We start from the raw sequence: 161,783 nt of genomic DNA on the forward strand, positions 1-161,783 counted from the left end.
GTTCGGCCTGCCGTCGCCGTCGGGAAACACTCGCGGCCAGGCGACCGAGAAGCGATAGGCCTTGCAGCCGAGCTCGCGGATCAGACCGATGTCGTCCTTGTAGCGGTGGTAGTGCTCGTTGGCCCGGTCGCCATTGCTGCCGTCCTCGATCTTGCCGGGGACGCGAGTGAAGGTGTCCCAGATCGAGACCCCTCGCCCGTCCTCATTGACCGCGCCCTCGACCTGATAGGACGACGTAGCCGTGCCCCAGAGGAAACCGGGAGGAAAGCCGCCCGATGCGCGCGGCGGCGCTGCCGGCTTGGCCTCCGCCATCTCCAGCGGATTTGTCATTCCCGCTGCGGACAGCCCCGCGAGTTTCGCGAACTGGCGACGCGAGACGTTGTCCGACATTGATGCTTATCCACTTACCGCTGTTGCGACGGCACAATGGCGGGTCGTGGGACATTTGAGAAGAGAGGCTGCGCGGAATTGAGGATGCAGAATTGCGGCCCGCGGCACACTGCCCTCCCTTCTCCCCTTGTGGGAGAAGGTGGCGCGAAGCGCCGGATGAGGGGTCTTGCTCCGCGAACTCAGTGATGAGAGTTGAACGCGCGAGGGAGGCCCCTCACCCGTCTCGCCGCTGCGCGGCGAGACGGCCTCTCCCACATCAAGGGGAGAGGGGGAAACGGTCGCGCTGGCGATCAAAGACTCTCAGGGCGCCTCCTAGGCTCTCGCTCTTCAGCCCTACGCCCCAAGGAGGCCGACGCGAATTCGATGGCCGCTAGTTAGCAGGCAGCCGCATCACCGCTGACGTGATCTCACCAGAGTGTCGGAAGGCGTTTCACCGAAGTGAAGACGATAACTCCTGGCGAAGTCGCCCAGGTGCCAAAATCCAAACGCGAGCGCACACGCCTTTACGCTCTCTCCTCCGGCCAGCAGCTTTTGCCTGACGAGCCACAGACGTCTCAGCCGCAAATATCGATGCAGACTCATATCCTGGTATCGCTGGACGGCATCGTGCATGGCCCGTACGGAAATACCAAGTTCTCGCGCGAGTTCTTCGCTATAGACCGGACGCCCAATATTGCCGGAAAGCACGGCCTGGATGTTCCGAAACACTTTGAACTGCTTGATGGAGTTCCCCCGGGAGGCCCATCTTGCGTCAACCACTTCAGCGAACGCGGCATCAACGCCGGCAAGCAGGGACTCCCGGATCGCAACGGAGGCGTCAGCCACCTCGCAGGCGGTGAACTTTGGGGAAGTCGACAAGACGAGCCTCACCAGCTCGCGCAGCCGATGCTGCGCCACGATGCTCGTTTCAAACATTTTCCAGTTCGGACCTTTTCTGGGCCAGCCGCGATTCTCTATCTCCTGCGTGAAAATAATCGATGTGAATTTCCGCTCGGCTCGTTCGACCGTGGAGTATGCAGCGCCGCCGCTGCCCATCACGAAAGCCGCCCGATCTCTTTCGACTCCGTTGAAGCGAATGGGAAACCCGTCGTCCATCGAGAACCCGATAGCCGTGCAATTTTCAGCAAGCTCGCCATCGGCGATGCGCGGGAACGATTTCGCGAAATTGATGTCGCATCCCGGGAGATTCAGGATGACTTGCTCAGCAGAGATTTTCCGCGCGAGGGGCGTAAATTCGACCTTTAGATTTCGCACGGCCGTTCGATACTGATCGAGATCAGTAAAGCGAAATATCTTTGGCGTCAGCACTGGTAGAGCCAACTTTCTCCGTCTCGGGTCAAGGCACTCCAACAATCCTAATAAAGTCGAATGCGATTCTGGAGACTCCGGAATACTACGTATAGAGCTCTAGTGGCGACGCGCCACGGCTGCCGAATTTCGATATCGGTTTTTGTTAGCTGCCAAAAACTTATAAATCCTCTTAACCGCTTTCGTGTGAGATTCTACCTTAGAGCGCGGGTATTTCATTGCAGATCAGCGCAGCCGTCGTTGGTATTGCACAGCTTCCTTTGATTTTCCGACTTTGTTTTTTTAGTAGCCGCTGAGGCGAAGCGATCACAGCAATGATTGCGACACGCGAGAGAGCATCGCGACAATGTCTACGGTTTTAAAATTTCATCGGCCTGACCAACAAAAAACCGACCCCAACTCCTCACGCCCGAGACTGTCCGACGTTCTGGGCAACGTCACTGCTCTGTTGTCGCAGGTTGAAGGTCTGGATATTCAAACGACGGAGGACCTGCGTCAGGCCATATTCATTCTTGATCTCGCAAACACATGCATTCGAATGATCCTTAGGCGGGTCGTCGTGAATGGCACGACAAGGACGACGTTGCTGGCTCAGTCGGCGAGAATCAATCAGCTTATTGAGGTTACGCGCAGGGAGGCAGCGCATCTGTTCTGAGGATGATTTCATGAATTGGGGACCGCAGATGATGGGAAAACGATCGAAAGGCAAACCGTGTTCGGTTCGAACACAATCACACCGTCAGCATCATGGGCGTCAATGGAACATGGCGCCGAAGCTTTATTATTCTTCTCGACGCCTCTGCAAGTGCTGCCAAACTTGAGGTCGACGGCTCAACCGCCCCCTTGAAAGCAAACTCGCAATTCGATCACTGTTCAGGAAAATAACGTCTTCCTCAAGAAATTGGTCCGGCCACTTCGTTGCTACGCCTCTCGGCGCCGATCAAGCTTTCGGCGTCCGGATCACGCACAGCAATGTCAGGGCGATCGAGCAGTTCCAAGGCTCTCGAACAGCGTTTGTTGCCACCAATCGCTTTCAACTTGATCGAGGACAGCGAGATCGAGCCTCGGCCGCAGCGCACTGTTTCTCGGCAGCACGATCGCATAGCTCTCGCTGCTGAAGCTGGTCTCGACAACACGCACCGACGCCGAATAGTCGTTCCGAACCATCCAGGTCAGCAGTGGCTTGTCATGGACGAAGGCATCTATCTTGCCGGCTCCGAGCGCGGAGAGGCCAGTTTGAATGTCCGGAAATGTTCGAAAGGAAAGCCGTTGACGGCCGAGGTAATCAGTCGTCGGAGAATTCGCGACGGCGCCGACACGCACCGAGCGCAGGTCGTTGAAGCCGTGAACGGCACCCTCGAGCCCTCGGCGCGTGAGGGTGGACGTGATGCCAGCGGTGAATACGGCGATCGCGATGACGGAAGCGATCATCCACCCCATTGCGACGATCCGCCCCGGCAGGGTTGCCGGAGCATTCTGGGCGGCGCCGGCCTGGGTCATGGCGATCGTCGACCACCAGAAGCTGGAGCCTAGCCCTTTGGCGCCGCCGCCGAAGTGTTCAGTCTTCCGCCGCTCGAATACCCAAATGAGGAAGCCGACTGCCATTGCGAAACCGAGCAGCACCCCGACAGCCTGGAAGAAGCCGAAGGAAAGCAGCGCCCGCCCGATCGAGACCCACGGGTTCTCATTGATCGGCACCGCTATTCCAAGCCCGGTGTTGTAAAAAGGTTGAGTAAAATCGACGTTGCGTGCACGCGCGGCAGTCACTGTCACGGCGGCAACACCGGCGTCGAAAGTGCCGTTCGCGACGCCGTCCAAGAGGTCCGGGACGCTCTGGGTCTCGACCAGGCGAAAACGCAGATGCTCCCGATCAGCGATCCTTTTCCAGAGCGCAATGCTGATACCGCCCCACGTCCCATCCGATTGCTTGATCGCAAACGGTGGCGCCGCCTTGGTCGCCACTACCAATTCCCTGTCGGCGGCCGCTCCATCCTGGGCGTGGAGCACATGGCCAAAGGCAAGCATGGTCAGCGACACGAGGCACAACAAGGCGGGTCGAAGCGACGATACCGCCGGTTTGGATCGAGAGGTCGGATCCTGCCGATTGGCGCACACCGCGGCGGTCTGGCACGAAACGTCTTTGTTCAGACGCAGGTCATGCGGGGCTAACGGAACTTCATCCAACGAACTCACTGCGGACCTCAAGGCATACCTCGCCTCCAACCGCAGCATGACTATTTGGCAATTCCGCGGAGACTTCTACGAAATGGTCCTAATGTCCGTCTCGCCGCTTCGCAGATCGACGGCGAGCCTAGAACGTCACGCGCATCCCCGCATAGAACGCGCGCGGCCGGGCCGGGCTCAGCGAGCGCGGGTCGGTGAATTCCGCGCCGCCATTGGCGAAATTAGGCAGGGCTTCCCTGTCGAAGAAGGTGCCGAGGGTCGAGTAGCGGTTGTCGAAAACGTTGTTGATGCGACCGTAGATCTGCAGGTTCTTGGTGATCTGATAGGAGGTGTGGAGATTGAACACGGTGTAGGACGGCAGCTTCGGAAACTGATTGGACTCGTCGCCGACGAAATATTGGCTCGAGACAAAGAGCGCGTCACCCCCGATTTTCCAATCGTCGGTCACGGCATATTCGACACTGGCCTTGACGAGGTGGCGCGGCAGGCGCGGAATCTGATTGCCCGGCAAGACCTGGATGTTGCCGTCGGCGTCGGCGAACGGGCTCTCCGAGCCAAGCTGCAACGCATCGAGGAAGCGCGCATCCAGGAACGCGTAGCTCGCCTGGAACTGAAGCGCATTGGACTTCAGGCTCACCTCGGCTTCGACACCCTGCCTGCGTGTCCGGCCGACGTTCTGGAAGAAGCCGAATCCCGTCAACCCCGGAATTGGGGTCGCGTGGATGTCGTTGTAGTTCGTGGCGCGGTAGGCGCCGATCTTCCAGCCGAGCGAGCCGATCTTCAATTCCTTGGTACCGCGTAAGCCCGCTTCCACGGTCTTGGAGACGACCTGCTGCAGTGGCGGATCGGCGATCAGGAATTGCCCGATGATGCAGGGCCTCGTCGGATCGGCGCAGCCGAGTTCGAGCGGCGTCGGAACACGATTGGCTTCGGAATAGCCCGCATAAGCGGTCACTTCAGACGTGATCTTGTAGGTGCCGCCGATGACCGGATTGAATCGATCATAGGTATGATCGCCGTTGAGCGCGGTGCCGAGCTGGTCCATCAACGTGACACGGGCTGCATTGAACCGCCCGCCTGCCGTCACCGCAAAGCGATCGTCCACGTTGAACGTGTCGAGCGCATAGAGCCCCTGATATTGGTTGACGGTGCGAAGCGACACGGGGCCAATCGATGTCGGTTCGCCGGACTGGCCCAGGAATATGCCGCTGCCCGTGACGACATAGTTCGTGCCGATGGTTGCCAATTCGGCGGTACCGTCGAAGCGAGTGCTGCTGACATCATAGCTCGCGCCGATCACGAAGCGGTTCTCGTGACCGAACAACTGATCGCTGTTGGTCGCCTGCCCGGATACGCCGAACGTGGTCGATCTCGTGCTGGTGCGATCGAGCTCGCCGAGTACGGCATCCGGCGCAAAGGGATTGACGAGCTGAGCGCCATTCAGGCCAAAAGCGGGGACCGTATCATTGCCAAAGCACAGGAGCGTCGGATCGGCACAAGGCTGGGCGTCGGTCGGATTTCCGTCCATGGTATTCTGTCTGAAGCCCCGCAGATGTGCCGTGCCCTCAAAGGTCCAGGTCGGCGTCGCCTCCACCTTGCCGGTCAGGTTGAGATAGCCGACCTTATTGGACGTGGTTTGCGGCGTCGTATAGGTCGCACCCCAATATTGCTGGAGCAATTCGGCCGGAACGGTGCTGGGTCCCGCGAGGGAATTGTTGGCGAGGCCCATGTTGAGGTGGAATTCGTTGCCTTCAAAGCGATACCCGACGTCGCCATAGAAGCGCCGGACGTCCGACGACGAGAAATTGCGGAAGCCATTGTCGTGAATGCCTTCGAGCGCTCCGTAGGCCGCCCAGTTATTGTCGACCTGCTTACCCCATTGTGCAGAGCCCTGGATGCGGCCGAATGAGCCGCCCATGACGTCGATCTCGGCACCTTGATAGTTGAAGCCGTTCTTCATCTGCAGATCGATGGCGCCACCGAGCGCATTGAGGCCGAACGCGGGATTGTTGGTCACGACCAGCGCCGATCGGATCGCAGCAGTTGGGATCAGATCCCAATTGACAGTGTCGGAAAAGGCCTCGTTGATGCGCACGCCGTTCTGGTAGACGGCAAGGCCCTGCGGCGTGCCGGCCAGAGGTGAAGCGACGAAGCCGCGAAACTGCACATCGGGCTGGAATGGATTGCCGGTCACCTCATTGATGCTGAGACCAGGCACGTACTGCTGCAAGGCGACGGCGATATCCGGCGAACGGGTGCGCCTGATCTGGTTCGCATCGACCGCATTGACGCTGGCGGGAATCTTGTCGACCTCGATGCTGCCGGAGGAGCCCGGCGAGGTCGGATAGACGTAAAGCTTGGTCTTGGGCTTCGCAGTGCCCGCGACGCGCGCTGGGGCACGCCTCACACGGCGCCTCGGGGCCGGCTCCGGCGCCACCACCTCGACTGCCGGCAGATTCTGGACGTTGGTTTCTTCGTCCTGCGCGGCCCCCGCGTCGGTCCCGAAGAAGATCCCAGCGACCAGCCCCGTCGACACCGAGGCAATCAACAAACCACGCTTGCCCATTCCCTACGCTTGCCCATCCCTGCCGCTCCACCCGCACCTTTTGGTCGAAACGAGTGTAGTCGGCGGTCGCGATCGCGCCAGCCACAAAAGGTCGGGCGATTTCCGCGCCCATCTTCCCGACGATATCGGGAATTTTTCCCGATTGCGCCCGGCGCGATCAGGCTGCCGCCGTCGGAACCAGTGCCTCCACAGTGACGCCCCCCTCCCCGGACGCGATGTTGAGAGTGCCGCCCAGCGCCAGAATCCGCTCGCGCATTCCGACGAGACCGAAACCGAGCTTCTGCCCTGGCTCCATGCCGCGGCCGTTGTCGCTGACCCGCACCCGGGCGCAGCCGCGGCCGTCGCGCACACCATCGGACTGTTCCACCGGCTCGATGACGACGTTGACCGAGGTCGCGCCGGCATGGCGAAAGACATTGGTAAGCGCCTCCTGCACGATACGGTAGATGGTGAGGTCGGCGGTCTCGCCGGTGACCCCAAGCGCCGGCGAGATCGTGGTCTTGATCGCGACGTCGGGATGCGACTCCCGCCACAACCGCGACAGCGATTCGAGCGCCTGGCGCAGGCCGAGCTCGGCGAGGCCGACGGGCCTCAAGCGCTCCAGCACGCGGCGATTGAACTGCTGCAGCGCGTTGATCTGCTCCAGCATGGCGCTGCCATGCCTGCGCACGGCCTCCGCGTTCGGCGCGCGTCCGTCCGACAATTTCGCCAGCGCGCTGGCATGCGCACGCAGCGAGAACAGATAAGGCCCGAACTCGTCATGCAGCTCGCGCGCGATCTCCTTGCGTTCCAGGTCCTGAAGCGAGACCGCGCGTTCGGCGAGCTGCCGCTTGTCCTCGACGGCCTCTCCCAGAGTAGCCGCGAGATGATTGAGCTTGGCGCAGATCGCGGCGAGCTCGGGCGCGCCTCCCGGCTTGACGCGCGCGCCGTAGCGCCCACCCTCGAGCTCGGCCATCGCTTGGGCCAGCGACTGGAGCGGCTCGAGCGCCCGGCCGACCACGGTCATGGTCACCAGAAACAGCGCGAGCGCGATCACCGAACCGACTTCGAGCTGCGTGACGATGGCATCCCAGATCTCGGCGATCTCGTCATTGGGATGCGCAGTGATCACGAGCGAGCCCTCCTTGCCATGGATCGAGACGGGCACGCTGACCGCGGTCTGCTCGGGATGGACCAGGCTGATGAACCAGGCCGGCGGCCCTTGCGCGTCGTCGTCGGCATCAAGCCGCGGCGGGGTGAGCTGTTTTCCGTCGGCGTCGCGAAGCGCGATGCTGACATGCCGCAGGCGGTTGAGGTCGCGGGCGATCTGGTTCAGCTTGGCGCCGGGATCGGGAGCTTCGTTGAGATCGGCAACGATCATCTCGATGAACTCGCGCGCGAGCCGGATCACGCTCTGGTCCTCGGCCTGGACGCGCGGTCCCGCCTCCGCAACCTGGCGGGCGATGTTGACGGCGAGCCCCAGCGCTAGCAGGAGCGCCAGCAGGAGGTTGATGCGCCCGCGCAAGGAAAGATTTTGCCACATTGGTTGTGTCCGCTGCCCCGCGAAGGTTTGCCCGTGCCTGTCCGACGACGTTGACAGACCCGAAGCGCCCGATATCTAATCGCAAGCGTACAGCAATCCCCGCCGGGTTGCATGGCCCGAACGAGCGCAGCGAAAGCAAACGCCGGCTCATTTCGAACCATGCGATGCAAAGCAGGTCGCGGTGCTGTCGCGAGGAACGCCTATGCGCATTCTGATCGTCGACGATCATCCCATCGTCGCCTCCGGCTGCCGTGCCGTGCTGGCCGACGAAGGCGAGATCGACATCCTGGAGGCCGCCGACGCCGAAAGCGGCGAGTGCGTTTTCATCGTCGAGCGCCCCGATATCTGCGTGATCGATATCAACCTGCCCACGGTCTCCGGCTTCGAGCTCGCGCGCCGCATCCTCGAACGCGCGCCCGAGGCGCGCATCATCATGTTCAGCATGAACGACGACCCCGCCTTCGCCGCGCGCGCGATCGAGTGCGGAGCCAAAGGCTACGTCTCCAAGACTGGCGATCCCGACGACCTCGTCGAGGCGATCCGGGCCGTCGGCAACGGCGGCACCTATTTGCCGAGCGCGATCGCGCGCAGCATCGCTTTTGCCGGACCCGCGCTGGCGCAAAATCCGCTGGCGAAACTGAACGCACGCGAGATGGAGATCCTGCGGCTGCTCAGCGCAGGAAAGAGCCTGTCCGAGATCGCCTGGCTGGTGCAGTCGTCCTACAAGACGGTGGCCAACACCTCCTCGATCATGCGCCAGAAGCTCGGCGTCAAGACCTCGGTCGAGCTGGTGCGGCTGGCGATCGACAGCGGCGTCGCCTGACGAAGCGCGCGCAGGCACATATCGGTCACACAAGCGTTGCAATGTTGATGTGGTTAGATGCCACGGAGTTTTAGGGCATGACGATCCAGACTGTCTCGACCAACAAATCCTACGGCGGCGTGCAGGGCGTCTATCGCCATGCGAGCCAAGCGACCGGAACCGACATGGTGTTCTCGGTCTATGTCCCGCCGCACCCGGAGGGCGTGAAGCTCCCGGTGGTCTGGTATCTCTCCGGCCTCACCTGCACGCATGCCAACGTCACCGAAAAGGGCGAATTCCGCCGCGCCTGCGCCGAGCTCGGCCTGATCTTCGTTGCGCCGGACACCAGCCCGCGCGGGGCGGACGTGCCGGGCGATCCCAACAACGCCTATGATTTCGGCTTAGGGGCCGGCTTCTATGTCGACGCCACGCAAGAGCCGTTCGCGCGCAACTATCGCATGTGGAGCTACGTCACCGACGAGCTGCCGAAACTCGTGGCGGAGAATTTTCCAGTCGACGCCAAGCGGCAGTCGGTGATGGGCCATTCCATGGGCGGACACGGCGCGCTGACGGTCGCACTGCGCAATCCGCACCGCTATCGCGCGGCGAGCGCCTTCGCCCCGATCGTCGCGCCGTCGCAGGTGCCGTGGGGCATCAAGGCGCTCACCGGCTATCTCGGCCCCGACAAGGATGCCTGGCGCAGCCACGACACGGTGGCGCTGATCGAGGACGGTGCAAAGTTTTCCGGCTTCCTGGTCGACTATGGCGATGCCGACAATTTCCTCAAAGAGCAGCTTCGTCCCGAGCTGCTGCAGGCCGCCTGCACCAAGGCCAACATCCCGCTGACGCTGCGCCGCCAGGCAGGCTACGATCACAGCTACTATTTCATCTCCACCTTCATGAGCGACCATCTGCACTGGCATGCAGGAAGGTTGACGGCGTAGAGGTCATTTTCTGCGGTCTCATGACACGCTGCCCTCCCTTCTCCCCTTGTGGGAGAAGGTGGCGCGAAGCGCCAGATGAGGGGTCTCCATCCGCAAGCTCGATGCGAGAGACTCATGCGCGGATAGAGACCCCTCACCCGGCTTCGCTTTCGCGAAGCCACCCTCTCCCGCAAGGGGAGAGGGTACACCGTCATCGCGGCGAGATTTCCGCCACCTACTCCGGTTTCCCGTAATTCGGCGCGAGCAGGCGGTTGCGGACGAGATAGCTCATCGTGCGGGTCCAGGATTCGTCGGTATTGCCGCGCATGTCGGCGCTGGCGACCGTGATCATGTTTCCGCTCTTCACATCGCGCAGATAGACGTTCAGGTTGATGATCAGGTTCGAGACCTTCTGCACCACGCCGGTGATCTCGACATCGGCGCCCAACTGTCCGGCGAGCTTGAGATCGCAGCCACCGCAGGCCTGCAGATTGCTGTGATGGGCGGCGTCGCGGACGGGTGCGATGTCGAGCACCTGGAACTTGCCTGACTGCGCCAGTTCCTTGCGGAGCTGCTCACTGATGCGCCCGGCCCGCTCGAGCTCCGGCTTCGATCCGTAGAACTCGCCGGGCAGGCTGGTGTCGATCAGCTCGAAATCGAACACCGCAAGTTTCGGCGGATCGGCGAAGGCGAATGATGCCGTCAACGGCAAGACGGCGATCGACAGCAGCGCTCGCATGATCGTGATTCCAGCCCTCGCGCGCACGAGGACGAAATGCGGGGTTGCAAGCCTTGCCAAATCGGTCATGCTTCCAAGAGAAACAATTCTCCACCGGCGGTCAAGCCGGGGAGGACGAGACGGAGGATACATGATCCGATGGTTGGTCGGCCTGCTGGCTTTGAGTCTTGCGGCGACGCAGACGCTCGCGGCCACCCCTATCGAGATCGGCGTCGGCTATCTCGGCGTCGCCGGCACCAAATCGACCCTCTCGCTGGTCGAGCAGCCCGCGGAGAATGACGGGGCCGCCGGCGCCCGGCTCGCGATCGAGGACAACAACACCACCGGAAAATTCCTCAACCAGCGTTTCACGCTGGAGGAGCGCCGCCTGAAGGAAGGCGAGGACCCGGTCCAGGCCGCGACCGCGCTCGCCGAGAAGAACGCCTTCATCATCGCCGATCTCCCGGCCGATGCCCTGCTGAAGGTCGCGGATGCCTTGCGCGAGCGCGGCACGCTGATCTTCAACGCCGGCGCGATCGACGAGCGGCTGCGGGAGACCGATTGCCGCGCCAACGTCATCCACACCGCGCCGACGCGATCGATGCTTGCGGACGCGCTCGGCCAGTATCTGGTGTGGAAGCAGTGGAAGCGCTGGCTACTCGTGGTCGGCTCGCATGACGAGGACAAGCTCTATGCCGATGCGCTACGCCGCGCCGCCACACGATTCGGCGCCAAGATCGTGCAGGAGCGCACTTTTGAAGACACCGGCGGCGCACGGCGCACCGATAGCGGCGTGACGCTGATCCAGCGCCAGATGCCTGTGTTCACGCAGCAGGCGCCGGCCTACGACGTGCTGGTCGCCGCCGACGAGAGCGAGGTATTCGGCGCTTACCTGCCCTATCGCACCTGGGATCCGCGCCCCGTCGCCGGTTCGGCCGGCCTCATGCCGCGAAGCTGGGACGCGGCGCAGGACCAGTGGGGCGCCATCCAGATGCAGAACCGCTTCATGAAGCTGAACTCGCGGCGGATGACGGCGCTCGACATGCAGGCCTGGACCGCAGCGCGCATGATTGGCGAAGCCACCTCGCGCACCAATTCCGGTGACGTCAAGAAGGTGACCGACTTCATCAAGGGGCCGGATTTCTCGGTCGCCGCCTTCAAGGGCACGCGGCTGACCCTGCGCGACTGGAACCTGCAGCTTCGCCAGCCGATCCTGCTGGTCGACGGCCGCATGGTGGTGTCGGTCTCGCCGCAGGAAGGATTTCTGCATCAGGTCTCCGAGCTCGACACGCTCGGCTACGATCGCCCGGAGAGCAAATGCAAGCTGAAATGAGGACGATGATGTCGCGCATGTGGCGTGTGGGGCTGCTTTCCGGACTGGCGCTCGCGGCGGCGCCGGCGCATGCGTTCATTGCCTATGTCTCGAACGAGAAGAGCAACACCGTCTCGGTAATCGACACCGAGAGCTGGACGGTGGCCAAGACCATCAAGGTCGGCCAGCGTCCGCGCGGCATCGAGTTCACGCGCGACGGCAAGTTCGTGATGGTCGCGGTCGGCGACGACGACACCATCCAGGTGATCGACGCCAAGACGCAGGCGGTCGTAGACAGCCTGCCCTCGGGCCCCGATCCGGAGTTGTTCGCCCAGGACGCCGCCGGCAAGACCCTCTATGTCGCGAACGAGAACGACAATACCGTGACCGTGATCGACCTGGAGAAGCGCGCGCGGCTCGGCGACATCCAGGTCGGTGTAGAGCCCGAGGGCATGACCATCAGCCCCGACGGCAAGACGCTGATCAACACGTCGGAAACGACCAACATGGCGCATTTCATTGACACGTCGTCACGCCAGATCGTCGCCAACGTGCTGGTCGACGCGCGGCCGCGCTTTGCCGAATTCAAGCATGACAGCTCGGAACTGTGGGTGTCCTCGGAGATCGGTGGCACAGTGTCGGTGATCGATCCCAGGAAGCATGAGGTGATCGGCAAGGTCACGTTCGAGATTCCGGGCCTGCGCCGCGAGGCGATCCAGCCGGTCGGCATCGGCATGACCAAGGACGACAAGACGGCCTTCATCGCGCTCGGGCCCGCCAACCGCATAGCCGTGGTCGACACCGCGACGCGCAAGGTGACGAAATATCTCTTGGTCGGCCAGCGCGTCTGGCACATGGCGTTCACGCCGGACGAAAAATACCTGCTCACCACCAACGGCGTGTCGAACGACGTCTCGGTGATCGACGTCGCCGCGCAAAAGGTAATCAAGACGATTCAGGTAGGCGAACTGCCCTGGGGTATCACGATCGCGCCATGACCAGCCCTGCTCCCATCGCCGAACCACGCGAGGCTGCGCCGAAGCCTGGTCCGGCCGCCGTGCCTGCATTGTCGATCGACGGCGTCAGCCATGCCTATGGGACGCGCCGCGCGCTGATCGACGTCTCCTTCAGCGTCGCGCCGGCAAGCTTTACCGCGCTGCTCGGCCTCAACGGTGCGGGCAAGAGCACGCTGTTCTCGCTGATCACGCGCCTGTTCGGCATCCAGAGCGGCCGCGTCGGCATTTTCGGCCATGACATCAGCAGCTCGCCCGGCGAAGCACTGCGGCTGCTCGGCGTCGTGTTCCAACCGCGCACGCTCGATCTCGACCTGTCGCTGACGCAGAACCTGCTCTATCACGCCGCGCTCCACGGCATCAGCCGGCGCGAGGCGGCCGCGCGCAGCGCGGAGCTGCTCGGCCGCATCGGGCTCGCCGAGCGCGCCGGCAGCAAGGTGCGCGATCTCTCCGGCGGTCAGATGCGGCGGCTGGAGATCGCGCGGGCGCTGCTGCACCTGCCGCGCCTGTTGCTGCTGGACGAGCCGACCGTCGGCCTCGACGTCAAGGCGCGGGCGGACATCATCAGCCATGTCCGCCAGCTCGTGACGGAGCAAGGCATCGGCGTGCTCTGGGCGACCCACCTGTTCGACGAGATCACGGCGACCGATGACCTCGTGGTGCTGCACCAGGGCAAGGTGCTGGCGAAAGGGCCGGTCGGCCGCGTCGTGGCCGAGGCAGGCGCACAGGACGTCAACACCGCCTTCATGCGCCTGACCGGCGCCCAGGTCATGCCGGGAGGCGGCGCATGAGCAGCGTCACCGCACGCCACGACGACACGACGCGCGGCTTCTCGTTCGGCGAATACATGACCTGCCTCACCGGCATCGTCTGGCGCGAGGGTCTGCGCTTCCTGCATCAGCGCGAGCGCTTCGTCTCCGCGCTGGTGCGCCCACTGGTATGGCTGTTCATCTTCGCGGCCGGCTTCCGCCAGGTGCTCGGCATCTCGATCATCCCGCCTTACGAGACCTACATTCTCTACGAGGTCTACATCGCGCCCGGGCTGATCGCGATGATCCAGCTCTTCAACGGCATGCAGTCCTCGCTCTCGATGGTCTATGACCGCGAGATGGGAAATATGCGCACGCTGCTGGTGAGCCCGCTGCCGCGCTGGTTCCTGCTGTTCTGCAAGCTGCTCGCAGGCACCTCGGTGTCGCTGCTCCAGGTCTATGCGTTCCTCCTGATCGCCTGGTTCTGGGACATCACCCCGCCCCCGGTCGGCTATCTCACCGTGCTGCCGGCGCTGATCCTGTCCGGGCTGATGCTGGGCTCGCTCGGCATGCTGATCTCCTCCGGCATCAAGCAGCTCGAGAATTTTGCGGGCGTGATGAACTTCGTGATCTTCCCGATGTTCTTCGCCTCCTCCGCGCTCTACCCGCTCTGGCGGGTGCAGGAAGGTAGCCCCTATCTCTATTACCTCTGCCAAGCCAATCCGTTCACCCACGCGGTCGAGCTGATCCGCTTCGCGCTGTATGGACAGATCAACTGGATCTCGCTGGCGGTGGTCGCGACCTGCACAATCGTCTTCATGATCGGTGCGATTTTCGCCTATGATCCGTCGCGCGGGCTGGCACGGCGCGGGCCCGCAGGAGGCGAAGGATGAAATTTGGGATCGTGACCATGGCGGCTCTGGCGCTGGCGGTTGCCAGCACGGCGGCGCACGCGGCCGATCCGCGTTATCCCGACTGGCCCTGCGCACAGGCCAAGGTTCCGGACATCTCGCTCGCCGCCGTCTGGGCCGGGCCGCCGCTCGACGATGTCCAGAACAAATGGAAGGATGACGCGAAGGTCAGCGCACTGGTCTCGAAGCTCGCAGCGCGGAAGACGCCGCTGGACGAGGCCGAGAAGTCGGTAAAGGAATTTCTGGCCGCCTCTGCCTCCGACAAGACCGCGAATGCCAAGCTGCTGTTTGCGGGCCTGTTCGACACGCTCAACGCCCAGCGTTCCTCGGTCATGAGCGGTCTCGAACGCGTCAGCCGCAAGCAGCGCGATGCCGCCGACAAGATCCGTGACGAGACCCTCCGACTTCAAGCCCTCCAGGGTGCGACGCCGCGCGACGAGACCAAGGTCGAAGAGCTCAGCAATCAGTTGATCTGGGAGACCCGCATTTTCGAGGACCGCCGCAAGGTGGTGCGGTTCGTCTGCGAAGTTCCGACCACGATCGACCAGCGCCTGTTTGCGCTCGGGCGCGTGATCCAGCAGGAAATGGAATAGCGTCAGCCAGGCTGACCGCTCACAAAAAGTTCCTGGATCGGCCCCGCTTTTGCCGCGCTATCTGCCGGAACCAAATCGATTTATGATGTCTTGTCGAAGTGAATCCTTGACGTCGGGAGGCCTCGATGGGAACAGCAAAATTCATCTTCGCGGGGGCTGCGGCCATCGGCATGTTAGCGTTGCCGGCGTTCGCTGACGACATGAACGGAATGATCACGAGGATCGACCGGCTCAACAACACGATCTCGATTCAGCAGATGCAGAAGGGAACGGTCGGCGGCAGCGCCGGCGGTGCTGGCTCCCTTCAGGAGTACAAGGCGAAGGACGCCGGCATGCTCGAAAGCGTCCACGCCGGCGACAGGGTGACGTACACTGCGACCGCTACCGACGGCACCGGGACGCTCACCAAGCTTCAGAAGCAGTAGTCGGGTCTTCACCTCGCCCGCTTGCGCGGAGAGGTCGGAATTCGCGCGAAGCGCGGATTCCGGGTGATGGAGAGTCTCTGCGAGTCCAACTCTCACCGCCCTCGAGGAGAGTCCAACCCTCTCCCCGCAAGCGGGGAGAGGAAGTGCATCTGCGCGCGGTGGTGCAGTTCGGTCCAATTTGAGCTCCTCACTGCTCGGAGCGTGGTTCTGGCTGCGCCTCTTCGATGGGAAGGCCTGCGCGCTCCCAGCCGTCGGTGCCGTCGGGATACCAGGCGACGTTGGAATAGCCGTAAGCGAGCGCGCGTTTGGCGGCATTCCAGGACATCCAGCAATCGGCCTGGCAATAGATCACAAGCGGCGCGGTCTTGTTGCCGCGCGTCGCATGTGCGAGGCCGCGCTGGAAATACGCGTCCATCGCCGGCGGCAGCGCGCCATAGCCCGTATCGGGCAGCCAGATGCTGCCGGGAATGTTTTTGCGCGGCGTATCGCGCCAGACGGTGCCTGCGGGAAGGTTCTTCGGCTTCGGCGGACGCGGCAGCACATCGACGAAGGCGGCGCTCTTCGCACGCCAGATCGCCTCGGCTTCCGCGGTCGTGAGCACGTGCGCGCCTTCCAACGTCGCCGGCACCGGCGCGCGATAATTGTCGGTGCGATAGCCCTCTGGCTCGAAAGGCTCCCGCTGCTGCCCGGACGCCGGCGCCGCCAGCGCGGCGGCGACGAGCGCAACCGCGAGAATTCGCCTCATGGCGTCTTCTTGGCCGTCTCCGCACCGAGCGGCCGGTCGCTCTCGTCGAGCAGCGGGACGCCGAAGTCGAGCAGGATCTTGTTGATCTCGCCCTGGTTCTCCTGGATCAGTTTGTTGAGCTGCCGCTTCCAGTTCTGGTCGGCGGGACGTACACCCATGCCGATGCGATAGACGAGCTTCGGCCCTGTGGTTTCCTTCACCAGCGGCGTGACATGAAGCGAGGCCCCGGCCTGCTTCGCATAGAACCCCGCCATCGGCCCCCACAGCACGCCGGCGTCGATCGTGCCGGCCGCGAGATCGTCGATCATCGCCTTGGCAGAGTTGTCGAAACGCGTGTCGATCATCAGCGGATAGGGCTTTGCATCGCCCATCAGGCCGGCGAGGGCCATGTTGGTCGCCGGCGGCGTGCCGGCGATGATGCCGATGTGCTTGCCCTTGAGCCGAGCGTCCTCGAGCGTATCGACGTCCTCGAGCCCGCTGCCCGCCTTCGCGACCAGCGCGTAGGTCGTGCGGTAATAGGGATTGGTGCCCTGCACGAGGTCATCGCCTTGCGGAAAACCCATGATGACATCGCAGCGATGCGCGCCCAGCGTCATGCGCACGAAGCCGGTGGCCTGCGGGAAGTACACGTAATCGAGCGTCTTCTGGAGTTTTTGGGCGAGCAGCTCGGCGAGCCTGTTCTCAAAGCCCTCGCCCTTTTCATTGGAGAAAGGCAGATTGCGCGGATCGGCGCAGACGCGCAGCACCTTCGGGTCGATCAGCTCGAACGAGAGATCGCCGCTGTCGTTGGTCTGCGCCACGGCTACGCCGCTCAGCACGCAAGACACGACCATCACCCACAGCGAAAGCAACCAGCGACGATGTCGTCCGGCCTCCGTCATCGCGCTTCCTCCTCGTTTTGTTTGAATGCTATCCATGCAACGCATGATGCGTCATGTCTTGCCCAACTTTGTGTCGGCTTGTCTTGTTGCAGTGCAATGCCGCGGATGAGGAACTGAGGCGTAAAAGTGGCTCATATCGCTTCAATGATCGCGGTCCTCGCCCTGCTGGGGGTATCCACGCTAGCACGCACCGAGGCCGCTGAATTGCCTGTGAGCGAAGTGGCTCCCGGAATCTTTGTCCATATCGGCATGGTCGCGCTGATGAATTCCAAGAACCAGGGCGCGATCGCCAATGTCGGCTTCGTCATCGGCGATGACGCGGTCGCCGTGGTCGACACCGGCGGCAGTGTCCGCGAGGGCGAGGCACTGCTGGCGGCGGTGCGGGCCCGCACCGCCAAGCCGATCCGGTACGTCATCAACACGCACGGTCATCCCGACCACGTCTTCGGCAACGCCGCCTTCGTCGCGCAAGGAACAAGCTTCGTCGGCCACAGCAAGCTGCCGCAGGCGCTTGCCACGCGCGGCCCGTACTACCTCGACAATTTTCGTCGGATCATGGGCGACGAGCTGATCGCGACGGTCAAGATCGTTCCGCCCACCCTGCTCGTTTCCGACACCATGACGCTCGACCTCGGATCGCGCCGCCTCGTCTTGCGGGCCTGGCCAACCGCCCACAGCGACAACGACCTGACCGTTTATGATGAAACGACGAAAACCCTGTTCACGGGCGACCTCGTCTTTCTCCGCCATATTCCGGTGATGGACGGCAGCATCCGAGGCTGGCTTGCCCTCCTCAAGGAGCTTGAGGCCGCTCCCGCGCAGCGCGTCGTTCCTGGTCACGGACCCGTGAGCGACTGGCCCGCGGCGCTGGCAGATGAGCGGCGTTACCTCTCGACACTGCTCGGTGATGTCCGCGCGCTCAACAAAAAGGGCGAGCCGATCAGGGCGGCGGCGGACAAGGCGGCAGCGTCGGAACGGTCGCATTGGGAGCTGTTCGACGACTACAATGCCCGCAACGCAACCGCAGCATTCTCGGAAATTGAATGGGAGTAGCGGGCGCGCTACGCTGACCCAGGGATCAGCTATGCCGACCCAGGGATCAGCTATGCTGACCTAGGGATCACTGCTCCGTTCGCGCGGGACCACGACCATGATGGAATACGCCCTCCGCCTGCCCCTGATCGCCGCGCTGCTCGGCATCGCCTTCGCCGCGCCGGCGCCCGCTGAGGAGGCCTATGATCCCTGGCCGGGTCTGGTGCAGGACATCTTCAACAACCGTGCGATGAACGACGGCAGCGACGTCATCGGCATCGAGATGCCTTATCGGGCCGAAGACGCAGCGATTGTTCCAGTAACCTTGCGCAGCAAGCTGTCGCCCGGCGATGCCCGCCGCATCCGCGCGATCACGCTCGTGATCGACCGCAACCCCGCCCCGATGGCGGCGAAGTTCGAGCTCGGGGCGGACGCGAATGTCACCGAGATTTCCACGCGCGTGCGCGTCAACAACTACACCGACGTCCACGCGGTGGCTGAGCTCAGCGACGGCCAGCTCTATGTCTCGAAGACCTATGTGAAGGCCTCCGGCGGCTGCTCGGCGCCAGCGGTGAAGAATGCCGAGGAAGCCAGGAATCGGCTCGGCCAGATGCGCTACCGACAGTTCGCGCGCGAGGACGCGCCGGCAAGCCGGATCCGCGAGGCGCAGATCATGATCGGCCATCCCAACAATTCCGGCCTGCAGATGGACCAGGTGACGCAGCTCTATATCCCGGCCTTCTTCATCAACGCGCTGAAGCTCACCCAAGACGACAGCCTCGTGCTGGCGATGGAAGGTGGCATCTCGATCTCGGAAGATCCCAATCTGCGCTTCACCTACGTCTCCAACGGCGCGAAGCGTTTCCGCGCGGAAGCGAAAGACACGGATGGACACGTGTTCCGCAACGAGTGGGACGTGGAGAAGCCGGGGACGTGATAAGGCGCTATCTTACCCTCACCCTTTGTTGTGGGAGAGGGTGCCTCGCGAAGCGAGGCCGGTGAGGGGCGTCTCTCCGCGCACACCACTCTCGCCGGAATCCACTGATAGAACCCCTCATCCGGCGCCGTAGCAGAAGCTTCGCTTCGGCGTTCTTAAGAACGGCGGCCGAAGGCCGCCTATGCCACCTTCTCCCACAAGCGGAGAAGGGAAGAAAGCACAACGAGTGGCTAAAAACACCTCACCTCGGCTTCCGCCTGAGCGCGGCGGAGATCGTTCACGGCGGTGTTGGCCTGTTCGGAGGTGCGAAACTGGACACCGAGATTGCCGCGCACCTGGGACATGCTGAGCGCGGTCTCTGCGGTGACGTAGCGCTCATAGGGCACGATCGAGGCAACCACATCGATCGAGCAGGAACATTGCTCGATCGCCTGCCGCGTCTCGCCATTGGCCTTCATGCAACCATAGACGTATTCGGCCCGCGCGGAGGTCGGATAGTCATTGGCCTCCTCGGCCCGCGCCACGCATGCGGTCGCCGCCACCACCGCCAATGCGGCGACAATCGGTCGTACCCGTCCGGCGAAACTCATGATCATCCTCCCGCTGGTTGCGACAGAAACTATGCTATGCCTATTGTCCTGAAAAGAACTCGTTGGTGGAAGCGGCTCACAAGGTGATGAGAGGTCTTGCTCGAATAGCAACGCTGTCGGCCGTGCTGGCGCTGGCGCATCTTGCTCCCGCCGGCGCCGTGGATACGATCCGCCTTGCGGTGCAGAAAACCGGAACATTCTCCTGGGAACTGGCCACGATCCGCGCCAATGGCCTCGACAAGGAGGCCAACCTGTCGCTCGAGGTGACGGAGCTCGCGAGCACCGAGGCCGGCAAGATCGCGATGCGCGCGGGGAATGCCGACATCATGCTGTCGGACTGGCTCTGGGTCTCACGCGAGCGCGCGCTCGGCGCCAAGCCGACCTTCTATCCCTACTCCAGCGCACTCGGCGCGGTGATGGTGCCGGCGGCCTCGCCGATCAAGTCGCTCGCCGACCTCAAGGGGCGCAAGCTCGCCGTCGCCGGCGGGCCGATCGACAAGAGCTGGCTCCTGCTTCAGGCGCGGATGAAGCAGGACGGCATCGACCTGAAATCGGAGGCGACCATCGTTTATGGCGCACCGCCTTTGCTGGCGGCCAAGGCGCTCGACGGTGAGATGGATGCGAGCCTCAATTTCTGGAATTTCTGCGCCCAGCTCGAGGCCAAGGGCTTTCGCCGCGTCGCCGGCATCGAGGATGTCTTGCCGAAACTCGGCGCGAAGGGCCCGGTGTCCGCCGTCGGCTATGTCTTCGATGAAACCTGGGCGGCAAGCCACCGCGACGCCGTGGCCCGCTTCATCGCGATGACCCGCAAGGCCAAGGAGCTGCTGGTGACGTCGGATGCGGCCTGGGAGAAGGTTGCCCCGCTCACCGGCACCACCGATCCGGCCATGCTCAAGACCTATCGTGACCGCTATCGCGACGGCATTCCGCGCCGGAGCATCGACGACGAGGAGGCGGACGCGCGCGTGCTCTACCGCGTGCTCGCCGGGATCGGCGGCCGCGACCTTGTCGGGCCGGCGTTGCAGCTCGATCCCGGCACGTTCTATCACGCGGTTCCCGGAGACTGAGGTGCTGCGTCTTTTGTCGTTTGCCCTATTTCTTGCGATCTGGTGGATTGCAGCGCTGTTCGTCGGCGGCGTGAAGCTCCCCTCCCCGCCTGCCGTGCTCGAGGTCATGATCGCGGAAGCCGCAAGCGGCGCGCTGTTCCTGCATCTCGGCGTCACGCTCGCGCGCGTCGTGCTCTCTTTCGTGCTGGCGATGTCGCTCGGTAGTGCCATCGGCTATCTGATGGGGCGGGTGAAGCTCGCCGACCGGCTCGGCGATCCCTGGCTGATCCTGCTCCTCAACCTGCCGGCACTGGTCGTGATCGTGCTGGCCTATATCTGGGCCGGTCTTACCGAAGCCGCCGCGATCGCGGCCATCGCCATCAACAAGCTGCCGACCGCTGTCGTCACCTTGCGCGAGGGCACGCGTGCGCTCGACCGTTCGCTCGACGAGATGGCCACCGTGTTCGCGATGTCGCGCTGGCGCGCCTTCCGCCACGTCGTGCTGCCGCAGCTTGCGCCCTATATCGCGGCCGCCGCGCGCTCCGGATTGTCGCTGGTCTGGAAGATCGTGCTGGTCGCCGAGCTCCTGGGACGACCGAACGGGGTCGGCTTCGAAATCGGCGTCGCGTTCCAGCTCTTCGATACGCCGCGGCTGCTAGCCTATTCGCTGACGTTCGCCGCCGTCGTGCTCATCATCGAAACCCTGCTGGTGCAGCCGTTCGAAGCCCACGCAACACGGTGGCGGCCCCGTGCGGCTTGAGGTCGACATCACAGGCAAGACCTTCCGAAGCGCGGCGGGCGAGACGCATGAGGTGCTCGCGCCGGTGCGCTTCTCGCTCGGCGCCGGCGAGGTCGGCGTTCTCGTCGGCCCGTCCGGCTGCGGCAAGAGCACGATGCTGCGGATCATCCTGGGCCTCGATCGCGACTTCCAGGGCGACGTCACGCGTCCGCCAAACGCACGCATCGGCATGGTGTTCCAGGAGCCGCGGCTGCTGCCGTGGCGCTCGGTCGAGCAGAACGTGCGGCTGGCGGCGCCGGAGATCGACGAGGCGAAGCTCGCCGAATTGCTGGGGATCCTCGAGCTGGGAGCGCACCGCAGCCACTTCCCCGGTGAGTTGTCGCTTGGGCTTGCCCGCCGCGTCGCGCTCGCCCGCGCCTTCGCCGTCGAGCCGGACCTGCTGGTGCTCGACGAGCCGCTCGCCTCGCTCGACGATGCCTTGGCCGGCCGCTTGCGCGAAGAGATTGCAACGCTGGTCGCAAGCCGGCCGGTGATGACGCTGCTGGTGACGCACAGCCTCGACGACGCGGTGCGTCTTGGCGACCGCTTGTTCTTCCTGTCGCCGCGGCCGGCGCGGATTCTGGCCGACGTGCCGATCGCCATCCCGCGCGGCGCGCGGGGTGAGGCCGAGATCGCCGCGATCAAGGCCGGCCTGGTGAGGCGGACGCAGGGCGAGCGCGCCGGGCGGGATATCTCATAGGCACCCGCGCCGCCTGTGTGCTAAACAGACGTGAAGCGGAGCCTGATGATGAAGGCAACGGCTGTTCTGGCAGCGCTCGGCGTCGTGCTTGCCGCACCCGCGGCAAACGCGCAGGACATGATGCGTGGCGTCGACCTCACCTCGCCTGCGATGGTGTCGGCCGAGATGACCCGGGCGGAGGTCGAAACCGTGCTCGCAAGAGCGAGCGCGGCCGCACCGGCCGACTTCACCGGCAAGCGGCTTTCGAGCCTCGACCTGTCGGGTCTGGACATGTCCGGTGCCATTCTTCGCGCGGCGCGGCTGAACAGGACCAAGCTCGCAGGCGCTCATCTCGATCGCGCGATCCTGGATCAGGCCTGGCTGCTGGAGGCGGATCTCACCGGCGCGAGCCTCAAGGGCGCCAATCTGTTCGCCGCGCAGATGGCGCGCGCCCGTCTCGACGGCGCCGATCTGACGGGGGCACGCATCGCCGCCGATCTCACCGGTGCAAGCCTCAAGGGTGCCTCGATCGCGGAGGCGCATCTTGGCGCCGACATGCGCAACCAGTCGATGGGGCTGATGCGCGCCGTGCTGCGCTCGGCCAATCTGACCGGCCTGAACGCGCACAACGCCGACCTCTCGCGCGTCGATCTCGAATTCGCTGTCCTCAAAGACGCCGATCTCACCGGCGCCTTACTAAAAGGCGCCCAGCTCGGCGGCGCCGACCTGAGCGGAGCAACCGTCATCGGCACCGATTTCGACGGCGCCGATCTCGTCTCGGCCAAGCTGATCGCGCCGATCGGTCTTGACCGCGCCAAGAATTTCGACAAGGCAAGAAACAGCGAGCGCGTCATCAGGAAATGACGGCGTGATTTGGGAGGAGCTGCTGATGACGCGTTGGTGTCTGGCTTTGATCGTCATGGTGGCCTGTGCCGGCGGCGCCGCCGCACAGAGCAAGAGCAAGGGCATCCGGCTCTGGAACCTGACGACCGAAACCATTTCCGGCTTTCAGCTCTCGCCCGCGGGCAAGACCGACTGGGGACCGAACCAAACCTTGAACGACAAGGACAAGGAGGTCGACCATGACGAGCGGCTGCGGATCATCGGCGTCGAGCCCGGCCGCTACGATGCCAAGGTCAGCTATCCCAGTTCACGGCAATGCATCGTCCGCGACCTCGAGATCAGGGCGGATGCGGTGTTCTCGATCGCCGACAAGGATCTGAAGGACTGCACCAAGTAAGCCTGGTGCTCACGCCTTGTCGTGCGCGTGCGGATATTCGCAGCGCCATCGCACGGCCTGCCACTTCGGATGCTCGCCGATCCATTGCGCAATGTAGGGCGGCGCGGCCATCGAGCATTGCGCTGGCGAGCCGGCATAGGAAAACACCAAATGCTGCTCCTCGCAGGTCGCAGGCGAGAGCACCGCACACACGGTCACCACCAGGTCAATCGGGTTCATGCTGTGATCCTCTCGCCTCGGCGATCAAGAAAGTAGCATAAGGGGCTACGTTCCAAGGGGCGGGAAGTTTCAATTCCATGCGAGATGAGCAGGAACCTGGCGGCCACCGCCCCTCTCCGACCGCGCCGGCTTTCGCCGCAAACAAGTTGATGGTGAAGTCGGCGCCTTGCCGCCGGTTCATTTCGTCAATAAGCTGGTTCCCCACAACTGCTAACAGGCTGATGGCTCTTACGGAAACCTCCTGGCGCGTCGCGGTCGCTGTGTGCTTGCTGGCGCTCGCCGCCAGCCCTTGGGCGATCACGGGTCAAGTTCGGCAAGCAGTGGCGGAGCCGCAGCCGGACAAGTCGAATTCGGGCCGCACCGAGCCTTCCCGCACCGCAAACGGCGACCAGCCGGCGGTCAAGCTTACGTCCAGCCAGCAGGGACAGGTCGGACTCGAAACCGCGGTTGTGGAAGCCGCCCCGCATCCCGAGCAATTCCGCGCATACGGCGCGGTGCTGGACATCTCCCGCATTACGGAGCTCACCAACAGCTACGCCAACGCGCAAGCTCAACTCCAGACGGCGCAGGCCAAGCTCGAAGTCGCGAAGAGTGCGTTCGACCGGATCAGGAATCTCGTCGAATCCGCCGCGCTCCCAAAGAAGGAAGCCGAAACCGCAGAGGGAACGTTACGGACCGACAAGGCCGCGCTCGCCGCTGCGGAATCGCAGCTCAGGACTCTCGCGGCAACTGCACAGCAGGAGTGGGGGCTAGTCATCGGCCGGGGAATCGTCGAGCGCTCGCCCGCCGTTGTCAGGCTGATCGAACGCGATCAGTTTCTGGTTCAGGTGACGCTGCCGCCCGGCGTGACTGTCACTGGGACTCCGGGGACGGCTCTGGCGCAGGCGCCAACGCGAAATGCGAATATCGATCTCCATTACATCTCCCCCGCAACACGCACCGACCCTCGTATTCAGGGATTGAGCTATTTCTTCTCAGCGCGCGGCGATAGCGGCCTGCTGCCCGGCATGAACACCACTGTTTACGTGCCGTCAGGCAACACTTACGAGGGCGTGTTCATCGAAGATACCGCGATCGTGCGATGGCAGGGTCGATCGTGGGTTTACCTGCGCGTGAGCTCCGATAGCTTCCGACGGCATCCGATCAGCACGGATCAGCCGGTCTCGGACGATGACTATGTCGTCCGGGACATCCCATCGGGGTCCGAAATCGTAATCCGGGGCGCGCAGGTCTTGTTGTCCGAGGAGGCCAAGAGCGAGCTTCGGGGCAGCGATGACAATGACTGACGGCATCGGCTCCAACAGGTCAGGGCCGCAAGCCGCTCTCGTCGCGTTCGCCATCCGCTTCCGCGGCATCGTGCTCGCGCTTTCGTGTGCACTGCTGGGCTATGGCCTGTTCGCCCTTGGCGAAGCCAAGTACGGAGTCTTCCCCGAATTCGCGCCGCCGCAGGTCACGATCCAGACTGAAGCTCCTGGCCTCAGTCCCGAGCAGGTCGAGATTCTGGTCACGCAACCGATCGAAACGTCGATCAACGGCTTGGCCGGCGTCGAAAGTCTGCGCTCGTCGTCGATCCAGGGCCTCTCGGTGGTGACGGTCGTCTTCCAGCCGGGCAACGATATCTACCGGGCGCGCCAGTTGGTGACAGAGCGTCTCGCGGTCGTGGCCTCGCGGCTGCCGCAAGGCGTGCAACCACCGTCGATGACACCATTGACCCCACTGGCCGGTACGGTGCTGGTCATTGGCCTGACGTCCGACAAACTCTCACTGATGGATTTGCGCACCATAGCTGACTGGACCGTGGCGAGGCGGCTTCTGGCGGTACCGGGCGTGGCGCAAGTATCCACTTACGGCAAAGATGTCAGATCTTTGCAGGTGCAGGTCCGTCCTGACGACCTGATCCGATTCCGGGTCGGCGTGAACGACGTACTCGCAGCCGCGCGCAAGGCCACCGGCGTACGGGGCGCCGGCTTCATCGATACCGCCAATCAGCGCATCACGCTGCAAACCCAGGGGCAGTCTTTGACACCCGACCAGCTTGCCCGCACCGTTCTTCTGCACGAAGGCGGCGCCAGCGTGGTTCTCGGCGACGTCGCCACAGTCGTGACCGCTCCCGAGCCGCCGATCGGGGCCGCCCTCATCGACGGCATGCCTGGCATCATGCTCATGGTCAGCCAGCAATACGGCGCGAATACGCGAGAAGTCACCACGCGGGTGGAAGCCGCGCTGCAAGAACTACGACCAGGTCTCGAAGCCGATGGGGTTCAGCTCCATGCGGACATATTTCGCCCTGCCAACTTCATCGACAAGGCGACCGAGAACGTGCTCAACGCCTTGTTGATCGGTGGGGCGCTCGTGGTCGTCGTTCTGTTTCTATTTCTGTTCGACTGGCGCACCTCGATCATCAGTTGCACCGCGATCCCGCTATCGTTGATAGCGGCCGTGCTCGCCCTGCAATGGATGGGCGAAACCCTCAACACGATGACGCTGGGCGGCCTTGCGATTGCCATCGGCGAGGTCGTCGATGATGCCGTGATCGGCGTCGAGAACGTGGTACGCAGATTGCGTGAAAATCGCCGGGCATTGGCGCCGAGACCCGAGGCTCGCGTCGTGCTTGGAGCCTTCCTTGAGGTGCGTACCGCCGTTGCCTATGCGACGTTCGCGGTGCTGCTGGTCTTCTTTCCGATCCTGGCGCTCTCCGGCATTGCCGGCCGTCTCTTCGGTCCCCTGGGCATCGCCTACATCTTCGCCGTGCTGGCCTCGCTCGCGGTCGCCCTTACGGTGACGCCCGCGCTCTCCATGCTGCTACTTGTCGGGAGGACCGGCGCACAGCGCCTGCAAGAACCGCCTGCGGTACGGTGGTCGCGTCGACACTACCAGGCCTTGCTGCGTCGTATCGGCCGTTTCCCGAAGCTGGTGATGACGGCAGCCGCGGTTCTGACGATCGCCGGCGCGGCGATGCTGCCTTTTTTCGGCGGGACCTTCCTGCCGGATCTGCGCGAAGGCCATCTGATTCTGCACGTCTCTGCGATCCCCGGCACCTCGCTCGACGAATCGCTTCGTATCGGCAAACTGATGACGGATACTCTCCGAAATATCCCGGGCGTGTATAGAGTAGCGCAGCATGCAGGTCGAGCCGAGGCCGGCATCGACACGGTTGGTCCGCATTCCAGCGAGTTCGAAGTCGACTTAGAGCCGGGACTCTCGGGCGAGGCACAATCCGCCGCAGAAGCGCGCATCAGGGCCGCTCTGGCCGACTTCCCCGGGGTCTCCTTCTCGAGCAAGACCTACCTGACGGAGCGCGTGGAGGAAACCGTCTCCGGATTCACTGCGGCGGTAGTCATCAACATCTACGGGCCCGATCTCGATTCACTCGAGCGCGCTGCGCGCGACGTCGCTCGAGAACTTGACGAAGTCGCAGGTGCCATCGACGTGCAGCAACGATCCCCGCCGGGGATGCCGCAGGTCAATGTGACGCTTCGCCCAACCGATCTGCAGCGCTGGGGGCTCGATGCGGTCGAAGTGCTCGAGCTGATCCGCACCGCCTACCAGGGCGATGTCGTCGGCCAGGGATATGAAGGCAATGCCGTCTTCAACGTCATCGTGATCCTCGACGCGCATGCCCGCGCCCGGCTCACTCAGATCGGTGACCTGCCGGTGCGCACGCCGAGCGGGGCTTACATTCTGCTGAAACAAATCGCCGACGTCTACGAAACCTCAGGCCGTTATCAGATCCAGCACCAGAATGCGCAGCGCGTTCAGACCGTAACAGCGAACGTCAGCGGACGCGATCTCGAATCCTTCGTGGCCGCCGCCAAACGCAAGCTGGCCCGCGAGGTCGCGCTGCCGCCCGGTGCTCATCTCGAATTTGCCGGAGCGGCCGAGGCCCAAGCCCGGTCGCGGCGCGATCTCATCGTCAACTCTTTGCTGGCCGGGACGGGTATCGTCATTCTGCTTTCGATGGTCACCGGCCATTGGCGAAATCTGCTGCTGGTAATGATCAACCTGCCGTTTGCCTTTGTCGGTGGCGTGTTCGCATTGGCGTTGACGGGTGGTCTGCTTTCGCTCGGATCAATGGTCGGCTTCGTCACGCTGTTCGGGATCACGCTGCGCAATTCCATCCTCATGATCTCGCACTACGAGCACCTCGTCCTCGCCGACGGTCGCGTGTGGGGACTAGATACCGCGATCGAGGGCGCGGCCGACCGTCTCGTCCCGATCCTGATGACGTCTCTCGTGACCGGCCTGGGATTGCTGCCGCTCGCGCTCGGCGCAGGAGAACCGGGGCGTGAAATCGAGGGCCCGATGGCGATCGTCATCCTCGGGGGTCTCATGACTTCGATGGCGCTTAGTCTGCTGGTTCTGCCCACCCTTGCGCTTCGATACGCGCGTTTCAAGACCCGTTCTGAGCGGCCGCAAGGCGCCTGACGGTCCAGGTCATCTTCACTGGTGAAAGCGGCAGCAGCGCTGACCAGACCGCGGCGCACAACCTACAAGCTGGCGGTCGGGATTTGGATCGCGGGCCCCGATCGTCGTTGTGGCCCGACGTCAACCGCGGCTTTGATGAAGATCGGATGAGCGCAATGCGAGGGATAAGCAAAGAGCCGCGAAAATAGCAGCCTAACACTGCCACGGCTTCGACGGCATTTGCCATCGAAGCCGCGGCAGGTCGTCAGGTGGTCTTACTTGCGCGAAGCGCAGGCGTACATGTTGATTTCCATGCCCACCGACACTTCCACGATCTTCGGAGCTTTCCAAGCCATTCGGGGTCTCCCAAGGTATTGAGCGCGACATCGCGCGGATCGAAACCTAGGGCTGCGTCGCGCGCAGTTCAAGCCTGGATTCGAGCGTCGAACACAGTGACGCAAATCTTTGCGCGAGATAGTTCCCTCTCGGTCAAACGACCTTCGCTCTCGGTCAAGCCGCAACGCGAGAAGCGCGCGCTCAGCGCAACAGCCGCAGCAACGCGCGCCCGGCGCGCGATCTCAATTCCTTGGCGTCCAGCGTGCCGTCATTATCCGGATCGGCAGCCTTGAAGCGCTGTTCGACCACGGCGAGGTATTCATCCAGCGTGAGCGTCCCGTCGTGATCGGGATCGGCGGCCGCGAGCTCCTTCGCCGTCAACCGTCCGCGCAGTTCGCGCGCATCGAGCGTGCCGTCATGATCGGGATCGAGCCTTGCGAACAGCGCAGCGGCAGCTTTCTTCACCTCGGCTAGGTCGAGCGTTCCGTCATTGTCGGTGTCGAACATCTTGACGGCGGATGCCGACCAGGCCGGGCCGGCGAGCAAAGCGGCAGTCAACGCAAGTGCAATGGAGCGGCGCGATATCATCAAAAACCTCCCTGGCGGAAAAGCCCCGCGCTAGGCGGGATCGCGACAGCATAAGTCCGATAGCGGGGGCTGGTCCACGCGCATGCGCAAACTTGACGGATTTCGGGTGGATCGCCGGCCCGCGCCAGCGCCTTATTGCGGATATTGCATGTTGCACCAGCGAGGCCGCCCATGAAGCTCTTGATCCAAATGCCATTGTGCTGCGCCGTTGCGATTTGCCTCATCTCGCCCGCCGCGGCGCAGGGCGGGACTCTTTCCAAACCCATGCCTTCCAAATCCATGCCGCCGGCCACGGCCAAGGTCCTGACTGGCAAGGAACGGCTCGGGCCCAAATGGACGGACGAGCAGCGTATCGACAATTGCAATGTGCCGCCGGACAAGCGCGGAACCAAGCCGCGTCCGATTCCATGCCGGGACCATCTGACCAACTAGATTCGCGAACAGTGCGCAACGCGACACGCAACGCGCGTTGCGTCATGCCGCGGAATGCGCCAGCGCCTCAACGCAAGTGGGAGTCGCAAGTGGAGTCGATCGTCGAAAGGTTTACTCAAGGTAACTGGCATCTGGCGTGCAACAATTCGGCACGGCACTTTCGACTTTCGTATTGACGCGTTTTGCTTTCCGACGGAGTGTTGCTCCCGCAGCGTCAAAGGACGCGCATATTGGGAGGGACGGATGAAACGCTTTGCGATGGCCGCGAGCCTCGTCATGCTTGCATCGACGTGTGCGGACGCACAGACCACCGAACAACTGGTCAAGGGTGCGACCGACACATCGAATGTTCTCAACTACGGGATGGGCTACAACCTCCAACGTTTCTCGACGCTGAATCAGATCAACAAAGACACCGTCAAGAACCTCGTCCCGGTCTGGAACTACAGCTTCAACGACGATCGCAGCGAGGAGTCGCAGCCGCTGGTTTACCAGGGGGTGATCTACGTGACGGCACATAACGCGACCATGGCGGTCGACGCCAAGACCGGCAAGCAGATCTGGAAGAGCAAGATCGAATATCCCGCCGAGACACCGCGCATCGTCTGCTGCGGCATCATCAACCGCGGCGCAGCGCTCTACGACGGCAAGGTGTTCCGCACCACGCTCGATGCCAATGTGATCGCGCTCGACGCCAAGGACGGCAAGGAGCTGTGGCGGCAGAAGGCCGCCGACATCAAGGAAGGCTATTCGATGACGGTCGCGCCGCTGGTTGCCGACGGCGTCGTCATCACCGGCATCTCCGGAGCCGAGTTCGGCACCCGCGGCTTCATCGACGGCTGGGATCCCGCAACCGGCAAGCATCTCTGGCGCACCCATTCGATCCCCTCGCCGGACGAGCCCGGCGGCGATACCTGGAAGGGCGACACCTGGAAGCTCGGCGGCGGCTCGACCTGGATCACCGGCTCTTACGATCCCGAGCTGAACACCGTCTATTGGGGCATCGGCAATCCCGGACCATTCAATTCGGCGGTGCGCCCCGGCGACAATCTCTACACTTGCTCCGTACTGGCGATGGATCCCAAGACCGGCAAGATCAAGTGGCACTACCAGTTCTCGCCGAACAATCCGTTCGACTATGACTCCGTGGCCGAGATGGTCCTCGCCGACATGAATGTCGAGGGCAAACCGACCAAGGTGCTGATGGATGCCAACCGCAACGGCTTCTTCTACGTGCTCGATCGCACCAACGGAAAGCTGCTCGCGGCCAATCCTTACGTGAAGGTCAACTGGGCGACCGGCATCGACATGAAGACCGGACGGCCGATCGAGACCGACGTCAGCAAGGACGCGCGCGATGGCAAGAAGGTGACGGTCTATCCGTCGATTCTCGGCGGCAAGAACTGGGAGCCTATGTCGTTCAATCCGCAGACCGGGCTCGCCTACGCCAACACGCTCGCCTTCGGCGGCAGGTACAAGACTGAGCCCGTCACCTTCAAGCAGGGTGAATGGTATCTCGGCATGGACTTGACCGACCTCTGGGAGTTCGGTGACGGCGCGCGCGGCCATCTCAAGGCGATCGATCCCTTGAGCGGCAAGGCGAAGTGGGAGGCGCCAGTCGACATCCCGCGCTTCTCCGGCGTGCTGTCGACCGCGGGCGGTGTCGTCTTCACGGGCGCGCTGACCGGCGAGTTCGAGGCCTTCGATGCCGACACCGGCAAGAAGCTCTGGCAGTTCCAGACCGGCTCGGGCATCGAGGGACAGCCGGTGACCTGGCAGCAGGACGGCGTGCAATATGTCGCCGTCACCAGCGGCTATGGCGGCGTCTACTCGCTGTTCTCCGGCGACGAGCGGCTCGCGAAAGTGCCGCCCGGCGGCTCGCTGTGGGTCTTTGCGGTCAAGCAGTAACGGCAAGACGTGCTGAGAAAGGTATCTCACAAGACGGCGGCGACCCTCGCCGCCGTCGCGGCGCTCACGGTCGCGCTTGCGGCGACCGCCCGTGCCGCGGATGAATCAAGCGGCAAGCCCGTGCAGGCGCAGCTCGACCACGGCAAGTCGACCTATGCCGAGAAATGCTCGCACTGCCACGGTCCCAATTTGATGAACTCCGGCACCATAACGCCGGACCTGCGCACCTTCCCCGACGACAAGACGCGCTTCGTCACAACGGTGAAGAACGGCAAGAACAACAAGATGCCGCCGTGGGGCGACATTCTCAGCGAGGACGAGATCATGGACCTCTGGGTCTTCATCTCGAGCCGGAGACGACAATGAAGGGGCGGCTTGCGGCTTGCGCACTGGCTTTGGCGCTGTCGGGTCTCGCCCTCCCTCCCGCAAAGGTCGCAGCGGCCGACGCGCCGCCGCTCAAGATCTGCCTCGACGAGGATCGGCCGCCGCTGTCGGTGCATCGGCGCGGCAAGCCGGATGCCGGCTTCGACGTGATGCTGGCGCAGGCGATCGCCGACCGGCTGGGACGGCCACTGAAGATCCAGTGGTTCGAGAGCAAGTTGGATGAGGATTCGAGCCCGCAGCTCGAGGCCAATGCGCTGTTGTCCGACGGACGCTGTTCGCTGGTCGGCGGCTACGCGCTGACGACTGATTCGCTGGTCGTCCCTGGCATGAAGACGGCGCGTCTTCCGGACTTCGATGGCGCCACACGCGAGGACCGGCGGCGCCGCGTCCCGCTAGGCGTGCTCCTGCCGAGCCAACCTTACGTCTATTCGCCCATGACGGTGGTGCTGGGGCCGAAAGCGCGCGACCGCAGGATCAGCGATATCGGCGATCTCGCCGGCCTTCGTCTCGCGATCGAAAGCGGATCACTTGGCGACGCCATCCTGATGACCTTCGACAAGGGACGCCTGATCGACAGCATCACTCATCTCGTTCCCGGCCGTGACGACCTGCTCGGCGCGCTCAACCGCGGCGACTATGATGCGACGCTGATCGACCTCGGCCGCTTCGACGCCCACCGCGCCGCGCATCCCGATACGGCGATCACGGCCTCCGGCTACTACTATCCGATCGGCGCCAATCGCGGCTATGTCGGGCTCGCCAGTGACCCTGACTTGATCACCGTTGTCGACAAGGCGCTCGGCGAGCTCGCCGCCGGGAGTAGGATCGCCGAACTCGGCAAGCAGGCAGGCCTCACCTACCTGCCGCCGCGCGAGCCCGCGGTCCTCGGCGACGTCTGGACCAAGATTATCCAGCGGTGAAGCTCGCTCCCGTCACTCCCATTGCGCAATAGCGCAATGGGGGCGCCCGAAGAGCGAGCCCGGAATGACGATGGATGCGGCCGGAAAACGAGCGCAACCGCATCGACCGGCTCGGCGTCTCCTCGTTCTCCGCTGTCATGCCCCGCGACCCGGCTACGCCAAGGCTTCGCCCGCCTTGCGGTCTTGGGCCGCCGAAGCTTTGGCGAAGGCGGCAGGCAGGGCATGCAGCACGCCGCGGCTTTTCCCTACATTCACCGACCCTGGAATACTGGATCGCTCGCCCGGTCGAGCCGGGCGATGACAGTGAGAATGTGGCGCGGCCGTTGCACTCGTCCCGAGGTAGTGAGGCACGCGCAGTCTCTTGACCTCGAGTCGGCCTGCGCCCAAAGCGAAACGCCCGCCTGCGAAGGCGGGCGCACTGAGCGGTCGAACGGCGCCGCGCGGGCCTAATGCTCTTCCGAGGAAACGGCGTTCTGCTGCGCCTTGTGGATCGACGACGGCACCACGCCGAAATACTTCCGGAACACCCGGCTGAAATGCGATGAGCTGGAGAAGCCCCAGGAGAAGGCGACGTCGGTGATGGTCTTGCCGCCGTGGGCCTCGAGCTCCTGCCGGCAGTTCTGAAGCCGCGCCTGCCAGATATAGTCGCTCACCGTCGTGCCGCGCTCAGAGAACAGCATGTGCAGATAGCGTTTGGAGCAGCCGAGCTCCGCCGAGATCTGGTCGATGCACAGATCCGGATCGCGCAGATGCTCGCGAATGAAGAACTGCGCGCGCACATACATCGCCTCGGGCCCGACCCGATCGAACAGCGTGTCGGCCTCGCGGAGCGGCAGCAGCAGAAGATCGATCAGCGAATCGGCGACGCCGACCGCGCTGTTCGCCGACAGCTTCGCCGCCTCGTCGAAGGTCGCGTGAACAAAATCATGGGCGATCCGACCCGTACCCGTGCGCGCCGACAGCTTGCAGGCCGGCATCCGCTGTGACGGGAAGCCGCGATCGCGGAGCAGCGCCTTCGGCACGATCACCACGTCGTGCCGCGTAAAGGCGGGGCTGATGATCGAGTGCGGGCAAGAAACGTCATAGGCGATGATGTCGCCCGGGTTGAGCTCGATGTGACGGCCCTCCTGCTCGAAATAGGACACGCCATATGTCTGAAAATGAATCTTGATGTAGGGATGTTCGTTGGCTTTGGCGCGCGCGAAGGTGTGCGCGATGCGATGCTGGCTCACCTCGATCTGGCAGAGCTTCAGGCGCGAGACCGTGGTGTAGTCGATGCGGCCCTCAAGCGAGGACGCCTCCAGCGGATCGACGTCGAAGTAGCCGCACAGGCTGGTCAGCCCATCGATCCAACTCTGGATCTGCTTCTTCGGCGTCAGTCCGGTCGTCGAGAGCGTGTGGATTGTGTCGGACATGATCCAGCCACTGGTTTCACCGGGAGATACGGCGCGAATCGCGACCGGCATCCGCCGGAGCCCTCAGCCGTGATTGCGCGACGTTTACCTCAAATTTGGGTCGTCTTTTGGGGCAAGCGCCCTGCCCCACTGCCACCCTTGAGAATAATCCTCCGCCTTAGTTGCAGCGCCGTCAAGGGGAACCTGAGCGCAGAAAACCTGCGGTCGGACATAGCAGAAGCCGCTGAATTCGCTACTGCAAAATCAAAAACTTCGCGTCCGTGCGCTGTCGAGCAAAGCGGCTTCTCTCTTGGGCAAGTTTCCCGATGACGAAGTGGTTAGGAATTGCGGCAGGAACAACAAGAAACGGGCCGCAAGCGAAACGCAGACCCGTGGCTCATACCAGGAGGAGGAAACACTACAGCATCGTTTCTGGTCCCAACCGTGACCGCCCTGCACGAGCAGACGCTGGACGTCAAAGCCCAGTGGTTAGGCAATGCTACGAAAACGATAAACGAGACCTAGGAGGAAATGACTATGCGCAAGGTGCTACTGGCGACCTATCTTGGCTCCGCGGCGGCTCTCGCTGTCGGCAGCGCTTCAGCCAATGACGAGCTGATCAAGATGTCGCAGAACCCGAAAGACTGGGTAATGCCGGCAGGCGATTACGCCAATACCCGGTACTCCAAACTGAATCAGATCAACGCACAAAATGTCGGCAAGCTCCAGGTCGCCTGGACTTTCTCGACTGGCGTGCTGCGTGGCCACGAAGGTGGCCCACTGATCATCGGCAACGTGATGTACGTTCACACCCCGTTCCCGAACAAGGTCTATGCTCTTGACCTTTCCAACGAGAACAAGATCATCTGGAAGTACGAGCCGAAGCAGGACCCGAACGTCATCCCGGTGATGTGCTGCGATACGGTCAACCGCGGCCTGTCCTATGGTGACGGCAAGATCATCCTGCATCAGGCCGACACCAACCTCGTCGCGCTCGACGCCAAGACCGGCCAAGTCGCCTGGACGGCCACGAACGGCGATCCGAGCAAGGGCCAGACCGGCACGTCGGCGGCGCTGGTGGTGAAGGACAAGGTGCTGGTCGGCATCTCCGGCGGCGAGTTCGGCGTGCAGTGTCACGTCACCGCCTATGACCTAAAGTCGGGCAAGCAAGTCTGGCGCGCCTTCTCCGAAGGCCCGGACGATCAGATCAAGGTCGATCCCGCCAAGACGACCGCGCTCGGCAAGCCGATCGGAGCTGATTCCTCGCTGAAGACCTGGCAGGGCGATCAGTGGAAGATCGGCGGCGGCTGCACCTGGGGCTGGATGTCCTACGATCCCGCTCTGAACCTCGTCTATTACGGGTCGGGCAATCCCTCGACCTGGAATCCGAAGCAGCGTCCCGGCGACAACAAGTGGTCGATGACCATCTTCGCGCGCGACGCCGATACTGGCATGGCCAAGTGGGTCTATCAGATGACGCCCCACGACGAATGGGACTATGACGGCGTCAACGAGATGATCCTCACCGATCAGAGCATCAACGGGCAGCCGCGCAAGCTGCTGACGCACTTCGATCGCAACGGCATCGGCTACACCCTTGATCGCGAGAGCGGCGAGCTGCTGGTCGCCGAAAAGTACGATCCGAAGGTGAACTGGACCTCCGGCGTCGACATGGACAAGAACTCGCCGACCTATGGCCGTCCGAAGGTGCTTGATGCAGCTTCGACCGACAAGGCGGGCGAAGACCACAACGTGAAGGGCATCTGCCCGGCCGCGCTCGGCACCAAGGACGAGCAGCCGGCGGCCTACTCGCCGGAAACGCAGTTGTTCTACGTGCCGACCAACCACGTCTGCATGGACTACGAACCGTTCAAGGTGAGCTACACCGCGGGCCAGCCCTATGTGGGTGCGACGCTGTCGATGTATCCGCCGCAGGGCGAGACCAACATGGGTAACTTCATCGCCTGGGACGGCAAGACCGGCAAGATCGTGTGGTCGAACAAGGAGCAGTTCTCGGTCTGGTCGGGTGCGCTCGCAACCGCCGGCGGCGTGGTGTTCTACGGCACACTGGAAGGCTACCTGAAGGCGGTCGACGCCAAGACCGGCAAGGAGCTCTACAAGTTCAAGACTCCTTCCGGCATCATCGGCAACGTCCAGACCTATGAGCATGGCGGCAAGCAGTACGTTGCCGTTCTCTCCGGCGTGGGCGGCTGGGCCGGTATCGGTCTGGCGGCAGGTCTGACCGATCCGACGGCCGGTCTCGGCGCAGTCGGCGGCTATGCGGCACTCTCGAACTACACGGCTCTCGGCGGCACGCTGACCGTGTTCTCGCTGCCGAACTAGCCTCAACCCTGTATCGTCCCGGCGCGTGGATCAACTCCACGCGCCGGCTCGTCTCCACCGAACGCGCTCGAGGAAAAATCACTTGCGAAAAATCTGCTGTGCCATTGCTGCGATGATCTTCGTCGCGTCTGGAGGAATTGCCGTCGCGGACGGCTCGGGCGATCCGGCCGCCGTCAAACAAAACGAAAATGGTGAGTGGCTCGATAAGGAGGGAAACCCGACCTACAAGGTCACCGAGGGGTCCGTCGACTGGTACACCTATTCCGGATACCGCCGCTATCACTCGGACTGCCATGTCTGTCATGGCCCGGACGGAATGGGCTCGACCTACGCCCCGGCGCTGAAAGATTCGCTGAAGACGATGAGCTATGCCGACTTCCTCGGCGTCGTCGCCTCCGGCCGCAAGAACATCTCGACCGCGCAGGAGAACGTGATGCCGGCCTTCGGCGATAATCCGAACGTCGCCTGTTACATGGACGATCTCTACGTCTATCTGCGCGCGCGTTCCAACGAAGCCTGGGGCCGTGCGCGGCCCGGCAAGCATGAGGACAAGACTGACGCCTATACCAAGGCCGAAGACTCGTGCATGGGCAAGAAATAAACGTTTGGAGTCTGCCCGAGACGTGAAGTCTTGGCGTCTCCATGAGGATTTGAGGAGTTTACGATGAAGACACGTGCCGCCATCGCTTTCGAAGCGAAGAAACCACTCGAGATCGTCGAGGTCGATCTGGAAGGTCCGAAGGCTGGCGAAGTCCTGGTCGAGATCAAGGCAACTGGTATCTGCCACACCGACGCCTACACGCTCGACGGCTTCGACAGCGAGGGAATCTTCCCCTCGATCCTGGGCCATGAAGGTGCCGGCATCATCCGCGAGATCGGCGCTGGCGTGACCTCGGTTAAACCGGGCGATCACGTCATCCCGCTCTACACGCCGGAATGCCGGCAATGCAAAAGCTGCCTCAGCCAGAAGACCAATCTTTGCACCGCGATCCGCGCCACCCAGGGCAAGGGCGTGATGCCTGATGGCACCAGCCGCTTCTCCTACAAGGGCAAGCCGATTTACCACTACATGGGCTGCTCGACGTTCTCGAACTTCACGGTGCTGCCGGAGATCGCGGTGGCGAAGATCCGCGAGGACGCCCCCTTCGACAAGAGCTGCTACATCGGTTGCGGCGTCACCACCGGCGTCGGCGCCGTCGTCAACACGGCCAAGGTCGAGCCGGGCTCCAACGTCGTCGTGTTCGGCCTCGGCGGCATCGGGCTCAACGTCATCCAGGGCGCCAAGATGGCCGGCGCAGACAAGATCATCGGCGTCGACATCAACGACTCCAAGGAGGAGTGGGGCAAGAGGTTCGGCATGACCCACTTCGTCAACCCGAAGAAGGTCACCGGCGACATCGTCCAGCATCTCGTCGGCCTGACCGACGGCGGCGCCGACTACACCTTCGACTGCACCGGCAACACCACGGTGATGCGCCAGGCGCTGGAAGCCTGCCATCGCGGTTGGGGCACCTCGATCATCATCGGCGTCGCCGAGGCCGGCAAGGAGATCGCCACGCGTCCGTTCCAACTCGTCACCGGGCGCAACTGGCGCGGCACCGCCTTCGGCGGCGCCCGCGGCCGAACCGACGTACCGAAGATCGTCGACTGGTACATGAACGGAAAGATCCAGATCGACCCGATGATCACCCACGTGCTGAAGCTCGAAGACATCAACAAGGGCTTCGACCTGATGCACGAGGGCAAATCGATCCGTTCCGTCGTCGTCTACTGAACCAGAAGCATCATCCACAAGGAGGATCGTCCCATGACAGTTGCACTCCACCCCTCGATCGACAACGGCATCAAACAGGGCAGCGGCAGCTTCGCCGGCGGCACGCTGGTCTGCAAATGCACGGACCATCCGGTCAAGGTCGGCATCAAGGGCGACGTCGCCCACAACCACGCCTGCGGCTGCACCAAGTGCTGGAAGCCGCAAGGTGCGACGTTCTCGGTCGTCGCCGTGGTGCCGCGCCAGAACGTCACCGTGCTCGAGAACGGCGACAAGCTCCAGATTGTCGACCCTTCCGCGGTAATCCAGCGCTACGCCTGCAAGGCCTGCGGCACGCACATGTACGGCCGCATCGAGAACAAGAACCATCCGTTCTACGGCCTCGACTTCATCCATCCCGAACTGTTCCAGGAGCAGGGCTCGCAGGCGCCGCAATTCGCCGCCTTCGTCTCCTCGGTGATCGAATCGGGCGTGAAGCCGGAGCAGATGGCGGGCATTCGTTCGCGCCTGAAGGAAATCGGGCTCGAGCCCTATGACTGTCTGTCGCCGCCTTTGATGGACGCGATCGCAACTCACGTGGCGAAAGCCAAGGCCGCCTGAGGCCATCAGACGTTGGCCACGCCGTCCGGCCGCTGGTCCCGACCACCACCAGCGCGCCGGACGGCGAGGCTCCAAGATTGCGGCGGCGTGGCTCCGCCCATTTGCACTGGCGAGGGCCATTGGCTCCCCTCAGTCCTGGTCTCTGAATGACTGCGCAGCGCCGCCAACTTCCCGCTTGAAGTCCGTGCGTGCGTTGCGTTTCTCCCTCCCTCGACTGAGGCATCCTGCTTCGTCCGCACAGTCCCTCTGGCGGACGAAGCTTTTTTTTGCTGCAACCTGCCGCTGCAAAGGCCGCGCGGCACGCAGCGCGCAGCGCTCCCGCCCTGCTTTTGCCAAATCGCGGATACAATCTGTTCACGTCAAGCACACCCGGCTGTGAATGCCGGTCCGGCCCGATCTCTGATATGAGTCGCGGCGTCACGATGCCGCGCGAAATTCAATCAAATAAGAACGAAAACGGGAGATTTCGAGCACATCCAGACATCGCCAGTCGCATAGCGACCTCCTCCCGGGACCTGCCCGCGCGAGGACAACAGGTCGGATGCTGGCGAGACAACGCACGGAGCCGGCGTCGACCGACGTCGGCGCAATCCAAAATCGACATGCTTATGAAGAGCGAGGGACGATCATGATCAAGGTGAAGATCAACGGCCAGGAACAGAGCTGGGACGGCGACCCGGATCTCCCGCTACTCTGGTTCCTGCGCGACGAGGCCGGGCTGACCGGCACCAAGTTCGGCTGCGGCCAGGCTTTGTGCGGCGCCTGCACTGTCATTGTCGACAAGGAGGCCGTGCGCTCCTGCATCACCTCGATCAACGACATCGCCGGGCGCGAGGTCACGACGATCGAGGGGCTGCATCCGACCGGCGATCATCCCGTCCAGAAGGCCTGGCGCCAGGTCAACGTTCCCCAATGCGGCTTCTGCCAGGCCGGCCAGATCATGCAGGCCGCTGCGCTCTTGATGGACAATCCAAAACCGTCGCATGAGCAGATCCGCGAAGCGATGTCCGGCAACATCTGCCGCTGCGGCTGCTACCAGCGTATCGAAAACGCCGTGCATCTCGCATCGACGGGGGTGTGATCATGAATTTCATCGACAATCCCCGGAAGCTTCGTGGCTTCGAAAAGCACATCAAGGTCGAGAAGATCTCACGCCGCAGCATCCTGAAGGGACTCGGAGTCACCGGCAGCTTCGTGCTTGCCGCACCCGTGATGTCACGTCAGGCCTTCGCCTATGAGACCGGCGCGGGAAAGATGCCGCACGGCGTCGTGGTCGATCCGCGCGTCTTCGTCGCGGTCGCGCCCGACGGCATCGTTACCATTCTTGCCCACCGAGCGGAGATGGGCACCGGCGTGCGCACCAGCCTGCCGCTGATCGTGGCCGAGGAGATGGAGGCCGACTGGTCGAAGGTCAAGGTCGAGCAGGCCCACGGCGATGAGGTCAAGTTCGGCAACCAGGACACCGACGGCTCGCGCAGCACGCGGCACTATCTGATGCCGATGCGCCAGATCGGCGCCTCCGCCCGCGCCATGCTGGAGCGGGCTGCGGCCAAGCGCTGGGGCGTACCCGCCACGGAGGTCAAGGCGGTCAATCACGAGGTGATCCACAGCGCCAGCGGGCGCAAGCTCGGCTTCGGCGAACTCGCGGCCGACGCCGCCAAAGAATCGGTGCCGAGCACCGAAGACCTCAAGCTGAAGGACCCCAAGGACTTCCGCTATCTGACCAAGGGCCAGATCGGCATCGTCGATCTTCGCGACATCACCACGGGGAAGGCGCGCTACGGTGCCGACGTGCGACTACCCGGCATGAAGTATGCCGTGATAGCGCGCCCGCCGGTGACCGGCGGCAAGCTGGTCTCGTTCGATCCCGATGCGGCCTTGAAGGTCCCCGGCGTCGAGAAGGTGATGCAGGTCCGCGGCTGGCCGTGGCCGACGAAATTCCAGCCGCTTGGCGGCGTCGCGGTGATCGCCCGCAACACCGGCGCGGCGATCAAGGGCCGCGACGCGTTGAAGCTGACCTGGGACGACGGCGCGAATGCCAAGTACGACTCGGCCGCCTACCGCAAGGAGCTCGAGGACGCCTCGCGCAAGCCGGGCCTCGTCGTGCGCAAGGAAGGCGACGCGGATGCCGCGCTGAAGAGCGCGGACAAGGTCGTCGTCGGCGAATACTACCTGCCCCATCTCGCCCATGTCAGCATGGAGCCGCCGGTCGCGGTCGCCGACGTCAAGGGCGACAAGGCCGAGATCTGGGCGCCGGTGCAGAGCCCCGGCGGCACCCGCGAGGACGTCGCCAAGACGCTCGGCATCCCCGAGCAGAACGTCACCGTCAACGTCACGCTGCTCGGCGGCGGCTTCGGTCGCAAGTCGAAATGCGATTTCGCGCTCGAGGCCGCGCTGCTGTCGAAGGAGCTCGGCACGCCGGTGAAGGTGCAATGGACGCGTGAGGACGACGTCCGTCACGACTTCCTGCACACCGTCTCGGTCGAGCGGATCGAGGCTGGACTGGACAAGAGCGGCAAGGTGATCGCGTGGCGCCACCGCAGCGTGGCCCCTAGCATCGCCTCGACCTTCGCCGCCGGAACCGTCCACCAGGCACCGTTCGAGCTCGGCATGGGCCTCGTTGACATGCCCTTCGAGATCGCCAACGTCTCGTGCGAGAATCCGGAAGCGGCCGCGCATACCCGCATCGGCTGGTTCCGCTCGGTCTCGAACATCCCGCGCGCCTTCGCGGTGCAGTCGATGGTCGGCGAGATCGCGCATGCGACCGGCCGCGACCAGAAGGAGACGCTGCTCGCGCTAATCGGCAGCCCGCGGATCGTCATGCCGGAGGTGAAGGACCTCTGGAACTACGGCGAGCCCTATGACAGCTACCCGATCGACACCGCACGCCTGCGCAAGGTGGTCGAGCTGGTCGCCGAGAAGGGCGAATGGGGACGCCAGGTGCCGAAGGGCCACGGCCTCGGCATCGCCGTGCACCGCAGCTTCGTCAGTTACATCGCGACCATCGTCGAGGTGGCCGTCGACGATAAGAGCAAGCTGACGGTGCCGCGGGTCGACACCGCCATCGATTGCGGCACCTACGTCAATCCCGAGCGTATCCAATCGCAGATCGAGGGCGCGGCGATCATGGGTCTCAGCCTCGCCAAATATGGCGAGATCACCTTCAAGGACGGCAAGGTCGAGCAGAAAAACTTCGACGACTTCCAGGTCCTCAGGATGGATGAGTCTCCGCTGGTGACCAACGTCTACATCGTGCCGCCCGGACCCGACACGCCACCGAGCGGCGTTGGCGAGCCCGGCGTGCCGCCCTTCGCCCCTGCGCTGATGAACGCCATCTTCGCCGCGACGGGCAAGCGCATCCGCAACCTGCCGCTCGGCAAGCAATTGGAGGCGTAGCCCTCGCACTTTTGCGCGTGGGCGTTCGCACGTCGTCACGAGGCTTGCCGTCTTCGCTGAAGCTTCGCCGGCCTAGCACTGAAAGCCCGGCGAAGCCTTGGCGGAGCCGGGTCCCGGATAGCAGAATGCGGCGGACGTTGCCGTCCGCCGCATTCGCTCGCCCCCTGCGCGCTCCGCTTCCTTCGATCCGCCGCGGAGCTACTTCTTCAGTGCAAAGACCCAGATCACACCGCCCTGCGGCACGTTGGATTCGATGCCGATATTGTTGGTCGCCAGGGCATCCTGGATGCGCTGCGCATCGACGCCCCAGCCGGACTGGATCGCGATGTACTGCGTGCCATCGACCTCATAGGACACCGGCATACCCATGATGCCGGAGTTGGTCTTCTGCTCCCAGAGCAGCTCGCCGGTCTTGGCGTTGAAGGCGCGGAAGTAGCGGTCGTTGGTGCCGCCGGCGAAAACGAGATCTCCGGCGGTCGCCGTTACCGAACCGAACAACTGCGACTTCGGGAACTTATGCTGCCACACCTTCTTGCCTGTGGCGGGATCCCAAGCCTGAAGCTCGCCGAAGTGATCCGCACCGGGCTTGGCCTTCAGGCCGATGTCTTCCGGCTTGGTGCCGAGCCAGAGCTCGCCGGGTTTCAGCGCAATCTTCTCGCCGGTGAAGCCGCCGCAGAAATTCTCGTTGGCGGGCACGTAGACGAGTCCGGTCTTCTGGCTGTAGGCCGCCGACGGCCAGTCCTTGCCGCCCCAGAGCGACGGACAGAACTCGACCCGCTTGCCGATGACCGGCTTGTGCGCGGGATCGACGATCGGCTTTCCGCTCTCGGGCTCGATACCCTTCCAGACGTCGGTGGAGACGAACGGCCAGCCGGCGACGTAGTTGATCTTGGTCGGCGTGCGCTCGAGCACCCAGAAGATCGCATCGCGGCCCGGATGGATCAGACTCTTGATGTTGCGCCCATCGCGCTGCAGGTCGACCAGCATCGGCGCATCGACCTCGTCCCAGTCCCAGGAGTCGTTCTGGTGATACTGGTGATAGGTCTTGATCTTACCGGTGTTGGGATCGAGCGCGAGCACCGACGAGGTGTAGAGATTGTCGCCGGGATGCATCTCGCCGGGCCACGGCGCGGCGTTGCCGACGCCCCAGTAGATCGTCTTGGTGTCCTTGTCGTAATTGCCGGTCATCCAGGCCGAGCCGCCGCCGTTCTTCCAGTCATCGCCTTGCCAGGTGTCGTGACCGGGCTCGCCTTGGCCGGGGATGGTGAAGGTGCGCCACAGCTCCTTGCCGTCCTTGGCGTCATAGGCCGCGACGTAGCCACGCACGCCGAACTCGCCGCCGGAGCCGCCGACGATGACCTTGCCGTCGACGATGAGCGGCATCAGGGTCATGTACTGACCCTTCTTGTAGTCCTGCACCTTGGTGTCCCACACCACTTTGCCGGTCTTGGCGTCGAGCGCGACGACGTGATCGTCGGTGGTGGCGAGATAGAGCTTGTCCTCCCACAGCCCAACGCCGCGGCTGGTCGGATGTAGCTGGAACAGATCGTCCGGAAGCTGCCGCTTGTAGCGCCAGTATTCGTCGCCGGTCTTGGCGTTCAGCGCGATCACCTGCCCCATCGGGGTTGCCACGAACATCACGCCATTGTTGACGATTGGCGGCGCCTCGTGCCCCTCGATGACGCCGGTGGCGAAGGTCCAGACCGGCGTGAGATTCTTGACGTTCGAGGTGTTGATCTGGTCGAGCGGGCTATAGCCCTGTCCGTCATAGGTCCGCCGGTAGAGCATCCAGTTGGCGGCTTCCGGATTCTCCAGGCGCTGCGCAGTGACCGGACTGTAATTCTCGATCGGGCCGGCGCCGGCGGCGATCGGGACGAGGCAGGTGAAGGCGACGAAGCCGGACAGTAACCATTGCTTCCTGGTCATAGGACGTTTCCCCTTGATTTCATCCGTTGAATTCTTGTTGTGAATTCTTGTCGTTCTTCTCGTCACCCGCACGAAATGCGGATGCGGCCTGTCGTGACGCGGGCGCGACCCGCGATCCATCATCCTGCCTGCTGGCCACCTACCTTTCCGATGAAATTGCCCGCGACGCTGAGCGAGCCGTCAGCGAGCGCCAGCGGCAGCGCAGCGAGCCGCCGCGGCGCCGGCCCGAACACGACCTGCGCACCCGCGCGGGGATCGTATTCGGAGTTGTGGCACATGCACTTGAACACCTCCTTGTCGCCGACATCGCTCTTGACCCAGGCGGTGACGGGACAGCCGGCATGCGTGCAGATCGCCGAATAGGCGATGATGCCGTCCACGGCGCGCGCCTTGATCTGGTCGTCAAGCTCGGCGGGGTCGAGCCGGATGATCAGGATCTCGTTGAGCCGCGAGCCGCTGCGCACCACCGATGTCTTGGGATCCTTCGGCCAGGCGTGCACCGGCGGCCCTCCGCGCGGCAGATCGGCTGAGGTGATGACCTTTCCTTCCTGATCGCCTTCGGAAAACACGAGGAGGTCGCCCTTCTGCGGCCGTTCGTCTGCGCCCGGCTCGTCCTCTCCCGCATGCGACTGCGCGGAACAACCAAGGCATGCGGTGGCGGCGAGCGCACCGATGAGGAGCGTTCGCCGCGTTTGCTCCGTGCCCGCGTCGGCGTCAGGTTTCGTCGCGATGTTGGAGCACGATGATGTTGGGATGAGATAGAATGATGAGCTCGACATGCACGCTAGCAGGCGCTGGAACTCTGCCAAAAACAAGGCGGAGAATTGGCGCCGCAGTGCATCAATATGGCTTTGCTCGCGTTGATTGAACACGAGTGAACGCGTTTACGCGCATTTTCTCGAGTGCAACGTCATATCGCGCGACCGGTCATGATGATTTCGCGGGTCAGACCGATGATGTTGGAATTGGTGCAATGCGCCATGTGTGACGCGATGCAAAGCGACGACAACCAATTGCACGTTCGGCAGGCAGGTGTGTCGTGCTCAGGATCTCAGCACGTGGCGCGGCGCGGCGATGCGGCCCGCCACGGTTGCCGATGCCATCTCAAAACTGTCGGCGATGCGTCGTGCCTTCTCGATGAACAGCGCAGCGGCCGCGGGCGGACAGACCTCGCGGGCGGTCTGTTCGAACAGGTCGAGCCAACGATCGAAATGATCGCCGATCAGGCTCAGCGGCAGATGCGCCCGCATCGGCTGGCCGGAATAGCGGCCGGTCATCAGCACCACCGACGACCAGAAATTCTTCAGCTTGGCGAGGTGCTCGTCCCAATCCTTCACGATCGCGAACACGGGGCCCAGCAAGGCGTCCGCGCGCACGCGCCCGTAGAAGCGAGTGACGAGCTCCCCGATCATCTCTTCGGTGATCCCGGTGCGCTCGATGGCATCTTGAACCAAGAGGCTCCGCCGCTCCGCCGCAGCTTCCCGCTCGGCCTTCAGTCGATCCGACATTCCGTTGCTATCCGTTCGTTGGTTCCGCAAGCGCCTTGTGACATTGTCGGGCTGATCGTGTCGCTCCGTCTTTGTCGCAGCGCAAATTGCGGGAGAGGCAGCGGAGCTGAACGCCCGCCGCCCGCGCCAATGTCAGGCGCTGTAGGTGTAGAAGCCCTGCCCGGTCTTACGGCCGAGATGGCCGGCATCGACCATCTCCTTGAGCAGCGGCGCCGGACGGTATTTAGGGTCGTTGAAGCCCTTGTAAAAGACCTCCATCACCGAGAGCATGGTGTCGAGCCCCACGAGATCGGCGAGCGCCAGCGGCCCGATCGGATGGTTGCAGCCGAGCTTCATGCCGGCGTCGATCTCTTCGGCCGTCGCGATCCCCTCCTGAAGCGCGAAGATCGCCTCGTTGATCATCGGGCACAGGATGCGGTTGACCGCGAAGCCCGGGCTATTCTTGGCCGTGATCGCCACCTTGCCGACGCGTTTGGCGAAATCGACGGCCTTCGCATGGGTGTCGTCCGAGGTCTGCAGGCCGCGGATGAGCTCCAGGAGCGCCATCACCGGAACCGGGTTGAAGAAGTGCATGCCGATGAAGCGGTCGGGGCGATCGGTCGCAGCGGCGAGCTTGGTGATCGAGATCGATGAGGTGTTGGTCGCGATCAGCGTGCGCGGCGACAGCGTCGCGCAGAGGTCCTTCAGGATCTTGACCTTGAGCTCCTCGTTCTCGGTCGCGGCCTCGATCACCAGATCGCAATTGGCGAGCTTCGCCCGGTCGGTCGTTCCCGTGATGCGCTTGAGCGTCGCCTCGCGGTCGGCCTGCGACAGCTTCTCCTTCTTGACCAGACGGTCGAGGCTGCCGCCCACGGTGGCGATACCGCGGCTGACGGCGGCGTCGGAAATGTCGACCATCACCACGTCGAGCCCGGCCGCCGCGCAGACCTGGGCGATGCCGTTCCCCATGGTCCCTGCCCCGATGATGCCAACGGTTTGGATCATTGCTTCAAATCCTTCTCATCCTGCGGGCGTGCCAACCGGCGTGGCCCCATCTTTCCTGCATCAGGGTCTAGCACCGCCACCGGGCGGGCGCGACCTGATCCTGACCCTTCCTTAAAGCATCCATGGCCGGAATAAAGCCGGCTTTTCCGTTGGGTAGGCCTGATCTGGCGTTCTCCGGCCCGAGTCCATGCTGCCCCGAGGAATGCCGAGGATGCGGGGAGACCGGGCAGATGAGCTGTGCAAGCCGACCGGTCGATAGACCTGCCTGACGACCGGTGATCTTCGAGAGCATTCTCGCCCGTCGTAAGCGTTGCAAAACTCTCGCCTTCCGCTCAAGATCGCTTGCATTTCGTTTCACCAATCGATTTTGAGCTCGATCAATGTTGCGGCGCAATTTCATATGGATGATCGGCAACAGCGCGCTTGCATGGCCCTGGCTCGCCAGAGCGCAACAAACAAGCCGGAAGGTATGGCGCGTCGCCTATCTCTATCCCGGCTCTCTCGCAGATCCTGCCGACCACGCGGTGTTCGACGTCTTTCGCGGAGAGATGAAGACGTTGGGTTACACCGAGGGCAAGAACCTGGTCATCGACGACCGCAGCGCCGAGGGGAGGCTTGAACGGTTGCCGTCGTTCCTGACCGAACTGATCGCTCTCCGTCCGGACGCTATCGTTGCCGTTACGACGCCAGCCATCGCTGCCGCTCAGCGCGCAACATCGACAATCCCCATCATCATGGCCCCGGCGACCGATCCGATTGGCTCGGGCTTCGTCAAAAGCTTTGCTCGGCCCGGCGGAAACATCACGGGCATGGCCAACATGATCGGTGACGCGGTCGGCAAGGGCGTCGAGCTTCTCCATACGATCCTCCCCTCGGCGAAACGCATTGCCGTGCTGACGTCCGGCAATCCAACTCATCCGCAACAGTACGAGCTGGCCGAAACCGCCATGAAGGCCTTGGGACTTGTGGCAGTTCGCGTGCCAGCTCTTACGCCAAGCGATCTCGAGCCGGCATTCGAGACGATGAAGCGGGAGAACTGCGACGCCATATTCGTGCTTGGCGATGCGACGAGACCGGCCATCGCGACGTTGGCCGCGAAATCGAGAATACCGGCGGTCTACCAATCGGGCCCGTTCATGTCGCTGGGCGGACTGGCGAGCTATCATCCCAAAATCGAGGCCATCTACATCAAGGTGGCGCAGTACGTCGACCGGATTTTCAAGGGCGCCAATCCCGCTGAGTATCCCGTCGAGCAGCCGGTGATTTTCGAGCTTGCGGTGAACCTCAAGACGGCTGCGGCGCTTGGTATGACCATTCCCGACAGCGTGCTCGCTCGCGCCGACAAGGTGATCGAATGAGGGCTACGCCCTCACCTCAGGTCAGCGCATTGCTCCGCCTCGTCAATGCTGCTGACGGTAATTCCCCGGAGTTGCTGTTGCGCCATACGCGGCCTGAGATCCGGCATTCAACGCATACACTTCGAGCCAGACGAACTGCCGCCACTGTATTCACATCGCACAGCGGGTTAGGAGATGATCATGCGCAGCATAGCGTTGATAATTTCATTCATAGTCTCGTTGAGCGCGCCGGCTTTGGCTCAGAAGACTGAGATTGCAGCGATCAACGCGAAATGGATTGAATTGTTTAATAAGGGTGACTTCTCTGGGATCGCGTCACTCTACAGCACTGATGCGACCGCATTCCCGCCCGGTTCTCCGATCGTGCACGGCCGAGCTGCCATCGAGGCAATGTGGAAGAGCATGGCTGAACAGATTGGCGATCCGAAGCTCACAACGGTCGATGTCAGGCCACTTGGCCCTGCCGCAGCACGCGAGATCGGCACGTTCGTCCTGAAGACCAAGGGACCGACACCGCAGGAAGTGACCGGAAAGTATGTCGTTGTTTGGGAGAAGATCGGAGATGAGTGGAAGCTCGCTACCGACATATGGAACGACGGCAAGTAGGCCTCTCTCGTTCGTAGAACCCGCTTGGCGCCAGAAGCTGCCTTCCACGCGAGGCCGCGTTTGACCAGCAGGTGCGTCGACGCGCGAAAGATTCCTGCGGCTAGTGGTGCAGTAGCACGGCCCCCCGAAAGGCTCGGCTCGAGGCTAAGACCGATGCGAGCCCTAGAGCCATCAGCAGCACGCCAAGCCACCTCCAGCCCCACTCATCATCGCTAGCTTCGACGGCGGGAAAGGCGAGCGGCGTCGCCGAGGGCGCGGAAGCGTCAACCTCATCACTGGCGTCCGGCGCGGCCGCCAGAAGCGCCTCCACGTCGACCTGACGTGGCGTGATCCGGTCAGGCGTCAGCCGGTCGTTCGCGCGGTTGAGAATGAGGGCCGGCGTGGTTGCCGTGGCAAGGGTATCGGCATCGGCCACCTGCACGGGCGCGGAGGGGTTCGGCCGAGACGTATCCATAGGTCCTGAGCGAAGCAACTCCGCGCGCGCATCCACCGCCACCTTACGCTTACGCGCTGTGGTTTCGTTCTCGCCGGCAGTGGCAACACCATGTTTGGCGGCGCGGCGCTGAAGCAGCTTCTTCACCGTCGCGGTCCCTTCTGCAGCCTGAAACCAGCATTTGCGGCGGCCCTCCAATCGATAGACCCAGTGCTGGCCGTCGGCGGTCGACTTACCGGGTCGTGGCGCGCAGGTCTCTTCCCCGGATGTGGGCGCAGGAGCTGTCGCGGGAGCGGCATTAAAGAGGGTGGCGAAAGGGTTCGAAGACGCAGGCGACGTCGAAAGACCTGCGAGAAGGACAAAACCGGCGAAATAAAATCGCAAATAACCGGACATGGAACACCCCGGTGTCGCGCCCCCCGGTCGTGACCTTTGGCCGTGACCTGGGTCGCAATGCGACTTAAATCCGGCAGCGCGGTGGATTCATTCTGACACCCGGCGTCGAAAGTGCGGACTACCAGACGGCCTCTTCTGAGGTTAATCAGAAATGGTGGATTCGCACGCCAAGAGCACTCGGCAGCTCGAAGCGGAGCAAGTGAGCCCCGGATCGGGCGTCGTTATTTGATTTTGGCGAGGCACTCCTTTAGCCGCTCAAGCTCAGAGCGAATTTGGGATTCCATGGCGCCTTGTAATGCCACCGTACCTTTGCTGAACAATTCACCCGAGGCCTTTCTATCTAGGCTTTCTTTCCATTCCCGGATTGCCTGCTTGATTTCCCTTTGCGCCTGCGTGGTGGCCTTCAGGTACGTCTGTATGCAAGCGTCGGCCGACGAGCAGGTTTGGCACTCCTGTGCGGCGGCCGGAGTCGATACGAGCAGGGCGAGTATCGCGGCAAGGACCTTCATCGCTCATCCTCCCGCTGCAACATAGCAGCGTGCCGGCACCTCGTCGCGTGCCAAGAATCCGCCACAAATCGCAACGCGGTGGTTCCATCTACTGCTAACTCCATCATCGAGTTGCAAAGGGTTTCCGCAGAGGAACAGCACGCGTGCATTCACCGAGCAACAAACGTTGCAGTTAGTTTAAGCGACGAGGAGGAGCCGCTATTGCACTCCCAACGTCACGCCTCAATCGTCTTCGGCCATTGATTTCCGGCCCGATGCGCAACGGCGGATGTCCGCATCACATCTTCAACTTGGGTAGGGGATTTAATGAAAATACTGTCTGCGCTGCTCACGGCAGCGCTCTTGCTCGCGGGCATAGAGTCAAGCCACGCGGCGGTTCGGATTGCAGACGACCCGGGCGGGCAGATTGGGGAGTACCTCTCGAGGTACAGCGAACTCCGCGCTTCAGGCCAGACAGTGATGATTGATGGCCTTTGCGCTTCGGCCTGCACCATTCTCCTCTCGACAATCCCTCACGACAAGATTTGCGTCACCCCGAACGCGACACTTGGCTTCCACGCCGCTTATGATTTCGTCGGCAATGGCCGAACTGTCACCAATCCTGAAGCAACTCAGTTGCTCTATTCGGGGTATCCATCCCAAGTGCGGCGATGGATTACAAGGCGCGGCGGTCTTACCCCCAGAATGATCTTCCTTCGCGGCAAACAGCTCCAAGCCATGTATCGCCCGTGCTACGTCGATGCCCGTGCTCCCGCGGCGATGCCAAGCCACTCTGATTTGGTCGACCAGGACCAGCGTGGCTTCTTTGCCGGCTATGGCGCTCCATTGGCACGAGTCCACAAATAGATGGCTCGAGTCCGCTAACGCTTCCTCCCTCGCTCAATCTCCCGCCTCAGCAAGTCAGCTACTGCATCCAAAATCAGTCTAAGGAGTCCTGATCGTGTTTCGCTTGAGCGCCGCAATCTGCGGCGCTGCAATGACGCTTGCCATTTCACCTGTTGCCATGGCTCGAAGTGATACTGTTGCCCTGGCTCGAAGTGATAGCGGTGCGGTTCGTCCAGATACCCTCGATGGCGCCGCTTCTGGGCCCGCGATCGTCGGCGCAGCATCCATGTACAACCCGTTCCGGCCCGGATATCGGGAGGGCGGCCCGAATACAGCATCCGGGGAGCGCTATGATCCATCCGCATGGGCGGCTGCCATCAAAACCGATTTGCGCAAGAAGTTTGGCGGGGTTCAATATGGCGCGAGGCCGAAATATGCCCTCGTTGAGGGTGCAGGCAAGAAGGTCATCGTCAAAATAAATGATGTAGGGCCTCTCACGCCTGGTCGCATCATTGATCTGAATGAGCGGACGATGCGCCATTTCGATCCAAGCCTGCAACTGGGAGTCATTGCTAACGTCAAGGTTACGCCACTTTCAGGCGACGGCTGGACACCCGGACCAATCGGCTCGACCTGACTGCGGGCGAGCATGGTTGCTGCGGCAACAGCAGAGGCTCGCGAAACACTGGAATGCCGGGTCGAGTCACGACACCCGCGTCTCGCTCACGACAGGCGCAGCACCTTGCCCGGATTCATGATGTTCTTGGGATCGAGCGCCCGCTTGATCGTGCGCATGACGTCGAGCTCGGTCCTGGAGCGATAGTGCGCCAGCTCGTCGAGCTTCTCGATGCCGATGCCGTGCTCCGCCGAAATTGAGCCTCCCATGGAGGTGATGAGGTCGTTGACGGCGCGCGTGATCGCCGCGGCGTACTGGGTGAGCGTCTCACGATCCATGCCCTTCGGCCCCATGAAGGAGAAGTGCACGTTGCCGTCTCCGATATGACCGAGCGGATATGGGCGGATCGTCGGCAGGATCTCCAGCGCGGCCTTGAGACCGTTGTCGATGAACTCGGGGATTTTGGAGACCGCGACCGACACGTCATAGCTCAAGCCGGGGCCTTCGGCGCGCGAGGCCTCGGCGACGCTTTCGCGAATGCGCCACATGTTGCGCGACTGCGCTTCTGTTTGCGCGATCACCGCATCCAGCACGCGTCCCGCCTCGAGCTGATCGGCCAAGAACTGCTCCATCTTGTCCGACATGCCCGGGGCGCCTTCCTGCCGCGGCCGGGCCGACGACCATTCGAGCAGGAGATACCATTCGGTCGCCGCCTTAAGAGGATCCTGGGTGCCGGGGATATGGTGCAGCACCATGTCGGTGCAGGCGCGGCTCATAAGCTCGCAGGAGCCGACGTTATCGTCGGACGCGGCATAGGCTTCCGACAGGATGTCGACAGCGGCCCTCGGATCGCGGATCGCGAGCCACGCCGTGCACACGTCCTTCGGCGCGGGCCAGAGCTTCAGCACCGCCTTGGTGATGATACCGAGCGTGCCTTCTGCGCCCATGAACAGATGCTTGAGGTCGTAGCCGGTGTTGTCTTTCTTGAGTGCGCGTAAGCCATCCCAGACATCGCCGTTGGCGAGCACGACCTCGAGGCCCAACACCAGATTTCGCGCATTGCCATAGCGCAGCACCTGCACGCCTCCGGCATTGGTCGACAGGTTGCCTCCGATCATGCACGAGCCCTGGGCACCCAGGCTGAGCGGAAAAAAGCGGTCGTGGCGCGCGGCCGCGTCCTGAAGCGTCTCGAGAATGCAGCCCGCCTCCACGGTCATGGCATAGCCGACGGGGTCGACATTGAGCACGTGGTTCATGCGGCCGAGCGACAGCAGGATGCCGCGGTGCGTAGGCCACGGCGTGGCACCGCCCATCAGGCCGGTGTTGCCGCCCTGCGGCACGATGGCAATGCCGCTCTCGTAGCAGAGTCTTACGACAGCGGAGACTTCCGCGGTATTGGCGGGACGCACGACCGCCGCGGCCTGCCCGGCCAGCGTGCCGCGCCAATCGGTCACGAACGGCTGCTTGTCCTGCTCGTCCAGGATCAGGCCCTTATCGCCAACGATTGCCTGCAAGCGGTCGAGAATGGCTGATGTCACGGACGCGGTCGGAATGGAGGGCGTGGTGGGAAGGGCTGCACCCGGCATATGGTCCTCTCCTTGCGGCTCTTCTGCGCTTGGGAGCGCCGGCCTTCGTTGTTTGTTTTCAATTCTGAGACGAACCTAGCACGAAGGTCACACTTGCGGGAATGTCCTGACGACGGCGCTTGTGCAAATCTACCTTAAATGCGGGATCGCAAGCGCACTTCCGCCGACGCCCAGCATATCCTACTGTGCCTGGAACGGGTGAAGGACAGCTTCAACTCCTATCCCCTCGATTGCCTTGCCATCGCCGGCGCCATCGCGGCAATCGAGGACGACGGGTCGTTTCAGGAGGCCCGCACCAATATCATCGCGAGCCGCGAAGCGCTGGCCCGCGAGCTCGGACAACTCGGCTTCGAGGTTCTGCCGTCGCTCGCAAACTTCGTCTTCGCAACCCGGGCACTGGCGGTGCCCGGAGGGGCTTCAGGTCCCGCTAGTGGATGATCTGGTTCAGAAAGCCCCTGGCGCGCTCCGTGCGCGGCGCCCGGAAGAACGTCCCGGGATCGCTCTCCTCGACAATGGTGCCCTGGTCCATGAACACGACACGATCGGCGACCTCGCGCGCAAAACCCATTTCGTGCGTCACACAGACCATGGTCATGCCGTCCGCCGCGAGCTGCACCATCGTGTCCAGCACCTCCTTGACCATCTCCGGATCGAGTGCCGAGGTCGGCTCGTCGAACAGCATGATCTTCGGCTGCATGCACAATGCACGGGCGATCGCGACGCGCTGCTGCTGACCACCCGAGAGCTGAGCGGGATATTTGTCCGCCTGACTATGGATGCGCACCTTCCGGAGCAGGTCCATCGCACGCTCGCGCGCCTCGGGACGCGAGAGCCCGAGCGCCTTCATCGGCGCCAGCATGCAATTCTCGACGACCGAGAGGTGCGGAAACAGGTTAAAGCTCTGGAACACCATGCCATGAGCGTCGCGGCGCCGAATGCCGCCGCTCTCCTGTCGGAAACCATCCTCCAGGCAGACGATGATCACGAAGGTGGTCGCGTGGCGTAGAGCCGAGGAAGACGTTCATTCTGCCGCCACGACGCGCTCGCTCGCGCGGATCGCGGCGGTTTCCCGCACCTTGATCCGGGCGCGGCGCTTGCGCCACCAGATCACGACGCCGGTCACCGAGAGTGCCGCCACCACGAGTCCCATGATCGAGATCAGGATGCGGCCGAACAGTCCGGCGATGCGGCCCGAGTGCAGCGGAAACTGCGCCTGCACGAAGATATCGGCGGCAGTACCGACCCAGGGCAGCCGCTCGCCGAGCGGATGTCCGTCCTCGCTGTCGTAGTAGAGCTGCGCCGGGCCGACGCCGCCGGCACCATGATCATCGCCGGGACGAAAGAAGGCCGCGGCATAGACGCCATGGGCCGGGCCGTAATTGATCGAGCCGACCGGCGTGGTCCAGCCGCGACTGCGGCCGTCGGCGGCAGCGCGTGCGGCGATGTCGGCAAAGGAGACCTTGGGCTCGATCGGATCGTCGAGATCGCGGTACGGCCTCTGCTCATAGGGCGTCGGCGTGTAGTTCGACACCATCTTCATCAGCGGAGAGAAGACCTCGAAGTAGAGATTGAGCGAGAACGCAGTGAAGGCGATCACGAACAGCAGGCTCCAGGTCCAGAGGCTGAAGGCGCGGTGAATGTCGAAGTTGATGCGGTAGGCGCTGCCGCTGGTCTTGATGGTCCAGGCCGGCCTCCAGCGTGCGAAGAAACCGCGCGCGAGCTGACGCCTAACCGCGGGTGCCTGCGTGGCATTGGCGCTGCGCCGCATCGGTAGCGTGAGATAGAATCCGACGAAGCAATCGATAGTCCAGACGATGGCGATAACGCCCAGAAGGCGCATGCCCCAGCGGTCGCTGCCCCAGAATTCCGGGATGTGCATCGTGTAATGCAGCTTGTAGAGGAACGAGACGAAATTCTCCCGCATCACCGGCCACACCGCGCCCCAATAGCGGCGCCCGAGCTCTGTGCCGGTGTTGGGGTCGAGGAAGACCTGGTTGTAATCGAGCGTGTAGCGCTTGCCGGTCGCGGGATCGATCCGCGGCAGCACGAAGAACCACAGCGACCGGCCCTCCTCCGGTGTCATGAACAAATAGACCACGCGCGCACGGGGATCGCGTTGCTCGATCAGCTTGGCGAGCTCGATCGAGGGCATCGCGGGTCCCTGACTGGTTCCATCATAGAGACGCCGGTTCAGGACCTCGTCGATCTCGTGATCCCACGAGATGATCGCGCCGGTTATCCCCGAGAAGAACAGAAAGCCTGCGGTCAGCAAGCCGGCCCAGCGATGGAGTCGCCCGAACATCGATCTCATGCCATTCACAACTCGTTACCGCCCGTCATTGACGAGGTTGCCACCGCCGGTCAACACCACCGGCGGCGACGGATCGTCGCGAAGGTCACCAGCGATAGGTGACCTTGCCGATTGCCTTGCGCCCCTCCGCGTAGAAGCAGCCCGACAGGCTGTAGCAGGCGGCGACATAGCGCGTGTCGGCAAGATTGGTGACGTTCAGCGACAGGCGCCAATTGTCTTTGGTGTAGGCAAGCAGTGCATCCAGCACGGTGGATGATCCGACCTTGAACGTATTGGCATCATCGCCCCAGGTCGCACCGACGTAACGGATGCCGCCGCCGAACTGCAGGCCGGCAAGCGGCCCGCTCTGCAGCGTGTAGTCGCTCCACAGCGAGGCACGATTGAGCGGCACGGTGGGCGGCGCCTTGCCGAGATTCACCGGATCCTGCGACAGCACGGCATCGACATAGGCATAGGCGGCGCGCAGATTCCAGCCATCGGCGAGCGACATTGTGCCTTCGAGCTCGATGCCGCGCGACTTCACCTGGCCTATCTGATCCGCGAGATAGGTCGGGGGCGGATACGTCACGACGTTGTCGCGCGTCAGGTCGAAGGCAGCGAAGGTGAACAGGGCGTTCCAGCCGATCGGCTGGTACTTGACGCCGACCTCGTACTGGACGCCGGTCTCGGGATTGAGGAGCTGGCCCGCAGGGCCGGTCGCGAGTATCGGCAGGAACGACTCGGAATAGCTGAAATACGGCGCGATGCCGTTGTCGAAATTGTACATCACCGCGGCCCGGCCGGTGAACGCCGAGGCATCAGCCATGGCTGACGTGTTGAAGAGATCGGCGTTGACCTTCGTCGTGACGAAATCCTGGCGGCCACCGAGCAGGAACGACAGCCGGCCGAGCTTGATCTGGTCCTGCGCGTAGAAACCGACCTGGGATTGCTTGACGCCGGTGTTGTCGGTCATGGCGCCGATGGTCCAGTCGTAGCTATAGACCGGCGCAAAGACATTGATCTCCGGAGCCGAGGTCGTGACACCAAAGGCTGTGTCGCGGAACGTGGTGTTGCGATAGTCGATCCCGACCAGCGTGGTGTGGCTGAGGAAGCCGGTGGCGAACTTGCCCTGGAGCTGATTATCCACCGCGAACGAGTTGATGTACGAGTTGCTGGTGCTGCCGACATGCGCGAGCAGACCCGCAGCCTCATTGGTGTAGCCGGCGCCGTAGAACACCTTCTCCTCGTTGTGCTGATAGGCGTAGCGCAGGTTTTGCCGGAAGGTGATGGCCTCGTTGAAGTCGTGGGAGAGCTGGTAGCCCGCAGTGGCGATCTCGGTGTTGAACGCATCGAAGCTGGGCACGCCGGCGAAGAAGGAGACCGGGATGGTGCGGCCGTTGTTCGGCCACACCGTGCCCGAGGCCGGCAGGAACTGCAGGCCCCACCCTGCCCGGTCTCTCTGATAGTTGGCCAGGAACGTGATGGTGGTGTCGTCGTTCGGCCTGAAGGTGACGGCGGGCGCGATGAAAATGCGGTTGTCCTTGGTGAAGTCGACCTGGGTCTCGCCGTCGCGCACGACGCCGGTCAGACGCCACAGCACGGTGCCTTCCTTGTTAGCGGGACCGCCCATGTCGAACTGGCCCTGATAGCGGTTGAAGCTGCCGCCCGAGACCGAGACTTCGCCGAATTGTTGCGCGGTCGGCAGCTTGGTCACGTAATTGAGGATGCCGCCGGTGCCGCTGCCACCATACATCGCCGAGGACGGTCCCTTGAGAACCTCGAGGCGCTCGGCGCCGTAAGGATCGAGACCGTTGAAATGCACGTAGTTGCTCGACGGAATCCGCAGACCGTCGATGTAGAGCCCCGGCATGGTCATGTCGAAGCCGCGGATCTGAAGGCCGCCGAAGCGGGTGTCCGAACCGCCATTGACGTCGCCGCTGACGCCGGCGGTGTAGCGCAGCGCCTCACCGATCGAGACTGCGTCCTGGTTCCTGATCTGATCGGTGGTGATGACAGACACCGATTGGGGGGTCTCGATGAGCGGTGTGTCCGTCTTCGTCGCTGTGCCGCTGCTCGTCGCCACGAAACCGCGCACCGGACCGTTGGCACGCTCTCCACTCCGGGCAGTCGATGCGGCCTGCGTTGGCGCTGCCTGCTGAGCCGGAGAACGACGCGCGGCACGTGTGGTGCGCGTGGCCGCCGTGCGTCGCGACGACGCAACCGCTGCGGGACGTGCGCTTTGCGCCGGCGCGTCGACGGTGACTGAAGGAAGCTGCGTTTGCGCTTGCACCGCATTGCTTGTCAGCGAGAGAGCAAATGCGCTGGCAGAGATCAGGCAAGCCGATAAGACCGTTTGTTTTCGTGTGGTGAAAGACAAGTCATCAAAGCGTAGAAATTTCACGTTCGCGACGCCCCGCAAGTAGGCCGGCTTTTTGCCGGGTATGATTGTTGGTGCCCCGCTCTATCGCAGCCATCTTCGAACTTCGATGCGTGCGCCGTTAGAATTTCTCCAGAGCGGTCATGTTGCGACGATCTGTCCGCTGCTTGTTTAGAAGTGTTCAAACACAGCGCGATTGATGCCGCGCAGGACGCCGTCGAAAGGCGCGCTGCGGATCACGATCCGGCATCGCCGTACGAGACTGAGAGAGATCCGCCAACGACCTCACGGCGTAGTCACGCGCATTGAACCCCGCGTGAGCCTTTGCGAGTTCATGCGACAGATCGGAATATCTCGCGGCTTGAACGATCCCTTTCAATGGATCGCCTTGGAGCCTTCTCATGACAAAGATATACGTTGCCGCCGCCTTCCGGCTCGTTCTGTCACTCGCGACACCCAATGCGGCACAGGCCTGGTCCGGGCCGGCATCCGTCGGTATCGCGCCGCCCACAGCCATTGCGTGCCCCGAGAACGATGAGCGAACGGAATGCAGCTCCGCCGTAGTTGCGCGCGGCATGGCTGTGGCGCTCGCGCGCAAGGCGATGCAACCGCACCCCTACGTTCGCCGGAGCGCGCAACACCCGACCTATTCACCGCCTCCACCGTCGCGATCCCCGGCTCATGAAGAAGATCCGTTGGCGTCGATGCATTTCGAATGAACGGCACGATCGCGTCACAGCCGCGATTGTCGAAGCAAGCGACTCAACCGTTTGCGGAGCGCTCGTGGATGCGCCGGCTCAATCGGGCTGCATCCATTGACATCGACGTGACGACCGGGGCAATTTTCGCTTTGCTGGCGAATCAGCATGTCTCATGCCGGGTACCTCTTGGACAATTTCCAGTGCTTTCGAGACTGATAGCGTTGCTGCGCCGCCTTCCTGCGGTGCAATGGGCGTTCGGCAGGCTTCGGCCTTCGCCGCAGGTCGATGCCGCGAGCATCGCGCCGGTCGCTCTGGAACCCCCTCCGGCCGCTGTTGTCGATAGCACGGAAGCTTCTCCGACGGCTTGCACCGAGGCCGGCATCGGCAGCGAGCCATCTCACGACATCATAACAGAGGTCGCCCCGATTGCCGTGGAGAGCGAGACGATCGCGGATCTCGCGGAAGAGCCTTCGGAAGGCCGCCCCGATGTCGCCACTGTCTCATCCTGCACCACGCTTGCGGACGTCGAGCCGGTCATCGCAAATGACGCTCCGGTCCTCGTTGTCGATAGCTCAGACCACTCCGATGCGCCGGTCATCAGCATCGCCGGCGATCCAGGCCCCAGCGGCGCGGAGGAGGTCGAGCCGGTCGCCGCGGACGGACCAGCTATTCTTGAGGTCACCGAGAGCTCGCCGGGAACCCCGGCAGATATTGTCGGCGATGGGTCACTCGGCAGCAGGGCCGCTGACGTCGAGCCGGTCACGCTAGACGCCTCTGCGGTCACCCCAACTGTGCTCCCGAAAGATCTTCAGGCCGATCCTCCGGATGTCAGCATCGACTACGACACCGCAGAGATCGAGGCTGTCACGGTCGAAAGCACAACGGCCGCCATCGTTGAAGCAGCGGAGGCTTCTCCGGCGGCTTGCACCGAAGCCGGCATCGGCAGCGAGCCGTCTCACGATATCTCCCCCGACGTCGCGCGGGTTGCCGTGGAGAGTGCGACGATCGCGGATCTTGCGGAAGAGCCTTCTCAAGGCGGCCCCGATGCCGGCACTGACTCATCCTGCATCATGCTTGCGGACGTCGGGCCGGTCATCGCAGATGACGCTCCGGTCGTCGTTGTCGATAGCTCGGGCCAATCCGATGCACCGGAGGTCAGCACCGCCGGCGATCCAAGCCACGGCGACACTGTGGATGTTGGGCCGGTCGCCACGGACGGACCAGCCATTGTCGAGGTCGCCGAGGTTGAATCTATTGCGGCAGACGTGTCTCCAGCCGCGCCGGTCGGGCACGCGGAAGATCGTCCTGACGAGAGCGCAGAGGGCGCGCCGGAGGCGTTGACGGATATTTCCGGTGACGCGCCATCCAGCAGCACGGTCGCCGATGGCGAGCCTGTCATGGTAGACGCCTCTGCGGCCGCCCCGATCGATCTTGCCGAAACTGCTCCGGTCGATTGTCCTGAGGGCAGCATCAGCAGCGACACCGCTGCCAGCGAGGCCCTAACCGTCGAAAGTGCTCCAACCACATTGGCCGACGCGACTGAGACCTCCGACGAGCCGGTCGCGGCTGTCACCCTTCGTTCGGCGGAAAGCCGCGATGTTCCGAAGGCCCCGGTCAAAGCCGCAGAGCCCGTTGATCGCGCCACGCTGATCCGGCGGCGTTGGGCGGAAACTGGGATAAGGATGTGGAACCCGCGGCTGCATGGCACCGGCGAGGCCGCGCTGAACATTCAGGGGCGCATCGAGCTGTTGCCGCCTGCGCCCGGCGAGACGATGCCGCGCTACGACAAGCTCGAATTCAGGATGCTCGGCGGACAGATCGTCTGCGAGGGCGTCATTGTCGAGGCGCCCGTGGGCCAGCGCAGCTTCACCGTGCTCGCCGAACGGCGCCATCCCGAGCGTGCGCGCGAAGCAAGCGCGGGACGTCAGGCCGTGCTGGCCTGATCCTTTGACGTGCAACCGCCCCCTGCGATGTGGTAGGCTGACATGCCGACATGGAGGTCGCTGGGAGGTCGCATGCCCGCCAAGCTTCTGCGAACGATCGTGATCGCGGCCGTGTGCGTCTCACATGCGGCCTTCGCCGCTTCGGCCGAACGGCCGCGCCATGTGACGGCCTCGAAACCGGCGTCTTCCGTTGATCCGGCAGCACCTTACAAGGCAAATCAACTGTCGTCGTCGCGCAGCGAGACGATCCTGAACACGCCCGGGCAGACCACTGTGCTCACGCGACAGGTCCTCGACGACATGAATGCGACGAGCCTGAGGGATGCCATGCGCTCGACCGCGGGCGTGACGGTCGGGCGATAGCGCGTATTCCTCCTGCGTCATGCGCAAAACCAGCACGTGCTGAAGCGCAGAGCCGCGACTACCTCGCCAGGCTCGGCAGGTCGAGCCCGTTGGCGTGGGCGCAGTCGATCGCGGTGTCGTAGCCCGCATCGGCATGGCGCATGACGCCGGTGGCGGGGTCGTTCCACAGCACGCGTTCGATCCGCTTTGCCGCCTCCGGCGTGCCGTCGGCGACGATCACCATGCCGGCGTGCTGAGAATAGCCGATGCCGACGCCGCCGCCGTGATGCAGCGAGACCCAGGTCGCGCCGCTCGCGCAATTCAAGAGCGCGTTGAGCAAAGGCCAGTCGGACACCGCGTCCGATCCGTCGCGCATCGCCTCGGTCTCCCGGTTGGGGCTGGCCACCGAACCACTGTCGAGATGATCGCGGCCGATCACGACCGGCGCCTTGAGCTCGCCGCGCGCCACCATCTCGTTGAAGGCAAGGCCGAGCCGGTGGCGGTCGCCGAGCCCGACCCAACAGATCCGCGCCGGCAAGCCCTGGAACTTGATGCGGGATTTCGCCATGTCGAGCCAGTTGTGCAGATGCTTGTCGTGCGGCATCAGCTCTTTCACCTTGGCGTCAGTCTTGAAGATGTCCTCGGGATCGCCCGACAGCGCCGCCCAGCGGAATGGACCCACGCCGCGGCAGAACAGCGGGCGGATATAGGCGGGAACGAAGCCGGGGAAATCGAACGCGTTCTTCAGGCCCATGTCCTGCGCCATCTGGCGAATGTTGTTGCCATAGTCGAGCGTCGGGATGCCCTGCGCGTGGAAATCCAGCATGGCCTGGACGTGATCGACCATCGAGGTCTTTGAGGCGCGCTCGACCGCCTTGGGATCGGAGGTGCGCTTGGCCTCCCATTCGGCGAGCGTCCAGCCCTTCGGCAAGTAGCCGTTGATCGGATCATGTGCACTGGTCTGATCGGTCACGATGTCGGGCTTGACGCCGCGGCGCACCAACTCCGGAAAGATCTCCGCGGCATTGCCGAGCAGACCGACCGAGACGGGAGTCTTGGTTGTCGTCGCTTCCGCCATGATCGCCAGCGCCTCGTCGAGCGTCGCGGCCTGACGATCGAGATAGCCGGTGCGCAGCCGCATCTCGATGCGGCTCGGCTGGCATTCGACCGCGAGCAGCGAGGCGCCGGCCATGGTGGCAGCCAGCGGCTGCGCGCCGCCCATGCCGCCGAGGCCAGCGGTGAGGATCCACTTTCCCGCGAGGCTGCCACCATAGTGGCGACGGCCGACCTCGACGAAGGTTTCGTAGGTGCCCTGCACGATGCCCTGGCTGCCGATATAGATCCACGAACCCGCCGTCATCTGGCCGAACATCATCAGACCCTGACGATCAAGCTCGTTAAAATGATCGAGCGTCGCCCAGTGCGGAACGATATTCGAGTTCGCGATCAGAACGCGCGGCGCATCCGCATGGGTACGGAAGATGCCGACCGGCTTGCCGGATTGGACCAGCAAGGTCTGGTCGCCTTCGAGCTTGCGCAGCGAAGCCGTGATCCGATCAAAGCTCTCCCAGTCGCGCGCCGCGCGGCCAATGCCGCCATAGACGACGAGCTCGCTTGGCCGCTCCGCCACGTCCGGATCGAGATTGTTCATGAGCATGCGCAGCGGCGCTTCCGTCAGCCAGCTCTTGGCGCTGATGTCGCCGCCGCGGGGGGCGCGAATGATGCGGTCATTGTCCAGTCGGCGGTTCATGAAGACCTCTTTAGCCAAGTCTCGAGTCAAGTCTCGGAAACGGATCGGTTGAAAGCATTGAGAGCGCGACGGCGGGCAGCGCATCGGCTTCGATCAGCGCGGCTGCGTTTGCGAGATCACCGGCCATGTAGCGGTCGGCACCGAGTGCGGGCACCTGTTCGCGAAGCGCAGCGATGACGGCGACGAGCGGCGCGCTCGTGGCATGCGGAGCGCGCAGCGTGATGCCCTGCGCGGCGACCAGGAGCTCGATGCCGAGGATGGAGGCAAGATTGTCCGCCATGTCGGAAAGGCGCCGCGCGGCATGCGCCGCCATCGAGACGTGATCTTCCTGGTTGGCGCTGGTCGGCGTCGAATCGATCGAGCAGGCGAGCGCGCGCTGCTTGTTCTCGGCATAGAGCGCGGCTGCCGTGACCTCGGCAATCATGAAACCGGAATTGAGACCGGGATCTGGCGTCAGGAACGGCGGCAGGCCGAAGTTGAGCGCGGGGTCGACCAGAGTCGCGATGCGTCGCTCGCTAATCGCGCCGGTCTCCGACAGCGCCAGCGCGATTGCGTCGGCAGCAAAGGCCACCGGCTCGGCGTGGAAATTGCCGCCGGAGACGATCTCGCCGGTCTCGACCAGCACAAGCGGATTGTCGGTGACGGCATTGGCCTCGACGATCAGGGTTCGCGCGGCCTGCGCGATCAGGTCGAGCGCAGCACCCGCGACCTGCGGCTGGCAGCGCAGGCAATAGGGATCCTGCACGCGCTCGTCGCCCTCGAGATGCGACAGCCTGATATCGCTGCCCTCAAGCAGTGCGGTCAGCGTTGCCGCCGCGGCGATCTGCCCGGCATGGCCGCGCAATCGCTGGATTTCGGGGCGGAACGGCGCCGTCGACGCCATCGCCGCATCGACCGACAGCGCGCCGGTGACGAGCGCGGCGCGGGCGAGGCGATGCGCGCGCAGCACGCCCGAGATGGCGTAGGCGGTCGAGAACTGCGTGCCGTTGATCAGCGCGAGGCCCTCCTTGGGGCCGAGTGTCAACGGTGCGAGGCCCGCGGCGGCGAGTGCCTCGCCGCCGGGCACGGTCTTGCCGTCGACGATGGCCTCTCCCTCGCCGATCATGACGGCCGTCATGTGGGCGAGCGGCGCGAGGTCGCCGGAGGCGCCGACCGAACCCTGCTGCGGCACCAGCGGGTAGACGCGGCGCGCCAGCATTGCCTGCAACTGCTCGATCACCTCGCGGCGCACGCCGGAAGCACCGCGCCCGAGCGAAACGATCTTCAGCGCCATCATCAACCGCACGATCGGTTCAGGCGTTGTCGGCCCGACGCCGCAGCAGTGCGAGACGATGAGATTGCGCTGGAGCAGCACGGTCTGGTCCGGCGGAATCCGCTTCGACGCGAGCTTCCCGAAGCCGGTGTTGATGCCGTAGGTCGGCGTGGCGGCCTGCGCGGCCTTTGCGACGATCTCCGCCGCCGCCTCGACTCGCGGCCAGAACGACGGATCAAGAATGACGGAAGCGCCCGCGAGCACGCGTGCGAGATCGTCGAGGCCAACCGTTCCCGGCGCGACGATGATCGGTGCGCCCGCCTCCGTCACTGTCTCCTCCACACCCGCCGATGCAGCGGGTTGAAGCCGATGCGGTAGACCAGCTCGGCGGGACGCTCGATGTCCCAGATCGCGAGGTCGCACCATTTGCCGGCTTCGAGAGTGCCGGTTTCAGCGAGCATGCCCAGCGCGCGCGCGCCTTCACGCGTGACGCCGGCGAGGCACTCGGCCATCGTCATTCGGAATAGCGTCGCGCCCATGTTCATCGCGAGCAGCAGCGAGGTCAACGGCGAGCTGCCGGGATTGCAGTCGGTCGCAAGCGCCATGCTGACGCCGTGCTTGCGGAACATGTCGACCGGCGGCTTCTGCGTCTCGCGGATGAAATAGAAGGCGCCAGGCAGCAACACTGCCACCGTGCCGGCCTTCGCCATTGCAGCCACGCCGGCCTCATCAGTGTGTTCGAGATGATCGGCCGAGAGCGCGGAAAATTTTGCCGCAAGTGCCGCGCCGCCGAGGTTCGACAATTGATCGGCGTGCAGCTTGACCGGCAGCCCGAGCGCCCTCGCCGTCTCGAACACCCGCGCAGTCTGCTGAGCCGAAAACGCAATGCCTTCCATGAAAGCATCGACAGCGTCGGCAAGACCGGCCTTCGCCACCGCCGGCAACATCTCCTCGCAGACGAGATCGATGTAGCTGTCCTTGTCGCCATTGGCTTCAGGCGGCAGCGCGTGCGCGCCGAGAAAGGACGTGCGGATCGCGACCGGCCGCATCCGGCCAAGGCTGCGCGCGGCCGCGAGCTGCCGCGTCTCGGTTTCGATATCGAGGCCGTAGCCGGACTTGATCTCGACGGTGGTTGCGCCCTCGCCGATCAACGCATCGAGCCGCGGCAGCGCGCTCGCGACGAGATCGGCCTCGCTCGCCTTGCGCGTCGCGGCCACGGTGGAGACGATGCCGCCACCGGCGCGCGCGATCTCCTCGTAGCTCGCGCCCTTCAGGCGCAGCTCGAACTCGTGCGCGCGGTTGCCGCCATAGACGAGATGGGTGTGACAGTCGACGAGGCCCGGCGTGATCCAGCGACCCTCGCAATCGATGCGTTCGACCGCATCGGCATCCGCCGGGAAGTCCGCCTGCGCGCCGGCATAGACGATGCGGCCGCCGCGCGCGGCGATCAGGCTATGCTCGATCTCGCCGAGATCGGGACGGTCGGCCCGCATCGTGGCGAGCCGGGCGTTGTACCAGATCCGATCGAAGCGCTCTGCCATGCGGTGGTCCCTCGCCCTGGATGCTTGACATATATGTCTAGACATATAATCGTGGCGCGGTTCTGTCCAGCCGGCATGCAAACATGACACGACTGCATTTCGCCTCCGCGCTGCTGCCTTCGGGCTGGGCCAATGACGTGCAGGTGGTCGTCACCGCCGGCGCGATTGCCGCGGTGACTGCCGGCGTGGCGCCGGAGGCCGGCGACGAACGCCACCAAATCGCGCTTCCCGGGCTGGCGAGCCTGCACAGCCATGCGTTTCAGCGCGGCATGGCGGGATTGGCTGAGCTGCGCGGCGACTCGACCGATACGTTCTGGACCTGGCGCGAGACGATGTATCGCTTCGCGCTGGGGATGACGCCGGACGACGTCGCGGCTGTCGCGACGCTGCTTTATGTCGAGATGCTGGAACAGGGTTTTACCCGCGTCGGCGAATTCCATTACCTGCATCACGACCGCGACGGCGCGCCCTATGCCGACATCGCCGAGATGGCCACGCGCATTGCACAGGCTGCCGACACCTCCGGCATCGGGCTCACGCTGCTGCCGAGCTTCTATGCGCACGGCTCATTTGGCGGCAGGGCGCCGCATGACGGGCAGCGCCGCTTCATCTGCTCGGTCGATCAGTTCGCCGCACTGATGGCTGCTTCGCGCAGGGCAATCAGCACATTGCCGGATGCCAATATCGGCATCGCGCCGCACAGTCTGCGCGCCGTGACGCCGGACGAGCTCGCGGCGATCATTCCGCTCGCGGACGGCGGTCCCGTGCATATTCATGCCGCCGAGCAGGTCAAGGAGGTCGAGGATTGCCTGGCCTGGTCGGACCGGCGGCCGGTGCAATGGCTGCTGGAGAACGCGCCCCTCGATCAACGCTGGTGCCTCATTCACGCGACCCACACCACGCCTGAGGAAGTCGCTGCGTTCGCCGCCACCGGCGCGGTTGCCGGCCTTTGCCCGGTGACCGAGGCAAGCCTCGGCGACGGCATCTTTCAGGCTCGCGAGTTCCTCGATGCCGGAGGCGTATTCGGTGTCGGCACCGATTCCAACGTGCTAGTGGGCGTCGCCGACGAGCTGCGCCAGCTCGAATATGGGCAGCGGCTGAGGCATCGCGAGCGGAACGTCCTCTCGGGCGGTGCAGGTCAATCGACGGGACGCGCCCTGTATGGCCACGCACTTGCAGGCGGCGCGCGGGCGCTGGCGCAGAAAACCGTCGGCCTCGCGCCGGGCGCGCGCGCCGACATCATCACGCTCGACGCCGAACATCCGTCGCTGGCGGGACGCCGCGGCGATGCCGTCATCGATGGCTGGATCTTTGCGGCCGGCACCGGTGCGATCGATTGCGTCTGGGCCGGCGGCAACAAGCTCGTCGAAAGCGGACGGCATAGGCTACGCGTCAAGGCACGGGAGCAATTCAGCGCAGCGGTGCGGAGGCTCCTCGCATGAGTCTCGCCACCAATGCTGCCGACAAGCCGACGCTCTACAAGCGGATCCGGGCCGACATCGAGAAGCGCATCCTGACCGGCGAATGGCCGCCCGGGCATCGTATCCCCTTCGAGCACCAGTTAATGGCGCGCTATGGCTGCTCGCGCATGACAGTGAACAAGGCACTGTCCGAGCTTGCGCAGGCCGACCTGATCGAGCGGCGGCGCCGCGCCGGCTCCTTCGTGCGCCGCCCGCAACACATGTCGGCCGTGCTCAAGATCGCCGACATCCGCGCGGAGATCACCGCACTCGGGCGCGCTTACGGCTACGAGCTGATCCATCGTAGCCAGCGCGCAGCAACCGCCGCCGATCGCGTCCGTCTGGGGGTCAAGAAGGCCGGCAAAGTGGTCGCGATCGCCTGCCGGCACAGCGCCGACAACGTGCCGTTTGCGGTCGAGGACAGGCTGATCGATCTTGCCTCCGTACCGGAGGCCGCGAGCGCGGACTTTGCACGCGAACCGCCCGGTTCGTGGCTGCTTCATCATGTCCCATGGACAGAAGCCGAGCACACGATCAGCGCCATTGTTGCGGATGATCGCACGGCGGAGGCGCTCGACATCGCCGTTGGCGCGCCCTGCCTGGTGATCGACCGCTATACGTGGCGCAGCGCACGTACCATCACCGCCGTGCGGCTGCTCTATCCCGGTGACTCTCACCGCCTTGTCGCCCGATTCCAGGGAGGCTGAGAGCAGGATGTCGGCACATTTCGTGCAACGCTTCGGGCAACGGTCCATGCGGACAGGACCGATATGAAGAGATCAACAGGACGTCAATCCATCGATTGCAAGAGGACCACAATCATGCGTAGTTCAAAACTATTCGCGACAATCATTGCTCTCGCGGTGTCCGGATCCGCGCTTGCGGTGTCCAGCCCGGCGCTCGCCGACGACGTCAAGGTCGGCGTCGGCATCTCCGGATGGACCGGCTTTGCGCCGCTGACGCTCGCCAAGGAGGCCGGCATCTTCAAGAAGAACGGCCTCGACGTGACGATCAAGAAGATCCCGCAGAAGGATCGCCACCTCGCTATCGCCTCCGGCGATGTCCAGTGCGCTGCAACCACCGTCGAGACCTGGATTTCGTGGAACGCCAACGGAGTCGCAACCAAGCAGATCTTCCAGCTCGACAAGAGCTTTGGCGCCGACGGCATGGCCGTGCGCAATGACGTCGCCGCGATCAAGGATCTGAAGGGCAAGACAGTTGCGGCTTCCGCGCCGGGCACCTCGCCCTATTTCGCGCTGGCCTGGATGCTCAAGAAGAACGGCCTTTCGGTGAAGGATGTCACCGTCGTCAACCTGGAGCCGGCCGCGGCTGCGCAAGCCTTTGTCTCCGGCCAGAACGATGCGGCGATGACCTATGAGCCGTATCTGTCGACCGTCCGCGCCGCGCCCGACAAGGGCAAGATCATCGCGACCACGCTCGACTATCCGATGGTCATGGACACCTTCGGCTGCACGCCGAAATTCCTGACCGACAATCCGAAGGCAGCCAAGGCGCTCGCCGACAGCTATTTCGAGGCGTTGGACATGATCGCCAAGGATCAGGCCAAGGCCTACGAGATCATGGGCGCCGACGTGAAGCAGAGCGGCGAGCAGTTCGGCAACTCGGCGAAGTATCTGCGCTGGCAGGACAAGGCCGCGAACCAGAAGTTCTTCGCCGGCGATTTCCTGACCTTCAACAAGGACGCCGCGGAGCTCCTGCTCGAGATCGGTATCATCAAGGCTGCGCCGAAGGTCGAGGACCTCTTCGACGCGAGCTACATCAAGTAAACTGCCTTGAGAGCTGCCGGTCCCGCTTCGCGCGGGGCCGGCGCATGACTTAAGCTACCGGTTCGGATAGATCGTTTGATGCGCCCCCTGGATCCCGTGACATCGAAGCAGCGCGCGGCCTACGGCCTTGCGTTCTTCGTGCTGTTCGTCGCCCTCTGGTCGTGGGCGACGTTCGGCGGCCATGTATCGAAGACCTTCCTCGCCAACCCGTTGACCATGGTGCAGGAAGGTGTTGACCTGCTGACCCAGCATGGCTTCATGTTCGACATCGGCATGACCATCTGGCGCGTCGTCGGCGGGTTTGTGCTGGCCGCGATTCTCGCGGTGCCGCTTGGCGTACTGATGGGCGCCTACAAGCCGATCGAGGCGTTCCTCGAACCCTTCGTCTCGTTCGCGCGGTATCTTCCCGCCTCAGCCTTCATTCCGCTGCTGATCCTGTGGGCCGGCATCGGCGAACTGCAAAAGCTGCTCGTCATCTTCATCGGCTCGGTGTTCCAGGTCATCCTGATGGTGGCGGTGACCGTGGGCGCCACGCGGCGCGACCTGGTCGAGGCCGCCTACACGTTAGGGGCCAGCGACCGCGGCATCATCCGCCGCGTGCTGCTGCCCTCCTCCGCACCGGAGATCGCCGAGATCCTGCGGCTGGTGCTCGGCTGGGCCTGGACCTACGTCATCGTCGCCGAGCTGATCGGCTCGTCCTCGGGCATCGGCCACATGATCACCGACAGCCAGGCGCTGCTCAACACCGGCCAGATCATCTTCGGCATCATCGTCATCGGCCTGATCGGCCTCATCTCCGATTTCCTGTTCAAGGCGTTCAACGCCTGGCTGTTCCCGTGGAAGCTCGCATGACGACGCTGAAGATCGAGCAGGTCTCGCGAACCTTCGCCGCGCGCCACGGCAATGCCCCGACCAAGGCGCTGGAGCCGACCGATCTCGTGATCGGCAACAACGATTTCGTCACCATCCTCGGTCCCTCCGGCTGCGGGAAGTCCACGCTCCTTCGTATCGTTGCCGGGCTCGACCGCCCGACCAGCGGGCGCGTCACGCTCGACGGCCGCGAGGTAACCAGCCCCGGCGCCGATCGCGGCATGGTGTTCCAGTCCTACACGCTGTTCCCCTGGCTGACCGTGCGCGAAAACATCGCCTTCGGCCTGCGTGAGCGCGGCGTTCCGCTGAGCGAGCGCCACAGGATCGCCGACGCATTCATCCGCCGGGTCGGCCTCACCGGCTTCGAGAACCACTGGCCGAAGCAACTCTCGGGCGGCATGCAACAGCGCACGGCGATCGCGCGTGCGCTCGCCAATGATCCGAAGATCCTCTTGCTCGACGAGCCCTTCGGCGCGCTGGACAACCAGACCCGCGCGCTGATGCAGGAGATGCTGCTCGGGATTTGGGAGCGCGACCAGAAGACCGTGCTGTTCGTGACGCACGACATCGAGGAGGCGATCTTCCTCGGCAGCCGCGTCATCGTCATGAGCGCGCGTCCCGGCCGCATCAAGGCTGAGATTACCGTGGACCTGCCGCATCCGCGCTCCTACAAGATCAAGACCACGCCGGAATTCGTCCGGCTGAAGGAACGGCTGGTCGAAGAGATCCGCACCGAGGCGTTGAAGGTTGCCGAACATGCCTGAGACACAGTCGCGCGCCAATGGCGAACGCGTTCTCGCCGATCTCAACGCGCTGCGCGCCATCGGCGCCTACAAGACCGGCGTGCACAAGCCGACCTTCTCCGAGCCGCACAAGCAGTCGCTGGAATGGTTGATGCAGAAGCTGCCCGAGGCAGGCCTCACCGGCTCAATCGACGGCATCGGCAATGTCTTCGGCACCAGCGCAAGACTGGGACCGAAGCTGCTGGCGGGATCGCATCTGGAAAGCCAGAACTACGCCGGCTGGCTCGACGGGCCGCTCGGCGTCGTCTATGCGCTCGAAGCCGCGCGCGTGCTCAATTCTGATCCCTCGCTCAAGGGAGCGGTCGAGGTTGCCGCCTGGTGCGACGAGGAAGGACATTTCGGGCACTTCCTCGGCTCGCGCTCCTATGTCGGACAGGTGACCGAGGCCGACATCGACGTAGCGCGCGACCGCACCAGCGGCCGGACCATGCGCGAGGCGCTCGCCGACATGGGGCTTGCCGGACGCGCGCGTGTCGCCGCCGAGCCGGGGCGCCATGTCGGATATCTGGAGGCGCATATCGAGCAAGGCGACACGCTCGAAAGCGGACGGCTCGCGATCGGCGTCGTGACCTCCATCGTCGGTATCTGGCAGTACCGCATCGATTTCACCGGCGAGCAGAACCATGCCGGCACCACCCGCATGGCCGCGCGCAAGGACGCAGGGCTCGCGCTGGCAAAGTTCTGCGTGGCGATCGACGAACGCTTCCCGGCCGCATGCGGACCGCGCACCGTCTGGACCACCGGCCGCATCACGCTCGATCCGGGCGCGCCGAGCATCATTCCCGGCAGCGCCGAGATGCTGTTCCAGATCCGCGACGACAACCCGGCCGTGATTGCGCGGCTGGAAGAGCTGCTGCGCACGATGGCGGATGAGACCAACGCGAAAGGTCGCTGCACCGTGACGGTGGAGCGGATCCGCACCGGCGCCCCGGCCATGATGGATTCCCGCTTCCAGGAGGCGATCGAGGCGGCAAGCAGCGCGCTTGCGGACGGACGATCGCTCCGCATGCCCAGTGGCGCCGGCCATGATGCGCAGATGCTCGCGACCGTCATGCCCGCGGGCATGCTGTTCGTGCCGTCGATCGCCGGCATCAGCCACCATTGGACCGAAAATACCGCCGACGCCGATATCGTCACGGGCGCACAGGTCTTCGTCGAGGCCTGCCGGCGTATCCTCGGCGGCTAGATGACCTCCGTATTTCGGGAGCTTGCTCTCCCTCACGGGGCCAGCCTGACCTAGACCAAGAGACTAGGAGCCGAGCCTGTCGATCAGCCATCGCCGCGCATCCTTACCCAACGAAAGGATGGGAGGCTGCTGTGTTGCAGGAACAGGCCGACGGATTGGTCGCAGATCCGCCCGAACGCGCCTTGAATGACAAGGCGCGCTCCGGACGGCGCGACGAGGCCCGAACGCGAAAACCATGCTCACGTCTGAGTATCAACCTGGTTGGTACGGCCGGATGACGTCGCCTGCTGCGCGGCATAGGCAGCCGCCGCGCTCGAGGCCGGCGAATATCTTGCGAAGGCTTCGGCGAGTTCCTCGGCGGTCTCGGTCAGCTCCTTCATGACGGCCAGATTATCCGTCGGTTGACCTCCGGAGGAGTGACGGACCTCGAAGGAGATCCCGTTCGGGAGGTCCACGTGGATCTTGTCCAATCCGACGACACCCGGCCCGTCGTCGTTGTCGGCGCCGGAGGCCCCGTTCGTCCCGTCGGTGCTCGTGGCCTGATGGCCGGAAGTATCCCGGCGCGCCAGCCTCTCCACGAAATCTTCAATGGTCTTGAGCGTGGCGCTGTCGAGACCGCCATTGCCGAAGCTGACGACTCCAATCGACATGCCATTGGGCAGATCTACCTTGATCGCGTCGTAAGGCGCATCGGCGTTCATGCCGGGCGCCAGCGTCGAGCCACTCTCTTGCGATCCTGCTGTCGACGTCGATTTCGTCTGACGGACGGAAGAAGGCCAGCTCACTGCGTTTCCGCCGGCGATGCTGCTGATGCTCATGCACGAACTCCACTGTGATTGCGAACGCTTAGGTAGCGAGCAACAGACGTGCCAATTCGGAGAGCCAGCACCGTCAATGGCTTATCGCGAATTGTGCGAGGCGCGCGCTTCACACCGGCAAACCCGTCTCGGCAAAAGCTGCCACACAGCTCGCACGCACTACGAAATTCCGGCGGCGCACGTCGAGCATGGTTAGGCAAAATGTGGTTGTTTCGGGAAAGACGACAGGCGCGCATGATGCCTACAACACACGTTGAAAAGCACAATCCCGAGGAGCCGCGATGTCTCAGCCCGCAAGCGGCGCAGCGACGCCTGCGTTGATTGTTGATACCCTGAAGGCGGTCGCCGGCAATCCGCCCAAGGTCCGCGCGAGCTTTGCCAAGGGCTGCTGCGTGCGCGGCACCTATACCCCGTCGGACCGCGCGGCTGAGGTCACGAGATCCCTGAGCTTCACGCGGCCATCGCGCGTGCTGGCCCGCTTCTCGGTCGGCGGCGGTAATCCCAAGGTGCCGGATACCAACAATCTCGTCCTGCGCGGCTTCAGCTTCAAGCTCGGCGACGACGCACATCGCTCGGACATTCTCGTGGAAAGCGCCCCGGTCCATTTTGCGAGGACGCTCGACCAGATGCTTGCCTTCCTCGAGGCCCGCATTCCGGGAGCCGACGGCAAGCCCGATATGGAGAAGGTCAAAGCCTTCTCCGCTGCCAATCCCGAAACGCTGAATCAGGCAAATTACATCGCAGCGCGCGGTCTGCCCGCAAGCTTTGCCGGAACGACCTATTGGGGCGTGCACGCATTTCCCGCAACGAATGCGAGGGGAGAGACGCGCTTTATCAAGTTCAAGGTCATTCCCGTCGGCGGTGACGTGACCTTGACCGAGGACGAGGCCAGGACGAAATCGGCCGACTTCCTGCGCTACGACCTCGAACGCCGGATCGCTGCCGGCGATGTCCGCTTCAACGTGATGGCTTTGCTCGGCCGTCCCGGCGATCCCACCATGGACGTGACCATGCGGTGGCCGGATGAGGACAATCGCGAAGAGATGCGGCTGGGTACGATCGTCATCACCGCCTTTGAGGCGGACGAGGCCTGCGACGCATCCATCTTCAACCCGGCGAATCTTGCCGACGGCATCGGCCAGCCACTGGACGAAATCTTCGCGGCGCGGCGCGCCGCCTACACCATTTCACTGGCGAAGCGTCGCTGATCAAAACATTCCTCGGCAAGATCACGTCTCGCGGCCCGGCGCGCCCTGCGTTTCGCGCCGCCACGCGCCCGGACTGACACCGACCAGCGCGGAGAACACCCGCGTAAAATGACTTTGATTGGCAAAGCCCGCCGATATAGCGATCTCCGACAGTGGCAGGTCGCGTACGCTCATCAACTGCTTGGCAGCCTTCACGCGCTGCTGCAGCAGCCACTGGTGCGGCGGCAGTCCGGTGGAGATGCGAAATGCCCGCGAGAAATGGCTGACCGAGAGGCCAAGCTCGGCTGCGATCGCCTGCAACGTCAGCTTGCCGCCGAGATCGGACTCGAGCCTGTCGCAGGCGCGCCGCACCTGCCACGGCGCAAGACCGCTGCGGCTGGGTTCCGCCGCGCGCTGAAGTCCGCCATAGGTCTGCGCCACGTGTGCCGTCAGCGCGAACATCATATGGTCGATGAAAAGCTGGTTGGTCTCGTCCGGCCGGCGCAGCCCCTGCTGTAGTGAAGCACCGATGTGGCGGACGATGGCGTCGTCATGCCCGATGCCAATCCGACAATCGAGCTCGTCCACGCGTGGCGCGCCGGACTGTTCGGCGATGCCGTCGAACGCCGAGCGCGGAATGTAGAAGAACAGGGAGTGGAACGGCTTGTCGATCACGTAGCGCGGGTCGCGCTTGAGGTCGTACAGATAAGTCGTGCCCGCGTGGACGTTCGCCGTCATGATGCATTTGCCACGCTCCCAGAGCTCGCAGTCAGGGTAATCGTGGAGCTTCAGGCTGACGAGAAATGCGTCCTCGGCGGCGAGCGAGCCGGACAGACCCGGCACCGGATTGTTATTCCGCGTCTCGGTAACCGCAAGCTCGGTACTGCGCAGCGAACGCGTGACCAGCGAAGGCGGCGCCTCCTTGAGATGCAGGAACTGCCCGAGCTTCTGTCCGTAGGCGCCAGCCCGTGTCATCGATATATCCCTTCCGTGGAAGTCCAAGCGCAGGCCACAGCATCCTGCAACTCCAAGGAACCCATTATCGGGTATTCGCCCACCGCTGTCCACGGTCGCTCCGGACAAGCGTGACGGCAGGCTCTGGTGCGCCTCTCGGATGAGGGAAGAGAATTCCGTAACGATTTCAGAGCGCCTTCGCCTCACCCGCCAGTTCGGACAACACGCGATCAAGCCCGCAAGGACACATCACGACTTTTCACAAACGCACGGCAAAATGCGTCGCGGCGGAGAACGAACATGCGGAATGCAAGGGTCATCATCGTCACGGGCGGTAGCGCCGGCATTCGGCGAGCGGCGTCCCGCTAGAACGACGTGCCGCCGCCGAACCTGAACTCCTGGACGGTGTCGTATTTGCCCTTCGTGATCGGCACGGCGTAGTCGAAGCGCAGCGGTCCGAATGGCGATGCCCAGATCAGGCCGACGCCGACCGACGAACGCACCACGTTGCCGTCGTCATATTGAAGTCCGCAGGTGGGGCAAGCCGCCGTGTTGACCTCGCCCGTGGCCGACCAGGATGTCGGTCCCTTGTAATCCCAAAGCGATCCGGCGTCGGCGTAGACCGCGCCCTTCAGGCCGACTTCCTTTGGCAGAAACCAGAACGGCATCTGCAACTCCACCGACGCACCCCAATACTTGGTGCCGCCGAGCGCATCGCCGGTCGCGCCGAAGCTGGCATAGGTGATGTCGCGTGGGCCGATGCCGTTGGAGGCGAAGCCGCGCACGAGGTTCGGGCCCATCTGGAAATGGTCCAGCATGCGCAGATCCTGGTCGCCGATCTTGTTGAGGATGCCGCCCTGAAGATGGATCACGCCGACGATCTCGGACACCAGCGACTGGTAGTATTTCGCATCAACGGCGGACTTCAGGTAGGTGACGTCGCCACCGACCCCGGCGAAATCCTGCCGGAAGTCGATCAGCAATCCATCCGTCGGGTTCTTGGTATTGTCGAGCGTGTTGTAGCTCAGCGTATAGCCGAGCGCCGAAGTCCAGGTCGCTCCATTCGCCAGCTCCTTTCGGACGGGCAGGCTCGATTCGCCGTCACCATAGCAGCCGTATCCATAGACACTCGAATCCGTCGAATTGGTCGGATCCACGCCGCCCAGGATACTCTTGATGTAAGCCGGCGTCGGATTGTAGGCCAGTGAGGTATTGGACGCATTGTTGTTGCAATTGTTATACGCGCTGGCGAGCGTGATGCTCTGCTGATAGAGCGAGTAGCGGAGCTGGAGCGAGAGATCCTCCCGCAGCGCGAGGCCGATGCGCGGGGAGAAACCCAGCGTCGTCACGCCGTAGCTCGTGTAGCTGTTCGCCAATTGCTGGCGCCATGAGACGTCCATTCCGAGCGCCATCCGGTAATCGAGCAGGTAAGGCTCGACGAATGACAACGATATGCCGCGCGAATACTGGCCGTAGCTGACGGACGCCTTGCCGTAGAGCCCGCGCCCCAGCAGGTTGCGCTCGGAGATCGAGACTTCGGCCAGCGCGCCGTCGGTCGTGGAGTAACCGCCCGATATCGAGAAGTCACCGGTCGACTTCTCCTCGAGATCGACGATCAGGACCACGCGGTCGCTGGAGGAGCCCGGCTCCGTGGTGATCTTGACGCTCTTGAAGAAGTCGAGGTTCTTCAGGCGGCGCTCAGCACGATCGACCAGCGCGCGGTTGTAGGCATCACCCTCGGAGATGTCGAACTCGCGTCGGATCACGTAGTCGCGCGTACGCGTGTTGCCGCGGATGTTGATCCGCTCGATGTAAGTGCGCGGTCCCTCGTCGATATTGAATACGACGGACACGGTGTGCGCCTCGAAATTGCGGTCGCCGCCGGGACGCACCACCGCGAAGGCATAGCCGCGCCGGGAGGCCTCGATCTGCATCTCCTCGATCGATTTCTCGACCGATTCGACGTTGTAGAGCGAGCCGACACTGACGCGCGAATAGGACCGCATCGAAGCCGCGTCGAAGCTTGGAATGCTGGAGCGGAAATCGACCGATCCGACGCGGTACTGCTGGCCTTCCTCGATCTTGAAGGTGACGAGAAAGCCCTTCTTGTCCGGATCGTACTCCGTAAGTGCGGCGACCACCTGCGCATCGGCGAAGCCGTGCTTGAGGTAGAAGCGGCGAATCAGGTCGCGATCAGCCTCCACGCGGTCAGGATCATAGATGTCGTTGTTACCGAGGAAGCTGAGCAAATTGCTCTCATGCGTCTTGATCACGTCGCGCAGACGCGAGGCCGAGAAGGCACTGTTGCCGATGAACTCGATCGACTTTACTGACGTCTTGGCGCCCTCCTCGACCGTGAAGATGAGATCGACTCGGTTGTTCGGTTGCTCGATGATCTCGGGCGTGACGCGCACGTCGTAGCGGCCGGAGCGGCGATAGATCTCGGCGATCCGCAGCGTATCCGACTGCACCATGGCGCGGGAGAACGTACCACGCGGCTTGGACTGGACCTCGGCGGAGAGCTGTTCGTCCTTGATCTTCTTGTTGCCCTCGAAGGCGACGCGGCCGATCACCGCGTTTTCGATCACCGAGACCACGACGCGACCGCCGACCCGGTCGATCTTCACATCCTGAAACAGACCGGTCTCGATCAACGCCTTGAGCGCATCGTCAATGGCGGGCTGATCGAGGCGGCCACCGGGACCCGGCTTGAAATAGGAGCGGACCGTGTCGGCCTCCACCCGGCGGTTGCCCTCGACAACGATAGTATCGGCGGTCTGCGCGACCGCCTGCGGCGGAGCTAGCAGGCAAAGTGAAACAGCAATCGATACGCCGTACACCGCGGCTACGATCAACCAGGCTCGCCAGACAGACATTCCGCACCTCAAGTCCACATGACTTGCTCTGAAACGGGAAAGCTGTGGCCGCGGTGTGGCTCCAAAGTTGCCGCATTGTTTCCGGTGGTTGAATTTGATCCGGCGTCCGATCGCACCCGATGCGCGTAACGGAGCATTCGCCGTGACCGCGTATTCTTCTTGCGCCCGGAATAATCCGGCATCATGCCGGTCGCCGCATACGCGCGCCGCGCCAGCGCTCAGCAACATCGCGCAAAAAGTGAATTCTTTACCCGCAGTGAAGCCGATGCGAGAGGCATCGGCATCTGATGACCTGCATGGGACGCCCGCCGATGAATCCGTTTGTCACAACCAGAATGGTTCTAATTGCAATCCTCGCTTCGACACTGACTTGCAGGGCGGATACGGCCACCAAGCGCGATCGAGAACAGACGTCAAAAAGCGGCGTGTATGAGTATGGTTCGCCCGATCCCAATCGCTCCTACCAATCGGGGCCCCACACGCGCATCTATGTCAGCAAGCGTTCATCGCTCGATGGGGGGACCGAGGTGCTCCCAGGCGAGCGCAAGTTCAGCGGCTATGCCTTTCCGCCGGGCATCTCGTTCGCCCGCGAGAACAACAACCGGCCGCTCGATCGCCAACCGCTAAGCCCCGCCTCGGATCTCGGCGGATTTGCGCAGCGAATCCCGCTCTCCTGGTAGCTCGGCCATGATCACCGCAAAGCCTTCGGCGACCGAGACGTCGCGCAACATCTGTTTACATTCAGCAACATTCTGCCTGCCGAAACGCCACGATCAACGGGCTATTGACGGCGACCTGGCTCGCAGCGCGGCCGGCTCCCCTGTGAGCACAGCCAGCGCTTTGCTCCTCCTGGAGGGCCAGGCCAACGGATTTCAGTCGAATTGATGTCGCCAAAATTATTCGCTGCCGTGCCTCTGGCAGTCGCAAAGGAGAGCCATCATCGGACGTCCTGCTCGTTCTGCCTCATCCTGTCGCGTGTCGGATCATTCTGCCTTATGCTGACGGTCGGTAGTTTATTGACCGGTTGTGCGGTGGGTCCGGACTATGCCGGCCCGCGCACGCCGAACCTGCCTTCGCAGTGGAGCGGCAAGGCCGCCTCGCGGCACGACACCGGACGGCTGGATCGCTGGTGGCTGCGCCTGCGCGATCCCCTGCTCGGCCGGCTCATCGAACAAGCCGTCGACGCGAACCCGAGCGTCGCGAAGGCGAAAGCGGTCGTGCGCGAAGCGCGCGCCACGCTGCAACAAACCGCGGCCGGCTTGTTCCCCTCCCTCAGCGGCACAGCCTCGATGACAAACGACAAGACGAGCGCGGGCTCCGCTTCGGTCCTCGTCGACAGCGCCCCCTACGCGCTGCACCAGGCGAGCTTCGATTCGAGCTGGGAGCTCGACCTGTTCGGCGGCACGCAGCGCAGCATCGAGGCGGCGTCGCGCGCCGAGCAATCCGCCGAAGAGGACCTGCGCGACAGCCTCGTCACGCTCATCGGCGACGTCGCCGCTTACTATGTCGAAGCGCGAGGCTATCAGGCGCGGATCGCGCTGGCGATGCGGACCGCAGCCTCGCAGCGCGACACCGAGTGGCTCACCCGTTCGAAGTACGAAGCCGGCAGCGCCACCGCCGTGGATCTGGCCAAGGCAACCGCTCAGGCCGCCAGCACGGAGGCGAACGTTCCCGCCTATCAGGCCGCGCTCGCGGCCGACGTCCACCGGCTCGGAATCTTGCTCGGACGTCCACCCGACGGCGTCGCGTCGCTGCTCGCGCAGTCCACGCCGGTGCCTGCGCCGCGCATGCCGTTGCCGGCGGGCATCCCCGCCGATCTCCTCACCAACCGTCCCGATGTGGCGAGCGCCGAACGCAAGCTTGCACAGGCCACGGCCAAGATCGGCCAGGCCGAAGCGGACCGATATCCCGCCGTCTCCTTGACCGGCTCGGTGGGAACCTCCGCCTTGCGCACCGGCGATCTCGCCAAATACTCCAGCGTTAGCTGGTCGGTCGGGCCTTCGGTCACGGTGCCGGTCTTCGACGCCGGCAAGCGCCATGCGGCCGTCAGGGTTGCCGAGGCACAACGGGATCAGGCGTTCGCCACGTTCCACGCCACGCTGCTGACTGCACTCGAGGACGTCGAGAACGCGCTGATCTCGCTCTCGCGCGAACGCATTCGCTCTGCCAAGCTCACCGAGGCGGCGACGAACTACCGCGAGGCGGCGCGGCTGTCGCGGTCGCTGTTCGAGAGCGGCAGCGCGAGCTTCATCGACGTGCTGGACGCCGAGCGCTCGCTCTATTCGGCCGAGGATTCGCTCATTCAAAGCAAGGTCTCGGCGGCCAAGGACTACATCGCGCTCGCAAAAGCGCTCGGCGGCGGCTGGGTCGATCCGATCGACGTGTCCACCCCGATCATCGTCGACGTGAACACCGGACCTCACCTGCGGGAGGCATTCAAGTGACGCGCCTGATCACGGCAAAGCGCCTGAAGATCACCGCTGCCCTGCTTGCCGCCGCGGTGACCGGGGTCGTTCCGGCCGCGCATTTCCCGGGCACATCCGGCAAGACGCAATCCTACATCACCGCGCCTGTCACGGTCAGCGATCTGCGCGAGGAGGTGCTTGCGAGCGGCACACTTAAGCCGGCACGGCTCACGGCCGTGGGCGCGCAGGTCTCGGGGCGGATCACCGCGCTCAACGTCAAGGTGGGTGACACCGTCAAGGCCGGTGATGTCATCGCCCAGATCGATCCCGTCACCAAGCAGAACGACCTGCGCAATTCCGAAGCTTCGCTGAAGAACTACCGCGCGCAGAAGCTCGAGAAGGAGGCGACGCTCACGCTTGCCGAGGCGAACCTGGCGCGCCAGCAGGCGACGTTTGCGCAGCGTGCGACCTCGCGCGGCGATTTCGACAGCGCGGAGGCGACCGTTCGGCAAACCCGCGCCCAGATCGTCGCGCTGGAGGCCCTGATCGTGGGGGCCGAAGCGAGCGTGGAGACGGCCAGGGTGAACCTCGAATATACGCGCATCACCGCTCCGATCGACGGCACGGTTCTCGCCACCGTGGTGCAGGAAGGCCAGACCGTGAACGCAGTGCAGTCCGCACCGACCATCGTCGTGCTCGGCCAGCTCGACACCATGACGGTCAGGGCGGAAATCTCCGAATCCGACATCGTCAAGGTCAGGGCAGGACAACCGCTCTACTTCACTATTCTCGGCGATCAGGACCATCGCTATGAGGCACACCTGGAGCAGATCGAGCCGGCGCCCGAGTCCATCAAGAACGACGCGAGCTTCTCCTCGACCACGACTTCGACCTCGAGCACGACCTCGTCGAGCTCCAGCAGCACGGCAATCTACTATATCGGCGTGTTCAAGGTGCCGAACCCCGATCTTTCGCTGCGGACCTACATGACGGCCGAGGTACACATCGTCACCGGTGAGGCCAGTCGCGTAAGAACCATTCCCGCGCTGGCCGTAACACGACGATCCGACGGCCGCCGCACGGTTCGCGTCGCGAGCGCGTCCGGAGAGATTCACGAGCGCGAGGTCAAGATCGGTCTCAGCGACCGCACCACCGTCGAGATCAAATCCGGCCTCGATGAAGGCGAACGGGTCGTCACCGGAGAAGCGAGCGAGATGCAGACGGCATCGCGGGGCATGCCGGGCCCACCGGCAGGACCCTAGCATGACCGATCCGATCATTGCACTCGACACCGTCCGCCGGGAGTTTTCGGCCGGCGACACCACGGTAGTCGCACTCGACGATCTCTCCTTCAGCATCCAACCGGGCGAGATGGTCGCGATCATCGGCTCGTCCGGTTCAGGCAAATCGACACTTCTCAACATCCTCGGCTGCCTGGACCGTCCGACGTCCGGCATTTATCGCGTCGCCGGCAAGAACGTCTCCGAGTTCGACCCGGACGCGCTGGCGGCGCTGCGCCGCGAGCATTTCGGCTTCATTTTCCAGCGCTACCATCTCTTGGGCGACCTGACGGCCGCCGAGAACGTCGAGATTCCCGCGATTTATGCCGGGATGAAGGCCCGCGAGCGTCGCACGCGCGCGGATAGGCTGCTCTCCCGGTTAGGGGTGAACGAACGGCGCGGTCACCGCCCGAACCAGCTCTCCGGCGGCCAGCAGCAGCGCGTCTCGATCGCGCGGGCGCTGATCAACGGCGCCGAGGTCATCCTGGCCGACGAGCCGACCGGCGCGCTCGATCGGCGCAGCGGCGACGAGGTTTTGAGAATATTGGGCGAGCTGCACCACGAGGGCCGGACGATCATCATCGTCACCCACGATTCCGACGTCGCTGCGCGGGCCGAGCGCATCATCGAGCTGCGCGACGGCAAGATCGTCTCCGACTGCCGCACTGGACCGACGGACACACCGGATTCGCCCCGGCGGGACGCGCGGGCCTCGTGGGACAGCGGCCTCAGCTGGTCGAGCGCATTGCGGCGCTTGAGCGAGGCGGCGCAGATGGCGGTGGTATCGATGGCCGCGCATCGCCTCCGTGCATTCCTGACCATGCTCGGCATCATTATCGGCATCGCCGCAGTGTCGTCCGTCGTCGCGCTCGGCAACGCGTCCCAGCGCAAGGTCCTGTCCGACATCTCCAGTCTCGGGACCAACACGATCGAGGTCTTTCCCGGCAAGGATTTTGGCGATGCGCGCGCCGGCAAGATCAAGACGCTGGTCCTCGACGACGCCCGTGCCCTCGACCGGCAAAGCTTCATCGCCGGCGTGACGCCGACGGTCTCGACCAGCACCACGGTCCGATACCGCGGCAACGAATCCAACGTGCTGGTCAACGGCGTCGGCGAGAGCTACTTCCAGGTTAAGGGCGCCAAGCTCGCGAAAGGCCGCCTGTTCGATGCTGACGCGGTCCGCAACATCGAACGGCAGGTCGTCATCGACGACAATACCCGCAAGACGTTCTTCGCCGATGACCAGACCTCAGGGCTCGGCCGCGTCATCTGGCTCGGCAAGGTGCCCTGCCGCATCGTCGGCGTCATCGCCCAGCAGCAAGGCGGCTTCGGCTCGAACCAGAACCTGTCGGTCTATCTCCCCTACACCACCGTGCAGGCCCAGTTCACCGGCGACCGCTCGCTCCGCAGCATCCTGCTTCGGATCAGCGACGAGATCTCAACCACGCTGGCGCAGGATGCCGTCACGACGCTCCTGACGCAGCGGCACAACACCAAGGATTTCGTCATTCTCAACACCGACGACATCCGCCGCACGATCGCCAGCGCGACGCAGACCCTCGCCTTCCTCGTCGCGGCGATCGCGGTCATCTCCCTGATCGTCGGCGGGATCGGCGTGATGAACATCATGCTGGTGTCCGTGTCCGAGCGGATCGGCGAGATCGGCGTCCGCATGGCGGTCGGCGCCCGGCGCGGCGATATCCTCCAGCAGTTCCTGGTTGAGGCAACGCTGATTTCCTCCATCGCCGGCATTGCGGGCATCCTCGTCGCGATCCTGCTCGGCGCCGCGATCAACCTCGCGATGCCGGGCTTTCAGGTCAGCTATTCGCCGTTCTCGATCGGGGCGGCCTTCCTGACCTCCACCGGGATCGGCGTTGCCTTCGGCTATTTCCCTGCCCGGCGGGCCGCGTTCCTCGATCCCGTGGTGGCATTGACCCGTGACTGACCCTAGGATTGCACCATGACCGTAGTTTCCCGGGCGCGACATTCGCCCGCAATTCGAGCACCGATCGACGATCCGGATTTGATCCATTTCATGGCCAGCGGCACGCAGAGCATCTTGATCGTCGAAGACGATCAACAGACCAAGGATCTCATTGCACGCTATCTGCGCGAGCACGCGTTTGCGGTTGGCGCAGTCACGAACGGCCGCGAGATGGACCGCTATCTCTCGCAGAACCGGGTCGATCTGATCGTGCTCGATCTGATGCTGCCTGGAGAGGACGGCCTGAGCCTCTGCCGCCGCCTGCGCGTTGAGTCGACGACGCCGATCATCATCCTCACCGCGAAGGGCGAGGATCTCGATCGCATCCTCGGTCTCGAGATGGGCGCCGACGACTATCTGCCGAAGCCGTTCAACCCACGCGAGCTGCTTGCCAGGATCAATGCGGTGTTGCGCCGACAGTCGGGCGGGTCGGCGGCGGGGCCGACCGCGACGCGGCTCAAGTTCCGGAATTGGACGATCGATCTCCGGCTGCGCGAATTGCGCGATCCCGAGGGCGCACAGGTGCCCGTGACCAGCGCCGAATTCGATCTCCTTCAGGCCTTCTGCGAACGGCCCGGCCGGATCCTCACCCGCGACAACCTCTTGAGCATGACGCGCAGCCGGCCCGGCGGCGCCTTCGGCCGCAGCATCGACGTGCTGGTGAGCCGGTTGCGCCGCAAGCTCGACAGGAGCGAAGGCACCTCCATGATCAGGACCGTGCGGACCGGCGGCTACATCTTCACGCCGGAGGTGGAGCAGCCGTGAGCCGCGCAGCCGACATCGCGGCGCTCTTCAGCCTCAGGCGGATCAGCGGCCAGATCGCGGCCTTGATCCTGGTCTCGCTCGTCCTCATCCATGTCCTGATAGCCGGATACTTCCTGCTCAACCGGCCGAAGCTGCTGACGAACAGGCCGATGGAGCAGTTCGAGCTGGCCGCGCGGATCATTTCCAGCACGCCGCGATCCGAGCGCGGCATCGTTCTGCAAAACATCGACCGCACCTTCCCCGCGCTGAAGCTGCAATTGAGAGAGGGCGGCCCCGGTTCTGTCGCGCCACCGCCCGGCCGAAGCCTCACGACAATCCCCTCACCGCTCGACGGTCAGGTCGATATCGTTAGAGGCGCCTCGTCGGAGGACGATCGGGTGTGGTTCTATCTACCGAACAACGAAGTGCTCGAAGGCACCATCGGATCCCCCAAGCTGCCGCCGTTCGTCAGCGGCCTCTGGACGAGCACGCTGCTGTTCCTGGTCGCAAGCGTCACGCTTCTTGGCGTATGGGCTGGCCGCGCGCTCAGCTCGCCGCTATCCGCCTTCGCCCGCGCGGCGGAAGATTTCAGCCTGAGCCGGTCGTCCGCCCCCCTGCCCGAGACCGGCCCCGAGGAGATCCGCTCGACGGCCAAGGCGCTCAATCGGATGCGCGAGCGGATCACCGCGCTGATGAACGACAGAACGCGAATGCTCGCGGCCATCAGCCACGACCTGCGGACCCCCATCACGCGCCTGCGGTTGCGCTCGGAATACATCGACGACCCCACGCAGCGCGCACAGACGCTGCGCGACCTCGATCAGATGCAGTCGATGCTCGAGTCCGTCCTGTCACTGCTGCGCAGCGAGAGCGCCGTCAAGCCGACGCTGGTGGACCTCGCCGCGCTGCTGCAGATGGTTTGCGAGCAGTTTTCCGATTGCGGACATGCGGTCGCCTATCAGGGGCCCGACAGGGCCGCGGTCACCGTACGGTCGGATGAGATCATCCGTGCGGTCGGGAATCTCGTCGAGAATGCAACGCGGTTCGGGACCGAGGTAATCGTCGCGCTCTCGCTCGCCGGCGACCACATCGTCATCGAGGTCTGCGACGACGGCCCTGGAATCCCGGACGAGAAAAAGGCGGCGATGCTGGAGCCCTTCGTGCGGGGTGAAGAAGCCCGCACCATGGACGAGACCGCGGGGTTCGGGCTGGGCCTAGCGATCGCGCAGGCCATCGCGGCTGCCCATGGCGGATCGCTCCTGCTGCGCGACAACGAGCCCAAGGGTCTTTGCGCCCGCTTGCTGCTTTCGAACGCCAGCCAACGCGCATGCTGACTTGCGCGGAGGACATTGGACGAGCCTCGCACGCGGACGCCGCCTATGCGGGATTTTCCTTGCAGCTTGATGATTGCATTTCCTGCCAGATGGCCTTCAAACGCGGAAGGTTCTGGTTGCTCTCCTTCCCGCCTCCGGAATTGGAATTCGGATCGCCTTCGGTCTGGCGATGGATCCGACGCTGGACGAGCGGCGATTCCCACCAGCTCATGGACAGGGGTTTGTCGCCATCGGGCGAGATGCGGAGCTGGATCACGAGCTTGTCGCACTCCGGAATGGCAGCGTGCAACCAGGTGCGCAATGCATCGACAGCCTGCACGCCATGCGCCGTCCGGGCGTTGAAGACCGTGGTGATCGGAGCGGTGACCTCGCTGAGCACTTCACCCGCCGTTGCCGTCGGGCGTGACGGAACCTGCGGATCATTGGCAACGTCGTCAGCGGGACCGAGCTGATCGGCAGGATCATTCGAGATCACGATCACGAGCGGCTTGAGTTGCGGAGCGATCGCATGCAGGGCCAAGGCCAATTCCCTGGCGGTCAGCGTGCCGTAATTCTCGAAATAGCCTCCGTCCACGATGCGATCGACGAGCCGATACTCCTGATTGCGGACCGAACCCGGCGGCGAGATCAGCGGGAAGCGCGCCGAGTTGAGCGCAGCCGTGCTCAGACGAATATCGTTGTTCTGCGGCTTGCTGTACAGAAATTGCCCGGACATGCCCAATCGATCACGCTGGTGCCGGGAAGCGTTCTGCGTCCGCAGCAATTGATGAAAACTGTCAGCCTCCACGAACAACGGACAGGGGCTCGCTGCGACGGCCGTCGGGCATTGGCCCGGCGGCACATAGCTCATCGCCAGCGGCGTGGTCAGGATCCGGCGGCCGATCGCCTCGGAGGTGCCATTGAGGACCAGCAGCGGGATCCAGTGTCCCGGCTGCGGCCGTAACGAAAGAAATGGACAATCCAGGCCCCGGCAGTCCGACTCTGTCGTTTGCTTTGCCATGGGCACGACGTCGCGGAAGCGATTGCGCCAACTGTCTTCCAGCACCGCCGCGCGGTCGCGGAAGGCGAAGGGCAGCGCATCGTTGAAAGCAAAGCCGAGAAAACCGGCCGTGAGGAAGTCCCCGCTGGTCAATGCCTCGAAACAATCACGCCAATTGTTGACCTTGAATCCCCACCACTGATCGACCGCCGCGTTCACGCAAGGCGGCTTGTCAGCGACCGGTGATGCCGCGCCCAGCGCTGCGGTGACCATCACCGCTCCCATTGCGCCGCCCGATACGGCTGAAATCGCGAACAAACGGTTGCGGACATCGCGGGAGCTCAGGGTCTTGATTCCATACGACTCCCCTTGGTCGGTATCGATGAAGTAGCCCACCATGCTTGCCATCATGAAACCGGCCCGGCTTGCTCCACCGGCCGCCGCGACGATGATCGGGCGCGGACAATTCCGGACGGGCGTATTGTTGGAGGCCTTCGGATTGCAACCGTTCTCTGTCATCCAAAGGTCGATCGCCTCCTCGATCTTCATGGGTGCGGCGTCCTTGGACGCCACTCGGCGCACCGTGTGGTTATCGCCGAATATGACGGCGACGATCGCAACCAGCATGGCCAGTCCCGTGATCAACGGCGCGCGACGTTGCCGTCCAAGGCCGGACAGATAGGTCAGAAACGGCAACCATCCGCCGAGGATGAACGGAATCGCCATCGACCGCGGAAACCAGGCGGCCACGCGATCGGCGCCCAGCAGAAATATCAACGCAAAGATGACGAACACAGCGGCGAGGATGAGCCTGCCGAAGTCGCGGCTCTCTTCGTCTGCCGCCCCGCTTTTGCGTCCCGGAGAGACCGCTTGCCAGAACCATCCGAGCTTGGCATTGAGGCGCCCGAGCAGGCCTCTCGGCCTGAAATGGCGGGGCCGCAGGTAGATCCAGGCCAGATATGCACCGGCACCGAGCGCGACCAGAACTGCCAATGCGAGCAGCGCATGCTCGACACGCTGCACGACGTCCTGCTCGTCCAGCGTCGGAATGTTCATGTAGGAGCGCAGGATCGAGACCTCGACGGCCACGAATGTCAGCAATCCCAGCAGACGGGGCAGATAGACTGCCGCGCCCTCAAGGCACGGGGTTGCATTCACGGGCAGCCTGGAATCGCTGTTGACCAGCATGCGGGCGGCATAATGGGTCGGCAGGGCCCAGAGCAGCGTCAGCACAAACACGAACAGAACCATCCGCAGCCACGTGTCGGCCAGATCCGTAAACTCCGTGAACAGGTCCTGCGCCTGCGGCGCGACACCGAGCAGAAGCCATCCGAGCACGGTCGTTGTCGCCGGCACGCGGAGGACCCACAGGACGAGCGCAGCGCTGAGCACGCATTGCCACCATCGCGGTATCGGCGGCGGACCGCACGGCTTCACCGTTTTTTCTCGACCTGCTTCAGTCGAAAAACGCTCGCTCATCGTCACGACGCGTCTCCCCTCGCATTGACCGGTTCATAAGCCCCGAAATTCGCCGGCGCGTGTGAGGCAATTCACTTTCGACGAAGAAATCGATCGAGTCTCCCGCAGGAAAGGGACGAGCGTTCACTCTTTCAGCACGATGCAAGGCCCCTGCCGCATCACTGGACCGGCAAAAGGCGTCGGATCATCTCAGCGCGATTGCAATCTGGCTGATGTTTGCCGCAAGCTCCAGGCCCGCTTTCGGGCCTTGCAGCACGATCGTGACGCCCTTCTCGTTGCGCAAGTGGACACCGCTGACGCCGCCGACCAGGGCGAAGCCGCCGCCGACTGAGCTGTAGGTGCCGGCGAAGTCGCTGACCTCGCGGATACCCGATGCCCAGCCGTCGAGCCGGCCGACCGTGGCGCCGACCGTGATGCCGAAGCTCATGCCAGTGATTTTGAAGGGATAGGCCTTGCCGCGGTAGGTCAGCACACCGCTGCCGGCGCCGCCGCCGACCAGGAGACCGGCCTTGACGATCTTGACCCGGACATGGCCGACGGCCTGCGCGAGGCATGGCGTGACCGGCACGGCGAGCGCCAGTGCCAGCAGGACAATCGCGATCAAGCGGCCTGCGCGCAGCCGCAACGCCATTCGCAGGTCATGGCTTTGCGGCATCGACTTTCTTCCAGGTCTGATCCGGATCGAACAGCGTCGTACGCTCTGCGATGAACTCGGTCCGCTTGCCCAAGTCCTTCTGGTAGACCGTACCGGCATGATTGACCAGGAAGGTCATGACGCCGGAGTTGCCGTATTCCGCAGGCCACGCAATCATTCCATAGCCGCCGATCATCTTGCCCTTGACGACATAGTTGAGCGCGCCGCCGGGAGCGTCGGGCCCCTGGCCCTTCAGGATACGGAAGTAGTAGCCGTGATACGGCGCCGGCCCCGCATCGCCCGCCCTGTAACCCTCCTTCGATGCTTCGGCCGCCAGCGCGCCGAGCGGGCTCGGATCGTTGTCGTCGCGCCAGAACAGGCCATCCTTCTTGCCGGGCGTGGAGACGATGCGCTGGGCGTAGACGCCCACGCCCTCGCCGCGATCCTTCTCGGCATATTCGTTCTGCGCATCGGCATAGGCGAGCGCGGTCTGGATCGCATCCAGCTCGTTGCGACCGATCCGGCGATACAGCACTTCCTTCCGCCCCTCGTCGGTATCGAACTCCCAGCCGCCTTTGGTGTTGACCAGCGGAATCGGGAACGGGAAGTCGTCCGGCCCGAGCATCAGCGTCGCCGTCTTGTTGCCCTCCGCCTTGATCGCGTGCTTGGCGTCGTACATCGACGTGAAGCGCTGGCGTGTGTCGGCGTCTGCGACCTCGTCACCGGAGGAGACGATGTCTTCGGCGGCCTTGCCGAGCACTTTCAGGATGTCGCGGGGGCCGCTCTTGACCGCGGACGCCAGCGCGGCGGCTGCGTCCTCTGGCGTCTTGTAGGCCTCCTGTGCTTGTGACGCGCCGGGCAGCGCCAACGCCACGAGGCTCAGCACGGCCGCACCTCGAAGCGATTTCAGACCGATCATGGCGATACCTCCGCAGGAATCCTCGCACCGCCAGCCAGCCAGTCGCCGTAGGTGCGGAATTTCAATCCGAGCTTTTCGTAATAGACCCGCAGATATCCATCGCCGCCGCGGGTCACGGCGTCCGGCATCACCCGCTCGACCTCCTGCGCGATGACGCCGACATAGGCCTTGTCGCTCCCGATATAGCTAAAGCGGTAATAGCCGAGGCCATTGGCGAGATGACCGAGGAGAACGACGTCGTGCTTCAGCGCGAGATCGGAGCGACGGCCACCGCCGCCGCCTCCGCGGAAGCCGCCTCCACCGCCTCCGCCACGGAAGCCACCACCGCCACCGCGCCCGGCAAAGCTCGCGCCGCCGCCACCGCGCGGCATGCTCGCCATGCTCGCGCGGCCGCGAGCCGATGCCGCGGCCGCCGCGCGGCCGGATGAAACATTCATGGCGCCACCGCGATTGCCGCCGCCGGCGCCGGCCCGGTTGCCCGCACCGCCACCTCCGCGGTTGGCGGCCTTTGCACGATCGCCGCCGCCCTTGGCGCGATCACCGGCACCCTTGGCGCGATCGCCGGCACCGGCACGATCGCCGCCGCCGGGCCGGTCGCGCGAACCTGCACGGTCACCGCCACGATCACCTGCGCCTGCCCGATCGCCACCGCGATTGCCGGCGCGATCACCCGCGCGATCTCCGGCACGGTCACCGCCGCGATCGCCCGCCCGATCCCCGGCACCCTGATTGGGCCGCAGCACCTGCTGGCCATCACGGCCGCGGAAATCCATCCGGTCGGACGCGCCAGCCTTCAGATTGTTGTTGCCGAAACGCTGCTGGACGTTGGTGTTGTTGTAGCGCACGCCCTGGCGATGCGCCGGATTGTGCTGCCAGCCGTTTGCGATGTTGGTCGTGCGATGATTGACGTAAACGTTGCGGTTACCCCAGTTGCAGCCGCCGCCCCAGTAATTGCCCCAGCGCCCGATCGCCCAGGCCGTGCCGAAGGCGATGCCGGCTGCGACCATGCCGGCGCCGATATAGGAGGGATAGCCGAAGTAGTACGGCGGATAGTCCGCATAAGGCCAACTACCATAGACCGTGGCCGGATCGTAGTACGGCACGTAGACCGTCTGGGGATCGGCCTGCTGGATCACGACGACCTGCCTGCCTTCCTGGCTCTGGACGCTGACCTTCTGCTGCTTGGTCGTAACCAGCTTCTTGTTGTCATAGGCCTTGTTGCGCAGGCGCTGGATCGCATCCATCACGTCGGGCTGCTGCGCGAGAAAGGCATCGCCGAGATTCTTGGTCCATTCGAGCTTGTCGCTCATCATCGAGAGAACATCGGCGGTGCTGGCGAGCGCCTTGACGCTGTCGTCCCAGGCCTGCTTGTCGACTTCGGCCTTGAGCGCATCGCCCTTCAGGGTCTTGCGCTCCTTCAGCCAGCGGTCGGCCTGCACCACCTCGAGCGGATAGGTCGATGCGGCCAGCACGTTGGCGAGGAGTTCGTCGGGATAGAGCGCGATCGGCGCGACCAGCGCTTCGAGCTGTTCGGGCTTCAGAAGCTCCGCGGTCGGCGCCGGCGGACTTGAAGGCTGCGCCTGCGTGCTCGGGGTCGCCGGCTTGTCGGCGGTCTGCGCCGTTGCAGCGACCGGGATCGCCATCAGCAGCGCAAGCGCCATCAGGGTCTTGCCGCAGAGAAACATCACCACCTCCCATGGACCTCCAGTCCAGGAAGATCGGGGTCGGAGCATGGGTGTATGTTGATCAAGATCAACGAAAGGGCACCCTCACGCTGTTGCAACGCGGGAGAGACGGCTCGAGGCGTGGCCGTCAACGGATGATCGGCAACCTGATCGTGAACAGCGCCCCGCCCGATGGCTGGGTCATCGCTGCGATCGTGCCGTGATGAGCTTCGACGATGGTCTTGGCGATCGCAAGGCCCATACCCATGCCCTGCGGCTTGGTGGTGAAGAACGGATTGAAGACATTTGTAAGATCTGAAGCCGCGATCCCCGGACCGGTATCGACGACCCTGATCTCGGCCTGGTTGCCGGTACGCTCGGTCGAGACGCTGACCTCACGCTTCTTCATGTCCGCGTCCGAGACCGCGTCCATCGCATTGATGATCAGGTTGAGAATGACCTGCTGGAGCTGGACCGGATCGCCCTTGACGTGAAGATCGGCGACGGCGGGCATATAGGTCAATACGATCCGGCGCCCTTCGGCGACGGCGGCTACGAAACCGATCACGTCGCGCACCGTGTCATTGAGCTCGATATCCCGGATCTCGAACGGCGCCTTCTTCAGCACGCTGCGCAGCCTGCGGATCACCTCGCTCGCGCGTTGATCGTCGCGCCTGATATCGGCAAGGATCTGCCGGATCTCATCGAGGTCCGGCGAGGTACCCTGGAGCATCAGCTCCGCGGTTTCCGTGTTGGTCAGGATGGATCCGAGCGGCTGATTGAGTTCATGCGCGATCGAGGTCGTCAACTCGCCGACGGCCGAGTAGCGATTGACGTGGGCGAGCTCGGCGAGGCGCTGACGCGATTCGACCTCGGCGACTTGGCGGCGGTGGCGTTCATGGAGCAATCCGCTGATTAGGCCCGCCTGCACCAGGATCACGGCCATGATCAACAATATCTGCCATCGGTAGCTTTCCCAGGGGTGCGGCTCGCGAAACAGGATTTCGCTACCTGGCGGCAAATCGCTTTCGCTGATGCCCCAGCGGTTCAATTCGCGCCAATCATATTTCGGCGGCCCAAATCCGATCGGCTCATACTTGATATTGGCGGGCTTCTCGCCGCCGAGAATGCGGATGGCGGCACCGACGGTCTTTGAACTGGTTTCCGCGACCGAATGCATGGGCCCTCCGACCGTGCTGCCGCCGAAGAATGGCTCCTGGTAGGAAAAGATTGGCCTGTTCGCAACCGCATGCAGATTGCGCAGGGCGATATCGCCCTCGTGGACGATGCCGGCGGCATCAACCGACATCAGCCCCCAGAACAGCACCGTGTGGGGCGGAAGACTCGATGCGCGTTTCAATATCTCATCGAATGACAAGTCGGAGTACCAGACGAGGTCAAGCCGGCCATCCATGGGCTTCAGCTCCCGCTTCACCTCGTCGATCCAGAACCTTTCGAGCGGTGAGGCGCCAACCACAACGGCGACCGTCCTGGTAGCGGGCAGGACCTGGAGGATGTTCTTGAAGGCAGCCGTGAAATCGTTACGGACTGCTACGACGACGTCGTTGTCGGTGAGATCGAGCTGATTCACAAGCCGCTGCTCGACCGCGGTCAGCACCATCGGCGTATCCGGAAAGAGCTTTCCCCGGTATTTCTGCACGAACTGTGCTGCGGGTGCGCCGATGCTCAGCACGATATCGGGCGGCGCTCCATGGTAAAGTGAGCCCAGATATTCGACGAAGGGCGCTTCCGGCCCCGGATTGTTGAAGCGTGCGGTAAGGAGCGCATGCTCCTGAATGTCGAGAGGCCAGGGCGACTGCCGCTCGAGCTCGGCCTTAATGCTGCGCGCATATTCGCTCCATGGCCGAAACTCGCGACCGAAGGAATGCAGCACCAATATGTGCTTGGGCTCGCTTCGCGTGAGGGCGTTCGACTCGTCGGCGTCCGCGGGCTCAGGCAGGATACACACAGCGAACAGGAGGGCGAGACACAGCAGCGCCGCCGCGGCTCGCCACGGCTTGATCGACGCAATGGTCGTGCGCCCGCTCATCCTTCTCCTCGGCAGCTTCCGATCCCGCTCCCCAGGATAATTCTAGCGGGGATCGTCGAGCGCCGACAACCCGTTCACCTGTCGCTATTTCGGACAGCGATGATAGCGGATCTCCATATCCTCCATACCCGGGAACAGGCGGACGAGACTGTCGGAATTTAGCTCCTTGAGACTGAACTGAACGCTGGAGAGCATCATGTCCGTCGCGCAGGCGGCAATCAGGCTGACGTTCGGCCCGTTGTCCTTCCTGGCCTTGATCCGGCAACGTGCGAACTTGCCGATCATCTGGTCGCCGTCGATGATGAAGCCGCCACCATAGACATCCGACATATCCGTGAAGCCGAGCTGCGCCCCCTGGCGCGCGAAGACCTTTGCGCAGTTATCGGCATCGCTGGCCCAGGCACCGTTGAGATCGAGCGCGCCGGCGCGGCTGCCCGTCATGAGCAGCGATGCAAGCAGCAGCGCGCCCGGCGCGAATACCTTTCGCAAATCCATTCTCATTGTCCTTTCCTCGCCGTTCAATGACCACTCAGCACCAGCGTCTGGATCGGCAGCAGCAGCGCCTGGATGCGCAGCAAGAGCGCATGCACGAGGCCGACGCCATCGACGACGTGCAGCGCAATCCTCCGGCTGGTGGAGGTATCCTTGGCCGAGATTTCCTCGTGATTGCTGGTGTAGGCATTGACGATGCAACTACTGCCCGGCGTCACGCCGTCGAGGCCGCCCTTGTAAAGCGGCTCCAGGAACACCAGGATCGTGCCGGGGCGCGCTGCGTTCTGCGGGTCGATCAACTGTTCGCCGGAACGGAACTGTCCGGCGGCGATGTAGTCCTGCACCGCCGTAACCACCATCGGGATGATGACCCATGGCTTCGAGATGCACGTCGCCTCGGCCACCATGCCCGTCTGCATCACCTGCGCCTCGATCTGGCCGAAGCCCGCCTGGAGCGCCTTGCGGCCCGCGCCCTCGGGGATGAGAACGCCTGCGGGACGCATGAGCTGGTTGACGACGTCACCAGGGCGGATCAGGAATTGCTCAACCCGTCCGTCGACACCAGCGCGGACGATGGTCTTGTCGAGATCGACCTGGGCCTGATCAAGCGCCGCCTCGGCGCTGGCTTTTTGCGCCGGCAGCAACGTCGATATCTGCAGGTTCGCAGATTGTTTGGCTGCGGTCGCGGCATCGACGCCGGCCTGGCGCTGATCGACCAGCACCTGGAGCTTCTCGATGTCGCGCTGCGGAACGATGCCGGGATTGCGGCGCTGGAGCTCGGTCTTGACCTCGAGCTCATCCTTGGCCTGCTGATAATTGGCTTTTGCTTCGCCGATCTGCGCCTCCGCCTTGACCACGTCAGCCTCTGCCGCCTGCATGGCGGCGTCGACCTCGGCAACCTTCCGCTTTGCTGTTTCAAAAGCGGCCCGCTGCTTCGAGCTGTCGAGCGTGAACAGCACCTCGCCCTTCTTCACCGGCGCGCTAAGGCCGATCTTGACGTCGGCGACGCGGCCCGAACCTTCAGGCAGGATCGGCACGGTACGAAAATACAATGTCGCCGACGACGTCGACGGATGGAAGTAGAAAATTACCGTGATCAACGAGATCGTCAGCATGAGGCAGCCGGTGATACCCCAGCGCAGCTCGTACCAGATCGAGAAGAAGGTGATCTCCTTACCCAAGCGCTTGCCCTGCACGTAACGCCGGTAGAGGTAATCGGGCAGAATCGTCACAAGGGAGCAAATCATGAGCTCAAGCATGGCTGTGCTCCTTGGCCTTGCTCGTGTCCGGCTTGTCCGTAGCAACAGGAGCTGAACCGGGTTGCGCCCCCTCGCCCTCCTCCCCAGGCGTCGCGTCGGCGATCTTCTCGACCGAATCGGCGATGCTGCGCAGCGGCGTGCCGAAATCGGGGATGTCGATCAGCGCGAGCAACAGGCCCGCGATCCAGAAGATGTGCATGTGCGTGAACAGCGAGATCAGGCCGAGCACGGCGACGAACTCGAATTGCAGCTTCTGCGACTTGTGCGCCATCCGCTCAGGAAGGCTGTGCAGCTTCCAATAGAGTGTCCCGACCCAGAGCACGGTGCCGATCAGGAACACCCCCATCACCACCATCAGCGTATCGGTCCCGCTTCCCGGCGCGAGATAGAAGGGCAGATGGTGCGGCGCCATCGGATGAAGCTGATCGTTCAAATGTCTCTCCCCGTCGGGATCCGAAATCGCGGAGCACGTGCGGCACTCTGCGCAGGTGGGATCGGAGTTTGCTTGATTTGAATCAAGGGATTGCCTCCCACCCGACATAGCCTCCCCCCAAAGTCGAACCGCTCACAGCCATTGAGGAGCCGCAACCATGCCCGGCCTCGACGAACTCATTCCCAACGCCGCCCAGATCCGGAAGGAAGCCGCCCTCAAGGAGGCCGAGAAGGCCGAGGAATATGCCCGTCTCGCGGCCGCCGCCGACGCCGAAAAGCGCGCCCTGATCGAGCGCCTCGGCAAGCCGTCAGGCAAGACCGAAGAGGAGAAAATCCAGCTCGCCTCGACCATCATCCAGCGTGCGGTGCGCAACGGCCAGACCCAGGTTCAGGTCTATCGCTTCCCCAACACGCTGTGCACGGACAGGGGGCGCGCCATCAACCAGCAGGAGAAGGGCTGGGAGAACACGCTGACCGGCATCCCGAAAGAAATCTTCGAGCTCTGGACCGACTACCTGAAGCCGCGCGGCTATCGCATCGCCTATCAGATCGTCGATTTTCCGGGCGGGGTGCCGGGTGATGTCGGAGTGACCATTTCCTGGGGCGATGATTGACGGCCACCAGAGGGGTTGAAGCAGCGAAAGGACAGGCATGGCCAAGGACGAAGCCGCGGCGCGGATGAAGCGGAAGGACTATGAGAAGGAGCTGGAGAAGCTCCAGGTCGAGCTGTGTCACCTCCAGGACTATGTGAGGGAAAACAAGCTCCGCGTCATCGTTCTGTTCGAAGGCCGGGACGCGGCCGGCAAGGGCGGCACGATCAAGGCGATCACAGAAAAGGTCAGCCCGCGCGTGTTTCGCGTTGTCGCACTGCCGGCACCCTCGGACCGCGAAAAGACCCAGCTCTTCTTCCAGCGCTACATGGAGAAATTTCCTGCCGGCGGCGAGATCGTGATCTTCGACCGGAGCTGGTACAACCGCGCGGGCGTCGAATATGTGATGGGCTTTTGCACACCCGCCGAGCACGAGCGGTTTCTGAACCTGTGCCCCCAGATGGAAAAATACGTCATCGAGGGCGGCATCGTCCTGATCAAATTCTGGCTCGAGGTCGGTATGGACGAGCAGGAGCGGCGTTTCAACGCCCGCATCGACGATCCCGTGCGGCAATGGAAATTGAGCCCGATGGATCTGGAATCCTACCGGCGCTGGTACGACTATTCGCGGGCGCGCGATCTGATGCTGAAGAGCACGAGCACGAAGGATGCGCCCTGGTACATCATCCGCTCAGACGACAAGCGCCGGGCACGGCTGAACTGCATCGCGCATCTCCTGAGCGCGATCCCCTACAAGCGTATCAAGAAGGACAAGATCAGGCTGCCGAAGCGCACCAACAACGGACGCTACAACGATCAGGCCAGCCTGAAGGGAATGAACTTCGTCGCCGAGCGATATTGAGAGGGGACCAGGCCGCGATGACGCGGCCTGGTCCTCTACCTACGTCCTGCCCTACTTCAGCCGGATCGTGACGCCGCCGACCGCGGCCGACACTTCCGCGCCGACCCTCGGACCGCTGAGCTGCAGGATCACGCCATTGCTGTTCTGGAGCTGAACGGCACCTGCGCCCGCCGCGACCGCGCCGCCTGCCCCGCCCGCCGCATAGGAGCCTTCGATGGATTGCGGTCCCCGCAGATTGAGGGCCCGGCCGACAAATTTGGTGGTCGAGGCCCCGATCGTGAAGCCGACGCTCATGCCCGAGACTGTGAAGGGGTACTTCTTGCCCCTATACAGCAGCACGCCCTCTCCGCCACCGACACCGACGACGAACCCGCCCTTGGTGAAGACGACCGCAACCTGGCCGGTATCGGCACGCGAGGGCGTGCTGAGGCCGGCGACGGCCGCGAAGGCAACCAGAGCAGTCCCGAACACAACTCTTCTCATGACTTTCGTTCCTCTCAGTGTGTGATGCCGGCTACTGCGCCAGCAGCATCGCGAAGTGACCGAAGATGGTGGGCAGGATGGCCGACCGGCAACATCAAGAGGGCGCAAGAGAAGGCTGCCCGCGCGGATCGACGTGCCTCGGCGCGGGCTTGGCTCCTTGGACATGCGTCTCTCTCGATCCCCCTCAACAATGCTCGTGCGGGATCGTGCGTACGGTACCGGCCGCTGCATTGATCCAAGTCAACGGTCGAGCGCATTCAAAGCCGACGGTCTCCGCTAGGCCCTCGTATCGCAAAACGGCACCGTCAATCAGGCCGTGCGTTGAGGCATATCGGCGTGATCGTCGCCGAGAACACTGTCGAGTGACCGTAGCCACTGGCCACTGTCGGTCCTCTCCGCCAGCCCTTCCGCCCGCAGCAGGTCGCGCAACTGCGCGTGCGCGCCGACGATACAGAACGTGACCTGACGAGAGACAAGCTCGTCGTAGAGGTCGTGCAACATGCGCGCCCCGGCCAGATCGATATAGGGCGACGCCGAGAGGTCGCAAACCACCAGCCGGATGCCCGGCGAGTTCCGGATCGCGACCAGGACCGTCTCCAGGATCATCTCGGCATTGATGTAGAGCAGCGAGGCTTCGGGCCGGAACGCGATGACCCCCACCAGTGGTTCGACGCCGTCGTGCCTGGCGCGGTCGGAGTAGCGGCCGCTGCCTGGCAAACGGCCGAGAAAGGCGACGTTCGGCTGCGAGGCCCGCGCCAACAGCAGGAAGATCGACGCAATCGATGCCAGCAGGACGCCCTGGAGGATGCCGAGCAGCAGCACAGAGACCAACGCAATGGCGGCGGCGTAGAAATCGATCCGGCTGACCTGCCACATGCGTAGCAGCGCGCGGACATCCACCAGCCTGTAGACGGCGGCAAAGACGATGGCCGCCAGCACCGCCTTGGGCAGGTTGGTCAGGAGCCCCGTGAAGAACAGCAGGCATAGCCCGAGCGTCAGCGAACAGATCACCAGGGCCAGCGGCGTCCGCGCGCCGGCGCTGTCATTGACGGCCGATTGCGACAGGCCGCCGGCGACGGGATAGCCATGGCCGAAGGCGGCCGCGAAATTCGCGGCTCCCAGCCCCAAAAATTCCTGCCGGACGTCGAGCGGATAGCCGTGCTTCGCGGCAAAGCTGCGGGCCGCCGAGACACCTTCGATATAGGCCAGCAACACGCATCCGGCGGCGAGCGGAAAGAGATCGTCGAATTCCAGCAGACCGAATGTCGGCAGCCCCAAGGCCGGCAAACCTTCCGGAATCTTCCCAGTGACGGGCACACCGAGAGACGGAAAGCCAAGGAGTGTTGCCACCGCAATCGACAACGCTACGATGGTGATACCGACCGGCTTTCCCGGCAGAAGCCGCTCCCCGAGTAGGAGCAATAGCAGCGCAACGGCGCCGATCGCGAGCACGAGCGGGTCGATGTTGCCGAGCTGCCCTGTCAGCTTGATGACACGGTCGAAGAAATTGTGGCCGCCGCCGGCGACACCCAGCAGGCTCGGCAACTGGCTCATGATGATAGTCAGCCCAGCACCGGCTTTGAAGCCAACCAGGATGCTGTCGCTGACAAGGCGGACGAGCACGCTGAGCTTAAACAGCCAGGCGATGAGACACAGTGTCGCCACCGCGAAAGCCGCAAGGCTTGCGATCTGCGCGTAGCGCACCGCATCACCGCCGGCGAGCACGCCGACGGTACCGGCAATCATCAGGGAGATCGCCGAGGTCGGACCGATTGCGAGCTGCCGCGACGCTCCGAACAAGGCGTAGCCTATGCCGCCGAGCATGTAGCCGTAAACGCCGACTTGCGGCGCCAGCCCGGCCAGCGCCGCATAAGCAAGCGAAACTGGAATGGCGTAAGCGGCCAGGGTGACGCCGGCAACCGCGTCAGCAGACAGCCAATTGCGCTGATAGATGGCGAGCCAACCGGCGGGCGGAAAGTACCGCATCCACTCAGACCGCGCACTCATCGCGGCTCCAGAAGTTGGACCTCGCAGCGCGGCAACACGACGAACAAGGACACGGCGGGAATGCTCATGTTGGCGATGCGGATTTGTCGCAGGTTCTGTATGTTCTCACAGGCGGCAAGCGAGGCTTGATCTGGATCAAGCAATTCCGCTCTGCCGCAACGCAAATCGGCACAAAGTGCCGCCCGAATTGCGAGCACGGACAGCGTCAGGTGGATCATCGGCACCCCATCGGAGATATCCTGTTGCTGTTGACGGAGCCGAGGAGGTCGCGATGCATCGCCATCCGCCTGCAAGTCTGTGGCCCTTGACGGCCGCCCTGCTCCTCATTGCTACTCTCGCTGCGCCCGCGCGTGCCGAGAACGATGTACGTATCCAGGAGGAGATCTGGGCTCTGCCGCTCCCGCTGCCGATGTTCGCCTATCTGGTGCGCCCGGTTGGCGATGGTCCTTTCCCGCTGGTCATCATGAACCACGGTGTCTCGCTCAACCCGACCGACCGCAGCTTCTTTCCCCTGGTCGAATTCCGCGATGCTGCGAAATGGTTCGCCAAGCGGGGCTATCTCGTGGTGGCGCCGGTCGGCAGCGGCTATGGCGCTGCCGCGATCGACATTCCCGATCGCGCGCTCTACGGCCCGTTCTTCTCCAAGGTCGGCGGGTGCACCAACCCCAACTTCCACGACGCGGGCCTTGCGGTCGCGCAGGTCGATCTCTGGATCATCGACTACATGGCCGCGGAGAAACGGATCATCCCAAAGGACGTGATCGTGGTCGGGCAATCCGCCGGCGGCTGGGCGTCGATCGCGCTGTCGAGCGTGAACCCGCCGCAAGTGAAGGCCATCATCACCTTCGCCGCCGGCCGCGGCGGCCGCGTCGGCGGCAAGCCGAATAGCAATTGCGCACCCGACAAGCTGGTCGAAGCCACCGCCGATTTCGGCCGCACCTCGCGCGTGCCGATGCTGTGGATCTACATCGAGAACGATACCTTTTTCGGGCCGGATCTGTCGAAGCGCATGCATCGGGCCTTCACCGCCGCCGGTGGCCGTGCCGAGTACCACCTGATGCCGCCGTTCGGCAACGAGGGGCATTTCTTCATCGGCTCGCCGGACGCGATTCCACTCTGGTCGCCGCTCGTCACGAAGTTTCTCGACGAGCGGAGATAATGCCAACGCTTGGAGCCAGGATCATGATCAGTGCTCGTGATTGCCTCGCAGGTCTTGTGCTCGCCATTGCCGCGGTCGCGACATCTGCCGGCGTCGTTGCGCAAAAGACCGCACAGCCGGACAATCCGGCCGAGGTCGCAACGCGCGGCCAGCGCGAGGCCAGGGATATCAGTTATGGAGATTGGCAAAAGCTCTGCTTTAAGGCGGGCGGCGCGCCAATACTGTGCCGTACGTCCATTACCGGAAAGTTTCCGACCGGCCAGATGGCCGTGCGCGTGGACCTGATCGAGCGCGAGGATGCGCCGGCGGCACGGCTGCAATTGTTCGTGCCCGTCGGCATGTACCTGCAACAGCCGGCGAAGCTGACCATCGATCAAGGCTCCCCGCACCGGGTGCCCTATAGCTGGTGCGTTACCAATGCTTGCATCGCGGCCGATGTCGCAGAGCCCGGAATCATCAAGGAGATGGAATCCGGAACGACGCTGGCCCTCGAGGTCGTCGATTCCAATCTTCTCGCACTGACGACATCGATCCCGTTGGCGCAGTTTGCGCCCGTCCACAAGGGAGCGCCGTCGAAGATGCTGGAGCAATATGTCGACGAATGATCAGACGTGCGGGCTATGGGATAGACGCCCGCGTGACCGACTCGATCAGCGATTGCGCCGTGAATGGCTTGGTCAGATAGGCGATGCACCCCGATGCGATCGCGGCAGCGCGGTTCGCCGCGCAGTCATTGCCGGTGATGTAGATGACCGGAGCGGTGGCGCCCGCGGCCGCCAGCTTTTGCCGCAGATCGATGCCGGACTTGCCATCGAGATTGATGTCGAGGACGAAGCAGATTGCCTTGTCGAAATTGCCGTGATCGAGCAAGGCGGTTCCGGAATCGAACAGCTTGGCCACGAAGCCATGCTCGCGCAACAGCCGGTTCATGCTGGTCCGCATGGATAGGTCATCATCGACGACAAAGACGGAATCGCGCGTCGGCAAGGCTGTCGACCTCCGCGGAATTGAGCGAATTGCGGGACGGTGATGCAGCGGGATGCACTCCCGTGCTCTGCCCACCAGCCGAACGCTCTCGCACCATTGCGCACGCCGGGTCGCGCACTGTCAATAAACTACGATATTGTCCCTTGGGGAAGTTTCACCGCCGAAACCGCATCGCGATGACGATGCAGCTAATGGTCGTTCGAATCGAGCATTCCCAGTCGTTCCGCGATCGACACGAGCTCAGCAAGCGAATGTACCTGCATCTTCTCCATCACCTGATGGCGGTGCGCTTTCACCGTGCGCTCGGTCGTTCCGAGCTCATACGCGATCTGCTTGTTGATCCTGCCGCGCACGATGAGATCGAACACCTGCCGCTCGCGCTGTGTCAGCGTAGTGAGGTGGGCGCGAAACGTATCGAGCCTGCCGCGCTGCGCGCGCGCCGCTTGCTGGCGCGCCAGCGCGCGCTCGATCGCGTCGATCAACTGCTCCGACGATATCGGTTTTGTCAAAAAATCCTCCGCGCCGGCCTTGATGGCCCGCACAGTGGTCGGCGTGTCGGCGTGTCCGGTGAGGAAGATGATCGGCAGCGTCGAGCCTTGTTCGATCAGGCGGGTCTGCAAGTCGGGGCCACTCAGTCCCGGTATCCGCACGTCGAGCAGGATGCATCCCGGCCGTTGGTCGTCCGGCGCGGCATCCAGCAGCTCCTGCGCAGACGCATAGGTTGCGACGTCATAGCCGGCGAGCTTGAGCCGGCGCTCGATCGCCGTCCGAAAGGAGTCGTCGTCGTCGACCACGTGAACGAGGCCAGGCAAACTTCACCTCTCGCCAGGTGCGCGGAGAACCATCGAAATGCCCTCGCTCTGCAAATTGCTACAAATGGTTCGATCGTCGAAATTTCTGCTTCGCAATACGATACACCTCAAACGCGGCACCAACTTCTCACTCCGCGCAGCAAATAACCGACCAAAACCCGTGCTGCCCCTTGGTACATTGAACCTTGGGACAATGGTTGAGAATACAGCCTTGGTCGTAAATCAACTTCAGCGGGAGTAAGATAGCGCGGCGTATTCCTTGCTGTAATATTTTTTTGTCTGACGGACCAATCCAGCGATGAGTTGAGGAGTTGGCCTATGTTTGTTCGCATCACAACGGATCCCGCCCTGCGTCCCAATTCCCTCCGTGACCTCGGAATGACCGGTAATTCTAATGCGCTCGTCAGTTTAAGCGAATTTTCTTACAAGAAAGGCACCGAGATCTACGGCGAGAAGGAGCCGGCCGAATACGTCTATCAGGTCCGGTCCGGTGCAGTGCGGAGCTACAAGCTGCTGTCGGACGGTCGCCGGCAGATCGGCGCCTTTCATCTCGCGGGCGACATCTTCGGGCTCGAGAACGGCAGCGAGCACCGGTTCACGACCGAAGCCATCGTCGACACCACGGTGCGCCTGATCCGACGGCAAAGCCTCGAAACGGTCGCCGAGAGCGATGCCCTGGTTGCCAGAAACCTGCTCAGCATGACCACCAGCAATCTCCAGCATGCCGAGGACCACATGCTGCTGCTGGGCCGCAAGACCTCGCTGGAGCGGGTCGCAGCCTTCCTGCTCGAGATGGACAAGCGGTTGACGGCGTCCGGCGTCATGGCGTTGCCGATGTCGCGGCGCGATATCGCCGATTATCTCGGGCTGACGTTGGAAACCGTGTCCCGCGCCCTGTCGCGCCTGCACGAGTACGGTGTACTCGGATTTGTCGGGAATACCCAGCGTCAGATCGTGCTGCTGGACCGGCACCAGCTCGCGAGCCTCGATCTACAGCCTTGAACGGGCGAAAACAGCGAGTTCGCGCCGCGCATCGTCCAGGATGAGCACGTACGGCGGAACCCCCATGGCCCCCTCCTCGGCGAGTGGCACAAACTGCACATCACGCAGGCTCCATCCGCTGCTACCATCAAGCCATGTGGAGCGAGATCGCATTTCGGGTCGCGGTGATTGTGTTCGGGACGTTACCGGTCGCGTTCACGGCCATTATCCTTTTCCTGGGGTAAGATCGCCCCTGCCGATGCCGTTGGTTCGCATCCGGCCAGCGGCGGTCTGGAGCTCCGCGCATCGGTCAGTCCGAGGTGCTCGAGCGTCTTGCGCAAGACTTCGAACAAGATGGCGGCCGACCAGCCGAACAGCAGAACGCCGTTCATGGCAGTCATCGGGCCGATGAGCCGCCATTCGCGCACCGGCGTGATATCGCCGTAGCCGAGCGTGGTGTAGTTGACGAAGGCAAAATAGAGCAAACCGCTCCCCGGCGCTGCGGCTCGGACGATGCCATAGGTTCCGGCCCAGACCAGGATTTCCAGCGTGTGGGCGAGCTGCAACACCGCCGCCGTAGCGACCATCACGCCCATCAAGTGCAACCTCGGCCGTGCCGTTTTCCGCAGGCCGGCGCTGCGCGCAATCCAGACGGCGACGACCGTCACCAGCGCGTGGATTCCGATATTGATCGCGCTCACGAGCGCGCCGACGAGAAACTGAAGCAGCATAGCGGCCGACCAGACCTCAACTTGCCTCGCTCTGGCGCGAAGCGCTGAACCGTGTCGACATCGCACATCGCGACGGCGGCGAACCTTGACGCAGATCAACGGTGCGAGACAGCGCTCCGTCAACATCCCTCTGCCGCTAGCTCGTGCGCCTGCCGACCGGAGGTCCGATCATGAAGGCCGTTTCCGTCGAAGAAGCCGTTGCGATGATCCCGACCGGCGCGAGCATCATGGTGGGCGGCTTCATGGGCGTCGGGACGCCCGAGCGTCTGCTTGATGAAGTCGTGCGGCAGCACAAGTCGGGACTGTCGCTGATCTGCAATGACGCATCCACGCCCGGCAAGGGCGTCGGCAAGCTGTTCGACGCGGCACTCGTGTCCCGGCTGACGGCAACCCATATCGGACTCAACCCGAAGGCGCAGCAGCAGATGCTGGCGAGCCAGGTCGCTGTCGACCTCGTCCCCCAGGGCACCCTGGTCGAACGCATTCGCGCAGGCGGCTGTGGACTTGGCGGTGTACTCACGCCGACCGGCGTCGGCACGCTGGTTGCCGAAGGCAAACGCCAAATCGAGGTCGACGGCAAGCCGTTCCTGGTGGAGACCGCGCTGCGGGCGCAGTTCGCGCTGGTGCACGCCTTTCTTGCCGATTATCTCGGAAACCTTGCCTACGCCCTGACCGCGCGCAACTTCAATCCGATCATGGCGATGGCCGCCGACACCGTCATCGTCACGGCGGAGAACATCGTACCGGTCGGCGTCATCGCGCCCGATCACGTCATGACGCCGGCACCACTCGTCGACTTCCTCATTACGAACGGGTGAGATCATGGATGCGCAGGTCATCATCGCCCGACGCGTCGCCAGGGAGTTGAAGAACGGCGACCTCGTCAATCTCGGCATCGGTATCCCGACACTGGTCGCGAACTACGTTCCGTCCGATCTCAAGGTCTTCTTCCAGTCCGAGAACGGCCTGATCGGCACCGGCCCGATTCCTGAGCAAGGGATGGCCCATCCCCTGCTCACCGATGCTGGCGGCCGCCCGATCAGCGCGCTGCCCGGAGCCGCCACATTCGACAGCGCGATGTCGTTCGGCCTGATCCGCGGCGGCCATGTCGATGTCACCGTGCTCGGCGGGCTCCAGGTCGATGCGCACGGCCTTCTCGCCAACTGGATGATCCCGGGGAAGATGGTCCCGGGCATGGGCGGTGCCATGGACCTCGTCAGCGGCGCCAGGCGCGTCATTGTCGCGATGCAGCACGCGGCCAAGGGCAAGTCGAAGATCGTCGCCAAATGCACCCTGCCCCTGACCTCGGCGCGGCCGGTGAGCCTGGTCGTCACCGACATGGCCGTGATCGGCTTTCCCGACGGCAAGGCGACGCTGCTGGAAACTGCGCCTGGCGTCAGCATCGGCGAGGTCTTGGCGGTGACGGACGCCGAACTCGCCGTTCCCGATACCGTGCCGGAGATGAAGATTTGACGAGGGCGCCATGCGGCTATCCAGCGCTGATCGCCCTCGACTAGCGTTGAACACAAAAAATGGAAAACAACCCCATGCAAAGTAGCCTTGGGGTTGAGTGCATGGAGCTTTCCCTCAGCGAAACCCTTTGACACGTCGGGCAAAACACCGGCACGATGACATGATCAGCCCAACTGTCCTGACCGGGTGTCGTAGTCCGTGTACCCATAGATGGGTTGGTCCAGGGGCATGTCCGCTTGTCCGCTGACAGCGGCCCAATAGCCGACATCGCCGGAGGTCGCCGAAGGGCCCAAAAGGAGACCTTCGTCTCTATCCTTGTCACCAAGCGATGAAGTCCAGCTATCTGGTTGTCGCCTCATTGCTCCCGAACGCCTGCCTTCCTCAGCCCGTCGACGATGTCGTCGTACTCAAGGCGAAACTGCGGATGGCTCGAACGTGCGTAGCCGATTTGATGGAACCACTGGACGGTAAAGTCCGGTCGGATTGCATTCAATTCGGCCAACATTTGCTTGGCCATTTCCAATTGGCCCGTGGCTCCATATGCTGAAATCAGATCCACATACGGCAACCAGTTTAATTTGTTCAGATTGATCGAGCGCCTGCATGCCTCAATGGCTTCGTTATATTGGTGCACATGCACGTGAGCATGACAGAGAAAGAAGTGCCAAAGGCCGACGGCCGGATCTTTGGGGCTTAGGCGCAAAGCGATCTGAACTGGGGAGAACGCTTCGCGCGCACGTCCCGCGGTGATAAGTGCGATTCCTTTTGATGCGTACGCTACCGGCGAATTAGGGTCGATTTCCAAAGCTGCGTCGAATTCAGACAGCGCTCCCTCGGGATTTCCGTAGTTCAAAATGCTTCCCATGGCTAAGTGCGCGTTTGCAGTCGCCGGGTGTTTTGCAAGAACTTCATCAATTAGTTTTGTCGCCGTCTTTTTGTCCTCGACCACGGACGTTGACCATCCGCTGTTCACGCCATTGGCTATGCACCACGCCTTCCCGAGCATTGCATCAGTGTTGTCAGAATCGAGGCGCAGCGCGCTGTCAAACAAGTCCTTTGCCTGCGCGTTCGTTATCTCGGTCCCAAGCTCATAGACCTTCGCCCAGCCGCGCATGCTGAAATCCACAGCATCTGGATTCCTTGACTGGTCCATTTGGCTGCGCCGGCTTTCTGCCTGGACGAGTTGGACGTTGAGAGAGCGGGCGAGCCGCGCCGTGACCTGCTCCTGCAAGGCCGCAAGATTCGTCCGATCACCGTCAAAACGGTCCGACCAGACATCGCGGCCAGTTGACAGGTCGGCAAGCGACACATTCATACGGACCTGATTTCCGGCCCGCTGCACCGCGCCCTGTACGGCCCAGCGAATGCCAAGGTCCTTGCCGAGCATCCTGAAGTCGATCTGCTTGTTCTTGTATGTAAAGGCCGTTCCGCGTCCGATGACGAACGCGCCGGGCATTTGCGCGAGGTCGGTTGTCAGATCGGTCGTAATGCCATCGGCGAAATAGTCCTGCTCCGGATCGTTGTTGAGATTTGCGAACGGCAGGACGACGAGTGACAAGCGGGGAGCAATGTCGGGCCGCGCCGTAGCCGCCCTCTGCGTCGTTTGCTTGTCCGGAAAGACGTCTGTTCGGACCGTCTTCCACACAGTCCAGTAGCCGACGAGGCCACCCGCGATCGCGCCAACGGCGGCAACCGACGCGATCGCACCGCCGAGCAACTGCAATCGTGCGCGGAGGCGACCCTTAAAGTTGAGTCTCGGCGCCGGTTTGTCCGGGGGCTCCTTATCGGCTGCCGTTTTGTTCGGTGGGTCATTATCGGATGCCGGTTTGTCCGGTTGGTCGTTGGAGACTTCCGAGTTCGTCACCATTGCCTCCCGCAGGGCCAAACGCCCGGATTGTCTACCCTAGCAGACTTTTGCAACTTCGCGTTGGTCAAGGTTGCTGACTAAGTTCACGACGGCTTGCAGGTTGTTATGGGACGGTCATCGGGTTTACGGCGTCGAATAGATGTCCAGTTGGGGTCACAAGCTGCGGACCTAAGGCGGCCCCGCGGCGCCCTATGTCCGCAGGCCTCTGAAAGCAGACACGATCTGCGCGTCATTACGCATGCTCGGTACCCTCACAAACCGAGGAGCACGGTCATGCCTGACGAAGACAGCCTCTCCACCAAAGCTCGCCGGACACCCTGGAACAAGGGAAAGCTGATCGGAGCCAAACCTCCGCTGCGGCCAAACCAAGTCTGGTCGATCCGAACCCGGCTCCTGATCGAAAGACGGACCGCGACCTTGCCCTTTTCAACCTAGCGATTGACAGCAAGTTGCGTGGTTGCGACGTCGTCGCCTTGAGGGGTCGAAGATGTCGCTCCGAATGGCTATGCGGTCGATCGTGCGACCGTCCGGCAGAAGAAGACCGGGAGGCCGGTCAAGTTCGAGTTGACGGATCAAACCCGGCAAGCCGTTGACGACTTCTTGAAGGAGGCCGGCAAGAGGCCAGGTGAATATCTGTTCGCTGGGCGCAGTGGGCGCGATCGGGCAATGACAACGCGCCAATATGCTCGCCTTCTCGCCGACTGGGTGGCAAGCATCGGGCTTGACCCGAGGGTGTTTGGAACCCACTCCCTGCGCCGGACTAAGGCAACGCTGATCTACCGGCGCACGGGGAATCTGCGAGCCGTACAGCTCTTGCTCGGCCACACCAAAATCGAAAGCACGGTGCGCTATCTCGGCATCGAGGTGGACGACGCGCTCGCGATTGCCGAACAAGTTGATGTCTGAATCACCTGGGCAGAGCAGACCTGCTCTGCCCATCGGCCATCAGCCGCTTCGGGCCACATCCGGACTCATGCATTGCTCCAAACGATGTGCGCGATTGCGGGTGACTAGGTTACTCGATCACTTCGTCGGCGCGGACGAGTAATGAGGGCGGCACTATTAGGCCGAGTGCTTTAGCGGTCTTCATGTTGATTATTAGCTCGAACTTGGTTGGTCGCTCTACCGGGAGGTCGGAAGGTTTAGTGCCTTTGAGTATCTTGTCCACGTAGTCAGCCGCACGGCGGAACAGATCGCCTACATCGGCCCCGTATACCGACAATCCGCCATTGGCGTAATGTCGGAACAGGTAGTTTGCTGGCAGATGATACTTTGCCGCGAGCGCAATAATTCGCGGAGCCTCACAAAGGTGAGAGCATCGCCCCAATCAATTATCGCATCGGCGTGTTGGGCGGCGGCCGAGGCGAAGGCGAGGTCGAGTTCCTCGGCCTTGGTCGCCTCAACTGTCAGCAGAGCCACACCGAGTCTCTGGGCTGCGCGAGGTATCTGTCCTTCCGCCAAGTAAAGCCTTTGCATTGGGTTGTCCGGATTAACCAAGAGCGCGATTTTCGAAGCACCCGGAACGAGTTCCCGGAGAATTTCGAGACGTTTCTCGAGGAAGTCATCGGGTACCATGGTCGAAATGCCCGTCATGTTGCCACCCGGTCGCGACAGGCTTTGCACGAGGCCGAGCCGCACGGGATCGGCAACGGACACGAATACAATCGGAATAGTGACAGTTGCCGATTTCAATGCTTTTGCTGCTTGCGGTCCCGGAGCGACGAGCACATCGGGACTGAGAGCAATCAGGTCGGTGACAGAGGCAGCCAGTCGATCTGCGGGTTGGGAAAACCGATACTCGATGATCAGATTTTTTCCCTCTATCCAGCCGTAGCTTCGCAGCCCATCAAGGAATGCAAGCTCGGCCTTATTAAGGGTCTTGCCGCTGCCATCACCTACGGCAAGAAAACCAAGCCGATGCCGTTTTCCTTGTGCGCGCAAATGCTGTGACGAAACGACCAGCGCCGCAGTGCTCGCTATGAACTCTCGCCGCTTCATTCGATCCTCATCGCAGTTTGAGGACGACAGGGCGCACAATATCACGTCTCGGTTGCGGCCGCACTCACTGCGCGTGCAAATGCTGCGCATGGCGAAAGACGGCTATGGGTCATCAACGCCAAAACTCCGAGTGACCATAATGCGTCTGCTTTCAGGCAGAAAGCGACCAAACCTCTCCTCGGCGAGCCAAGCTGAGCCTGCCCCGCCCAAGCTGCGATTCAAACGTGATCCTGTTGCCTCCTGGGGTGCGGTACCGCCGCCTCGCGTTCAATCGATGATGTGATAGCCGCCATCGATGTAGAGAACGCTGCCGGTCATCAGCCTGGCGCCGTCGAGTGCCAGGAACGCGGTGGCATTGCCAACGTCGTCGATGCTGACGAGGCTACGCGCCGGCGCCTTCGACTGCGCCTTGTTCATGAGCTCGTCGAACTCGGGGATGCCTGACGCCGCGCGGGTCGCCAGCGGGCCCGGCGAGATTGCATGCACGCGGATGCCTTTCGGGCCAAGCTCCGCGGCGATGTAACGGACAGATGCCTCCAGCGCCGCTTTCGCCACGCCCATGATGTTGTAGTTCTCCACCACCATCTGGCTGCCGTAATAGGTCATGGTGAACATCGTGCCGCCGTTCTTCATCAGGGGCTCGGCGAGATGGGCCATGCGCAGGAACGACCAGCACGACACGTCCATGGTCTTGAGGAAGCCGTCACGACCGACATCCACGACGCGGCCGTGCAAGGCCTCCTTGGGCGCGAAGGCGATGGAATGAAGCAGGAAGTCGAGCTGACCCCACTCCTTCGCGATGCGCTCGAACACCGCCTCGGTCTGGCCTTCGGCCATGACATCGAGCGGCATGAAGATCGGCGCCTCGAGCGCCTGCGCCAGCGGCTCGACATGCTTTTTGGCGCGGTCGTTCAGATAGGTGACGGCGAGATCGGCCCCGAGCGCGCGAAACGCCCGCGCGCAACCCCAGGCGATCGACTGATCATTGGCGATGCCGACGACCAGGCCCTTCTTTCCCTTGAGGGCCACTTTGCTATCCGGAAATACGGGGATCATGACGCCCTCTCAGATCTTAGGCTGCGCGATTGACCGTTCATCAACAGCGACAGCGTGTGCTGCGCGATCATCAGCTCCTCGTCGGTCGGGACGACATAGACGGGGATGAGGCTACCGGCGCGCGAGATCAGCCGCGCATGACGCGCGTTCTCGGTGGCATCGAGTGCAACGCCGAGCCATCCGAGCTGCTCCGCGATGCGCGCGCGCAGGGATACGGAGTTTTCGCCGATCCCGGCCGTGAAGACGAAGGCGTCCAGACCCTGCAGGGCCGCCGTCAGCATGCCGGCGTTGAGGCCGATCCGGTAGACGAAATAGTCGATCGCGAGCCGCGCATGCGGATCCGTGCTCGCTTCCAGCTCCCGCATGTCGTTGCTGACGCCGGAAAGGCCTTTCAGCCCGCACTCGCGGTAGAGGAAGTCCTGCAGTTTCGCCGCCGGCATTCCCTTCTCGGAGATGAGATAGAGCACCACGCCGGGATCGATTTGTCCCGGACGCGTTCCCATCGGCAGGCCGTCGAGCGCGGTGAAGCCCATGGTGCTTTCGACACTACGCCCGTCCTTCAGCGCGCACATCGAGGCGCCGCTGCCGAGATGAGCGACGATCACCCGCCGCCTGGCGATATCCGGCGCCACGCTCGGCAAGGTTCTGGCGATATACTCGTAGGACAGGCCATGGAAGCCGTAGCGCCGCACGCCCTCGGCGTGGAGCTGATGCGGAATGGCGTAGTGATCGGCGACCGCGTCATGCGTGCGGTGGAATGCCGTGTCGAAGCACGCGACCTGAGGCAGCGTCGGGAAGTTCGCCAGCAGCGATCGGATGGGCGCAAGGTTGTGCGGCTGATGCAGTGGCGCGAGCGGAACGAACCGTTCGAGGCGAGCCACGACGCCGTGGTCGATCAGGACCGGCCGCGCATAGTCCGGGCCGCCATGCACGACGCGATGACCGACCGCAATCGGCGTGACCCGGAGTTCGTCCCGCAGCCAGTCTCCGGCAACCGCCATCGCGGCCGGAACGTCCGCCACGGCCTCGATCGGATAGGCGCGGTCGGCCAACGGATCGCCGCCTGCGCCGGTCGCCCGCAGGCGTGGCCGGCTGCCGATGCCGTCCATCTGTCCCTTGATATGCCGGCGAAGCGTCCCCTCGCCTTCAACCGAATAGACCTGGAACTTGACGCTGGAGGAGCCGGCATTGATGACCAGGATCGTGTCCATGGCGGTCACGCGGCAACCGTCGGCGCTTTCTGGCGCCGGGCGCGGGCATAGAGCGCCGCCACCGCGCAGGATGCCATCCGCGCGCGCGGTGAATCCGCGCGCGAGGTCAGGACGACCGGCACCCTCGCGCCAAGCACGATGCCGGCGCTATCCGCCTTGGCGAAATAGGCGAGGTTCTTGGCGAGCATGTTGCCGGATTCGAGATCCGGAACGACCAGGATCTGCGCACGGCCGGCGACCTCGGAGGCGATGCCCTTGATCCGCGCCGCTTCCATGTCGATGGCATTGTCGAAGGCCAAGGGACCGTCGAGCACGCCGCCGGTGATCTGCCCACGATCAGCCATCTTGCAGAGGGCTGCGGCTTCGATCGTCGAGGGGATTTTCGAGGTCACCGTCTCGACCGCCGACAGAATCGCAACGCGCGGCGTCTTGCCAAAGCCGGCCTGATTGTAGAGATCGATCGCGTTCTGGATGATGTCGCGTTTGGCGTCCAGATCCGGAAAAATGTTGATGGCGGCGTCCGTCACGAAGATGGTCTCGGCGTAGGCCGGCACGTCCATGACGAAGACATGGCTGATGCGCCGGTCAGTGCGCAGGCCGCCGACCTTGGCGGTCACGGCGCGCATCAGCTCGTCTGTGTGCAGGCTGCCCTTCATCAGCAGCTCGCCCCTGGCAGCATGAATCAGTTCGACGCCCTTCGCGGCTGCCGCCTCACTATGCGGCGCGTCGACGATCTCGAAGCCGGAGACGTCAAGTTCGAATTTAGCAGCCGTGTCCCTGATCTTCTTCTCGGGCCCGACCAGGACCGGCCGGATGATGCCGGCGCTCGCGCTGTCGACGGCGCCGCGGAGCGAGGTCTCGTCGCAGGGATCCACGACCATGGTCGGGGTTGGCGGTGCGGCTCTGGCCGCCGCGATCAGGCGCTCATACTTGCTGCCGGGCTTGGCTTGCGTCGTGTCCGACATGGTGTCACTCCCGATCCTGCCAATCCGCGTTACGATGCCCTTGCCTTGGAGTCGAAAGGGGCGACGTTCGAGGTCGACTCCCCTTCGCCGTCCAGACCGAACAGCTCGGCGACGTGCTTCAGACGCTTGGCGCGTTCACCGGTGATGTCCGCGCTCGCCGACAGCACCTCGCGCATCGCCGCGAAGGCCCCGCGCCGTAGCGTCATGTCGTCGGGCAACAGCCGCGGGATGGTGGCCAGGGCGCCCTCGCGGTCCAGCAGCAGCATGAAAAACTGCTCGCGCACCAGCATCTTGAATTCCGACAGCGTCAGCCGAGGACCGGCGTGGTCGCGCCGAACCTGCCGCAGCGCCTCGATGCTTCGCTCGTCGACCATGCCGCGCGCGGAGCCGACATAAAGCAGCGCGCGAAGTGCGGCTTCGCGAAGTCCACCCTCGCCGATCCTCGACTTCAGCTCGGCGATCCGCTTCGCCAGCATGGCGCGGTGCTCCGGCGACATCTCACGCCGGCGCGTTGGCACGGCATTCGGGTCGACGCCGACGGCAGCCTGGAGCACGGGCGAGCCGTAGACGTTGAGGAAGATCATCTCGCTCAGCGCCTCCTGCGCGTCGCGCCAGCTATCGAGCGCGTGGACGATCTGTTTCGAGATCTGTTCCTGGAACGCCAGGAACGGATTGTCATCCGAAGCCGGCCTGCGATTGTCCTCGACACGGTCGGCGGCCGCCTTGACGGTGGACATCCAGGGATTTTGACTGCTGAACGCCTCATATTGCAATCGCAGCGGATGCATCTTGCGCGCCCATTCGGCGATCTGCGGTGTCACCATCCGCTTGACCCAAGGCTGCACGAACTTCTGGTAGGCCGCGAGATTGAGCTCGGAGATGCGCTTGGCAGCGGCAAAGCGGCGCTCGTCCTCCGGCGAATTGCCGCCCATCGCACGGATATCGTCGAGCGTTCGGGCCTCGCAGCGCATCACCCACTGGCCGGCCGCGAGATCAGCATTAACCGTCTCGGGGCCGCGGGCCTCGAACGTGGCTTCATAGAGCCCGGGCGGTAGCACGTCGATCAGATCGATATTGCTCGAGAATTCCGCATGCTCCTTCTTCGCGACGCCGCCGGAGACGAAGATGCCGAGATGACCGACACTTTCGTGGACGGTGTAGACGATGGTCTGGCCATAGGCCCTGATCTCATCGACGTCGGCGTAGCAGTCGAGGATCCAGTCCAGCGCCTGCTGCGGCGGGGTGATGTTGTCGCCCTTGGAGCAGAACACCACGATCGGCGAGCGGATGTTGCGCAGATCCACCTTCTGTCCGTCGGACATCTCGATGCGACCCGCGGCGAGATTGTTGCCGATGAACAGTTCATCGACGATGAACTGGATCTCCTCGGCATTGAGATTGACGTGCCCGCCCCACCAACGCTCGAAATCGAGGTAGCGCTCGGCCTCGGTGTCGACCTTCGCATAGACGTTGTATTGCTTGGTCCAGAGCGTGTTGGAGGGGTTCTGGCTCTCGAAGTTCTGCACCAGCCAGGCACCGTCGAACTTTCCGGCGCCAAGGTCGCTCGTCAGCGCCGTCAGCCAGCTTCCGCCCAAGAGGCCGCCGGAATAGCGCATCGGATATTTTCCGTGCACGCCTGCCCAGTAGGCCAGCGGCGCGCCGGCGATGATCAGGGGGCCGAACAGCTCGGGCCGCAGCGACGCCAGGATCATGATGGCCCAGCCGGCCTGGCAGTTTCCGATCACGCACGGCTTGCCGTCAGCCTCGGGATGACGGCTGATGACCGTCTCGAGGAACTTCGCTTCCGCACGCGCGATCCGCTCGATGGTCTGGCCCGGCACCGGCTCGGGCAGGAAGCCGATGAAATAGCAGGGATGTCCCGCCTTCATCGCAACACCGATCTCGCTGTCCGCCTTGAAGCCGCCGATCCCCGGGCCGTGGCCGGCGCGCGGATCGACCACGACGAACGGCCGCCGGCCCATGTCGATCTCGACATCTCTGGGTGGAATGATGCGCACCAGCGCGTAATTGACCGGCTCGTCCAGCGTCCGGCCGTCAATGATCAATTCGGCGGCATATTGCAGAACGTGCGGGGCGGTCTGTGCGACATGCTCGCGATACTGGTCGCCGCGCTGGCGCATGATGTCCAGGAACAGGACGCTGCGCTGTCCCGCATCGACCATGTATTCCACGGCGGAGGACACCCAGCCCGACATTGGGCCGCCCGGCAGTCTTACGTTTTTCATCGACATGATCGACCTCGCCGTCGCAGGCCCCCATTCAAGGAGGTCTGCAATCCCCCGACGTTGACATAGGTCAACGGTCGGCGACGACGTTCGAGGCCGGCGTGGCGCGATCGATCCGGATCCAGGCCGCCGCCAGTTCCCAGGCAACCGACAGGATGATCGGCCCGATGAAGAGACCGATTATCCCGTGCGCGACCGTCCCGCCGATCACCCCGATCAGGATTACGAGCGTCGGCGTCGTCAGGCCGCGGCCCATGACGAGCGGTTTTAAGATGTTGTCGAGCAGACCGACGACGACGAGATAGACCGTCAGGAGCAAGGCCGTGGTCACGTCCTTGTCCATCCAGATCCAGATGAGCACGGGAAGAAGGACGATGGTGGCACCGATCTGCACGATCGACAGCAGCAGCACGATGGCGGCGAGCAGGCCAGCGCTCGGGAGGCCTGCGAGCTTGAAGCCGATGCCCGCCAAAAGCGCCTGCACGATCGCGACGCCGATGATGCCCTGCGACACCGCGCGGATGGTCGCGCCGGCAAGCTCCAGAAAATGCTCGCTCTGCTCCGGCACGATGCGGAACAGGAAGCCGCGGACCGCGCCGACGAGCTGCGGCCCGTACGGGAATAGGAAGCCGGCGACGAGCACCGACAGCAGAAACTCGAGCGTGCCGAGACCGGCGCTGCCCGCGAATGACAACATCATCCCGGCGAGCGGCTTCAGATATGGCGCGACCTCGCGCAGAGCCGCCCGGATATTGGTGTAGGCTTCAGTCCAGAGATCGTAGAGCCATGGTCCGACCAGCGGCCAACCCTTGATCTGCTCGGGAGCGGCCTGAAGCGCGAAATCGCCGGTGGCGATCTGGCTTGCGAGATCCCTAATCCCTTCGACGGCGCTGAGGCCAAGCCAGGTGGCAGGACCAATGACGATACCAAGCGTGACCAAGGTGAGAATGGCCGCGGCGATCCGGGGCCGGCCACCGAGGCGCTTGGCGAGCCAGCCGAACGCCGGATAGAACGCCACCGCAAGCACCGCGCTCCAGGTCAGGATCGGCACGAAGGGCTTGATGATGAGGAAGGTCCAGACGATCAGCAGCGCCAGCAATCCGAGCCGGATCACGAACTGAATGATGTCGTCCGCGGACGGGAGCTGGCGAAGTGTCTTCAAGGCTTGAGGCCCGAGTCTTGAGCAGTGACACACACGCGCGGAGCGTAACGCCCCATCTCGCCCAGCAGGCTTGATCCAGATCAAGCGGGGTGTAGCCCCAGGGCCGGCTACTGCGGATGTGCTCGCGCACGAAGACCGCAGCGGCAGTTTGGCCTCGTTCGCTCAGTCCACCTGGCTTCGGCCTGCGACCCGATGCCGCCGGTCCTCAGATCTGATCCATTCGGTCAATACCTGGCGCATGACGAAATCAGGTTCGGCCGGCTGGTCCTGCGTTCACCTATCGCCGACGCGAGAGGTGCTTCGAGCTCTCGGCCTGCGTCGATTCAACCAATACTCATCCCGCTTTAGCGCTTTACCTGCCAAAGCGACCACCAATCTTCATTTGCTTCAACGAGGGAGCACCAGACTTTCCGGCAGGCTGGTTGCGGCGTCCGCTCGTGATTCCCGTTCTCGATCGGCCATCAGACCAAGTCTGACATGCGACAGGGAATCCTGCTGGACCGATTGCACGCTTTGCATTGTGGTAGCACGTCAACGCCTGGGCTTCGACTGGCTCTCCGAGGGGGAAACTAATCGCGTCTTCCTGCATCACGCACGCAACTCATCTCCGCGCCAGCCCTGACAACGTTTGAAAACATTGCGCCGCTTCAGACGCCCCGCAACGTCGCTGTCATGGCTAGCGCGAGATCGCTTGAGGAATGGCAGACATGGCGACCACGATTGGTAACTTGATCACGCTTGACGGGCAGTTCTCCGATTGGCCAGCGGCCGACGCCATCATGACGCCGTCAAACACCGTCGCCGGATATCAGGTCTATGGCGCTCTTCTCGACGATCAGACACTCGGCAAGACGTATCTGATCGGCATCAACGCGACACTGGCGACCGACCCGACCATCGCTGCATTCACCTACATCTATCTGAACACGGATCAGAGCAGAACGACCGGCTATAGCCCGTTCGGCAGCGTGGGGGCCGAGTACTTCGTCCAGTTCATCGCCAGCCAGGGCGGCGCGCTCCAGCCCTATCTCTATTCGGTCGATTCCGCCGGAGTTGCCACCCAGATCAACGGTGGAGCGCCGCTCGACTTCGGCATCTCGGCCGACGGTGAAAGTGTCGAGATCGCGATCCCGCAAACCCTGCTGACGCCATCTGGCGGCACCGCGCCGACCTCGATCAATTTCGCGGCCCTGATCAACAATGGGCAGGCTGCGCTGCCCGGGGATTTCAGCAACAGCCCGCAATACACCATCACCGATACGTCCGTTCCGGCAAGCCCTCCCGTCACGATCGGAAACTTGATCACGCTCGATGGTCAGTTTGCGGATTGGCCCGCGGCCGATTCCGTCGAGAGGCCGGGAAATGCCGTCGCGAATTACCAGATCGACGGCGCCCTGATCGACGATACGACCCTCGGCAAGACTTACGTCATCGGTATTGAGGCGACCGCCGCGGAAGATCCGGTCATCGCATCAAACACCTTCATCTATCTGAACACGGACCAGAACGCCGCAACCGGCTACAAAGTGTTCGGCAGCACGATTGGCGCGGAATATTACGTGAAGTTCGCGCCCGACGTGAATAACAACAATACGCTTAAGCCCTATCTGTATTCCGTGGCGCCGAATGGCGCCGAGACCCTGCTCAACAACGGCGCGCCGCTCAATTTTGCCATGTCGGCCGATGGCAAGAGCGTCGAATTGGCGATCCCGCAGGCACTGTTGACGCCCGCCGGCGGCGCCGCGCCCACCTCGATCAATTTTGCCGCCCTGGTCAACAATGGCGCGGTCGCACTGCCGGGCGATTTCAGCGGTCCGCAATACACCATTACCGATCCCTCGACGCTGATCCCGGTCGATCATACGGTCAAGAAAGTCGCAATCATCTATTCGGCAACGACGGCCGCCCTGTATTTCGGCGGCGCCGGCAGCGGCGGCGAGTCGGGCTCAGGATCGGTTCCTGGTGCCAGCGGGGCGGGACAGACCGCCTATGCCGACCTGTTCATGGCCGCGCAACACCAGGCGGCGGCAGCCGGCGTCTCCTATGACCTCCTGACCGAGGCCGACCTGACCAACGTCGCCAAGCTCTCGCAGTACAGCGCGCTGATCTTCCCGAGCATGGAGAATGTCCAGTCGAGCCAGGTGTCCGCGATCGTGAGCGCACTGACCCACGTGGTCTACGATTACCATGTGCCGATCATTACCGCCGGCAATTTCCTGACCAACGACGAGACCGGCGCGCCGCTATCCGGCAATTCCTACGCCAACATGCAGTCGCTGCTGAACGTCACGCTGGGCCAGTCCGGTACCGCGACGTATTCAGTGACGGCCAACGCGGATGCACTGGCCAGCAACAATTCCGTGGTCTCCGGCTACACCGCCGGCGAGTTGATCGGCGGCGCCAGCGGCCAATTCGCCGGCCAGCCGGCAGGCTATTACACCAACACCGGCTATCTCACCTTCAACGGCGTGACGCAGCCCGCCACGGTGCTGGCGGATATCAACATCCAGGGCGGAGGCTCGGTGGCTGGCGTGGTGCAAACGACCACGGGCGGCACCAACACCGTATTTTCGACCACCGGCCTGCTCGGCGACAGCAATCTGCTGCAGCACGCGATCCAGAACGCCGTGTTCGGCACGACGCCGAGCCTGACGATCGATGTCTCCCGTATGCAGGGCGTGCTCGCCTCGCGCACCGATCTCGACCAATCGCAGTTCCCGTCCGATGTATCGCCCGAGGGCGGCGGCGCGGGCATCTACGCCCAGTTGATCCCGATCCTGCAGCAATGGAAGCAGCAGTATAATTTTGTCGGCAGCTACTACGCCAATATCGGCGACGACGCCAATACGGCCAACGCGAACTTCACGAATTGGTCCGTGTCCGCCCCGATCTACAAGGCCCTCATGGCGATGGGCAACGAGATCGGCACCCACTCCTATACCCATCTCATCAATCCGCCCACGGTCGACGCCAACGGCAATCCGGTGCCGACCACGATCATCAACGGCGAGGTTGTCTCCACCTGGAACGAGAATACCAACACGCTCTATGTCACGGCGCCCGCCAACGGCTCGGCGCCGAACTGGACCTTCGCCTACGAGTTCGGGCAATCGAAGTCGATCCTTGAGCAGCAGCTCGGTATCACGCTTGCTGGCGCGGCGGTGCCCGGCGCCAATGACTTCATCGCGACGTCGGCGCAGATTCTGCCCTACTTCCAGAGTACGGCGGGCCTCACCGGCTACGTCACCGGCGGCTGGACCGGCGCCGGTGCGGGCTATCCCAATGCCTTCGGCTACATCGATCCGAGCAACACCAACTCGGTCTATATCGCGCCCAATGTCACGTTCGATTTCACCGAGATCGGATACCAGCACAAGACGCCGGCGCAGGCGCTGGCCGATTGGCAGACACTGTTCGGTCAGCTCTCGGCGAACTCGTCGGCACCGATCATCGTTTGGCCGTGGCACGACTATGGGCCGACAAACTGGGACACCAACGGCACCGGCGCAGATTCGGGCTACAACACGCAGATGTTCACGGACTTCATCGCCTACGCTTACAACCAGGGCTATGAGTTCGTCACTGTCTCCGATCTCGCCGCGCGCATTGCCGCACAGCAAAAGGCGACGCTGACCGAGACCACCAATGGCAACGTGATCACCGCGACGATCACACCGGACCCGACGGCGCCCGATCTCGGCGCGATGGCATTGAATGTCACCAACGGTGCCGGCCAGATCATTCAGAACGCGGGCAATTGGTACGCTTACGACAACGACAGCATCTTCCTGCCGAGGAATGGCGGCACCTTCAACGTCACGCTCGGTACCAGCGCGGACGATGTCACACATATCAACTACCTGCCGATGCGGGCTGACCTGCTCTCCGTGACCGGCGATGGTACGAACCTGGCGTTTTCGATGACGGGCGACGGCGAGGTCGACGTCCATGTCCAGACGCCGGGGGCGAACATCGTCTCGATCCAGGGCGCCCTGACCGCAACGCTGTTCGGATACGATCTGGCGCTGATGTTCAATGATGGCGCGTTGGCCGTCGATCCAAACGGGCCACAGGGCTTGGCGGTCCGGCATGACGTCACCGTCACGGATGGGGCCGCCGCGGTTGCATCGAGCGGCAACGACATCATCTTCGGCGGTTCGGCCAACGATACAATCAGTGCCCTGGACGGCAACGACACCATCAGCGGCGGTGGCGGGAATGACATCATCGATGGCGGAACCGGTACCAACACGGCAGTCTATTCTGGTCTTACCACCGACTACACTTTCACCTTGAATGCTGACGGCAGCGTCATTGCTGCCGACATGCGCGATGGCTCGCCCGACGGCACCGACACCGACATCAATATCCAGAATTTCCAGTTTGGTGACGGCAGCGTGGTGGCCAAGGCTTTACTGCCATTTTCCGCCATCATGGGAACGGCGGGCAACGATACTCTGACCAACTCCGCCGTCATCCCCAGCACGGGCCAGACCCTCTTCGGGCTGGGCGGCGACGACACGTTGACCGCCGGCACCGGAGGCAACGCCATTCTGGACGGTGGCGATGGCAATGACACGCTGACCGACGCGGGCGCGAGCGCTCCGGTAAGCATCGTCGATACCATGATCGGCGGAGCGGGCGACGACACCTATGTCGTGACGCGGGCCAATGACATCATCATTGAACAACCCAATGGCGGTACTGACACGGTTCGCACCAACCTTGCCAGCCTCGTGCTGGCCGACAACGTCGAGAACGTGGTCTACACGGGCACGACTGGTATCTCTCTCACCGGCAACGCCTCGGCAAACACGTTCAGCGGCTTTCACGGCACCACCACTTTCAACGGAGGCGACGGCACCGACACCGTCTTGTTTACGGGCGAGTTCGGCCAATACACCAAGACGCAGAATGCCGATGGCAGCATCAAGCTTGTCGATACAAGAACAGGTTCGCCGGACGGCACCGCGACATTCAGCAACGTCGAGATGTTCCAGTTCAGCGACGGGCTGGTCCTCACCGCGGCGCAGCTCGGTCCGGCGGCCGTCGTCAATGGAACGTCCGGCAACGACACCCTAACGAGCACGATGGCCGGCGCCATCATTTCCGGACTCGCGGGCAATGACACCATGACGGCCGGCGCCGCCAATCAGATCCTCAATGGCGGAGCCGGTAACGATACGCTGAGGGACAATGGCAAGACCGGCGTAGTCTTGTTCGGCGGAGCGGGCAACGACACCTACGTCGTGACCAGCGCAGGGACCGTCGTTACCGAGCTTGCGGGGAATGGTACGGACGCCGTTCAGACCTCCCTTTCGAGCTATCAGCTCTCCGTCAATATCGAGAGCCTCACCTATACGGGAAGCGGAAGCTTTACCTCGACCGCAACTGCGGCAGGACAAACGATTTCCGGCGGCTCTGGAGCCGATACGCTCAGCGACGGCGGATTCGGCAGTGTCACACTCCGCGGCAACGGCGGCGCCGACAAGTTCTTCGTGAGCAGCGCTTCGACTTCAGTCGTCGAAACGGGCAGCGCGAGCTCGAGCGTGACCACCACACTGTCCAGCTATACGCTGACGAACAACGTCCAGAACCTGACCTACACTGGATCCGCCGCCTTCACCGGCACTGGCAACTCATCGGCAAATACCATCACGGGCAGCACAGGCAACGACACGCTGTCCGGTGGTGGTGGCGGCGATACGCTGATCGGCGGCGCCGGTAACGACCGCATGTCAGGCGGAGGCGGAGGCGTCGACAATTTCGTGTTCGCGCCGATCAATCCCACCACGGTGAACGGCGTCTACAACGCCGGCTTCGGCAGCGATGTGATCACCGACTTCAACGCGAATGCGCTCAGCTCCGATCACGACGTCCTGCAGCTCTCCGCGTCGATGTTCGCCGCGGGCACCACCGCATCGGCGATCGCCAATGGAACGGCGCACAATGCTGCGGGCGGCCTCGTTACGGTTGTGCAGTCGGGATCCAACGTCGTGATCACGGTGGACCCGACCGACACGATCACGCTCAACAGCGTTTCGCTTACGCTGCTCAAGCTCGGCGCCACCACCGACATCCATCTCGTCTGACCGAAAGGGACCGAATCCGGCCGACTTAAGCATCACACATCATCGTTCGCAGCCAATCACATTTGTTCTCTTTATCTCGGGCGACTTTCATACGGAACTCTTATCGCAAATCTCCAATCGCGTTGCATTTTTATGGGGCCAGTCACATGATCACCTCGCATCACGAGATTGCTTTCATCGACCGTAACGTGGACCAACTGACCGCCCTGCTGGCAGGTTTACGAGCAGAGGTCGAGCCGATCGTGCTGTTGGCCGATGCTCCCGCTCCGCGGCAGATGGCGGACGTCCTGAAGCATCGGTCGGACCTCGCGGCCATTCACCTGATCGCGCATGGCGCGCCGGGACAGGTGAACTGCGGAGCGAGCGCGCTCACACTCGAGACGATCGAAAACGAGGACGAGGATCTCGCGGCAATCGGCCGCGCACTGGGCAACGGCGGCTCACTCCAGCTATGGGCGTGCAACGCGGCCAGAGGCGCGCGCGGCGCGGCGTTCGTCGATGCCTTGGCGCGGGCGACGGGCGCACAGGTGTTGGCTGCAACAAGTCTGGTCGGTGCCGCTGCGCTCGGTGGCGGCTGGGAGCTTCACGCGCGCTCGGGCGCGAATCATGCCCAGGCGCCGCTGACGGCGCAGGGAATCGGGAACTACGCGGCCGTGATGGCGGCGAAGACCTGGACCGGCGGCGGCAGCACGGGCAATCCGAACAGCGGAAACTGGAGTTCTTCGGGCAACTGGAGCCCGAGCGGCGTTCCCGCGGCCGGTGATGACGTCACGATCGGCGGCAACTCCGGCGGCAGCTATACCGTTACCCTCGACGTCAGCTCCGCGGCGCTCAATTCGCTGACCATGAATTTCAACAATACGGCGACGCTGTTGATCGGCAGCGGCAAAACGCTCAACGTGACCAATACCGTAAGCCTGAACTCGACCAACATCATCTCGATGTCGGGCGGCACGGTCAACGCAGGCACCCTCGCGCTGATAGCCCCAAGCGCCAACGTGACCGGTTTTGGCACGCTGAGTATCTCCGGTCATTACACCGGGACGGGCAAGTTGACTGCAAACGGCGGCACGCTCGATGTGTTCGGGACAGTCGACAGCGGCGTTGTCTTGACGATCGGCACTTCCTCCAATTCGAACCTGAAGCTTGAAGGCACGGCGACCTCGGCTGCGATCACCATCAACAACGCCAACCAGACGCTCGAAATCGGCGCCAGCGGCAGCCTGACGCTAACCGCGGCGGAAAGCATTACGAATGGCAAGATCCAGCTCGACGGCGGCACGCTGACCGATGCGTCCGGCCTGACGATCGGTGCCAGTGCGACCTTGATCGGTTCGGGCACGGTGGCGGCGAACATCGCCGCCGGCACCGGCACGATCACGGCCAGCGGCGGTGTGCTGAATTTGAACGGCACCGTGGCCAGCGGCAACGCGTTTACGATTGCGAGCGCGTCGGCATCGACGCTGAAGTTCTCCGGCACGTCGACCATGGCGACTGCGGTCTCGATCACCAGCGCCAACCAGACGCTCGAGGTTGGAGCCGGCGGCAATCTGACGATCGGCTCAACCGAAATCGTTACCAACGGCAAGATTGTATTGAGCGGCGGCACGCTGACCGACAGCAACGGCATCGTCATCAGCAGCGGCGCGACACTGAGCGGCACTGGCACGGCAGGTGCGATCACGCTCTCGGGTGGAACGATCACGCAGACCGGCGGCACACTCACGTTGGCAAGCATCATTGGCAGCGGAAATGTCAATGGCACCATCACCAATGCGGCGATTACCGCCAAGGGCGGCACGCTAGACCTGTTCGGCTCGATTGCCGGAACCAGCACGCTCGCCATCGACTTCAGTGCAGCGACGATTTTGAAGATCGATGGGACGGTATCTTCCGGCGCGATTTCGATCGTCAGTTCCAACCAGACGCTGGAGATCGGCGCCACCGGTAGCCTGACGCTGACCTCGGCGCAAAGCATCACCAACGGCAAGATCCAGCTCGACGGCGGCACGCTGACCGATGCGTTCGGCCTCTCGATCGATAATGCCGCGACGTTGATCGGAAAGGGTATAGTTGCGGCAACGGTGAATACCAGTGGCATCGGAACCATCACGGCGAGCGGCGGTACGCTCGAGTTTTCCAGCGCTGTCGGCAGCACAAGCGCCGCCTCGTTCCACATCGCCAACGTCGCCGGCTCGGTGCTGAAGTTCGATGGTGCCGTCGGCACGGCCTCGATTCATCCGACCATCACGTTCGATGGCGGCCAGGGCGTTCTCGATCTCTCGTCGGACACGCTTCCGAATTTCCATGGCACTATAGCCAATTTCGCGGGCGGCGAAGGCATCAAGGTCAATGGCGCGGCCGCCGCCGTGCTCGATTCATCGGGCACCTTCATCACCGTTTATGACTCCGCGCACAACTCTCTTGGGACCCTCAATCTGTCCACTTCATATGCCGGCAGTGAGTTTACCGTCTCGAGCGGCACCATTTCGGTAAACGCGGACACGACGACGCCAACCGGCGGAACGCCGGACCTGATCGATGCGTCCGATTCCGGCGTGCTGCATACCGACAACATTACGAATGTCACCGCACCTGCGTTCACCGTCACGCTCGATGGGACGGTCGCGGTTGGTGATACCGTTCAGTTGCTGCTTGACGGCTCGCCGCTGGCGCATGCCGTAACGCATACGATCTCGTTTGACGATCTCAGCGCCGGCAAGGTGACTCTCACGGTGACGGCAGGCGACCTCGGTGCCGATGGCATCAAGTCGATTTCGGCCAAGTTTAGCGACGTGGCTGGGCACACATCGACAACCTCGGCGCTGGCGATTACACTTGATACCACGGCACCGACGGGCGGGGCGCCCGACCTGACCGTAATCTCCGATACCGGTTCGTCAAGCACCGACGACCTCACCAATGAGACGGCGCCGACCTTCCAGGTCGCGCTCGATCCGTCTGTGCAGGCGGGCGACACGGTCGAGCTTAAGCTCGGCGGGGCATCGCTGGCGAATCCGGTACTGCATACGATTACGGCAGCCGAAGTTGCGGCTCAGTCCGTTCAGTTGACGGTGACGGCCGGCGACCTGGGCGCCGATGGCACGAAGTCGCTCACCGCGGTCTTTACCGATGCCGCCGGGAATACATCGACGACCTCGGCAACGGTCATCACGCTCGACACGACGCCGCCGACGGCGAGCATCACGCTTGACGCCATCACTCCCGACAATATCCTCAACGCAGCAGAGGCCGGCAGCACGGTCACCGTAACCGGCACGGTCGGCGGCGACGTCCATGATGGCGACACCGTCACCCTGACGGTGAACGGCACCACCTATACCGGCATGGTCTCGGGCACGACGTTCAGCATCGGTATCGCTGGCAGCGATCTCACCGCCGATGGCGACCGTACGGTCGACGCCAGCGTCACCACGGCTGACGCCGCCGGCAATGCGACCACGGCCACGGCGACCAAGGCCTACGCGGTCGACACGGTGGCGCCGACCGCCACCCTGGCAGTCAATGACATCACCGCGGACAACGTGCTCAATGCAGCGGAGGCCAGCGCCACGGTCGCCGTGACCGGCACGGTCGGCGGCGATGTCCATGATGGCGACACCGTCACCTTGACGGTGAATGGTACCGCCTACAACGGCGTGGTCTCGGGTACGACCTTCAGCATCGGCATCAACGGCAGCGATCTCGTCGCCGACGCCGATCACACGGTCGACGCCAGCGTCACGACCACCGATCCGGCCGGCAACAGCACCACGGCCACGGCGACGAAGGCCTATACGGTCGATACTACGGCGCCGACGGCGAGCATCGCCGTGGACGCCATCACCTCCGACAACGTCCTCAACGCAGCGGAGGCCGGCGGCACCGTGGCGGTGACCGGTACGGTCGGCGGCGACGTCCATGATGGCGACACCGTCACCCTGACGGTGAACGGCACTGCCTACACCGGCGCTGCCAGCAACGGTGGCTTCAGCATCAACGTCGCGGGCAGCGATCTCGCCGCCGATGGCGACCACGCGGTCGACGCCAGCGTCACCACCACCGATCCGGCCGGCAACAGCACGACCGCCACGGCGACCAAAGTCTATGCGGTCGACACTACGGCGCCGACGGCGAGCATCGCCGTGGACGCCATCACCTCCGACAACGTCCTCAACGCAGCGGAGGCCGGCGGCACCGTGGCGGTGACCGGTACGGTCGGCGGCGACGTTCATGATGGTGACACCGTCACCCTGACGGTAAACGGCAATGCTTATACCGGCACAGTCTCGGGCACGACCTTCAGCATCGGCGTGGCTGGCAGCGATCTCACCGCCGACGGCGATCATGCGGTTGACGCCAGCGTCACCACCACGGACACAGCGGGCAACAGCACCACTGCAACGACAACCAAAACCTATGCAGTCGATACTGCCGCGCCGAGCGCCAGCATCACGCTCGACGCTATCACTGCAGACAACGTGCTTAACGCGGCGGAGGCGGCCGGCACCGTGGCGGTGACCGGTACGGTCGGCGGCGACGTCCATGACGGCGACACCGTCACCCTGACAGTGAACAGCACCGCTTACACTGGCGTGGTCAGCGGTACGACCTTCAGCATCAACGTCGCAGGCAGCGATCTCGCCGCCGATGGCGACCATGCGGTCGACGCCAGCGTCACCACCACCGATCAGGCCGGCAACAGCACCACGGCCACGGCGGCGAAGGCCTATACGGTCGATACCACGGCGCCGACGGCGAGCATCGCCGTGGACGCCATCACTCCCGACAACGTCCTCAATGCAGCCGAGGCCGGCGGCACTGTGGCAGTGGCCGGCACGGTCGGCGGAGACGTCCACGATGGCGACACAGTCACTCTGACGGTGAATGGCACTGCCTATACCGGCGTGGTCTCGGGCACGACGTTCAGCATCCATGTCAACGGCAGCGATCTCGCCGCCGATGGCGACCATACTGTCGACGCCAGCGTCACCACGACCGATGCAGCCGGCAATAGCACGACCGCGACGGCAACCAAAGCCTATGCGGTGGACACTGTGGCGCCGACCGCCAGCTTGGGGGTGAACGACATCACCGCGGATAACGTCCTCAACGCAGCGGAAGCCGGCGGAACTATCGCTGTGACCGGCACGGTCGGCGGCGACGTGCATGACGGCGACACCGTCACCCTGACGGTGAACGGCACGGCCTATTCCGGCGCGGTCTCGGGCACGACGTTCAGCATCGGTGTCGCCGGCAGCGATCTCGCGGCCGATCTCGATCACACGGTCGACGCAAGCGTCACCACAATCGACGCAGCCGGCAATAGCACGACGGCGACGACAACCAAAGCCTATGCGGTGGACACCGTGGCGCCAACCGCCAGCCTGGCGGTGGACGCCATTACCACGGACAACGTCCTCAACGCAGCGGAAGCCGGTGGAACTATCGCTGTGACCGGCACGGTCGGCGGCGACGTCCATGACGGCGACACTGTCACCCTGACGGTGAACGGCAACGCCTATACCGGCGTGGTCAGCGGCACGACCTTCAGCATCGGCGTGGCTGGCAGCGATCTCGCCACCGACGCCGATCACACGGTCGACGCCAGCGTTGCCACCACGGACGCAGCGGGCAACAGCACGACCGCAACGACAACCAAGGTCTATGCGGTCGACACTGTGGCGCCCACCGCCAGCGTCGCACTCGACGCCATCACTGCCGACAACGTCCTCAATGCAGCGGAGGCGGCCGGCACCGTGGCGGTGACCGGCACGATCGGCGGCGACGTCCATGATGGCGACACCGTCACCCTGACGGTGAACGGCAACGCCTATGCCGGCACGGTTTCGGGCACGACCTTCAGCATCGGCGTCGTCGGCAGCGATCTCGCCGCGGACGGCGACCATACGGTCGACGCCAGCGTCACCACGACCGACGCGGCCGGCAACAGTACGACCGCAACGACGACTAAGGCCTACGCGGTCGACACCACGGCCACCGCCAGCATCGCGCTCGACAGCATCACTGCTGACAACGTTCTCAACGCAGCGGAAGCTGGCGGCACCGTCGCAGTGACCGGCACGGTCGGCGGCGATGTCCATGATGGCGACACCGTCACCCTGACGGTGAATGGTACCGCCTACGCCGGCGCGGTCTCGGGCACGACGTTCAGCATCAATGTGGCGGGCAATGATCTCGCGGCCGATGCAGACCGTACGGTCGATGCCAGCGTCACCACGACCGACGCTGCCGGCAACAGCACGACCGCCACTGCGACCAAAGGCTACGCGGTCGACACTGTGGCGCCGGCCGCCACCCTGGCCGTGAACGACATCACCTCCGACAACGTCCTCAATGCAGCGGAGGCCGGCGGGACGGTCGCGGTGACCGGAACGGTCGGCGGCGACGTCCATGACGGCGACACCGTTACCCTGACGGTGAACGGCACGGCCTACACCGGAACGGTCTCGGGCACGAGCTTCAGCATCAGTGTCGCTGGCAGCGATCTCGCCGCCGATGGCGACCATACGGTCGACGCCGGCGTCACCACGACCGATGCGGCCGGCAATTCAACGACCACGACCACCACCAAGCTGTACACAGTCGACACCGTGGCACCGGCCGCCAGCCTGGCCGTGAACGACATCACCTCCGACAACGTCCTCAATGCAGCGGAGGCCGGCGGGACGGTCGCGGTGACCGGCACGGTCGGCGGCGACGTCCATGATGGCGACACCGTCACCCTGACGGTGAATGGCAATGCCTATATCGGCGCGGTTTCGAGTATGACGTTCAGCATCAGCGTCAACGGCAGCGATCTCGCGGCCGATGGCGACCATACGGTCGACGCCAGCGTCACCACGACCGATGCAGCCGGCAACAGCTCGACCGCCACCGCGACCAAGGCCTACACGGTCGACACCGCGGCGCCGACCGCCAGCCTGGCGGTCAACGACATCACCCCCGACAACGTCCTCAACGCAGCGGAGGCCGGCAGCACGGTCGCCGTGACCGGCACGGTTGGCGGCGACGTCCATGACGGCGACACCGTCACCCTGACGGTGAACGGCAACGCCTATACCGGCACGGTCTCGGGCACGACCTTCAGCATCGGCGTGGCTGGCAGTGATCTCGCCACCGACGCCGATCACACGGTCGACGCCAGCGTCACCACGACCGATGCGGCCGGCAATTCAACGACCGCGACCACAACCAAGCTATACACGGTCGACACCGTGGCACCGACCGCCAGCCTGGCCGTCAACGACATCACCTCCGACAACGTCCTCAACGCAGCGGAGGCCAACGGCACCGTGGCGGTGACCGGCACGGTGGGCGGCGACGTTCATGATGGCGACACCGTCACCCTCACGGTGAACGGCAATGCCTATACCGGCACAGTCTCCGGCACGACGTTCAGCATCGGCGTCGCCGGCAGCGATCTCGCGGCCGACGGCGACCATACCGTCGACGCCAGCGTCACCACGGCCGATGCAGCCGGCAACAGCACGACCGCCACGGCGGCCAAGAGCTACACGGTTGACACCACCGGAACAGCCAGCATCGCAGTCAGCAACATCACCACGGACAACGTTCTCAACGCAACGGAGGCTGGCAGCACGATCGCCGTGACCGGCACGGTCGGCGGCGACGTCCATGACGGCGACACCGTTACCCTGACGGTGAACGGCAACGCCTATACCGGAACAGTGTCGGGTACGAGCTTCAGCATCGCCGTCGCCGGCAGCGATCTCGCCGCCGATGGCGACCATACGGTCGACGCCAGCGTCACCACCACCGACGCCGCAGGGAACAGCACGACCGCTACCGCGACCAAGGCCTACACGGTCGATACCGTGGCGCCGGCCGCCAGCCTGACGGTGAACGACGTCACCGCGGACAACGTCCTCAACGCAGCGGAGGCCGGCAGCACGGTCACCGTGACCGGCACGGTCGGCGGCGACGTTCATGATGGCGACACCATCACCCTGACGGTGAACGGCAATGCCTACACCGGAACAGTTTCGGGCACGAGCTTCAACATCGGCGTCGCCGGCAGCGATCTCGCGGCCGATCTCGACCATACGGTCGATGCCAGCGTCACCACCACCGATGCGGCGGGGAACAGCACGACCGCGACCGCGACCAAGGCCTACACGATCGATACGGTGGCACCGATCGCCAGCCTGACGGTGAACGACATCACCGCGGACGACGTCCTCAACGCAGCGGAAGCCAGCAGCACGGTGGCGGTGACCGGCACGGTCGGCGGCGACGTTCATGATGGCGACACCATCACCCTGACGGTGAACGGCAATGCCTATACCGGCACAGTCTCGGGCACGACGTTCAGCATCACCGTCAACGGCAGCGATCTCGCGGCCGATCTCGACCATACGGTCGACGCGAGCGTCACCACGACTGACGCGGCCGGCAACGCGACCACGGCCACGGCGACCAAGAGCTACGCGGTCGACACCACCGCCGATTCAGCGCCAACGGCCGCGGTTGACATCACGCCGACCACAATCGACGCTACCGGCAAGAGCTCAGTCGCGTACACGATTGCGGGCGTCGATCCCGATGCGACCGCCAGCGTCACCTTCACAAGCAGCGGTGGCGGCTCCGTGACGGTCAATGCGCTGGGCAATGGTACGCACAATATCGACCTGACGTCCCTGAGTGACGGGACCGTCACTGCAACGATCGCACTGACGGATATTGCCGGCAACAGTGCGACCGGTATCGGTGACACCGCGAGCCTGACCACCAGCTCAGGCGGCATCACCCAAAACGGCACGTCGGGCGCCGACGTCATGACAGGCACGCCTTTCGACGACACGTTGAACGGCCTCGGCGGCAACGACACCCTGATTGGAAATGGCGGTAACGACAATCTCCAGGGCGGAGCCGGCAACGATACGTTCATGTACAAGGTCGGTGACGGAGCCGACACCATGAACGGCGGTGCGGGCACCGACAGCCTCTACATCACGGGAACTGCCGGCGACGACACCATCCACGTCGTCGCATCCAGCAGCGCCCTCACCGGGCTCGAGGGAGGCACACTTGCCGCTATCGAGCGCGTGTATCTCGATCTCGGTGCTGGAAATGCGGACACGCTGAGCTATGCCGGCACGACCGCCAGCCTGACCGTCAACCTGCTGCAGTCGAATGCGACCGGGTTCACCTCGATCGCAGGCGTCGAGAACGTGACCGGCGGCTCTGGCAGCGATGATCTTACCGGAGATGCCCACGACAACGTGCTCGACGGCGGAGCCGGCAGTGACACCATCATCGGCGGTGGCGGAAATGACGTGATCTTCGGTGGCGCCGGCAATGATTTGATCATCTACAAGGTCGGCGATGGCGTCGATACCATCGACGGCGGCGCCGGTACCGATACGCTGGAAATTGACGGAACGTCCGGCACCGACGTCCTCAACGTCGTGGTGACCGGCTCCACAATCACCGGTCTTGCCGGAGGGACAGTTACCAACGTGGAGAAGGTGGAGCTCAATCTTCTTGGCAGCACGAACGACATGCTGAGCTACGCCGGGACCACGTCGAACATCACCGTCAATCTGGCCAACCAGGCCGGGACGGGATTTGTCTCGGTCGCCGGCGTCGAGCACGTCACGGGAGGTAGCGGCAACGATACCCTGACCGGCAATTCGGCGGCCAACCAGCTCATCGGTGGCGACGGCAACGACAAGATCAACGGTGGTGCCGGAGCCGACACGCTCACCGGCGGCGATGGCAGCGATACATTCGTCTACACGTCGCTCGCAAACTCGCGCGTGGCCGCGTTCGACACCATCAACGACTTTACGACCGGTGTCGACAAGCTCCAGATCGGTCACGCGCTCAACGGCCTGACCACCGGCTTGACGAAAACCACCGGTATCACCGGCGACCTGGCGACGGATCTCGCGAGCATCCTCAACAACACGAACCTCAAGGCCAATGGTGCCGCGGAAGTGACCATCGCCAGCGGTAGCGACGCCGGCACCTACGTGATCATCAACGATGGAGCGGCCGGCTATAAGGCCGGAAACGACGCCGTCATCAAGCTGGCTGGCGCCCCGCTCCTGCACACCACGGACTTCATCATCTGACCAGGCATCCGCTCGGGCGATGAGAGCGGTCTGACGGAAGCGCAATTTGGCGGAGTCACACGATGAAACTCGGACTCTTCAACAAGATGTCAGTCGCCACCCCGCCAACGGGAGGAGAGAGAGGGATCTATCGGCACAAGGACGAGCTACGGGGTATGCTCCTTTCCTGCAAGAGCTACTTCGTCACGGCTCTGATCTTCAGCCTGGCAATCAACCTGCTGTATCTCGCCGGGCCGCTTTACATGCTTCAGGTCTATGATCGCGTCGTATCGAGCGCGAGCATCGTCACGCTTGTGATGCTCACGCTCCTGTTGTTGATTGCCTTCGCAGCGCTTGCCGTCCTCGACATGATCCGGGCGCGGATCCTCGCACGCGCGTCGGTTCGGCTCGACCAGAGGATGGCGGGACGCGTGATCTCGGCAATCGTCGATGCGTCGCTGAAGACGGGTGTCGCAAAGAGCCAGTATCTCCGCGATTTCGACAATTTTCGGCAATGCGTTACCGGTGCCGGGATTCACGCCATCTTCGACCTCCCGTGGGCGCCAATCTACGTTGCCGTGATCTTTGTCCTGCACCCGCTGCTGGGAGCGTTCGCGCTTGCCTCCGCGATCGCACTGCTGCTCCTCGCGCTCCTGAATGAACGCTGGGTGCGCACGCCGCTCACCGAAGCCCACGAAGCCGGCGCCAGAAGCTACGGTTTCACCGACATGAGCCTTCGCAACTCGGAGGCCATACAGGCGATGGGCATGCTTGATGGCCTACTTCACAGGTGGGGGCGCGACCGCAATCTGGCGCTGGATCGCCAGGTGGCCGCCAGCGATCGCGCTGCGGCCATGTCGAGCCTGATCCGCTTCCTTCGGTTGTCCGTGCAATCCATCATTCTTGGCCTTGGCGCCTATCTCGTGATCGAACGCGTCACGACGGTCGGCGCGATGTTTGCGGCCTCGATCCTGCTCGGTCGTGCGATGCAGCCGGTCGAGCAGATCGTGGGTGTCTGGCGCAGCATCGCGTCTGCGCGCAACTCCTACAGGCGCGTCGAGGCGCTTCTCAAGGCGATTCCGGCCGCCGAGCCGCGACTTTCGCTGCCGAAACCCGCAGGCGACCTGTCCGTCGAAAACGTGAGCTATTCGCTTCAGGGAAGCAAGCGACCGATCCTCCGCAACATAAGCTTCGACGTCTCGGCAGGCGAGCTTCTTGGCCTCGTCGGGCCTTCGGGTGCCGGAAAATCGACGCTTGCACGCCAGATCATCGGCGTGCTGGCGCCGTCAGCCGGCTCGGTGCGTCTCGATGGCGCCGACGTATCGACCTGGCCGCGAGGCGCGTTCGGCCGGTATGTCGGCTATCTGCCGCAGGACATCGAATTGTTTGCCGATACCGTCGCGGCGAACATCAGCCGGTTCAACAAAGGTAACGATGAGAGCGTCATAGAGGCTGCAAAGCTTGCCGGCGTTCATGAGATGATCTTGCGCCTTCCGGACGGATACGACACACAGGTCGGTGAAGGCGGCGCGGTCCTCTCCGGCGGCTATCGCCAGCGGATCGGGCTGGCGCGCGCGATCTATGGAAATCCGCGCCTTGTCGTGCTCGATGAGCCCGCATCGAACCTCGATGTCGATGGCGACGCCGCGCTGACGGAGTGCCTCGTGCAACTGAAGAAGGCCGGGACCACCGTCGTCATCATATCCCATCGTCCGAGCACGCTCGGTGTGGTCGACAAGATTGTGATGATCCGAGACGGTGCAGTGGAGTTGTTCGGTCCGCGAGGCGAGATCTTGGCACGGTTGACCAAGCCGGTGGTCGTTCCGGCTGCGGCATCGAAAAGTCTCGCTTCATAGACGAGCCGGAGCCGCGCAGGAGGATACATGACGAGAGCTGCGATTTCAGCGACGTGGCCGGCGACCCTTGCCGACCCAGTGGGTCCCAGCGATTCCTACCGTGGATCGGCCGTCGCTGGATGGCTTGTTATACTCGCATTCTTTGGCGGCCTCGGCGTGTGGTCCGTGACCGCACCGCTCAATGGTGCCGTCGTAGCGAATGGCATCGTGAAGGTCGACGGCAACAGAAAGAGCGTTCAGCATCTCGATGGTGGTATCGTCAAGGAATTGCGAGTCAGAGAGGGAGATCAGGTCGAGGTCGGCGAGACTCTCATCGTCCTCGACGACACGCAGGCGCGCGCCGAGTTCGATGTGCTGTCCGAACAATTTACCGTCCTGCGAGCCACGGAAGAGAGGCTCCGGACGGAATTCACCGGTGGCTCCAGTCTCGTTGTGCCGGCTGACGTCGGCGAGGAAACCCAGGCCAGGAGCATTTGGGACAATCAGGTCCGGCAGTTTGAGAGCCGGCGCGTGGCGTTGGACGGTCAGCGCAACATCATCAGGGAGAAGATCTCGCAGCTCGAGCACCAGATTGTTGGCGGCGAAGCGCAGGTGAGAGCTCTCAACGCGCAGCTCGACTCTGTTCGCGAAGAAATGAAGTCGATTGCACCTCTGGTGGACAAGGGACTTATCGCGAGGCCACGCTATCTGCAGCTCGAGCGGGCTGGTGCCGGGCTCGACGGACAATCGGCCGATGCCATGGCAAACATAGCCAAGGCCCGGCAAGCAATTGCCGAACAGCAGCAGCAGATCGTGCAGCTCGACAACGACCGCATGGCCGACGTAACCAAGGAGCTGCGCGACGTCCAGGCGAAGCTTCTCGAAGTCATTCCGCGTCTCGCCAATGCCGGCGCCGTTCTGACGCGAATGGAGATTCGCTCGCCGTACGCCGGTCGTGTCGTTGGCCTGACCGTCTTTTCCGTCGGCGGCGTGATTCAGCGGGGAGAGAAGATTCTGGACGTGGTCCCCGAGAAGGACGCGCTCGTGGTCGAAACCCAGGTTGCGGTCGAGGATATCAGCGAAGTCCGGCCCAAGATGCGCGCTGAGGTGCACCTGACCGCATACAAGCAGCGGATCACTCCGATCGTTCACGGCACCGTGCTTCAGGTCTCGGCGGATCGGCTCACGGAAAACCGGACGGGTACGCCGTACTACACCGCCCTGCTCAAGCTCGACGAGGCCGAGCTTGCGGACATGCCGAACGTTCAGCTCTATCCTGGCATGCCGGCCACGGTCATGGTCCCCACCACGGAGCGGACAGCATTTGAATATCTTGTGGGTCCGCTCGTGATGTCGTTCAAACACGGATTTCGGCAGAAATAGCGGACGGTTCTCGTCCGCTTCCGGAAGAGGCGAGGCATTGGCCGTGCGGCCGAGGCCTACGATGATGCCGTCACAAGCGCCGCGGGCGCCCCGTCGGCCATCAGGCTGGAGCCTTGAAATCGTAGGAGATGCGTCCAGCCGGCAGATAGAACAGCGCGATGACTGCGCCGCCCCTGACCTCCGGATAGTGCCGGCTGCCGGGATCCGGCGCCGTCCAGCCCGGTCCCTGCCAGCCCTGAAGTCCCCTCAATTCCGCGCCCTGGTTCAGGGGCACCACCAAGTTAAGCTCGCCATAGGGATGGCCGTGATACTGCCCGCGCAGCACGTCTTGATCGTCCTCGTCCTTGAAGCGGCGTGGATCGGCGCTGTTCATGTAGACGGCAGTGATGCTGAACTGGAATGTTTCGGGCATCGGTTCCAGGATGCGGCTGCGTCGGTAGTTCGGACCCTCCACTTCCTGATTCGCCGCCCAGCCCTCCTCGACGCCAATCTTGATGAGGCGCGAGAGGTCCTGATAGAGCGCACTTTCCTCGCCGTATGTATCGTTGAGCCAACGCTCCATCTTGGCGCCGGGCGTCATATCCTTGACTTCCCGTAGAAACGGGATGCTGCGCTGGATGAGATCTTCTCGGCTTCCCATGGCCATCTCCTTGTCGCGTTTGTTGTTAAGCTTCGAAACCCGCAAACGTGGCGAATGCATCGACGTCCGCTCGCGGCATCAATCTTTCCCTCGCCTCCGCCTTGGCGCGGCCGATCGAGATGCCGCACACCACCATCTGCTCTGCGGGAATGGAGAGCAGCGGGCGCAGGATCCGGTGATATTTGGCAAACGTTTCCTGCGGACACGAATGCAGCCCGCGCCCCGCCGCGGCCAGCAATACGTTTTGAATGAACATGCCGAGATCGAGCCAGCTCCCGACTTCGAGGCGGCGGTCGATGGTAACGATCAATCCCACCGGCGCGCCAAAGAATGCGTAGTTCCTGGCGGTTTGCCTGCCCCTCGCTTCGATATCCGTTTGCGCGATGCCGAGCGAGCCGTAGAACAGCCGACCGAACTCCTGCCGCCGATCGAGGTATGGCTCAGGCAAGTCGCTTGCATAATATCGGTACTCGGACACGTGTTCGTTTCGTGCTTCCCCGTGCGCGCGCAGAAGGGCCGCCGACACCTTCTCCTTCATTGCGCCGGCAAGCACGTGGACGTGCCAGGGCTGGATGTTCGCGCCGCTCGGTGCGAATCGCGCCACGCGGAGGATCTGCTCGATGGTCTGTCGCGGGACCGGATCACCGGAGAACTCTCGGCATGCGAATCGGGAAGCGATGATGTCGTCGATCCGATTCCGCGCAACGTCGCGCTTACCGATCACGACTTCTTCAAGAGCGGACATCCCCCTTCCTCCATCGGCTTGAACGCTTCCTCTCCGGGAATTGTCGCGAGCAGCTCGTAGTAATCGAACTTGTACCTGGACTCCTCCGGAGCCTTGACGCGGAACAGATACATGTCGCGGACCAGCCGACCGTCCTGACGGATGCGGCCGTTCCTCGTCATGAAGTCATTCACGGGCATTTCGCGCATCTTGGCAGCGACAGTCGGACCATCCAGCGTGCCCGCCGCCTCGACCGCCTTGAGGTAGTGCATGACGGCGCCATAGGTGCCTGCGTGGATCATGGTGGGGACCTTCCGGGTCTTCTCGATGAAGCGCCTCGACCATGCGCGCGTCTCATCGTTGAGGTCCCAGTAGAATGCCGAACTGAGCATCAAACCCTGGGCGCTCTGCAGCCCCAGACTGTGAATGTCGGCAATGAACACGATCAGACCGGCGAGCTTCTGCTGGCGCGTCACCCCGAACTCCCCCGCCTGCTTGACTGCGTTGATGAAATCGCCACCGGCGTCGGCGAGCGCGATCACGTCCGCCCCGGAAGCCTGTGCCTGCAGCAGGAAGGAGGAGAAATCGGGCGTGTTGATCGGATGCTTCACCGAACGGACGAGCCTGCCGCCCGTGGCATCGATCACCTTGCGGCTATCAGCCTCGAGCTGGGCGCCGAGGGAATAATCGGCCGAAAGGAAGAACCAGGACTTCGCGCCGAGACGCGAGATCGCTTTGGTCGTGCCTTGCGACAGTGCGTAGGTGTCATAGGTCCAGTGAATGCCGGTCACCGAGCATTCATCACCGGTCAGGCGCGACGTCGCGGCGCCGGTGGCGAGAAACAGCTTCTTCTTGTCGCGGGTGATGCCCTGCACCGCCAGAGCAACGGCGGAATTGGGTACGTCGAGGATTACCTCGACGCCCTCGTTCTCCAGCCATCGTCGCGCAACCGCCGATCCCACATCGGCCTTGTTCTGATGGTCACCGGCGACGATCTGGACGGCGCGCCCCAGCACCTTGCCCTTGAAGTCGTCGACGGCCATCTGCGCCGCGACCACCGAGCCCTGGCCGCCATTGTCGGCGTAAAGGGAGGACATATCGGTAAGCACCCCAAGCTTGACCGGGCCATCCTGTGCAGTCGCGGACGTCGTCGCGAAGAGCGCCAACGCCAGGATCGCCCCGACCGCACTACCCTTGAAAACCCCCATCGACATCCCGCTGCATTTCATGGCCGCCTCCTCCAGACAACGCGCGGTGATAATGACGGGATTGCTCCATTGCGGAAGTGAAACTCTTGCAGATTGGTCCTGAATGGGGTTCAGCTTGCCGACACCACGGCATCGCCGCCTGCTATGGGCGGCCCGCGCAGTTGCGTCGCCGTCGTGCCTCGCTTTAACTTGAGCTGCTTATTGACGCGCGATCCGCTCATAGACGGAAATCCTTATCGTGTCCGTTTCCTTCAAGACATTTGACTTGAACCTGCTCAAGGTCTTCGACGCCGTCATGGAGGAACGCAGCGTGCTGCGCGCCAGCCAGAAGGTCGCATTGAGCCAGTCCGCCGTAAGCCACTCGCTCGCGCGGCTCCGCGAAATGCTCGAAGACGAGCTGTTCGTGCGGACGGCAAGTGGAATGCAGCCGACGGCGCGCGCGCTGACGATGGCGCCGCAAGTTCGCGCGGCGCTGCGATCGCTCGAATCGGCGGTCGAACTGCCGACCTTCGTCCCGGCGGCCTCCACCAAGCAATTCACGCTTGCCGCCAACGACTTCACCACGATGGTGCTGGCGTCTCCGCTCCTCGGAATCCTCGGTCGCGAGGCGCCGGCGGTCGACCTGATCATCAAGCCGGTGACGCGGATCGATCTTGCCGAACAGATCGATCTCGGCCGCATCGACGTCGCCATCGGCGTCTTTTCGATTCCGCCAAGCCGCTTCCGCACGGCGCTGCTGTTCGAATATGACGATGTGCTGATCGTCGGGGGAAGGCGTAAGCTCGGACGGCTCGACAAGGCGAAGCTTGCACGCCTGCCGCTGGTCGTCGTGTCCTTCGGTGGCGAGCAGGAAGGCGCGATCGGAGGCTTCATCTCCGAGCGGGGTCTTGCCAGGCGTTCGGAAATGTACGACCGCGTCGCGCTCGAACGAGCGCTATCCGAAAGTGATCGGCCGCCGCGGATCGCGGTTTCCTTGCCGCATTTTCTTGCGCTGCCCGCACTGCTCGTCGATTCCGAGCTCGCGGCCATCGTCCCGCGTCCGCTGGCACAAGCGCTTGCACAATCCCATGCGATCACGACCTACGAGCTGCCCTACACCACGACGCCCGTCGAGGTACGGCTGCTGTGGCACGAACGTGTCGAGGGCGAGCCATCGCACGAATGGCTTCACGAAATCCTGCGGCGCGCAACCGAGGACCTCCGGCGCAGAGCGCCGACCTGACACGAACCACGGCGAAGTCTGCGCCTATAGCCTTGGGGTTAGCATCGCATCCTGCGCGATAAGGCTTCTTTTCTGTGACCTCTCGCCAGCCCATCCAAGCCCCACATTCAAAAAAGAAGAACCCCGGCGGTTTCCCGCCGGGGTTCTCAATTCAAGTCGTTAGACCGGAATTACCAGTTGCGCTGAGCGCGGAGGAGCAGAACGACCGTGTCCTGATCCTTGAGCTCGTAAGTCGCAGCCGGCTTGGCGGGAATAATGTTGACCGCCGTCGTAGTAACCGTGCCAGCGTACTTCTGGTCGACACGGGTCCAGCTCACGTCGGCCGAGAAGGTCAGGTTCTTGACCGGGGTCCAACGGGTGATGAGACCCACCGTCCCGACATTGAAGTCAGGGTTACAAGACGTGACACCAACGACAGACGAGAACAGGCCACCGGTGCCGCAGAGGAACGACTTAGCCAAGCCACCGAACTGAGCCTGAGCGTAAGCACCGTAGATCGAGGTGTTCCAGTACGGATCCCAGTTGTGGGTGTATGCGCCACGGAAGCCCCAGGTCTTGACCGATTCCTGCGAGCTGCCGTTGATGTACACGGTGTCCGGAGCCGTGACAGCAGCGATGCTGCCGTAAGCGCCGGGCAGACCCGAGCTGCCGTACATCACGTAGGTGCTGCCCGCGAGGTTCTGGAAGTTGTAGCGGGTCGCACCATCCGTGTAGACCGCCTGCATGTTGATCGTGTCACCCGCGCCGGTCGGGATGTTCTTGATCGACAGAGCGAGCTGAACCGCCCAGCCCCACTTGTCGTCGGGGTGGCCAGTGACTTCGCTCGCGCCGTAGTAACCGACGTGGTTGTCCTTCGCGGCAACCGACGCCTGGAACAGACCCCAGGCCTGGTCGACACGGACCATACCGACGAGGTTCGGCGAGCGCGTACCACCGATGGCACCGGTGCCGATACCACCGGAAAGAATGCCGGCCGAAGTAGCGCCGCTCATGTTCAGGTTACCAGCCTGATAGTACTGGGTCACGTCTTCCGCCGAGAACGACGCCGTGATGCCCTGACCGAAGTCAGCGGTGTAGGTGAACTGGTTGACACCAGTGACCGTGCCGGAACCGCCGACGAGACCGTCGAAGTTGTTGCCCGGATAGTTGGTCCAGGGAGCGTCGAACTGCGACACTGCCTTACCCATCGTGAAGCCGGCGAACTGGATGAAGGCATAGTACACGCCGAGCGAACCGGCCGAGGTATTGCCGTCGGTGCCGTTCACCGAGCCCGAACCCGAGCCCACCAAGGCGTTGCCGGCAGCGCTCAGGCCCAGCGTGCCGCTGTACTGAGTCGCACCGAAGGCGCTACCCGTGCCGACGTAGTTGCCGGTCGTCCAGGAGAACACGCCATCGAAGAACGTACGGACGACGCCGTACTCGGTCGCGGTGCGCGTGTCGATGTTGAGATCTTCACGAGCGCGCATGGTGTAATAGTTGGTCAAACGGTTGCGTGCACCGTTTGCACCCTGCGAGCTGACGTTGAATTGACCATTGATGTCCGAGTTGGTGTTCAGCGCGACTTCAGCGCGCAGATAACCACCCAGCTTGATGCAGGTGTCAGTGCCCGGGATGTAGTAGAATCCGGCACCGTACAGGGAGCAGATCTTCACGTATTCGACCGCCTTGGCCTTCACGGGGAGATCGGCTGCCTGTGCTCCGCCCACGGCGATCAGACCCGCCGCAGAACCGAGCAAAAGGCTCTTAACCAACTTCATGTTAAACCTCCAAGTTGCTCTATTTAGGGAAGGTTCCGGATCCGCTGGGTGACTACACCCTAAGGTAGGTTCCCTTGTCCCTTAACCCACCGCTTAGCCGCTTCGCGCCTTCGGACACACCCGCATGAACGCGAGGGACTTAAGCGAACCACCTAAAACGGGACGACCTCGGGATGCCCCCCTCCGTCGCGGGTTCGATAAGAACCGAAGAGCCGTGATCAATCAACGAAAGACCGCGCGGTTTTGCCCCTAAACGGAACGTTTTCGCGCCAATGTTGCACAAATATCACGCAGCCGTGAGGGCTGAGGCCCGAGTTAATTCATTGAATCTACTAGATAAATCTAGATGTACCCGCCAATCGCCCCAAGGCGCCTCCGCGAACCGTTGCCGCGGTGCGACGGCGCGGTTCGTCCCCTATCCAGGGGACAACTCGATTCGAAGACACGGGATTCTTGCGGAGATTCTCGAGACGATTCCGATCGTCCTGGGGAGCTCCTCGACGGTGCTCAAGAGAGCGAGGTCCGGCTTTTGCCGCAGCAATACCCGGGACCTAAAGCAGCGACACCGGCAGTTCGGAGGCGGAGCAGCGGGCGTTTCCTGGGCAACAACCTGACCGCGACCGACAAAACTCCAACGGTCAGGCACATGACGCGTCGATCCCGGACATTCGCTCGCGCGCGACCGAGCGGCCAAGCCGCTGCAACGCTCCCACCTGCATCTCCGCTGGCCAAGCCGCACGCGCAGAAAAGCCATCGTGACCAAACATCAAATTCTGATTTGAGGCTGTATCAATTCATCGTTGCAATCAGGGAACGAAAGGCTTCTCGACGCTTTGCATTGAGTTGATCAACGCAAGGAGTGACACGATGCGACTGAACAAAGTCTTGCTGGCAATTGCGCTCCTCGCTGCCGCTGCAACCGCGCTGCCCAACACGGCGGACGCGCGTCGCATGGGCGGCGGCGCTCGCGCGGCTCACTTCCACGGCGGCGGCGTCAGGCCCGGCTGGCACGGCGGTGGAACAAGATGGCACGCTGGCGGCGGCGCACGATATGCCGGCGGACGCTACTATCACGGCGGCTACTATGGCCGTGGATGGGGCTGGCCCGGCGCCGCAGCAGCCGGTGTGGCTACCGGCGCGGCTCTTGGTGCCGCTGCGGCGTATGGATCGTCCTACGGTTCTTGCTATCAGGCATAGAACGTATGGAATGGCTACGCTTACGTTACGCGTACCGTAAACGTCTGTTAGCAGCGTTTGCGATCGGCCGCGCCGACCGGAGCAACGATGGCACGGCTCGGCCAGATGCTTAAGTAGCAGCCACAAGTGACGGCATCCACCAGCGCGGCGGGTGCCGATGCGGGGCACGCGCTCTTCAGGGCATTGCCGCAAGCGGCTCGCCGGGTTGGGCTGAAGTCACATCCGCTCTTGTGGCGAGCGCACATGCGTTACCACGCAGCATCAATCATCGGCAGGCGGAGCCGATCGCGGCAGGATGATTGAAACGGTTGTACCTTCACCCGACGCGCTCTCGAGCACCATGCGTCCGCCCAATCGGTCCACCACGATATGGCGCGCAATGTGCAGGCCAAGTCCGGTCGCGCCCTCGTGACGTCGGGTCGTGAAGAACGGATCGAACGCGCACCGTCTCACTTCGGGATTCATGCCGACAACATCGTCGGCCACGCACACCTCGATGTCGTTCCCGGCGGCAAGTACGCGAACATCGATCGCCCCCTTACCATCGCCGGGGAATGCATGCGCCATCGCGTTGATGACGAGATTGGTCAAAACTTGGCCGAATTCGCCGGGGTAGCCGTCCAAGAAGAGGCCAGGCTCGCACCGGACGTTCAGCGAAATGCGGCTCTCGCGATGCTTCCGTCCCAAATGCGACAAAGCCAGCTCCGTGAATTGGCCCACATCGAAGCTGCGCCGCTCGGACGAACTGGAATCGACCGCCGCCTGCTTGAACAATTGAACACGATCAGCCGCCCGGCTGAGATTTGAGACCAATTGCCGAGCGGCGGCCTGGACGAGATCAACGAACTCGTTCAGCGCCGAACGGCGCACAACACCGGACGTGATCGCGGCAGCGAATAAATCGGCCTTGCGCTCCAGCGTCGACGCCACGGTTAGGCCGATGCCGACGGGACTGTTGATCTCATGGGCGATGCCGGCAACCATACGGCCGAGGGCGGCGAGCTTTTCCGCTTCGATCAAGGATTCCTGAGTTTCGCGCAAGTGACGCAAGGCCATTTCGGCGGCGTCCTTGGCTTGTCGAATTTCACGCTCCGCGCGCTTGCGCTCGGTGATTTCCTCGGCGGCAACGTTGACGGCAACGATCTCGCCAGAGGGCGCCCTCAGCGGATGCCAATAGGTAATCCATGCCCGCTCCTCGATCTGATCGGGACGCTGTCCTGCGACTTCGATGCCAACGACTGGCTCTCCGGTCTCCATGATCGAGCGGACGATCGCCTCAACGGCATCGGCCAGCGCAGGCACGCAGTCTCTCACGAAACGACCGAGATGGTCCTCAACCGAGATGCCGCATATTTCGGTGAGCCGCTGGTTGATCTGCAGGTATCGGCAATCCGGCGACAGACAAGCAAGACCGATGGGGGCCGTGTCGTAGATGAGCTTCAAGGCGGGCTGGTGCGGAAACAGCACCAGATCCGGAGCGCGCGCTGCTGTGGGCGAATTCGTCAATGACACCTCGCCACTTCTTCTTTCCGGTCGACCTTACCGCCACCTGCGCCGGTCGTTCAAGGCGCCTGGCCTGCGACAAAGGCGGGCAGGCGCTCGAATTCGGCACATGTTCGCCGCCGGTGCCGTTGGAGCCATCAGAGTCAAAAGAGATGCTTTGCAACTACCGGCTTTCATTCTCTCGTCCTCGTTTCAATTCGAGTCTTCAAGCTCGGATAGACGAAGAGATAGGCATCTGTCGCAATCTTCTGCGCTTCCGGGAAAAGCGATTTGGCTTCGCACCTTTCATCAAGGGCAATAGTCCCAGAACGCTTGGGTCCGTGAGGGATCGGTGTAGTACCAGCACATGCCGGCCGCGGGAGCTACACCTGCCCAGGCAGCCGCGCTTGCCGCAGTGACGAAGCCGAGCGCGGCTCCAGCGGCAATTGCTCCTCCCGCAGGCCAGCGATACCAGCCGGGCCGCGCCCAACCGCCACGGCCGTAAACGGCGGTTCTGCCGCGAACTGCAACGTTCCCACGTGGTCCCACCACCGCAGTGCGGCCGCGATATGCACCGCCCCGCGGGCCGACCACTGCACCTCCACGATGCACAACTGCGCCGCCTCGTGGTCCAACATAGGCGCGCCCGCCACGTGCGCCGGCACGGACCTGAATGAAAACATCCTCCTGCTGCGCAGCGACCGATGACGGGATCGCAGCGGGACTCAATGGTGCAGCGATGCTGGTCGCTGGCAATGCCGAGGCCGAGACGGCGAGAGTGGCAACCAGGGCGGCCCGAAACGCAAACGTGGTAAGTCCGACCATCTTCATTCCTCCCTTTGCCCGGCGCGGAATCGTGTTTCCTGACATGCGCCACCACTCAACGATTGAGCACCGGCCTCACGACGTCTCCGGACCGGAGACAATCTACTGGAAGCTGAATATGCGCTTCCAATCGTCTTTCATGCTGACAACGGTCCACTTGTTGGCCGCTGCTGCATCGAGAGCGTTGTCGAGACGGCCAAACGACGATTTGCGATCGTATGAATATTCGCGCTCGGCATCGGTGTGATGGACGATCAGGCCGAAGCGTCGGCCGCCCTGCCCCGTTGTCCATTGCAGCATCTGGAAGTCACCATCCGAGTTGCCGAAGGCGGCAATCGGTCGACGTCCGATGTGCGAATTGATGCCGACCGGCTTACCGGGACCGTCATCGACCAGATCAATTGCCGGCAAACGCATCAAGGCCGGATGCCCGCCGTCGATCTCGAACTTGGTCTTGATGCTGGATCCCACAACCTGCTCGGGCGGGATGCCATAGATCTTCTCGCTCCATGGCCGCATGAATTCGATGCCACCGCCGGAGACGATGAACGTCTTGAAACCATTGGCGCGCAGATAGGCCAGCAATTCCAGCATCGGCAGATAGACCAGTTCGGTATAGGGTCGAGCGAACTTCGGATGACGCGCGGTCGCAATCCAATCGCTGGCGATCTTCTCGAACTCTGCCGTAGTCATGCCGGCATGGGCCGCCATGACGAGCTCAACCAGCCCCTTTTCGCCGGACTTGGCGAGCGCGGCGATGTCGTTGTCGAGCACCGCCTTGAACGGCTGCTTCTTTCTCCACTCCGGATGCTTGCCTGCCAGCACCTTGACCCGGTCCAGGGCGAAGGCGAGCTGTACATACATCGGCTGCTCGCACCAGAGTGTGCCGTCGTTGTCGAATGCGGCAATTCGCTCGGGCGCAGGAACGAAGTCCGGCGACCCTTCGCGCGTGACCGCCGAGACGAAGTCCACGATCGACCTCTTCGGCTGCCCCTCCGACCATGACGGGAGGGGATCGTCCTGTGCCACGGCAACATGGTTGGAGAGAGATAGAGTGGCAGTCGACACCAGCAAGCCTGCCACTATCGCGCGTCGATCAACCCACGTTCCTTTCATAACCCCCGTCCCGTTCTTGAGAAACGAAGACCGAACGGCCCCGACACTCTCGGGGCCGCTCCATGCGCCTGATCAATTGCCTGTAGGCAGGCCGATACTGAACCCGTCCTTTGCAAGCTCCTCCCTGAAGAACTGGAATCGCTGATACTGCGTTAGCGTGATCGGCCCGGCGTAGCTCTCGCTCTGAAGCTTCCGCGGAGGATATTTCACGTAGGTCTGCATCAGCTCTTTGGTCGCGGCATTGATCGTCACCAAGGTCCAGGTGTGCTCCGTGTAGTTGTTCATGAAGACGTCGTAGCGCTCCTGCGGATCCTGCCAGAGATCGAAGACCTGCGGAACGGTCGCCACATAAGACTCCGGTCCCTTCCAGCCGAGGTTGCTGTCGACTGCGAGCCCGCCGGTCTTTGCGCCATTGTCGCCGCGCAGATTGAATACGGCCTTGTAGTTGCCGACGCGAGCCGCACCCGGCGTCAACTCGTTTTCCGTGAAGTAGAACCAGCTCTTGCGCTCCGACTTTCCGGTCCCGAACAGGATCGGCGACATGTCGTAGCTGTCGAAGACGATCGGCTTACCTTCGCGGTCGCTCTCGGGCAGCCTGATGCCAGCGAGCTTCGCGAAGGTCGCCATGTAATCGAGACCGCCGACGATATCGGAATTCTTCGTTCCGGCCTTGATGCCCGGCCCCCAGGCAATCGAGGGAACGCGGTTGCCGCCTTCGCGAACCGTGCCCTTCGTGCCACGGAATGGCGTGTACCCCGCATCCGGATAGACGTCCTGCCATGCACCATTGTCCGTCGTCCAGAACACGTAGGTGTTCTTGTCGAGCCCAAGGGAGCGGACCTTGTCCATGATACGCCCGATGCGCGTATCGTTCTCCACGACGGAATCGGCGTATTTGCTCTTCGACAGCGACTTCCCCTGGAATTCGGGAGCCGGCATGTTTGGCTGATGCACCTTCATGAAGTTGATGCTCATGAAGAATGGCTGCGTCGATCCCCTGTTGCGGTCCAGATAGTCGAGCGAGGCCTTCTCGACATAATCGTCAAAGAACGGGATGCCGACGACGCCCTTGTCCGGGGTGTTGACATACTGCCCATTGATCTTGAAATCCTCCTTCGCGGGCTGGCCAGCGTTTCCGGACAGCGCTCCGTTGGTCACGCGCTCGAACATCGCCCTGAGCTCGGGGTCCATATCGGGAAACCAGGTGGGATCGGCATACATGTAGGCATTGAGATGATACAAGCCTGCGTATTTCATCTCATCGTAGCCTTGCGCGTTCGGCAGTGCGTAGTCGGCTTCACCGAGATGCCATTTGCCCGTGAAGAACGTCTTGTAACCACCGGTCTTCAGGACCGACGCCAATGTCCACTCGGCTGCAGGCATACCGCCGCCCTGGCCCTGGAATGCCACCGTCGTCATGCCGCTGCGATTGGGAATGCGACCGGTTTGCACGGCGGCCCGACCGGGCGTGCAGCTTGGCTGCGCATAGAAGGACATGAACTGCACACCTTCTGACGCCAGACGATCGATGCTTGGCGTCGGCATGCCGCGATTTTCACCGCCTCCGTACGCGCCGGAGTCTCCATAGCCGAAATCGTCCGACAGGATCAGGATGATGTTCGGCTTCTGCACTGGCGCCTGGGCGTAAGCCGCGGTGCCAAGCAGCGGCACGGCCAGTATCGCGCAGCCAAACCGCCTGAGCTTTTCGATGGTGTTCTTCACGGGGCAGATCTCCATTATTTATTGGTATCGTGCGGTTGAGACGAAGACAGCAGATGTCGCCAACCACGGTGAAGCCCTCCCGCGTTCACGTCGCCACACTCAGGGACGACTAAGATAGGCGAGGATTTCCTCCTCCAGTTCGACGAGCAGGTGGTTGTATTCTTTCACGCGTCGATCTCTCTCAGGATCCGCTTCCTCCAAAGTTTTCTGCCAATGACGAAGCGCCTTCGTCGCCTCCTCGTAGTCCGAACAAATCGATCTAAATGATGCGTCGCGACCAAAGCGGCGCCGAATATCCAGCTCGCGCTGGGGAAACCGGGCCACGATGGATCGGAACTCCTCCATAGAGACAACCAGGTCGATGGAGTGGCGACGTGCATCCAACGATCATCACATCTTGCGATCATGACAGCAGGGCTGTCAGAACAGCGTTCTCGTAGCGTGCCAGCATCGCCTCGCGCACGCGCCAAACAAGGTGCGAACAGGTTCGCACCCCAGGTGCGAACACGAACACCGCACGCAGCAAAGGCGGAATACGGAAAAATTCATAAAGCTGTAATCTAGAGTGTTGCTGCAGTGCCGCGCTCGCTCACGACCGCGACGCCATCATCACTCGAGGCCTGCGACGAAATGCGCGACCCTCATCATCCCTTTGGCACAAAATACATACTCGTGTGACCGACAGCGTCACTCACTCGTGAGTTGAAAAGCCTCGGTTGCCAAGCCGACCGTTACCCGAGTAAGGTGCACATTCGACAGTCTAAGGTTTAATGAGTGAGTTGCCGGTTTTTCCCGCGGTAGGCGTCGATGTCTCCGGCGTGACTCGGCGTGAAGGCGCTGAGGTAACGGCTGAGGACGTGCGTGCGGAGCTTGAGCGAATTTGCTCGAGTCCGCGCTTTCAGGCGAGCGAGAAGCGACGTCAGTTTTTGCGCTTCGTCGTGGGCGAAACGCTTGCCGGCCGTGCAGAGAGCCTGAAGGGCTTTACAATTGCCTTGGCCGTGTTCGGCCGCGACGAGTCCTTCGATCCTCAAGCAGACCCTGTGGTTCGCCTCGAAGCGAGACGGCTGCGACGCGATCTCGACAGCTATTACATGGATGCCGGCCAGAAGGACGCAGTCCGCATCTCAATTCCGAAGGGATCATACGTCCCCACTTTTGAGTGGTATAACGCACCCGCCGCTCCGATCGAACGCGAGCCTAGTTTTCACGAAACTCCAGCTCAGCCTGCGGGAGGTGCAAAGCCGGCGAGCCCAACACCGGGCATTCGTGCCTGGCCAATCGTCGCAACCATTGCCGCCATGCTCGCACTGGGCGCGGTGTTGTGGGGCTTATCCTACGTGCCGGCACATTTCCGTTCGGGCTCGCCGAAGGAGCCTGCCCTTCTGGTCATGCCATTCGAGTCATTGAGCCCGGGAGAGAGTGCTCGCTACCTTGCTGTTGGACTAAGCCAGGAGCTGACCAGCAATCTATTCCGATTTCCGAGCATTCGATTCTATACCTTCCCGCCAGGCTCCAACCAGGACAAGAGCGTCGCCGCGACGGAGCTGGGACGCAATCTTGGCGCTTCATACATTGTGAATGGAGGCGTTCAGACAGATGCCGAACAAGTTCGCGTCATGACGACTCTGTCGAATGCGGCAACCGGCCAGATCGTGTGGACCCGGACTGATACGCGACCGTCCGATCCGCAATCGCTCATAGGCGTTCAAAAAGATCTCGCGAGCGAGATTGCGACCATGATCGGTCAGCCCTACGGCATAGTCAATCGCGATATCGCCAGTAGCCCGTCTGCACCCAACGTATCGAACATGGAAAGTTACCTGTGCGTCTTGCGCGGGTACGGGTACCGCCGCAGCTTTGCGAGAGCGGAGTTCGAGCCCGTCTTGCGGTGTCTCGAACAGACCGTTCAGCGGGATCCGGAGTACAGTGATGCATGGGCGATGCTCGGTTGGCTGCATGTCGACGCTGGACGCCTCGGATATACCGGCGACGGCAACCGGCAAACCGAATATGCGCGGTCGCTCGAGGCGACGTCTCGCGCGGTCGCCATTCAACCGAACAACGCTATGGCTCTGAAGGCTCGGGCAAGCGCCTATTTCTACACAGGACGCTACGCCGAAAGCGAGGATCTGACGCGTCAAGCGGCGGCTCTCAATCCCAACGACCCCGAGGTCCTGGCCCAGCTCGGCTGGCGGCTTGCTGTGCGGGGGAATTTCGAAGAGGGCATCCCCATTCTCAAGCGTGCGATCGAGCGTACTTTGAGTCCTCCAGGCTGGTATTTTCATTTGATCGCCATCGATCTGTATCTGAAGGGCGACTATTCGCAGATGCTCAGAGTTGCCGAACGCTCCGCGATGGACGATCCCGGCTTCAGTCAATTCTTGCTTGCGGTAGCGAATGCAGAGCTCGGAGACCGCAAGGCCACCCGGCGCGCGTTGGACAAGATGTCTCAGTATGAGCCCGTGGGGCGCGATCCCAAGGGATTCCTGCAGCGGCACGGCGCGACTGACCCGCTCGTCAAGACGCTCATGGTCGGCCTGGAGAAGGCGCGTGCGCTAGCCGTAATGAAATGAAGGGCCAGGCGGTTCGTTGACATTCTCACTCGCGCCTTGTGAAATCCGGAGCGTCCGGCGCAGCGCCAAAATTGCAGTGCACTCGGGGGAAGCAGATTTGCCAAAATCCAAATCGGTCTCCGGTCGATCGCGTAAGCGCCCCAGACACGGCAGCGAGGAGAGCCGCGTGGCGCCGGGTCGAACGCTGCTCGATCGCCGCTGGGGCATCATCGCCCTGATCAGCGTTGTCCTGATTGTCGGAGGCGCCGTGTTTTGGCTGTCCGTCGCCGGTTCGTCCTTCGACCAGACGGCAGCCAAGGCGCCGCCTGCCGTCGCTAATTATGTTGGCAGCCAATCCTGCGCCGTTTGCCATCCGACCGAGACGGGCCTTTGGCAGCAATCGCAGCACAAGCTGGCGATGGCACATGCAACCGAAGCGACCGTTCTCGGCGACTTCAACGGCGTGACATTTGAACATTTTGGCGTGCGTAGCCGCTTCTTCCGCAAGGACGGCAAGTTCTTCGTCGAAACTGACGGGCCCGACGGAAACCTGGCCGAGTACGAAATCAAATACACATTCGGCGTCGATCCCCTTCAGCAATACCTGATCGAATTTCCCGACGGACGCCTGCAGGCGCTATCGATCGCGTGGGATGCGCGCGCCAAGGAAAAGGGAGGACAGCGCTGGTTTCATCTCTATCCCAACGAAAAGATCGATCACACGGACCCGCTTCACTGGACCCGGTTGAACCAAAACTGGAACTTCATGTGCAGCGAATGCCATTCCACCGGCGTTCGGAAGAACTACGATGCGTCCAAGGATCGGTTCAACACCACGTGGGCCGAGATAAGTGTGGGCTGCGAGACATGCCATGGACAGGGTTCGAACCATGTTGCCTGGGCCGCATCGCAGCAGAAGCTTTGGCCGTTCGGCAAATCGGACAGCGAGACGATGGGTCTTCTGGTCCGCTTTTCGGAGCGGTTGAACGCGTCCTGGTCGCTCGAAAAAGCTTCTTCCACGGCATCGCGCAACCCGCCGCCCGCAACGCTGCGAACGGAAGTCGAAACCTGCGGCCTCTGTCATGCCAGGCGGAGCCAGATCTCCGAAGACTGGATTCCCGGCCAGTGGCTATCCGAGACACATTTGGTTTTGCCTCTGTCGAGGGGTCTCTACCACGCCGACGGCCAAATGCTGGACGAGGTCTACAACTACGGATCATTCAAGCAGAGCAAGATGTTCGCCGCCGGCGTAACCTGCAGCAATTGTCACGACCCCCACAGCGGCAAAACGCGGCTGGCAGGAGACGGCGTTTGCCTGCAATGCCACGCCCCCGAGAAATTCGCCGCCGTATCCCATCACCATCATGCCGAAGCAAATCCCCCGCCGGCCTGCGCGTCGTGCCACATGCCCGTCGACACCTACATGGTCGTGGATTCCCGGCATGACCACAGCTTCCGTGTGCCCCGCCCTGACCTTTCCGTTCAGCTCGGCACCCCCAACGCCTGTAACGATTGCCATACAGACAAGACAGCGGAATGGGCAGCGGCCGCGATCGAGAAGTGGCACGGACCCGAGCGCAAGGGATTCCAAACCTACGGCCCGGCCTTCCATGCTGCCTGGGCCGATGGCACCAACCCTGCGGCCTTGCTTGCCCATATTGCGGGCGACCAGCACAATCCCGGTTTCGCCCGCGCCGGGGCTCTCGCGGAGTTGAACGCTTATTTGTCTGCGGAAACAGTCAAGATCGCGAGTACGGCCCTTGGCGACTCCGACCCGATGGTCCGCATTGGTGCGCTCGACATGCTCGATGGCATGCCTCTACAACAGCTCTGGCCCATCGCCGGAAAGGCGCTTGCGGATCCGGTGCGAGGCGTCCGTATTCGCGCCGTTTCCCTGCTGGCGGGATTGCCCGCCTCCTCGCAGCCGCCGGAGTATCGTGCAGCATATGAGAAGGCTGTGGCGGAATTCACGGAAGCGCAACGACTGAACGCCGATCGTCCGGAAGGACGGACCAACCTTGGAAATCTTTTCGCGCGCGAAGGCCAATTGGATCGTGCCGAAGCAGAATACGTCGCAGCATTGCGCCTTAGCGGCGAATATGTTCCGGCGACCATCAATCTCGCGGACCTCTATGCACGACAGAAGCGCGAGGATCGTGTTGAAGCCGTTTTGCGCAAGTCAATCGAGCAAGTTCCGCGGAATGCCGCCCTTCATCATGCGCTTGGCCTCTCACTTGTCCGTTCGCGACATCAGCAGGACGCATTGGAGGAGTTGCGCCTGGCCAGTGAACTCCAACCAGCCCAGGCGCGCTATGCATATGTCTATGCGGTCGCACTCAATTCGGCAGGTCGGGTTTCCGACGCGATACGGCAACTCGAAGAAAACGTCGCCCGTCACCCCTCGCATCGCGAGACTTTGGCCGCGCTGGTGACGATCAATCAGCAGGCCGGCGATCTGCCAAGCGCCCTGAAATACGCCGAGCAACTAGCGAAAATCATCCCGGACGATCCCAACATCACGCGCCTGGTCAAGGAATTGAGGGAGGCCGCCGCTAAGGCGCCGCGCCCAAATTGAAGGCCGGCAATTCGCGGCGAAGATGACGTCGCGGCAACGCTTGCTCCGGAATGCTGTCTGGTCGTTGTGACGAATTGCGAGAAGCCGGCCCTTCGAAAGCCATCGATCAATTGAGCACGCCACAGCGGCACTTTGGCGCACAGGCCAACCAGACGATCAAAAAACAAAGGCCGGCTGTGACAGCCGGCCTTTGCATGCATCGGGTGATCGGAAATCAGTATCGGGCTGCCACCGGAGCACCAACACCGCCCCAACCGAAGCGATAGTTCAGACGGAGCGTAACCATGTCGATGTCCTGGTCGACACGATTGATCGCTCCCGCGACAATCGGATTGACCACGGAGAACGAGTTGTTGTTATGCCCCATGAACAGGTGATCGTATTCGACGCCAACCGACCAGTTCGGCGTAAAGCCGTATTCGAAGCCGACACCGACGGTCGCACCCCACCGCGTCGAATCGGCCGATGCGAGCGTCGTGCCTGTGGCGGTGTCCAGAATGCTAAAGGTGTTGCCGGTGACCGCAGCACCGCCCTTGACGTAGAGCAACGCGGCATTCCAGGCATAACCAATCTGCCCGGTGAAAAGGCCGATGCCGTCGGTTTTCACGCGCGTCGAGAAGGCAGGATTGATCAGACTGACCCGGGTCCGGTTGAGATCCGCCCAGTTGCCTTGAGCTTCGAGACCGAAGACCCAACCAGCGGACTGCCACCGATAGCCGACCTGGCCACCGATCACGCCGCCTGAACGATCGCTACATGCATCGGCGACGATCGCACCACCGGCAGTGAGGAAATCCCAGCAATTGTGGCTGTTTGCCCAACCGCCGTTGGCGCCGATGTAGAAACCTGTCCAGTCATACACCGCGACCACCGGAGCGGGCGGAGCCTTGGTGTACGGCCGTGCGGCCAGATCGGCAGCGCTTGCGGGAGCCGACATCCCGATTGCCAAGGCGCCAATCGCGCCGACAAAGATTTTCTTCATCTCGCAGTATCCCTTCCGTTTTTGCTTTGCCGAAATGAGTCGCACCCCCAATCGCAACCTCCGCGAACATTTGTACCTGAATACGCTGTAGAGAGATGTCTCCGGGCCGCCACAGTCGGGCAAATTCGGAACGCCACGAAGCTCAGGCGAGGTGCTGGTGTGCCACGAACCGATCGACATGGAGGCGCCCCCGGCGGGCAGCGCTTTCATCGACAGGCCCTTGATACATCGAAAGGATTTTCAGCTTGGTCACCGCTCTCCGCGGTGATCGCGGCTCAGCCGTGTCGGCCGCCCTAACCTAGCGCGATCCCTGCACGGCGGATTTTCTGGGAGCTCGGCGCTCGATCCAGGCGCACCGCCGGGCAGCCGCACCCGAACGCGCAATGCTGGACACCGCTTCCCCCGCCTCGAGCAGGGGCACCACAGCGACTTCTTCGGCTCACTCCCGCATTTTCGCGGCTCGTTTGACGGCCTGGTCCTGAGACCGCGCGATCTGAGCGCGCCGATTTCGACGGCCGATCCGACGATGGCATTCTATGTCCGGCGCTATCTTGACGAGGTCGTTGCGCGGCCTGCCGTCATGATGGATGCCACTGTTCGCCAGCTGATTTTCACGCTGCTCCCATCGGGTCGCTGCACCAGCGAGCTGGTGTCGCGTCATTTAGGGATCGATCGCCGCACTCTGACCCGGCGGCTGGCCGCGCGCGGTGCAACCTTCTCTGACATTCTCGCTGCTGTTCGCGTCGAACTGGTCCAGCGCCATATCAAGGTAGAAGGAAGGTCTCTCGCCGAGACTGCCCAACTTCTTGGCTTCTCCGGACTGCCGGCGTTTTCGCGATGGTTTACGACGAACTTCGGTATGTCTGCATCGCATTGGCGTGCGGAGGATTCGGGACGAGGGCACAAGCCCTGAGCCGTACGCAGGCGTACGAACGATGGACAACGCTATCCAATTACTCTCCGAATGTTGCTGAGCAACTCCAAATCGCGGAGGCGCAACACTCGATTCTTGCCGCGTGCTCTCCGCGCGAAGTTGTGTCGAGCGGAGGGCGCGCCGGTTGGATGCGGGATGTCTCATCGTAGGCTACCTCAGATCGATGAGGCGGAGACACCAGGCCGGAATACGGGCTGCTCGTCGGTCTCGATCTCAATAGTTGCAGGCTTGGCGCTGGCTGACCCATCGAGCTCATTGTGGAGGCGTGCAAGATCGCACTCTCCCTCCCAGATTGCGATCGCAATGCAAGCGACTGCATTGCTCACCAGGCTGGTCAGCGCACGCGCTTCCGACATGAAGCGATCGATGCCTGCAATGATGACGACGCCAGCGACCGGCAAGGTGTCCGGCATGGCCGCAAGCGTCGCCACCAGCGCCGCAAAGCCGCTTCCCGTGACGCCGGCGGCTCCCTTCGAGGTAAGCAGCATCACGAAGATCATCGACATGATCTGCCAATTCGAGAGGTGGACATCCATAGCCTGCGCCAGAAACAGCGAGGCGAGCGTCAGGTAGATTGCCGTGCCATCCAGGTTGAATGAATAGCCGAGCGGCAGCGTCAATCCGACTGACCCTTTGCTGCAACCGAGCCGCTCCAGCTTGTACAGGAGCGCCGGCAGCACGGGCTCGGTGGAGGAGGTGCCGAGTACGACCAGCAGCTCCTCGCGGATGTAGCGGAGCAGCTTGAACAGGCTGAAGCCATTGATGCGGGCGAGCAACCACAGCGCTCCAAAAACGAAAATCCCGCAAGCCACGTAGAGCGTCAGAATCAGCAGGCCAAGATTTCCGATGGTGCGAATGCCGTTCTTTGCGACGATGAACGCGATGGCGCCAAATGCACCAAGAGGCGCCAGCTTCATCAGGAAACTGAAGGCAGCGAACAGCGCCCTGGAGAATGATTCGAGGCCGCGCAGAAACGGTTCTCCCGCGCCCCCGATCTTGCGGAGCCCAAAGCCAGTGATGATCGCAATGAACAGTACGGGGAGCACCTCGCCTTCTGCAAACGGAGTGAAGAAGCTGCGCGGGATGACATGCAACAGCATCTCGACGGCGTCGAGCTTCTTCGCTGATCTTGCGTACCGTGCGGCCTCCGTCGGATCGATCGCGTGAACGTCAATGTGCAGACCTGCGCCCGGCTGCAGCGCTTCGACCGAGATCAGGCCGACGAACAGCGCAACCGCCGTCAACACGTAAAACAGTGCCATGGCCTTCAGCAACGTCGAACCGACACTTCGTTCGCGCCCAATGCCGGCAATACCGAGCACGATCGTGCAGAACACGACCGGCACGATCATCATTTTGACGACCTTGATGAAACCATCTCCGAGCGGCTTCACGAGGACTCCGGCCTCTGGAACGAAGTGCCCCAGCAGAATGCCGCCGGTCACCCCCACGAGCACCTGGAAGTAGAGCGTCTGATAGAATCTGTTGGACTTATCCCTTGCATCTGTCGCTGCACGAGCTACCTGCATGGTCTGCATGTTGCCTCCCAATTTGCATTATTTGTTAGCGAGCGGGCTTTTCGCCCCGTCGGTTCAGGCTGCAGCCAGCGGCACGGCGGCCTGCGGGAGGCGGGCAAACACTGCGCCTTCGAAGATCCGCCTCGCCGTGCGGACGACTGATACGGTGGGCACCTTCGCTCCTTCGGCCCAGGAGAGTTCGAGCTCCATCTGACCTGACGGATGCTCAATCTTGACAGTGGTCGGAAGCCCGTTGCTAACAAACGCGTGAGCGACTGAGCCAGGAATGGCGCACGCCGTTGCCAGCGCGACGGCGCCGGTCACCGCAAATGTCCTATGACAGGCATGCGGCATGAAGTATCGGGCGGAGACGGTGCCGCCATGTAGCGCCGGCGCAATCAGAACGGGCTTAGGGATGACGAGCCCGGGTAACAGCCCCATGCGTACGGCGGCCGCACGCCTCACCGCTTCGAGCCGAGTCATGAACACGCGATCCGCATCAAGTTCGCTCGGCCGCTCCAGCCCGCTCTTGCCAAGATCTTCCGCCCGCATGATCAGGAGAGGTGTCGCGGCGTCGATGCAGGTGATCGGCACATTCTCCACCACGTCGGTAGCGCTGCCCGTTGGCAGCAGGAGCCCGGTCTTGGATCCGGCTGCATCAAGGAAAGTGAGATGGATTGGCGCGGCGCCGCCGGGCACGCCGTCGATACTCGTTGCACCCTCATAGGTGACGGCGCCTTCGGGCGTCTGCACGGTCGCCGCAACCAGTTTGCCGGTGTTCACATTGTGGATGCGAACCGTCGTGCGCCCGTCCCGAGCACGTACAAGGCCTTGCTCTATGGCAAAAGGAGCGACCGCCGACAGCATGTTGCCGCAGTTGGGTGAGGTATCCACCGCGCACTCGGCGACTTTTACCTGGGCAAACAGGTAGTCGACGTCAGCATCGGGATGCGTCGGTGGCCCTACGATGGCAACCTTGCTGGTCAGCGGACTACCACCGCCGATGCCGTCGATCTGCAACTCATGTCCGGCGCCGAGCGCGGAGATCAGCAGTTGATCGCGTTCGGCGACATTGCTCGGAAGGTCGGTCGCCAGAAAGAACGGTCCTCTCGATGTGCCGCCACGCATCAGGACGCAGGGAACGCGAACGGAACGAAGCATGGCAGCGGAATCCTTCGGCTGGTTTGCGTCTAGACCCTGGCGGAAGACCTCTTTGTTGTGAAATGCAAAGATTTGGATTATTGATGCGCAATGCGCATCAATTTCGAGCTGCTCGACGTTCGTGCCTTCCTGGCGGTCCTCGACCTGGGCAGCTTTAGCAAGGCAGCCAACTCCTTGAACCTATCGCAGCCGGCGCTGTCGCGGCGCATTCAGTCGCTCGAGGCAGCCATCGGGGCTCCTCTGCTCGAGCGCACCACGCGGCATGTTGCACCGACTGCAGTCGGCCAATCGCTGGCGCCGTTGACGCGGCGCCTGCTCGATGAGTTTGAGGAGTCCCTCCTCGGCACGACCGGCGCCGCCGCTCGCCAGACCGGGCAGATCACGCTCGCCTGCGTTCCAACAGCAGTGTTCTATTTCCTGCCGAAGGCCATCGAGCAGTTCAACGCCCGCTTTCCTCACATCCGATTCCGGATTCTCGACCTCTCGGCAAATGAGGGGCTGGCAAGCGTGGCAAACGGCGAAGCCGAGTTCGGCATCAATCTGACCGGCAGTACGGACCCCGATCTCAGCTTTACTCCGCTGCTGGACGATCCGTTCGTACTGGCCTGCCGGCGCGACCACGCTCTGGCGACCAAGCGTCGCCTGACCTGGAAAGACCTCGAAGACGAAATCCTGATCGGCGTGAGCCGCGCGAGTGGCAATCGTCTGATCCTCGAAGCGGCGTTGATGAAATCAAAGGTGCGGCTCAACTTTCATTTCGAAGTCAATCACCTCACCACCTCGTTAGGCCTGGTCGAACGCGGGCTTGGCGTGTCCGTGTTGCCAAAGCTGGCGACGCCACCGCCCGGACACCCCATCATCGTAACGAGATCGATTGGCGAGCCAGAGATCAAACGCACGATCGGCATTGTCGAGCGGCGCGTTGCGCGCCTCTCCCCAGCAGCCCAACGCTTCCGCGACATGCTGGTTGCCACCTGGCAGCGCGGATAGGCCGTAGCTTAGTCGCACATTCAAGGGATCGCGCTGGCTCCGGCTCTGCAGCGGGGCGATACCCTGCAACTGCGCGCTGTATCGAATGGGGTGAAGATACAGAAACAAAGGCAAGCCGGACGGCAATCCGGCCGCGCGACGTCCGCCGCAAAAAAACGTCGCAAGAGACCCGTTTTGTTCTCGATGAGCTTTCGGCGACCTATTGAGGAAGGACGCCTTCGCGATGGTGGGCGCACCAGGGCTCGAACCTGGGACCCGCTGATTAAGAGTCACGCTTCCACCATTGTTTTCACAAGCGAATTTTTCCAACCGAGTCATAATCCCATCATTTGAGATCAATGGCTTACAACGAAAAATCCAACTGCAAGAGCGCGTCGCGGTTAGCGCACATCGACATCCCGAAACCTTCGAGGTCAGCCCGCTAATAACCAAAGTTCGTGCGCGATCCGGCGGCGGCTGAACTGGTGGACGCCTAAGCTCAAATCATGGAGGCGCGACAGCCGATGTCTGTAGGCATCCGGCGACGGCCCTGGCTAACAAGGAATCGGCGGTTCATGAGGGGCTGGCTTCAAAGGGGATGTTCAGCGAGCACCTGATCCTCTACGATTTAAGGCATCGTGGCCGAGGAACACCTGTAATGACCGATGACGAAGTAAGGGAGGCGCTTGAGGCGCTTGCCGACGAGAACCACAAGATAATGAGGCGCGCGGCCATCGAAGCCGATCGCCGCTACGCCGAGGCCGCCCAAAAACAGGGAATGGCTAGGGCGCCAGAGGATAGCGACGGACCGTCAGAACCTTAGATGCATTGATCAACAGATCTCCGATCACTTCATAGATCTGCGGAGCTATGCTTACGCCGCGTGAGCGACTTTCTGAGAGCGCCAATTCCAAGGCAGCATTTCGTCAATGCGCTTGGCAGGGTGATCCGGTAGGCGCGCCAGCACGTCGGCAAGCCAAGCCTGCGGGTCGATGTCATCGAGCTTGGCAGTTTATGCCGCCCGCCGAACTATGCCGAGTCGGGTCGTTTTCCCCAGATTTCTCGCTGACCGGCGTTTGGTCGGTTCGGCATAGTTCGTTCTGTGCCTCCGCTTTCAACAGCGGAGAACAGGAACATGGAAGTTGAAGAGTACTTGGGCAGAAGCCGGCTGTACCGGCGTCTCAGAGCCGGGCCGCACGGACAGTTCGTCGAGCGCTACGCCGCTCGTCTCGTCGAAGAGAGGCTCGTTCGGCACGGCACGTGGCGTTGCCTCAACGTGGTTGGCGGGCTCCTGAGTTGGATCGCGGGCCGTCGCTACAAGCTGGTCGATCTCGATGAGCAGGTCGTTGAGCGGTACCTCCGACATCGAGGCGGGAGGCAGTCTATCCAACCCGGTGACCGAGCTGCGCTCAAGCGATGGCTGTCGGTGCTGCGCGAGGAAGGCGCGATCGCGCCGTTGGTGCTGCCGCCTCTCACCCCGCACGAACGGATCTTCAAGGAGTTCGATGCCTACCTGCGATCAGAGCGCGGCTTGGCCCCGAGGTCCATCGTCCGCCATCACCCAGTCATCCGCAGGTTCCTGCACGAGGTGTGCTCCGGCGGCGCCGGCGCCGTGTGCAAGATCAGCCAAGAGGACGTGATCCGCTACGTTGAGCGCCACGCCCGGGATTGGAGCCCAGGAACAGGCAAGGCGATGTGCTGGTCGTTGCGTGCCTTTCTCCGTTACCTCCACCATCGGGGGCTGAACGCGCGCCCGTTGGCGGATTGCGTTCCATCGATGCGCCGATGGAAGCTCGCAACCCTGCCGACCTATCTGCCTGCCGCTCAGGTGCGGAAGGCTCTCGACGGTTGCGACCGAGAGACGGTGATGGGACGGCGCGACTACGCCATTCTGTTGTTGCTGGCCAAGCTCGGCCTGCGGGCCGACGAGGTCGCGACGCTCACCCTAGATGATATCGACTGGCGCGCCAGCGAGATACTCGTTCGCGCCAAGGGCCGACAGCGGGCACGGATGCCGATACCGCCAGATGTTGGCGCGGCCATCGTTGCATATCTGCGCAATGGCCGCCCAAAGTCGTCGTGCCGACGGTTGTTCGTCCGCACACTCGCGCCACACGTCGGCTTTGCTTCCGGATGTGCGATCACCATGATCGCCAAGGCCGCTCTCGATCGCGTTGGAATCGGAGGTTGCGCACACCGCGGCGCCCATATCTTCCGACACAGTCTCGCTACCGAGCTTCTCCGATCTGGCGCGACCTTGTCGGAGATCGGACAGTTGCTGCGGCACGAGAACCACGACACCACCCGGATTTGCGCGAAGGTCGACATCGATGCGCTGAGAACATTGAGCCTGCCTGGCCGGGAGGCGTGCAATGACCAATCTGCGCTCCGCACTCGATAAGTACCTGAGCATGCGCAAGGGACTGGGATACAAGTACGAGCACCAGACCCGGCGGCTCGCCGACTTCGTCGCCTTCATGGAGAAGCGCAAAGCCAGGGTCATCACGACGAAGCTGGCAATGGAATGGGCAACGCTGCCGCCCGATCGTCATGCATCCTGGGCGCTGCGATTGAGCGACGTGCGCGGGTTCGCGCGCCATGTCGCCAACTTTGATCCGAGAACGGAGGTGTCGCCCGTCGGCATGCTGCCCGGATGGAAGCGCGCCAAGCCATATGTCTACAGCGACGCGGAGATCGATGCGCTGCTGACGGCCGCGCTGGCTCTGCCGCCAGCGGACGGGCTGCGCCGATGGACCTACCATACCTTGTTCGGGCTGATCGCGGTGACAGGCATGCGTATATCCGAGGCGATGGGCCTGGAGCGTGATGACGTCGACCTCGACGCCGGCGTGCTGACGGTCCGGCTGACCAAGTTCGGCAAGTCGCGGCTCGTGCCATTGCATCCGACGACGAGAACCGCGCTGCGCGACTACGCCCAGCGGCGCGATGCGCTGCTCGGATCACGCTGCGGCTCGACCTTCTTCGTTGCCGAACAAGGAGGCCGCTTGCTGCACCAGTACGTTCATCGCGTCTTCTGGCGATTGTCCAGAGAGATCGGGCTGCGGCGCCCAGGTGATCGTACCGGGCCACGCGTGCACGACTTCCGTCATCGCTTCGCCATCCGGACGCTGCTCGACTGGTATCGCGAAGGCAAGGACGTCGAGCAACAGCTCCCAGTACTCTCCACTTACCTCGGCCACGCCTGCGTGCGCGACACCTACTGGTATCTCTCGGCCTGCCCCGAGTTGATGGAAGAAGCGGCGCGGCGTCTCGATCGGCGATGGGAGGTGACGCCATGAAGCCCGCCTGCAACGTCGCCACGTTGATCGAGCGCTTCTTCACCGATCGCCTCATGCGCCAGCGCAATGTTAGCGGCAACACGATCGCCTCCTACAGAGACACGTTCCGGCTGCTGTTCATGTTCGCACAGGAGCGGCTGCGGAAGTCTCCATCGGCCCTGACGCTCGCCGATCTGGATGCAACGTTCATAAGCGCGTTCCTCACCGATCTCGAGGTAAAGCGCGGCGCCAGCGCGAAGACGCGTAACCTGCGTCTTACCGCCATCAGATCCTTCTTCAGGTTCGTGTCCTTCGAGGAACCGGCACACAGTGCGCTGATCCAGCGCGTGCTCGCCATACCGAGCAAGCGCCATGACAAGCGACAGGTGCACTTCCTGACGCGCCCCGAGATCGAGGCGGTTCTCGCCGCGCCCGATCGAACGACGTGGCTTGGTCGCCGCGATCACACCTTGCTGCTGGTCGCAGCCCAGACGGGCTTGCGCCTCTCAGAGCTGACTGGCCTTGACCGAGATGCCGTCCACCTCGGGTCTGGTGCACACGTACGATGCGTCGGTAAAGGGCGGAAGGAGCGGACCACTCCGCTGACCACGCTGGCTCGGTGTGCGCTCCAGGCATGGCTCAAGGAGCCGTTGCAGAAAGGAGCAACAGCGTTGTTCCCCAACGTGCACGGGGGCCGGCTCAGTGCCGACAGCGTCCAGTCCCTGCTGGGAAAGCATGTTCGTGTCGCTCACAAGAGTTGCCCGTCTTTGAAGGCCAAGAACGTGTCACCGCACGTGCTGAGGCACAGCGCTGCGATGGAACTGCTGCAAGCCGGCGTCGACTGCTCCGTGATCGCGCTGTGGCTCGGTCATGAATCGGTCGAGACGACGCAGATGTACCTGCACGCCCACCTCGCCCTCAAGGAAGCTGCCCTGGCGAAGCTCAAGCCGTACGAGCGCGGCAAGCGAACCCGCTTCCAGCCGAACGACCGCCTACTCGCCTTCCTCGAGGCGCTCTGAAAGACCAGACTATGCCGAATGGAAAGGGGCTGCCCTGCACGCGATCGACGGTGCCAGCGTGACAACGGCGTGCCAGACCAAATCCGTTCGGCATAGTTCGGCGGGCGGCATAAACGTGCAAACTCAATGATGTCGAGCCTTACGTATACCTGCGTGACGTGCTGCAGCGAATGGTCGATGGACACCCGATCAACCGTCTCGACGAACTGCTGCCGTGGGCTTGGAACGCTCAGCATCCTGTCAAGACCTGAGCTCATGTGTGGGCTCCGGACGCATACGGTCGTGTCGTCTCTCTGATCTCACCCATTCTCGCTTCCTTTCTCGC

At 63.1% G+C, this 161,783-nt stretch carries 130 protein-coding genes and 5 pseudogenes (1 of these 135 cut by a window edge); 71 read left to right on the plus strand and 64 right to left on the minus strand.

The features are described 5' to 3' along the window. The 5 genes from MTR72_RS25435 to MTR72_RS25455 form a co-directional block, all read right to left on the minus strand. On the minus strand, nt 1–390 hold the 5' end (the start) of the coding sequence (locus MTR72_RS25435; protein ID WP_341511445.1) for a GH1 family beta-glucosidase. 1,074 nt of this gene lie to the left of the window's left edge; 390 of the gene's 1,464 nt are visible here — the first part of the coding sequence; it begins with the start codon at nt 388–390; its stop codon lies off the left edge, out of view. A 390-nt stretch (nt 391–780) separates the two neighbouring features. Next, entirely contained in the window at nt 781–1,698 is a 918-nt protein-coding gene (locus MTR72_RS25440) for a helix-turn-helix domain-containing protein (RefSeq protein WP_341511446.1), read from the minus strand. A 975-nt stretch (nt 1,699–2,673) separates the two neighbouring features. Beyond that, the gene (locus MTR72_RS25445) at nt 2,674–3,891 is read right to left on the minus strand and encodes a transporter substrate-binding domain-containing protein (RefSeq protein WP_341511447.1); all 1,218 of its coding nucleotides are present in this window, start codon (nt 3,889–3,891) and stop codon (nt 2,674–2,676) included. A 118-nt stretch (nt 3,892–4,009) separates the two neighbouring features. Then, a complete protein-coding gene (locus MTR72_RS25450) occupies nt 4,010–6,448 on the minus strand; it encodes a TonB-dependent receptor (protein ID WP_341511448.1) in 2,439 nt (812 codons plus the stop codon). A gap of 157 nt (nt 6,449–6,605) precedes the next feature. Next, nucleotides 6,606–7,970 (minus strand): histidine kinase, encoded by a 1,365-nt coding sequence (locus tag MTR72_RS25455; protein ID WP_341511449.1) that lies wholly within the window; start codon nt 7,968–7,970, stop codon nt 6,606–6,608. 202 nt (nt 7,971–8,172) lie between these two features. On the opposite strand from MTR72_RS25455, the gene MTR72_RS25460 reads away from it, so the two are divergent. Together MTR72_RS25460 and fghA are read left to right on the plus strand one after the other, a co-directional pair. After that, nucleotides 8,173–8,793: a response regulator gene (locus MTR72_RS25460; RefSeq protein WP_280969525.1), complete on the plus strand. Its 621-nt coding sequence runs from the start codon at nt 8,173–8,175 to the stop codon at nt 8,791–8,793. Nucleotides 8,794–8,870: 77 nt separating this feature from the next. Beyond that, on the plus strand, nt 8,871–9,716 hold the full coding sequence (gene fghA, locus MTR72_RS25465) for an S-formylglutathione hydrolase (protein ID WP_341511450.1): 846 nt from the start codon (nt 8,871–8,873) through the stop codon (nt 9,714–9,716). Between the two features lie 214 nt (nt 9,717–9,930). On the opposite strand, the gene MTR72_RS25470 is transcribed toward fghA, so the two are convergent. Continuing rightward, nucleotides 9,931–10,503: a DUF3280 domain-containing protein gene (locus MTR72_RS25470; RefSeq protein ID WP_341511451.1), complete on the minus strand. Its 573-nt coding sequence runs from the start codon at nt 10,501–10,503 to the stop codon at nt 9,931–9,933. A 61-nt stretch (nt 10,504–10,564) separates the two neighbouring features. On the opposite strand from MTR72_RS25470, the gene MTR72_RS25475 reads away from it, so the two are divergent. The 6 genes from MTR72_RS25475 to MTR72_RS25500 all read left to right on the plus strand — a co-directional run bounded on the left by MTR72_RS25475 (nt 10,565) and on the right by MTR72_RS25500 (nt 15,416). Then, entirely contained in the window at nt 10,565–11,746 is a 1,182-nt protein-coding gene (locus MTR72_RS25475; RefSeq protein WP_341511452.1) for an ABC transporter substrate-binding protein, read from the plus strand. Nucleotides 11,747–11,754: 8 nt separating this feature from the next. Then, a complete protein-coding gene (locus MTR72_RS25480; protein ID WP_280970917.1) occupies nt 11,755–12,723 on the plus strand; it encodes a YVTN family beta-propeller repeat protein in 969 nt (322 codons plus the stop codon). Further along, nucleotides 12,720–13,529 (plus strand): ABC transporter ATP-binding protein, encoded by an 810-nt coding sequence (locus MTR72_RS25485; RefSeq protein WP_341511453.1) that lies wholly within the window; start codon nt 12,720–12,722, stop codon nt 13,527–13,529. Before MTR72_RS25480 ends, MTR72_RS25485 begins: the two co-directional genes overlap by 4 nt. After that, complete coding sequence (locus MTR72_RS25490; protein WP_341511454.1) at nt 13,526–14,380, plus strand: ABC transporter permease; 855 nt, start codon at nt 13,526–13,528, stop codon at nt 14,378–14,380. The genes MTR72_RS25485 and MTR72_RS25490 overlap by 4 nt, the downstream gene beginning before the upstream one ends. Then, nucleotides 14,377–14,991 (plus strand): hypothetical protein, encoded by a 615-nt coding sequence (locus tag MTR72_RS25495; RefSeq protein ID WP_341511455.1) that lies wholly within the window; start codon nt 14,377–14,379, stop codon nt 14,989–14,991. The genes MTR72_RS25490 and MTR72_RS25495 overlap by 4 nt, the downstream gene beginning before the upstream one ends. Before the next feature lie 125 nt (nt 14,992–15,116). Next, nucleotides 15,117–15,416: a copper-binding protein gene (locus tag MTR72_RS25500; RefSeq protein ID WP_341511456.1), complete on the plus strand. Its 300-nt coding sequence runs from the start codon at nt 15,117–15,119 to the stop codon at nt 15,414–15,416. A 187-nt stretch (nt 15,417–15,603) separates the two neighbouring features. Here MTR72_RS25500 and MTR72_RS25505 read toward each other — a convergent pair whose 3' ends face one another. Next, nucleotides 15,604–16,161: a PQQ-dependent catabolism-associated CXXCW motif protein gene (locus MTR72_RS25505; protein WP_341511457.1), complete on the minus strand. Its 558-nt coding sequence runs from the start codon at nt 16,159–16,161 to the stop codon at nt 15,604–15,606. Then, nucleotides 16,158–17,042 carry a substrate-binding domain-containing protein gene (locus MTR72_RS25510; RefSeq protein ID WP_341511458.1) on the minus strand — a complete coding sequence of 295 codons (885 nt, stop codon included), beginning with the start codon at nt 17,040–17,042 and terminating at the stop codon, nt 16,158–16,160. The genes MTR72_RS25505 and MTR72_RS25510 overlap by 4 nt, the downstream gene beginning before the upstream one ends. Nucleotides 17,043–17,186: 144 nt before the next feature. On the opposite strand from MTR72_RS25510, the gene MTR72_RS25515 reads away from it, so the two are divergent. Together MTR72_RS25515 and MTR72_RS25520 are read left to right on the plus strand one after the other, a co-directional pair. Continuing rightward, a complete protein-coding gene (locus MTR72_RS25515) occupies nt 17,187–18,095 on the plus strand; it encodes a quinoprotein relay system zinc metallohydrolase 2 (protein WP_445819639.1) in 909 nt (302 codons plus the stop codon). A 97-nt stretch (nt 18,096–18,192) separates the two neighbouring features. Then, on the plus strand, nt 18,193–19,011 hold the full coding sequence (locus MTR72_RS25520) for a quinoprotein dehydrogenase-associated SoxYZ-like carrier (protein WP_280969514.1): 819 nt from the start codon (nt 18,193–18,195) through the stop codon (nt 19,009–19,011). A 230-nt stretch (nt 19,012–19,241) separates the two neighbouring features. Here MTR72_RS25520 and MTR72_RS25525 read toward each other — a convergent pair whose 3' ends face one another. Continuing rightward, nucleotides 19,242–19,601 carry a hypothetical protein gene (locus MTR72_RS25525; RefSeq protein WP_279375963.1) on the minus strand — a complete coding sequence of 120 codons (360 nt, stop codon included), beginning with the start codon at nt 19,599–19,601 and terminating at the stop codon, nt 19,242–19,244. A gap of 86 nt (nt 19,602–19,687) precedes the next feature. Here MTR72_RS25525 and MTR72_RS25530 point away from each other — a divergent pair, with 86 nt between their 5' ends. From MTR72_RS25530 to MTR72_RS25550, 5 genes are read left to right on the plus strand one after another with little or no spacing between them, the layout of a single operon-like run. Next, nucleotides 19,688–20,668, plus strand: coding sequence for an ABC transporter substrate-binding protein (locus tag MTR72_RS25530; RefSeq protein ID WP_341511540.1), 981 nt, complete (start codon nt 19,688–19,690; stop codon nt 20,666–20,668). A gap of 1 nt (nt 20,669) precedes the next feature. Beyond that, nucleotides 20,670–21,407 (plus strand): ABC transporter permease, encoded by a 738-nt coding sequence (locus MTR72_RS25535; protein ID WP_280969512.1) that lies wholly within the window; start codon nt 20,670–20,672, stop codon nt 21,405–21,407. Beyond that, the gene (locus MTR72_RS25540) at nt 21,397–22,125 is read left to right on the plus strand and encodes an ABC transporter ATP-binding protein (protein ID WP_280969511.1); all 729 of its coding nucleotides are present in this window, start codon (nt 21,397–21,399) and stop codon (nt 22,123–22,125) included. Before MTR72_RS25535 ends, MTR72_RS25540 begins: the two co-directional genes overlap by 11 nt. A 45-nt stretch (nt 22,126–22,170) precedes the next feature. Beyond that, nucleotides 22,171–22,968 (plus strand): pentapeptide repeat-containing protein, encoded by a 798-nt coding sequence (locus MTR72_RS25545; protein WP_445819637.1) that lies wholly within the window; start codon nt 22,171–22,173, stop codon nt 22,966–22,968. A gap of 25 nt (nt 22,969–22,993) precedes the next feature. Continuing rightward, nucleotides 22,994–23,344: a hypothetical protein gene (locus MTR72_RS25550; RefSeq protein ID WP_341511460.1), complete on the plus strand. Its 351-nt coding sequence runs from the start codon at nt 22,994–22,996 to the stop codon at nt 23,342–23,344. A 9-nt stretch (nt 23,345–23,353) separates the two neighbouring features. Here MTR72_RS25550 and MTR72_RS25555 read toward each other — a convergent pair whose 3' ends face one another. Next, nucleotides 23,354–23,563 carry a hypothetical protein gene (locus MTR72_RS25555; RefSeq protein WP_279375957.1) on the minus strand — a complete coding sequence of 70 codons (210 nt, stop codon included), beginning with the start codon at nt 23,561–23,563 and terminating at the stop codon, nt 23,354–23,356. A gap of 266 nt (nt 23,564–23,829) precedes the next feature. Here MTR72_RS25555 and MTR72_RS25560 point away from each other — a divergent pair, with 266 nt between their 5' ends. Both MTR72_RS25560 and MTR72_RS25565 read left to right on the plus strand, forming a co-directional pair. Then, nucleotides 23,830–24,849 carry an efflux RND transporter periplasmic adaptor subunit gene (locus tag MTR72_RS25560; RefSeq protein ID WP_341511461.1) on the plus strand — a complete coding sequence of 340 codons (1,020 nt, stop codon included), beginning with the start codon at nt 23,830–23,832 and terminating at the stop codon, nt 24,847–24,849. Next, the gene (locus MTR72_RS25565) at nt 24,842–27,988 is read left to right on the plus strand and encodes an efflux RND transporter permease subunit (RefSeq protein ID WP_341511462.1); all 3,147 of its coding nucleotides are present in this window, start codon (nt 24,842–24,844) and stop codon (nt 27,986–27,988) included. Before MTR72_RS25560 ends, MTR72_RS25565 begins: the two co-directional genes overlap by 8 nt. Before the next feature lie 254 nt (nt 27,989–28,242). On the opposite strand, the gene pqqA is transcribed toward MTR72_RS25565, so the two are convergent. Then, a complete protein-coding gene (gene pqqA / locus MTR72_RS25570) occupies nt 28,243–28,323 on the minus strand; it encodes a pyrroloquinoline quinone precursor peptide PqqA (RefSeq protein WP_035663753.1) in 81 nt (26 codons plus the stop codon). 181 nt (nt 28,324–28,504) lie between these two features. Next, nucleotides 28,505–28,891: an EF-hand domain-containing protein gene (locus MTR72_RS25575; RefSeq protein ID WP_280969506.1), complete on the minus strand. Its 387-nt coding sequence runs from the start codon at nt 28,889–28,891 to the stop codon at nt 28,505–28,507. Between the two features lie 171 nt (nt 28,892–29,062). Here MTR72_RS25575 and MTR72_RS25580 point away from each other — a divergent pair, with 171 nt between their 5' ends. From MTR72_RS25580 to MTR72_RS25595, 4 genes are all read left to right on the plus strand, one after another. Continuing rightward, nucleotides 29,063–29,323 (plus strand): hypothetical protein, encoded by a 261-nt coding sequence (locus MTR72_RS25580; protein ID WP_280969505.1) that lies wholly within the window; start codon nt 29,063–29,065, stop codon nt 29,321–29,323. A 243-nt stretch (nt 29,324–29,566) separates the two neighbouring features. Next, nucleotides 29,567–31,231: a methanol/ethanol family PQQ-dependent dehydrogenase gene (locus MTR72_RS25585; RefSeq protein WP_341511463.1), complete on the plus strand. Its 1,665-nt coding sequence runs from the start codon at nt 29,567–29,569 to the stop codon at nt 31,229–31,231. A 9-nt stretch (nt 31,232–31,240) separates the two neighbouring features. Further along, entirely contained in the window at nt 31,241–31,597 is a 357-nt protein-coding gene (locus tag MTR72_RS25590) for a c-type cytochrome (protein ID WP_341511464.1), read from the plus strand. Next, nucleotides 31,594–32,535 carry a substrate-binding periplasmic protein gene (locus tag MTR72_RS25595; RefSeq protein WP_280969502.1) on the plus strand — a complete coding sequence of 314 codons (942 nt, stop codon included), beginning with the start codon at nt 31,594–31,596 and terminating at the stop codon, nt 32,533–32,535. The genes MTR72_RS25590 and MTR72_RS25595 overlap by 4 nt, the downstream gene beginning before the upstream one ends. A gap of 446 nt (nt 32,536–32,981) precedes the next feature. Here MTR72_RS25595 and MTR72_RS25600 read toward each other — a convergent pair whose 3' ends face one another. After that, on the minus strand, nt 32,982–33,950 hold the full coding sequence (locus MTR72_RS25600) for a helix-turn-helix domain-containing protein (RefSeq protein ID WP_280969501.1): 969 nt from the start codon (nt 33,948–33,950) through the stop codon (nt 32,982–32,984). Nucleotides 33,951–34,466: 516 nt separating this feature from the next. Here MTR72_RS25600 and xoxF5 point away from each other — a divergent pair. The 6 genes from xoxF5 (at nt 34,467) to MTR72_RS25630 (ending at nt 42,039) form a co-directional block, all read left to right on the plus strand. After that, nucleotides 34,467–36,272, plus strand: a complete 1,806-nt coding sequence (gene xoxF5, locus MTR72_RS25605) for a lanthanide-dependent methanol dehydrogenase XoxF5 (RefSeq protein ID WP_280969500.1) — start codon at nt 34,467–34,469, stop codon at nt 36,270–36,272. A gap of 112 nt (nt 36,273–36,384) precedes the next feature. Further along, the gene (locus MTR72_RS25610) at nt 36,385–36,873 is read left to right on the plus strand and encodes a c-type cytochrome, methanol metabolism-related (protein WP_280970915.1); all 489 of its coding nucleotides are present in this window, start codon (nt 36,385–36,387) and stop codon (nt 36,871–36,873) included. A gap of 63 nt (nt 36,874–36,936) precedes the next feature. Further along, the gene (locus MTR72_RS25615; RefSeq protein WP_341511465.1) at nt 36,937–38,046 is read left to right on the plus strand and encodes an S-(hydroxymethyl)glutathione dehydrogenase/class III alcohol dehydrogenase; all 1,110 of its coding nucleotides are present in this window, start codon (nt 36,937–36,939) and stop codon (nt 38,044–38,046) included. Nucleotides 38,047–38,079: 33 nt separating this feature from the next. Next, nucleotides 38,080–38,643 (plus strand): S-(hydroxymethyl)glutathione synthase, encoded by a 564-nt coding sequence (gene gfa, locus MTR72_RS25620; protein WP_280969498.1) that lies wholly within the window; start codon nt 38,080–38,082, stop codon nt 38,641–38,643. 628 nt (nt 38,644–39,271) lie between these two features. Continuing rightward, entirely contained in the window at nt 39,272–39,724 is a 453-nt protein-coding gene (locus tag MTR72_RS25625) for a (2Fe-2S)-binding protein (RefSeq protein ID WP_341511466.1), read from the plus strand. A 2-nt stretch (nt 39,725–39,726) separates the two neighbouring features. Continuing rightward, entirely contained in the window at nt 39,727–42,039 is a 2,313-nt protein-coding gene (locus tag MTR72_RS25630; RefSeq protein WP_341511467.1) for a xanthine dehydrogenase family protein molybdopterin-binding subunit, read from the plus strand. Nucleotides 42,040–42,237: 198 nt separating this feature from the next. Here the strand turns inward: MTR72_RS25630 and MTR72_RS25635 are convergent, their stop codons facing one another. The 4 genes from MTR72_RS25635 to MTR72_RS25650 form a co-directional block, all read right to left on the minus strand. Continuing rightward, nucleotides 42,238–43,965 carry a methanol/ethanol family PQQ-dependent dehydrogenase gene (locus MTR72_RS25635; protein WP_341511468.1) on the minus strand — a complete coding sequence of 576 codons (1,728 nt, stop codon included), beginning with the start codon at nt 43,963–43,965 and terminating at the stop codon, nt 42,238–42,240. Between the two features lie 119 nt (nt 43,966–44,084). Continuing rightward, nucleotides 44,085–44,744, minus strand: coding sequence for a QcrA and Rieske domain-containing protein (locus MTR72_RS25640; protein ID WP_341511469.1), 660 nt, complete (start codon nt 44,742–44,744; stop codon nt 44,085–44,087). Nucleotides 44,745–45,008: 264 nt separating this feature from the next. Further along, nucleotides 45,009–45,473 (minus strand): group III truncated hemoglobin, encoded by a 465-nt coding sequence (locus MTR72_RS25645; protein ID WP_341511470.1) that lies wholly within the window; start codon nt 45,471–45,473, stop codon nt 45,009–45,011. A gap of 132 nt (nt 45,474–45,605) precedes the next feature. Beyond that, nucleotides 45,606–46,457, minus strand: a complete 852-nt coding sequence (locus MTR72_RS25650) for a 3-hydroxybutyryl-CoA dehydrogenase (RefSeq protein WP_280969492.1) — start codon at nt 46,455–46,457, stop codon at nt 45,606–45,608. A gap of 380 nt (nt 46,458–46,837) precedes the next feature. On the opposite strand from MTR72_RS25650, the gene MTR72_RS25655 reads away from it, so the two are divergent. Beyond that, entirely contained in the window at nt 46,838–47,815 is a 978-nt protein-coding gene (locus MTR72_RS25655) for an ABC transporter substrate-binding protein (RefSeq protein ID WP_341511471.1), read from the plus strand. Between the two features lie 180 nt (nt 47,816–47,995). Then, nucleotides 47,996–48,421 carry a YybH family protein gene (locus MTR72_RS25660; protein WP_341511472.1) on the plus strand — a complete coding sequence of 142 codons (426 nt, stop codon included), beginning with the start codon at nt 47,996–47,998 and terminating at the stop codon, nt 48,419–48,421. 100 nt (nt 48,422–48,521) lie between these two features. Here MTR72_RS25660 and MTR72_RS25665 read toward each other — a convergent pair whose 3' ends face one another. Both MTR72_RS25665 and MTR72_RS25670 read right to left on the minus strand, forming a co-directional pair. Continuing rightward, nucleotides 48,522–49,250, minus strand: a complete 729-nt coding sequence (locus MTR72_RS25665; protein ID WP_341511473.1) for a hypothetical protein — start codon at nt 49,248–49,250, stop codon at nt 48,522–48,524. A gap of 221 nt (nt 49,251–49,471) precedes the next feature. Further along, entirely contained in the window at nt 49,472–49,759 is a 288-nt protein-coding gene (locus MTR72_RS25670; RefSeq protein ID WP_341511474.1) for a hypothetical protein, read from the minus strand. Between the two features lie 306 nt (nt 49,760–50,065). On the opposite strand from MTR72_RS25670, the gene MTR72_RS25675 reads away from it, so the two are divergent. Both MTR72_RS25675 and MTR72_RS25680 read left to right on the plus strand, forming a co-directional pair. Continuing rightward, complete coding sequence (locus tag MTR72_RS25675) at nt 50,066–50,605, plus strand: hypothetical protein (RefSeq protein ID WP_341511475.1); 540 nt, start codon at nt 50,066–50,068, stop codon at nt 50,603–50,605. Nucleotides 50,606–50,696: 91 nt separating this feature from the next. Continuing rightward, nucleotides 50,697–51,221, plus strand: coding sequence for a septal ring lytic transglycosylase RlpA family protein (locus MTR72_RS25680; protein ID WP_341511541.1), 525 nt, complete (start codon nt 50,697–50,699; stop codon nt 51,219–51,221). Nucleotides 51,222–51,307: 86 nt separating this feature from the next. Here the strand turns inward: MTR72_RS25680 and MTR72_RS25685 are convergent, their stop codons facing one another. Beyond that, nucleotides 51,308–52,786 (minus strand): FAD-binding oxidoreductase, encoded by a 1,479-nt coding sequence (locus MTR72_RS25685; protein ID WP_341511476.1) that lies wholly within the window; start codon nt 52,784–52,786, stop codon nt 51,308–51,310. Nucleotides 52,787–52,963: 177 nt separating this feature from the next. On the opposite strand from MTR72_RS25685, the pseudogene MTR72_RS25690 reads away from it, so the two are divergent. Beyond that, a pseudogene (locus tag MTR72_RS25690) lies at nt 52,964–53,173 on the plus strand (histidinol-phosphate transaminase); the annotation flags it as partial. Between the two features lie 40 nt (nt 53,174–53,213). Here the strand turns inward: MTR72_RS25690 and MTR72_RS25695 are convergent. The 3 genes and pseudogenes from MTR72_RS25695 to MTR72_RS25705 form a co-directional block, all read right to left on the minus strand. Then, nucleotides 53,214–53,717, minus strand: a pseudogene (locus MTR72_RS25695) (amino acid ABC transporter ATP-binding protein); the annotation flags it as partial. Nucleotides 53,718–53,807: 90 nt separating this feature from the next. Beyond that, nucleotides 53,808–55,097, minus strand: a complete 1,290-nt coding sequence (fsrB, locus tag MTR72_RS25700; RefSeq protein ID WP_341511477.1) for a siderophore utilization protein FsrB — start codon at nt 55,095–55,097, stop codon at nt 53,808–53,810. Between the two features lie 85 nt (nt 55,098–55,182). Continuing rightward, complete coding sequence (locus MTR72_RS25705; protein ID WP_341511478.1) at nt 55,183–57,171, minus strand: TonB-dependent siderophore receptor; 1,989 nt, start codon at nt 57,169–57,171, stop codon at nt 55,183–55,185. 1,183 nt (nt 57,172–58,354) lie between these two features. Between MTR72_RS25705 and MTR72_RS25710 the strand changes: the two genes are divergently transcribed. Beyond that, complete coding sequence (locus MTR72_RS25710) at nt 58,355–60,097, plus strand: hypothetical protein (RefSeq protein WP_341511479.1); 1,743 nt, start codon at nt 58,355–58,357, stop codon at nt 60,095–60,097. A 72-nt stretch (nt 60,098–60,169) separates the two neighbouring features. Further along, the gene (locus MTR72_RS25715) at nt 60,170–60,460 is read left to right on the plus strand and encodes a TonB-dependent receptor plug domain-containing protein (protein WP_341511480.1); all 291 of its coding nucleotides are present in this window, start codon (nt 60,170–60,172) and stop codon (nt 60,458–60,460) included. Nucleotides 60,461–60,518: 58 nt separating this feature from the next. Here MTR72_RS25715 and hutU read toward each other — a convergent pair whose 3' ends face one another. From hutU to hutI, 3 genes are read right to left on the minus strand one after another with little or no spacing between them, the layout of a single operon-like run. Continuing rightward, the gene (gene hutU / locus MTR72_RS25720) at nt 60,519–62,189 is read right to left on the minus strand and encodes a urocanate hydratase (protein ID WP_280965540.1); all 1,671 of its coding nucleotides are present in this window, start codon (nt 62,187–62,189) and stop codon (nt 60,519–60,521) included. A gap of 10 nt (nt 62,190–62,199) precedes the next feature. Further along, nucleotides 62,200–63,771: a histidine ammonia-lyase gene (gene hutH / locus MTR72_RS25725; RefSeq protein WP_341511481.1), complete on the minus strand. Its 1,572-nt coding sequence runs from the start codon at nt 63,769–63,771 to the stop codon at nt 62,200–62,202. Beyond that, entirely contained in the window at nt 63,768–64,982 is a 1,215-nt protein-coding gene (hutI, locus tag MTR72_RS25730; RefSeq protein ID WP_341511482.1) for an imidazolonepropionase, read from the minus strand. Before hutI ends, hutH begins: the two co-directional genes overlap by 4 nt. 83 nt (nt 64,983–65,065) lie before the next feature. Here hutI and MTR72_RS25735 point away from each other — a divergent pair, with 83 nt between their 5' ends. The 6 genes from MTR72_RS25735 (at nt 65,066) to MTR72_RS25760 (ending at nt 71,088) form a co-directional block, all read left to right on the plus strand. After that, the gene (locus MTR72_RS25735; protein WP_341511483.1) at nt 65,066–66,424 is read left to right on the plus strand and encodes a formimidoylglutamate deiminase; all 1,359 of its coding nucleotides are present in this window, start codon (nt 65,066–65,068) and stop codon (nt 66,422–66,424) included. Next, complete coding sequence (gene hutC, locus MTR72_RS25740; protein ID WP_280965544.1) at nt 66,421–67,149, plus strand: histidine utilization repressor; 729 nt, start codon at nt 66,421–66,423, stop codon at nt 67,147–67,149. Before MTR72_RS25735 ends, hutC begins: the two co-directional genes overlap by 4 nt. Before the next feature lie 114 nt (nt 67,150–67,263). Next, on the plus strand, nt 67,264–68,229 hold the full coding sequence (locus tag MTR72_RS25745; protein ID WP_280965545.1) for an ABC transporter substrate-binding protein: 966 nt from the start codon (nt 67,264–67,266) through the stop codon (nt 68,227–68,229). Nucleotides 68,230–68,307: 78 nt separating this feature from the next. Next, a complete protein-coding gene (locus MTR72_RS25750; protein WP_341511542.1) occupies nt 68,308–69,081 on the plus strand; it encodes an ABC transporter permease in 774 nt (257 codons plus the stop codon). Further along, on the plus strand, nt 69,078–69,863 hold the full coding sequence (locus MTR72_RS25755; RefSeq protein WP_341511484.1) for an ABC transporter ATP-binding protein: 786 nt from the start codon (nt 69,078–69,080) through the stop codon (nt 69,861–69,863). The genes MTR72_RS25750 and MTR72_RS25755 overlap by 4 nt, the downstream gene beginning before the upstream one ends. After that, nucleotides 69,856–71,088 (plus strand): Zn-dependent hydrolase, encoded by a 1,233-nt coding sequence (locus MTR72_RS25760; protein WP_280965547.1) that lies wholly within the window; start codon nt 69,856–69,858, stop codon nt 71,086–71,088. Before MTR72_RS25755 ends, MTR72_RS25760 begins: the two co-directional genes overlap by 8 nt. A 239-nt stretch (nt 71,089–71,327) precedes the next feature. On the opposite strand, the gene MTR72_RS25765 is transcribed toward MTR72_RS25760, so the two are convergent. Further along, nucleotides 71,328–71,789: a hypothetical protein gene (locus tag MTR72_RS25765; protein WP_341511485.1), complete on the minus strand. Its 462-nt coding sequence runs from the start codon at nt 71,787–71,789 to the stop codon at nt 71,328–71,330. A gap of 398 nt (nt 71,790–72,187) precedes the next feature. Between MTR72_RS25765 and MTR72_RS25770 the strand changes: the two genes are divergently transcribed. Then, nucleotides 72,188–73,114, plus strand: a complete 927-nt coding sequence (locus MTR72_RS25770; protein ID WP_341511486.1) for a catalase family peroxidase — start codon at nt 72,188–72,190, stop codon at nt 73,112–73,114. Between the two features lie 21 nt (nt 73,115–73,135). On the opposite strand, the gene MTR72_RS25775 is transcribed toward MTR72_RS25770, so the two are convergent. Both MTR72_RS25775 and bamA read right to left on the minus strand, forming a co-directional pair. Next, on the minus strand, nt 73,136–74,068 hold the full coding sequence (locus MTR72_RS25775) for an AraC family transcriptional regulator (RefSeq protein ID WP_341511487.1): 933 nt from the start codon (nt 74,066–74,068) through the stop codon (nt 73,136–73,138). A 344-nt stretch (nt 74,069–74,412) separates the two neighbouring features. Beyond that, entirely contained in the window at nt 74,413–76,923 is a 2,511-nt protein-coding gene (gene bamA, locus MTR72_RS25780) for an outer membrane protein assembly factor BamA (protein WP_341511488.1), read from the minus strand. A gap of 296 nt (nt 76,924–77,219) precedes the next feature. Here bamA and MTR72_RS25785 point away from each other — a divergent pair, with 296 nt between their 5' ends. From MTR72_RS25785 to MTR72_RS25810, 6 genes are all read left to right on the plus strand, one after another. Next, nucleotides 77,220–77,603: a hypothetical protein gene (locus MTR72_RS25785; RefSeq protein WP_341511489.1), complete on the plus strand. Its 384-nt coding sequence runs from the start codon at nt 77,220–77,222 to the stop codon at nt 77,601–77,603. Nucleotides 77,604–77,918: 315 nt separating this feature from the next. Further along, complete coding sequence (locus MTR72_RS25790) at nt 77,919–79,367, plus strand: efflux transporter outer membrane subunit (protein ID WP_341511490.1); 1,449 nt, start codon at nt 77,919–77,921, stop codon at nt 79,365–79,367. Next, nucleotides 79,364–80,590 (plus strand): efflux RND transporter periplasmic adaptor subunit, encoded by a 1,227-nt coding sequence (locus tag MTR72_RS25795; RefSeq protein WP_341511491.1) that lies wholly within the window; start codon nt 79,364–79,366, stop codon nt 80,588–80,590. Before MTR72_RS25790 ends, MTR72_RS25795 begins: the two co-directional genes overlap by 4 nt. Before the next feature lies 1 nt (nt 80,591). Next, nucleotides 80,592–82,553 (plus strand): MacB family efflux pump subunit, encoded by a 1,962-nt coding sequence (locus MTR72_RS25800; protein ID WP_341511492.1) that lies wholly within the window; start codon nt 80,592–80,594, stop codon nt 82,551–82,553. A gap of 90 nt (nt 82,554–82,643) precedes the next feature. After that, nucleotides 82,644–83,357, plus strand: coding sequence for a response regulator (locus tag MTR72_RS25805; protein WP_280971057.1), 714 nt, complete (start codon nt 82,644–82,646; stop codon nt 83,355–83,357). Next, nucleotides 83,354–84,670: an ATP-binding protein gene (locus MTR72_RS25810; RefSeq protein WP_341511493.1), complete on the plus strand. Its 1,317-nt coding sequence runs from the start codon at nt 83,354–83,356 to the stop codon at nt 84,668–84,670. The genes MTR72_RS25805 and MTR72_RS25810 overlap by 4 nt, the downstream gene beginning before the upstream one ends. Nucleotides 84,671–84,713: 43 nt before the next feature. On the opposite strand, the gene MTR72_RS25815 is transcribed toward MTR72_RS25810, so the two are convergent. After that, nucleotides 84,714–86,276, minus strand: coding sequence for a hypothetical protein (locus tag MTR72_RS25815; RefSeq protein WP_341511494.1), 1,563 nt, complete (start codon nt 86,274–86,276; stop codon nt 84,714–84,716). On the opposite strand from MTR72_RS25815, the gene MTR72_RS25820 reads away from it, so the two are divergent. Beyond that, nucleotides 86,235–87,167, plus strand: coding sequence for a hypothetical protein (locus MTR72_RS25820; protein ID WP_341511495.1), 933 nt, complete (start codon nt 86,235–86,237; stop codon nt 87,165–87,167). The genes MTR72_RS25815 and MTR72_RS25820 overlap by 42 nt on opposite strands. Before the next feature lie 145 nt (nt 87,168–87,312). Here the strand turns inward: MTR72_RS25820 and MTR72_RS25825 are convergent, their stop codons facing one another. The 7 genes from MTR72_RS25825 to MTR72_RS25855 form a co-directional block, all read right to left on the minus strand. Continuing rightward, a complete protein-coding gene (locus MTR72_RS25825) occupies nt 87,313–87,783 on the minus strand; it encodes a hypothetical protein (protein WP_341511496.1) in 471 nt (156 codons plus the stop codon). Continuing rightward, a complete protein-coding gene (locus MTR72_RS25830; protein ID WP_341511497.1) occupies nt 87,767–88,681 on the minus strand; it encodes a DUF2950 domain-containing protein in 915 nt (304 codons plus the stop codon). The genes MTR72_RS25825 and MTR72_RS25830 overlap by 17 nt, the downstream gene beginning before the upstream one ends. Beyond that, nucleotides 88,678–90,366: a DUF3300 domain-containing protein gene (locus tag MTR72_RS25835; protein ID WP_341511498.1), complete on the minus strand. Its 1,689-nt coding sequence runs from the start codon at nt 90,364–90,366 to the stop codon at nt 88,678–88,680. The genes MTR72_RS25830 and MTR72_RS25835 overlap by 4 nt, the downstream gene beginning before the upstream one ends. Before the next feature lie 127 nt (nt 90,367–90,493). Beyond that, complete coding sequence (locus tag MTR72_RS25840; RefSeq protein WP_341511499.1) at nt 90,494–92,395, minus strand: sensor histidine kinase; 1,902 nt, start codon at nt 92,393–92,395, stop codon at nt 90,494–90,496. A gap of 84 nt (nt 92,396–92,479) precedes the next feature. Next, the gene (locus tag MTR72_RS25845; protein ID WP_341511500.1) at nt 92,480–92,890 is read right to left on the minus strand and encodes a hypothetical protein; all 411 of its coding nucleotides are present in this window, start codon (nt 92,888–92,890) and stop codon (nt 92,480–92,482) included. 23 nt (nt 92,891–92,913) lie between these two features. Then, entirely contained in the window at nt 92,914–94,146 is a 1,233-nt protein-coding gene (locus tag MTR72_RS25850) for an HlyD family secretion protein (RefSeq protein WP_341511501.1), read from the minus strand. Further along, complete coding sequence (locus MTR72_RS25855) at nt 94,139–94,558, minus strand: hypothetical protein (RefSeq protein WP_341511543.1); 420 nt, start codon at nt 94,556–94,558, stop codon at nt 94,139–94,141. Before MTR72_RS25855 ends, MTR72_RS25850 begins: the two co-directional genes overlap by 8 nt. Nucleotides 94,559–94,736: 178 nt before the next feature. Between MTR72_RS25855 and MTR72_RS25860 the strand changes: the two genes are divergently transcribed. Together MTR72_RS25860 and ppk2 are read left to right on the plus strand one after the other, a co-directional pair. Next, nucleotides 94,737–95,192: a hypothetical protein gene (locus MTR72_RS25860; RefSeq protein WP_341511502.1), complete on the plus strand. Its 456-nt coding sequence runs from the start codon at nt 94,737–94,739 to the stop codon at nt 95,190–95,192. 37 nt (nt 95,193–95,229) lie between these two features. Further along, a complete protein-coding gene (gene ppk2, locus MTR72_RS25865) occupies nt 95,230–96,030 on the plus strand; it encodes a polyphosphate kinase 2 (protein ID WP_341511503.1) in 801 nt (266 codons plus the stop codon). A 51-nt stretch (nt 96,031–96,081) separates the two neighbouring features. Here the strand turns inward: ppk2 and MTR72_RS25870 are convergent, their stop codons facing one another. The 3 genes from MTR72_RS25870 to MTR72_RS25880 all read right to left on the minus strand — a co-directional run bounded on the left by MTR72_RS25870 (nt 96,082) and on the right by MTR72_RS25880 (nt 98,738). Then, nucleotides 96,082–96,513, minus strand: coding sequence for a hypothetical protein (locus MTR72_RS25870; RefSeq protein ID WP_280965565.1), 432 nt, complete (start codon nt 96,511–96,513; stop codon nt 96,082–96,084). 309 nt (nt 96,514–96,822) lie between these two features. Then, complete coding sequence (locus MTR72_RS25875; protein WP_341511504.1) at nt 96,823–98,520, minus strand: SulP family inorganic anion transporter; 1,698 nt, start codon at nt 98,518–98,520, stop codon at nt 96,823–96,825. After that, nucleotides 98,517–98,738 (minus strand): hypothetical protein, encoded by a 222-nt coding sequence (locus MTR72_RS25880; RefSeq protein WP_341511505.1) that lies wholly within the window; start codon nt 98,736–98,738, stop codon nt 98,517–98,519. The genes MTR72_RS25875 and MTR72_RS25880 overlap by 4 nt, the downstream gene beginning before the upstream one ends. A 53-nt stretch (nt 98,739–98,791) precedes the next feature. On the opposite strand from MTR72_RS25880, the gene MTR72_RS25885 reads away from it, so the two are divergent. Together MTR72_RS25885 and MTR72_RS25890 are read left to right on the plus strand one after the other, a co-directional pair. Then, nucleotides 98,792–99,679 carry an alpha/beta hydrolase family protein gene (locus MTR72_RS25885; RefSeq protein WP_341511506.1) on the plus strand — a complete coding sequence of 296 codons (888 nt, stop codon included), beginning with the start codon at nt 98,792–98,794 and terminating at the stop codon, nt 99,677–99,679. Between the two features lie 23 nt (nt 99,680–99,702). Beyond that, on the plus strand, nt 99,703–100,284 hold the full coding sequence (locus MTR72_RS25890) for an invasion associated locus B family protein (RefSeq protein ID WP_341511507.1): 582 nt from the start codon (nt 99,703–99,705) through the stop codon (nt 100,282–100,284). Between the two features lie 13 nt (nt 100,285–100,297). Here MTR72_RS25890 and MTR72_RS25895 read toward each other — a convergent pair whose 3' ends face one another. Then, a complete protein-coding gene (locus MTR72_RS25895) occupies nt 100,298–100,666 on the minus strand; it encodes a response regulator (RefSeq protein WP_280971383.1) in 369 nt (122 codons plus the stop codon). Nucleotides 100,667–100,854: 188 nt separating this feature from the next. After that, entirely contained in the window at nt 100,855–101,478 is a 624-nt protein-coding gene (locus tag MTR72_RS25900; protein ID WP_280965571.1) for a response regulator transcription factor, read from the minus strand. A gap of 318 nt (nt 101,479–101,796) precedes the next feature. On the opposite strand from MTR72_RS25900, the gene MTR72_RS25905 reads away from it, so the two are divergent. Continuing rightward, nucleotides 101,797–102,480 carry a helix-turn-helix domain-containing protein gene (locus tag MTR72_RS25905; RefSeq protein ID WP_341511508.1) on the plus strand — a complete coding sequence of 228 codons (684 nt, stop codon included), beginning with the start codon at nt 101,797–101,799 and terminating at the stop codon, nt 102,478–102,480. Nucleotides 102,481–102,662: 182 nt separating this feature from the next. Here the strand turns inward: MTR72_RS25905 and MTR72_RS25910 are convergent, their stop codons facing one another. Further along, on the minus strand, nt 102,663–103,190 hold the full coding sequence (locus tag MTR72_RS25910) for a potassium channel family protein (protein ID WP_341511509.1): 528 nt from the start codon (nt 103,188–103,190) through the stop codon (nt 102,663–102,665). Nucleotides 103,191–103,360: 170 nt separating this feature from the next. On the opposite strand from MTR72_RS25910, the gene MTR72_RS25915 reads away from it, so the two are divergent. Both MTR72_RS25915 and MTR72_RS25920 read left to right on the plus strand, forming a co-directional pair. Beyond that, nucleotides 103,361–104,008 carry a CoA transferase subunit A gene (locus tag MTR72_RS25915; RefSeq protein WP_341511510.1) on the plus strand — a complete coding sequence of 216 codons (648 nt, stop codon included), beginning with the start codon at nt 103,361–103,363 and terminating at the stop codon, nt 104,006–104,008. Between the two features lie 4 nt (nt 104,009–104,012). Further along, nucleotides 104,013–104,663 carry a 3-oxoacid CoA-transferase subunit B gene (locus MTR72_RS25920; protein ID WP_280965575.1) on the plus strand — a complete coding sequence of 217 codons (651 nt, stop codon included), beginning with the start codon at nt 104,013–104,015 and terminating at the stop codon, nt 104,661–104,663. Between the two features lie 355 nt (nt 104,664–105,018). On the opposite strand, the gene MTR72_RS25925 is transcribed toward MTR72_RS25920, so the two are convergent. Beyond that, nucleotides 105,019–106,527, minus strand: coding sequence for a tetratricopeptide repeat protein (locus tag MTR72_RS25925; protein WP_341511511.1), 1,509 nt, complete (start codon nt 106,525–106,527; stop codon nt 105,019–105,021). Nucleotides 106,528–106,803: 276 nt separating this feature from the next. On the opposite strand from MTR72_RS25925, the pseudogene MTR72_RS25930 reads away from it, so the two are divergent. Further along, nucleotides 106,804–107,436, plus strand: a pseudogene (locus MTR72_RS25930) (tyrosine-type recombinase/integrase). 109 nt (nt 107,437–107,545) lie between these two features. Here the strand turns inward: MTR72_RS25930 and MTR72_RS25935 are convergent. The 7 genes from MTR72_RS25935 to MTR72_RS25965 all read right to left on the minus strand — a co-directional run bounded on the left by MTR72_RS25935 (nt 107,546) and on the right by MTR72_RS25965 (nt 115,168). Continuing rightward, nucleotides 107,546–107,752 (minus strand): ABC transporter substrate binding protein, encoded by a 207-nt coding sequence (locus MTR72_RS25935; protein ID WP_341511512.1) that lies wholly within the window; start codon nt 107,750–107,752, stop codon nt 107,546–107,548. Further along, entirely contained in the window at nt 107,728–108,528 is an 801-nt protein-coding gene (locus MTR72_RS25940; protein WP_341511513.1) for an ABC transporter substrate-binding protein, read from the minus strand. Before MTR72_RS25940 ends, MTR72_RS25935 begins: the two co-directional genes overlap by 25 nt. 267 nt (nt 108,529–108,795) lie before the next feature. After that, nucleotides 108,796–109,584 (minus strand): enoyl-ACP reductase FabI, encoded by a 789-nt coding sequence (gene fabI / locus MTR72_RS25945; protein WP_280965578.1) that lies wholly within the window; start codon nt 109,582–109,584, stop codon nt 108,796–108,798. After that, nucleotides 109,581–110,795 carry an acetate/propionate family kinase gene (locus MTR72_RS25950; protein WP_280965579.1) on the minus strand — a complete coding sequence of 405 codons (1,215 nt, stop codon included), beginning with the start codon at nt 110,793–110,795 and terminating at the stop codon, nt 109,581–109,583. The genes fabI and MTR72_RS25950 overlap by 4 nt, the downstream gene beginning before the upstream one ends. Before the next feature lie 5 nt (nt 110,796–110,800). Further along, nucleotides 110,801–111,760, minus strand: coding sequence for a phosphate acetyltransferase (locus MTR72_RS25955; protein ID WP_341511514.1), 960 nt, complete (start codon nt 111,758–111,760; stop codon nt 110,801–110,803). Nucleotides 111,761–111,789: 29 nt separating this feature from the next. Beyond that, complete coding sequence (locus MTR72_RS25960) at nt 111,790–114,012, minus strand: DUF3141 domain-containing protein (protein ID WP_341511515.1); 2,223 nt, start codon at nt 114,010–114,012, stop codon at nt 111,790–111,792. A gap of 64 nt (nt 114,013–114,076) precedes the next feature. Then, the gene (locus MTR72_RS25965; RefSeq protein ID WP_341511516.1) at nt 114,077–115,168 is read right to left on the minus strand and encodes an AI-2E family transporter; all 1,092 of its coding nucleotides are present in this window, start codon (nt 115,166–115,168) and stop codon (nt 114,077–114,079) included. 707 nt (nt 115,169–115,875) lie between these two features. Between MTR72_RS25965 and MTR72_RS25970 the strand changes: the two genes are divergently transcribed. From MTR72_RS25970 to MTR72_RS25985, 4 genes are all read left to right on the plus strand, one after another. After that, on the plus strand, nt 115,876–121,260 hold the full coding sequence (locus tag MTR72_RS25970; RefSeq protein WP_341511517.1) for a hypothetical protein: 5,385 nt from the start codon (nt 115,876–115,878) through the stop codon (nt 121,258–121,260). Between the two features lie 146 nt (nt 121,261–121,406). Further along, nucleotides 121,407–131,381: an Ig-like domain-containing protein gene (locus MTR72_RS25975; protein WP_341511518.1), complete on the plus strand. Its 9,975-nt coding sequence runs from the start codon at nt 121,407–121,409 to the stop codon at nt 131,379–131,381. A gap of 155 nt (nt 131,382–131,536) precedes the next feature. After that, on the plus strand, nt 131,537–133,216 hold the full coding sequence (locus tag MTR72_RS25980) for a type I secretion system permease/ATPase (protein ID WP_341511544.1): 1,680 nt from the start codon (nt 131,537–131,539) through the stop codon (nt 133,214–133,216). Between the two features lie 27 nt (nt 133,217–133,243). Continuing rightward, entirely contained in the window at nt 133,244–134,578 is a 1,335-nt protein-coding gene (locus MTR72_RS25985) for an HlyD family type I secretion periplasmic adaptor subunit (protein ID WP_341511519.1), read from the plus strand. 100 nt (nt 134,579–134,678) lie between these two features. Here MTR72_RS25985 and MTR72_RS25990 read toward each other — a convergent pair whose 3' ends face one another. The 3 genes from MTR72_RS25990 to MTR72_RS26000 are packed head-to-tail and all read right to left on the minus strand — an operon-like array spanning nt 134,679 to nt 137,171. After that, the gene (locus MTR72_RS25990) at nt 134,679–135,218 is read right to left on the minus strand and encodes a 4-hydroxylaminobenzoate lyase (RefSeq protein ID WP_341511520.1); all 540 of its coding nucleotides are present in this window, start codon (nt 135,216–135,218) and stop codon (nt 134,679–134,681) included. A gap of 25 nt (nt 135,219–135,243) precedes the next feature. Continuing rightward, the gene (locus tag MTR72_RS25995; RefSeq protein WP_280965588.1) at nt 135,244–135,963 is read right to left on the minus strand and encodes a nitroreductase; all 720 of its coding nucleotides are present in this window, start codon (nt 135,961–135,963) and stop codon (nt 135,244–135,246) included. After that, the gene (locus tag MTR72_RS26000; RefSeq protein WP_341511521.1) at nt 135,939–137,171 is read right to left on the minus strand and encodes an ABC transporter substrate-binding protein; all 1,233 of its coding nucleotides are present in this window, start codon (nt 137,169–137,171) and stop codon (nt 135,939–135,941) included. Before MTR72_RS26000 ends, MTR72_RS25995 begins: the two co-directional genes overlap by 25 nt. A 217-nt stretch (nt 137,172–137,388) precedes the next feature. Between MTR72_RS26000 and MTR72_RS26005 the strand changes: the two genes are divergently transcribed. After that, complete coding sequence (locus MTR72_RS26005) at nt 137,389–138,372, plus strand: LysR family transcriptional regulator (RefSeq protein WP_341511522.1); 984 nt, start codon at nt 137,389–137,391, stop codon at nt 138,370–138,372. A gap of 170 nt (nt 138,373–138,542) precedes the next feature. Here MTR72_RS26005 and MTR72_RS26010 read toward each other — a convergent pair whose 3' ends face one another. Further along, a complete protein-coding gene (locus tag MTR72_RS26010; RefSeq protein WP_280965591.1) occupies nt 138,543–140,129 on the minus strand; it encodes a porin in 1,587 nt (528 codons plus the stop codon). 867 nt (nt 140,130–140,996) lie between these two features. Here MTR72_RS26010 and MTR72_RS26015 point away from each other — a divergent pair. Continuing rightward, a complete protein-coding gene (locus MTR72_RS26015; protein ID WP_341511523.1) occupies nt 140,997–141,326 on the plus strand; it encodes a hypothetical protein in 330 nt (109 codons plus the stop codon). A 261-nt stretch (nt 141,327–141,587) separates the two neighbouring features. Here MTR72_RS26015 and MTR72_RS26020 read toward each other — a convergent pair whose 3' ends face one another. The 5 genes from MTR72_RS26020 to MTR72_RS26040 all read right to left on the minus strand — a co-directional run bounded on the left by MTR72_RS26020 (nt 141,588) and on the right by MTR72_RS26040 (nt 146,855). Continuing rightward, entirely contained in the window at nt 141,588–142,832 is a 1,245-nt protein-coding gene (locus MTR72_RS26020; protein WP_341511524.1) for a sensor histidine kinase, read from the minus strand. A gap of 285 nt (nt 142,833–143,117) precedes the next feature. Beyond that, nucleotides 143,118–143,633 carry a hypothetical protein gene (locus tag MTR72_RS26025; protein WP_341511525.1) on the minus strand — a complete coding sequence of 172 codons (516 nt, stop codon included), beginning with the start codon at nt 143,631–143,633 and terminating at the stop codon, nt 143,118–143,120. A 102-nt stretch (nt 143,634–143,735) separates the two neighbouring features. Continuing rightward, complete coding sequence (locus tag MTR72_RS26030; RefSeq protein ID WP_341511526.1) at nt 143,736–144,749, minus strand: HAD family hydrolase; 1,014 nt, start codon at nt 144,747–144,749, stop codon at nt 143,736–143,738. 72 nt (nt 144,750–144,821) lie between these two features. After that, a complete protein-coding gene (locus MTR72_RS26035; protein WP_341511545.1) occupies nt 144,822–146,420 on the minus strand; it encodes an arylsulfatase in 1,599 nt (532 codons plus the stop codon). A 150-nt stretch (nt 146,421–146,570) separates the two neighbouring features. Beyond that, nucleotides 146,571–146,855: a hypothetical protein gene (locus tag MTR72_RS26040; RefSeq protein WP_341511527.1), complete on the minus strand. Its 285-nt coding sequence runs from the start codon at nt 146,853–146,855 to the stop codon at nt 146,571–146,573. Nucleotides 146,856–147,241: 386 nt separating this feature from the next. On the opposite strand from MTR72_RS26040, the gene MTR72_RS26045 reads away from it, so the two are divergent. Beyond that, entirely contained in the window at nt 147,242–149,044 is a 1,803-nt protein-coding gene (locus MTR72_RS26045) for a tetratricopeptide repeat protein (RefSeq protein WP_341511528.1), read from the plus strand. Between the two features lie 166 nt (nt 149,045–149,210). Then, nucleotides 149,211–151,598 (plus strand): tetratricopeptide repeat protein, encoded by a 2,388-nt coding sequence (locus MTR72_RS26050; protein WP_341511529.1) that lies wholly within the window; start codon nt 149,211–149,213, stop codon nt 151,596–151,598. 214 nt (nt 151,599–151,812) lie between these two features. Here the strand turns inward: MTR72_RS26050 and MTR72_RS26055 are convergent, their stop codons facing one another. Beyond that, entirely contained in the window at nt 151,813–152,580 is a 768-nt protein-coding gene (locus tag MTR72_RS26055; RefSeq protein WP_341511530.1) for an outer membrane protein, read from the minus strand. A 526-nt stretch (nt 152,581–153,106) separates the two neighbouring features. On the opposite strand from MTR72_RS26055, the gene MTR72_RS26060 reads away from it, so the two are divergent. Next, a complete protein-coding gene (locus MTR72_RS26060; RefSeq protein WP_341511531.1) occupies nt 153,107–153,493 on the plus strand; it encodes a helix-turn-helix domain-containing protein in 387 nt (128 codons plus the stop codon). A 176-nt stretch (nt 153,494–153,669) separates the two neighbouring features. Here MTR72_RS26060 and MTR72_RS26065 read toward each other — a convergent pair whose 3' ends face one another. After that, nucleotides 153,670–155,052, minus strand: coding sequence for a cation:dicarboxylate symporter family transporter (locus MTR72_RS26065; RefSeq protein WP_341511532.1), 1,383 nt, complete (start codon nt 155,050–155,052; stop codon nt 153,670–153,672). Nucleotides 155,053–155,106: 54 nt separating this feature from the next. Next, nucleotides 155,107–156,192, minus strand: a complete 1,086-nt coding sequence (locus MTR72_RS26070) for a 4-oxalomesaconate tautomerase (RefSeq protein WP_341511533.1) — start codon at nt 156,190–156,192, stop codon at nt 155,107–155,109. A 90-nt stretch (nt 156,193–156,282) separates the two neighbouring features. On the opposite strand from MTR72_RS26070, the gene MTR72_RS26075 reads away from it, so the two are divergent. Both MTR72_RS26075 and MTR72_RS26080 read left to right on the plus strand, forming a co-directional pair. Further along, the gene (locus tag MTR72_RS26075) at nt 156,283–157,182 is read left to right on the plus strand and encodes a LysR family transcriptional regulator (RefSeq protein WP_341511534.1); all 900 of its coding nucleotides are present in this window, start codon (nt 156,283–156,285) and stop codon (nt 157,180–157,182) included. 637 nt (nt 157,183–157,819) lie between these two features. Next, the gene (locus MTR72_RS26080; RefSeq protein WP_341511535.1) at nt 157,820–157,984 is read left to right on the plus strand and encodes a hypothetical protein; all 165 of its coding nucleotides are present in this window, start codon (nt 157,820–157,822) and stop codon (nt 157,982–157,984) included. 51 nt (nt 157,985–158,035) lie between these two features. Here MTR72_RS26080 and MTR72_RS26085 read toward each other — a convergent pair. Continuing rightward, a pseudogene (locus MTR72_RS26085) lies at nt 158,036–158,173 on the minus strand (transposase domain-containing protein); the annotation flags it as partial. A gap of 123 nt (nt 158,174–158,296) precedes the next feature. Here MTR72_RS26085 and MTR72_RS26090 point away from each other — a divergent pair. The 4 genes and pseudogenes from MTR72_RS26090 to MTR72_RS26105 form a co-directional block, all read left to right on the plus strand. Next, the gene (locus tag MTR72_RS26090; RefSeq protein ID WP_341511536.1) at nt 158,297–159,562 is read left to right on the plus strand and encodes a tyrosine-type recombinase/integrase; all 1,266 of its coding nucleotides are present in this window, start codon (nt 158,297–158,299) and stop codon (nt 159,560–159,562) included. Then, nucleotides 159,534–160,460 (plus strand): tyrosine-type recombinase/integrase, encoded by a 927-nt coding sequence (locus tag MTR72_RS26095; RefSeq protein ID WP_341511537.1) that lies wholly within the window; start codon nt 159,534–159,536, stop codon nt 160,458–160,460. The genes MTR72_RS26090 and MTR72_RS26095 overlap by 29 nt, the downstream gene beginning before the upstream one ends. After that, a complete protein-coding gene (locus MTR72_RS26100) occupies nt 160,457–161,458 on the plus strand; it encodes a tyrosine-type recombinase/integrase (RefSeq protein ID WP_341511538.1) in 1,002 nt (333 codons plus the stop codon). Before MTR72_RS26095 ends, MTR72_RS26100 begins: the two co-directional genes overlap by 4 nt. A 113-nt stretch (nt 161,459–161,571) precedes the next feature. Then, nucleotides 161,572–161,709, plus strand: a pseudogene (locus MTR72_RS26105) (transposase domain-containing protein); the annotation flags it as partial. Nucleotides 161,710–161,783: the final 74 nt, after the last annotated feature.

The sequence above is a fragment of the Bradyrhizobium sp. ISRA442 genome, from assembly GCF_038085055.1.
Classification (GTDB): Bacteria; Pseudomonadota; Alphaproteobacteria; order Rhizobiales; family Xanthobacteraceae; genus Bradyrhizobium.

Coding starts and splice junctions, on each gene's coding strand:
- hutU (WP_280965540.1), bottom strand. CDS start 62,189: ATGAACCGCCGACTGGACAATGACCGCATCATTCGCGCCCCCCGCGGC.
- MTR72_RS25495 (WP_341511455.1), top strand. CDS start 14,377: ATGAAATTTGGGATCGTGACCATGGCGGCTCTGGCGCTGGCGGTTGCC.
- MTR72_RS25880 (WP_341511505.1), bottom strand. CDS start 98,738: ATGATCCACCTGACGCTGTCCGTGCTCGCAATTCGGGCGGCACTTTGT.
- MTR72_RS26080 (WP_341511535.1), top strand. CDS start 157,820: ATGACCGATGACGAAGTAAGGGAGGCGCTTGAGGCGCTTGCCGACGAG.
- xoxF5 (WP_280969500.1), top strand. CDS start 34,467: ATGCGCAAGGTGCTACTGGCGACCTATCTTGGCTCCGCGGCGGCTCTC.
- MTR72_RS25505 (WP_341511457.1), bottom strand. CDS start 16,161: ATGAGGCGAATTCTCGCGGTTGCGCTCGTCGCCGCCGCGCTGGCGGCG.
- MTR72_RS26000 (WP_341511521.1), bottom strand. CDS start 137,171: ATGAAATGCAGCGGGATGTCGATGGGGGTTTTCAAGGGTAGTGCGGTC.
- MTR72_RS25490 (WP_341511454.1), top strand. CDS start 13,526: ATGAGCAGCGTCACCGCACGCCACGACGACACGACGCGCGGCTTCTCG.
- MTR72_RS25955 (WP_341511514.1), bottom strand. CDS start 111,760: ATGTCGGACACGACGCAAGCCAAGCCCGGCAGCAAGTATGAGCGCCTG.
- MTR72_RS25485 (WP_341511453.1), top strand. CDS start 12,720: ATGACCAGCCCTGCTCCCATCGCCGAACCACGCGAGGCTGCGCCGAAG.
- MTR72_RS25660 (WP_341511472.1), top strand. CDS start 47,996: ATGCGCAGCATAGCGTTGATAATTTCATTCATAGTCTCGTTGAGCGCG.
- MTR72_RS25515 (WP_445819639.1), top strand. CDS start 17,187: ATGATCGCGGTCCTCGCCCTGCTGGGGGTATCCACGCTAGCACGCACC.
- MTR72_RS26025 (WP_341511525.1), bottom strand. CDS start 143,633: ATGGTCGGACTTACCACGTTTGCGTTTCGGGCCGCCCTGGTTGCCACT.
- MTR72_RS25595 (WP_280969502.1), top strand. CDS start 31,594: ATGAAGGGGCGGCTTGCGGCTTGCGCACTGGCTTTGGCGCTGTCGGGT.
- MTR72_RS25630 (WP_341511467.1), top strand. CDS start 39,727: ATGAATTTCATCGACAATCCCCGGAAGCTTCGTGGCTTCGAAAAGCAC.
- pqqA (WP_035663753.1), bottom strand. CDS start 28,323: ATGGCTTGGAAAGCTCCGAAGATCGTGGAAGTGTCGGTGGGCATGGAA.
- MTR72_RS25525 (WP_279375963.1), bottom strand. CDS start 19,601: ATGAGTTTCGCCGGACGGGTACGACCGATTGTCGCCGCATTGGCGGTG.
- MTR72_RS26070 (WP_341511533.1), bottom strand. CDS start 156,192: ATGCTTCGTTCCGTTCGCGTTCCCTGCGTCCTGATGCGTGGCGGCACA.
- MTR72_RS25985 (WP_341511519.1), top strand. CDS start 133,244: ATGACGAGAGCTGCGATTTCAGCGACGTGGCCGGCGACCCTTGCCGAC.
- MTR72_RS25805 (WP_280971057.1), top strand. CDS start 82,644: ATGGCCAGCGGCACGCAGAGCATCTTGATCGTCGAAGACGATCAACAG.
- MTR72_RS26075 (WP_341511534.1), top strand. CDS start 156,283: ATGCGCATCAATTTCGAGCTGCTCGACGTTCGTGCCTTCCTGGCGGTC.
- MTR72_RS25455 (WP_341511449.1), bottom strand. CDS start 7,970: ATGTGGCAAAATCTTTCCTTGCGCGGGCGCATCAACCTCCTGCTGGCG.
- MTR72_RS25770 (WP_341511486.1), top strand. CDS start 72,188: ATGTCTCAGCCCGCAAGCGGCGCAGCGACGCCTGCGTTGATTGTTGAT.
- MTR72_RS25615 (WP_341511465.1), top strand. CDS start 36,937: ATGAAGACACGTGCCGCCATCGCTTTCGAAGCGAAGAAACCACTCGAG.
- MTR72_RS26065 (WP_341511532.1), bottom strand. CDS start 155,052: ATGCAGACCATGCAGGTAGCTCGTGCAGCGACAGATGCAAGGGATAAG.
- MTR72_RS25765 (WP_341511485.1), bottom strand. CDS start 71,789: ATGAACGCCGATGCGCCTTACGACGCGATCAAGGTAGATCTGCCCAAT.
- gfa (WP_280969498.1), top strand. CDS start 38,080: ATGACAGTTGCACTCCACCCCTCGATCGACAACGGCATCAAACAGGGC.
- MTR72_RS25665 (WP_341511473.1), bottom strand. CDS start 49,250: ATGTCCGGTTATTTGCGATTTTATTTCGCCGGTTTTGTCCTTCTCGCA.
- MTR72_RS25870 (WP_280965565.1), bottom strand. CDS start 96,513: ATGAGAAGAGTTGTGTTCGGGACTGCTCTGGTTGCCTTCGCGGCCGTC.
- MTR72_RS25750 (WP_341511542.1), top strand. CDS start 68,308: ATGCGCCCCCTGGATCCCGTGACATCGAAGCAGCGCGCGGCCTACGGC.
- MTR72_RS25845 (WP_341511500.1), bottom strand. CDS start 92,890: ATGGATTTGCGAAAGGTATTCGCGCCGGGCGCGCTGCTGCTTGCATCG.
- MTR72_RS25610 (WP_280970915.1), top strand. CDS start 36,385: ATGATCTTCGTCGCGTCTGGAGGAATTGCCGTCGCGGACGGCTCGGGC.
- MTR72_RS25875 (WP_341511504.1), bottom strand. CDS start 98,520: ATGAGTGCGCGGTCTGAGTGGATGCGGTACTTTCCGCCCGCCGGTTGG.
- MTR72_RS25775 (WP_341511487.1), bottom strand. CDS start 74,068: ATGACACGGGCTGGCGCCTACGGACAGAAGCTCGGGCAGTTCCTGCAT.
- MTR72_RS25450 (WP_341511448.1), bottom strand. CDS start 6,448: ATGGGCAAGCGTGGTTTGTTGATTGCCTCGGTGTCGACGGGGCTGGTC.
- MTR72_RS25510 (WP_341511458.1), bottom strand. CDS start 17,042: ATGACGGAGGCCGGACGACATCGTCGCTGGTTGCTTTCGCTGTGGGTG.
- MTR72_RS25970 (WP_341511517.1), top strand. CDS start 115,876: ATGGCGACCACGATTGGTAACTTGATCACGCTTGACGGGCAGTTCTCC.
- MTR72_RS25790 (WP_341511490.1), top strand. CDS start 77,919: ATGCTGACGGTCGGTAGTTTATTGACCGGTTGTGCGGTGGGTCCGGAC.
- MTR72_RS25580 (WP_280969505.1), top strand. CDS start 29,063: ATGAAGCTCTTGATCCAAATGCCATTGTGCTGCGCCGTTGCGATTTGC.
- MTR72_RS25480 (WP_280970917.1), top strand. CDS start 11,755: ATGTCGCGCATGTGGCGTGTGGGGCTGCTTTCCGGACTGGCGCTCGCG.
- bamA (WP_341511488.1), bottom strand. CDS start 76,923: ATGTCTGTCTGGCGAGCCTGGTTGATCGTAGCCGCGGTGTACGGCGTA.
- fghA (WP_341511450.1), top strand. CDS start 8,871: ATGACGATCCAGACTGTCTCGACCAACAAATCCTACGGCGGCGTGCAG.
- MTR72_RS25910 (WP_341511509.1), bottom strand. CDS start 103,190: ATGCTGCTTCAGTTTCTCGTCGGCGCGCTCGTGAGCGCGATCAATATC.
- MTR72_RS25905 (WP_341511508.1), top strand. CDS start 101,797: ATGTTTGTTCGCATCACAACGGATCCCGCCCTGCGTCCCAATTCCCTC.
- MTR72_RS25815 (WP_341511494.1), bottom strand. CDS start 86,276: ATGCTGGTTGCGATCGTCGCCGTCATATTCGGCGATAACCACACGGTG.
- MTR72_RS25500 (WP_341511456.1), top strand. CDS start 15,117: ATGGGAACAGCAAAATTCATCTTCGCGGGGGCTGCGGCCATCGGCATG.
- MTR72_RS25530 (WP_341511540.1), top strand. CDS start 19,688: ATGAGAGGTCTTGCTCGAATAGCAACGCTGTCGGCCGTGCTGGCGCTG.
- MTR72_RS25715 (WP_341511480.1), top strand. CDS start 60,170: ATGCCCGCCAAGCTTCTGCGAACGATCGTGATCGCGGCCGTGTGCGTC.
- MTR72_RS25545 (WP_445819637.1), top strand. CDS start 22,171: ATGATGAAGGCAACGGCTGTTCTGGCAGCGCTCGGCGTCGTGCTTGCC.
- MTR72_RS25825 (WP_341511496.1), bottom strand. CDS start 87,783: ATGCCGCAAAGCCATGACCTGCGAATGGCGTTGCGGCTGCGCGCAGGC.
- MTR72_RS25760 (WP_280965547.1), top strand. CDS start 69,856: ATGCCTGAGACACAGTCGCGCGCCAATGGCGAACGCGTTCTCGCCGAT.
- MTR72_RS25855 (WP_341511543.1), bottom strand. CDS start 94,558: ATGGCGCCGCACCATCTGCCCTTCTATCTCGCGCCGGGAAGCGGGACC.
- MTR72_RS25885 (WP_341511506.1), top strand. CDS start 98,792: ATGCATCGCCATCCGCCTGCAAGTCTGTGGCCCTTGACGGCCGCCCTG.
- MTR72_RS25850 (WP_341511501.1), bottom strand. CDS start 94,146: ATGCTTGAGCTCATGATTTGCTCCCTTGTGACGATTCTGCCCGATTAC.
- MTR72_RS25675 (WP_341511475.1), top strand. CDS start 50,066: ATGAAAATACTGTCTGCGCTGCTCACGGCAGCGCTCTTGCTCGCGGGC.
- MTR72_RS25785 (WP_341511489.1), top strand. CDS start 77,220: ATGGGACGCCCGCCGATGAATCCGTTTGTCACAACCAGAATGGTTCTA.
- MTR72_RS25860 (WP_341511502.1), top strand. CDS start 94,737: ATGCCCGGCCTCGACGAACTCATTCCCAACGCCGCCCAGATCCGGAAG.
- MTR72_RS25635 (WP_341511468.1), bottom strand. CDS start 43,965: ATGACCAGGAAGCAATGGTTACTGTCCGGCTTCGTCGCCTTCACCTGC.
- ppk2 (WP_341511503.1), top strand. CDS start 95,230: ATGGCCAAGGACGAAGCCGCGGCGCGGATGAAGCGGAAGGACTATGAG.
- MTR72_RS25745 (WP_280965545.1), top strand. CDS start 67,264: ATGCGTAGTTCAAAACTATTCGCGACAATCATTGCTCTCGCGGTGTCC.
- MTR72_RS25625 (WP_341511466.1), top strand. CDS start 39,272: ATGATCAAGGTGAAGATCAACGGCCAGGAACAGAGCTGGGACGGCGAC.
- MTR72_RS26015 (WP_341511523.1), top strand. CDS start 140,997: ATGCGACTGAACAAAGTCTTGCTGGCAATTGCGCTCCTCGCTGCCGCT.
- MTR72_RS25650 (WP_280969492.1), bottom strand. CDS start 46,457: ATGATCCAAACCGTTGGCATCATCGGGGCAGGGACCATGGGGAACGGC.
- MTR72_RS25460 (WP_280969525.1), top strand. CDS start 8,173: ATGCGCATTCTGATCGTCGACGATCATCCCATCGTCGCCTCCGGCTGC.
- MTR72_RS25920 (WP_280965575.1), top strand. CDS start 104,013: ATGGATGCGCAGGTCATCATCGCCCGACGCGTCGCCAGGGAGTTGAAG.
- MTR72_RS25980 (WP_341511544.1), top strand. CDS start 131,537: ATGCTCCTTTCCTGCAAGAGCTACTTCGTCACGGCTCTGATCTTCAGC.
- MTR72_RS26090 (WP_341511536.1), top strand. CDS start 158,297: ATGGAAGTTGAAGAGTACTTGGGCAGAAGCCGGCTGTACCGGCGTCTC.
- MTR72_RS25600 (WP_280969501.1), bottom strand. CDS start 33,950: ATGTCCGACACAATCCACACGCTCTCGACGACCGGACTGACGCCGAAG.
- MTR72_RS25800 (WP_341511492.1), top strand. CDS start 80,592: ATGACCGATCCGATCATTGCACTCGACACCGTCCGCCGGGAGTTTTCG.
- MTR72_RS25585 (WP_341511463.1), top strand. CDS start 29,567: ATGAAACGCTTTGCGATGGCCGCGAGCCTCGTCATGCTTGCATCGACG.
- MTR72_RS26060 (WP_341511531.1), top strand. CDS start 153,107: ATGGCATTCTATGTCCGGCGCTATCTTGACGAGGTCGTTGCGCGGCCT.
- MTR72_RS25835 (WP_341511498.1), bottom strand. CDS start 90,366: ATGTTTCTCTGCGGCAAGACCCTGATGGCGCTTGCGCTGCTGATGGCG.
- MTR72_RS25735 (WP_341511483.1), top strand. CDS start 65,066: ATGACACGACTGCATTTCGCCTCCGCGCTGCTGCCTTCGGGCTGGGCC.
- MTR72_RS25640 (WP_341511469.1), bottom strand. CDS start 44,744: ATGTCGAGCTCATCATTCTATCTCATCCCAACATCATCGTGCTCCAAC.
- MTR72_RS26010 (WP_280965591.1), bottom strand. CDS start 140,129: ATGAAGTTGGTTAAGAGCCTTTTGCTCGGTTCTGCGGCGGGTCTGATC.
- MTR72_RS25840 (WP_341511499.1), bottom strand. CDS start 92,395: ATGAGCGGGCGCACGACCATTGCGTCGATCAAGCCGTGGCGAGCCGCG.
- MTR72_RS26095 (WP_341511537.1), top strand. CDS start 159,534: ATGACCAATCTGCGCTCCGCACTCGATAAGTACCTGAGCATGCGCAAG.
- MTR72_RS26055 (WP_341511530.1), bottom strand. CDS start 152,580: ATGAAGAAAATCTTTGTCGGCGCGATTGGCGCCTTGGCAATCGGGATG.
- fabI (WP_280965578.1), bottom strand. CDS start 109,584: ATGATCCCCGTATTTCCGGATAGCAAAGTGGCCCTCAAGGGAAAGAAG.
- MTR72_RS25555 (WP_279375957.1), bottom strand. CDS start 23,563: ATGAACCCGATTGACCTGGTGGTGACCGTGTGTGCGGTGCTCTCGCCT.
- MTR72_RS25940 (WP_341511513.1), bottom strand. CDS start 108,528: ATGAAGCGGCGAGAGTTCATAGCGAGCACTGCGGCGCTGGTCGTTTCG.
- MTR72_RS25755 (WP_341511484.1), top strand. CDS start 69,078: ATGACGACGCTGAAGATCGAGCAGGTCTCGCGAACCTTCGCCGCGCGC.
- hutC (WP_280965544.1), top strand. CDS start 66,421: ATGAGTCTCGCCACCAATGCTGCCGACAAGCCGACGCTCTACAAGCGG.
- MTR72_RS25990 (WP_341511520.1), bottom strand. CDS start 135,218: ATGGGAAGCCGAGAAGATCTCATCCAGCGCAGCATCCCGTTTCTACGG.
- MTR72_RS25565 (WP_341511462.1), top strand. CDS start 24,842: ATGACTGACGGCATCGGCTCCAACAGGTCAGGGCCGCAAGCCGCTCTC.
- hutI (WP_341511482.1), bottom strand. CDS start 64,982: ATGGCAGAGCGCTTCGATCGGATCTGGTACAACGCCCGGCTCGCCACG.
- MTR72_RS26100 (WP_341511538.1), top strand. CDS start 160,457: ATGAAGCCCGCCTGCAACGTCGCCACGTTGATCGAGCGCTTCTTCACC.
- MTR72_RS26030 (WP_341511526.1), bottom strand. CDS start 144,749: ATGAAAGGAACGTGGGTTGATCGACGCGCGATAGTGGCAGGCTTGCTG.
- MTR72_RS25645 (WP_341511470.1), bottom strand. CDS start 45,473: ATGTCGGATCGACTGAAGGCCGAGCGGGAAGCTGCGGCGGAGCGGCGG.
- MTR72_RS25995 (WP_280965588.1), bottom strand. CDS start 135,963: ATGTCCGCTCTTGAAGAAGTCGTGATCGGTAAGCGCGACGTTGCGCGG.
- MTR72_RS25830 (WP_341511497.1), bottom strand. CDS start 88,681: ATGATCGGTCTGAAATCGCTTCGAGGTGCGGCCGTGCTGAGCCTCGTG.
- fsrB (WP_341511477.1), bottom strand. CDS start 55,097: ATGAGATCGATGTTCGGGCGACTCCATCGCTGGGCCGGCTTGCTGACC.
- MTR72_RS25950 (WP_280965579.1), bottom strand. CDS start 110,795: ATGGACACGATCCTGGTCATCAATGCCGGCTCCTCCAGCGTCAAGTTC.
- MTR72_RS25520 (WP_280969514.1), top strand. CDS start 18,193: ATGATGGAATACGCCCTCCGCCTGCCCCTGATCGCCGCGCTGCTCGGC.
- MTR72_RS25550 (WP_341511460.1), top strand. CDS start 22,994: ATGACGCGTTGGTGTCTGGCTTTGATCGTCATGGTGGCCTGTGCCGGC.
- MTR72_RS25575 (WP_280969506.1), bottom strand. CDS start 28,891: ATGATATCGCGCCGCTCCATTGCACTTGCGTTGACTGCCGCTTTGCTC.
- MTR72_RS25655 (WP_341511471.1), top strand. CDS start 46,838: ATGTTGCGGCGCAATTTCATATGGATGATCGGCAACAGCGCGCTTGCA.
- MTR72_RS25890 (WP_341511507.1), top strand. CDS start 99,703: ATGATCAGTGCTCGTGATTGCCTCGCAGGTCTTGTGCTCGCCATTGCC.
- MTR72_RS25470 (WP_341511451.1), bottom strand. CDS start 10,503: ATGACCGATTTGGCAAGGCTTGCAACCCCGCATTTCGTCCTCGTGCGC.
- MTR72_RS25670 (WP_341511474.1), bottom strand. CDS start 49,759: ATGAAGGTCCTTGCCGCGATACTCGCCCTGCTCGTATCGACTCCGGCC.
- MTR72_RS25975 (WP_341511518.1), top strand. CDS start 121,407: ATGATCACCTCGCATCACGAGATTGCTTTCATCGACCGTAACGTGGAC.
- MTR72_RS25960 (WP_341511515.1), bottom strand. CDS start 114,012: ATGTCGATGAAAAACGTAAGACTGCCGGGCGGCCCAATGTCGGGCTGG.
- MTR72_RS25475 (WP_341511452.1), top strand. CDS start 10,565: ATGATCCGATGGTTGGTCGGCCTGCTGGCTTTGAGTCTTGCGGCGACG.
- MTR72_RS25685 (WP_341511476.1), bottom strand. CDS start 52,786: ATGCCGGGTGCAGCCCTTCCCACCACGCCCTCCATTCCGACCGCGTCC.
- MTR72_RS25915 (WP_341511510.1), top strand. CDS start 103,361: ATGAAGGCCGTTTCCGTCGAAGAAGCCGTTGCGATGATCCCGACCGGC.
- MTR72_RS26045 (WP_341511528.1), top strand. CDS start 147,242: ATGAGTGAGTTGCCGGTTTTTCCCGCGGTAGGCGTCGATGTCTCCGGC.